Annotated in this window: 214 protein-coding genes, 7 tRNA genes and 2 pseudogenes (1 of these 223 only partly in view); 94 read left to right on the forward strand and 129 right to left on the reverse strand. The window is 62.2% G+C overall.

Annotated elements, in window-relative coordinates:
* Positions 1-4: 4 nt before the first annotated feature.
* The 5 genes from B9A31_RS11440 to alaS all read right to left on the reverse strand — a co-directional run bounded on the left by B9A31_RS11440 (position 5) and on the right by alaS (position 4,651).
* Positions 5-81 (reverse strand) — tRNA-Arg (locus B9A31_RS11440).
* Positions 82-187: 106 nt separating this feature from the next.
* Positions 188-278, reverse strand: a tRNA-Ser gene (locus B9A31_RS11445).
* 72 nt (positions 279-350) lie between these two features.
* Positions 351-539, reverse strand: coding sequence for a carbon storage regulator CsrA (gene csrA / locus B9A31_RS11450; RefSeq protein ID WP_003254503.1), 189 nt, complete (start codon positions 537-539; stop codon positions 351-353).
* Between the two features lie 167 nt (positions 540-706).
* A complete protein-coding gene (locus B9A31_RS11455) occupies positions 707-1,942 on the reverse strand; it encodes an aspartate kinase (RefSeq protein WP_019099135.1) in 1,236 nt (411 codons plus the stop codon).
* Positions 1,943-2,026: 84 nt separating this feature from the next.
* The gene (alaS, locus tag B9A31_RS11460; protein ID WP_025753867.1) at positions 2,027-4,651 is read right to left on the reverse strand and encodes an alanine--tRNA ligase; all 2,625 of its coding nucleotides are present in this window, start codon (positions 4,649-4,651) and stop codon (positions 2,027-2,029) included.
* Positions 4,652-4,933: 282 nt separating this feature from the next.
* Here alaS and B9A31_RS11465 point away from each other — a divergent pair, with 282 nt between their 5' ends.
* Entirely contained in the window at positions 4,934-5,716 is a 783-nt protein-coding gene (locus tag B9A31_RS11465; protein ID WP_027609415.1) for a hypothetical protein, read from the forward strand.
* Positions 5,717-5,722: 6 nt separating this feature from the next.
* Here the strand turns inward: B9A31_RS11465 and astE are convergent, their stop codons facing one another.
* From astE to acs, 13 genes are all read right to left on the reverse strand, one after another.
* Positions 5,723-6,730, reverse strand: coding sequence for a succinylglutamate desuccinylase (astE, locus tag B9A31_RS11470; protein ID WP_025753869.1), 1,008 nt, complete (start codon positions 6,728-6,730; stop codon positions 5,723-5,725).
* Positions 6,731-6,740: 10 nt separating this feature from the next.
* A complete protein-coding gene (locus tag B9A31_RS11475; protein ID WP_003256592.1) occupies positions 6,741-7,031 on the reverse strand; it encodes a topoisomerase II in 291 nt (96 codons plus the stop codon).
* Between the two features lie 14 nt (positions 7,032-7,045).
* Positions 7,046-8,395, reverse strand: coding sequence for an N-succinylarginine dihydrolase (gene astB / locus B9A31_RS11480; RefSeq protein WP_084296998.1), 1,350 nt, complete (start codon positions 8,393-8,395; stop codon positions 7,046-7,048).
* A 23-nt stretch (positions 8,396-8,418) separates the two neighbouring features.
* The gene (gene astD / locus B9A31_RS11485; RefSeq protein WP_019099131.1) at positions 8,419-9,882 is read right to left on the reverse strand and encodes a succinylglutamate-semialdehyde dehydrogenase; all 1,464 of its coding nucleotides are present in this window, start codon (positions 9,880-9,882) and stop codon (positions 8,419-8,421) included.
* Positions 9,883-10,911, reverse strand: coding sequence for an arginine N-succinyltransferase (gene astA / locus B9A31_RS11490; RefSeq protein ID WP_027615316.1), 1,029 nt, complete (start codon positions 10,909-10,911; stop codon positions 9,883-9,885).
* A gap of 78 nt (positions 10,912-10,989) precedes the next feature.
* The gene (aruF, locus tag B9A31_RS11495; RefSeq protein WP_019099129.1) at positions 10,990-12,009 is read right to left on the reverse strand and encodes an arginine/ornithine succinyltransferase subunit alpha; all 1,020 of its coding nucleotides are present in this window, start codon (positions 12,007-12,009) and stop codon (positions 10,990-10,992) included.
* Positions 12,010-12,144: 135 nt separating this feature from the next.
* Positions 12,145-13,365 carry an aspartate aminotransferase family protein gene (locus B9A31_RS11500; RefSeq protein WP_084296999.1) on the reverse strand — a complete coding sequence of 407 codons (1,221 nt, stop codon included), beginning with the start codon at positions 13,363-13,365 and terminating at the stop codon, positions 12,145-12,147.
* Between the two features lie 333 nt (positions 13,366-13,698).
* Positions 13,699-14,679, reverse strand: a complete 981-nt coding sequence (gene argR / locus B9A31_RS11505; RefSeq protein ID WP_019099127.1) for a transcriptional regulator ArgR — start codon at positions 14,677-14,679, stop codon at positions 13,699-13,701.
* 98 nt (positions 14,680-14,777) lie between these two features.
* A complete protein-coding gene (locus B9A31_RS11510; RefSeq protein WP_016711851.1) occupies positions 14,778-15,542 on the reverse strand; it encodes an ABC transporter ATP-binding protein in 765 nt (254 codons plus the stop codon).
* Between the two features lie 22 nt (positions 15,543-15,564).
* On the reverse strand, positions 15,565-16,263 hold the full coding sequence (locus B9A31_RS11515; RefSeq protein WP_019099126.1) for an ABC transporter permease: 699 nt from the start codon (positions 16,261-16,263) through the stop codon (positions 15,565-15,567).
* Positions 16,260-16,949 (reverse strand): ABC transporter permease, encoded by a 690-nt coding sequence (locus B9A31_RS11520; RefSeq protein ID WP_003254523.1) that lies wholly within the window; start codon positions 16,947-16,949, stop codon positions 16,260-16,262. Before B9A31_RS11520 ends, B9A31_RS11515 begins: the two co-directional genes overlap by 4 nt.
* A gap of 88 nt (positions 16,950-17,037) precedes the next feature.
* Complete coding sequence (locus B9A31_RS11525; protein ID WP_019099125.1) at positions 17,038-17,823, reverse strand: ABC transporter substrate-binding protein; 786 nt, start codon at positions 17,821-17,823, stop codon at positions 17,038-17,040.
* Between the two features lie 491 nt (positions 17,824-18,314).
* A complete protein-coding gene (gene acs, locus B9A31_RS11530; protein WP_084297000.1) occupies positions 18,315-20,276 on the reverse strand; it encodes an acetate--CoA ligase in 1,962 nt (653 codons plus the stop codon).
* A gap of 400 nt (positions 20,277-20,676) precedes the next feature.
* Here acs and B9A31_RS11535 point away from each other — a divergent pair, with 400 nt between their 5' ends.
* On the forward strand, positions 20,677-20,931 hold the full coding sequence (locus B9A31_RS11535) for a DUF2790 domain-containing protein (RefSeq protein WP_003260110.1): 255 nt from the start codon (positions 20,677-20,679) through the stop codon (positions 20,929-20,931).
* Positions 20,932-20,984: 53 nt separating this feature from the next.
* Here the strand turns inward: B9A31_RS11535 and B9A31_RS11540 are convergent, their stop codons facing one another.
* Entirely contained in the window at positions 20,985-22,544 is a 1,560-nt protein-coding gene (locus B9A31_RS11540) for a sigma-54-dependent transcriptional regulator (RefSeq protein WP_084297001.1), read from the reverse strand.
* A 255-nt stretch (positions 22,545-22,799) separates the two neighbouring features.
* Here B9A31_RS11540 and phhA point away from each other — a divergent pair, with 255 nt between their 5' ends.
* From phhA to B9A31_RS11560, 4 genes are all read left to right on the forward strand, one after another.
* Positions 22,800-23,588: a phenylalanine 4-monooxygenase gene (gene phhA / locus B9A31_RS11550; protein WP_084297002.1), complete on the forward strand. Its 789-nt coding sequence runs from the start codon at positions 22,800-22,802 to the stop codon at positions 23,586-23,588.
* Between the two features lie 38 nt (positions 23,589-23,626).
* Positions 23,627-23,983 carry a 4a-hydroxytetrahydrobiopterin dehydratase gene (locus B9A31_RS11555; RefSeq protein WP_003254532.1) on the forward strand — a complete coding sequence of 119 codons (357 nt, stop codon included), beginning with the start codon at positions 23,627-23,629 and terminating at the stop codon, positions 23,981-23,983.
* Positions 23,984-24,173: 190 nt separating this feature from the next.
* Positions 24,174-24,302, forward strand: a complete 129-nt coding sequence (locus B9A31_RS27480; RefSeq protein ID WP_016488505.1) for a hypothetical protein — start codon at positions 24,174-24,176, stop codon at positions 24,300-24,302.
* Between the two features lie 92 nt (positions 24,303-24,394).
* Positions 24,395-25,582 (forward strand): MFS transporter, encoded by a 1,188-nt coding sequence (locus B9A31_RS11560; protein ID WP_027615318.1) that lies wholly within the window; start codon positions 24,395-24,397, stop codon positions 25,580-25,582.
* Positions 25,583-25,621: 39 nt separating this feature from the next.
* Here the strand turns inward: B9A31_RS11560 and B9A31_RS11565 are convergent, their stop codons facing one another.
* Positions 25,622-28,642 (reverse strand): D-2-hydroxyglutarate dehydrogenase YdiJ, encoded by a 3,021-nt coding sequence (locus B9A31_RS11565; RefSeq protein WP_084297003.1) that lies wholly within the window; start codon positions 28,640-28,642, stop codon positions 25,622-25,624.
* Between the two features lie 152 nt (positions 28,643-28,794).
* Here B9A31_RS11565 and B9A31_RS11570 point away from each other — a divergent pair, with 152 nt between their 5' ends.
* Positions 28,795-29,679 (forward strand): LysR substrate-binding domain-containing protein, encoded by an 885-nt coding sequence (locus B9A31_RS11570; RefSeq protein WP_016711859.1) that lies wholly within the window; start codon positions 28,795-28,797, stop codon positions 29,677-29,679.
* A gap of 77 nt (positions 29,680-29,756) precedes the next feature.
* Here B9A31_RS11570 and B9A31_RS11575 read toward each other — a convergent pair whose 3' ends face one another.
* From B9A31_RS11575 to B9A31_RS11600, 6 genes are all read right to left on the reverse strand, one after another.
* Positions 29,757-31,175 (reverse strand): amino acid permease, encoded by a 1,419-nt coding sequence (locus B9A31_RS11575; RefSeq protein ID WP_161751068.1) that lies wholly within the window; start codon positions 31,173-31,175, stop codon positions 29,757-29,759.
* Between the two features lie 637 nt (positions 31,176-31,812).
* Positions 31,813-32,880 (reverse strand): 23S rRNA pseudouridine(2605) synthase RluB, encoded by a 1,068-nt coding sequence (rluB, locus tag B9A31_RS11580; RefSeq protein ID WP_012273579.1) that lies wholly within the window; start codon positions 32,878-32,880, stop codon positions 31,813-31,815.
* Between the two features lie 165 nt (positions 32,881-33,045).
* Positions 33,046-33,816, reverse strand: coding sequence for an SMC-Scp complex subunit ScpB (gene scpB, locus B9A31_RS11585; RefSeq protein WP_019099119.1), 771 nt, complete (start codon positions 33,814-33,816; stop codon positions 33,046-33,048).
* Complete coding sequence (locus B9A31_RS11590; protein WP_161751096.1) at positions 33,803-34,528, reverse strand: segregation and condensation protein A; 726 nt, start codon at positions 34,526-34,528, stop codon at positions 33,803-33,805. The genes scpB and B9A31_RS11590 overlap by 14 nt, the downstream gene beginning before the upstream one ends.
* 125 nt (positions 34,529-34,653) lie before the next feature.
* On the reverse strand, positions 34,654-35,283 hold the full coding sequence (locus B9A31_RS11595; RefSeq protein WP_033693405.1) for an L-threonylcarbamoyladenylate synthase: 630 nt from the start codon (positions 35,281-35,283) through the stop codon (positions 34,654-34,656).
* A 13-nt stretch (positions 35,284-35,296) separates the two neighbouring features.
* Positions 35,297-36,157, reverse strand: coding sequence for a PHP domain-containing protein (locus B9A31_RS11600; protein ID WP_019099116.1), 861 nt, complete (start codon positions 36,155-36,157; stop codon positions 35,297-35,299).
* A gap of 67 nt (positions 36,158-36,224) precedes the next feature.
* Here B9A31_RS11600 and B9A31_RS11605 point away from each other — a divergent pair, with 67 nt between their 5' ends.
* From B9A31_RS11605 to B9A31_RS11625, 5 genes are all read left to right on the forward strand, one after another.
* Positions 36,225-36,818, forward strand: a complete 594-nt coding sequence (locus B9A31_RS11605) for a septation protein A (RefSeq protein WP_019099115.1) — start codon at positions 36,225-36,227, stop codon at positions 36,816-36,818.
* Position 36,819: 1 nt separating this feature from the next.
* Positions 36,820-37,119: a YciI family protein gene (locus B9A31_RS11610; protein ID WP_012273585.1), complete on the forward strand. Its 300-nt coding sequence runs from the start codon at positions 36,820-36,822 to the stop codon at positions 37,117-37,119.
* Positions 37,120-37,262: 143 nt separating this feature from the next.
* Positions 37,263-37,940: a response regulator transcription factor gene (locus tag B9A31_RS11615; RefSeq protein ID WP_016711866.1), complete on the forward strand. Its 678-nt coding sequence runs from the start codon at positions 37,263-37,265 to the stop codon at positions 37,938-37,940.
* A 160-nt stretch (positions 37,941-38,100) separates the two neighbouring features.
* Positions 38,101-38,517, forward strand: coding sequence for a Spy/CpxP family protein refolding chaperone (locus B9A31_RS11620; protein WP_019099114.1), 417 nt, complete (start codon positions 38,101-38,103; stop codon positions 38,515-38,517).
* A 58-nt stretch (positions 38,518-38,575) separates the two neighbouring features.
* Entirely contained in the window at positions 38,576-39,916 is a 1,341-nt protein-coding gene (locus B9A31_RS11625; RefSeq protein WP_019099113.1) for a sensor histidine kinase, read from the forward strand.
* Between the two features lie 85 nt (positions 39,917-40,001).
* Here the strand turns inward: B9A31_RS11625 and B9A31_RS11630 are convergent, their stop codons facing one another.
* Complete coding sequence (locus B9A31_RS11630) at positions 40,002-40,559, reverse strand: NAD(P)H nitroreductase (protein WP_019099112.1); 558 nt, start codon at positions 40,557-40,559, stop codon at positions 40,002-40,004.
* 102 nt (positions 40,560-40,661) lie between these two features.
* Between B9A31_RS11630 and B9A31_RS11635 the strand changes: the two genes are divergently transcribed.
* Entirely contained in the window at positions 40,662-42,116 is a 1,455-nt protein-coding gene (locus B9A31_RS11635) for a TrkH family potassium uptake protein (protein ID WP_027609410.1), read from the forward strand.
* Here B9A31_RS11635 and B9A31_RS11640 read toward each other — a convergent pair.
* Entirely contained in the window at positions 42,073-43,134 is a 1,062-nt protein-coding gene (locus tag B9A31_RS11640; protein ID WP_016711871.1) for an AraC family transcriptional regulator, read from the reverse strand. The genes B9A31_RS11635 and B9A31_RS11640 overlap by 44 nt on opposite strands.
* Before the next feature lie 154 nt (positions 43,135-43,288).
* Here B9A31_RS11640 and B9A31_RS11645 point away from each other — a divergent pair, with 154 nt between their 5' ends.
* Positions 43,289-43,600, forward strand: coding sequence for an Mpo1-like protein (locus B9A31_RS11645; RefSeq protein ID WP_016711872.1), 312 nt, complete (start codon positions 43,289-43,291; stop codon positions 43,598-43,600).
* A gap of 24 nt (positions 43,601-43,624) precedes the next feature.
* Here the strand turns inward: B9A31_RS11645 and B9A31_RS11650 are convergent, their stop codons facing one another.
* Positions 43,625-44,437, reverse strand: a complete 813-nt coding sequence (locus B9A31_RS11650) for a UDP-2,3-diacylglucosamine diphosphatase (RefSeq protein WP_025753876.1) — start codon at positions 44,435-44,437, stop codon at positions 43,625-43,627.
* A 126-nt stretch (positions 44,438-44,563) separates the two neighbouring features.
* Here B9A31_RS11650 and B9A31_RS11655 point away from each other — a divergent pair, with 126 nt between their 5' ends.
* Both B9A31_RS11655 and B9A31_RS11660 read left to right on the forward strand, forming a co-directional pair.
* Positions 44,564-45,331, forward strand: a complete 768-nt coding sequence (locus B9A31_RS11655; RefSeq protein WP_084297004.1) for a helix-turn-helix domain-containing protein — start codon at positions 44,564-44,566, stop codon at positions 45,329-45,331.
* Positions 45,332-45,452: 121 nt separating this feature from the next.
* Positions 45,453-46,340: a DMT family transporter gene (locus B9A31_RS11660; RefSeq protein WP_016711874.1), complete on the forward strand. Its 888-nt coding sequence runs from the start codon at positions 45,453-45,455 to the stop codon at positions 46,338-46,340.
* Here the strand turns inward: B9A31_RS11660 and B9A31_RS11665 are convergent, their stop codons facing one another.
* On the reverse strand, positions 46,341-46,622 hold the full coding sequence (locus tag B9A31_RS11665) for an Rdx family protein (protein WP_003259082.1): 282 nt from the start codon (positions 46,620-46,622) through the stop codon (positions 46,341-46,343). It abuts the gene before it with no gap.
* A 67-nt stretch (positions 46,623-46,689) separates the two neighbouring features.
* Here B9A31_RS11665 and B9A31_RS11670 point away from each other — a divergent pair, with 67 nt between their 5' ends.
* Positions 46,690-48,873 carry a patatin-like phospholipase family protein gene (locus tag B9A31_RS11670; RefSeq protein ID WP_019099633.1) on the forward strand — a complete coding sequence of 728 codons (2,184 nt, stop codon included), beginning with the start codon at positions 46,690-46,692 and terminating at the stop codon, positions 48,871-48,873.
* 32 nt (positions 48,874-48,905) lie between these two features.
* Here B9A31_RS11670 and B9A31_RS11675 read toward each other — a convergent pair whose 3' ends face one another.
* Together B9A31_RS11675 and recQ are read right to left on the reverse strand one after the other, a co-directional pair.
* Complete coding sequence (locus tag B9A31_RS11675) at positions 48,906-49,343, reverse strand: MarR family transcriptional regulator (protein ID WP_016711876.1); 438 nt, start codon at positions 49,341-49,343, stop codon at positions 48,906-48,908.
* Positions 49,344-49,493: 150 nt separating this feature from the next.
* Positions 49,494-51,641 carry a DNA helicase RecQ gene (recQ, locus tag B9A31_RS11680; protein ID WP_019099634.1) on the reverse strand — a complete coding sequence of 716 codons (2,148 nt, stop codon included), beginning with the start codon at positions 51,639-51,641 and terminating at the stop codon, positions 49,494-49,496.
* A gap of 244 nt (positions 51,642-51,885) precedes the next feature.
* On the opposite strand from recQ, the gene B9A31_RS11690 reads away from it, so the two are divergent.
* From B9A31_RS11690 to B9A31_RS11700, 3 genes are all read left to right on the forward strand, one after another.
* Positions 51,886-52,473 (forward strand): YecA/YgfB family protein, encoded by a 588-nt coding sequence (locus tag B9A31_RS11690; RefSeq protein ID WP_019099635.1) that lies wholly within the window; start codon positions 51,886-51,888, stop codon positions 52,471-52,473.
* 7 nt (positions 52,474-52,480) lie between these two features.
* Positions 52,481-52,846, forward strand: a complete 366-nt coding sequence (locus B9A31_RS11695) for a YbaN family protein (protein WP_027609408.1) — start codon at positions 52,481-52,483, stop codon at positions 52,844-52,846.
* A gap of 311 nt (positions 52,847-53,157) precedes the next feature.
* Positions 53,158-54,516: a TolC family outer membrane protein gene (locus B9A31_RS11700; RefSeq protein ID WP_019099637.1), complete on the forward strand. Its 1,359-nt coding sequence runs from the start codon at positions 53,158-53,160 to the stop codon at positions 54,514-54,516.
* A 41-nt stretch (positions 54,517-54,557) separates the two neighbouring features.
* Here the strand turns inward: B9A31_RS11700 and B9A31_RS11705 are convergent, their stop codons facing one another.
* The 3 genes from B9A31_RS11705 to B9A31_RS11715 form a co-directional block, all read right to left on the reverse strand.
* Positions 54,558-55,157 carry a tRNA-uridine aminocarboxypropyltransferase gene (locus B9A31_RS11705; RefSeq protein WP_019099638.1) on the reverse strand — a complete coding sequence of 200 codons (600 nt, stop codon included), beginning with the start codon at positions 55,155-55,157 and terminating at the stop codon, positions 54,558-54,560.
* A 65-nt stretch (positions 55,158-55,222) separates the two neighbouring features.
* Positions 55,223-56,788: a methyl-accepting chemotaxis protein gene (locus B9A31_RS11710; protein WP_027615324.1), complete on the reverse strand. Its 1,566-nt coding sequence runs from the start codon at positions 56,786-56,788 to the stop codon at positions 55,223-55,225.
* 136 nt (positions 56,789-56,924) lie between these two features.
* Positions 56,925-57,818 (reverse strand): LysR family transcriptional regulator, encoded by an 894-nt coding sequence (locus B9A31_RS11715; RefSeq protein WP_016711883.1) that lies wholly within the window; start codon positions 57,816-57,818, stop codon positions 56,925-56,927.
* 226 nt (positions 57,819-58,044) lie between these two features.
* Here B9A31_RS11715 and speB point away from each other — a divergent pair, with 226 nt between their 5' ends.
* Positions 58,045-58,995: an agmatinase gene (gene speB / locus B9A31_RS11720; RefSeq protein WP_003254586.1), complete on the forward strand. Its 951-nt coding sequence runs from the start codon at positions 58,045-58,047 to the stop codon at positions 58,993-58,995.
* Positions 58,996-59,128: 133 nt separating this feature from the next.
* Positions 59,129-60,508 carry a sodium:solute symporter family protein gene (locus B9A31_RS11725; protein ID WP_016711884.1) on the forward strand — a complete coding sequence of 460 codons (1,380 nt, stop codon included), beginning with the start codon at positions 59,129-59,131 and terminating at the stop codon, positions 60,506-60,508.
* Positions 60,509-60,578: 70 nt separating this feature from the next.
* On the opposite strand, the gene B9A31_RS27485 is transcribed toward B9A31_RS11725, so the two are convergent.
* On the reverse strand, positions 60,579-60,707 hold the full coding sequence (locus tag B9A31_RS27485) for a PA1414 family protein (RefSeq protein WP_009683677.1): 129 nt from the start codon (positions 60,705-60,707) through the stop codon (positions 60,579-60,581).
* 124 nt (positions 60,708-60,831) lie between these two features.
* Positions 60,832-61,725, reverse strand: a complete 894-nt coding sequence (locus tag B9A31_RS11730) for a putrescine utilization regulator PtrR (protein WP_019099639.1) — start codon at positions 61,723-61,725, stop codon at positions 60,832-60,834.
* A 106-nt stretch (positions 61,726-61,831) separates the two neighbouring features.
* On the opposite strand from B9A31_RS11730, the gene B9A31_RS11735 reads away from it, so the two are divergent.
* The gene (locus B9A31_RS11735; protein WP_025753881.1) at positions 61,832-62,998 is read left to right on the forward strand and encodes an MFS transporter; all 1,167 of its coding nucleotides are present in this window, start codon (positions 61,832-61,834) and stop codon (positions 62,996-62,998) included.
* Here the strand turns inward: B9A31_RS11735 and B9A31_RS11740 are convergent.
* Entirely contained in the window at positions 62,995-63,921 is a 927-nt protein-coding gene (locus B9A31_RS11740) for a DMT family transporter (protein ID WP_025753882.1), read from the reverse strand. The genes B9A31_RS11735 and B9A31_RS11740 overlap by 4 nt on opposite strands.
* A 106-nt stretch (positions 63,922-64,027) precedes the next feature.
* Positions 64,028-64,423: a hypothetical protein gene (locus tag B9A31_RS11745; protein ID WP_019099142.1), complete on the reverse strand. Its 396-nt coding sequence runs from the start codon at positions 64,421-64,423 to the stop codon at positions 64,028-64,030.
* A gap of 207 nt (positions 64,424-64,630) precedes the next feature.
* Between B9A31_RS11745 and B9A31_RS11750 the strand changes: the two genes are divergently transcribed.
* Positions 64,631-64,903 carry a hypothetical protein gene (locus B9A31_RS11750; protein WP_019099143.1) on the forward strand — a complete coding sequence of 91 codons (273 nt, stop codon included), beginning with the start codon at positions 64,631-64,633 and terminating at the stop codon, positions 64,901-64,903.
* A gap of 63 nt (positions 64,904-64,966) precedes the next feature.
* Here B9A31_RS11750 and B9A31_RS11755 read toward each other — a convergent pair whose 3' ends face one another.
* Positions 64,967-66,328, reverse strand: coding sequence for a DEAD/DEAH box helicase (locus B9A31_RS11755; protein WP_016711890.1), 1,362 nt, complete (start codon positions 66,326-66,328; stop codon positions 64,967-64,969).
* Positions 66,329-66,431: 103 nt separating this feature from the next.
* On the opposite strand from B9A31_RS11755, the gene B9A31_RS11760 reads away from it, so the two are divergent.
* Positions 66,432-67,733, forward strand: coding sequence for a mechanosensitive ion channel family protein (locus B9A31_RS11760; RefSeq protein WP_016711891.1), 1,302 nt, complete (start codon positions 66,432-66,434; stop codon positions 67,731-67,733).
* 44 nt (positions 67,734-67,777) lie between these two features.
* Here B9A31_RS11760 and B9A31_RS11765 read toward each other — a convergent pair whose 3' ends face one another.
* The 5 genes from B9A31_RS11765 to B9A31_RS11785 form a co-directional block, all read right to left on the reverse strand.
* Complete coding sequence (locus tag B9A31_RS11765) at positions 67,778-69,154, reverse strand: purine-cytosine permease family protein (RefSeq protein ID WP_050547879.1); 1,377 nt, start codon at positions 69,152-69,154, stop codon at positions 67,778-67,780.
* A gap of 182 nt (positions 69,155-69,336) precedes the next feature.
* The gene (locus B9A31_RS11770; RefSeq protein ID WP_084297005.1) at positions 69,337-70,275 is read right to left on the reverse strand and encodes an AEC family transporter; all 939 of its coding nucleotides are present in this window, start codon (positions 70,273-70,275) and stop codon (positions 69,337-69,339) included.
* Position 70,276: 1 nt separating this feature from the next.
* On the reverse strand, positions 70,277-71,152 hold the full coding sequence (locus tag B9A31_RS11775; RefSeq protein WP_019099145.1) for a carboxylate/amino acid/amine transporter: 876 nt from the start codon (positions 71,150-71,152) through the stop codon (positions 70,277-70,279).
* Positions 71,153-71,336: 184 nt separating this feature from the next.
* Positions 71,337-71,936 (reverse strand): FMN-dependent NADH-azoreductase, encoded by a 600-nt coding sequence (locus tag B9A31_RS11780; RefSeq protein ID WP_019099146.1) that lies wholly within the window; start codon positions 71,934-71,936, stop codon positions 71,337-71,339.
* Between the two features lie 109 nt (positions 71,937-72,045).
* A complete protein-coding gene (locus tag B9A31_RS11785) occupies positions 72,046-72,360 on the reverse strand; it encodes a hypothetical protein (RefSeq protein WP_025753884.1) in 315 nt (104 codons plus the stop codon).
* Positions 72,361-72,408: 48 nt separating this feature from the next.
* On the opposite strand from B9A31_RS11785, the gene B9A31_RS11790 reads away from it, so the two are divergent.
* From B9A31_RS11790 to B9A31_RS11805, 4 genes are all read left to right on the forward strand, one after another.
* Positions 72,409-73,332: a LysR family transcriptional regulator gene (locus tag B9A31_RS11790; RefSeq protein ID WP_016711896.1), complete on the forward strand. Its 924-nt coding sequence runs from the start codon at positions 72,409-72,411 to the stop codon at positions 73,330-73,332.
* A 13-nt stretch (positions 73,333-73,345) separates the two neighbouring features.
* Entirely contained in the window at positions 73,346-74,158 is an 813-nt protein-coding gene (locus B9A31_RS11795) for an alpha/beta fold hydrolase (protein WP_016711897.1), read from the forward strand.
* Positions 74,152-74,709, forward strand: coding sequence for a peptidylprolyl isomerase A (locus B9A31_RS11800; RefSeq protein WP_019099147.1), 558 nt, complete (start codon positions 74,152-74,154; stop codon positions 74,707-74,709). Before B9A31_RS11795 ends, B9A31_RS11800 begins: the two co-directional genes overlap by 7 nt.
* Positions 74,710-74,772: 63 nt before the next feature.
* Positions 74,773-76,605 carry an ABC transporter ATP-binding protein gene (locus tag B9A31_RS11805; RefSeq protein ID WP_019099148.1) on the forward strand — a complete coding sequence of 611 codons (1,833 nt, stop codon included), beginning with the start codon at positions 74,773-74,775 and terminating at the stop codon, positions 76,603-76,605.
* A gap of 63 nt (positions 76,606-76,668) precedes the next feature.
* Here B9A31_RS11805 and B9A31_RS11810 read toward each other — a convergent pair whose 3' ends face one another.
* On the reverse strand, positions 76,669-77,796 hold the full coding sequence (locus B9A31_RS11810; RefSeq protein ID WP_026020483.1) for a GNAT family N-acetyltransferase: 1,128 nt from the start codon (positions 77,794-77,796) through the stop codon (positions 76,669-76,671).
* Positions 77,797-78,058: 262 nt separating this feature from the next.
* Here B9A31_RS11810 and B9A31_RS11815 point away from each other — a divergent pair, with 262 nt between their 5' ends.
* Positions 78,059-79,303, forward strand: coding sequence for a putative porin (locus B9A31_RS11815; RefSeq protein WP_016711900.1), 1,245 nt, complete (start codon positions 78,059-78,061; stop codon positions 79,301-79,303).
* 137 nt (positions 79,304-79,440) lie between these two features.
* Here B9A31_RS11815 and B9A31_RS11820 read toward each other — a convergent pair whose 3' ends face one another.
* Positions 79,441-80,562 (reverse strand): beta-ketoacyl-ACP synthase III, encoded by a 1,122-nt coding sequence (locus tag B9A31_RS11820; protein ID WP_019099150.1) that lies wholly within the window; start codon positions 80,560-80,562, stop codon positions 79,441-79,443.
* Positions 80,563-80,736: 174 nt separating this feature from the next.
* Entirely contained in the window at positions 80,737-84,642 is a 3,906-nt protein-coding gene (gene hrpA / locus B9A31_RS11825) for an ATP-dependent RNA helicase HrpA (RefSeq protein ID WP_084297006.1), read from the reverse strand.
* A gap of 495 nt (positions 84,643-85,137) precedes the next feature.
* On the opposite strand from hrpA, the gene B9A31_RS11830 reads away from it, so the two are divergent.
* A complete protein-coding gene (locus tag B9A31_RS11830) occupies positions 85,138-86,502 on the forward strand; it encodes a glutamine synthetase family protein (RefSeq protein ID WP_025753888.1) in 1,365 nt (454 codons plus the stop codon).
* Positions 86,503-86,526: 24 nt separating this feature from the next.
* On the forward strand, positions 86,527-87,834 hold the full coding sequence (locus B9A31_RS11835; protein ID WP_016711905.1) for an NAD(P)/FAD-dependent oxidoreductase: 1,308 nt from the start codon (positions 86,527-86,529) through the stop codon (positions 87,832-87,834).
* Between the two features lie 65 nt (positions 87,835-87,899).
* On the opposite strand, the gene fadD1 is transcribed toward B9A31_RS11835, so the two are convergent.
* Entirely contained in the window at positions 87,900-89,597 is a 1,698-nt protein-coding gene (gene fadD1 / locus B9A31_RS11840; protein WP_016711906.1) for a long-chain-fatty-acid--CoA ligase FadD1, read from the reverse strand.
* Between the two features lie 311 nt (positions 89,598-89,908).
* On the reverse strand, positions 89,909-91,597 hold the full coding sequence (fadD2, locus tag B9A31_RS11845) for a long-chain-fatty-acid--CoA ligase FadD2 (RefSeq protein ID WP_016711907.1): 1,689 nt from the start codon (positions 91,595-91,597) through the stop codon (positions 89,909-89,911).
* A gap of 218 nt (positions 91,598-91,815) precedes the next feature.
* Here fadD2 and B9A31_RS11850 point away from each other — a divergent pair, with 218 nt between their 5' ends.
* Positions 91,816-92,760 carry an alpha/beta hydrolase gene (locus tag B9A31_RS11850; protein WP_084297007.1) on the forward strand — a complete coding sequence of 315 codons (945 nt, stop codon included), beginning with the start codon at positions 91,816-91,818 and terminating at the stop codon, positions 92,758-92,760.
* Positions 92,761-92,794: 34 nt separating this feature from the next.
* On the forward strand, positions 92,795-93,265 hold the full coding sequence (locus tag B9A31_RS11855) for a MaoC family dehydratase (protein WP_016711909.1): 471 nt from the start codon (positions 92,795-92,797) through the stop codon (positions 93,263-93,265).
* Positions 93,266-93,330: 65 nt separating this feature from the next.
* Here B9A31_RS11855 and B9A31_RS11860 read toward each other — a convergent pair whose 3' ends face one another.
* The 5 genes from B9A31_RS11860 to B9A31_RS11880 all read right to left on the reverse strand — a co-directional run bounded on the left by B9A31_RS11860 (position 93,331) and on the right by B9A31_RS11880 (position 96,365).
* Positions 93,331-94,569, reverse strand: a complete 1,239-nt coding sequence (locus tag B9A31_RS11860) for an RNA polymerase sigma factor (protein WP_025753889.1) — start codon at positions 94,567-94,569, stop codon at positions 93,331-93,333.
* On the reverse strand, positions 94,569-95,054 hold the full coding sequence (locus tag B9A31_RS11865; protein WP_016711911.1) for an SRPBCC family protein: 486 nt from the start codon (positions 95,052-95,054) through the stop codon (positions 94,569-94,571). Before B9A31_RS11865 ends, B9A31_RS11860 begins: the two co-directional genes overlap by 1 nt.
* A 21-nt stretch (positions 95,055-95,075) precedes the next feature.
* Positions 95,076-95,420: a YciI family protein gene (locus B9A31_RS11870; protein WP_016711912.1), complete on the reverse strand. Its 345-nt coding sequence runs from the start codon at positions 95,418-95,420 to the stop codon at positions 95,076-95,078.
* 44 nt (positions 95,421-95,464) lie between these two features.
* The gene (locus B9A31_RS11875; protein ID WP_027615331.1) at positions 95,465-95,890 is read right to left on the reverse strand and encodes a YybH family protein; all 426 of its coding nucleotides are present in this window, start codon (positions 95,888-95,890) and stop codon (positions 95,465-95,467) included.
* Between the two features lie 217 nt (positions 95,891-96,107).
* Positions 96,108-96,365, reverse strand: a complete 258-nt coding sequence (locus B9A31_RS11880) for a DUF2790 domain-containing protein (RefSeq protein WP_016711914.1) — start codon at positions 96,363-96,365, stop codon at positions 96,108-96,110.
* A gap of 357 nt (positions 96,366-96,722) precedes the next feature.
* Here B9A31_RS11880 and B9A31_RS11885 point away from each other — a divergent pair, with 357 nt between their 5' ends.
* A complete protein-coding gene (locus B9A31_RS11885) occupies positions 96,723-97,049 on the forward strand; it encodes a GNAT family N-acetyltransferase (RefSeq protein ID WP_016711915.1) in 327 nt (108 codons plus the stop codon).
* Here B9A31_RS11885 and def read toward each other — a convergent pair.
* The 3 genes from def to B9A31_RS11900 all read right to left on the reverse strand — a co-directional run bounded on the left by def (position 97,046) and on the right by B9A31_RS11900 (position 98,877).
* Complete coding sequence (gene def, locus B9A31_RS11890) at positions 97,046-97,582, reverse strand: peptide deformylase (protein ID WP_016711916.1); 537 nt, start codon at positions 97,580-97,582, stop codon at positions 97,046-97,048. The two genes, B9A31_RS11885 and def, sit on opposite strands and share 4 nt — an antisense overlap.
* Positions 97,579-98,538 (reverse strand): YihY/virulence factor BrkB family protein, encoded by a 960-nt coding sequence (locus B9A31_RS11895; protein ID WP_019099156.1) that lies wholly within the window; start codon positions 98,536-98,538, stop codon positions 97,579-97,581. The genes def and B9A31_RS11895 overlap by 4 nt, the downstream gene beginning before the upstream one ends.
* A gap of 159 nt (positions 98,539-98,697) precedes the next feature.
* On the reverse strand, positions 98,698-98,877 hold the full coding sequence (locus tag B9A31_RS11900) for a CsbD family protein (RefSeq protein WP_019099157.1): 180 nt from the start codon (positions 98,875-98,877) through the stop codon (positions 98,698-98,700).
* Positions 98,878-99,121: 244 nt separating this feature from the next.
* Between B9A31_RS11900 and B9A31_RS11905 the strand changes: the two genes are divergently transcribed.
* Both B9A31_RS11905 and B9A31_RS11910 read left to right on the forward strand, forming a co-directional pair.
* Positions 99,122-100,594 (forward strand): right-handed parallel beta-helix repeat-containing protein, encoded by a 1,473-nt coding sequence (locus B9A31_RS11905; protein ID WP_028614331.1) that lies wholly within the window; start codon positions 99,122-99,124, stop codon positions 100,592-100,594.
* A 129-nt stretch (positions 100,595-100,723) separates the two neighbouring features.
* Positions 100,724-101,104 (forward strand): hypothetical protein, encoded by a 381-nt coding sequence (locus B9A31_RS11910; RefSeq protein ID WP_003254641.1) that lies wholly within the window; start codon positions 100,724-100,726, stop codon positions 101,102-101,104.
* Positions 101,105-101,110: 6 nt separating this feature from the next.
* Here the strand turns inward: B9A31_RS11910 and B9A31_RS11915 are convergent, their stop codons facing one another.
* Complete coding sequence (locus B9A31_RS11915; RefSeq protein ID WP_016711920.1) at positions 101,111-101,947, reverse strand: CvfB family protein; 837 nt, start codon at positions 101,945-101,947, stop codon at positions 101,111-101,113.
* A 130-nt stretch (positions 101,948-102,077) separates the two neighbouring features.
* On the opposite strand from B9A31_RS11915, the gene B9A31_RS11920 reads away from it, so the two are divergent.
* A complete protein-coding gene (locus B9A31_RS11920; protein WP_019098515.1) occupies positions 102,078-102,938 on the forward strand; it encodes a DUF6279 family lipoprotein in 861 nt (286 codons plus the stop codon).
* Between the two features lie 46 nt (positions 102,939-102,984).
* On the opposite strand, the gene aceK is transcribed toward B9A31_RS11920, so the two are convergent.
* Positions 102,985-104,694 (reverse strand): bifunctional isocitrate dehydrogenase kinase/phosphatase, encoded by a 1,710-nt coding sequence (gene aceK / locus B9A31_RS11925; protein WP_027609394.1) that lies wholly within the window; start codon positions 104,692-104,694, stop codon positions 102,985-102,987.
* Positions 104,695-104,820: 126 nt separating this feature from the next.
* On the opposite strand from aceK, the gene B9A31_RS11930 reads away from it, so the two are divergent.
* The gene (locus B9A31_RS11930; protein WP_019098513.1) at positions 104,821-105,696 is read left to right on the forward strand and encodes a DMT family transporter; all 876 of its coding nucleotides are present in this window, start codon (positions 104,821-104,823) and stop codon (positions 105,694-105,696) included.
* A gap of 13 nt (positions 105,697-105,709) precedes the next feature.
* On the forward strand, positions 105,710-106,168 hold the full coding sequence (locus B9A31_RS11935; protein WP_016711924.1) for a DUF4265 domain-containing protein: 459 nt from the start codon (positions 105,710-105,712) through the stop codon (positions 106,166-106,168).
* Positions 106,169-106,171: 3 nt separating this feature from the next.
* Here B9A31_RS11935 and B9A31_RS11940 read toward each other — a convergent pair whose 3' ends face one another.
* The 4 genes from B9A31_RS11940 to cysK all read right to left on the reverse strand — a co-directional run bounded on the left by B9A31_RS11940 (position 106,172) and on the right by cysK (position 109,528).
* A complete protein-coding gene (locus B9A31_RS11940; protein WP_084297008.1) occupies positions 106,172-107,053 on the reverse strand; it encodes a DMT family transporter in 882 nt (293 codons plus the stop codon).
* A gap of 114 nt (positions 107,054-107,167) precedes the next feature.
* Positions 107,168-107,329, reverse strand: coding sequence for a hypothetical protein (locus B9A31_RS27295; protein ID WP_174244679.1), 162 nt, complete (start codon positions 107,327-107,329; stop codon positions 107,168-107,170).
* Between the two features lie 115 nt (positions 107,330-107,444).
* Positions 107,445-108,380: an aspartyl/asparaginyl beta-hydroxylase domain-containing protein gene (locus B9A31_RS11945; protein ID WP_025753893.1), complete on the reverse strand. Its 936-nt coding sequence runs from the start codon at positions 108,378-108,380 to the stop codon at positions 107,445-107,447.
* 173 nt (positions 108,381-108,553) lie between these two features.
* Positions 108,554-109,528 carry a cysteine synthase A gene (cysK, locus tag B9A31_RS11950; protein ID WP_019098511.1) on the reverse strand — a complete coding sequence of 325 codons (975 nt, stop codon included), beginning with the start codon at positions 109,526-109,528 and terminating at the stop codon, positions 108,554-108,556.
* A 134-nt stretch (positions 109,529-109,662) separates the two neighbouring features.
* Between cysK and B9A31_RS11955 the strand changes: the two genes are divergently transcribed.
* From B9A31_RS11955 to B9A31_RS11965, 3 genes are all read left to right on the forward strand, one after another.
* Positions 109,663-110,736 (forward strand): DUF748 domain-containing protein, encoded by a 1,074-nt coding sequence (locus B9A31_RS11955; protein ID WP_019098510.1) that lies wholly within the window; start codon positions 109,663-109,665, stop codon positions 110,734-110,736.
* A 228-nt stretch (positions 110,737-110,964) separates the two neighbouring features.
* Positions 110,965-111,810 (forward strand): AAA family ATPase, encoded by an 846-nt coding sequence (locus B9A31_RS11960; RefSeq protein ID WP_012273667.1) that lies wholly within the window; start codon positions 110,965-110,967, stop codon positions 111,808-111,810.
* Positions 111,811-111,823: 13 nt separating this feature from the next.
* A complete protein-coding gene (locus B9A31_RS11965; protein WP_084297009.1) occupies positions 111,824-113,002 on the forward strand; it encodes a vWA domain-containing protein in 1,179 nt (392 codons plus the stop codon).
* Between the two features lie 30 nt (positions 113,003-113,032).
* Here the strand turns inward: B9A31_RS11965 and B9A31_RS11970 are convergent, their stop codons facing one another.
* The 4 genes from B9A31_RS11970 to B9A31_RS11985 are packed head-to-tail and all read right to left on the reverse strand — an operon-like array spanning position 113,033 to position 116,705.
* Complete coding sequence (locus B9A31_RS11970) at positions 113,033-113,950, reverse strand: 5-oxoprolinase subunit C family protein (protein ID WP_019098508.1); 918 nt, start codon at positions 113,948-113,950, stop codon at positions 113,033-113,035.
* Positions 113,947-114,633 (reverse strand): 5-oxoprolinase subunit PxpB, encoded by a 687-nt coding sequence (gene pxpB, locus B9A31_RS11975; protein WP_019098507.1) that lies wholly within the window; start codon positions 114,631-114,633, stop codon positions 113,947-113,949. Before pxpB ends, B9A31_RS11970 begins: the two co-directional genes overlap by 4 nt.
* Positions 114,630-115,409, reverse strand: a complete 780-nt coding sequence (locus tag B9A31_RS11980; RefSeq protein WP_084297010.1) for a 5-oxoprolinase subunit PxpA — start codon at positions 115,407-115,409, stop codon at positions 114,630-114,632. Before B9A31_RS11980 ends, pxpB begins: the two co-directional genes overlap by 4 nt.
* Before the next feature lie 9 nt (positions 115,410-115,418).
* Positions 115,419-116,705: an MFS transporter gene (locus B9A31_RS11985; RefSeq protein WP_019098505.1), complete on the reverse strand. Its 1,287-nt coding sequence runs from the start codon at positions 116,703-116,705 to the stop codon at positions 115,419-115,421.
* 130 nt (positions 116,706-116,835) lie between these two features.
* On the opposite strand from B9A31_RS11985, the gene B9A31_RS11990 reads away from it, so the two are divergent.
* Positions 116,836-117,750, forward strand: a complete 915-nt coding sequence (locus B9A31_RS11990) for a LysR family transcriptional regulator (RefSeq protein ID WP_016711934.1) — start codon at positions 116,836-116,838, stop codon at positions 117,748-117,750.
* Positions 117,751-117,795: 45 nt separating this feature from the next.
* Here the strand turns inward: B9A31_RS11990 and B9A31_RS11995 are convergent, their stop codons facing one another.
* Genes B9A31_RS11995 through B9A31_RS12005 form a run of 3 tightly spaced genes read right to left on the reverse strand, consistent with a single transcriptional unit; the run spans position 117,796 to position 119,615 of the window.
* A complete protein-coding gene (locus B9A31_RS11995) occupies positions 117,796-118,317 on the reverse strand; it encodes a DUF2937 family protein (RefSeq protein WP_025753894.1) in 522 nt (173 codons plus the stop codon).
* A gap of 9 nt (positions 118,318-118,326) precedes the next feature.
* Positions 118,327-119,100 (reverse strand): class II glutamine amidotransferase, encoded by a 774-nt coding sequence (locus tag B9A31_RS12000; protein WP_016711936.1) that lies wholly within the window; start codon positions 119,098-119,100, stop codon positions 118,327-118,329.
* Positions 119,101-119,117: 17 nt separating this feature from the next.
* Positions 119,118-119,615 (reverse strand): hypothetical protein, encoded by a 498-nt coding sequence (locus B9A31_RS12005; protein WP_025753895.1) that lies wholly within the window; start codon positions 119,613-119,615, stop codon positions 119,118-119,120.
* Between the two features lie 92 nt (positions 119,616-119,707).
* Here B9A31_RS12005 and B9A31_RS12010 point away from each other — a divergent pair, with 92 nt between their 5' ends.
* Positions 119,708-121,750, forward strand: coding sequence for a S9 family peptidase (locus tag B9A31_RS12010; protein WP_084297011.1), 2,043 nt, complete (start codon positions 119,708-119,710; stop codon positions 121,748-121,750).
* A 102-nt stretch (positions 121,751-121,852) separates the two neighbouring features.
* On the opposite strand, the gene B9A31_RS12015 is transcribed toward B9A31_RS12010, so the two are convergent.
* A complete protein-coding gene (locus B9A31_RS12015; RefSeq protein ID WP_019098502.1) occupies positions 121,853-122,131 on the reverse strand; it encodes a hypothetical protein in 279 nt (92 codons plus the stop codon).
* A gap of 132 nt (positions 122,132-122,263) precedes the next feature.
* Between B9A31_RS12015 and B9A31_RS12020 the strand changes: the two genes are divergently transcribed.
* The 3 genes from B9A31_RS12020 to B9A31_RS12030 all read left to right on the forward strand — a co-directional run bounded on the left by B9A31_RS12020 (position 122,264) and on the right by B9A31_RS12030 (position 123,711).
* On the forward strand, positions 122,264-122,635 hold the full coding sequence (locus B9A31_RS12020) for a YajD family HNH nuclease (RefSeq protein WP_016711940.1): 372 nt from the start codon (positions 122,264-122,266) through the stop codon (positions 122,633-122,635).
* A gap of 72 nt (positions 122,636-122,707) precedes the next feature.
* Complete coding sequence (locus tag B9A31_RS12025; RefSeq protein ID WP_016711941.1) at positions 122,708-123,178, forward strand: RNA methyltransferase; 471 nt, start codon at positions 122,708-122,710, stop codon at positions 123,176-123,178.
* A gap of 194 nt (positions 123,179-123,372) precedes the next feature.
* Complete coding sequence (locus B9A31_RS12030; protein WP_019098501.1) at positions 123,373-123,711, forward strand: YgaP-like transmembrane domain; 339 nt, start codon at positions 123,373-123,375, stop codon at positions 123,709-123,711.
* A gap of 45 nt (positions 123,712-123,756) precedes the next feature.
* Here the strand turns inward: B9A31_RS12030 and B9A31_RS12035 are convergent, their stop codons facing one another.
* Together B9A31_RS12035 and B9A31_RS12040 are read right to left on the reverse strand one after the other, a co-directional pair.
* Positions 123,757-124,965, reverse strand: a complete 1,209-nt coding sequence (locus B9A31_RS12035) for a hypothetical protein (RefSeq protein ID WP_084297012.1) — start codon at positions 124,963-124,965, stop codon at positions 123,757-123,759.
* 41 nt (positions 124,966-125,006) lie between these two features.
* On the reverse strand, positions 125,007-125,456 hold the full coding sequence (locus tag B9A31_RS12040) for a YcgN family cysteine cluster protein (RefSeq protein ID WP_025753897.1): 450 nt from the start codon (positions 125,454-125,456) through the stop codon (positions 125,007-125,009).
* Positions 125,457-125,599: 143 nt separating this feature from the next.
* Here B9A31_RS12040 and B9A31_RS12045 point away from each other — a divergent pair, with 143 nt between their 5' ends.
* Positions 125,600-126,193, forward strand: a complete 594-nt coding sequence (locus B9A31_RS12045; RefSeq protein WP_016711945.1) for a nitroreductase family protein — start codon at positions 125,600-125,602, stop codon at positions 126,191-126,193.
* Positions 126,194-126,261: 68 nt separating this feature from the next.
* Here the strand turns inward: B9A31_RS12045 and B9A31_RS12050 are convergent, their stop codons facing one another.
* The 4 genes from B9A31_RS12050 to B9A31_RS12065 form a co-directional block, all read right to left on the reverse strand.
* Entirely contained in the window at positions 126,262-127,194 is a 933-nt protein-coding gene (locus tag B9A31_RS12050; RefSeq protein WP_019098498.1) for a D-2-hydroxyacid dehydrogenase, read from the reverse strand.
* A 2-nt stretch (positions 127,195-127,196) separates the two neighbouring features.
* Positions 127,197-127,490: a YcgL domain-containing protein gene (locus B9A31_RS12055; RefSeq protein WP_016711947.1), complete on the reverse strand. Its 294-nt coding sequence runs from the start codon at positions 127,488-127,490 to the stop codon at positions 127,197-127,199.
* Positions 127,487-128,620, reverse strand: coding sequence for a ribonuclease D (gene rnd, locus B9A31_RS12060; RefSeq protein WP_019098497.1), 1,134 nt, complete (start codon positions 128,618-128,620; stop codon positions 127,487-127,489). Before rnd ends, B9A31_RS12055 begins: the two co-directional genes overlap by 4 nt.
* Before the next feature lie 101 nt (positions 128,621-128,721).
* Entirely contained in the window at positions 128,722-130,359 is a 1,638-nt protein-coding gene (locus tag B9A31_RS12065; protein ID WP_084297013.1) for a phosphoethanolamine transferase, read from the reverse strand.
* A gap of 252 nt (positions 130,360-130,611) precedes the next feature.
* Here B9A31_RS12065 and B9A31_RS12070 point away from each other — a divergent pair, with 252 nt between their 5' ends.
* On the forward strand, positions 130,612-130,848 hold the full coding sequence (locus tag B9A31_RS12070) for a YdcH family protein (RefSeq protein WP_019098495.1): 237 nt from the start codon (positions 130,612-130,614) through the stop codon (positions 130,846-130,848).
* 61 nt (positions 130,849-130,909) lie between these two features.
* Here B9A31_RS12070 and B9A31_RS12075 read toward each other — a convergent pair whose 3' ends face one another.
* Positions 130,910-132,091 carry a trans-sulfuration enzyme family protein gene (locus B9A31_RS12075; RefSeq protein WP_025753901.1) on the reverse strand — a complete coding sequence of 394 codons (1,182 nt, stop codon included), beginning with the start codon at positions 132,089-132,091 and terminating at the stop codon, positions 130,910-130,912.
* A 91-nt stretch (positions 132,092-132,182) separates the two neighbouring features.
* Here B9A31_RS12075 and B9A31_RS12080 point away from each other — a divergent pair, with 91 nt between their 5' ends.
* Positions 132,183-132,644 (forward strand): Lrp/AsnC family transcriptional regulator, encoded by a 462-nt coding sequence (locus B9A31_RS12080; protein WP_016498365.1) that lies wholly within the window; start codon positions 132,183-132,185, stop codon positions 132,642-132,644.
* Between the two features lie 56 nt (positions 132,645-132,700).
* Here B9A31_RS12080 and B9A31_RS12085 read toward each other — a convergent pair whose 3' ends face one another.
* On the reverse strand, positions 132,701-135,031 hold the full coding sequence (locus B9A31_RS12085) for an FdhF/YdeP family oxidoreductase (RefSeq protein ID WP_019098494.1): 2,331 nt from the start codon (positions 135,029-135,031) through the stop codon (positions 132,701-132,703).
* A 234-nt stretch (positions 135,032-135,265) separates the two neighbouring features.
* On the opposite strand from B9A31_RS12085, the gene moaA reads away from it, so the two are divergent.
* Together moaA and B9A31_RS12095 are read left to right on the forward strand one after the other, a co-directional pair.
* Positions 135,266-136,270 carry a GTP 3',8-cyclase MoaA gene (gene moaA / locus B9A31_RS12090; RefSeq protein ID WP_084297014.1) on the forward strand — a complete coding sequence of 335 codons (1,005 nt, stop codon included), beginning with the start codon at positions 135,266-135,268 and terminating at the stop codon, positions 136,268-136,270.
* A gap of 20 nt (positions 136,271-136,290) precedes the next feature.
* On the forward strand, positions 136,291-137,190 hold the full coding sequence (locus tag B9A31_RS12095) for a bestrophin family protein (RefSeq protein ID WP_019098492.1): 900 nt from the start codon (positions 136,291-136,293) through the stop codon (positions 137,188-137,190).
* A gap of 20 nt (positions 137,191-137,210) precedes the next feature.
* Here B9A31_RS12095 and moaB read toward each other — a convergent pair whose 3' ends face one another.
* Positions 137,211-137,750, reverse strand: a complete 540-nt coding sequence (gene moaB, locus B9A31_RS12100) for a molybdenum cofactor biosynthesis protein B (RefSeq protein WP_012273701.1) — start codon at positions 137,748-137,750, stop codon at positions 137,211-137,213.
* Positions 137,751-137,891: 141 nt separating this feature from the next.
* Here moaB and B9A31_RS12105 point away from each other — a divergent pair, with 141 nt between their 5' ends.
* Positions 137,892-138,779, forward strand: a complete 888-nt coding sequence (locus B9A31_RS12105; RefSeq protein WP_019098491.1) for a LysR family transcriptional regulator — start codon at positions 137,892-137,894, stop codon at positions 138,777-138,779.
* Here B9A31_RS12105 and B9A31_RS12110 read toward each other — a convergent pair.
* Complete coding sequence (locus B9A31_RS12110) at positions 138,767-139,549, reverse strand: AraC family transcriptional regulator (RefSeq protein WP_025753902.1); 783 nt, start codon at positions 139,547-139,549, stop codon at positions 138,767-138,769. The two genes, B9A31_RS12105 and B9A31_RS12110, sit on opposite strands and share 13 nt — an antisense overlap.
* 294 nt (positions 139,550-139,843) lie before the next feature.
* Here B9A31_RS12110 and B9A31_RS12115 point away from each other — a divergent pair, with 294 nt between their 5' ends.
* The 5 genes from B9A31_RS12115 to B9A31_RS12135 all read left to right on the forward strand — a co-directional run bounded on the left by B9A31_RS12115 (position 139,844) and on the right by B9A31_RS12135 (position 146,410).
* Positions 139,844-141,457: an APC family permease gene (locus tag B9A31_RS12115; RefSeq protein ID WP_027615338.1), complete on the forward strand. Its 1,614-nt coding sequence runs from the start codon at positions 139,844-139,846 to the stop codon at positions 141,455-141,457.
* 23 nt (positions 141,458-141,480) lie between these two features.
* Complete coding sequence (locus B9A31_RS12120) at positions 141,481-142,407, forward strand: 4-hydroxyproline epimerase (RefSeq protein ID WP_084297015.1); 927 nt, start codon at positions 141,481-141,483, stop codon at positions 142,405-142,407.
* Positions 142,408-142,448: 41 nt separating this feature from the next.
* Complete coding sequence (locus B9A31_RS12125; RefSeq protein WP_016711960.1) at positions 142,449-143,396, forward strand: dihydrodipicolinate synthase family protein; 948 nt, start codon at positions 142,449-142,451, stop codon at positions 143,394-143,396.
* 186 nt (positions 143,397-143,582) lie between these two features.
* Entirely contained in the window at positions 143,583-145,160 is a 1,578-nt protein-coding gene (locus B9A31_RS12130; RefSeq protein WP_084297016.1) for an aldehyde dehydrogenase (NADP(+)), read from the forward strand.
* Positions 145,161-145,162: 2 nt separating this feature from the next.
* Positions 145,163-146,410 carry an NAD(P)/FAD-dependent oxidoreductase gene (locus tag B9A31_RS12135; protein ID WP_084297017.1) on the forward strand — a complete coding sequence of 416 codons (1,248 nt, stop codon included), beginning with the start codon at positions 145,163-145,165 and terminating at the stop codon, positions 146,408-146,410.
* Between the two features lie 33 nt (positions 146,411-146,443).
* On the opposite strand, the gene xenA is transcribed toward B9A31_RS12135, so the two are convergent.
* A complete protein-coding gene (gene xenA, locus B9A31_RS12140; RefSeq protein WP_016711963.1) occupies positions 146,444-147,535 on the reverse strand; it encodes a xenobiotic reductase XenA in 1,092 nt (363 codons plus the stop codon).
* 85 nt (positions 147,536-147,620) lie between these two features.
* Between xenA and B9A31_RS12145 the strand changes: the two genes are divergently transcribed.
* On the forward strand, positions 147,621-147,920 hold the full coding sequence (locus B9A31_RS12145) for an ArsR/SmtB family transcription factor (protein WP_025753907.1): 300 nt from the start codon (positions 147,621-147,623) through the stop codon (positions 147,918-147,920).
* Between the two features lie 84 nt (positions 147,921-148,004).
* On the opposite strand, the gene mqo is transcribed toward B9A31_RS12145, so the two are convergent.
* Both mqo and B9A31_RS12155 read right to left on the reverse strand, forming a co-directional pair.
* Complete coding sequence (mqo, locus tag B9A31_RS12150; protein ID WP_019098485.1) at positions 148,005-149,642, reverse strand: malate dehydrogenase (quinone); 1,638 nt, start codon at positions 149,640-149,642, stop codon at positions 148,005-148,007.
* Positions 149,643-149,969: 327 nt separating this feature from the next.
* Positions 149,970-150,161, reverse strand: a complete 192-nt coding sequence (locus B9A31_RS12155) for a YhfL family protein (protein WP_003254720.1) — start codon at positions 150,159-150,161, stop codon at positions 149,970-149,972.
* A gap of 189 nt (positions 150,162-150,350) precedes the next feature.
* Here B9A31_RS12155 and B9A31_RS12160 point away from each other — a divergent pair, with 189 nt between their 5' ends.
* The gene (locus tag B9A31_RS12160; RefSeq protein ID WP_016711965.1) at positions 150,351-150,968 is read left to right on the forward strand and encodes a LysE family transporter; all 618 of its coding nucleotides are present in this window, start codon (positions 150,351-150,353) and stop codon (positions 150,966-150,968) included.
* Between the two features lie 78 nt (positions 150,969-151,046).
* On the opposite strand, the gene B9A31_RS12165 is transcribed toward B9A31_RS12160, so the two are convergent.
* From B9A31_RS12165 to B9A31_RS12175, 3 genes are read right to left on the reverse strand one after another with little or no spacing between them, the layout of a single operon-like run.
* A complete protein-coding gene (locus B9A31_RS12165; RefSeq protein WP_084297018.1) occupies positions 151,047-152,255 on the reverse strand; it encodes a hypothetical protein in 1,209 nt (402 codons plus the stop codon).
* 10 nt (positions 152,256-152,265) lie between these two features.
* Positions 152,266-154,143, reverse strand: coding sequence for a hypothetical protein (locus B9A31_RS12170; protein ID WP_084297019.1), 1,878 nt, complete (start codon positions 154,141-154,143; stop codon positions 152,266-152,268).
* Between the two features lie 8 nt (positions 154,144-154,151).
* Complete coding sequence (locus B9A31_RS12175) at positions 154,152-155,012, reverse strand: SH3 domain-containing protein (RefSeq protein WP_084297020.1); 861 nt, start codon at positions 155,010-155,012, stop codon at positions 154,152-154,154.
* A gap of 357 nt (positions 155,013-155,369) precedes the next feature.
* Between B9A31_RS12175 and B9A31_RS12185 the strand changes: the two are divergent.
* Positions 155,370-155,549: pseudogene (locus B9A31_RS12185) on the forward strand (DUF3077 domain-containing protein); the annotation flags it as partial.
* Between the two features lie 76 nt (positions 155,550-155,625).
* Here the strand turns inward: B9A31_RS12185 and B9A31_RS12190 are convergent.
* The 5 genes from B9A31_RS12190 to dapA all read right to left on the reverse strand — a co-directional run bounded on the left by B9A31_RS12190 (position 155,626) and on the right by dapA (position 159,331).
* Positions 155,626-155,715 (reverse strand) — tRNA-Ser (locus B9A31_RS12190).
* A 91-nt stretch (positions 155,716-155,806) separates the two neighbouring features.
* Positions 155,807-156,517, reverse strand: a complete 711-nt coding sequence (gene purC, locus B9A31_RS12195; RefSeq protein ID WP_011535129.1) for a phosphoribosylaminoimidazolesuccinocarboxamide synthase — start codon at positions 156,515-156,517, stop codon at positions 155,807-155,809.
* Positions 156,518-156,547: 30 nt separating this feature from the next.
* On the reverse strand, positions 156,548-157,306 hold the full coding sequence (locus B9A31_RS12200; RefSeq protein ID WP_019098480.1) for an MBL fold metallo-hydrolase: 759 nt from the start codon (positions 157,304-157,306) through the stop codon (positions 156,548-156,550).
* The gene (gene bamC / locus B9A31_RS12205; RefSeq protein WP_016711979.1) at positions 157,307-158,428 is read right to left on the reverse strand and encodes an outer membrane protein assembly factor BamC; all 1,122 of its coding nucleotides are present in this window, start codon (positions 158,426-158,428) and stop codon (positions 157,307-157,309) included. It abuts the gene before it with no gap.
* A 15-nt stretch (positions 158,429-158,443) separates the two neighbouring features.
* Positions 158,444-159,331 carry a 4-hydroxy-tetrahydrodipicolinate synthase gene (gene dapA / locus B9A31_RS12210; RefSeq protein ID WP_019098479.1) on the reverse strand — a complete coding sequence of 296 codons (888 nt, stop codon included), beginning with the start codon at positions 159,329-159,331 and terminating at the stop codon, positions 158,444-158,446.
* A 259-nt stretch (positions 159,332-159,590) separates the two neighbouring features.
* On the opposite strand from dapA, the gene B9A31_RS12215 reads away from it, so the two are divergent.
* Entirely contained in the window at positions 159,591-160,151 is a 561-nt protein-coding gene (locus B9A31_RS12215) for a glycine cleavage system transcriptional repressor (RefSeq protein ID WP_003254741.1), read from the forward strand.
* 10 nt (positions 160,152-160,161) lie between these two features.
* Positions 160,162-160,635 carry a peroxiredoxin gene (locus tag B9A31_RS12220; protein ID WP_016711981.1) on the forward strand — a complete coding sequence of 158 codons (474 nt, stop codon included), beginning with the start codon at positions 160,162-160,164 and terminating at the stop codon, positions 160,633-160,635.
* Between the two features lie 34 nt (positions 160,636-160,669).
* On the opposite strand, the gene B9A31_RS12225 is transcribed toward B9A31_RS12220, so the two are convergent.
* Together B9A31_RS12225 and B9A31_RS12230 are read right to left on the reverse strand one after the other, a co-directional pair.
* Positions 160,670-161,740 (reverse strand): AI-2E family transporter, encoded by a 1,071-nt coding sequence (locus B9A31_RS12225; protein WP_019098477.1) that lies wholly within the window; start codon positions 161,738-161,740, stop codon positions 160,670-160,672.
* A 20-nt stretch (positions 161,741-161,760) separates the two neighbouring features.
* Complete coding sequence (locus B9A31_RS12230; protein ID WP_008097503.1) at positions 161,761-162,000, reverse strand: sulfurtransferase TusA family protein; 240 nt, start codon at positions 161,998-162,000, stop codon at positions 161,761-161,763.
* A gap of 121 nt (positions 162,001-162,121) precedes the next feature.
* Between B9A31_RS12230 and B9A31_RS12235 the strand changes: the two genes are divergently transcribed.
* Positions 162,122-163,558 carry a M48 family metalloprotease gene (locus B9A31_RS12235; RefSeq protein ID WP_016711983.1) on the forward strand — a complete coding sequence of 479 codons (1,437 nt, stop codon included), beginning with the start codon at positions 162,122-162,124 and terminating at the stop codon, positions 163,556-163,558.
* Positions 163,559-163,666: 108 nt separating this feature from the next.
* On the opposite strand, the gene nadA is transcribed toward B9A31_RS12235, so the two are convergent.
* Complete coding sequence (nadA, locus tag B9A31_RS12240) at positions 163,667-164,725, reverse strand: quinolinate synthase NadA (protein WP_016711984.1); 1,059 nt, start codon at positions 164,723-164,725, stop codon at positions 163,667-163,669.
* Positions 164,726-164,940: 215 nt separating this feature from the next.
* Positions 164,941-166,449 carry a YdgA family protein gene (locus B9A31_RS12245; protein WP_084297021.1) on the reverse strand — a complete coding sequence of 503 codons (1,509 nt, stop codon included), beginning with the start codon at positions 166,447-166,449 and terminating at the stop codon, positions 164,941-164,943.
* Between the two features lie 440 nt (positions 166,450-166,889).
* On the opposite strand from B9A31_RS12245, the gene B9A31_RS12250 reads away from it, so the two are divergent.
* The 4 genes and pseudogenes from B9A31_RS12250 to B9A31_RS12260 all read left to right on the forward strand — a co-directional run bounded on the left by B9A31_RS12250 (position 166,890) and on the right by B9A31_RS12260 (position 171,426).
* Entirely contained in the window at positions 166,890-168,242 is a 1,353-nt protein-coding gene (locus tag B9A31_RS12250) for an APC family permease (RefSeq protein ID WP_025753911.1), read from the forward strand.
* 285 nt (positions 168,243-168,527) lie between these two features.
* A pseudogene (locus B9A31_RS27725) lies at positions 168,528-169,517 on the forward strand (HAMP domain-containing protein); the annotation flags it as partial.
* Between the two features lie 102 nt (positions 169,518-169,619).
* Positions 169,620-170,375 (forward strand): methyl-accepting chemotaxis protein, encoded by a 756-nt coding sequence (locus tag B9A31_RS27730; protein WP_371851089.1) that lies wholly within the window; start codon positions 169,620-169,622, stop codon positions 170,373-170,375.
* A gap of 91 nt (positions 170,376-170,466) precedes the next feature.
* The gene (locus B9A31_RS12260) at positions 170,467-171,426 is read left to right on the forward strand and encodes a cation diffusion facilitator family transporter (protein WP_019098473.1); all 960 of its coding nucleotides are present in this window, start codon (positions 170,467-170,469) and stop codon (positions 171,424-171,426) included.
* Between the two features lie 75 nt (positions 171,427-171,501).
* Here B9A31_RS12260 and B9A31_RS12265 read toward each other — a convergent pair.
* The 18 genes from B9A31_RS12265 to B9A31_RS12350 form a co-directional block, all read right to left on the reverse strand.
* Positions 171,502-171,577, reverse strand: a tRNA-Lys gene (locus tag B9A31_RS12265).
* A 63-nt stretch (positions 171,578-171,640) separates the two neighbouring features.
* A complete protein-coding gene (gene queC / locus B9A31_RS12270; RefSeq protein WP_256576197.1) occupies positions 171,641-172,315 on the reverse strand; it encodes a 7-cyano-7-deazaguanine synthase QueC in 675 nt (224 codons plus the stop codon).
* Between the two features lie 17 nt (positions 172,316-172,332).
* Positions 172,333-172,980 carry a 7-carboxy-7-deazaguanine synthase QueE gene (gene queE, locus B9A31_RS12275; protein ID WP_016711990.1) on the reverse strand — a complete coding sequence of 216 codons (648 nt, stop codon included), beginning with the start codon at positions 172,978-172,980 and terminating at the stop codon, positions 172,333-172,335.
* Between the two features lie 168 nt (positions 172,981-173,148).
* Positions 173,149-173,955 (reverse strand): tol-pal system protein YbgF, encoded by an 807-nt coding sequence (gene ybgF / locus B9A31_RS12280; protein WP_016711991.1) that lies wholly within the window; start codon positions 173,953-173,955, stop codon positions 173,149-173,151.
* 6 nt (positions 173,956-173,961) lie between these two features.
* A complete protein-coding gene (gene pal, locus B9A31_RS12285) occupies positions 173,962-174,462 on the reverse strand; it encodes a peptidoglycan-associated lipoprotein Pal (RefSeq protein WP_003254755.1) in 501 nt (166 codons plus the stop codon).
* A gap of 54 nt (positions 174,463-174,516) precedes the next feature.
* On the reverse strand, positions 174,517-175,788 hold the full coding sequence (gene tolB / locus B9A31_RS12290) for a Tol-Pal system beta propeller repeat protein TolB (protein WP_019098470.1): 1,272 nt from the start codon (positions 175,786-175,788) through the stop codon (positions 174,517-174,519).
* 26 nt (positions 175,789-175,814) lie between these two features.
* Entirely contained in the window at positions 175,815-176,933 is a 1,119-nt protein-coding gene (tolA, locus tag B9A31_RS12295; protein ID WP_084297024.1) for a cell envelope integrity protein TolA, read from the reverse strand.
* The gene (gene tolR / locus B9A31_RS12300) at positions 176,933-177,385 is read right to left on the reverse strand and encodes a protein TolR (RefSeq protein WP_003254760.1); all 453 of its coding nucleotides are present in this window, start codon (positions 177,383-177,385) and stop codon (positions 176,933-176,935) included. Before tolR ends, tolA begins: the two co-directional genes overlap by 1 nt.
* Positions 177,386-177,399: 14 nt before the next feature.
* Positions 177,400-178,095: a protein TolQ gene (gene tolQ, locus B9A31_RS12305; protein ID WP_010952367.1), complete on the reverse strand. Its 696-nt coding sequence runs from the start codon at positions 178,093-178,095 to the stop codon at positions 177,400-177,402.
* 2 nt (positions 178,096-178,097) lie between these two features.
* Positions 178,098-178,550, reverse strand: a complete 453-nt coding sequence (gene ybgC / locus B9A31_RS12310) for a tol-pal system-associated acyl-CoA thioesterase (protein ID WP_016711994.1) — start codon at positions 178,548-178,550, stop codon at positions 178,098-178,100.
* 125 nt (positions 178,551-178,675) lie between these two features.
* On the reverse strand, positions 178,676-179,722 hold the full coding sequence (ruvB, locus tag B9A31_RS12315) for a Holliday junction branch migration DNA helicase RuvB (RefSeq protein ID WP_019098466.1): 1,047 nt from the start codon (positions 179,720-179,722) through the stop codon (positions 178,676-178,678).
* Positions 179,719-180,336, reverse strand: a complete 618-nt coding sequence (ruvA, locus tag B9A31_RS12320; RefSeq protein WP_019098465.1) for a Holliday junction branch migration protein RuvA — start codon at positions 180,334-180,336, stop codon at positions 179,719-179,721. The genes ruvB and ruvA overlap by 4 nt, the downstream gene beginning before the upstream one ends.
* A 109-nt stretch (positions 180,337-180,445) precedes the next feature.
* On the reverse strand, positions 180,446-180,970 hold the full coding sequence (gene ruvC / locus B9A31_RS12325; RefSeq protein WP_003254769.1) for a crossover junction endodeoxyribonuclease RuvC: 525 nt from the start codon (positions 180,968-180,970) through the stop codon (positions 180,446-180,448).
* A 121-nt stretch (positions 180,971-181,091) separates the two neighbouring features.
* Positions 181,092-181,838: a YebC/PmpR family DNA-binding transcriptional regulator gene (locus B9A31_RS12330; protein WP_016711997.1), complete on the reverse strand. Its 747-nt coding sequence runs from the start codon at positions 181,836-181,838 to the stop codon at positions 181,092-181,094.
* Positions 181,839-181,951: 113 nt separating this feature from the next.
* Entirely contained in the window at positions 181,952-183,727 is a 1,776-nt protein-coding gene (aspS, locus tag B9A31_RS12335; protein WP_019098464.1) for an aspartate--tRNA ligase, read from the reverse strand.
* A gap of 93 nt (positions 183,728-183,820) precedes the next feature.
* On the reverse strand, positions 183,821-184,042 hold the full coding sequence (locus B9A31_RS12340; protein WP_003254776.1) for an FmdB family zinc ribbon protein: 222 nt from the start codon (positions 184,040-184,042) through the stop codon (positions 183,821-183,823).
* 92 nt (positions 184,043-184,134) lie between these two features.
* Complete coding sequence (locus B9A31_RS12345) at positions 184,135-184,464, reverse strand: ribbon-helix-helix domain-containing protein (protein WP_019098463.1); 330 nt, start codon at positions 184,462-184,464, stop codon at positions 184,135-184,137.
* 170 nt (positions 184,465-184,634) lie between these two features.
* Complete coding sequence (locus tag B9A31_RS12350; RefSeq protein WP_003254783.1) at positions 184,635-185,108, reverse strand: Dps family protein; 474 nt, start codon at positions 185,106-185,108, stop codon at positions 184,635-184,637.
* A 281-nt stretch (positions 185,109-185,389) separates the two neighbouring features.
* On the opposite strand from B9A31_RS12350, the gene B9A31_RS27630 reads away from it, so the two are divergent.
* Positions 185,390-185,983, forward strand: a complete 594-nt coding sequence (locus tag B9A31_RS27630) for a cold-shock protein (RefSeq protein WP_019098462.1) — start codon at positions 185,390-185,392, stop codon at positions 185,981-185,983.
* 60 nt (positions 185,984-186,043) lie between these two features.
* Here B9A31_RS27630 and B9A31_RS12360 read toward each other — a convergent pair whose 3' ends face one another.
* Together B9A31_RS12360 and B9A31_RS12365 are read right to left on the reverse strand one after the other, a co-directional pair.
* Positions 186,044-186,250 (reverse strand): SlyX family protein, encoded by a 207-nt coding sequence (locus B9A31_RS12360; protein WP_016712002.1) that lies wholly within the window; start codon positions 186,248-186,250, stop codon positions 186,044-186,046.
* 1 nt (position 186,251) lies between these two features.
* Positions 186,252-186,671 carry an HIT family protein gene (locus tag B9A31_RS12365; RefSeq protein WP_084297025.1) on the reverse strand — a complete coding sequence of 140 codons (420 nt, stop codon included), beginning with the start codon at positions 186,669-186,671 and terminating at the stop codon, positions 186,252-186,254.
* 690 nt (positions 186,672-187,361) lie between these two features.
* Between B9A31_RS12365 and B9A31_RS12370 the strand changes: the two genes are divergently transcribed.
* From B9A31_RS12370 to B9A31_RS12380, 3 genes are all read left to right on the forward strand, one after another.
* Complete coding sequence (locus B9A31_RS12370; protein ID WP_019098460.1) at positions 187,362-188,642, forward strand: OprD family porin; 1,281 nt, start codon at positions 187,362-187,364, stop codon at positions 188,640-188,642.
* Positions 188,643-188,802: 160 nt separating this feature from the next.
* Positions 188,803-190,518, forward strand: a complete 1,716-nt coding sequence (locus tag B9A31_RS12375; protein WP_016712005.1) for a proline--tRNA ligase — start codon at positions 188,803-188,805, stop codon at positions 190,516-190,518.
* A 20-nt stretch (positions 190,519-190,538) separates the two neighbouring features.
* Positions 190,539-191,489 (forward strand): hypothetical protein, encoded by a 951-nt coding sequence (locus tag B9A31_RS12380; protein ID WP_016712006.1) that lies wholly within the window; start codon positions 190,539-190,541, stop codon positions 191,487-191,489.
* A 40-nt stretch (positions 191,490-191,529) separates the two neighbouring features.
* Here the strand turns inward: B9A31_RS12380 and dinB are convergent, their stop codons facing one another.
* Positions 191,530-192,588, reverse strand: a complete 1,059-nt coding sequence (dinB, locus tag B9A31_RS12385; protein WP_161990213.1) for a DNA polymerase IV — start codon at positions 192,586-192,588, stop codon at positions 191,530-191,532.
* Positions 192,589-192,808: 220 nt separating this feature from the next.
* Here dinB and B9A31_RS12390 point away from each other — a divergent pair.
* From B9A31_RS12390 to B9A31_RS12410, 5 genes are all read left to right on the forward strand, one after another.
* Positions 192,809-192,885, forward strand: a tRNA-Met gene (locus B9A31_RS12390).
* A gap of 134 nt (positions 192,886-193,019) precedes the next feature.
* Positions 193,020-193,096 (forward strand) — tRNA-Met (locus B9A31_RS12395).
* Positions 193,097-193,229: 133 nt separating this feature from the next.
* Positions 193,230-193,306, forward strand: a tRNA-Met gene (locus B9A31_RS12400).
* A gap of 260 nt (positions 193,307-193,566) precedes the next feature.
* Positions 193,567-196,209 carry a bifunctional lysylphosphatidylglycerol flippase/synthetase MprF gene (gene mprF, locus B9A31_RS12405; RefSeq protein WP_027615345.1) on the forward strand — a complete coding sequence of 881 codons (2,643 nt, stop codon included), beginning with the start codon at positions 193,567-193,569 and terminating at the stop codon, positions 196,207-196,209.
* A complete protein-coding gene (locus tag B9A31_RS12410) occupies positions 196,209-197,501 on the forward strand; it encodes a virulence factor family protein (protein WP_019099843.1) in 1,293 nt (430 codons plus the stop codon). Before mprF ends, B9A31_RS12410 begins: the two co-directional genes overlap by 1 nt.
* Positions 197,502-197,535: 34 nt before the next feature.
* Here B9A31_RS12410 and B9A31_RS12415 read toward each other — a convergent pair whose 3' ends face one another.
* A complete protein-coding gene (locus tag B9A31_RS12415; protein ID WP_025755056.1) occupies positions 197,536-199,446 on the reverse strand; it encodes a potassium transporter Kup in 1,911 nt (636 codons plus the stop codon).
* Between the two features lie 234 nt (positions 199,447-199,680).
* On the opposite strand from B9A31_RS12415, the gene rimO reads away from it, so the two are divergent.
* Positions 199,681-201,012 (forward strand): 30S ribosomal protein S12 methylthiotransferase RimO, encoded by a 1,332-nt coding sequence (gene rimO, locus B9A31_RS12420; RefSeq protein WP_016712011.1) that lies wholly within the window; start codon positions 199,681-199,683, stop codon positions 201,010-201,012.
* Positions 201,013-201,069: 57 nt separating this feature from the next.
* Here rimO and B9A31_RS12425 read toward each other — a convergent pair whose 3' ends face one another.
* The 4 genes from B9A31_RS12425 to B9A31_RS27300 are packed head-to-tail and all read right to left on the reverse strand — an operon-like array spanning position 201,070 to position 204,991.
* Positions 201,070-201,819 (reverse strand): transporter family protein, encoded by a 750-nt coding sequence (locus tag B9A31_RS12425; protein WP_025755057.1) that lies wholly within the window; start codon positions 201,817-201,819, stop codon positions 201,070-201,072.
* A 54-nt stretch (positions 201,820-201,873) separates the two neighbouring features.
* Positions 201,874-203,541 carry a DUF5666 domain-containing protein gene (locus tag B9A31_RS12430; protein ID WP_084297026.1) on the reverse strand — a complete coding sequence of 556 codons (1,668 nt, stop codon included), beginning with the start codon at positions 203,539-203,541 and terminating at the stop codon, positions 201,874-201,876.
* Positions 203,538-204,332 (reverse strand): DUF6502 family protein, encoded by a 795-nt coding sequence (locus B9A31_RS12435; RefSeq protein ID WP_019097277.1) that lies wholly within the window; start codon positions 204,330-204,332, stop codon positions 203,538-203,540. The genes B9A31_RS12430 and B9A31_RS12435 overlap by 4 nt, the downstream gene beginning before the upstream one ends.
* 47 nt (positions 204,333-204,379) lie before the next feature.
* Entirely contained in the window at positions 204,380-204,991 is a 612-nt protein-coding gene (locus B9A31_RS27300; RefSeq protein ID WP_371851090.1) for a hypothetical protein, read from the reverse strand.
* A gap of 318 nt (positions 204,992-205,309) precedes the next feature.
* Here B9A31_RS27300 and B9A31_RS12455 point away from each other — a divergent pair, with 318 nt between their 5' ends.
* The 4 genes from B9A31_RS12455 to tsaA all read left to right on the forward strand — a co-directional run bounded on the left by B9A31_RS12455 (position 205,310) and on the right by tsaA (position 207,758).
* On the forward strand, positions 205,310-205,762 hold the full coding sequence (locus B9A31_RS12455) for a GNAT family N-acetyltransferase (protein ID WP_019098114.1): 453 nt from the start codon (positions 205,310-205,312) through the stop codon (positions 205,760-205,762).
* A 77-nt stretch (positions 205,763-205,839) separates the two neighbouring features.
* Complete coding sequence (locus tag B9A31_RS12460; RefSeq protein WP_019098115.1) at positions 205,840-206,550, forward strand: rRNA pseudouridine synthase; 711 nt, start codon at positions 205,840-205,842, stop codon at positions 206,548-206,550.
* Between the two features lie 47 nt (positions 206,551-206,597).
* A complete protein-coding gene (locus B9A31_RS12465) occupies positions 206,598-207,059 on the forward strand; it encodes a YehS family protein (protein WP_019098116.1) in 462 nt (153 codons plus the stop codon).
* Positions 207,060-207,065: 6 nt separating this feature from the next.
* The gene (tsaA, locus tag B9A31_RS12470; protein ID WP_019098117.1) at positions 207,066-207,758 is read left to right on the forward strand and encodes a tRNA (N6-threonylcarbamoyladenosine(37)-N6)-methyltransferase TrmO; all 693 of its coding nucleotides are present in this window, start codon (positions 207,066-207,068) and stop codon (positions 207,756-207,758) included.
* A gap of 63 nt (positions 207,759-207,821) precedes the next feature.
* Here the strand turns inward: tsaA and B9A31_RS12475 are convergent, their stop codons facing one another.
* The 4 genes from B9A31_RS12475 to B9A31_RS12490 form a co-directional block, all read right to left on the reverse strand.
* Positions 207,822-209,144 carry a dicarboxylate/amino acid:cation symporter gene (locus B9A31_RS12475; protein ID WP_019098118.1) on the reverse strand — a complete coding sequence of 441 codons (1,323 nt, stop codon included), beginning with the start codon at positions 209,142-209,144 and terminating at the stop codon, positions 207,822-207,824.
* A gap of 349 nt (positions 209,145-209,493) precedes the next feature.
* Positions 209,494-210,840 carry an ATP-binding protein gene (locus tag B9A31_RS12480; protein ID WP_084297028.1) on the reverse strand — a complete coding sequence of 449 codons (1,347 nt, stop codon included), beginning with the start codon at positions 210,838-210,840 and terminating at the stop codon, positions 209,494-209,496.
* A complete protein-coding gene (locus tag B9A31_RS12485) occupies positions 210,837-211,514 on the reverse strand; it encodes a response regulator (protein ID WP_016712023.1) in 678 nt (225 codons plus the stop codon). The genes B9A31_RS12480 and B9A31_RS12485 overlap by 4 nt, the downstream gene beginning before the upstream one ends.
* 88 nt (positions 211,515-211,602) lie before the next feature.
* Positions 211,603-212,208 (reverse strand): outer membrane beta-barrel protein, encoded by a 606-nt coding sequence (locus B9A31_RS12490; protein WP_084297029.1) that lies wholly within the window; start codon positions 212,206-212,208, stop codon positions 211,603-211,605.
* Positions 212,209-212,337: 129 nt separating this feature from the next.
* Between B9A31_RS12490 and B9A31_RS12495 the strand changes: the two genes are divergently transcribed.
* Both B9A31_RS12495 and B9A31_RS12500 read left to right on the forward strand, forming a co-directional pair.
* A complete protein-coding gene (locus tag B9A31_RS12495) occupies positions 212,338-213,129 on the forward strand; it encodes a dienelactone hydrolase family protein (RefSeq protein WP_016712025.1) in 792 nt (263 codons plus the stop codon).
* Positions 213,130-213,183: 54 nt separating this feature from the next.
* Positions 213,184-213,885 carry a 4'-phosphopantetheinyl transferase family protein gene (locus B9A31_RS12500; protein WP_019098120.1) on the forward strand — a complete coding sequence of 234 codons (702 nt, stop codon included), beginning with the start codon at positions 213,184-213,186 and terminating at the stop codon, positions 213,883-213,885.
* A 3-nt stretch (positions 213,886-213,888) separates the two neighbouring features.
* Here B9A31_RS12500 and B9A31_RS12505 read toward each other — a convergent pair whose 3' ends face one another.
* Complete coding sequence (locus B9A31_RS12505) at positions 213,889-215,496, reverse strand: ATP-binding protein (RefSeq protein ID WP_027615350.1); 1,608 nt, start codon at positions 215,494-215,496, stop codon at positions 213,889-213,891.
* Complete coding sequence (locus B9A31_RS12510) at positions 215,493-216,191, reverse strand: response regulator (RefSeq protein ID WP_019098121.1); 699 nt, start codon at positions 216,189-216,191, stop codon at positions 215,493-215,495. The genes B9A31_RS12505 and B9A31_RS12510 overlap by 4 nt, the downstream gene beginning before the upstream one ends.
* A gap of 747 nt (positions 216,192-216,938) precedes the next feature.
* Between B9A31_RS12510 and B9A31_RS12520 the strand changes: the two genes are divergently transcribed.
* The 9 genes from B9A31_RS12520 to B9A31_RS12555 form a co-directional block, all read left to right on the forward strand.
* Positions 216,939-219,818 (forward strand): ribonucleoside-diphosphate reductase subunit alpha, encoded by a 2,880-nt coding sequence (locus tag B9A31_RS12520; protein ID WP_016712029.1) that lies wholly within the window; start codon positions 216,939-216,941, stop codon positions 219,816-219,818.
* 139 nt (positions 219,819-219,957) lie between these two features.
* Positions 219,958-220,089, forward strand: coding sequence for a hypothetical protein (locus B9A31_RS27500; protein WP_016712030.1), 132 nt, complete (start codon positions 219,958-219,960; stop codon positions 220,087-220,089).
* A 446-nt stretch (positions 220,090-220,535) separates the two neighbouring features.
* Positions 220,536-221,786, forward strand: coding sequence for a ribonucleotide-diphosphate reductase subunit beta (locus tag B9A31_RS12525; RefSeq protein ID WP_019098122.1), 1,251 nt, complete (start codon positions 220,536-220,538; stop codon positions 221,784-221,786).
* Between the two features lie 111 nt (positions 221,787-221,897).
* Entirely contained in the window at positions 221,898-222,458 is a 561-nt protein-coding gene (locus B9A31_RS12530) for a Pycsar system effector family protein (protein WP_143512046.1), read from the forward strand.
* A gap of 6 nt (positions 222,459-222,464) precedes the next feature.
* Positions 222,465-223,853 (forward strand): nucleotide-binding domain-containing protein, encoded by a 1,389-nt coding sequence (locus B9A31_RS12535; RefSeq protein ID WP_143512048.1) that lies wholly within the window; start codon positions 222,465-222,467, stop codon positions 223,851-223,853.
* 361 nt (positions 223,854-224,214) lie between these two features.
* Positions 224,215-224,751 carry a BRO-N domain-containing protein gene (locus B9A31_RS12540; protein ID WP_084297032.1) on the forward strand — a complete coding sequence of 179 codons (537 nt, stop codon included), beginning with the start codon at positions 224,215-224,217 and terminating at the stop codon, positions 224,749-224,751.
* Positions 224,752-225,091: 340 nt separating this feature from the next.
* The gene (locus B9A31_RS12545) at positions 225,092-225,355 is read left to right on the forward strand and encodes a hypothetical protein (RefSeq protein ID WP_084297033.1); all 264 of its coding nucleotides are present in this window, start codon (positions 225,092-225,094) and stop codon (positions 225,353-225,355) included.
* Entirely contained in the window at positions 225,342-226,076 is a 735-nt protein-coding gene (locus tag B9A31_RS12550) for a zeta toxin family protein (protein ID WP_084297034.1), read from the forward strand. The genes B9A31_RS12545 and B9A31_RS12550 overlap by 14 nt, the downstream gene beginning before the upstream one ends.
* An 845-nt stretch (positions 226,077-226,921) precedes the next feature.
* Positions 226,922-226,996, forward strand: partial view of an OprD family porin gene (locus B9A31_RS12555; RefSeq protein ID WP_019098123.1) — the beginning only. Its footprint extends 1,164 nt past the window's final position; only the first 75 of its 1,239 coding nucleotides appear in the window; it begins with the start codon at positions 226,922-226,924; its stop codon lies off the right edge, out of view.

Below are 226,996 nucleotides of genomic sequence, written 5' to 3' on the forward strand. Positions count from 1 at the left end.
AAAGTGGCGGACTCAGCAGGATTCGAACCTGCGACCGCTCGGTTCGTAGCCGAGTACTCTATCCAGCTGAGCTATGAGTCCGTGTCTTGCCGCGCATTATAGGTCGCTGAAACATTTTTGCAAGAACGTTTTCGTTTAAAATCAACGACTTAGCGTTCTCACTGTTTACAGCGCCCTACGCAAATAATGGCGGTGAAGGGGGGATTCGAACCCCCGATACCCTTATGAGGTATACTCCCTTAGCAGGGGAGCGCCTTCGGCCACTCGGCCACCTCACCGCAACACGAGGCGAATATTAAAGAACCTCTTTCACCTTTGCAACCCTTTTTTTGAAAAAAACTTCAAAAAAATTAAAGGCTTGGCTCTTCATCCTTCTCCTTCTTGATCCGCAGGTAGATTTCCTCGCGGTGAACAGCCACTTCTTTCGGGGCGCTGACGCCAATACGCACCTGGTTGCCTTTGACGCCAAGCACCGTCACGGTGATCTCGCCGTCTCCAATGATCAGGCTCTCGGCGCACCGACGAGTCAGAATCAACATAGCTTTCTCCTTACGCAAAACATTCAGGGGTAACAGTCTTGGGTATCAGGGCCAGTCGTGGACGACGACGGGACCCCGGTTACGCGCCACACAGGGCAGGACAGGGCCTGCGTGGCGAGCAGAAACGCGAAGGGCGCGGCACCAGCCGCGCCCTTCCAGGCAGCGCCTTACTCGCCCTGTCGGGCAGGAGCGTCGAGCTCGAACGCGGTGTGCAGCGCGCGTACGGCCAGCTCCAGGTACTTCTCTTCGATCACTACCGAGACCTTGATCTCGGAGGTGGAGATCATCTGGATGTTGATGCTCTCCTTGGCCAGGGCTTCGAACATGCGGCTGGCCACACCGGCGTGCGAACGCATGCCGACCCCAACGATCGAGACCTTGGCGATCTTGGTGTCGCCGATCACTTCACGGGCACCGATTTCGCGAGCGGTGTTTTCCAGCACGCTTTGCGCCTTCTCGTACTCGTTGCGGTGTACGGTGAAGGTGAAGTCGGTGGTGTTATCGTGGGCAACGTTCTGCACGATCATGTCCACTTCGATGTTCGAAGCGCTGATCGGGCCGAGGATCTTGAAGGCCACGCCCGGGGTGTCCGGCACGCCGCGAATGGTCAGCTTGGCTTCATCACGGTTGAAGGCGATACCGGAAATGATCGGCTGTTCCATGGATTCCTCTTCATCAATGGTAATGAGGGTACCCGGACCCTCCTTGAAGCTGTGCAGCACGCGCAGCGGGACGTTGTACTTGCCGGCGAACTCCACCGAACGGATCTGCAGCACCTTGGAACCGAGGCTGGCCATTTCCAGCATCTCTTCGAAGGTGATCTTCTCCAGGCGCTGGGCCTGCGGCACGACGCGTGGGTCGGTGGTGTAGACGCCATCGACGTCGGTGTAGATCTGGCACTCGTCCGCCTTCAGCGCTGCCGCCAGGGCCACGCCGGTCGTATCGGAGCCGCCACGGCCCAGGGTGGTGATGCTGCCGTGCTCGTCCACACCCTGGAAGCCTGCCACCACGACCACGCGGCCTTCCTTGAGGTCGGCGCGAATCTTCTGGTCGTCGATCTGCAGGATGCGCGCCTTGTTGTGCGCGCTGTCGGTAAGGATGCGCACCTGGTTGCCGGTGTAGGACACCGCTGGCACACCACGCTTGATCAAGGCCATGGTCAGCAGGGCAATGGTGACCTGCTCACCGGTCGACACGATCACGTCCAGTTCACGCGGAACCGGCTGATCGGTGATCTGCTTGGCCAGGTCGATCAGGCGATTGGTTTCACCGCTCATGGCCGACAATACAACCACTAGGTCGTCGCCCGCTTCACGGTGTTTCTTGACCTTTTCGGCTACCTGCTCGATCCGCTCGATGGAACCGACAGAGGTGCCGCCAAATTTCTGTACGATCAACGCCATTTCAATGGTGCCTCAGCCCATACAGGGCCCCAAAAAACAATCCAACATGAAGAGGCCGGCGACTAGACCGCCGGCGCCTTCATCTCAAAGTCCCTGCTCTGCGAATGGCACGGCCAGCGCCAGGGCCTGGTCCAGTGCAGCGACATCGACGCCACCACCCTGGGCCATGTCCGGACGGCCACCGCCCTTGCCACCCACCGCCGCAGCGGCTTGCTTCATCAGATCGCCAGCCTTGAGTTGGCTGGAGAGGTCCTTGGTTACGCCGGCCACCAGCACAACCTTGCCCTCATGCTCGCTGCCCAGCAGGATCACTGCGTGGCCGAGCTTGTTCTTCAGCTGATCGACCAGGGCCAGCAGGGCCTTGCCGTCCTGCCCATCCAGGCGGGCAGCAAGCACCTTGGCGCCCTTGACCTCAACGGCCGCGTTGGAGAGATCGTCCCCGGCGGCGCTGGCGGCCTTGGCCTGCAGCTGTTCCAGCTGCTTCTCCAGCTGGCGGTTGCGCTCGAGCACAGCCGACAGCTTGTCGATCAGGTTGTCGCGGTTACCTTTCACCAGCTGCGCGGCTTCCTTGACCTGCTCTTCGGCAGCGTTCAGGTAGGCCAGCGCTGCTGCGCCGGTAACGGCTTCGATACGGCGTACGCCAGAGGCCACGCCGCCTTCGCTGATGATCTTGAACAGACTGATGTCACCGGTGCGCTTGGCGTGGATACCGCCGCACAGCTCCACCGAGAAATCACCGCCCATGCTCAGTACACGCACGGTGTCGCCGTACTTCTCGCCGAACAGCGCCATGGCGCCTTTGGCCTTGGCGGTTTCGATGTCGGTCAGCTCGGTTTCCACCGGGGTGTTCTTGCGCACTTCGCGGTTGACGATGTCTTCCAGTGCCTTGATCTGCTCCGGCTTTACCGCCTCGAAGTGGCTGAAGTCGAAACGCAGGCGCTGGCTGTCGACCAGCGAGCCCTTCTGCTGTACGTGCTCGCCCAGTACCTGGCGCAGCGCTTCGTGCAGCAGGTGGGTGGCGGAGTGGTTCAGCGAGGTGGCGTGCTGCACGTCGGCATCGACCTTGGCCTCCACCGGCGAGCCGATTACCAGCGCACCGCTGGCGACCACGCCGTGGTGCAGGAAGGCACCACCGGTCTTGGTGGTGTCGCGCACGTCGAAGCGCGCAGCGCCAGCCTGCAGGAAGCCGGTGTCACCCACCTGGCCACCGGATTCGGCGTAGAACGGCGTACGGTCGAGCACGACCACGCCCTGCTCGCCTTCACCCAATTGGTCGACGGACTGGCCGTCCTTGTACAAGGCGATGATCTTGCCCTGGCCTTCAGTGGCGTCGTAGCCGAGGAACTCGGTGGCGCTGTCGACCTTGACCAGGCTGTTGTAGTCCATGCCGAAGGCGCTGGCGGAACGGGCGCGCTCACGCTGTGCGTCCATTTCGCGCTCGAAGCCGGCTTCGTCGATGGTCAGCTCGCGCTCACGGGCGATGTCGGCGGTCAGGTCCATCGGGAAGCCGTAGGTGTCGTACAGCTTGAACACCACGTCACCCGGTACCACGTCGCCTTTGAGCTGGGCCAGGTCTTGCTCGAGAATGCGCAGGCCCTGCTCCAGGGTCTTGGCAAACTGCTCTTCCTCGGCCTTGAGCACACGCTCGATGTGCGCCTGCTGGCTTTTCAGCTCTGGGAAGGCCTCGCCCATTTCGGCGGCCAGTGCGGCGACGATCTGGTAGAAGAAGCTGCCCTTGGCGCCCAGCTTGTTGCCGTGGCGGCAGGCGCGGCGAATGATGCGGCGCAGCACATAGCCACGGCCTTCGTTGGACGGCAGCACGCCGTCAGCGATCAGGAAACCGCACGAACGGATATGGTCGGCCACCACTTTCAGCGAGGCCTGGCCGTCGTTGCTGCAACCGATGGCCTTGGCAGCCGCCGCCAGCAGGTTCTGGAACAGGTCGATCTCGTAGTTCGAGTGCACGTGCTGCAGCACGGCGCTGACACGCTCCAGGCCCATGCCGGTGTCTACCGACGGCGCTGGCAGCGGGTGCAGCACGCCGTCGGCGGTGCGGTTGAACTGCATGAAAACGTTGTTCCAGATCTCGATGTAACGGTCGCCGTCTTCTTCTGGCGAGCCGGGTGGGCCGCCCCAGATGTCTGCGCCGTGGTCGTAGAAGATCTCGGTGCACGGGCCGCACGGGCCGGTGTCACCCATGGTCCAGAAGTTGTCGGAGGCGTACGGGGCGCCTTTGTTGTCACCGATGCGCACCATGCGCTCTTCCGGCACGCCGACTTCCTTGGTCCAGATGTCGTAGGCTTCGTCGTCAGTGGCGTAAACGGTGACCCAGAGCTTTTCCTTGGGCAGGTTCAGCCATTTGTCCGAGGTCAGGAAGGTCCAGGCGAAGGTGATGGCATCGCGCTTGAAATAGTCACCGAAGCTGAAGTTGCCCAGCATTTCGAAGAAGGTATGGTGACGCGCGGTGTAACCGACGTTTTCCAGGTCGTTGTGCTTGCCACCGGCACGCACGCACTTCTGGCTGCTGACGGCACGGGTGTAAGCACGCTTCTCCGCGCCGAGGAAGCAGTCCTTGAACTGGTTCATGCCGGCATTGGTGAACAGCAGGGTCGGGTCGTTGTTCGGAATCAGCGAACTGGAGGCGACTCGGGTATGGCCCTGCTCTTCGAAGAAGCGAAGGAAGGCTTCACGGATTTCTGCGCTTTTCATAGGTTCTTCCACGGATACGGCGGCGTCGGGGTGACGAAACGACGGCAAAGGGCGCCATTATATCCAGCCTGATGCCTGGGTGTAGTGTGTTTATACGATATAAACCGTCAATCGGAGCATGAAATGCGCTTAATGTCGATGTCATTCGCCCGACGACAACGACCAGGCGCTGATCGGCAGGTATCAGGGCGCCAGGCGCAAGGGATGAACCGTGCGTCAATTATGTACCAACTGCCTCGCAGCGCTCTCGGCACACTGTTCTCCCACCTCAGGAGATACATCATGACCAACCCGACCCCAAGTGTGCTCCTCAATGGCCGTAGCACAGCGTGCAGCGGCCAATGCAATGTCGAGCTGAACGAAGGCACGACGGCCTATCGGCAGGATCAGGACATTTACCCGTTGCTTGAGACCGCAGAGGTAGAGATTCAACGGCGACTCACAGACGCGAAGAATGACTTCGAACCAGTGGCCAGCCGTGATGAGATCGTCATCTGGTCCAAAACCGACAACATCCGGGTGAGCGAAGTCCGCTGCATTCGCATCGAGATTGCCGGCCAACCCTACCTGATCGAGCCAAGCTCGGACCAGCAAGAACTGGTACTGCAGTTTGCAGGCAAGCAGCTGCCAACCGGTATTGACGCGCACTTTAGCGGCTCGCTACGCCTGGACACCGAAGCGACTCAGAACAAAACCCTGATCGACACACAAATACCCAACCTTTCGATCTACGGAACGCCACAGTTCCAGTTTCGCGTGCTCGCGCAACTTGCCCTGCTGGCTGGGCAGCCCGCGCTGAGAGAGCTACTGCAATCTGCTCGCAAAGGCGACCCACAAGGTGAGCGGTTGATCCTGATGCAGCTGTATGCCGGGAATAATGCTGTGCATGGCCAGGGCTGGGACCCCAGGACAGGTGTAGAGGGGGCTACAGCCATCACCACCATACTGTACGACCCCTATACCCATGGAGAGGACGCCGTCACTGCACTGTTCACGGTACTGTACAGTGCTCTTGTCGATCTCAGTGCCGGTGATCCGACCGGGGAAGTGGCATTTCCAGACTGAGCAGCGTCAGGACAGGCGCGCGCCAGAATCCGGTACGATGAGAATCCCGGCCCGAAGCCCATTCTTCACCTTCGGGTTCGGGAAGATGATACGCGCCCCCTCCTCCTCGACCACCCAGCGCGTCTCGGCCAGGTCTTCGGCCAGCAGGTAACCCTTGCTCAGCTCGGAGAAATTCTCGATGTCCGCGGGCAGGTGCAGGTGGAAGCTGTCGCTGTGCTTGATGATCTCGCGAGACACGCTAAACAGTTGCAGGCCATCCAGCGAACCCTCGCCCTCTGGCTCGGTCGCCTCGATGATGCGCACCAGCCGCTCTTCCAGCTTGTCGAGGTTGACTTGCTCGTTCTGGCCGAACGGGCGAGCCTTGCCGAGCTCCAGGGTAAAGGCTTCAGCATCAAGCTGTTCATAGGTGAACGCACTGAAGGTGATGGAGGATTTGCTCTGCAGCAGCACCGCCTCCATACCCGCTGCCGCCAGGCGCGCCAACTCACGACGGGAATGCTTGCGCCCCTCTTTATAAGGGTACAAGGCGAATTGCTCGATCTTCGAACCGCGAATGGCGGTATGCAGGTCGTAATGCAGGCGGCTGCGCCCCGGCTTGCTGAAGAACACCCGGGCGAACTGTTCCAGTTCGGCGGCACGCAATGCCTCGAAACCACTGGAAAGCTCATGGCGGCCGTTGAACAGCCGGTTGATGTCCTGCTCGATGAAGCGCTCGCCCTTGCGGATGGCCGCCGGGTTGCCGAACAGGAACAGTAACCGTGCCTTGGGCTTGATCTTGCCATTGGCCACGCCGTGCAGCAGCCGCTCGAGCAATTCGATCGGCGCCGTTTCGTTGCCATGGATGCCGGCGGACAACAGCAAGTCCAGCCCGCAGTCCTCGTTCTCGGCAGGGCGCACTTCCAGCGCGCCCTCCCCCAGCCAGCGCAAACGCGCGCCCTTGGGTGTCACTTGGGTCTTCTCGGCCGGTTCGTGATCGGTGAGGGTCAGCTCAAGCAATTTGCCAAGGGCGAGCATAGGGGCTTCCTTAGTGGTGGTGGCCGCAGTCGGGGCCATGGACGTGATCGTCGTCTTCGCCAACCTCGGCCGGCTCCATTTCCAGCTGCAGGCTGACCAGATTGGTGGCCATCGGGCGCAGCAGCAGGTTGGCATACTCGGTATCGTCTTCCTCGACATCCACACCGATCAGCAGCTGGCCACGGCCGTCCTGCTGAATCCACACTTCCTTGCCTTGCCAGACCACGGCAAAACGGGTGCAGGAGGTTTCCAGCTGGGTGCCGTCTTCATCTTCGAGGATCAGGCGCAGGGCGTCGGTCATTGCAAAGTCTCTCTTCAAGGTTGTCGTTGGAACGGGTACACCGAACCCAACTTCAGGATCTGGGTCAATTCGTCCAGTGCCGTACGGCATTCCACCAGGAGTTGCGGGTCAGCCAGGTCCGCGTCGCTCAAGCGATCGCGATAATGCTTGTCGACCCACCCCACCAAGGTGTCGTACAGCGGGGCGGTCATGATAACGCCTTGGTTGACCGCTGCCAGTTCCGATTCCTTCAACGCCACACGCAAACGCAGGCAAGCCGGGCCACCACCGTTCTGCATGCTCTGCTTGAGGTCGAACACCTTGACCTCCTTCACCGGGCCGCCCTGACTGGTCAGCTGGCCCAGGTAGGCCCAGACCCGCTCGTTGTTGCGGCACTCTTCCGGCACCACCAGCAGCATGGAGCCGTCGTCGCGGCTGAGCAGCTGGCTATTGAACAGGTAGGAACGCACCGCATCCTCAACCGTCACCGCCGCCCGTGGCACACAGATAGCCTGGAAGTTGCCACCCTTGCTGGCCAGTTTAGCTCGCAGCTGGCCAAGCACCGTGTCGGTCTCCAGGAAGGCGTCCTCGTGGTAAAACAGCACCTCGCCGTTGCCCACCGAAATCACATCGTTGTGGAACACGCCCTGGTCGATCACCGCAGGGTTCTGTTGAGCGTAGACCACACCATCATCACTCAGCCCATGCAGCCGGGCCACGGCCTGCGAGGCCTCCAGGGTTTGCCGGGCCGGGTACTTCTGCGGCGCCGGGTAGCGGCTGTCGAAGGCACTGCGGCCGTAAACGAAGAACTCCACGCCCGCCTCGCCATAGGCACGGCAGAAGCGCGTGTGGTTGGCCGCGCCCTCGTCACCGAACTGTGCCACGGCAGGCAATGCTGCGTGGTGGGCAAAGTGTTTCTCGTTGTTGAACATGGCGCGCAGCACGCGGCTGGTGGTCGGGTGCTCGATGCTGCGGTGGTACTTGCAGTTCAGGTTGGCAGCGGTGAAATGCACGCGGCCATCTGCGGTGTCGGCACTGGGGCTGACCGTGGCCGCGTTGGCCACCCACATGCTCGACGCCGAGCAACTGGCCACCAGCAGCGGCATCGCTTCGTTAGCCGCACGCTGGATCACTTCGGCATCGCTGCCGCTGAAGCCCAGGCGGCGCAGGGCAGCCACATCCGGGCGCTCCTGCGGCGCCAGCACGCCCTGCTTGAAGCCCAGGTCGGCCAGCGCCTTCATTTTCGCCAGGCCTTGGCGCGCGGCTTCACGCGGGTTGGAACCCTGCTGGCTGTTGCTTTGCGAAGCCACGTTGCCGTAGGACAGGCCGCCATAGTTGTGGGTAGGCCCCACCAGGCCATCAAAATTCACTTCATAGGATTTCATCGGCTAGGCTCCGTGACCTGTTGTTATAGGGTGACGCCCGGCGTCAACGTCGCCGGCAAGGCAAGGCTGGCGGTCTCCAGCGAAGCCACGGGGTAAGCGCAATAGTCAGCCGCGTAATAGGCACTGGCGCGGTGGTTGCCACTGGCCCCCACACCACCGAACGGCGCGCTGCTCGCGGCACCGGTCAGTTGCTTGTTCCAGTTGACGATGCCGGCACGGCTGCGCAGCCAGAAGTACTGGTAGCGGGCGCGGGAGTCGGACAACAACCCGGCGGCCAGGCCGTACTGGGTGTTGTTGGCTTCATCGATGGCCGCATCGAAGTCGGCATAACGGATGACTTGCAGCAGTGGGCCGAAGAATTCTTCGTCCGGTCGCCCGGCCACGCCAGTGACATCGACGATGCCCGGGGTCAGCAGCGCGGCATCGGCCTGCGGCTGGGTCATTTCCAGCAGCTTCACGCCACCTTTGGCAACCAGCTCGGCCTGGGCCACCATCAGCGCCTGCGCCGCTTGCAGCGAGATCACCGAGCCCATGAACGGCGCCGGTTGCTCATCGAACGCACCTACCGTAATGGTTTTGCATACCTCGACCAGGCGCGCGATCAGTGCATCACCCCAGGCACCTTGCGGCACCAGCAGGCGCCGGGCACAGGTGCAGCGCTGGCCGGCAGAAATAAACGCCGACTGGATAATGGTGTACACCGCCGCGTCGATGTCCTTGACCTCGTCCACCACCAGCGGGTTGTTGCCCCCCATTTCCAGGGCCAGGATCTTGTCCGGGCGGCCGGCGAACTGCTGGTGCAGCAGGTTCCCGGTGCGGCTGGAACCGGTGAAGAACAAACCATCTATACCCGGGTTCGCCGCCAGTGCCACACCGGTTTCGCGTGCGCCCTGCACCAGGTTCAGGACACCCGCCGGCAAGCCAGCGGCGATCCAGCAATTGACGGTCAGCTCGGCCACCTTGGGGGTCAGCTCACTGGGCTTGAACACCACGCAATTGCCTGCCAACAACGCCGGCACAATGTGGCCGTTAGGCAAGTGACCGGGAAAGTTGTAAGGGCCGAAGACTGCCACCACGCCGTGGGGCTTGTGCCGCAACACCGCCGTGGCATCGGCCAGCGGGCCACTCTTTTCGCCGGTGCGCTCGCGGTAGCTTTGTACCGAAATCGCCACCTTGTTGATCATGCTGGTGACTTCGGTTGCCGATTCCCACAGCGGCTTGCCGGTTTCCTCGCCGATGCAGTGAGCCATGGCTTCGGCGTGCGCTTTCAACTGCGCCGCGAACTTCTCCAGCACATCGATGCGCGCTTCCAGGCTCAATTGCGCCCAGGCCGGGAAAGCCTGGCGCGCGGCCTGCACGGCAGCGTCCACCTGGCTGGCATCGGCGCCCTGCCCTTGCCAGATCACGGCTTGGGTCACCGGATTCAACGACTGCAGGGCTTCACCCTGGCCGGCCTGCCAATTGCCTGCGATGAAATGCGTGGTCATTTACTGGGCCTCCCGGCTAGCCGACAGCGGCACCGCGCGCACATTGTCGCCGGCACCCATGCGCAGACGCTTGGCGGTCAACGGGTCGACCACCAGAGTACCGGCGGCCAGCCGCGCGGGTGCCGCGGTAATGCGGCAGTCGTCGCGCTTGCGGTTGTGGATGATGTAAGGGGTGGCGTCATCGCCCGGCGTACCGACCGCCAGCACCAGGTTCTGGCTCTCGCGCACGGCGCGGATCTTGGCGGTGTCGCATTCGATGGCCGGGCCAGCATCGAAGATGTCGACGTAGCCCTGGTAGTTGAAGCCTTCCTGCTTGAGCATGGCCAGCGCCGGCTCGGTGTCCTTGTGCACACGGCCGATCACATTGCGCGCCGCCTCGGACAGGAAGCAGGTGTACAGCGGGAACTTGGGCATCAGCTCGGCGATGAACGACTTGTTGCCCACGCCAGTGAGGTAGTCAGCCTGGCTGAACTCCATCCTGAAGAAGTGCCGGCCCAGGCTTTCCCAGAACGGCGAACGCCCCTGCTCGTCCGACATGCCGCGCATTTCGGCAATGATCTTCTTGCCGAACAGCTCGGGGAACTCGGCAATGAACAGCATGCGCGCGCGTGACAGCAGGCGGCCATTCAGCCCGGAGCGGTAGTCGCTGCGCAGGAACAGCGAGCACAGCTCGGAGTTGCCGGTCAGGTCGTTGGCCAGGAACAGGGTGGGGATTTCGCGGTAGATCTTCAGCTCCTGCGAGGCACTGACGGTCAGGCCGACCCGGTAGTTGTACCAGGGCTCGCGCAGGCCGACGGCACCGGCAATGGCACTGATGCCCACCACCAGGCCTTCGTCGTTTTCCAGCACGAACAGGTAGTCGGTGTCGCCACGCTCGGCCTCGCCACGGAAGCTTTTTTCCGCCCAGCCAACGCGATGCCCCAGGCGCTCTTCGTTGGCCGGCAGCGTGGTCAGCCCGGTGGTACCGGTGCTGCGTGCCAATTCGATCAACGCAGGCAAATCGCTGCTGCGTACAGGACGAACGATCATGCTATCTCCTTGTGCGACGGCATCGGCCGGCGCGAAACGCTGCTAACGCATCAATCCCGAAACGTCTGTCACCAGACCTCACACCGCCACCAGGCGCACGCTGGCGCCCTCGCCCACACCCAGTGCATCGGCTGCCGCCACGCTCAGGCTTACCGGTTTGCCGGGTACCCAGTCGAGGTCCAGCAGCACTGCGCGGTAGTCCTGGAGCTGGCCGTTGCAGACCAGGTACGGGCGCCCGCCCTTGGCTGGCGCTTCTTCGATTTTCACCGGCACGACCCGGCTCTGAGCGATCGAGCGAATGCCCGAGGTACGCGCATGCAGGGTCGGGCCGCCGTCGAAGATGTCGATGTAGTGCTCGGTCTCGAAGCCTTCGCGCATGAGGATGTCGAAGGTGATCTGCGCGCGCGGGTGCACCTGGCCCATGGCTTCCTGCGCTTCATCAGGCAGCAGCGGCACATAGATCGGGTAGTGCGGCATCAGTTCGGCGAGGAAGGTGCGGCTTTTAAGGCCACACAGGCGCTCGGCGTCGGCATAGTTGAGGTCAAAGAAATTGCGGCCGATGGCATCCCAGAAAGGCGATTCGCCCTGCTCGTCGCTGAAACCGACGATTTCGGTCACGACCGAGTCGGCGAAACGCTCCGGGTGCGCGGCCATGAACAGCAGGCGACCGCGAGAATTGAGCTCGGCCCAGCCACTGTTCACCAGCTCTGGCAATACATAGAAGCTGGTCAGCAGGCTGTTGCCGGTCAGGTCGTGACACAGCGACAGCACGTGAATCTTGTTGTGAATCTTCAGCTCGCGCGAGGCATGCACGAAGGTCTCGTTGCGAAAGCTGTAAAACGGCTCGGAGTAGCCCGCCGACGCCACAATGGCCGAGCAGCCGGCCAGCTTGCCGGTTTCGCTGTCTTCGAGCACGAAGAAGTAGCTTTCTTCACCGTTGAAGCTGACCTCGGCGGCGAAGGAAGTCTCGGAAGCGGCGATCTTGTCGCCCAGGCGAGCAGCGTCGTCCGGCAGCGAGGTGACACCAATGGGGCTGTCTGCAGCCATGCGCTGCACTTCGTTCAGATCAGCCATTTGCGCGGGGCGCATCACCAGCATGGTGTCACTCCTTTGGAATACGGGCCGCTTACGGCGGCACGGAAAAACGGCAGGTGCACAGGCACCTGCACTGGAATCGGGTATCGCCGGCCCGGCTCAGCCATGGCTGGGGCCGGCGAAGTGGCCGCAGGCGGATCAGCCTTTGGTCAGCGTGGCCACGGCGCGCTCGAAGCGGTCCAGGCCTTCATCGATGTCGGCGTCTTCAACCACCAGGCTTGGCGCAAAGCGAACCACGTCCGGGCCGGCCTGCAGCACCATCACGCCTTCTTTTTCGGCCGCGTTGAGTACGTCCTTGGCCTTGCCTTGCCAGGCTTCGGTCAGCACGCAGCCCAGCAGCAGGCCAACGCCACGTACCTGGCTGAACAGGTTGTACTTCTGGCCAATCTGCTCCAGACGGGTCTTGAAGCGCTCATGCTTGGCCTTGATGCCGGCCAGGGTTTCCGGGGTGTTGACCACATCCAGCACGGCACAGGCAACGGCGCAGCCCAGCGGGTTGCCGCCATAGGTGGTGCCGTGGGTGCCGACAGCCAGGTGTTTGGCCAGCTCGGTGGTGGTCAGCATGGCGCCGATCGGGAAGCCGCCGCCCAGGCTCTTGGCGCTGGTCAGGATGTCTGGCGTCACGCCGTAGTGCTGGTAGGCATACAGCGAACCGGTACGGCCCACGCCGGTTTGCACTTCGTCGAAGATCAGCAGGGCGTTGTGCTCGTCGCACAGCTTGCGCGCGCCTTCCAGGTAGGCCTTGTCGGCCGGCACCACGCCGCTCTCGCCCTGGATCGGCTCGATCACCACGGCGCAGGTCTTGTCGGAAATCTGTGCCTTCAGCGCGTCCAGGTCGTTGTAGGGCACGTGGCTGATGCCGGTGATCTTCGGGCCGAAGCCATCGGAGTACTTCGGCTGGCCACCGACGCTGACGGTAAACAAAGTGCGGCCGTGGAAGCTGTTCACGGTGGCGATGATTTCGTGTTTTTCCGGGCCGAAGCGGTCATGCGCAACACGACGGGCCAGCTTGAAAGCAGCCTCGTTGGATTCGGCGCCGGAGTTGCAGAAGAACGCCCGGTCGGCAAAGGTAGCATCCACCAGTTTGTGGGCCAGGCGCAGGGCCGGCTCGTTGGTGAACACGTTGGATACGTGCCAGAGGGTATTGGCCTGCTCGGTCAGGGCCTTGACCAGCGCCGGGTGGCAATGGCCCAGGGCGTTTACCGCGATGCCACCGGCAAAGTCGATCAGCTCGCGACCCGACTGGTCCCAGACGCGGGAACCCTCGCCTCGCACAGGAATGAAGGCCGCCGGAGAATAGTTGGGGACCATGACCTGGTCGAAATCGGCACGTTGCACCGGGGCTTGCTCAACGGACATCTGAGTCTCCTGAAGAGGAACGCTGGCCTGGAAGTGGCGAGCGATGGGGGGATTGTAAGGACTGATCCGCGCCTGTCCTTGCGGCCAAGCGACAACTTGTTACAGCGCAAAACCCAGTTTTGACAAGGTTTTCGGCAATGCGACAAACACTGTCGCAATCGCGCAGTGTACGGGAGAGAGGGGGCTGGGTGAACGGGTGTTCACAAGGGATTGAGTGGGTGTGGGTGTATGTCTATATTAGGGTAGTGCCTGGAAGATCGAGCGCCGCCCGCGCGGCGCTCGATTTCAGCACCATCATCAAACCCAAGGCATACACCCGAACCCACCCAAATATCAGCCCTTTTCGGCCGGCGCTGAGCTCAATTCGAACGGGCTGCTGCTACGCCGCTGGTTACGGTCTTCCCGTGGCGTCGCGCCAAAGAAGTTGCGGTAGGCGCTGGAAAAATGCGGCCCCGAGGAGAAACCACAGGACAGCCCGATCTGGATGATCGACTTGCTGGTCTGCATCAGCATCTGCCGCGCCTTGTTCAGCCGCAGCTCCAGATAATACTGGCTCGGCACGCGGTTCAGATACTGCTTGAAGATGCGCTCCAGCTGCCGGCGTGACACGCACACATGCTGGGCAATCTCATCGGTGGTCAGCGGCTCTTCGATGTTGGCCTCCATCAACAGCACCGCCTGGGTCAGCTTGGGGTGGCTGGAGCCCAGGCGATTCTGCAGCGGAATGCGCTGGCGCTCACCACCCTCGCGGATGCGCTCTACCACCAACTCTTCCGAAACAGCGCCCGCCAGCTCCGCCCCATGATCGCGGGCCAGCACGGCCAGTAGCAGGTCGGTTACAGCCATGCCGCCACAGGCCGTCAGGCGGTCGCGGTCCCAGTCGAACAGGTGACTGGTGGCAATGACCTTGGGGAAGCGCTCGGCAAAATCATCCTGCCAGCGCCAGTGCACGGCAGCACGATAACCGTCGAGCAAGCCCAGCATCGCCAGAGGATAAACACCGGCTGACAGGCCACCGACCATGCAGCCGCTGCGCGCCTGCTGCTTGAGAGCAGCCGACAAGGCTGCCCCTACTGCCGCAGGCGGCTCGTCAGCAACCAGAAACAGCTTGTGGCACCCCTCCAAGCGGCCAGTCCACGGTTCGCCCGGCAGGCGCCAGCCACCCTCTTGCGCCGGCTCCGCCTGCAGGAAGGCCATTTCGTAGACCACATCCGGGTGTACCCGCTGCGCCACCAGCAACACTTCCTCGGCCAGCGCCAGGGTCAAGGGCCTGGTGCTGGGCCAGATGAGAAAACCGATTCGCTGGGTGGTCATAGGGTACGGTCCGAAACCTGAGGTCGTTCGAGTCTGTGCGCCGGGTCAGGCTGCGCTCGCCGCGCAGCATGCCCTATTCTGGTGCAAAAATGCAGCTTTTACTTCAGGCTGCCGGAGAGGAACTGCTTCAGGCGCTCCGACTGCGGATTGGCCAGCACTTCACGCGGGCAGCCGGTTTCTTCCACCAGGCCTTTGTGCAGGAACACCAACTGGTTGGACACCTCACGGGCAAAGCCCATTTCGTGGGTCACCACCACCATGGTGCGGCCTTCCTGGGCCAGCGCCTGCATCACCTTGAGTACATCGCCCACCAGTTCAGGGTCCAGTGCCGAGGTCGGCTCGTCGAACAGCATAACCTCCGGCTCCATGGCCAGCGCGCGGGCAATTGCCACACGCTGTTGCTCGCCACCCGACATATGCCCGGGGAAGGCGTCCTTGCGGTGGGCAACACCGACCTTGGCCAGGTAATGCTCGGCCTTCTCCAGCGCCTCCTTCTTGTTCACACCCAACACATGCACCGGCGCTTCGATGATGTTTTCCAGTGCGGTCATGTGCGACCACAGGTTGAAGTGCTGGAACACCATCGACAGGCGCGAGCGCATGCGCTGCAACTGACGCGGGTCGGCAGCCTTCAGCGCGCCGTCCTTGCCGGCCACCAGCTTGAGCTCTTCGTTGTTGAGCAGGATCTTGCCCGCGTGCGGCTGCTCCAGCAGGTTGATGCAGCGCAGAAAGGTCGACTTGCCCGAACCACTGGAGCCGATGATGCTGATGACGTCGCCGGCCTTGGCCGCCAGCGACACGCCCTTGAGCACTTCGTGGCTGCCGTAGCGCTTGTGCAGGTCTTGGACTTCGAGTTTGTACATGCTGTCGATTCTCACAGAGCGGTCAGTGCTTGCGCGGCGCCAGGTAGCCGAGCCAGCGGCGTTCGGCCATCTTGAAAAGGCGCACCAGGATGAAGGTCAGGCACAGGTAGAACACGCCCGCCGTGATGTAGGCCTCGAAAGGCAGGTAATACTGGGCATTGACCGTGCGCGCGGCACCGGTGATGTCGATCAGGGTGACGATCGACGCCAGGCTGGTGGTTTGCAGCATCATGATCACTTCGTTGCTGTATTGCGGCAGCGCCCGGCGCAGGGCCGAGGGCAGCAGGATGCGCCGGTACATTTTCATGCGCGACATGCCCATGGCCTTGGCCGCCTCGATCTCGCCATGGGGCGTGGCCTTGAGGCTGCCGGCAATGATTTCGGCGGTGTAGGCGCTGGTGTTGATGCCGAACGCCAGACACGCGCAGAAGGTGGCGCTGGACAGCAGCGGCCAGAGGAAGCTCTCGCGCACCGCTTCGAACTGCGCCAGGCCGTAGTAGATCAGGAACAGCTGCACCAGCATGGGTGTGCCGCGGATCACGTAGGTGTACAGCCACGCAGCCAGGTTGATCGCCGGCTGTTTCGACACGCGCATCAGGCCCAGCGGGATGGCCGCCAGCAGCCCGAAGAACAGCGAAATCGCCAACAGCTTGAGGGTGGTCAGCAGGCCGCCGAAGTACATCGGCAATGCCTCCCAGACGACGTTGTAGTCGAAGATCATAGTTCAGCCACCTTGACGCCCACCGAGTAGCGGCGCTCCAGATACTTCAGGGCCAGCAGCGAGACGCTGGTCAGCACCAGGTACAGTGCCGCCACCGCCAGGAAGAAGGTGAAAGGCTCGCGGGTGGCATCGGCCGCCTGCTTGGCCTTGAACATCATGTCCTGCAGGCCGACGACCGAGATCAGTGCAGTGGCCTTGGTGAGTACCAGCCAGTTGTTGGTGAAGCCCGGGATCGCCAGGCGAATCATTTGCGGCACCTGGATGCGGAAGAACACCTGGCGCGGGCTCATGCCATACGCCACGCCCGCCTCGGCCTGGCCCTTGGGTATACCCAGGAAGGCACCGCGGAAGGTTTCCGACAGGTAGGCGCCAAAGATGAAGCCCAGGGTACCGATACCGGCAATCAACGGGTTCAGGTCAATGTAGTCTTCGTAGCCGAGCAGCGGTGCCACGCGGTTGATGATGTCTTGCCCGCCGTAGAAGATCAGCAGGATCAGGACCAGGTCCGGAATACCACGGATCACCGTGGAATACAGGTCGCCCAGCCAGGCCAGCCAGCGCACCGGCGACAAGCGCAGCGCCACACCGATCAGGCCGAGCACGATGGCCAGGGCCATCGACGACAGGGCGAGCTGAAGCGTCAGCCACGCCCCGTCGAGGATGACTGCCCCGTAGCCTTTCAACATGATGAGGTCCTCGACCTAAAGAATGAAAAATGGTGCAAACCTCAGAGCCTCTGCTGTTTGCACCATTGCAAAGGTGAAACCCGACGTCTTAGTTCGAGTCTGGACCGTAGATGTCGAAGTTGAAGTACTTCTTCTCGATTTCTTTGTACTTGCCGTTGGCACGGATGGCATCGATGGCCGCGTTGATGCGGTCGACGTTGGCCTTGTCACCTTTGCGCACAGCAATACCGATACCGTCACCGAAGTACTTGGCGTCGGTGAAGGACGGGCCTACGAAGGCGAAGCCTTTACCCGCGTCGGTCTTGAGGAAGCCGTCTTCCAGCAGGGTGGCGTCGGCCACGGTGCCGTCCAGGCGGCCGGCGGCCACATCCAGGTAGATTTCGTTCTGAGTGCCGTAAGGCACCACGGTGGCACCTTTGGCGCCCAGCACTTCCTTGGCGAAGCGGTCATGAATCGAGCCACGCTGCACGCCGATCTTCTTGCCTTTCAGCTCATCCAGGCTGTCGCTGACCGTGGTGCCTTCCTTCATCACCAGGCGCGCCGGCGTGAGGTAGTAACGCTTGGTGAAGTCGACCGACTTCTTGCGGTCCTCGGTGATCGACATGGACGACAGGATGGCGTCGATCTTGCGCACTTTCAGCGCCGGGATCAGGCCGTCGAACTCCTGCTCGACCCAGGTGCACTTGGCTTTCATCTCTTCGCACAGGGCGTTGCCGATGTCGTAGTCGAAACCGGCGATGCTGCCATCGGGCTGCTTGAAGGCGAAGGGTGGGTAGGCGGCTTCAATGCCGATTTTCAGCGGTTTTTCATCGGCCTGCGACACCAGGGAAAATACGGATAGCGCCAGGGCGCCAAGCAGTGCGAGCTTCTTCATCAGGTAACTCCATCGGTACGGGGCAATACAAGGCAGGTAACGGCTGCCCGATATGCGAATGGGTACAACGCGAGCCGCGCAGGGTTCGACCAAGGTCGCAGACCACGAGCGAGTGAGTGGCATTTTAGCGACAGCCCGGTAGTCGATATTTCTTCAAAGCGACAACTACTTACAGAAGCGCCTGAAACCGCTGCGGGCGATGTTGACGACCAGCGCAAAATATGCGAAGGCACAAGAAATAGAACCAATAGACCTAGCAATTCCTGGGCCTATTATTGGCAAAGCCTTGTACTACGGCAAGTGTAGCGTGCCGCGTTGTACAAAATGGCTGGAGAAGCGCACCGAAACAGGTCCGTGTTGTTTCCTCGCGCCCCGAACGTGTGCAAGGCGGGTGACAGAACAGTTACCGATGAATGTCGGGTAACAGTAAAGCAAAAACCCCGCCGGGTTGCCCGGGCGGGGTTTTCTGTTCACACGGCCCTGCTTCGCTATCAGGCCGAGGCCAGGTTCATGGCCTTGTGGGTATCGATCAGGTGTTGCACCACGCCCGGGTCGGCCAGGGTCGAGATATCGCCCAACGCATCGTACTCACCGGTGGCAATCTTGCGCAGGATACGGCGCATGATCTTGCCCGAACGCGTTTTCGGCAGCCCCGGTGCCCACTGGATCACATCCGGCGAGGCGATTGGGCCGATTTCCTTGCGCACCCAGTTCTTCAACTCCAGGCGCAGCTGCTCGCTGGCCTCGATACCGGCATTGAGGGTGACATACACATAGATGCCCTGCCCTTTGATGTCGTGCGGCACGCCAACCACTGCAGCCTCGGCCACCTTCGCGTGGGCCACCATGGCACTTTCGATCTCGGCGGTACCCATGCGGTGCCCGGATACGTTGAGCACGTCATCCACACGGCCCGTGATCCAGTAATAGCCATCCTCGTCACGGCGCGCACCGTCACCGGTGAAGTACATGCCACGGAAGGTCTTGAAGTAGGTGTCGACGAAACGATCGTGGTCGCCGAACAGCGAACGCGACTGGCCCGGCCAGGAGTCGAGGATCACCAGGTTGCCCTCGGCAGCACCGTCGATCAGGTTACCCAGGTTGTCCACCAGCGCTGGCACCACGCCGAAGAACGGACGGGTAGCCGACCCCGGTTTCAGGCCGGTAGCACCCGGCAGCGGGCTGATCAGAATGCCACCGGTCTCGGTCTGCCACCAGGTATCGACGATCGGGCAACGCTCCTTGCCCACGGTCTTGTAGTACCAGTTCCAGGCTTCGGGGTTGATCGGCTCGCCCACCGAGCCGAGCAGGCGCAGGCTGGAGCCGTCAGCACCTTCAACAGCTGCCTGCCCTTCGGCCATCATCGCGCGGATGGCAGTGGGCGCGGTGTAGAGGATGTTGACCTTGTGCTTGTCGACGATCTTCGACACGCGGGTGATGTCAGGGTAGTTCGGCACACCCTCGAACAGCAGGGTAGTGGCGCCATTGGCCAGCGGGCCGTACACGATGTAGCTGTGGCCGGTGACCCAGCCTACGTCGGCAGTGCACCAGTACACTTCACCCGGGCGGTAGTCGAATACCCGCTCATGGGTCAGGGCGGCATACACCAGGTAACCGCCGGTGGTGTGCAGCACACCTTTCGGCTTACCGGTAGAACCGGAGGTGTAGAGGATGAACAGCGCTTCCTCGGCCCCCATTTCTTTCGGCGCGCAGTGGCTGGAGGCCACTCTCATCAGGTCTTCGTACCAGATGTCGCGATGCTGGTGCCAGGCAATGTCGCCACCGGTGCGCTTGCACACGATGATCTTCTGCACGCTATTGGTTTCAGGGTTGGTCAGCGCCAGGTCGACGTTGGCCTTGAGTGGGGTGCGGCGGCCGCCACGCAGGCCCTCGTCGGCGGTGATCACCACCTTGGACTTGCAGTCGATGATACGGCCAGCCAGCGCCTCGGGCGAGAAACCACCGAACACCACCGAGTGGATTGCACCGATGCGGGCGCAGGCCAGCATGGCGACCACGGCTTCGGGGATCATCGGCATGTAGATGGTGACCACATCACCCCGGTGCACGTCCTGGCCACGCAGGGCGTTGGCGAACTTGCACACCTGCTCGTGCAGTTCGCGGTAGGTGATGTTGCGGTGTTCGGAAGGGTCGTCGCCTTCCCAGATGATGGCCAGCTGGTCGCCGCGCTCTTCAAGGTGGCGATCCAGGCAGTTCGAGGAAACGTTCAGAGTGCCGTCGGCGAACCATTTGATATCGACGTGATGGTCGTCGAAGGAGGTCTGCTTGACCTTGGTGAACGGCTTGATCCAGTCGATTCGCTGGGCCTGCTCGCGCCAGAAGCCGTCCGGATTGATCACCGATTGCTGGTACATGGCCTTGTAGGTGGCCTCGTCGGTCAGGGTAGTGGCCGCAACCTCGGGACGAACGGGATACAGTGGAGCCGCACTCATCTTTGTTACCTCGGTGTAATAGTTGTTTTTGTATGGAACCGTTTGTAACTGTACCAGAGCGACAAAAGCCATTCGACGTTGGTAGTAATTTGGTACGCCCGTTCCGCCAAAGTGCTCTGGCATGCGGATTACAGCCCTGACCACGAAAAAAAACGAGGGGCTTTACCAGAGGATTGTTACAGATTCTGTCAAAACACTTTATCAAAAGACCCACTGTTTCGGCCTTGGCCACAACCCTAAAATTCACCTCGCCAGCAACGGCAAGGCGATTAACAACTGGTAACAGCCCCCACGAAGGCAAACGTTAATCTCCCTCTAATCCCGATAGTTAAAACTAGCAGTACTCGCGGCGCCATAAGCGCCGCGTGCCCCCTCACGACCTTAGACAGGTAAATAGAAAATGAAAGCTTTACTGGTATTGGTACTTGGCAGTCTTTGCGGCGCGGCAATGGCCGGCGAAGCCAAAGATGCCGAGCAGATTCCGGTTGAACAGTACAGTTACTCGCAGCACCTGGACATTGCCCGCGTCATCTCCATGAGCGAAGTGCCCAATGTGTGCGAAGTCGTGCCAGCCCGCATGACCTACGAGGACTCCAAGGGCCAGAAGCACATTCTCGAATACCGCGTGATGGGGAACGGCTGCTCCAACGGCTGATACCTTCTGAATCAGGGGCCCTACGGGCCCCTTTCACCTTTTGCAAAGCCCAATTAATCGACAGACTTGCCAAGCGAATAATCCCTTAACTTGTTTGCGATGGTTGTATGCGAAACGCCCAGCCTTTTCCCTAAAGCCCGGCTACTCGGAAACTCCCCCATCAAACTTTCCAGCACCGCTTTTTCAAAGCGCCCGACAATCTGCGAAAGATCGCCCTCCAGCGAAAACTCACCCAACGGTTGCCGCGCGCCATAATCCGGCAAACGTATATGCTCGCTTTTAACCACGCCGCCTTCACATAAAGAAATCGCCTGGAACAATACGTTTTCCAACTGCCTTACATTGCCCGGCCAATGGTATTGCCCAAGTTTGTCCATCGCGGCCGGCGCCAGGCGCGGCATGGCACAGCCGATTTGTCGGCTGGCCTGGTCGAGAAAGTGCTGCACCAACCCTTCCAGGCCATCCATGCATTCGCGCAAAGGCGGAATGTGCAGCGACAACACGTTCAGGCGGTGATAAAGGTCCTGACGAAACTCGCCGCGCGCGCACAACTCGGACAAATCCACTTGGGTCGCGCAGATCACCCGCACATCCAGGTACACCTCTTCATCGCTGCCTACCCGGCGGAAACAGCCGTCCTGCAAAAAGCGCAGCAACTTCACCTGCAGGCGCGGGCTCATCTCCCCTACCCCGTCAAGGAACAGCGTGCCGCCTGCGGTCAGTTCCAGCAGCCCCAGCTTGCCCTCTGCCCGCGCACCTTCGAATGCCCCGGGGCCGTAACCGAACAGCTCGGTTTCGGCCATCGACTCGGGCAAGCCGGCGCAATTGAGCGCCATCAGCGGCGACTGCCCACGGGGGCTGGCCAGGTGGCAGGCGCGCGCCAGCAGCTCCTTGCCAGTGCCGGTCTCACCCTCGATCAGCAGCGGCGCATCCAGCGGCGCCATGCGGCGGGCCTCGCGCACCACGGCGGCCATCACTCGCGAGCTTTGGAAAATGCTGTCGAAGCCTCGCAGTTCCTGCTTGCGCACGTTGTAGATGCGTTCGCCAATGCGGTCGGCACGGTGCAGGGTGAGTACGGCGCCAGCCAACGCCTCGCTGTCGTCGTGCTCGGACTGCAGCGGTGCGATATCCGCCAGGAACACATCACCTTTGACCTTGATACGCAGGCCATTGATGCGCGATTTGTTCGCCCGCACCAACTCCGGCAGATCGAAGTCTTCCACATAGCGCGCCAGCGGCATGCCCGGCACCTCATCCACGCGCACCCCCAGCAACTGCGCTGCGGTGCGGTTGGCGGCGACGATGCTGCCGCCCATGTCGATCGACAGCACCGGGAAGTCCAGCGCCCCGAGCAAGGCATTCAGCTCCATGTGCCGGCGTTCGCTGGGCATCAGACCCACGCGCTTGACGCCAAATACCCCGGCAATCGCCTCGAACTTCGGTCGCAAGGCCTGGAACTGCAGGTTGATCAGGTTCGGGCAGTGCAGGTAGATGGCGTTGCCATGGTCACCGCCGACCTCGCCCCGCAGCACGTTGATGCCGTACTCCACCAGCAGGTTGAGGATGTCGCGCAGGATGCCAATGCGGTTCTGGCAATGCACTTTGATACGCATGAGGGCTCTCGAAGCGCCAATGTTTTTCAACATTGCGCGGAAAAGTCGTAAAGATAAGCTGACAAAAACAGCGTAACCATCAGCCGTACGCCCCGAATTTTCCGACACCCAGGCTCTTTTGTAAAATTATCGTTACGAAATCCGCTTCACCCGCTGGCGCGGCAGCCGCTTGCACCCGTGCAAAACGGCCAGTGAAGGGATATTCCTTAGGCATGTCCTGCACATAACAAGAAAAGCCCTCACCAGGAGAGCCTCATGAAACAGACGCACTACGTGGCACGTGAGCCCGATGCGCATGGTTTTATCGATTACCCGCAGCAAGAGCATGCGGTATGGAACACCCTGATCACCCGGCAGCTGAAAGTGATCGAAGGCCGCGCGTGCCAGGAATACCTGGACGGCATCGACCAGCTCAAGCTGCCCCATGACCGTATCCCGCAACTGGGCGAGATCAACAAGGTGCTGGGTGCCACCACCGGCTGGCAGGTTGCCCGGGTTCCGGCGCTGATTCCCTTCCAGACCTTCTTCGAATTGCTGGCCAGCAAACGCTTCCCGGTCGCCACGTTCATCCGCACCCCGGAAGAGCTGGACTACCTGCAAGAGCCCGATATCTTCCACGAGATTTTCGGCCACTGCCCGCTGCTGACCAACCCATGGTTCGCCGAGTTCACCCACACCTACGGCAAGCTCGGCCTGGCGGCAACCAAGGAACAACGCGTGTACCTGGCGCGCCTGTACTGGATGACCATCGAGTTTGGCCTGATGGAAACCGCCCAGGGCCGCAAGATCTATGGCGGCGGCATCCTCTCGTCACCGAAAGAGACCGTCTACAGTCTGTCTGGCGAGCCTGAACACCAGGCCTTCGACCCGATCGAAGCCATGCGTACCCCGTACCGTATCGACATCCTGCAGCCGCTGTATTTCGTGCTCCCCAACATGAAGTGCCTGTTCGACCTGGCCCACGAAGACATCATGAGCATGGTCCACAAGGCCATGCAGCTGGGCCTGCACGCACCGAAGTTTCCACCCAAGGTCGCTGCCTGAGCGACCCTGCCGATAACAACTCGAACCGGAAAACACCCATGAATGCCTTGAACCAAGCCCATTGCGAAGCCTGCCGCGCTGACGCTCCAAAAGTCACCGACGAAGAGCTGGCCGAGCTGATTCGCGAAATCCCGGACTGGAACATCGAAGTACGTGACGGCCACATGGAGCTGGAGCGCGTCTTCCTGTTCAAGAACTTCAAGCACGCCCTGGCGTTCACCAACGCCGTAGGCGAAATCGCCGAGGCCGAAGGCCACCACCCTGGGCTGCTGACCGAGTGGGGCAAAGTTACCGTGACCTGGTGGAGCCACTCGATCAAGGGCCTGCACCGCAACGACTTCATCATGTGCGCCCGCACCGACAAGGTGGCGGAAACGGCCGAAGGCCGGAAGTGATCGCTGAAAAAAGGGGCCGCAATCGGCCCCGTTTTTTTATGACTAATGTGCGCTGTTCGCCCGCAAAACCGACAAACGAGCGGTAAAAAAACCAAACTGTCATCCAGACTTGTGTATCCTGCCCCAGCTTTGCGAAGCTTCAACCGCGCCTGGCGCAGACTTTTCACTCACACTTGCGAGGAACGACGAGATGCACGAAATCCCGAATCTTCCCTTCCCAAGCCTGAACCCAGAAGAGCCATCCGTGACCGTTCACGCCGAACCGGCAGCTGCCGTCGAGCAGGATGGTGACGATCAATCCAGCGCTGACCAGGAATAAATCGCGCAACCTCCAACAGTGTGAAAACGGCTGACCTGCGGGCTACCCCCGTCATCACGTTTTCACACTGTCCAGAACCCTCGCAGGCCCCCATGCCCGAATCACCGCGCCCCCTTGCGGTCACACTGCAAGTCGTCTCCATCGTCCTTTTCACCTTCATTGGCTACCTCAACATCGGCATCCCGCTGGCCGTGTTGCCCGGCTATGTGCACAACGACCTGGGGTTCAGCGCCGTGGTCGCGGGCCTTGTGATCAGCGTGCAGTACCTCGCCACGCTGCTCAGCCGCCCCTCCGCCAGCCGCATCATCGACAACCACGGCAGCAAGAAGGCGGTCATGTACGGCCTTGTAGGCTGCGGGCTTAGCGGGGTGTTCATGCTGGCCTGCGCCTTCCTCACCCACCAGCCCTGGCTGAGCCTGGCCTGCCTGCTGGTCGGCCGGCTAGCACTGGGCAGCGCCGAAAGCCTGGTAGGTGCGGGCGCGATTGGCTGGGGCATCGGTCGGGTGGGCGCTGAAAACACCGCCAAGGTCATCTCCTGGAACGGCATCGCCAGCTATGGCGCACTGGCCGTCGGTGCACCGCTGGGCGTGCTGATGGTCAAGAGCCTGGGGCTGTGGAGCATGGGCGTCAGCATTATCCTGCTGTGCATCCTCGGCCTGCTGCTGGCCTGGCCGAAACAGGCCGCCCCTATCGTCAGTGGCGTACGCCTGCCGTTCCTGCGCGTGCTGGGCAAGGTGTTCCCGCACGGTTCGGGACTGGCCCTGGGCTCGATCGGCTTTGGCACCATCGCCACGTTCATCACCTTGTACTACGCCAGCCGCGGCTGGGCCAATGCCGCGCTGACCTTGAGCCTGTTCGGCGCCAGCTTCATCAGTGCGCGGCTGCTGTTTGGCAACCTGATCAACCGCATTGGCGGGTTCCGGGTGGCGATTGCCTGCCTGTCGGTGGAAACACTGGGGTTGGTGATGCTGTGGCTGGCGCCCAGCGCCGAGTTGGCCTTGGCAGGAGCAGCGCTTAGCGGGTTTGGCTTCTCGCTGGTGTTCCCGGCGCTGGGTGTGGAGGCGGTGAATCAGGTGTCGGCGGCCAACCGCGGGGCGGCTGTGGGGGCGTATTCGCTGTTCATTGACTTGTCGCTGGGGGTGACCGGGCCACTGGTGGGCGCGGTGGCGGCGGGGTTCGGGTTTGCTTCGATGTTTCTGTTTGCGGCGGGTGCGGCGGGTTGTGGGCTGGTGTTGAGCCTGTATCTGTACAGGCAGGTGCGGCGGCATCGAGATCATTGAAAGCTGGGGGCTGCCTGGCAGCCCCCGAAGCCCTGAACGTTAACGCTGGGCGTACTGCAACACCACTTCAAGCGGGTGGCGCATCTTGCGCTCGGTCATGCGCTTGACCTGGCTGCGGCACGAGTAACCGGTCGCCAGCGGCTCTCCTTCCTTGTCCAGCTTGGTTGCCCAGCTTTGCTCGAAGATGGTCCGCGAAGTCTCCTGGTTACGCGCCTCGTGGCCGTAGGTCCCCGACATACCGCAGCAACCCGTCGCCTCGGTCACCAGCTTCAGGCCCAGGCGGGCAAACACCTGCTCCCACTGTTTGGTACTGGCCGGCACGTTGGTCTTCTCGGTGCAGTGCGCCATCAGGCGGAAGTTGCCCGGTGCGGTCGGCGCCTGCTCGGGCAGCACGTCCATCAGCCATTCCTGCGGCAACAGCACCTTCGGGCAACCGTCCAGCCCCGGCACTTTCTGGTACTCCTGGCGGTACACCAGGGTCATCGCCGGGTCCAGCCCCACCAGAGGCACACCGCAGTCGGCCAGGGCCTTGAGCTGGGTAGCGTTACGGATCGCCGCCTTGGCGAACGCCCCCAGGAAGCCCTGTACATGCAAAGGCTTGCCGTTGGCACTGTAAGGCGCCAGGAATACCCGGTGGCCCAGGCGGTGGGCCAGGTCGATGAAGGCTGACAGCAGCGGGGTCTCGAAATAGCGGGTGAAGGCGTCCTGCACCAGCACGATGCTGCGCTCGCGCTGGGCCGGGGTCAGTTCACGCAGGGCCGGCACACTGGCCACGCCGACACGGCAACGGGTCAGCGTGGACTGGAAGTTGAAGCGGCTGATCAACGGGCTGTCGACCATGCCAATGCTGTCGGCCAGCAGCTTGCTGACCCACTTAGAGCCCATGACCGCGTTGTACAGGCCCGGTGCGTGGGCCAGGTACGGGATGGTGAATTCCAGCGAGCCGATCAGGTAGTCACGCAGCGGGCGCTGATAGCGGCCGTGGTACAGCTCGAGGAAGCGCGAACGGAAGTCCGGCACGTTGACTTTGATCGGGCACTGCCCGGCGCACGACTTGCACGCCAGGCAGCCGGCCATGGCGTCGTACACTTCGTGGGAGAAGTCTTCCTGCCCCTGGCTGCGCGCGCGGTTGTTGCGCAGGCGTGCCGGGAGGCCCTTGAGCCACGACACCTTGTTGCGGGCTGCGGCCAACACGTCGATGTTCGCTTCGCCTTGCAGGCGCAGCCACTCGCGCATCAGCGAGGCGCGGCCCTTGGGCGAATGCTGGCGCTCACGGGTGGCCTTCCACGACGGGCACATGGCGTCGTTGGGGTCGTAGTTGTAGCAGGCGCCGTTGCCGTTGCAGTGCACGGCACTGGGGAAGTCCTGCCACACGCGCTCGTCGATGGTGCGGTCGAGGTCGCCGCGCAGGGTTACGCCATCGACCGGGGTCAGGCCCTCGGCACTGCCCAGCGGTGTGCAGATCTTGCCGGGGTTGAGCTGGTTGTGCGGGTCGAAGGCGCCTTTCAGGCGCTGCAGCGCCGGATACAGCTCACCAAAGTACTCCGGCACGTATTCCGAACGCAGGCCTTTGCCGTGCTCGCCCCACAGCAGGCCGCCATAGCTTTTGGTCAGCGCGGCCACGGCGTCGGAAATCGGCTTCACCAGCGCGGCCTGGGCCGGGTCCTTCATGTCCAGCGCCGGGCGCACGTGCAGTACACCAGCATCGACGTGGCCGAACATGCCGTAGGCCAGGCCGTAACCGTCCAGCAGGGCGCGGAAGTCGGCGATGTAGTCGGCCAGTTGCTCTGGCGGTACCGCCGTGTCTTCCACGAACGGCTGCGGGCGCACCTCGCCCTCGACGTTACCCAGCAAGCCCACCGAACGCTTGCGCATCACGTAGACGCGGGTCACCGCCTCGGCGCCTTCAGCCAGCGTATGCCCCAGGCGCTCGACACTGGTATCCGCCTGCAAGTGCTCGACGAAGGCTTGCACCCGGGCGTTGACCTCTGCCGGCTCATCGCCGCAGAACTCCACCAGGTTGATACCCAGGGTCGGGCGGTCGGGGTCGGCCGGGAAGTACTCGGCAACGCTGTGCCAAACGATGTCCTTCATCGCCAGCATCAGCACCTTGGAGTCGACGGTCTCGATCGACAGCGGCTTGTGCGCCATCAGCGCATTGGCATCACGCAGGGCATCCATGAAGCTGGTGTAGCGCACGTTCACCAGTACCGCATATTTGGGGATCGGCAGCACGTTGAGCTTGGCTTCCACCACATAGCCCAGCGAGCCCTCGGCACCACACAGCACGCTGTTGAGGTTGAAGCGGCCCTGCTCATCGCGCAGGTGCGCCAGGTCATAACCGGTCAGGCAGCGGTTCAGCTTGGGAAAAGTGGTTTCGATCAGTTCAGCCTGGGTTTCCTGGATCTCCCGGGCCATGCGGTACACCTCGCCGACCCGGCCAGGTGCGGCACAGGCCTGTGCCAGCGCGGCATCGTCGATTGGCAGGCTGTGCAGGCGTTCGCCGCCGAGCAGCACGCTGTGCAGCTCCAGCACATGGTCGCGGGTTTTGCCGTAGGTGCAGCTGCCTTGGCCACTGGCGTCGGTGTTGATCATGCCGCCGACAGTGGCACGGTTGGAGGTGGACAGCTCAGGGGCGAAGAACAGCCCGTGCGGCTTGAGCGCGGCATTGAGCTGGTCCTTGACCGTACCGGCCTGCACCCGCACCCAACGTTCCTCGACGTTGATTTCGAGGATCTTGTTCATATGGCGCGACAGGTCGACGACGATGCCGTCGGTCAGCGACTGGCCATTGGTGCCGGTGCCACCGCCGCGCGGGGTCAGCTTGACGTTCTGGAAACGCGCCTCGCCCATCAGTGTGGCAACCCGCGCCACATCGTCGGCATCCAGCGGGAACACTGCGGCCTGGGGCAAGCGCTGGTAAATCGAGTTGTCGGTGGCCAACACCGTGCGGGTGCCGTAGTCGGCACTGATCTGGCCACGGAAGCCGCTGTTGCGCAGGGCTTCGAGGAATTCGGGGTAGTTGGCGCTCGGTGCAACGGTCGGCAGCTGGGCGATCATCGAAGGATGGCCTCTTGATATTGGCTAATTCACGGGACTCCTGTCGCTCCGGCATGGGTTGATGCATGCAGGGATGACGTATACGCCAATGTTCCTGTAGTTTCGCTTTAGGAGCAAACGGATAATCCTGCCGCTATCAATGACTTTTATGAATGAATTACCGCCACCTGACACCGTCCATGTCGCTGCTGTTGGCCTTCGAGGCCGCCGCCCGCCATGAAAGCTACACCCGCGCCGCCGCCGAACTGTCGCTGACGCAAAGCGCGGTCAGCCGCCAGGTGCAGGCGCTGGAACAGCAACTGGGCCTCACCTTGTTCCGCCGCGAAGGCCGCCAGGTACAGCTGACGGATGTGGGTCGCCTTTACCAACGCGAGCTCAGCGAGGCGCTGGGGCGCATCCGCAGTGCCACCTTGCAGGCGCTGGCGTACCAGTCGGGGGTCGGCACCTTGCGCCTGGCTACCCTGCCAACGTTCGGCTCGAAATGGCTGCTGCCACGGCTGCATGCGTTCTACAGCGCCCACCCGGGCATGCTGGTGCACATCCATTCACGTATCGAAGCCATCAACTTCGACACCAGCGAAATCGACGCCGCCATCGGTGTGGCCAGTCACGACCTGCCGGGGCTGATCTGCCATCGCCTGCATGCCGAGGAACTGGTGGTGATCCTGCCACCGGAGGCCGGGGCCGACAGCCAAGGCTGGAGCCCGGCACGGATCAGTGAAGAGGTGCTGTTGAATGTGGCCAACAACCCGCATGCCTGGGGCGAGTGGTTCTCGCACCATGGCCTGCCGCACCGGGCAATGCGCCTGGGGCCCAGCTTCGAGCTGACCTCGCACCTGATCCAGGCAGTGCGGGCCGGGATTGGTATCGGGCTGGTGCCGCGTATTCTGGTGGAAGAGGAGTTGGCCAAGGGTGAGCTGCACAGCCCGGGCGTGGCGTTTGCCAGCCAGCGTAGTTATTACCTGATCTACCCGCCCAGGAATGAGGCCTTGCCGTCGTTGCGGGCATTCAGGGGCTGGTTGCTGGAGCAGATCTGATGTGTTGCCTGCACAGGCAACAAAAAACCCGAAGCCAGTCACCTGACTTCGGGTTTTTGCATACGGCCTTGAGTTGCTTACTTGGCCACGTGACCCACAGCCCCACCGGCATTCATCCGGCGGCGCGGCTTGACCATGTAGACCACAAACATCCCGAACAACCAAACCGGCATGACATACACCGAAACCTGTATACCCGGAATCATCAGCATGATGCCGAGGATCAGCACCACGAAGGCCAGCACCACGTAGTTACCGTAGGGGTACCACAGCGCCTTGAACAGCGGCTTCTGGCCGGTACGGTCCAGGTGCTGGCGGAACTTCAGGTGCGAATAGCTGATCATCGCCCAGTTGATCACCAGGGTAGCCACCACCAGCGACATCAGCAGCTCCAGGGCATTCTGCGGCATCAGGTAGTTGAGCAGTACGGCCACGAAGGTAACGGCAGCCGACACCAGGATCGAACGCACGGGCACACCACGCTTGTCGACCTTGGCCAGCGACGCCGGGGCATCGCCCTGTTCGGCCATGCCCAGCAGCATGCGCGCGTTGCAGTAGGTGCCGCTGTTGTACACCGACAGTGCGGCTGTCAGGACCACGAAGTTCAGCAAGTGGGCAGCAACGTCACTGCCCAGCAGCGAGAACACTTGCACGAACGGGCTGCTGCCATAGCTGCCACCCGAGGCATCGATGCTGGCGACCAGGTTGTCCCATGGCGTCAACGACAGCAATACCACCAAGGCACCTACGTAGAAAATCAGGATACGCCAGATGACCTGGTTGATCGCCTTGGGGATCACGGTCTTCGGCTTGTCGGCTTCGGCAGCAGTGAAACCGAGCATTTCCAGGCCACCGAACGAGAACATGATGAACGCCAGGGCCATCACCAGCCCGCTGACACCGTTCGGGAAGAAGCCGCCGTGGGACCACAGGTTGGCGATGGTGGCATCCGGCCCGCCGCTGCCGCTGGTGAGCAGGTAGGCACCCAGGCCGATCATGCTGACGATGGCCACGACCTTGATGATGGCGAACCAGAATTCGGCTTCACCGAAGAACTTCACGTTCATCAGGTTGATGGCGTTGATCAGCACGAAGAACGCCGCCGCAGTGACCCAGGTCGGGATCTCCGGCCACCAGTAGTGGACATACTTGCCAACCGCCGAAAGCTCCGACATGCCCACCAGGATATACAGCACCCAGCAGTTCCAACCCGACAGGAAGCCGGCGAAGCCGCCCCAGTAGGTGTGTGCAAAGTGGCTGAACGAGCCGGCCACCGGCTCTTCGACAATCATCTCGCCAAGCTGGCGCATGATCATGAAGGCGATGAAGCCGCAGATGGCGTAGCCAAGGATCATCGACGGGCCGGCGGATTTCATCACGCCTGCCGAGCCGAGGAACAGGCCGGTACCAATTGCACCACCCAGGGCGATCAACTGGATATGGCGGTTCTTCAGGCCCCGCTTGAGCTCGCCTGAATGCATGTTTTGTCCACTCATGAACGAAGTCACCTGCATTGTTTTTATCTGTGACGGAATCGGACCCACCGCGCTCGTGGCGCAGCGGAATGGGCAAGGTGGTTACCTTGGGTTTCTTGACCTCAGGCGCCGCCGAAGCGGGTCAACCCGGCGTGATCAAGAGTGCGCGGTACGCAAAAGGGTCACAGGTAAAACGCGGCGCACTGTATACCCCTGCAAGCGCGCAGGCGTCAACGCGTTGCGCTCTTCCATCCGGAAAAAACGCAGCGATCCTGTGGTATGGGCCTTCAAAGGCAGAGTGATCGGCGTACATGGCGCCTCCATTTGTTGTTTTGTCAGCCAGGCTCTGTGGACGGGCTCTTGCACACGGCAATGGCGGCTATAACACCGTGGGGACGGGGGTTCGGGCAAGGGAGGGCAAGGTGGAGTTGGCGGGTTTGGCACATCGGTGACGGCAAGGTTTGTTTACACGATTGGGTTAAATCTGGAATCAGGGCTGAAACCGGCCATATTCGTATAAATTTCTTTACAAGCCGGTTCAAGAACTTGCCAGTCGTCAGAAAAATTCTTTTTGTTCAATATCTTGCCGTGCCCGCAATACATCGCAGGCATAAAAAAACCAGCCCGAAGGCTGGTTTCTCATCACCACGCAGGCCGATCAGCCACGCGGTTTACCGCGACCACGGCCTGCCGGCTTGTCACCTTCAGGCTTGGCCGGACGCTTGCGCATTTCGCTCGGGCGCTCGGCCACCGTGCTGCCGCGGGTGTTTTTACGCGGAGCCTCTTCACGCGGCTGACGCGCCGGGCGTTCACCGGTAGCGGCACCTTCGTGGGCCGGGCGCAGGTTGCGCACGCGCTCGCCACGGCCCAGCGGGCGGGTCGACTTGCGCTGCAGGCGCTCCATCTTGTCCTTGGCCTTGAGCTTCATGGCGGGCAGCGCAACCGGCTGCAGGCCCACTTCGGCGGCCAGGATGTCGATTTCGCCCTGGGTCATTTCACGCCAGCGGCCCATCGGCAGGTCGGAGTTGAGGAACACCGGGCCAAAACGCACGCGCTTCAGGCGGCTGACCACCATGCCCTGGGATTCCCACAGGCGACGCACCTCACGGTTACGGCCTTCCATCACCACACAGTGGTACCAGTGGTTGAAGCCTTCACCACCCGGTGCCTTCTGGATGTCGGTGAACTTGGCCGGGCCGTCTTCCAGCATCACACCGGCTTTCAGGCGCTCGATCATCTCGTCATCGACTTCACCGCGCACACGCACCGCATACTCACGGTCCATCTCGTAGGACGGGTGCATCAGGCGGTTGGCCAGTTCACCGTCGGTGGTGAACAGCAGCAGGCCAGTGGTGTTGATGTCGAGGCGGCCGATGTTGATCCAGCGGCCTTCTTTTGGCCGTGGCAGGCGGTCGAACACGGTCGGGCGGCCTTCCGGGTCGTCACGGGTGCAGATTTCGCCATCGGGCTTGTTGTACATGATCACCCGGCGAGTGGCCTCGGCGGCCTCCTCACGCTTGATCAGCTTGCCGTCTACGGCAATGGCGTCGTGCAGGTCGACGCGCTGGCCAAGGGTGGCCTCGACGCCGTTCACCTTGATGCGGCCCTGGCTGATCCAGGCTTCGACGTCACGGCGAGAACCCACGCCAATGCGTGCCAGCACTTTTTGCAGCTTTTCGCCGGATGGCGGGGTGATTTCGGTATCTTGCAGGTCTTGCTCACTCATCTGGGCACCTCCCGGTGTAGGAATGAAAACAGGTTTTTTGGCGACGAGCGCGCCAAAAGGCCGCGCATCATACGCGGTTCAGGGGAAGAACGCACTGGAGGGTAGAGGGTTTTGTGGGCTTTGGCTGGGGTTTCTGCCTAATGGTGGTGTATGGGCAACAGCAGATCAGGGCTGTAACTTGCCCTCTTCTTCCACCGAAGCCCCTGGTTCTTCCTCGCGCAAGTCATCAAAGTCGGTCTTCAACCCATCTTCCATGGCATCCAGCTCCACCAGCAAGCTACGGAAGCTGGTTTCCTCCTTCGGCTCAACACCCTCTTCTTCCTCCCCAAGGCTGGCATCTGCCAACGCCTGCAGGTGCGCCGGCACTGGCGCATCGTCCGGGTCGAGCACCGGCTCCGGCTCCATCTCGCGCAGCTCGGCCAAGGCCGGCAGCTCATCCAGGCTCTTGAGGTTGAAGTGGTCAAGAAACGCCTTGGTGGTGGCAAACATCGCCGGCCGCCCCGGCACTTCGCGGTAGCCGACCACGCGAATCCACTCGCGCTCCATCATGGTCTTGATGATGTTGCTGTTCACCGCCACGCCCCGCACGTCCTCGATCTCGCCACGGGTGATGGGCTGGCGGTAGGCAATCAGCGCCAGGGTTTCGAGCAGCGCACGTGAATAGCGTTGCGGGCGCTCTTCCCACAGGCGCCCGACCCAGGGCGCATAGTCCTCGCGGATTTGCAGGCGGTAGCCGCTGGCCACTTCCTTGAGCTCGAACGCTCGGCCATTGCACGACTTGCCCAGCACGTCCAGGGCCTGCTTGAACACCTTGGGCTCTGGGCGCTCGGCCTCTTCGAACAGCTCGTACAGGCGTTCCAGGGACTGCGGTTTGCCCGACGCCAGCAAGAAAGCTTCGATCAGCGACGCCAGGTCGCGGGGGTCATTCAGGTTCATCAGGTTCTTCAACAAGCGCCGGGCGGAGCCGCACGTGAATGGCGGCGAAAGGTTCATTCTGCACCAGTTCGATCAGCGATTCCTTCACCAGCTCGAGAATCGCCATGAAGGTGACCACCACGCCCAGCTTGCCCTCTTCGGCGGCAAACAACTCGACGAACGGCACGAAAGCACCGCCCTTTAGGCGCTCCAGCACCTGGCTCATGCGCTCGCGGGTAGACAGCGTTTCACGGGTGATCTGGTGGCTTTCGAACAGGTCGTTGCGGCGCATCACCTCGGCCATGGACACCAGCAACTCTTCCAGGCTCACTTGCGGCAACAGCTTGCGCACCTTGGCCTGCGGCGCCTCCAGGCGTGGCACCACCACATCGCGGCCTACCCGTGGCAATTCATCAATGCCTTCGGCGGCGGCTTTGAAACGCTCGTACTCCTGCAGGCGGCGGATCAGTTCGGCGCGTGGGTCGCCCTCCTCTTCCTCGACATCAGCCGAACGCGGCAGCAGCATGCGCGACTTGATCTCGGCGAGCATGGCGGCCATCACCAGGTACTCGGCGGCCAGTTCAAGGCGCACGCTTTTCATCAGCTCCACGTAGCCCATGTACTGGCGGGTGATTTCCGCCACCGGGATGTCGAGAATGTCGATGTTCTGCTTGCGGATCAGGTACAGCAGCAGGTCCAACGGGCCTTCAAAGGCCTCGAGGATGACTTCCAGCGCGTCCGGCGGGATGTACAGGTCCAGCGGCAGCTCGGTCAGGGCTTCGCCGTAGACCAGGGCCAACTGCAACTGCCGAGGCGCTTCGGCCTGTTCGGCCGGTGCCTCGGGCGTTTCCACCTGGCTCACGCGTTGACCAGGAACGGCGTGGGGTCGCCGCAGCCTTCGCGGATCAGCTCGGGCTCATCGCCGGAGAGGTCGATGATGGTAGAGGCCTTGAGGTCGCCGAAGCCGCCATCGATCACCAGGTCGACGTGATGCTCCAGGCGCTCACGGATTTCGTAAGGGTCGGTCATCGGCTCGGTGTCGCCCGGGAGGATCAGGCTCACGCTCATCAACGGCTCGCCCAGTTCGGCCAGCAGGGCCAGGGTGATGGCATGGGCCGGCACCCGCAGGCCGATAGTGCGGCGTTTATCGTGCAACAGCAGGCGCGGCACTTCACGCGTACCGTTGAGGATGAACGTGTAAGGCCCCGGCACATGCGCCTTGAGCAGGCGGAAGGTGCCGGTGTCGACCTTGGCGTACAACCCCAGCTGCGACATGTCGCAGCACATGAGGGTGAAGTTGTGCGTCTTGTCCAGCCCGCGCAGGCGCCGTACCCGTTCGATGGCCGCCTTGTCACCCATCTGGCAACCCAGTGCGTAGGCCGAATCCGTCGGGTACACCACCACACCGCCCTTGCGGATAATCTCGACAGCCTGCTTGATCAGGCGCTGCTGCGGGTTCTCCGGATGAATCTGGAAAAATTGGCTCACGTAGTCGTCCTGTTCATAGCGCCAAAGGCTGTTCATGGCTGAATCGACGCCACAGAGGTGGCAAGTCCTCGGGCAAAGGCCGATAGGCACCGATCTCGCCCCAGGTGCCGGGGCCGTGGAAGTCACTGCCAGCGCTTGCCAGCAGGCCGAACTCACGGGTGAGGATGGACAGGGTGCCCACCTGCTCGGCCGGCATCATCCCGTTGACCACCTCAAGTGCCTGCCCGCCTGCCTGAATATAGTCGGCAATCAACCGTCTGCGCTTGCTGCGGGTCAGATCGTAATGCATGGGGTGCGCCAGGCTCACCCACGCTTTGGACTGGCGCAGGGTGGCGACAGTTTCGTCGAGGGTCGGCCAGTGCTGCTTGACGTCGCCCAGCTTGCCGGCGCCCAGCCACTTGCGAAACGCTTCGCCACGGTCCTTGACGTGCCCGGCGCGCACCAGGTACTCGGCAAAATGCGGGCGCGCCGGGGCGTTGCCGCTGTCGCCCAGCTCGTGCTGCACGGCACGGGCGCCTTCGAGGGTGCCAGGCATGCCCTTGGCGGCCAGCCGTTTGTCGATTTCTTCGGCGCGCAGCCAGCGGCCACGGTGCAACGCTTCGATTGCCGCCAGCAAAGGCGGCGCGTCGAGCGGGAAGTCATAGCCCAGCACATGGATGGTCGCACCACCCCAGGTGCACGACAGCTCGACGCCGCTCACCCAGCGCATGCCCCGCTCGATGCAGGCCTGGCGTGCTTCGGGCAGGCCTTCGATGGTGTCATGGTCGGTCAGTGCCAGCGTTTGCACCCCGTGCTCATGGGCCCGGGCAACCAGTACCGAGGGCGACAGGGCGCCGTCGGAGGCCGTGCTGTGACAGTGCAGATCAACATTCATGGAGGAGCGCTTTCGCTGGAATCGATGTTTGTTATTATGCCGTCACATCCCGATTCTGGCTGCCATTGTGAAACAATTCATCGATTTCATCCCGCTGCTGCTGTTCTTCATCGTCTACAAGCTGGACCCGCGCCCCCTGGAAGTCGCCGGCCACAGCTTCGAATTCGGCGGCATCTACAGCGCCACGGCCATGCTGATCATCAGCTCGCTGGTGGTGTACGGCGCGCTGTTCCTGCGCCAGCGCAAGCTTGAAAAGGGCCAGTGGCTGACCCTGGTGGCCTGCCTGGTGTTCGGCGGCCTGACCCTGACGTTCCACAGCGAAACCTTCCTGAAGTGGAAGGCGCCGGTGGTGAACTGGCTGTTCGCCCTGGGCTTTGCCGGCAGCCACTTCATCGGTGACCGGGTGCTGATCAAGCGCATCATGGGCCACGCGCTGACCTTGCCCGATGTCATCTGGGCGCGCCTGAACGTGGCCTGGATTGCCTTCTTCCTGTTCTGCGGCGCGGCCAACCTGTTCGTCGCCTTCACCTTCCAGGACTTCTGGGTGGACTTCAAGGTGTTCGGCAGCCTGGGCATGACCGTGATCTTCCTGGTGGCGCAAGGCGTGTACCTGTCGCGCCACCTGCACGACGACCCTTCTACCTCCAAACCCAAGGATTGACATGCTCTACGCCATCATCGCCAGCGACGTCGCAAACTCCCTGGAAAAACGCCTGGCTGCCCGCCCGGCGCATATCGAACGCCTGCAGCAGCTCAAAGCCGAAGGCCGCGTGGTGCTGGCCGGCCCGCACCCGGCCATCGACAGCAACGACCCGGGCGAAGCGGGTTTCAGCGGTAGCCTGATCGTTGCCGAGTTCGAGTCCCTGGCTGCGGCGCAGGCTTGGGCAGATGCCGATCCGTACATTGCTGCGGGCGTTTACGACAAAGTCGTGGTCAAGCCATTCAAGCAAGTACTGCCGTGATCCAAGACCGTGTCGCCTGCTTCGCGGTCTCGCCCGCGAAGCAGGCGACACGGTAGAGGCAGTTACACAGTTGCCATCAGTCTGCGGTATCTTTGCCACTGGCGGGCCGAATAGCCGCCGTCAATGGTTGAAATGAGTGAGTCATGAGCGAGCTGTTACTGATTGATGATGACCAGGAGCTGTGCGAGCTGCTCAGCAGCTGGCTGACCCAGGAAGGGTTCACCGTACGTGCCTGCCACGATGGCCAGAGCGCACGCCAGGCCCTGGCCGAACACGCCCCGGCGGCCGTGGTGCTGGATGTCATGCTGCCCGACGGCAGCGGCCTGGAACTGCTCAAGCAGTTGCGCAGCGAACATACCGAACTGCCGGTATTGATGCTCTCCGCCCGTGGCGAGCCGCTGGACCGCATCCTTGGCCTCGAACTGGGTGCCGACGACTACCTGGCCAAACCCTGCGACCCACGTGAACTCACCGCCCGCCTGCGCGCCGTACTGCGCCGCAGCCACCCCACCGCCACCACCAGCCAGGTGGAGCTGGGCGACCTGGTGTACAGCCCTGCCCGTGGCGTGGCCAGTATCGATGGCCGCGAAATGACCCTGACCCTGTCCGAAAGCCGCATTCTCGAAGCGCTGCTGCGCCAGCCCGGCGAGCCGCTGGACAAACAAGAACTGGCGCAGATCGGCCTGGGCCGCAAGCTGACCCTGTACGACCGCAGCCTGGACATGCACGTCAGCAACCTGCGCAAGAAGATTGGCCCCCACGCCGATGGCCGGCCACGCATCGTGGCGTTGCGCAGCCGTGGCTATTACTACTGCCTGTGACATCGCCGGGGCCGCTGCGCGCCCCTATCGCGGCACAAGGCCGCTCCTACACAGGCTAATCATCTTTACCTTGCCTTTACCCTCTGCTGACTGCGCTTGACGGTGATCTCCCTAGACTGTGCTCATCCGGTAACCACCGGCCTATGAAAGGAGAGACACCATGCGCAAGACCCTTATCGCCCTGATGTTCGCCGCCGCCCTGCCGACCGTGGCCATGGCCATGCCTGACGGCGGCCCGCGTCACGACGGCCCGCATCATCGCGGTGATGCGCCTTTCCACCAGCTGGACCTGAGCCGCGACCAGCGTCAGCAGATCGGCAAGCTGATGGGCGAGCAGATGCAACAGCGCCGCGACATCACCGAGCGCTACCTGTCCAAGCTGCCGGCCGCCGACCAGAAAGCCATGAAGGACGAGCTGAAAGCCAGCCGCGACAAGACCGACAGCGCCGTGCGCAATTTGCTCAAGCCTGAGCAGCAGAAGAAGTTCGACGAACTGCAAAAGGAACGCGCCGCCAAGAAAGCCGAGTGGCAGGAGTTCCAGGCCTGGAAAGCTGAAAAAGGCACCAAGGCTCAGTAAGCTGTCTGCCCAATGCCCGGCCCGCATCACTGCGGGCCGGGCTTTTCCCGTTTAGGAGGTGCACTTGCGTTCATTGTTCTGGCGCATCCTGGCCAGTTTCTGGCTGGCCATTACCCTGGTCGCAGGCCTGTCGATCCTGTTGGGCCACATGCTCAACCAGGACGCCTGGATCCTCAGCCGTCACCCGGGCCTGAATACCTTGGCCAGCAAGTGGGCCAGGCATTACGAGCAGGAAGGCCTGGATTCGGCACAGCACTTCCTGGAACGGCGTAAAGACCGCTACAAGATCGACGTGCAAGTGCTCGACGACAGTGGCGAAGCCGTGGTGCCCGGTACCTTCCCGCGCCGTGCAGCGGCCTTCGAAGCGCGCCAGCACAATGACCAGCGGCGCCTGCCGTGGCGCAGGCTGACCGAGGAATACACCAGCCCCGACACCGGCGAAACCTACCTGCTGATCTACCGCATTCCCCACCCGGCACTGGATGCCTGGCACCGCGAAAGCCTGATGTGGCCGCTCAGTGCACTGGGCATCGCCCTGGTTGTGCTGACGTTGTTCAGCCTGCTGGTGACCCTGTCCATTACCCGCCCGCTCAGCCGCCTGCGCAGCGCGGTGCATGACCTGGGGCAGACCACCTACCAGCAGAACAGCCTGGCGCGGCTGGCAGCGCGGCGCGACGAGTTCGGTGTGCTGGCCAAGGACTTCAACAAGATGGGCGCGCGCCTGCAAAGCACCATCGGCAGCCAGCGCCAGTTGCTGCGCGATGTGTCGCACGAGTTGCGTTCCCCATTGGCCCGACTGCGTATTGCCCTGGCGCTGGCCGAGCGCGCCGAGCCCGAGCAGCGGGAAACCCTGTGGCCACGCCTGACCCGCGAGTGCGACCGCCTGGAAGACCTGATCAGCGAAATTCTGGCCCTGGCCCGGGTGGATGCCGAGCAGGCCCATGCCGAACCGGTCGACCTCAACGCCCTGCTGGGCAGCGTGCGCAAGGATGCCCTGCTCAGCGCGCCCGACCAGGATGTGCGCCTCGAGGCGCAGCCTGGGTTGACCTTGCAAGGTTGGCCGACGCTGATCGAGCGGGCCGTGGACAACCTGCTGCGCAATGCCTTGCGCTTCAATCCGGTCGGGCAGCCGGTAGAAGTGAGTGCAGTGCGTGAGCAGGACCGCATAGTGATAAGCGTGCGTGACCATGGACCGGGGGCTGCAGCGGAACACCTGGCGCAGCTGGGCGAACCCTTCTTCCGCGCGCCGGGGCAGGAAGCGCCGGGGCATGGGCTGGGGCTGGCGATTGCGCGCAAGGCGGCGGAGCGCCATGGCGGCAGCCTGATTTTTGACAATCATCCACAGGGTGGATTTGTGGCCAGGCTGGAGTTGCCTGTCGCTGAGGCTGCTGGCAGTTGAGGTGATGTAAAGGCCACCGGCCTCTTCGCGGGCACGCCCGCGAAGAGGCCGGTGGCCCTGATACGACAATCAGCCCAAAACGGCGTTACTCGCCCCAGACGCTGACGAAATCAGCCGTTTCCAGAATCGGCGCCGTACGCGGCTCGGTCAGCGGCGTGCCGACATACAGGTACCCGATCAACTCCTCGTTCTCGGCCAACCCCAACCCCTTGTGCACATGGGCATCGAACGCCATGTCCCCGGTTCGCCACACCGCGCCGATACCCTGCGCATGTGCGGCAATCAGAATGCCATGCGCCGCACAGCCCGCCGCCAGGCGCTGTTCGGACTTCGGCACCTTGAAGTGCTCCTGCAGCTTGGCCACCACCACAATCAGCAGCGGCGCCCGCAACGGCATGGCGCGGGCCTTGTCCAGCGCGGCCTGGCTGGCGTCGCCCCTGCTCTGCACGGCTTCGGCAAACAGCTCGCCCAGCTTCTCACGGCCCTGGCCTTCGATGGTCAGAAAGCGCCAGGGGCGCAGCTGGCCGTGGTCCGGGGCGCGCAAGGCGGCCTGGAACAGCGCCTCGCGCTGGGCAGCGTTCGGCGCCGGGTCGGTCAGGCGTGGCACGGAAACACGGTTGAGCAATGCGTCGAGAGCCTCCATCGGCTACCCTCCTGGCAGTTGAATGTGCGGCCATTCTAGCGTTTACATCACCAGACCCATAGGTAGAATGGCGCCCTTCCGAATCGAGTCAGAGCAGATCACATGGCGTTGCCGACCTTAAGGATCATTGGTTTCATCATCGGCATCTTCCTGATTACCCTCGCCGTCAGCATGGCCGTGCCCATGGCGACCCTGGTAATTTTCGAACGCACCGGTGACATGCCGTCGTTCCTCTGGTCGAGCCTGATCACCTTCATCGCCGGGCTGGCCCTGGTGATGCAGGGGCGCCCCGAACATGTGCACCTGCGCCCACGCGACATGTACCTGCTGACGGTCAGCAGCTGGTTGGTGGTGTGCGTGTTCGCCGCCCTGCCGTTCCTGCTGACCCAGCACATCAGCTACACCGACGCCTTCTTCGAAAGCATGTCGGGCATCACCGCCACCGGCGCCACCGTGCTCAGCGGGCTCGACACCATGTCACCCGGCATTCTCATGTGGCGCTCGATGCTGCACTGGCTTGGCGGTATCGGTTTCATCGCCATGGCGGTGGCGATCCTGCCGCTGCTGCGCATCGGTGGCATGCGCCTGTTCCAGACCGAGTCGTCCGACCGTTCGGAAAAGGTCATGCCGCGTTCGCACATGGTCGCCAAGTCGATCGTGGGGGTGTACGTCGGCTTCTCGATCCTTGGCTCGCTGGCCTTCTGGTGGGCAGGCATGAGCCCGTTCGATGCGATCAACCACGCCATGTCGGCGATCTCTACCGGCGGTTTCTCCACCTCTGACCAGTCGCTGGCGAAATGGGACATCCCGGCCGTGCATTGGGTGGCGGTTGTGGTGATGATCATGGGCAGCTTGCCGTTCACCCTGTATGTGGCCACCCTGCGCGGCAACCGCAAGGCGCTGATCCGCGACCAGCAGGTGCAGGGCTTGCTGGGCATGCTGGTGGTTACCTGGATAGTGCTGGGCACCTGGTACTGGTACAGCACCAACCTGCACTGGCTCGACGCCTTGCGCCATGTGGCGCTGAACGTGACCTCGGTGGTCACCACCACCGGCTTCGCCCTGGGCGACTACAGCCTGTGGGGCAACTTCTCGCTGATGCTGTTCTTTTACCTGGGTTTCGTGGGCGGCTGCTCCGGCTCGACGGCGGGCGGTATCAAGATTTTCCGCTTCCAGGTGGCCTACATCCTGCTCAAGGCCAGCCTTAACCAACTGATCCACCCGCGCGCGGTGATCAAGCAGAAATACAACGGCCACCGCCTAGATGAAGACATCGTGCGTTCGATCCTGACGTTTTCGTTCTTCTTCGCCATCACCATCTGCGTCATGGCCCTGCTGCTGTCGTTGCTGGGCGTGGACTGGATGACCGCGTTGACCGGTGCCGCCGGTACGGTTTCAGGTGTGGGCCCCGGGCTGGGCGAAGTGATCGGCCCGTCGGGCAACTACGCCACGCTGCCGGACGCAGCCAAGTGGATTCTGGCGGCCGGCATGCTGCTCGGCCGACTCGAAATCATTACGGTGCTGGTGCTGTGTATGCCGGCGTTCTGGCGTCACTGACCGCTTCGGCCTCCGCGCCCATACGGGCACGGTACTCACTCGGCGTGGCATCGAACCAGCGGCGGAATGCCCGGTAGAAGTTGCTGGGGTCGGCAAAGCCCAGCAGGTACGCGACCTCCAGCAGGGTCATGCCCGGCTGGGCCAGGTACTGCTCGGCCAGTTCGCGGCGGGTGTCGTCAAGCAAGGCCTGGAAGCTGGTGCCCTCCTCCTGCAGCCGCCGCTGCAAGGTACGTTGCGACAGGTGCAGGGCCTGCGCCAGGGTCTCGCGCTTGGGCTCGCCCTGCGGCAGGATGCGGCACAGCACCTGGCGCACGCGGTGGGTAACCCTGCTTTCGGAAAAACGGGCCAGATACTCCCCGGCAAAACGGTCATGCAACACGGCCATGGCCTCATTGGCAGTGGGCAGCGGCGCCTCCATGTCGGCCCGTTCGAACACCAGCGCATCGTGCGGCGCACCGAACACCAGCGGCGAATGAAACGCCACCTTGTACGGTTCGATATTCTTCGGCTGAGGCCCCTGCACCAGCACCCGCCTCGGCTGTACCGGGCGGCCGCTGAGCCATTTGCACAGTGCCAACGCGCAAGCCAGCGAGGCCTCGGCGCTGTGCCGCGTGGGCGGCAGGTGGTCGCCATGTACGGTCAGGATCAGGGAATAACCTTCAGGGCCAAGCACGAAGCTCAGGTCCGAGCTTTCGGCGATGATGCGCTGGTAACGCACCAGGCGCTCGAAGCCTTCGGCCAGCGTGCGGCTGGACATCAACGCATAGCCCACCACATGGAACGACGCCGGGCGTACCACGCGCGCCATGTTCAAGCCGATGGCCTCATTACCCGACAGCTCCACCGCCAGCTGCCAGAGCCGGGTCATGGAGTCCTGCGGGAAGCGGGCGTCAGGGTCGTCGAGGGCCGCGAAGTCCAGCCCCAGCTGCTTGAACATGGCCTGGCAGTCCAGCCCTTCCAGTTCGAGTGCCTTCACAATCCCTGATGCCCAGCTGGCTGACGTGGTTCTTTCGCTCATGACAGGCTTCTTTCTACCGACCGCTCCTGCGGTGAACCCCAAGGATATTCAATTGGCGCCTATTGTCACTGGTAGGCCCCGCCAATCACTCTAGACTCGAATCAGGCTCCACGCCGTGCATCTTGTCCAGAAGTATTAATCCCGGAGCACTGCCATGAACCGCACAGCGCAGTTTCGCAGTTTTGCCGAGTTCTATCCGTACTACCTGGGGGAACACAGCAACCCCACCTGCCGCCGCCTGCACTTTGTCGGCACCAGCCTGGTGATTGCCTTGCTGGCCTATACCATTGGCAGTGGCAAGTGGTTGCTGTTGCTGGCCGTGCCACTGTTCGGCTACGGCTTTGCCTGGGTCGGGCATTTCTTTTTCGAGAAGAACCGGCCGGCAACCTTTACCTATCCGCTTTACAGCCTGATAGGGGATTTCGTGATGTTCAGGGATATCCTGCTGGGCAAGATCAGCCTGTAGGCAACTGGGCTGCACAGCAGCCCTCTATGCCGGTTCTCGCATCGCCGCGGCTACCTGCGCTTCCCGTGCCTGGGCATCCGCCAGGCGGTACAGCTCGATGCTGCCATCCCAATGCTCGATCAGCGCCGTGCATGACTCCACCCAATCGCCGCAATTGAGGTACTCCACCTCTCCTACCTTGCGGATTTCAGCGTGATGAATATGCCCACACACCACACCGTGAAAACCACGTCGGGTGCACTCGTGGGCAATGGCATCCTCGAAATCGCTGATGAAGTTCACCGCGCCTTTTACCTTGTGCTTGAGGTACGCCGACAGCGACCAGTAGCCATAGCCGTACCGCGCACGCCAGTGATTGAGCCAGCGGTTAAGCACCAAGGTGAACTCGTAGGCGCGATCACCGAGGAACGCCAGCCAGCGGTGGTAACGGGTAATCACGTCGAACTGGTCGCCATGAATCACCAGCAGCCGACGACCATCAGCGGTCAGGTGCTCGGCCTCGTCCACCAGCTGGATATTGCCCAGTATCAGCCTGGAGTAACGGCGCAGGAATTCATCATGATTGCCGGTGACATAGATCACCTCGGTGCCGCGCTTGCTCATGGTCAGCAGCCGGCGGATCACGTTGGTGTGGGCTTGTGGCCAGTAGATGCCGCCGCGCAGCTTCCAGCCATCGATGATATCGCCGACCAGGTACACCCGGTCGGCCTGGTAGCCCTTGAGGAACTGCGACAGGTGTTCGGCCTGGCAGTCACGAGTGCCCAAGTGCACGTCGGAGATCCACAGGGTGCGCACACGTTGCTTGCGCGAGGGGCGGGACAGTTCGGCATGGGTCATGGGCAGGCTCCGGCGCAGTTTGCTGGAGACTGGCAGGCGCGCGTGACAGCGCCGTGGCAAAACGGTGACGAGTGATGGTGTGCAGCGAATGAGGCACAATGGGCTTCTGCCCTGCGAGGACCTCCCATGACCGCCGGCCCGATCCTCTCGCTGCGCCATTACCGCCACAGCCTGATCGCCCACAGCCACGAACACCCGCAACTGGTGTTCGGCCTGCGCGGCCGCCTGGAGTTCGAGGTGCAAGGGCAAGGCGCCGGCATCGATCGGCAGGGACTGGTCGTGGTACCGGCCGGCGCGCACCACACCTGTGCCAGCGACGGCGGCAGCCACTGCCTGGTGCTCGATGTGCCTGGCGAGCAGTGGTTGCACGAGCAGTTGGGCGAGCATGCCGATGCCAGCCGCCGGCTGCTCGACTGCCCTGCCGCGCTGGGCCTGGACGACCGCCAGCAGCAGTTGGTGGACTGGTTGGCGGCCAGCCCCATGGACGACCCGCTGATTGCCCGGCAAGGCGCGGCGCTGCTGCTGGCCAGCCTCAACTCCAACGCAGCAGCCAGCGTTACCGCCAGCCGGCGCCTGCCCTATGCGGCCTTCGATGCGCATATCGAGCAGCATGCCGCCTACCCGCTGCAGGTGGCCGACCTGGCGCGGCTGGCCGGGCTTTCCAGTGCCCGGCTGCATGCGCGATTCATGGTGGAATGTGGCATGACGCCGATGGACTACATTCGCCAGCGACGTTTGCTCAAGGCGCGGCGGCTGGTGACACAAACCTTGTTGCCGATGGGGGAGATTGCTGCGCAGGTGGGGTATAGCTCGCAGAGTGCGTTCTCGGCGGCGATGTTGCGGGCGTTCGGGTGTACGCCTTTGGCGTTGCGGCGCGAGCCTGGCGATAACTGACAGCAGTCTTGCGACAGAACGGGTTTGCCTGAACCTTTACACTTTGGCTGTACCGGCCCTTTCGCGGGCAAGCCCGCGAAGAGGCCGGCACAGCCATTAGAGATCTTGAGCAAGGACCACCATGAACCACCGCACCGCCCTCGGCGCCCTGCACATTGGCGCGCTGTTCTTCGGCCTGACCGGCGTCTTCGGCAAACTGGCCGCCAGCGCCAGCCCGGCAATCATCGTGTTCGGCCGCGCCGCCTTCGCCGTGCTTGCCCTGGCCCTGTTCGCCAGCCTCGCCGGCCCGGGCTGGCAACGCCTGAGCAGTCAGGACATCCGCCGCCTGCTGCTCGGTGGTGTGCTGCTGGCCGGCCATTGGGTCAGCTTCTTCATCGCCGTCAAAGTCGGCGGCGTGGCCATCGCCACCCTCGGCTTCGCCAGTTTCCCGGCCTTTACCGTCATCCTCGAAGGCCTGCTGTTCCGCGAACGCATCCGCCGCAACGAGGCCGTGCTGGTACTGCTGGTCAGCATAGGCCTGGTCCTGGTCACGCCGGCCTTCGATCTGGCCAGCGAAGCCACGGGCGGCCTGCTCTGGGCACTGCTTTCCGGGTTGCTTTTCTCGCTGCTGTCACTCACCAACCGCGCCGGTTCCGGGCGCTTGCCTGCGGTTCAGGCTGCGCTGTGGCAAAACCTGGTGGTGGGCCTGTGCCTGCTGCCCTTCGCAGCACCGGGCCTGGCAGACGTGGCAGCCATGGACTGGCTGTGGATCGCCCTGCTCGGCATCTTCTGCACCGGCGTGGCGCACAGCCTGTTCGTGGCCAGCCTGGCGGTAATCAAGGCGCGTACCGCCGCCGTGGTGTTCGGCATGGAACCGGTCTACGGCATTGCCGTGGCCTGGGTCGTGTTCGCCGAAACCCCGACGCTGCGCATGCTACTGGGCGGCGCGCTGATCATCTTCGCCATCGTGCTGTCCAGCCGCCTGGCCGCCGAGCAGCCGCCCAAGCAGCCACTGCCCGAAGGTGCGTGATCAGCGGTCGTTATGGCCAAGGTCACGCTGAGGGTCGATCTGGTCACGTACCCGCTGCTTCAGCACCTTGGCCTCGGGGAAGCCGCCGTCGGCCTTGCGCTCCCAGATCTGCACACCATTGCAGGTGATGCGGAAGATACCGCCAGTGCCCGGCTCCAGCGCCACCCGGCCAAGGTCGTCGGCGAAGGTGCTGAGCAGTTCCTGGGCCAGCCAGGCAGCACGCAGCAGCCATTGGCACTGGGTGCAATAAGTGATGACGATTTCCGGCTTGCTGTCGGCCATGGTGGCGCATCTCCAGGTAAGGGGCCGCTTATACTAGCGGTCTTTAGCCCACGGTTTGAGACTCACGATGCGCCGTTTGCTGTTCTGCTTTCTGCTCACCCTCACCAGCCTCACGGCAATTGCCGCCGAACCGGCCAGGCCCAAGGTCGGGCTGGTGTTGTCTGGTGGTGCGGCCCGTGGCCTGGCCCATATCGGCGTGCTCAAGGCCCTGGAAGAACAAGGCGTGCGCATTGACGCCATCGCCGGCACCAGCATGGGGGCTGTGGTCGGCGGGTTGTACGCCTCGGGGTACAGCGTCGAAGAGCTGGAAAAGCTCGCCACCACACTGGACTGGCAACAGGCCCTGTCCGATGCCCCACCGCGCAAGGACGTGCCGTTCCGACGCAAGCAGGATGACCGCGATTTCCTCGTCAAACAGAAGCTCAGCTTTCGCGACGACGGCAGCCTGGGCCTGCCGCTGGGGGTCATTCAGGGCCAGAACCTCGCGCTGCTGCTGGAGAGCAAGCTGGCGCATACCGCCGACACACGCGACTTCGACAAGCTGCCCATCCCCTTCCGCGCCGTGGCCACCGACATTGCCAGTGGTGAAAAAGTGGTGTTCCGTCGCGGCCACCTGCCCCAGGTAATCCGTGCCAGCATGTCGATCCCCGCCGTGTTCGCCCCGGTCGAACTGGAGGGTCGTCTGCTGGTGGACGGCGGCATGGTCGACAACATCCCGCTGGACGTGGCCCGGGAAATGGGCGTGGACCTGGCCATCGTGGTCGACATCGGCACCCCGCTGCGCGACCGCAAGCAACTGGCCACGGTGGTCGACGTGCTCAACCAGTCGATCACCCTGATGACCCGGCGCAACTCGGAAGAGCAACTGGCCAGCCTGCACCGCGACGATATCCTCATCCAGCCTTCGCTGACCGCGTTTGGTGTAACCGACTTCGGCCGCGCCCGGGACATGATCGACGCTGGCTATCGCGCCACCCGCCTGCTCGACCCGCGCCTTGCCAGCCTGCGCCAGCCCGAAGACAGCAGCCTGGCCGTGGCCCGCTCGCCGCGTCAGCGCACACCGGTGATTACCGCGATCCGGATCGAGAACGACTCCAAGGTCAGCGACGATGTGATCCGCTCGTACATTCGCCAGCCGATCGATGCCCCGCTGGAACTGGACCGCCTGCAGACCGACATGGGCACGCTGTACGGCCTGGACTACTTCGATCGGGTGCAGTACCGCGTGGTGCACAAGGGCGACGACAACACGCTGGTGATCAATGCCCGCGGCCGACGCGGCGGTACCGACTACTTGCGCCTGGGCCTGAACCTGTCGGACGACCTGCGTGGCGACAGTGCCTTCAACCTGGGTGCCAGCTACCGGGTCAACGGCATCAACAGCCTGGGTGCCGAATGGCTGACCCGTGGCCAGATCGGAGACCAGCAAGAGCTGTACAGTGAGTTCTACCAGCCGCTGGACGTGGGCTCACGCTACTTCATCGCGCCGTACCTGGACTTCGGCTCGCAGAACATCGAAGCCACTCTGGACAACGACCCCATCGCCGAGTACCGCCTGGAGCGCTACGGCTTTGGCCTGAATGTTGGCCGGCAGATCGGCACCAACGGCGAAGTGCGCCTGGGTGTGGGCAAGGCGTGGGGCGAGGCCGAGGTGCGCATCGGCGACCAGGACCTGCCCAAAGTCAGCTTCAACGAAGGCTTCTACGAGCTGAAGTACTCGTTCGACACCCTCGACAACGTGTACTTCCCCCACAGCGGCGAGGACATAGGCCTGACCCTGCGCAAGTACGACAAGTCGCTGGACTCGGACCAGGATTATCGGCAGTGGTTGTTCAACCTGGACAAGGCCATCAGCAGCGGGCCGAACACCTTCGTGCTGGGCGGGCGCTACGGGCGCACGCTGGATGACGCCGAAGTGGTGACGTCAAGCTTCGTGATCGGTGGCGCGCGGCAGCTGTCAGGGTTCCGCCAGGACTCGGTGTCGGGGCAGAACGTGAGCCTGATGCGCATGGTCTACTACCGCCGGCTGACGCCACGGGCCTACGTGCCGCTGGACTTCCCGCTGTACATTGGCGGGTCGCTGGAACGTGGGCGGGCGTGGAACAACGACAATGAGTTCGACAGCGGGTACATCAATGCGGCGAGCATCTTCCTGGGGCTGGAGACGCCGCTGGGGCCGCTGAACTTCAGCTATGGCACCAACAGTGCGCATGAACAGGCGGTTTACCTGAACCTTGGGCATACCTTCTGAACAATGGAGCCGCTTTGCGGCCCCAAGGGCCCTCAGGATTTCTCGAGGTTGGCCAGAATCTTCGCATGCACCCGCATGCACACCTGCAAGTCCGCCTCGTCCACCCCGGTAAACAGCTCCACCCGCAGTTGGTTGGCAATGGTCTCGATCTGGTCGATCAGTGGCTTGGCTGGCGGGCACAGTACAATCTTCTTCGCCCGACGGTCCTCCAGCACCGCCTGCCGACGTACCAGCCCTTGCGCCTCAAGGCTGTCGAGCAGGCGCGCCAGGGTCGGGCCTTCAACGCCCACGCTCTGGGCCAGCTCACGCTGGGTCGGGGCTTCTTCGAAACGGGCCAGGTGCAGCAACACCAGCCAGCGCGCCTGGGACAGGTTGAGCCCAGCCAGGCGGCGATCCAGTTCGGCACGCCAACCCCGGGACATCTGGGCCAGCTGCATGCCAAAGCGGTGTTGGTTGTCGGTAAGGGGCATAAGCAACTCATTGAATGGATCTAATTATTAGGCAGCTAACCATGGCCGGCGCCACGAGGCAAGGCTCGGGCGCGCGGGCGTGTACGATAATCGTCAAAAAGCATGACAAAGGTCAGCGGATGGCGCTTCTGCCTTCGATCCTGCCGCCGTTTACAGCTCGAACTCCGCCGCCAACGCTGCACGCACGCAATACAGCACGCCCTCCGGCACCCGAGCGCCGAACAACGGCGCAATGGCCGACACCGCTGGCAGCTCGCCTTCGCCATCCAGGAAGGCGTCCTGCACTTCCATCAGCAGGTCTTCCGGCAGGTCGAGGGCCTGGTCCAGGCTCAGTTCCTGGCGGCCCAGTGCCTCGGCCAGCAGGCTATACACGTTCTTCTCGCTGCAGTTGAGCTGCCCGGCGATCTGCGCCGGCGTCATGCCGGCGCGCGCCAGGCTGACCAACTCGTGGCGCAGGTCGAGCACCACTTTCGGCGCCTCGTCGGTGCCGCCACTGTTGTTCAGCACTTCGAGGAATGCCTGGCCATAGCGCTCCAGCTTGCGCGCACCCACGCCGCTGACCTGGGCCATGTCGCTGAGGCTGACGGGCTGGCTGCGCAGCATTTCCAGCAACGTCGAGTCGGGGAAGATGACGTAGGGTGGCACGCTGTGCTCCTCCGCCAGCTTGCGCCGCAAGGTACGCAGCGCTTCCCACAGCTCGCGCTCTTCGGCACGCACCAGCTGGCTGGCCGGGCTGCCGCCGCTGGAGGACGAAGCCTTGGCCGTGGTCTGCGGCTTGAGGTCGCGGCGCAATTGCAGGGTGACCTCGCCACGCAGCAGCGGCCGGCAGCTGTCGGACAAGCGCAGGCCACCATAGCCCTCCAGGTCGATATCGACCAGGCCGCGTGCCACCAGCTGGCGGAACAGCGAACGCCACTCGACCTCGGCCAGGCCCTTGCCAACGCCGAAAACCGATAGCTTCTCGTGGCCGAAATTGCGTACCTTCTCGGTGTCCTTGCCCAGCAACACATCGACCAGGTGGCCGACGCCATAGCGCTGACCCGTGCGGAACACCGCCGACAGGGCCTGGCGGGCCGGCTCTGTGGCGTCCCAGGTCTGGATTTTGTCGACACAGTTGTCGCAATGCCCGCAGGGCTGTTCGAGGGTTTCGTCGAAATAGGCCAACAGAGACTGGCGGCGGCAGCGGGTTTCCTCGCACAGCGCCAGCATGGCATCGAGCTTGTGCTGCTCAATGCGTTTGTGGCGCTCGTCACCTTCGGAGTTCTGCAGCATCTGCTTGAGCATCACCATGTCCTGCAGGCCGTAGGCCATCCAGGCATCGGAGGGCAGCCCGTCACGGCCGGCACGACCGGTTTCCTGGTAATAGGCCTCAAGCGACTTGGGCAGGTCGAGATGGGCAACGAAGCGCACGTTGGGCTTGTCGATGCCCATGCCAAACGCAATGGTGGCGACCATGATCAGCCCTTCCTCGTTGAGGAAGCGGTGCTGGTTGGCCGCGCGCGTCTCGGCCGCCAGGCCAGCGTGGTACGGCAATGCCGGGAAGCCTTGGTCACAGAGGAAGGCGGCGGTTTCGTCGACCTTCTTGCGCGACAGGCAGTAGACGATGCCTGCGTTGCCGCGGCGCTCGCCCAGGAAGGCCATCAACTGCTTGCGCGGCGCTTCCTTGGGCACGATGCGGTAGAAAATGTTGGGCCGGTCGAAGCTCGACAGGAAGCGTTCGGCGCCTTGCAGGTGCAGGCGCTGGACGATTTCCTCGCGGGTTCGCATGTCGGCGGTGGCGGTGAGCGCAATACGCGGCACATGCGGGAACAGCTCGGCCAACTGGCCCAGTTGCAGGTATTCGGGGCGGAAGTCGTGGCCCCATTGCGAGACGCAGTGGGCTTCGTCAATGGCAAACAGCGAAATGTCCAGGTCGCGCAGGAAGTCGAGCATGCGCGGCTGCACCAGGCGCTCCGGCGCCAGGTACAGCATCTTCACTTCGCCACGGCGCAGGCGCCCGGCCAGGTCACGCTGCTGCTCAGGTGTCAGCGTGGAGTTCAACGCAGCCGCCGGCACGCCCAGCTCGTCAAGGGTGGCAACCTGGTCATCCATCAAGGCGATCAGTGGCGAAACCACCACCGTCAGGCCGGGGCGCAGCAGCCCCGGTACCTGGAAGCACAACGACTTGCCGCCGCCGGTGGGCATCAGCACCAAGGCATCGCCGCCGTTGGCCACGCATTCGATGATTGCTGCCTGGCGCCCTCGGAAACTGTCGTAGCCGAAGATGTCCTTGAGAACGCGCTGAGCCTGTTCGAGCATGTGCAACTCCAAATCGCCGTACCATCCTGGAAACAGGCTGGACGAAAAACCCGCCCCGCATACGCCAAAAGCGTAAGCGGTTTTTGCCAGGCGACCGGTAAACCCTGCCCCTGGATGAAAAACCGCGGAGTATACCGCAGCACCGCACCGCGCAGGGCACCACGGCGATAGACGTTCCCTTTGCCCCGCTGCCGCTGCAAGGTGCTAGAATTCGTTATCGTTTATTCCCCAAGGTAGCCCTGTAATGTCCTTCGCCGAGCAACTGACCCGCCTGCAAGCCTTCCTCGACGCCGACGAGCTGCACGAAGAAGCGCTGGACTATGTCGCCGCACACGGCTACCTCACCGCCCTGTCGATCAATGCCGAGGATGTACCGGAGCGCGAGTGGATCGACGCCCTGTTCGCCGAAGAGCCGCACTACAGCAGCGATGCCCAGCGCACCGAAATCGAGGCGACGCTGGTTGCCCTCAAGGCGCACATCGCCCGCCAGCTGGCCAGCGACGACGAATTCGAACTGCCCTGCGACCTGGACCTGACCGACGAGCCGGACGATTCCGATCTGCGGGGCTGGTGCATCGGCTTCATGGAAGGCGTGTTCCTGCGTGAAGAAGCCTGGTTCGAGAACGCCGAAGAAGAAGTGAGCGAGATGCTGCTGCCGATCATGGTCGGCTCGGGCCTGTTCGACGAACAGCCAGAGTTCGCCGATATCGCCAGCAACGCCCACCTGCAGGACGACATGATCGTACAGATCCCCGAAGCGCTGACCGCGCTGTTCCTGCTGCTGCACGCCCCTGACGAAAAACCGGCGCTGCTCAAACCACGCCACCACTAATCTGCCTGTGCGCTACCTGCTGCTGGCCATCGGCTGGCTCAGCGTTGCGCTGGGGGTGTTGGGGATTTTCCTGCCGGTATTGCCCACCACCCCCTTCCTGCTATTGGCGGCAGCCTGCTTTGCCCGCAGCTCGCCGCGCTTTCACCATTGGCTGGTCAACCACCCCAAGCTCGGGCCGTGGATTCGCGACTACCTCAGTGGAGAAGGCATTCCCCTCAAGGGCAAGGTCTACGCCATCGGCCTGATGTGGGCCAGCATTGGTCTGTCGTGCTATCTGGTTCCCCTCTTCTGGGCGCGCGCATTCATGCTGACCAGCGCCGTGCTGGTCAGCCTGTACATCCTCAGACAGAAAACCCTTCACAAGCCAAAGTGACATTTTTTTGTCGCCAAATATCACTTTCGCCTAACGGATACTTCCTTTATCCAGAATAATTCTGGAACCTCGCGAAAGCCTTGCAGACACTGGCTTTGTAAGCCTTACGCGCATTCGCCATCAGCACTTATTGGTGTCTTTTTTAGACAATAAAGATCTTATATTGCAGTTTGATATGAATAAATCTTCTTACATATTGCGTTGAATGTACTTAGCTGTGTTGTTAAAAACCTGCAACACTATACGCGATAACATTATCGTCATTTTTTTGGCGAGCAGCAGGATCAATTCCAGGATCAGGGAGATGTACCATGCGCGTTTTGAACCCCATCACCAGTGCATTACTGTTGGCCCTGGCGAGTGCCAACGTACAGGCGATGTCGATCACCGAGGCCGTCCAGAGCGCCGTGGACTACCACCCACAAGTCAGCTCCAACCGCAACAGCAAGCTGTCGGCCGATGAGGACGTGAAATTTGCGCGTGGTGGCTACTACCCTTCCGTGGATTTGGTCGCTGGCTATGGCCGCCAGCGTTCGGACAACGCCACTACCCGTGCCGAGGGTAACCACAACAAGGAAACCCTCAACTACACCCAGTCTGAGCTGCGCCTGCGGCAGATGATCTTCGACGGCTTCAACACCTCGAATGAAGTGGGCCGTACCGAGGCAGTCTCCACCTCCCGTGCCTACTACACCCAGGCCGTTGCCCAGGATGTCGCCTTGCGTGCCGTGGAGGTGTACCTGGAAGTGCTCAAGCGCCGCGAGCTGGTAACCCTGGCCAAGAACAACCTGCAAGCTCACCTGCGCGTCAACGACCAGATCGGCCTGCGTAACGAGCGCGGCGTTGGCAGCACCGCCGACCTCGACCAGTCCCGCGCACGTCGCGCCCTGGCAGAAAACAACCTGGACACCGCCGAAGTCGACCTGGCCGATGCCGAGGCCAACTTCTTCAGCGTGATCGGCCGCATGCCGGACGAACTGGAAAGCCCGCAGACCATCAAGGCCGAGGTGCCTGACACCCTCGACGGCGCGCGCGACAGCATGCGTCAGAACAACCCCTACATCAAATCTGCCCAGGCTGACGTCAACGCGGCCGAGCAGCAGTACGAAGTGGGCAAGTCGACTTTCTACCCGCGCTTTGACGCCATTCTGGCAACCGGTGCCAACAACAACACCGGCGGCGAGAAAGGCCACAACAACAACGACTGGCAGGCCGGTGTAGAGATGAACTACAACCTGTTCCGCGGTGGCAGTGACAAGGCCCGCCTGCAGTCTGACGCGCACAAGATCAACCAGGCCCTGGACATCCGCAACAACGCCCTGCGTGAGCTGACCGAAAACCTGAGCCTGGCATGGAACGCCATGAACAACGCCAGCAAGCAGCTGCCGACCGCGCGTGAATATGCCGAGACCACCAAGCGCGTGCGTGCTGCCTACCAGGACCAGTTCGGCCTGGGCCAGCGTACCCTGCTGGACGTGCTGGACAGTGAAAACGAACTGTACAACGCCGACCGCCGCTACACCGAAGTGCGTTATACCGAGGAGTTCTCGCGCTACCGCGTGCTGGCGACCATGGGTGAGTTGCTGAGCAAGCAACACATCTCGCTGCCGCCAGAGGCCCTGGCTACCACTGAAGTACGCACCGAGGCGCGCCTGCCCGAGATGCGTTGATCGGGTTTGAGATTCGGGGGCCGCTTTGCGGCCCCCAGCCCTCACTCGGTGCCATGGTTACGCTCAAACGTCTCCATCCCCATCGCCTTGATCTGCCCCTCGATCAACGCCTCGAACGGCGCCAGCAGTGCATCGAAGCAGGCCGGCTGCTCCAGCGTATTCAATGCCCCCACCACCGCCTCGATAGTCGACAATGCCCCCGCTTCCGGCGCTTTGCGCAGCCGGTAACGTGAAGGCGTGACGGCCCCCAGGGTGACTCTCGGCAACCCCTGCAGCAACGGATTCATGTACAAAAGCTTGCGCGCCTTGCGCCAGGTGCCGTCGGGCACGATCAGCAGCAAGGGTTTGTCTTCGGCTTCGCTATACGCCGCGAGCACCTGGGCGTCGTCACCCGGGAATAGCAGAGCCGGCCGGTAACCGGGGGTCGCCAACAGTTCACTCAAGTCATCGAACACCTCTCCAATCCGCAACTCGGCATTGTTCAAGCCAAGGGCCGCGAGGCGCGCGGTGTTCAGGGCATGGGCCGTTTCACTGGGGTGCTGCAGCAGGATGACGCGGGTGCGGCTGTCGAGCGCGGGGATCAGTGGGCAGAGGCAATGGTCGAGCGGGCGCTGGCAGCGCTCGCAGCGGGGTCTGGGCATGGGGTTCTCCTTGGCGGAGACAGTTTGCCACAGAACCGGGGCCCGCTTGGCGGCCCCCACTTCGCTTAACGATTGAACCGCTCCGCCAGGCTATGCAGGTACTCCGCCATGCGCTCCAGATCCTGGCTGATTTCAGCCCCCTGCCGTGCCTGCCCGGCACTCTGGTCGCACAGCTGGGCAATCCTCACGATCTGCTGGTTGATATCTTCGGCCACATGGCTCTGCTGCTCCGACGCCGTCGCCATCTGCTGGCTCATGCCGGTGATACGGCTGACCGCCTGGGCTATCCCGCTCAACGCAGCCTGCACGGCCTCGACACTGTGCACGCTGTCTCTCGAGATCTGCTCGCCCCGGCTGGCGGTGCTCACGGCCCGCTCTGCCCCTGCGCGCAGCGAGGCGATGATGTGGTGGATCTCATCGGTGGAAGCACGGGTGCGCTGGGCCAGCGAACGCACCTCATCGGCGACCACGGCAAACCCACGCCCTTGCTCGCCGGCGCGCGCCGCCTCGATGGCCGCATTGAGCGCCAGCAGGTTGGTCTGTTCGGCAATCGAGGTAATGACATCGACCACACTGCCGATCGACTGGGTCTGCTCGGCCAAGGCATTGACTGCCAGGCCGATGTCATTGACCGCATCGCTCATGCTGCCCATGGCCTTGAGGCTCTGCAGCGCCAGTTCGCTACCCTGCTGCGCCAACTGGTCGGCATCACCCGCCGCATGAGCCGTACTTTGCACGTTGTGGGTGACTTGCTGGATGGTCGCTGCCATCTGCGCGATGGCCGTGGCCGATTGGTCGGTTTCACTGCGCTGGCGGTCGAGCATCTGCGCCTGGGCGTCAGACAAATCGGACGACTGCGCCGCCCTCGACTTCACCCCTACCCCGGCATCCACCAGCCGAGTCAGGGCCGTTTGCAAGCGTGCTTCCTCGCTGATGATGGCGAGGTCAAGCTGGCCTTGCAGGCCCGGGTTGTCGCTGTAGGTCAGTGCCACCAGCGGGCTGGTGAAGGCCTTGGGGTGCTCGGCCAGCGTGCGGCGGATGGCTTGGTTCTGCCGGTGCTCGACCAGGTACCAGGCCAGCAGGAGGCTGGCCATCAGCACCCCGAGCGCGGCATAGGGCGGCAACCACAGGTAACCGGCTGCCGACAACAGGCCTGCGCCAATCAGCGGCCAGCCATGGCCCAGCCCATGCCCCAGCCGCGCCGCCCATGGCACGGCAGCCCTGCCGCCCCGCAGGCGGGCATACAGCGCCTCGGCACGGCGGATCTGCTCGCGCGTGGGTACCGAGCGCACCGACTCGTAGCCACTGATGCGGCCCTGCTCGTAGATCGCCGTGACATAGGCGCTGACCCAGTAATAGTCCCCGTTCTTGGCCCGGTTCTTGACCACGCCCATCCACGGTTTGCCTTGCTTGATGGTCTCCCACATATGCCCGAATACCGCCGGCGGCATATCCGGGTGGCGCACCAGGTTGTGGGGTTGGCCGACCAGTTCGTCGTACGTGAAACCGCTGATCGCCACGAAGGCGTCGTTGCAGTAGGTGATGCGGCTGTTCAGGTCCGTGGTGGAAATCAGGCGTTGATCGCTGGAAAAGGTTCTTTCGTGCTCAGTGACGGGCAAATTCATGCGCATCTTGGGCGATCCTTGCAGGATGAAATGAGGGAAAATCATCAGCGCAAGTTGATATGTAGCAGAGCGCTATCAGGTTAGCGGTCTGCTTTTGCCGGAATTTAGCGCCTCCCGACGGAATGCATGAACACCTTGCTTCTCAGCCCACGTTGAGCTGGCTTTTCAGCAGGTCGCGGAAGGTCTGGATCAAGGGTTCACGGCTACGCCCGCGACGGATGATCAGCGAAAACGGGGCCTGGTAACCAAACGTCGACGGCGACAGCACACGCAAGTCGCCCTTGTCGACCCAGGCCTGGGCGTAATGTTCGGGCAAATAGCCGATATAGGCCCCGGACAGAATCAGGATCAGTTGCGCCTCCATACTCTCCACCGTCGCCGCGCTGTGCTTGAAACCATGCCGGGCCAACTCGGCCTGGCTCCAGTAGCCACGCCCGACCATGCGTTGCTGCGTCACCACCGGCTCAGGGATACGCCGCTCGGTATACAGCGGGTGACGGCTGCTGCAGTACAACCAGTGCTGCTCACGGTACAACGGCTGGTACAGCAGGCCGCTCATGCGCGAGGAGAATGCGCCAATGGCCAGGTCCAGGCGGTTGTCCTGCACACCCAGTTGCAGCTCGTAGGGGCTGGACACCGACAGGTGCAGGTGCACTGCCGGGTGCTCCTGGCTATAGGCGCCAATGGCTTCGGCCAGCGGCAAGGCCCGGTCACCGACCGTGGAGTCGATCACCCCAAGGTTGAGGGTGCCGCGCAGTTCACCCTTGAGGGCAGCGGCATACTGCTCGAAGCCGTCCAGCTCGGCCAACAGGCGCAGGGTTTCCTGGTGGAACAGTTCGCCTTTGCTGGTGAGGCTGAAGCCGCCCCGGCCACGGTGACACAACACGATACCCAAGGCCCCCTCCAACTGGCTCATGTAAGTACTGATGGCCGAGGTTGAAAGGTTCAGCTCGCGCTGGGCGTTGGCAAAGCCCTGGTGGCGCACCACGCTGATAAAGATGCGCAGCAGTTTCAGGTCGGGCAAGGTCGAGGCCATGGTGCAACGGTTCCGCAGGGGTATTTGCGCGCAGTCTAACCGCTCTGCCCTCCTTTAGTTCAGAAATTCCTGAACTAAGTTTTTGTCGGTAGCGATTCTTCCCCGCCACTACCTTCAGCAGACTTGGCCGAAATGTCCCTGCCCGCCGGCAAAACCACACTTGAAATGGCGCGCGGCGGCACAGGTTCGAACAAACAGAACAATCGACCGACTGATGAGGCCCACCGTGGACAAGACTCTCCACCAACCACTGGGCGGCAACGAAATGCCGCGTTTCGGCGGCATCGCCACCATGCTCCGTCTTCCCCACCTGCAGAGCGCCGAAGGCCTGGATGCCGCCTTCATTGGCGTGCCGCTGGACATCGGCACCTCGCTGCGCTCCGGCACCCGCTTCGGCCCACGGCAGATTCGCGCCGAGTCGGTGATGATCCGCCCGTACAACATGGCCACCGGTGCTGCACCGTTCGACTCGCTGTCGGTGGCCGACATCGGCGACGTAGCGATCAACACCTTCAACCTGCTGGACGCCGTGCGCATCATCGAAGAAGCGTATGACGAGATCGTCGAGCACAATGTCATCCCGATGACCCTGGGTGGCGACCACACCATCACCCTGCCGATCCTGCGCGCACTGCACAAGAAGCACGGCAAGATCGGCCTGGTGCACATCGATGCCCACGCCGACGTCAACGACCACATGTTCGGCGAGAAGATCGCCCACGGCACCACCTTCCGCCGCGCTGTGGAAGAAGGCCTGCTCGATTGCGACCGCGTGGTGCAGATAGGCCTGCGCGCCCAGGGCTATACCGCTGACGACTTCAACTGGAGCCGCCGCCAGGGTTTCCGTGTGGTGCAGGCCGAAGAGTGCTGGCACAAGTCGCTGGAGCCACTGATGGCCGAAGTGCGGGAAAAAGTCGGCGGCGGCCCGGTTTACCTGTCGTTCGACATCGACGGCATCGACCCGGCCTGGGCACCTGGCACCGGCACCCCGGAAATCGGCGGCTTGACCACCATCCAGGCGATGGAGATCATTCGCGGCTGCCACGGCCTGGACCTGATCGGCTGTGACCTTGTCGAAGTCTCCCCGCCTTACGACACCACCGGCAACACCTCGCTGCTCGGTGCCAACCTGCTGTTCGAAATGCTCTGCGTGCTACCGGGCGTAGTGCGTCGCTAATACCGCTACACCCCGGCAGGAGCCATGAGGGAGGGCCACTGAGGCCCGCCAACAACACGACAAGACCGCCGGGCGCCGTGCAACCGCCCGCGTGGTCGATCTCGCCATAATAAAGATAATCGGGAGACCCCCAATGGCCTTGGACATCATTGTTGTAATGATTTATACCGCCGGCATGCTCGGGCTTGGCTGGTATGGCATGCGGCGCGCGAAAACCCACGAAGACTACCTGGTAGCCGGGCGCAACCTCGGCCCTGTCTTGTACATGGGCACCATGGCCACGACCGTGCTGGGTGGTGCTTCTACCGTTGGCACCGTACGCCTGGGCTACGTCCACGGCATTTCCGGTTTCTGGCTATGTGCAGCCTTGGGCCTGGGCATCATCGCCATCAACCTGTTCCTCGCCAAACCGTTGCTGCGCCTGCGCATCTTCACCGTGACTCAGGTGCTGGAGCAGCGCTACAACCCGACCGCTCGCCAGGCCAGCGCCGTGATCATGCTGGCTTACGCGCTGATGATCGGCGTGACCTCTACCCTGGCCATGGCCACCGTACTGCAAGTGCTGCTGGACCTGCCATTCTGGGCCTCGCTGATGCTCGGCGGCGGTGTAGTGGTGCTGTACTCCACCATTGGCGGCATGTGGTCGCTGACCCTGACCGACATCGTGCAGTTCGTGATCAAAACCGTCGGCCTGATGTTCATCCTGCTGCCAGTGTGCCTGTACAAGGCCGGTGGCTGGGACACCCTGGTGGCCAAGCTGCCGGCGGCCAGCTTCCAGCTGACCACCATTGGCTGGGACACCATCATCACCTACTTCCTGATCTACTTCTTCGGCATCCTCATCGGCCAGGACATCTGGCAGCGGGTGTTCACCGCCCGTGACGAGAAAGTCTGCCAGCGTGCCGGTACCACCGCTGGTGTGTACTGCGTGCTGTACGGCCTGGCCTGCGCCGCGATCGGCATGGCTGCACATGTGCTGATGCCCGACCTGGCCAACCCGAACAATGCGTTCGCCGAAATGATCAAGACCACCCTGCCCGATGGCATCCGTGGCCTGCTGATGGCGGCAGCGCTGGCAGCCATGATGTCCACCGCCAGTGCCGGCCTGCTGGCGGCCTCGACTACCGTGACCGAAGACCTGCTGCCCAAACTGCGTGGCGGCAAGCAGTCGAGCCTTGGCGTCAGCCGCCTGTTCACCCTGCTCACCGGCCTGGTGGTACTGGGTATCGCGCTGATGGTGAACGACGTGATCAACGCACTGACCCTGGCCTACAACCTGCTGGTCGGCGGCATGCTGATCCCACTGATCGGGGCGATCTTCTGGAAGCGTGCGACCACCGCCGGCGCCATTGCCAGCATGTCGCTGGGCTTTGCCACCGCGCTGCTGTTCATGTTCAAGGACGGGCTGGAGGCCAATACGCCGATCTACTACAGCCTGGCTGTTGGCTTGGTGAGCTTTGTGGTGGTTAGCCTGATGTCCCGTAAACCCGTCGGTGCAGTGAATCTGGCCTGACAGGCAATAAACAATCAGCAGACACAAAAAGGCCGCTGCACCTACTCAGGTGCAGCGGCCTTTGTTTTTGTCAGCGACGACGCGGCTGGCGCTTGCGCTGCTCTTCATCAGTCGGGATCGGCACCGGCTGCAAGGGTGGTGGAATCAGCCCCAAGGCAACCGCCAGGTCGTGGAGCCAGTTGGACAGTGGTTTATTCATAATGCCCCCTTGACGGGTCAGCCTCACGGCAAATCAATCCTGCGATGTTTCATACAGATCATAGCCCGATGTCCTGTATTACGCATGCTTCTGATCTTACAGATAAGGGCCATTTTGACGCGGATCAAGCCGTAACGGCGCATTCCGACGACTGGTTAATCGTTTCGCTTTGTTGCAGGTCGATCCATGCCTGCAAATTGGCACCGCGCATACCCTGACGCCACATCAGCCAGGTGACCGCCTGATCGAACGGTGCTTGCAGACGGTGCACCCTTACCCGGTCGCGCCCTGGCAAGCTGTCGAGCATCGACTGGGCCATCATCGCCACGCCTGCGCCGGCAATCACGCAGGCCAGCATGCTCTGGTAAGACTCGATCTCCATGACCCGGCCCATAGGGGTATGCGCATGGGCATACCAGGCCTCCAGGCGCATGCGGTACGAGCAGCCCTGGCGGAACGTGAACACGGCCTTCCCTGCCACATCCTGGGCGGTATGCACTGCCGGGTGCTCCGGGCTGGTGATCAGCACCAGATGCTCGTCACACAACGGCACACCATCCAGCCCGGCCAGGTTCAGCGGCCCATCCACCAGGGCAGCATCCAGGCGGTGGCTTAGCAAGCCTTCCAGCAGCTCGCCGCTAGGGGCAGCGCGCACCTGCAGGTTCACCGCCGGGTAGGCCTGGTGGTAGCGCGCCAGCAACGCCGGCAAATGGGTTGCCGCCGTGCTGTACATGGTCCCCAGCACAAAATCCCCGGCCGGCTGGCCGCCCCGTACGGCAGCCAGCGCCTCGTCGCGCAAGGCCGACATGCGGTGTGCGTAGTCCAGCAGCACCTTGCCCGCTGGCGATAGCTGCAGGCGCTGGCGTTCACGCAGGAACAGCTCGACGCCCAGTTGCTCTTCCAGTTGGCGCAGGCGCGTCGACAAGTTTGACGGCACCCGATGCAGACGCTCTGCGGCACGGGTGACCGAGCCTTCCTCGGCAACGGCCTGGAAGATACGGAGCTGGCTGAATTCCACGGCATTCTCCAAAACAGAACAACTTGATCATCATTATTCAATTTTATTGAAAAAGAAACCGCCCTAACCTGCCGGCTATCGCTTACATCCGTGCAGGAGACTTGTCATGTCGCCACTTATCCAACTGCTGGCCAGCGCCGTGGCGCTGATGATGGCCATGGGCATCGGCCGTTTCGCCCTCACGCCACAATTGCCGCAACTGATCGCCGAAGGCCAGTTCGACCTGGCGGTTGCCGGGCTGGTCGCGGCAGCCAACTACCTGGGCTATTTCATTGGCGCGGTAGATGCCATGTTCGCCCGCTCACCCGGCCAGGTGCGACTGCGCCTGCAGGGTGGGCTGTGGTTGTGCGTGCTGCTGACCCTGGCCTCGTGGGCCGCTGAGGGGTTGTGGAGCCACCTGCTGCTGCGCTTTGGTACCGGCGTGGCCAGTGCGTGGGTGCTGGTGATGATCACCAGCCTCAGCCAGCAAGTGGCCAATGCACACAACCGCCAGCGCCAAGGCGCCCTGGTGTTCGCCGGGCCAGGCCTGGGCATTGCCATGACCGGGCTGCTGGCCTTGGTGTCGCATGTGCTGGGGCTGGGCTCGGCAGCCCTGTGGCTGATCTATGCCGTGGCGGCGCTGATGATGTTGCTGGCCGTGCGGCCATGGCTGCCACGCGCCCTGCAAGCGGCGCCAGCCCCGTCGCCAGTGCGCCAATGCCCGACCCGCAGCGTGGGCATTGGCCGCCTGGGGCTGGTGTATGCGCTCTACGGCGTCGGTTACATCCTGCCGGCCACCTTCCTGTCGCAAATGGCCAGCCAACAGTTCCAGGGGCAGTGGCAGGCCGACCTGTTCTGGCCGGCGTTTGGCCTGGCGGCGGCCTTGGGCGTGCTGCTGGTAAGCCTGCGCCGTGGCGGCCGCACCTCAACCTGGCTGACCGCCACGCTGTGGCTGCAAGGGGTCGGCGTGCTGGCCTGCCTGTTGGGCGGGGGCATCGGGCTGGCGCTGGGCGTGGTGCTGTGTGGCGGGCCGTTCCTGGCCTGCATGCAACTGGTAATGCAACGCTCGCGAGAGCTGGCACCCCATGCCACGCAACGCAATGCCGGGCTATTGACCGCATGCTTTGCCCTGGGGCAGCTGAGTGGCCCGCTGCTGGCAGCACTCAGCATCCAAAACAGCGGCGGGCTGCAGCCGGCGCTGATGGCGGCGGCAGGCGGGTTGGTGGTGGCCGGGGGGCTGGTGAGGTTGGCACGCAGCGAGCGGGCCGGCGGCGCCTGCCCTGCAAACCTTTAACCTACATACCGCCGTAACTGCTTCTTCACCCAAGGCTCGGCACTTACCAGAATGACCCCCAGCAGCACCATCAACGCGCCAATCACAAAGTTGACGCTCAGCGGCTCATCCAGCAGCAGTACACCAAAGGTCACCCCGAACAGCGGGGTGATGAACGAAAACACAGCGAGGTTTGATGCCAGGTACTTGCGCAGCAACCAGAACCAGGTCAGGTAGCTGACGAACGACACCACAATCCCCTGGAACAGCACACTGCCCATGGCCAATGGCGTCAGCGACACGGCCCCGATCTGCCCACTGAGCAAGGCAATCAGCAACAGCCCGGCAAAACCCACCGCCAGCTGATAGAACAGGGTCAAGGTCGCCGGCGCCTCCGACAGCCGTGAGCAACGCACCACCACCGTGGTCGCGCCCCAGGCCAGGCCGGCGATTACACCGAAGGCATCACCCAGCAGCATGCGGCCATCCATCTCCTCGAACGACATGCCACCGGCAAACGCCATGGCAATGCCACCAAATGCCAGCAAAATCCCCAGCCACTGCAACAGCCTCAGGCGCTCGCTGGGTAACCGGAAATGCAAGCCCAACGCGGTAAACACCGGTGCGGTATAGAGGAACACCGACATGTGCGCGGCCGACGTCAGCTTCAGCCCCTCGGCAATGAACAGGAATTCAAGGCCGAACAACCCACCCGCCACCACCCCGGCGCGCCATGTACTGCCGACCTGTTCCCAGCCACCGCGCCAGCACAACATCAGGCCTACCAGAACGGCGGCGATACCATTGCGCAGGGCCGCTTGCATCACCGGGGCGATATCCACGGCGGCGGTTTTGATCAGCACCTGCTGGCAACCCCAGATCAGGCACAGCCCCAGCATCACCTGGAAAGCGAAGGCATCAGGGTTCTTGCGGACCGCGCTCATGGGCGGGCCTCTGGTGTGATCGTCGGCATGGGCAAGGGCTCGGCAATATTCAGAAGTTACCGATTATCGGGTTTCCGTGCCCACCCTTGCCAGCCTCAAAACGACCTCAAGCAATCTGCGCCTTCGCTGACACCTGTTCGAAGGTGGCTTCATCCAGCGCATCCGCCTGCTCGTCCAGCACCTGACGCGGGTGCTCGAAGCCGGGGATGCTGCTATCGATCAGGCTCATCAGGCGCAAACCGCGCTCGGTCAACACAAAGTTTTCGCCATTGCCGCCCTCTTCTTCAGGCCGGCTTGCGATGAAGCCACGCTTGAACAGCAGCTTCTCGTACTCACAGGCCAGGGTTTTAAGCAGGTCCAGGTCTCCCACCGGCTCACCTTTGGCAGCCAGCGATGCTGCGTGCTGCTCGGCATAGGGGCGTGGGGTAAAGCTGTGACCAGCGCCGTTCTGCACCTCGTGCAACAAGCGCTCGATCAGGTCCCAGTCGTAGGGGATGCTCATGGTGATGGGCTCCAGCTGTGGACGGAAGGGGTACACAGGTTGGGACCGGAGAGTGAGTGGTGACGTTCCGGAAAGTTGAATGAGAGCCACGATATGAGTGCCCCACCTCGCTGGATGACTAACCGTTATCGCCATCGGTCGCAATCGCTGAACTTGCCCGCGCCTTTTGCCCTCCACCGCGCATAACCACCGCTGGAGGTAAAAAGGATGAAACCGCTGCTGCCCCTTACTTGCGCCATCGCCCTGTCCTGCGCCCTGCCCGCCTGGGCCTGCACACCGGAAGAAGCAACGCAGAAACGTGAAGAGCTGGCCGGGCTGGTTACCCAATTGACCGAGCAGAACCCGCAGAAGGCCAAGGAGATCAATGACGAGCTTCAGGGGATGGACCTGGAGACGGCGAGCAAGGACTTGCCCGACAAGTGTCAGCTGATTGACCAGCGGATCAAGGAGTTGAAAACGGCGGAGAAGAAGGCTGAGTAGTTGGCGCCTGTGCTGGCTTCTTCGCGGGCAAGCCCGCGAAGAAGCCAACACCGCTACTGAATGTTACTCAGTAGCCGGCTTGCGCTTTTTCAGTGGCGCCAGGCCATCAGCGCTGGCCAGCGGTGCATTTGGCCTCGGTTTGGCGGTCGGCTTGCGCTTGGCGGCAGCTTTCTTATCGCCGCCCTTCTTGTCTACCTTCTTCTTCTTGGCCCCAACAGCCTTGCCCGACGCCTTGACCTTCTTCGGCCCGCTGTAAGTACCCTTCACTTCCTTGATCACCCGGCGCTCGAACTGCTGCTTGAGGTAGCGCTCGATGCTCGACATCAGGTTCCAGTCATTGTGGGTGATCAGCGAGATTGCCAGGCCTTCGCCACCGGCGCGGCCGGTACGGCCCACACGGTGCACGTACTCGTCACCGCTGCGTGGCATGTCGAAGTTGATCACCAGGTCCAGGCCGTCGATGTCCAGGCCGCGGGCTGCGACGTCGGTGGCCACGAGCACCTTGGAGCTGCCTTGCTTGAAGCGCTCGATGGCCAGCTTGCGGTCCTTCTGGTCCTTTTCGCCGTGCAGCACGAATGCCTTCACGTCCTTGGCCACCAGGTGGCCGTAGATACGGTCGGCCAGGGCGCGGGTGTTGGTGAAGATGATCGCCTTGTCGAAGGTTTCGTTGGCCAGCAGCCACTGCACGATGGCTTCTTTGTGCTGGTCGTGGTCGGCGGTGATGATTTGCTGGCGGGTGCCTTCGGCCAGCTGCGACACGCTGTTGAGCATCAGGTGCTCAGGGTCTTTCAGCACCTTGCCGATGATGTCGCGCAGGGCAGCGCCACCGGTGGTGGCCGAGAACAGCAGGGTTTGCTCGCGGTTCTCGCACTCCTTGCACAGGCGCTCCATGTCTTCGGCGAAGCCCATGTCGAGCATGCGGTCGGCCTCGTCGAGGATCAGTACCTGCACGTGGGACAGGTCCAGGTTACCGGCATTGAGCTGCTCCAGCAGGCGGCCCGGGGTGCCGATCAGCACGTCCGGCACCTTGCGCAGCATGGCGGCCTGTTCCTTGAAGTCTTCACCGCCGGTGACCAGGCCCGCCTTGATGTAGGTGAACTGCGAGAACAGCTGCACTTGCTTGAGGGTCTGCTGGGCCAGCTCGCGGGTCGGCAGCAGGATCAGCGAGCGGATCTCTACCCGTCCACCTTTCAGGTCGACCAGGCGGTTCAGCAGCGGCAGCACGAAGGCTGCCGTTTTACCGCTGCCGGTCTGCGCGGTCACACGCAGGTCACGCCCTTGCAGGGCCAAGGGAATGGCCGCGGCCTGCACCGGGGTTGGCTCGACAAATTTAAGCTCGGCCACGGCTTTAAGCAGGCGTTCATGCAGGGCGAATTGGGAGAACACGGAGGTAACCTCGGGCAAGTGCGGGAAATTCAGTTGCATAGGGTAACGTTTTCTGCCGGCTTAGCCGAATTTCTTTTGGCAACTTTGCCGCCATCCGCGCTCTAATGGCACTTCGTTTCGCAACAAGACTGTACGCAAGCCCATGGATATCCAACGAATCTGGCGTGACTCCCTCGACCTGTGGGGCACCCTCGACCAACACCCCATGCTGCACGCGGCCATTGGCCTGGCGGTGCTGCTGCTGATTTCCCTGGTCATCGGCCGGCTGGCACGCTTCCTGGTACTGCACAGCGCCCGCCTGCTGGCACGCCAACCGGCGCTGAAGTGGCTGGACGACCTGCGCCACAACAAGGTGTTCCATCGCCTGGCACAAACCACACCGTCGCTGGTGCTGCAGTTTGGCCTGAAGCTGGTGCCAGAGCTGTCCGACACCGCCCAGCACTTCCTCGGCAATGTCGCCCTGGCCTTCACGCTGCTGTTCATGACCCTGGCGCTGTCGTGCCTGCTGGATGCCCTGCTCGACATCTACGCCCGCACCGAACACGCCCGCACCCGCTCGATCAAGGGCTACGTGCAGCTGGCCAAGATGATGCTGTGGATTTTCGCCGCCATCGTCATCATCGCCACCCTGATCGACCGCTCGCCGCTGTTGCTGCTGTCTGGCCTGGGTGCCATGTCGGCGGTGCTGCTGTTGGTGTACAAGGACACCCTGCTGTCGTTCGTCGCCAGCGTGCAGCTGACCAGCAACGACATGCTGCATGTGGGCGACTGGATCGAAATGCCGCAGGTGGGTGCCGATGGCGATGTGGTGGACATCACCCTTCACACCGTCAAGGTACAGAACTTCGACAAGACCATCGTCTCCATCCCCACCTGGCGCCTGATGAGCGAGTCGTTCCGCAACTACCGCGGCATGCAGCAGTCCGGTGGCCGGCGGATCAAGCGCAGCTTGTTCATTGATGCCGCTGGGGTACGCTTCCTCACCCGCGAAGAGGAACAGCGCCTGAGCCAGGTGCAGCTGCTGGGCGACTACCTGGCCGGCAAGCGCCAGGAGCTGCAAAACTGGAACGAGGCCCTGGGGCCGGTGGCGGAGCTGGCGGCCAACCGCCGCAAACTGACCAACATCGGCACCTTCCGCGCCTTTGCCCTGGCCTACCTTAAGAACCACCCCAACGTGCACCCGAACATGACCTGCATGGTGCGACAGATGCAGACCACCGCCGAGGGTGTGCCGCTGGAGATCTACTGCTTCACCACCACCACGGTATGGGCAGACTACGAACGCATCCAGGGGGATATTTTCGACTATCTGCTGGCCGTGTTGCCGGAGTTCGGCTTGGGCCTTTATCAGCAGCCAAGTGGCAATGACATGCGGGCCGGGTTGGCGGGGCGCACAACGCCGGAATCGGCGCCGCGCCGCCTGGAAGCGATGAGCGAGGCTTGAATCACAGGGGCTGCATTGCAGCCCTTTCGCTTTTCAAGGCAGCCCTAGGGCGCACATTCCAGGGTTGTCGAAAGCGGCTTGCTTTCGCGCCCGTGGACCATGCAGTACAGCGCGCCGGCCAGGATCAAGCCCATGGCCCAACTGATGTCCACACCCAGCCATTCGGCCACGAAACCCGTGTAGAACGACAGTTTCATGAACGGGATGGTGCCGATGATCGACACGGCGTACACCGCCAGGCTTCGACGATTGAAACGTCCGTAGCGCCCCTTGGCGTCATACAGCGCTCCCACATCATAGTGACCCCGGCACACCCAGTAGTAGTCCACCAGGTTGATCGCGCTCCAAGGGATAAGCAGGTACAACTGGCCGATCAGGATGTCGGCAAAGAATGTGTCGAAGTTGTACTGGGTGGCGATGGCGATCACCGTTGCCGCTGCGGTCAGGCAGGCCATTACCATGGCTTTGGCAGTTGAGGTCACGTGAGCGATCGTCTTGAACGCACCAAAGATCGTGACTGACGACATGTACGCGCTGTACAGGCACAGGACGTTGTACTGGATCACCCCCAGTGCGATCACTGCCAGCGCCAACGGCGCCAACGGGCCAAACAACGCGGCAATGGCCGTTGCAGGGTCATGCCCCAGTGCGGCGGGTAGTTCCACGGCCACCAGCGCACCCAATGCCATCATGGCGAAGGAGCCCAGCGCACAACCGCAATAGGTAGCCCAGAACGTGGCGCGAGGGTTGACGTTGGCCGGGAGGTACCGCGAGTAGTCGGCCACATAGGGGCCATAGCCCAGCGTCCAGGAGGCAGACTGGGCAACGATCAGGTTGAAGGCGGCGAACGAAAAGCCTGTGCTCACCGCCGTTGTGCTTTCGAGGCCGCCAGGGTGCAGCAGGATCAGCATCAGGGCGCCAGCAAAAACCAGGGTGGACAGCAGGCTCATCCAAGCCCCCAGGCGGTGGATGAGTTCGTAGCCGATAAAGCCAATGATAAAGGTCAGTACGCCCACCACCACAATGGCTTGGCCATCGCTCATGGGCATCAGCGCCTGCAGCGCTTCACGCATCAGCACGCCGCTTGCGGCGAGGAACAAGACGGCAGCCGTGACCATCACCAGCAACGGGATCGCCGCGCCGTGAACACCGAATTGGGCCCGGCTCTGGATCATCTGTGGCACGCCAAGGTGAGGGCCCTGGGCAGAGTGCGCCGCCATGAACACGGTGCCGATCAGGTTGCCGACCAGCAGGCCCAACAATGTCCAGCCAAAACTTAGCCCCGACGCGGCTCCCAGGGTGCCGACCATCAGTGCGGTTATCTGGAAGTTGGAGCTGAACCAGATGGTGAACAGTCGTTTAGGCGTGCCATAACGCTCAGCGTGTGGGACAAATTCGATACTTCGCGTTTCTAGCTTCACGCCGGTCTCCCGATTCATTTTCATGATTATCGGGTAGGCACCGGCGTGATTTGGGCTCAGTAACGAACGCGTCATAGCTGGTTGCGCCATGGCATGCTCGATAACGTCAGGGCCGATGAGCGGCCCCGTACCGACAGGAAAACGCATTGTTTGTAGGCGCGAGTTTATACGCAAAGAGGCCTTCAGCTACCCGCATACCCCAGCAGATACAACAGCCCGGTCAAGGTCACCAGCGAAGCCACGGTCGATAACAGGATCGTCCGCGATATCAGCCCCGCCTCGCGGTTGTAATACTCCGCCAGCATGAACGGCCCGGTCCCTGTCGGCAGTGCCGCCAACAGCACCGCCGAAGCCGCCCACATGCTCGGCAGGCTGAACACCTTGTACGCCAGCACCCAGGTCAGCGCCGGCTGCCCTACCAGCTTCAACCCCACCAACGGCCACGGACTGGCCTGTGCGCCGGTACGCTTTTCCGCCAGGAACGCGCCCAGCGATATCAAGGCGCACGGCGTGGTAGCCAACGCCAGCATGTCGAGAAAGTGCATCACCGGCTCGGCCAGCCCCAACCCGGTCATGGCCCAGCCAGCACCCGCCAGCGGCGAAATCACCAGCGGGTTCTTCGCCAGCGCCTTGCCCACCACCACGATGGCGCGGCCAATATGCCGCTCTTCCTGCAAACCGATCTCGATCAGTGTCAGCGAAATGGCGAACACCAGGCACACGACGATCAACGACGAGATCAGGGCCGGCTGCAAGCCTGCCTGACCGAACAGCAACAGACACAAGGGGATGCCGATATAGCCGGTATTGGCATAGCCCGCACTGAGCCCGTCGATGCTCGATGCCACCAGGCCATGGCCGCTGTACAGCCGCCACGCCAGCGTGAACACGAACATGGCCAAGGCACCCGCACCAAAGGCCACGATGAACCCAGGATGCCAGATCTCACTCCAGGTGGCGGTGGCGGTGACCTTGAACAGCAACGCCGGCAGGCACAGCCAGACCACCATCTTGTTGATTTCGGCGGCGGCCTTGTCGCCGAGTTTGTTGGTCTTGCGGCACAAGTAGCCAACCAGGATCAAAGCGAAGATCGGCGCAACAATGACGAAAATGGTGTGCATGTCAGGCTTTGCCGACCAGCGGAGACTGCGCGCGCCCCCCCAGACGGCTCAACCACACCGACGCCAGGATGATTCCGCCGCCGATGAACAGCCGCCCCAGCGGCTCGTGCTGGTTCCAGATCAACAGGTTCAGCAGCAGCCCTACCGGTACATGCAGGTTGTTCATCACCGCCAACGTACCGCCAGACACCAGGCACGCGCCCTTGTTCCACCAGTACAGGCCCAGCGCCGTCGGGCACAGGCCCAGGAACAGGAGCACCAGCCATTGCACATCGGTGCTCGGCAGGTGCTGGGCGTTGCCGAACAGCAGGAAGGCCGGCAACACCACCAGCAAGGCGCCCAGGTAGAAGTAGCCGAAGCGCGCGTAATGTGGCAGGTCGCTGGGGTGGCGCGCGACCAGGTGGCGGTACAGCACCTGGCCAGCGGCATAGGTGAAGTTGGCCAGTTGCAGCAGCAGGAAGCCGATGAAGAACTCGCCGCTGATGCTGTCGAAGCGGATCACCGCCGCACCGCCCACGGCAACCAGCGCGGCCAGCAGCGCCCACGGGTTGAAACGCCGGTTCATGGCGTCTTCGATCAGCGTCACATGCAGTGGCGTGAGGATGGTGAACAGCAGCACTTCCGGCACGGTCAGCACGCGGAAGCTTAGGTACAGGCAGACGTAGGTGATGCCGTACTGCAGCGCGCCGATCAACAGCATCGAGCGCATGAAACGCGGCTCGACCTGGCGCCAGCGGGTCAATGGCAGGAACACCAGGCCTGCCAGCACCACCCGTGCGAGCACAGCAAAATAGCTGTCGACGTGCCCGGCCAGGTACTCGCCGATCAGGCTGAAGGAAAACGCCTGGATCAGCGCGACGATTATCAGGTAGCCCATGGTTGTCTCTCGTGAATCAAGGCCGCGACCTTAGCGGGTTGCGGCAAATGAGTTCAACCATGAGGAATGTAAGGGCTGAACCGGCCCCCACGGAAGCCCAGGCATAAAAAAGCCCGGCCATTGGCCGGGCAGGTACACCCAAAGGAGCAACAAACAGGTGTCAGGGTTGGGAATTCGTTGAACCTCAGGCCACGGCCGCCAGTTTGGCCTTGGCCTGGTTGACGCCCTTCTCATGGAACTCGCCGCTCATGTTCAGGCCTTCGGCATGGATGAAATCGACATCGTGAATACCGATGAAGGCCATCACCTGACGCAGGTACGGTTCCTGGTGGTCGCTGCTGGCACCGGCGTGAATGCCGCCACGGGCAGTCAGTACGATGGCGCGCTTGCCGGTCAGCAGGCCCTGCGGGCCGGTCGGGGTGTACTTGAAGGTGATGCCGGCGCGCAGTACGTGATCCAGCCAGGCCTTGAGGGTGCTGGGGATGGTGAAGTTGTACATCGGCGCGGCCATTACCAGCACATCAGCCGCCAGCACTTCATCGGTCAATTCGTTGGAACGGGCCAGGGCCTCCAGTTCGGCGGCACTGCGCTGCTCTTCGGGCTTCATCCAGCCACCCAGCAGATTGGCATCCAGGTGCGGCACCGGGTTCACCGCCAGGTCGCGCACCGTGATCTGATCGGCCGGGTGAGCGGCCTGCCATTGCTGGATGAAATCACGGGTCAGCTGACGGGAAACGGAATCCTGCTGGCGGGCGCTGCTTTCGATGATCAGTACGCGGGACATGGGGTGCCTCCATCGGCAAAAAGGGTTGCGATTCGATGGAGGTGAGATTAAGGCTTGACCTATCGATAAAAAAGCGTAAAAAGTGGGTTCAATCAATCGATTAATCAGTTTATTCCGCGCTACAGCTCAAGGCGATACGCAGTTTGATGATCTGCCGGTTGAACTTGGCGGTGACATCGACGCTTTTACCGGCCGGTACATTCACCCGGCGAACCCGGGGTGCTTCAGGGCCATTGCGGAAGGTCACCTTGCAGGCCGCCGGTACCTGCCCATAGTTGTTGAGGGTAATGGCGCCAATGTCGTAGGCCGTGTCATAGGCGGTGTAGTCAAGCTTTACCCCGGTCAGTTCCTTCTCCACATCGATGGGATAGGCCATGGCCCCGAGGGGCAGGCACATCAGTATTGCCGCACAACATTTCTTCATGGGCCGCTCTCCTTGAAAGAGGGCAGCTTAGGACAACAGGAGCGAAAGATGAAAGCGCCGCGCGTAACCCTTGACCAGTGGCGAACCCTGCAAGCAGTGGTCGATCACGGCGGGTTTGCCCAGGCCGCCGAGGCACTGCATCGCTCACAGTCCTCGGTCAGCTACACCGTGGCCCGCATGCAAGAGCAACTGGGCGTGCCACTGCTGCGTATCGACGGCCGCAAGGCGGTGCTTACCGACGCTGGCAACGTGCTACTACGCCGCTCGCGCCACCTGGTGAAGCAGGCCAGCCAGCTCGAGGACCTCGCCCACCACATGGAACAAGGCTGGGAAGCCGAAGTACGCCTGGTGGTCGATGCCGCCTACCCCAGCGCCCGCCTGGTACGTGCCCTGGCCGCGTTCATGCCGCAAAGCCGTGGCTGCCGGGTGCGCCTGCGTGAAGAAGTGCTGTCTGGCGTGGAAGAAGTCATGCATGAAGGCATCGCCGACCTGGCCATCAGCAGCTACAGCATCGGTGGCTACCTGGGCGCCGAACTGAGTGCGGTGGAGTTCGTCGCCGTCGCCCACCCTGAGCACAGCCTGCACCGCCTGGGCCGCGAGCTGACCTTCCAGGACCTGGAAAGCCAGTTGCAGGTGGTAATCCGCGACTCCGGCCGCGCTCAGCCGCGCGATGTCGGCTGGCTGGGTGCCGAGCAGCGCTGGACCGTCGGCAGCCTGGGCACCGCCGCTACCTTCGTCAGCAGCGGCCTGGGCTTTGCCTGGCTGCCCCGGCACATGATCGAGCGTGAGCTGCGCGAAGGCGTGCTCAAGCCGTTGCCGCTGGATCAGGGTGGCAGCCGCCATCCACTGTTCTACCTTTATTCGAGCAAAGAGAAGACCCTGGGCCCGGCCACGCAGATTCTCATCGACCTGCTGCGCAACTTCGACACCGCGCCACTGGACGTGCCCTTCGCAGCCCCCCCACAAGCTTGAGAGGACCGCGCCCATGGCCTATTTCGAACACGAAGGATGCACACTGCATTACGAGGAATATGGCCAGGGCGAACCACTGGTACTGCTGCACGGTCTGGGCTCCAGTTGCCAGGACTGGGAGCTGCAGGTGCCGGCGCTCAGCCGCCACTACCGGGTGATCCTCATGGACATTCGCGGCCACGGCCGTTCCGACAAACCCCGCGACGGCTACCAGATCGCGACCTTCAGTGCCGACCTGCTCGCCCTGCTCGAACACCTGCACACCGGCCCGGTGCACTTCGTCGGCCTGTCCATGGGCGGCATGGTCGGCTTCCAGTTTGCCGTCGACCACCCGCAATGGCTGCGCAGCCTGTGCATTGTCAACAGCGCCCCCGAGGTCAAGCGCCGCACCCGCAGTGACTGGATATGGTGGCTAAAGCGCTGGGGCCTGGCGCGGCTGCTCAGTGTCGAAACCGTCGGCAAGGGCCTGGCTGAACGCCTGTTCCCCAAACCTCATCAAGCCGAACTGCGACAGAAGATGGCCCAACGCTGGGCGCGTAACGACAAGCGCGCCTACCTCAAGAGCTTCGACGCCATCGTCGACTGGGGCGTGCAGGAACGCATCGGGCAGGTCCACTGTCCTACCCTGATCATTGCCGCCGACCACGATTACACCCCGATACAACTGAAAGAGCGCTATGTCGCGCTGATGCCCAACGCCAGGCTGGTCGTCGTCGACGATTCCCGGCACGCTACGCCCCTCGATCAACCCGAGGTCTTCAACCAGACCCTGCTGCAGTTCCTCGCAGCCGCTTCCACCTCTCAAGGATCTTTGAGCCCATGCTGAAAAAACTCCTGCTCACCGCCTGCTCGGTCGCCTTCGCCACCAGCGTCATGGCCTCTGACAAGACCCCGCACGTTCTGCTGGACACCAGCTTCGGCCAGGTCGAAATCGAGCTGAACGCCGAGAAGGCGCCGGTCAGTACCAAGAATTTCCTGCAGTACGTTGACAGCGGCTTCTACAACAACACCATTTTCCACCGTGTAATCCCGGGTTTCATGGTCCAGGGCGGTGGTTTCACTGACCAGATGGTGCAAAAAAACACCAACGCCCCAATCAAGAACGAAGCCAGCAACGGCCTGCTGAACACCCGCGGCACCCTGTCGATGGCGCGCACCTCGGACCCGAACTCGGCCACCAGCCAGTTCTTCATCAACGTGGCCGACAACGACTTCCTCAACCCCGGGCGTGACCGTGGCTATGCCGTGTTCGGCAAGGTGACCAAGGGCATGGAAGTGGTCGACCAGATCGTCAACTCACCGACCACCATCAAGAAAGGCATGCGTGATGTGCCGGCCGACCCGGTCTACATCAAGTCGGCCAAACGCATCGACTGACCGCAGGCTTCACAGGGACGTGAAACCGCCTGAGGGCAGGATGGAACAGGAGTGTCGTTACCCATGCTGTACCGCCGTTTCGAACAACTGATCGATATTTTCCGCGAAGCACCCAGTGAATCGCCGCCGACCACCGTGTGGCCGTTCTACCTGTATTACCTGCGCCAGGTATGGCCCAGTTTTCTTGCCCTGCTGGTGGTCGGCCTGTTCGCCTCGCTGATCGAGGTGGCCATGTTTAGCTACCTCAGCCGCATCATCGACCTGGCCCAGGGCACGCCCAATGCCAACTTCTTCAGTGAGCACAGTGGCGAGCTGATCTGGATGCTGGTGGTGATCCTGGTGCTGCGGCCGGTGTTCTTCGGCCTGCACGACCTGCTGGTGCACCAGACCATCAACCCCGGTATGACCAGCCTGATCCGCTGGCAAAACCACACCTACGTGCTCAAGCAGAGCCTGAACTTCTTCCAGAGCGACTTTGCCGGGCGCATCGCCCAACGCATCATGCAGACCGGCAACTCGCTGCGCGACTCCGCCGTGCAGGCGGTGGACGCGCTATGGCATGTACTGATCTACGCCATTACCTCGCTGGTGCTGTTCGCCGAGGCCGACTGGCGCCTGATGCTGCCGCTGCTGCTGTGGATCGTCGGCTACATCGCCGCGCTCTTCTACTTCGTGCCAAGGGTGAAGGAGCGTTCGGTGATCTCCTCCGACGCCCGTTCCAAGCTGATGGGGCGGATCGTCGATGGCTACACCAACATCGCCACCCTGAAGCTGTTCGCCCACACCGACTACGAGCAGCAATACGCGCGCGAAGCGATCAGCGAACAGACCGAAAAAACCCAACTGGCGGCACGCGTGGTCACCAGCATGGACGTCGTCATCACCAGCCTCAACGGCCTGCTGGTGGTCACCACCACGGGCCTTGCGCTGTGGCTGTGGAGCCAGTCGCTGATTACCGTCGGCGCCATTGCCTTGGCCACCGGCCTGGTGATCCGCATCGTCAACATGTCGGGCTGGATCATGTGGGTGGTCAACGGCATCTTCGAGAACATCGGCATGGTCCAGGACGGCCTGCAGACCATTGCCCAGCCGGTCACCGTCACTGACCAGCCCAATGCGCCGGCGCTGAAGGTGAGCCGTGGCGCGGTGCGGTTCGATGACGTGGATTTCCACTACGGCAAGGCTGCCAACGTGATCGAAGGGCTCGACCTGAACATTCGCCCAGGCGAAAAAATCGGTTTGATCGGCCCGTCCGGCGCGGGCAAGTCGACCCTGGTCAACCTGCTGCTGCGGCTGTACGACGTGCAGGGCGGGCGTATCCTTATCGATGGCCAGGACATTGCCGAGGTGAGCCAGGCCAGCCTGCGCGCACAAATCGGCATGATCACCCAGGACACTTCGCTGCTGCACCGCTCGATCCGCGACAACCTGCTGTATGGCCGCCCCGGCGCCAGTGAGGCGGAGTTGCTCGACGCCGTGCGCCGCGCCCGCGCCGACGAGTTTATCCCGCAGCTATCCGACGCCCAGGGGCGCACCGGCTTCGATGCCCATGTGGGTGAGCGCGGGGTGAAGCTGTCGGGCGGCCAGCGCCAGCGCATCGCCATTGCCCGGGTACTGCTGAAGAATGCGCCGATCCTGATCATGGACGAAGCCACTTCGGCGCTGGACTCGGAGGTGGAAGCAGCCATTCAGGAAAGCCTGGAAACGCTGATGCAGGGCAAGACGGTGATCGCGATCGCCCACCGGTTGTCCACCATCGCGCGGATGGACCGGCTGGTGGTGCTGGACAAGGGGCGGATTGTCGAGAGTGGCAGCCACAGCGAGCTGCTGGAACAGCAGGGGTTGTATGCCCGGTTGTGGCATCACCAGACCGGGGGGTTTGTCGGGGTGGACTGAAACCTGTGCTGGTCTCTTCGCGGGTGAACCCGCGAAGAGACCAGCACAGGCAATACAAATGGATCAGTCCCGACGATAAGGCAACATCCCCCTCGCCTCCTCGGCATACCCCCTCACCCCTTCCCGCTCCTGCACCAGAAAATCCTCCACCGCCCGCCGCAACCCGGGGTGCAGCAGGTAATGCCACGACCGCGTCAACACCGGCTCGAACCCGCGTATCAGCTTGTGCTCCCCCTGCGCCCCGGCATCGAAACGCTGGTAGCCCTCGGCAATGGCAAAGTCCATCCCCTGATAGAAACACGTTTCGAAATGCAGCCGGTCGAATTCATCCAGGCAGCCCCAGTAACGGCCAAACAGGCTGTCGCCCCCCACCAGGCTCAGCGCCATCGCCACATCGCGCCCCCCCTGACGCGCCATTACCACCCGCACAGCCTCGGGCATGCGTTCGGCCAGCAGGCTGAAAAACGCGCGAGTCAGATAAGGCGCCCGGCGGCGTACGGCATAGGTGTTGGCGTAACAGAGGAAGACGAAATCCCACTGGGCTTCATCCAGTTCATCGCCTCGGTACCAGCGAAAATCAATACCCTGCCCCGCCACCTGCTCACGCTCCTTGCGCATCTGCTTGCGCTTGCGCGAACTCAGGCTGTCGAGAAAGTCCTGGAAATCTCGATACCCCCGATTTTGCCAATGGAACTGGCAACCCAAGCGCTCCATCCAGCCCGGCTGGGCTGCCAGTTGTTCGTCCAGCGCCGAGTCGGTGAAATTGATGTGCGCTCCGGATAGCCCACCCTTGGCCAAATACTCAGGCAGGGCCTGCAACATCATCAAACCGTCAGCCGGATCGGCCGCAAAAAGGCGTGGGCCGCTCACAGGGCTGAACGGCACGGCCCCCAACAGCTTGGGATAGTAGGCAATGCCGGCCCGCTCACAGGCATCGGCCCAGCCATGGTCGAACACATACTCGCCATAGGAGTGCCACTTGCGGTACGCCGGCATCAGCGCCCGCACCTGCCCCTCACGCTCCAGGACCAAGTGCTCGGCAGCCCAGCCAGTGTTTCGCTGGACGCTGCCACTGTCTTCCATTGCACTGAGAAAGGCATGGCGCAGGAACGGCTGACCCGCTGGCACCAGGGCATCCCAGGTGGCCGCCGGAAGATCATGCAAGTTGGCAAGGCTGTACAGGCTGGTCACGGTTTCGGCTCGCTGTGAGAAGGCCTTCAGTATCCCCAAGTAAGGCCCGGCACTCAAATGACGAACGCCGGGCTGATCCTTTTATTCTCAATTACTTAACCGCAGTGCCACTAATCAGACATTAATCTGTCATTGGCCCCCGCAATACTTGCGCCTGTTTTCCGGAACCTCAGAACCTGTCTAGTCAGGCCCTTTCCGAAGACATGCCAACGCAGGGGCAGGCGCTTGAGCCTCCCCCATTTTTTTCAGTAGGGAGAACCTTATGCGTCTTGTTTCTACACTTACCGGAGTGAGCCTCACCGGCATGATGCTGGCTCTGAGCGCCCCGGCCAGTGCTGCTGTCGACGCCAAGCTGCTCGAAATGCTCCGCGCCAACGGCTCGATCAATCAGGCGCAGTACAACGAACTGCAGGGCGACCTGGCAAAAGAAACCAAGGAAAGGGCCGACCAGAAAGCTCAGTCTGAACGGATGAGCAACTTCGAACAGAAAGTGGCATGGGCCGCCAAGACCCAGATCAAGGGTGATGTGCGCCTGCGTTACGAAGACGTCAACGTCGACAACCCGATCTCCCGCAGCGGCAACCAGGACCGTGAGCGTGTACGTGCCCGTGTCGGCTTCTACAGCGAGATCAACCCGCAGGTTGACGCTGGCGTGCGTGTGGCCACCGGCAGCAGCGCCGATGCCCGTTCGACCAACCAGAGCCTGGACAACTACTTCGAGAAGAAATCGCTGTGGGTCGACCTGGCCTACCTCGACTGGCACCCGACTGCCGTGCCCAACCTGCACCTGATTGGCGGCAAGATGATGCAGCCATGGGTGAGCATGGGCGACATCATCTGGGACAGCGACATCAACCCGGAAGGCGTGGCAGCTACCTACAAGACCAACCTCGGCCCGGCCGAAGTGTTCGGCAGCATCGGCCACTACAACCTGAAGGACAACGTCGACGGCGACGGCGTGCAGTTCAAGCACGACGCGCAGCTGTACGCGGCCCAGCTGGGTACCAAGTTCAACGCGGCTGACACCGTCAAGGTTACCGTTGGCGGCAGCGTATACGGCTACGACAACGACAAGGCCTCGGCTGCTCTGCGCTCGCTGGGCAACACCACCGACGAGTTCAACCTGGTTGAAGGCTTCGGTCAGGTCGATTTCACCGGTTTCGCCATTCCACTGTCGGCTTACGGCCAGTTCGTCAAGAACACCGAAAGCACCGATGGCAAGGACAAGGCCTGGCTGGCTGGTTTGAAGAGCAAGATCGGTGCCTGGAGCCTGGACTACAACTACCGCGACGTGCAGCGTAACGGTGTAGTGAGCCTGTTCACCGACTCCGACTTCGGTAACGGCTTTACCGGTTCCCGTGGCCACAAGTTCAAAGTGGGCTACGAAATCGACAAGAACTTCGCCCTGGGCGCGGCCTACATGATGGCCAAGACCGACTACTCCAACCTGCCGAACAGCGATGCGGATGTAGACACCCTGCAGGTGGACCTGGAAGCCAAGTTCTAAGCGACACCCTCTTCTGCTTCACCTGAAGCGGGAAATGCCGACCCCATCCGGCGTTTCCCGCTTTTTTTTGCCTGGAAAAATGCACCGGCCTCTTCGCGGGCGAGCCCGCGAAGAGGCCGGTACAGGCTGACTAAGGATCAGCGCTTGCGCAGAATCACGCTACCAATCGAATACCCCGCACCAAACGAGCTCAATACGCCCAACGAACCCTTGGCCAGGTCATCCTGATAGAGGTGGAAGGCAATCACCGACCCCGCCGAACTGGTATTGGCATAGCGGTCCAGAATCACCGGTGCATCTTCCTCGGCCACCTCACGCCCCAGCAACTTCTTGACGATCAGGTGGTTCATGCTGAGGTTGGCCTGGTGCAGCCAGAAACGCTTCACATCGCTCGGTTGCAGGCCATTTTCCTGCAGGTGCTCACCGATCAGCTCGGCCACCTTCGGGCACACCTCACGGAACACCTTGCGGCCTTCCTGGATGAACAGCTTGTCTGCGGCGCCTTCGCCCTCTTCCGCTGCCCGGTTGAGGAAGCCGAAGTTGTTGCGGATGTTGTTGGAGAACTCGGTCCACAGCTTGGTGCTGACGATGTCGAACTGGTGCGCCGAGGTGGCCTTGTCGGCACGCTCGAGCAACACCGCAGTGGCGGCATCACCGAAAATGAAATGGCTGTCGCGGTCACGGAAGTTCAGGTGCCCGGTGCACACCTCGGGGTTGACCATCAGCACCGCGCGCGCCTGGCCCAGGGCCACGCTGTTGGCAGCGGTCTGGATGCCGAAGGTGGCCGACGAGCAGGCCACGTTCATGTCGAAGGCAAAGCCCTGGATGCCCAGCGCCTGTTGCACTTCGATGGCGATGGCCGGGTACGGGCGCTGCAGGTTGGAGCAGGCGACGATCACGCCATCGACATCGGCAGCCGTGCGGCCGGCACGCTCCAGGGCCTGGCGGGCAGCGGCCACGGCCATTTCGCAGAGCACCGAGGGCTCGTCATTGGAACGCTCGGGCAGGCGTGGTTTCATGCGCTGCGGGTCGAGGATGCCGGCCTTGTCCATCACGAAGCGGCTCTTGATGCCCGAGGCCTTTTCGATAAAGGCCGCATCGGACAGCGGCGCTGCTTCAACTTCGCCGCGCTCGATGGCAGCGGCGTTGTCCTGGTTGAACTGCTGCGACCAGGCGTTGAAGGAAGCCACCAGTTCTTCGTTGGAAATGCTCTGGGCCGGGGTGTACAGGCCGGTGCCGCTGATCACGACGTTATGCACGGTCGTTCCTCTGGTCAAAGGCCATCGCCACGGGGCGCTGGCTGGGAATATGACAATTTAGTGGCACTTTAGTACCAAATCAGGAGCGTACGTTACCCCTGTGGGAGCGGGCTCACCCGCGAAGGGCCGCAACGCGGCCCCAAACTCCCTGAAGTTTGCCACAAATTGGGCAGGTTAGCCTTCCACCTGGCTCCACTGTTTGCTCAATCTTTTGTCGGAAATCGGCACCTTGGTGCCCAACTGCTGGGCAAACAGCGACACCCGGTATTCCTCCAGCCACCAGCGGTACAACGTCAGTTGCTCATCGCGCTTGCCTTCCTGGGCATGCTTGTCGGCACGCGCCTTGTACTGTGCCCACAAGTTGGCCAGCTCACCGCTCCATACCCGGTCCTTCTGCACCTGCGAACCCAGCTTCTCCAGGCGCAATTCCACCGCCTTGAGGTAACGCGGCAGCTCCTTGAACCAAACCCCGGGCGTTTCACGCACAAAGCCCGGGTACACAAGGTTGCCCAGCTGTTGCTTGATGTCGTTCAGCGCCACCGCCTGGCTCAGGTCGATCTTGCCCTTGAAGCGCTTCTGCAGCCCATGCCACAGTTTCAGCACCTCCAGCGTCTGGCGCGCCAACCGCTCGGCATGCTCGGCCCAGCTGCCGCGCTTGCGCTCAGCCAGCCCGGCCAAGGCCGCACCATCACGCGGCAACGGCTGTTCACCTTCAAGGATACAGCTGTCCAGGCTGGCCAGCAGGATGTCCTCGACCAGTGCCTCGACCCTGCCCATTTCACGGTACAGCAGGCCAAGCTCGGTCAGGCCCGGCAGCTTGCCGCGCAGGTACTTGGCCGGCTCGGCCAATTGCTGCAACAACAGGCGCTGCAGGGCACGGCGGTGCTGGAACTCGGCTTCGGCCTGGGTCGAGAAGCGCCCTTCGCGCACGCTACCGCCCTCTTCCACCAACGCCGGGTACACGGTCATCGACAGGCCGGCAATCTTCTGTTGGGCGGTCTGCTTCACTTCGCTGAAAGCCTTCGCCTGCACCGGCTGCTCGCTCTTTTCGGTGCGCGGCACCGCCAAGGCAGCCTGGCTGGCGGCAGCAAAGCGCGCGGTCAGCTCGGCCAGGTCGCGGCCTTCGCCAAGGAACTTGCCCTGGCCGTCGACCACTTCGATGTTCATGCGCAGGTGGCCTTCGACCAGCTGGACCGACTCGTCCCAGGCCTCGTCGGACACCCGCGCACCGGTCATGCGCAGCAGCTCCTGGCCCAGGGCCTGCGGCAGTGCGCCCTGACCGAAGGTCATACGCGCCAGCGAAGCCTTGACGAAGTCCGGCACCGGCACGAAGTTCTTGCGCAAGGCCTTGGGCAGGTTGCGTATCAGCGCCACGCACTTGGCCTCCAGCAAGCCTGGCACCAGCCATTCCAGGCGCTCGCCGGGCAGGCTTGGCAGCAACGGTGCCGGCACCCGCACGGTCACGCCGTCACGCGGGTGGCCGGGTTCGAAGTGATAGCTCAGCGGCAGGCGCAGCTCGCCGACCTGCATGCTGTCGGGGTACTGCGCGGCAGTGACTTCGCTAGCCTCACGGGCCAGCACGTCTTCCTCACGCATGATCAGGAGGTTGGCATCCTTCTGGCTGCCCATGCGGTACCAGCTGTCAAAGGTCGCGGTCTGGTGGATTTCCGCCGGCAGGCGCGCTTCGTAGAAGGCGTACAGCGTTTCTTCGTCAGCCAGAATGTCGCGCCGGCGGGCCTTGGCCTCCAGCTCGTCGAGTTCTTCGAGCAGGCGTTTGTTGGCCGCCAGGCACTTGGCCCGCGACTGTATTTCGCCACCCACCAGGCCCTCGCGGATGAACAGCTCACGCGAAATGACCGGGTCGATCGGGCCAAAGTGCACCGGGCGGCGGCCGACCAGAATCAGGCCGTACAGGGTGATCTGCTCATAGGCCACCACCTGACCGCGCTTCTTCTCCCAGTGCGGTTCGAAGTGGTTTTTCTTGACCAGGTGGCCAGCCAGCGGCTCGATCCAGTCAGGCTCGATCTTGGCGACCATGCGCGCATACAGCTTGGTGGTCTCGACCAGTTCGGCGGCCATGACCCACTGCGGTCGCTTGCGCCCCAGGCCCGAGGACGGGTGCACCCAGAAGCGCCGTTGACGCGCCCCCTGGTAGTCGCCCTCTTCGGTCTTCTGGCCGATCTGGCTGAGCAGGCCGCTGAGGATGGCCTTGTGCATCTTCTGGTAGTCGGACGGTTCCTTGTTCACCGTCAACTGCAGGTCACGGCAGATCAGCGCCAGCTGGCGGTGGGCATCGCGCCACTCACGCAGGCGCAAGTAGTTCAGGAAATGCTTGCGGCACCAGTTGCGCAGCGGGTTGGCCGTCAGCGCCTGGCGCTGCTCTTCAAAACCGCGCCACAGGTTGACCAGCGCGGCGAAGTCGGAGTCCACGTCCTTCCATTGCGCATGGGCCTGATCAGCCGCCTGCTGACGCTCTGGCGGGCGCTCGCGTGGGTCCTGCACCGACAGTGCGCTGGTAACGATCAGCACTTCCTGCAGGCTGCCCAGTCGGGCGCCTTCGAGTAGCATGCGGCCCAGTCGTGGGTCGATGGGCAGGCGGGCCAGTTGGCGGCCAATCGGCGTCAACTGGTTTTCGCGGTTGACCGCTGACAGTTCCTGCAGCAGGTTGAAACCATCGCTGATGGCCTTGCCATCCGGCGGCTCGATGAACGGGAACGCATCGATCGCGCCCAGGCGCAGGTGCAACATCTGCAGGATCACCGCCGCCAAGTTGGTGCGCAGAATCTCCGGGTCGGTAAACGCCGGCCGGCTGTTGAAGTCCTCTTCGCTGTACAGACGTACGCAAATGCCCGGCTCGACCCGGCCGCAACGGCCTTTACGCTGGTTGGCGCTGGCTTGGGACACCGCTTCGATGGGCAGGCGCTGCACTTTGGCGCGGTAGCTGTAGCGGCTGATGCGTGCGGTGCCGGTGTCGATCACGTAGCGGATGCCCGGCACGGTCAGCGAGGTTTCGGCCACGTTGGTGGCCAGCACCACGCGGCGCCCGGTGTGCGGCTGGAAGATGCGCTGTTGCTCGGCCGGCGACAGGCGTGCATACAGCGGCAGGATCTCGGTGTGGCGCAACTGCGCCTTGCGCAGGATTTCAGCGGCATCGCGGATTTCCCGCTCGCCGGGCAGGAAGATCAGCACATCGCCCGGGCCTTTGCCTTCGCTGCGTTCGTGGTGCGCCAGCTCATCCAGAGTGGCGAGGATGGCTTGGTCGACGGTGAGGTCGTCCTCGATCTGGTTGCCTTCTTCATCCTGCTCGCTGGTGAGCGGGCGGTACCAGGTTTCCACCGGGAATGTGCGCCCGGACACCTCGATGATCGGCGCGCCATCGAAGTGTTTGGAAAAGCGTTCCAGGTCGATGGTGGCCGACGTGATGATCAGTTTCAGGTCTGGCCGGCGATGCAGCAGTGTCTTCAGGTAGCCAAGCAGGAAGTCGATGTTCAGGCTGCGTTCGTGGGCTTCGTCGACGATGATCGTGTCGTAGCGCTCAAGAAAGCGGTCGTGCTGGGTTTCGGCCAGCAGGATGCCATCGGTCATCAGTTTGACCAGGGTATTGGCATCGCTCTGGTCTTCGAAACGTACCTGGTAACCGACCAGCCCGCCCAGCGGGGTGCCCAGCTCTTCGGCAACCCGTGCTGCCACGCTGCGCGCGGCGATCCGGCGTGGCTGGGTGTGGGCGATCAGGCCGTGGCTGCCACGCCCCAGTTCCAGGCAAATCTTTGGCAGCTGGGTGGTCTTGCCCGAACCGGTTTCGCCGGCGATCACCAGCACCTGGTTTTCGGCCAGGGCCTTCTTGATTTCGTCACGCTTGGCGGCGATCGGCAGGTTGTCGTCGTAGCGCACGGTCGGCACGCTTTGCTGACGTGCAGTGACCTGGGCGCAGGAGGCCTGGACCTTTTCCACCCACTGCGAAAGCTTCGCCTCGTCGGGGCGCTTGCGCAGTTCGTGCAGTTGCCGGCGCAGACGATGGCGGTCGGCAATCATGGCGTGGTCGAGGTTTTGCAGCAGTTTGTCGATGGCGTGGTCAGTCATGGGGCTTTTTAGTGATGCAGGTGGCCCTGCTTTTTCATGATCGGCATTCGAAGGATGCGCGATTGTCGCAGATTTGGGCCTACTTTGCTGTCATGGTAGGAGAGCGGCCTTGTGCCGCAGCCCTTCGCGGCACAAGGCCGCTCCTACAGGGATCGTATAGCGGCTGAAAGTTTAGCAAGGGTATACGTAAAGGTTGCCATTCACTGCTTTAATCAACCTTACGCCGCATGTGAGTATCAAAAGCATGACTCCCGTCCAGCACATCGCCCCACCGTCGTCCCGCCCTTCGTTACCGAAGGCCCGGAGCCGTGCCGGGGAAAATCCGCTGGTGCACATCATCCTCGCCTTCTGGGCCTTGTGGCACTGCCGTCACGCACGCCCACCGGACTGCCCGCTCACGCCTTTGTGACCAAACCCGGCCATTGTCTGGCCGTTTGACTCAACTGGACCGCGCGTTCTGCGCGAACGTCCTGTGCGCCCGTGAGCGAATACATCATGCACTTTGCACCTGTAGAGCAGGCTTCCCGTTTCCTGGCTGAAAACCCCGATATCGAGCTGTTCGAACTGTTCATCCTCGACGCCAACGGCGTACCACGCGGCAAGCTGCTGCACCGTGATGAATTGCTGGCCGTGTACCAGACCGGCCGGCCGCTGCCCAGCACCATCCTTGGCCTGACCCTGAACGGTGACGACGTGGAAAATTCGGGCCTGGTGTGGGACGTGGGCGACATCGACTGCCGCGCCTACCCACTCGAAGGCAGCCTGGTGCGCCTGCCCTGGCGCCGGGTGCCGACCGCGGCCGTACAAGTCAGCATGCACCCTACCGAGGGCCTGCCAGCCAGCATCGCCGACCCGCGCCATGTGCTGCTGCGCACCATCGACGCCCTGAAAGCCGACGGCTACCACCCCGTAATGGCCTGCGAGCTGGAGTTCTACCTGCTCGACCAGCAACGCGATGCCCAGGGCCGCCCGCAACCGGCGCTGGACAATGACGGTGGCCGCCCACGCACCACCCAGGTCTATGGCCTGCGCGAGCTGGAACAGATCGAACCCTTCCTCGCCGACCTGTACGCCGCCTGCAAGGCGCAGGGCATTCCGGCGCGCACTGCGATTTCCGAGTACGCCCCCGGCCAGGTGGAAATCACTCTTGAGCACGGCGACGCCCTAAAAGCGATGGACCAGGCCGTGCGCTACAAGCGCCTGGTTAAAGGCGTGGCCCATGCCCACGGCATGCAGGCCTGCTTCATGGCCAAGCCGTTTGCCAACCTGGCCGGCACCGGCATGCACATGCACCTGAGCCTGGCCGACAGCGCGGGCAACAACCTGTTCGCCAGCGAAGACAAGGCCGGCACCCCGCTGCTGCGCCAGGCCGTGGCGGGCATGCTGCGCCACCTGCGCGACTCGCTGCTGCTGTTTTGCCCCAATGCCAACTCGTTCCGTCGCTTCCAGGCCAACAGCTATGCGCCGCTGGCCCCGACCTGGGGCGTGGACAACCGCACCGTGAGCCTGCGCGTGCCCGGCGGCCCGGCCAACAGCCGGCATGTAGAGCATCGCATTTGCGGCGCCGACGCCAACCCTTACCTGGCTGCCGCAGCGATCCTCGCCGCCAGCCATCGCGGCATCCGCGAACAGCTGGACCCAGGCGCACCGGTGGAAGGCAACGGCTATGCCCAGGCCACCGAGCACTTGCCCACCGACTGGCTGACCGCCCTCGATGCCCTGCAGCATTCCCATTGGGCTCGCGAAGCCTTGGGCGACGACTTCCTTGGCGTGTACCTGAAGGTAAAGCGTGCCGAGTACCGCCAGTTCATGGCCGAAGTCAGCGAGCAGGACTGGCGTTGGTACCTGCACCAGGCCTGAGCCCCTATCTAACAAGGAACACCCATGAACGCAGCATTGAACAAAGGCCCGGCGCAGCGTGCGCCGTCCTATTACACCGCCTCCCTCAACGACCACACCGAGTACCCGCAACTCAAGGGCACGGTGCAGGTGGATGTGGCCATCATCGGCGGCGGCTTTACCGGCGTGGCCACGGCGGTGGAGCTGGCCGAGCGTGGCCTGAAAGTGGCCATCGTCGAAACCAACCGCATCGGCTGGGGCGCCAGCGGGCGCAATGGCGGCCAGGTCACCGGCAGCCTGTCGGGTGATGAGGCCATGCGCTCGCAGATGCGCAACCACCTGGGTGCCGAAGTCGACGACTTCATCTGGCACTTGCGCTGGCGCGGTCACCAGGTGATCGAGCAGCGCGTGGCGCGCTATGGCATCGACTGCGACCTCAAGCGCGGCCACCTGCATGCGGCAATGAAACCTTCGCACATGGACGAACTGCGTGCCTTCGAGGCCGAGGCCCACCGCCGTGGCATGGGCGAGCAGGTGCAATTGCTGGACCGTGCGGCAGTGGCCGAGCACCTGCAAAGCCCGCTGTACCTGGGCGCACTGAAAAACCTGCGCAACCTGCACCTGCACCCGCTCAACCTGTGCCTGGGTGAAGCCCGTGCGGCCCACAGCCTGGGTGCACTGATCTTCGAGAACTCCGAGGTGCTGGACATCGTTCACGGCCCGCGCCCGGCAGTGGTCACTGCCCATGGCCGGGTCGAAGCGCGCCAGGTAATGCTGGCCGGCGATGTGTATCACAAGCTGGAAAAGCGCCAGCTCAAGGGCAAGATCTTCCCGGCCATGGGCGGCATCGTCACCACCGCGCCGCTGGGTGAGCTGGCCGAGCAGATCAATCCGCAGGACCTGGCGGTATACGACTGCCGCTTCGTGCTCGACTACTACCGTCTGACCGCCGACAAACGCCTGCTGTTTGGTGGCGGCGCCAATTACTCGGGCAAGGACTCACGCGACATCGAAGGCGAGCTGCGCCCGTGTATCGAACGCACCTTCCCGGCGCTCAAGGGCGTGCCGATCGAGTTCCAGTGGAGCTGTGCCATGGGCATCGTGGTCAACCGCATTCCGCAGTTGGGCAAGCTGTCGGACAACGTATGGTATTGCCAGGGTTACTCGGGGCATGGCATTGCTACCAGCCACATCATGGGCGAGATCATGGCCGAGGCATTGACCGGGACGCTGGAGAAGTTCGACACCTTCGCGCAATGCAAGCATGTGCGCGTGCCGATGGGGGACTTGCTGGGGAACCCGCTGCTGGCGGCGGGGATGTGGTACTACCAGATGCTTGAAAAGCTGCGCTGATTTCACTGGCCTCTTCGCGGGTAAACCCGCGAAGAGGCCAGTAAGGCCAGCATAGATTCAGAAGGTCAGGCGATCTTCTTCAGGCCCTGCTTCTTCAGCTCTTCATCACGCAACTCGCGACGCAGGATCTTGCCCACGTTGGTAGTTGGCAACGAATCACGGAATTCGATCATGCGCGGCACCTTGTAGCCGGTAACGTTGGCACGCATGTGCTCCATCACCTGCTCCTTGGTCAGGGTCATGCCCGGCTTGACCACGATGAACACCTTGATCACCTCACCCGACTTCTCGTCCGGCACACCAATGGCCGCGCACTGCAACACACCCGGCAAGGCCGCCAGCACATCTTCCAGTTCGTTGGGGTACACGTTGAAGCCCGAGACCAGGATCATGTCCTTCTTGCGGTCGACGATGCGCATGTAGCCGTCCGCCTGGATCAGGGCGATGTCACCGGTCTTCAGCCAGCCTTCGCTGTCCAGAATTTCGGCGGTGGCGTCTTCGCGCTGCCAGTAGCCCTTCATCACCTGCGGGCCCTTGACGCACAGCTCGCCCACTTCGCCCAACGGCAGCTCGTTGCCGGCGTCGTCGATGATCTTGCACAGGGTCGAAGGCACCGGAATCCCGATGGTACCCACCTGGTTGGCCTCTGCCGGGTTCACTGCCGCCACCGGGCTGGTTTCGGTCATGCCGTAACCTTCGCAGATGGCGCAGCCGGTAACGGCCTTCCAGCGTTCGGCCACGCTCAGTTGCAAAGCCATGCCGCCAGACAGGGTGATTTTCAGCGCCGAAAAGTCCAGGGCGCGGAACGCCTCGTTGTTGCACAGGGCAACGAACAAGGTGTTGAGGCCGACAAAGCCGCTGAACTTCCACTTGCCCAGTTCCTTGACCATGGCCGGCAGGTCACGCGGGTTGCTGATCAGCACGTTGTGGTTGCCGATCAGCATCATCGCCATGCAATGGAAGGTAAAGGCATAGATGTGGTACAGCGGCAGCGGCGTGATAAGGATTTCGCAGCCTTCGTGCAGGTTGGAGCCCATCAGCGCCCGACACTGCAGCATGTTGGCCACCAGGTTGCGGTGGGTGAGCATTGCCCCCTTCGCCACGCCCGTGGTGCCGCCGGTGTACTGCAGCACCGCCACGTCGTTGGCCTGCGGGTTGGCCTCGGTTACCGGCTGGCCCTTGCCCAATGCCAACGCATCGTTGAAGCGTATGGCACGCGGCAGGTTGTAGGCCGGTACCATTTTCTTCACGTACTTGATCACGCTGTTGATCAGCAAGCGCTTGAGCGGCGGCAGCAGGTCGGCCACTTCGGTGACGATAACGTGCTTGACCTGGGTCTTGGGCACCACCTTTTCAGCCAGGTGGGCCATGTTGGCCAGACACACCAGGGCCTTGGCGCCGGAGTCGTTGAACTGGTGTTCCATCTCCCGCACGGTGTACAGCGGGTTGGTATTGACCACGATCAGCCCGGCACGCATGGCACCGAATACTGCGACCGGGTATTGCAGGACATTGGGCAGTTGCACGGCAATGCGGTCACCCGGCTTGAGGTCGGTATGCTGCTGCAGCCAGGCCGCAAACGCCCCCGACAGCGCATACAACTCGCCATAAGTGATAGTCTTGCCCAGGTTGCTAAAGGCCGGTTTGTCGGCAAAGCGTTGGCAGGATTGCTTGAGTACTGCCTGGATATTGGGGAATTCGTCAGGATTGATTTCCGCCGTAATCCCGGCTGGGTACTTATCCTTCCAAAAATGTTCGATCATGGAAGCCCACTCCTTCAGCAACAGCGAAGTTCGATTGGCGCGTCGATGCGCTTATTATTGATATGAGACGGCGGTTCGTTGCAAACCGGATCGTCTGAAAGCGGGCCGAGAGTAACAGCTTTGCCTAGGGTCGCCTAGAGGCCAAAACAGGCCTTGCAGTCACAAAAATGACTCAATGAACAATACAAGTCATTTTTAGAGTTTTTAACCAAAATGTCGCGGATGGCTTGAGTTTTGTAAGGTTTCGCAGATCGAACGCCGCCCGCGCGGCGCTCGATCTCAACAACACCACTAAGTCAAAGCCATACCCATCAAGCGATATCCCGCAGTTCCCGCCGCAAGATCTTGCCCACAGGCGTCATCGGCAACGACTCGCGCAGCACAATGTGCTTGGGCACCTTATAGCCGGTAAAGTTGGCCTTGCAGTAGGCCTTGAGCTCATCCACGCTCAGCCCCCCCTCACGCGGCACCACGAACAGCTTCACCGCCTCGCCGGAACGCTCGTCCGGCACACCGATGGCTGCACAGTTGGCGACCTTGGGGTGGCCCATCACCACATCCTCGATCTCGTTGGGGTAAACATTGAAGCCCGAGACGATGATCATGTCTTTCTTGCGGTCGACGATGCGAGTGAAACCGTCCGGGTCGATCACCGCAATATCGCCGGTCTTGAACCAGCCGTCCGCATCCAGGGCCTGGGCCGTGGCCTCGGGCTGCTGCCAGTAGCCCTTCATCACCTGCGGGCCCTTGATGCACAACTCGCCCCGCTCGCCCAGCGGCATCTCGTTGCCGTCATCGTCGATCACCTTGAACGCGGTACCCGCCACCGGGATGCCCACCGTACCCAGTCGGGCAAGCTTGCCATAGGGGTTGGTGCTGGCCACCGGCGAGGTTTCGGTCAGGCCGTAGCCCTCGACGATGCGACACCCCGTAAGCGCTTCCCAGCGCTCGGCAGTGGCCTTGACCAGCGCCGTGCCGCCGGAGTTGGTGACCTTCAGCGCCGAGAAGTCCAGCTGACGGAAGCCCGGGTGATCCATCAGCGCAACAAACAGGGTATTCAGCCCCAGCAGCGCGGAGAAACGCCACTTGCCCAGCTCCTTGATGAAGCCCGGGATGTCCCGTGGGTTGGTGATCAGCACGTTGTGGTTACCGGTGACCATCATGCACATGCAGTTCGCGGTAAAGGCATAGATGTGGTAGAGCGGCAGCGGCGCGATCATCACCTCCTGCCCGTCCTTGAGCAGCTTCTGCCCGTCGGGGCCATGCTGCGAGAAGCAGGCCAGCACCTGCAGCATGTTGGCCACCAGGTTGCCGTGGGTGAGCATCGCGCCTTTGGCAAGGCCCGTGGTACCGCCGGTGTATTGCAGCACGGCGATGTCGTCCAGGCTCAGCGGCACCGGTTTGTGCGACAGCTCGCGCCCTTGGCGCAGCGCCTGTTTGAACGATACCGCCTGGGGCAAGTGATAGGCCGGCACCATCTTCTTCACTTTGTCGACCACCGTGTTGATCAGCCAGCCTTTGGCGGTGGGCAGCAGGTCGCCCATCTTCGCCTCGATCAGGTATTCGATGCCGGTATCGGGCAACACCTCCTGCACACGCTTGCCGAACATGTTCAGGTACACCAGTGCGCGCGCGCCGCTGTCCTTGAACTGGTGGCGCATTTCGCGCTCGGTGTACAGCGGGTTGGTGTTGACCACGATCAGGCCGGCGCGCATGGCGCCGAAGACGGCGATGGGGTATTGCAGCACGTTGGGCATCTGCACCGCGATGCGGTCGCCCGGTTTGAGGTCGGTGTGCTGCTGCAACCAGCCGGCGAAGGCGGCTGAATGGCGCTCCAGCTCGGCGTAGGTCAGGGTCACGCCCAGGTTGCTGAACGCCGGGCGGTCGGCAAAGCGCTTGCAGGAGCGCTCGAACACCTCGACGACCGAGGCGTAGGCATTGATGTCGATGGTGGAAGGCACGCCCGCCGGGCGCTTGTCATTCCAGAAGTCGGCTTGCATTTATTATTGTTCCTCTGCCTGGACCTGCACTGCGTCCTTTAGTCCCTTACCTGATCGCCAGCCGGCGAAAAGGCGTTGATCCGACGTTAACAGGTAAGTCCAAGGTGGCATATACGCCAAGTGCCGCCATTAACATTGTGAATCTTATTTGTGCCCTTCCTGCAATCCGGCCGGTTGTGCATACACTGTTCGGGTACCCGTGCGCACAAGGACCCGCCATGCCTCACGACGCCTTCTGGCTACCCGCCAGCGAGCACTGCAGCCTGTACGTGCACCAATGGCTGCCGGCCAAACCGGTGAAAGCCGTGGTGCTGCTGGCCCATGGCATGGCCGAGCATGCCGGGCGCTACCAACGCCTTGGGCAGGCCCTGAGCGAGGCGGGCTTTGCCCTGTTCGCGGCCGACCAGCGCGGTCACGGGCGCACTGCCGAACAGGGCAGCCTCGGCCTGTTCGCCCGCCATCATGGCTGGAATGCCGTGGTCAACGACCTCGGCCGGATGGCCCAGCACATCGGTCAGCAATACCCGTGCACGCCGCTGTTCCTGTTCGGCCACAGCATGGGCAGCTACATCGCCCAGGCCTACCTGCTGCACCACAGTGCCAGCCTGCACGGGGCCATCCTGAGTGGCTCCAACTACCAGCCGGCAACGCTTTACCGAGTGGCCCGGCAGATTGCCCGGCTGGAAGCCTGGCGTCAGGGGCCGTTGGGCAAAAGTGCATTGATCGAGTGGTTGTCGTTCGGCTCGTTCAACAAGGCGTTCAAGCCCAACCGCACCGCATTCGACTGGCTCAGCCGCGACCCGGCCGAAGTCGACCTGTACGTCAACGACCCGTTGTGCGGCTTTCGTTGCAGCAACCAGCTGTGGCTCGACCTGTTACAAGGCTTGGCGCAGATCAGCCAGCCGAGTAACCTCGCGCAGATCGATCCGAACCTGCCGATGCTGGTGATCGGTGGTGAATGTGATCCGGTCAGTGCCGGCAAGCGTCTCACCCATCTGGCCGACGCCCTGCGCGCGACCGGCAATCGAAATGTACAGCTGCGCGTCTATCCTCAAGCGCGGCATGAAGTACTCAACGAAACCAACCGTGACGAGGTCACCGCCGATATCCTCGGCTGGCTTGAACAGGCGCTGGCCCTTGGCCGCCCCGTGCGCAGTGAATGATAGCCACCCTCGCCTAACGCTTAAGGAAGCACCGATGTCCCAGGTCACCAACACGCCTTACGAAGCCCTCGAAGTCGGCCAGAAGGCCGAGTACAAGAAGTCCGTTGAAGAACGCGACATCCAGCTGTTCGCCGCGATGTCCGGTGACCACAACCCGGTTCACCTGGATGCCGAGTTCGCCGCCAAGAGCATGTTCCGCGAACGTATTGCACACGGCATGTTCAGCGGCGCGCTGATCAGTGCAGCAGTGGCCTGCACCCTGCCAGGCCCTGGCACCATCTACCTGGGCCAGCAAATGAGCTTCCAGAAGCCGGTGAAAATTGGCGATACCCTGACCGTGCGCCTGGAAATCCTCGAGAAACTGCCGAAGTTCAAGGTGCGTATCGCCACCAATGTGTACAACCAGAACGATGAGCTGGTGGTCGAGGGTGAGGCCGAGATCCTGGCACCGCGCAAGCAGCAGACCGTCGAGCTGGTGTCGCCGCCGAATTTTGTGGCTAGCTGAAGATCGATATAGCCAGTACCGGCCTCTTCGCGGGCGTGCCCGCGAAGAGGCCGGCACAGCAAACATCATTCAATGGCCTGAAGCCGCCGCTCAATGTGCCTGCGCTCCGGCTCCTGCCGGGTCAGCGCCAGCGCCTGCCGCCAAGCCGCACGGGCCTCCTCGACCTGCCCCAGTTGATAGTGCAACTCCGCCCGGGCCACATGCGCCAGGTGATAGTCCAGCAGCTCCCCTCGCGCCATAATCCCCTCGACCACCTGCAAGCCAACCTCCGGTCCATCCCTCTTGGCCACTGCCACCGCCCGGTTCAGCTCCACCACGGCTGAAGGCCAATGCCGCTGCAACACGTCATAAAGCCCGACAATCTCCGCCCAGTCCGTCTCCGCTGCCGTCGATGCTTCGGCATGCACCGCGGCAATCGCGGCCTGCACCGTATAGGCGCCGAACGCCCGGCTTTGCAGCGCCTGGCGCACCAGCTCGCAGCCTTCCTCAATGCGTTGCCGGTCCCACAGGCTGCGGTCTTGCTGCTCCAACACCACCAGGTTGCCCTGGGCATCGGTTCGCGCCTGCTGCCGGGACGCCTGCAGCAGCATCAAGGCCAGCAGGCCAACCGCCTCCGGGTCGGGCAGTAACTGCACCAGCAACCGCGCCAGGCGGATCGCTTCATCGCTTAGGTCCTGCTGCAGCAGCGCCTCGCCCGATGACGCCGAATAGCCTTCGTTGAACACCAGGTAGATCACCCGCAAAACGCTCTCCAGCCGTTCGGGCAGTTCGTTCAATTCCGGTACCTGGTACGGGATGGCTGCATCGCGAATCTTGGCCTTGGCGCGGACAATGCGCTGGGCGATGGTGGCCGGGCTTTGCAGGAAGGCGCGGGCAATCTGTTCAGTGGTCAGGTCGCAGACTTCGCGCAGGGTCAGCGGTACCTGGGCATCGGCGGACAGTGCCGGGTGGCAGCAGGTGAAGATCAGCCGCAGGCGGTCATCGGCCAGCAACTCTTCTTCGCTGGGATCCTGTGCCTGGCCGTCGAGCAGCATGCTCAGGTCGGCCTGGGAGCGGTCGAAACGGGCGCGCCTGCGCAGCGCATCGATGGCCTTGAAGCGCCCGGTGGAAACCAGCCACGCCCTTGGGTTTTCGGGGATGCCGTCGCGCTGCCAACGCTCGACGGCGATGAAGAAGGCATCATGCATGGCCTCCTCGGCCAGGTCGAAATCACCCAGCAAGCGGATCAACGTTGCCAAAATGCGTCGCGACTCCCGCCGGTACACCGCCTCGACTTCGGTGCGCACTTGCGCCAGTGCCGCCATCAGTCGGGCATCCGCTGGGTCACCACCTCCACCAGGCGGTCCAGGCTTTCTCCCCAGCCCTGGTGAAAGCCCATTTCCTCATGGGCCCGGCAGTCGGCGGCATTCCAGTGCCAGGCGCGGGCGGTGTAGCGGGTTTTGCCTTGCTCCTCGTCAAAGCTGATCACGGCGGTCATGAAGGCCTTGTTCGAGGGCACCCAGCCGGGGCCGAAGGCATCGGTGAACACCAGCCGCCGTGGTGCGGCAATCTCCAGAAACACACCCTGGTTCGGGTACTCGCTGCCATCCGGCGCGCGCATCAGGGTGCGGAACAGGCCGCCGGCCCACAACTGCATCTCGCACTCCGGTGTGGTCATGCCGTGCGGCCCCCACCACTGCATCAGCCACTGGGGTTCGGTCCAGGCGCGGAACACCTTGGCCGGGGGGGCGTCGATCAAGCGGCTGATGGACAACTCGTGTTGGGCAGGTGCAGGTTGGGCAAGGCTCATTGTTGTTGTGCTCCTTGGCTGTCAGGGTTGCAGTTGGCGCACGGGCCTTACCTCGACGCTACCGACCCGTGCGGCAGGAATACCCTTGGCGATGTTCAGCGCCTCGTTCAAGTCGCGGGCCTCCACCAGGTAAAAACCCGCCAGTTGCTCTTTGGTTTCGGCGAACGGGCCGTCGGTCAGGCTCATGTGCCCGTTGCGCACCCGTACCGTGGTGGCGGTCTGCACAGGCTTCAGCGCCTCGGCCGCCAGCATTCGCCCGGAGCCCTGGATGGCTTCGGCATACGCCATGCATTCGGCGTCTTCCGGGCTGTCGGGCAGGCTGTGCAGCAGCCCCTCGTCACAATAGACCAGGCACAGGTATTTCATGGTCGCCTCCAGGGCTTTGGCAAAGTGCGTTTGGCGATAACGGCTCAGGGCTTGAGATCGAACAGGGCTTTCTGGGTTTCCATGTCGAACGGCGCCGACCAGTGCTCATGGATCACCTGCCACTGGCCATTCTGACGACGATAGCCCACGGTGGCACGCATAAAGCCGCACTGGCTTTCGTCATCGCCCGGGCCGCAGCGGTTCAGCCAGTGGGCCAGGGCCAGGTCGCCAGCGGCGTGTACGGTGAGTTCGGCCAGTTCGAAGACCATGGGGCCGGTGCACATGCCCATGCACATTTCCCAGTGCGCGGTGTAGGTAGCCTTGCCCTTGAATTGCAGCGCCTGGATGGCATCGAAGGCGACGATGTCATCGGCATAGGGGGCGGTGATGTTGGGGATGTCGCGATCGCGCACGGCCTGCATCCAGCGCTCGATCAGTTGGCGGATCTCGGTTTCGGCTGCGGTGCTCATCGGGGGTTCCTCCGACAGGTCATGGGGGCACGGTGGTGCCTTCACCTATGGTCGAATGGAGAACGGAGGAATCGACAGGCCTTGGAAATTATTCTCTCGAGCAGTGGCTTTATAGCCTGTAGGAGCGGGCTTCCCCGCGATCCATCTACCGATGGTGGATGGCACCGGCTGCGCCGGTGTTCGCGGCTAAAGCCGCTCCTAAAGGATCGCTTCAGCTTCAACCTTGCTGACAACCCTCACCCATGGCCCGGTACTGAATGGTATGCACCTGGCCTTGGTGGTCTTCATAGGTCATGGTGGCAGGTACCACTTCGCAGACATTGGGGATGGTCGACAAGTTGATCACCCGTTTGATGTCCAGGTTCATGGAATAGTCATACTGCTGGGCCACAGGCTGGCTGGAGACGGGGGTGGCCTCATCGGCGAGGGCGAACGAGGACATACCGACCAATGCAAGAATCAGTAATGGTTTCATGTGGGTTTGCCTTTTAAGCATTCAAGCTGATCGATTGACTTCTATTGCCGTGAACGGCACGGAGAAGTTGCCATCTACGGTGAAGATGGCACGAAGTACCGATCCCGCTTCGTACTGCCAGGGGGGATGTGTAAAAGTCTACTCCCGCATGGCAATAGTTGAACCCCGTAGTCGGATATTCACCCTTGCCGGATTTGCAACAATCTGCGTCAAATTAGCCGCAAAACATCCAGCCAGAGCCTCTGGCCAGCTTTCAGGGCAGGACTCGCCATTTCATTAACATATCTTCACTGCTCGACGCTTTCGGACACTAATCGCCGGCTACTGGACCATTTTTACCGTCAGCACGGCTCGCGCATGCGTGCTGCAAGCGATGCGCAACTGTGGGTGGCGAGGGCGCCGGGCATCATTGCAGGCTTGAGCCTGAGCCCCGTAGGCGATGGTTATTGGCTGACCGGGTTGTTCGTCGACCCGCAACAGCGCAACAAGGGGGTGGCCGGACGCTTGATCGATGCGGCGCTGGAGCAGGCCAATGGCCCAACCTGGCTGTTCTGCCACCCGGACCTGGCGCCCTTCTATCAGCGCCTGGGTTTCCACATGGCCGGGCAACTGCCCGAAAGCCTGGCAAGCCGCCTGCTGCGCTACCAGCGCAGCAAACGCCTGGTAGCGCTGGAGCGGGCTTAGTCGTCGCTGACGTCGAGCCCCGGGAACAGCACCTCGGTGTAACCGAACTTGGCGAAGTCCTGAATGCGCGATGGGTACAAACGGCCGATCAGGTGATCGCACTCGTGCTGCACCACCCGTGCATGGAAGCCGTCGGCAAAGCGGTTGATCGGGTTGCCCTGGGGGTCGACCCCTTCGTAGCAGATGTGCTTGAAGCGCGGCACCACGCCACGCAGGCCAGGCACCGACAGGCAGCCTTCCCAGCCGTCCTCGACCTCGGTGGAGGTCGGTGTGATGACCGGGTTGAGCAAAATGGTCTGCGGCACCGCTTCGGCATCGGGGTAACGTTCGCTGCGCTCGAAGCCGAAGATCACCAACTGCAGGTCGACGCCAATCTGCGGCGCGGCCAGGCCGACCCCGCCCACATGGCGCATGGTTTCGAACATGTCGTCGATCAGTTGCTGCAGTTCGGCCGTGCCGAACAGGTGCTCGGGCACAGGCGGGGCGATGCGTAGCAGGCGTTCATCACCCATTTTAAGAATGTCGCGGATCATCTGGTGTTCGGCTCGACAGTATTGGACGCGTTCGGGTTGGGGTGCTCGTGGCCCAGCACCGTCAAGGTTTCCTTGGGCTTTTCGCCGTTGAAATCTTTTTCGCCCGGGTTCTTGCCTTCGGCTGACATGTGCTCGATCACCGCATTCATTTCGGCGCCCAGCAGCAATACGGCAGCCGAGATATAGAAATACAGCAACAGCACGATGATTGCACCAATGCTGCCGTACATGGCGTTGTAGTCGGCAAAGGTTTTCACGTAGTAGGCGAAGCCCAGCGAGGCCACGATCCACACCACCACCGCCAGCACCGAGCCGGGTGTGATGAAGCGAAACTTCTGCTTCACGTCGGGCATCACGTAGTAGATCACCGCCACGGCCACCATCAGCAGGATAATGATCGCCGGCCAGCGCAGGATGGTCCACAGCGTTACGATGAACTCCTGCATGCCTATCTGTGAGGCAATCCATTCCATCACCTGCGGCCCCAGCACCATCAGCGCCGCCGCCACCAATAGCATGCCGGCCAAGCCTACGGTGTAGATGATGGAAAGGGGTATGCGCTTCCATACCGGTCGCCCTTCGGGCACGTCGTAGGCGGCGTTCATGGCGCTCATCATCAGTCGCACGCCCGCCGACGCGGTCCACAGGGCAATCACGATACCCACCGACAGCAGCCCGCCCTTGGACTGCTGGAGTTGGTCGATTACCGGGTTTACCTGCTCCAGTGCCTGGGGCGGCAGCACCAGCTCGGTTTGCAGGCGCAGCCAGGAGAAGAAGTCTGGCAGGTGCAGGAAACCAATCAGGGCAATCAGGAACAGCAAGAAGGGGAACAGCGAAAACAGCGCTTGATAAGCCAGCGCGGAGGCATAGGTGGACATCTCGTCGTCAAGGAATTCCTTGACGGTGCGTACCAGCACGCGGTGCAGGGGCAGACCGCGCAGGTCGGGGAAAATCATAGCGTCTCCTTTCGCCGCTTGATTCATCAATACAACGGGTAAGTCTAATAGACCCTGCGGTTGCTGTGCTGCTCCCCGCCATGCTTGAAGAATTTGCTTACACAGGTCCGGCCTCTTCGGGGGCTTGCCCGCGAAGAGGCCGGGTCAGACTGCCTCGAATCAAGGCTTCTTCACCGCATCCTTCACATTGCCCTTGACCTGCTGCGCCTCGCCCTTCAGTTCCTGCGCCTTGCCCTCGGCCCGCAGCTTGTCGTTGTCGGTCACCTTGCCGACGCCCTGTTTGATGTTGCCAACCGCTTCGTTGGCCAGGCCTTTCGCTTTGTCTTTAGTACCGCTCATGGCAAAACTCCTGCAATGGGAGACACGTAAACCGTGCCGACAGTTGGTGGACCCAGCGCCCTCGCCAGGAGTTTCAACGGATTTGTAACCCTTGGGCCGAGCGGTAAAACTGCGGGCGAATACCGCACCGAATCGCCCCTGCGCCCGCGCGATGCCATCAGCCCTGCCCTAAAATCCCCCGCAAACGTCCGCCCAAAGCAGGCTGGCACTTCATAAAAACAATGTTTTCCGGATACCCGCACCCATGCGTCTGATGCCTGCGCTGGTGGCCTTGCTGCCACTGCTCCCCTTGCCCGCCCTGGCCGCCGCACCGGCCCACCCTGAAACCCTGCGTGTCGAGCATTACGCCGACGATGGCCAACCCGGCTCGCTGCGCTGGGCCATCGAAACCAGCAACCAGAACCCTGGCCATTACCGCATCGACATTGCGGCAGTGGGCAAGCCGCCCTACGTCATCCGCCCCAATAGCCCACTGCCAGAAATCAAAGGCCCGGTGCGCATCACTGGCCTGCCCTGGGCACGCGATGGCCAATACATCGCCATCGACGGTTCGGCTTACATCAAGGACCAAGGCGTGCGCACCTGCCCCGGCGCCCTGCCCGGCCAGTTTGGCACCAACGTGCGCACCACCACCCACCCCGGGCTGGTGCTGCGCGATACCCAAGGCGTGCATTTGAGCGGCCTGGAAGTGCGCAACTTCTGCATCGGCATCCTGGTCAACCGCGCCAGCGGCAACGTGATCGAAGACAACCGCATCGTCGCCAACAAGGGCGGCGCGGGCATCATGCTGACCGGTGATGACGGTGCCGGTAACCCCACCGCCACCACCACGAACAACAACAAGGTGCTGCGCAACCAGCTGATCGACAATGGCGACGGCCTGGAGCTGACCCGTGGCGCGGCGTTCAACCTGGTGGCCGACAACCTGTTCCGCTCCACCGCTGCCAACCCGGAGCCCTCGCAAGGCATCGAGATTCTGCTGGGCAACGACAACAGCGTGGTGCGCAACCGCTTCGAGAACTACTCCGACGGCCTGCAGATCAACTGGGGCAAGCGCAATTACCTGGCAGCCAATACCTTCAGCGGCAACTCGATCGGGGTCAGCGTGACCGGCGAGGGCAACGTCCTCGACGGCAACCTGATCCACGGTAACCGCATCGGCGTGGCCCTGCGCCCGGAGCCGGACACGACCGCCACGCGCCTGAGCGCCAACCGCATCTGGGGTAACACCCAGGATATCCGCCGCTGCGAGGCGGGCGGCTCCTGCGTGCCTGACCAACGCACGGGCGCCATCGTGTTTGGCGTCCCGGCGCAGGCGCATGCGCTGTATGTAGGTTCGCGCGGGGTGGGGGCCGATTTGCCCAAGCAGGACCAGGCGATCATCTGTGATGCCAAGGGCGAGCCCAAGCCTTGCCAGCCGCTGCCTAACCACAACCAACAGGCGCCACGGCTGATGGCGCTGGAAGGCAATGTATTGCGCGGCGAGGTGCAGGGACCGGTGTCGAGCCTGTTGCGCGTAGAGTTCTTTGGTAATGCCCAAGCCGATGGCACCGAGGCGGAGCAGTACCTTGGGGACGTGCTGGTGAACAGTGACGAGCAGGGGCAGGCGCGGTTTGCCCAGGTGCTGGAGAACATCGGCGGGTTGCGCAGCTTTACTGCAACCGTGACCACTGCCGATGGGGCAACCTCCGAGTTGAGCCTGCCGGTTCGGCGGTAAGGCTACTGGCCTCTTCGCGGGTAAACCCGCGAAGAGGCCGGCACAGGCACCGCAAATCACAAACCTTGCCCCGCCCCGTGCCACCCCTCACAATGCAGGCCTTCATAGCGTCAACCCGCAGGAACCTGCATGAAACTCGACAAACCCGCCGCCATCGCCCGGCGCAACGAAGCATTGGCCCGGCCGGTGCTGACCAGCAGCAACACCCTGTTCGCCATCCTGGACAACAAACGCAACCTGTGGTGGTTCGAAGTGCCCGTGGCGCTGTTGGGCAAGGGCCAGGCCGACTGGGTCAACCTGCTGTTGCACACGCCAGAAAGCGATGAGCTGCAGCACCTGAAGGTGCCCACCAACTTCCTCAAGGCTCACCTGGAGCAGATGGAAGTGCGCAAGCCCGGCAAGCGCCGCTCGACCATCAGCCTGGCCCTCAGCGCTGACCGCGACTCGCTGCTGCGCGACACCCGTCCGGGTGGCGAGCAACTGGACTTCCGCAACTTCGTACAGGCGTAAGGGCAATCAGACCTTTTCGATACGGTCGTCATGGATGACGATCAGGCCCTGCTTGAACAACCCGCCAATGGCCTTCTTGAAGTTGCCTTTGCTGACGTTGAACAGCTTGCTGATCAGCGCCGGGTCGCTCTTGTCGCACACGCCCAATACCCCACCTTCAGCCTCCAGGCGTGCCATGATCTGTTCTTGCAGGCTGTCGGACAGGGCCGCGCCCACTGGCTGCAGGCTGAGGGCGATCTTGCCGTCGTGGCGCACTTCCTTGATGAAGCCCTTCTCGTGCATGCCCGAACGCAGGAACTTGAACACCTCGTTCTTGTGAATCAGGCCCCAGTGACGGTTGTTGATGATGGCCTTGAAGCCCATCGGCGTTTCACCGGCGACCAGCAGCTCGACCGGTTGCCCGACCTTGTAGTCAGCCGGGGTGACGTCGAGGTAGCGGTCCAGGCGTGAAGTAGCGGTGATGCGGCGGGTGCGCTTATCGAGGTAGACGTGCACCACGCAGTAGTCGCCGATCTTCAGCGGCCGTGCCTCTTCCGAGTACGGCATCAGCAGGTCCTTGGACAGACCCCAATCCAGGAAGATGCCGGCACCGTTGATATCCTTGACCTTGAGGCTGGCGAATTCGCCGACCTGCACCTTGGGCTTTTCGGTGGTGGCGATCAGCTGGTCTTCGCTGTCCAGGTAGATGAACACGTTCAGCCAGTCATCCACCTCGGTTTCGGCGTTTTTCGGGATGTAGCGCCCGGGCAGCAGGATCTCGCCGTCGGCACCGCCGTCCAGGTACAGGCCGAAGTCCACGTGCTTCACGATTTGCAAACTGTTGTAACGCCCAAGCAGAGCCATTTCTGATGATCCTCAAGACAAGGGGGCTATTCTACACCTGAAGCCATCACACCGTCCGACCGCTGATGCAGTGGAACCGTCCGTGCTCCTTGGCGTCTACGGTCTGGCCCGATTCGGGAAGGAACAGTACATGCCTGCACGCCTGTCCAAAGCCCTGCTTGTCGCTATCGGCTTCGCCCTGGCCTTGGCCGCCTGCAGCCGTATCGACCTGGCTTACCGCAACCTTGATCGCCTGGTGCCGTGGTCGCTGGGCGATTACCTGGACATGAACCGCGAGCAGAAGGCCATGCTCGACGACCGCTTGCGCGAGCACCTGGCCTGGCATTGCAAGACCCAACTGCCCGGTTACCTCGACTGGCTGGACCGGGTACGCGGCATGGTCGCTGACGACCAGGTGACCGACCAGGCCCTGCAGCAACGTACCCATGAGGCCCGCGAGGCGATTGGCCGGGTGGCAGAGGAAATCACCCCGTCGGCCACTGAACTGTTGCGTGGCATGAGCGACACCCAAGTGGCGGAAATGCGTGATGCCTTTCGCGACGACATCAGCGAACGGCAGAAGCAGTATGTGGATACACCGCTGGCCAAACAGATCGCCCGCCGTACCGAGCGCATGGAAAAACGCCTGACGCCATGGCTGGGGGAACTGACACCAGTGCAGAAACAGCGGGTGCAAGCCTGGTCGCAGGCGCTGGGTGACCAGAACCGCGAATGGATCGCCAACCGCGCCCACTGGCAGCAGCAATTGCTGCTGGCGATGAACCAGCGCAATGACGCGAGTTTCGAGCCGCGGCTGGCGACGTTGCTGCAGCGCAAGGAGAGTTTGTGGACGCCGGCGTATCGTGCGGCGTTTCAGAATACCGAACGACAGGCCCGGAGTTTACTGGTGGACCTGGTGCAGCAAAGCACGCCGCAACAGCGGCGGTTTTTGCAGGATAGGTTGGCCAAGGTGCGAACGGATTTCAGTGAGTTGAAGTGTTTGAGGGGATAATTGTGCTCAACAGGCCTGGCCTCTTCGCGGGCCTGCAAAAACAGGTTTACCGAGCCTTGCGCCGATAAGGAAACACATCAATCACCTTCCCTTCCCTGATCGCCGCCTGCAACCCCTTCCAGTAATCCGCGTCATACAACTCCCCATGCAACCGGCTGAACAACCGCCGCTGGCCGATATCGGCAAACAGAAACGGCGGAAACTCTTCGGGAAACACATCATGCGGGCCGATCGAGTACCACGGTTCGCCCGACATTTCGTCTTCCGGGTAACGCGGCGGCGGGATATGGCGGAAATTCACTTCGGTCAAAAAGCTGATTTCGTCATAGTCGTAGAACACCACCCGGCCATGACGCGTCACCCCAAAGTTCTTCAGCAACATGTCACCCGGGAAGATGTTCGCCGCCGCCAACTGCTTGATGGCCAAACCATAGTCTTCCAGCGCCTCATGCACCTGGCCTTCGCTGGCATGCTCCAGGTACAGGTTCAGCGGCGTCATGCGCCGCTCGGTCCAGCAGTGGCGGATCAGCACCGTGTCACCCTCCAGCGCCACGGTCGATGGCGCCACCTCCAGCAGCTCGGCCAGGCACTCTGGCTCGAACTTGTCACGCGGGAAGCGAAAGTCTGCAAATTCCTGGGTATCGGCCAAACGCCCGACACGGTCGACACTTTTCACCAGCCGGTACTTGTCGATCACCGTGGCGCGGTCAACGGTTTTCGAGGGCGAAAAACGGTCCTTGATGATCTTGAACACCGTATTGAAGCCCGGCAGGGTAAACACGCTCATGACCATGCCACGCACACCGGGTGCCATGACGAAGCGGTCGTCGCTGCTGGCCAGGTGGTTGATCAGCGCCCGGTAGAACTCCGACTTGCCGTGTTTGTAGAAACCGATTGAAGTGTACAGCTCGGCAATGTGCTTGCCGGGCAAGATGCGCTTGAGGAAGTTGACGAACTCGGCCGGCACCGGCACATCGACCATGAAGTACGAGCGGGTGAAGGAAAAGATGATCGACACCTCGGCCTCGTCGGTAATCAGCGCATCGGCCTCTACACCATGCCCTTCGCGGTGCAACAGCGGGATCACCAGTGGCCACTGCTCGTCGCTGTTGTAAAGCCGACCGACCAGGTAGGCCCCCTTGTTGCGGTACAACACCGGTGAAAACAGCTCCACCGCGAGCGTCGGGTCCTTGCAGACCCAGTCCGGCAGGCATTCGCGCAGTTGCTCCTCAAGGCGTGACAGGTCGCTTTCAAGGTCGCCATAGACGAATGCGTAGTCGGCGAAGATCGCGCGCAACAGGCCCTTGAGGCTGCCATCGGGGCAATAGGTACGGGTTTGCGCAGCGCGCTGATGGCTGCGGATCGACGGCCGGGTGGTGTGGATGAACATGCAGCCGTCGCTGATCTGGTCATGGCTGAACAGGCTGCAGAACAGCGAGTTGTACCAGGTCTCCGACAGTTCATCGTCCAGGCGCGGGTCGATCAGGCCTATGTAGGCACTTTTCACCAAGGGCCACTGGCCGACCTCCAGCAGCACCTCGTCATCGAACGCATCCCGCAACCAGCCGTTGACCTCGCCGACCTTCTGCTCATACAGGTTGATCCGTGCGGCAGCGGCGCGCTGGCACGCTTGCCAGCGCGCCTGTTCGAAACGCTCACGGGCACCGAGGGTGATGCGGCGAAAATGCTCGCGATAGTCGTCAAAGCCATCGAGGATCATCCGGGCGATCTCGCCGGCAGGCCAGTGCTGGGTCATGCGGGACACCTCGGTGCGGGGTGAGATAGACAGCTTAGCCGCACAGGATTACACCGCAAGAAAGCACAAGAATCTCCCCGCCCCCTCGCGTAAACTCGCGCCCCTGCCCTGCCTCCGGAGACCGTTGTGAGCCCCATCGCCCTAGCCCGCCTGCTAACTCTTGCCGCCGTCTGGGGAGCGAGTTTCCTGTTCATGCGCATCATCGCCCCCGAGTTGGGCACGGTGCCGACCGCGTTCTTCCGTGTGTCCATCGCTTGCCTGGGCCTGGTCGCCATCGTCGCCGCCGCCCGCGTACGCTGGGATTTCCAGGGCAAGCTCGGCGCCTGCCTGGTGCTGGGCATGATCAACTCCGGCATCCCCGCCACCTTCTATTCCGTAGCGGCCCAGGTATTGCCGGCTGGCTATTCGGCCATTTTCAACGCTACCACGCCGCTGATGGGCGTACTGATCGGCGTGCTGTTCTTCCGCGAACCCATGACCCTGCCCAAGCTCTGCGGCATTTTCCTGGGCCTGTTCGGGGTCGGCATCCTCAGCGGCGCTGGCCCGGTGGCACTGGACATGGCCTTGGTGCAAGGCGCCCTCGCCTGCCTGGCGGCCACCACCTGCTACGGCTTTGCCGGGTTCCTCGCCCGCCGCTGGGTCAGTGGTCTGGACAGCCGCCTGTCAGCACTGGGCAGCATGCTCGGTGCCACCCTCATGTTGAGCCCGCTGTTCGGCTGGAGCGCACTCACCCAACCGCCCGCCAGCTGGGGGGGCTGGCAGGTATGGCTGTCGCTGCTGGGCCTGGGCCTGCTGTGCACTGCATTCGCCTACATCCTGTACTTCCGCCTGCTGGAAGAAATCGGCCCGGTAAAAGCCAGCACCGTAACCTTCCTGATCCCGGCATTCGGCGTATTGTGGGGGGCGTGGTTGCTGGACGAGCCGCTGTCGATGGCACACCTGTACGGCGGCTTGCTGATTGGCGTGGCACTGTGGCTGGTGCTGCGCCCGGCGCGCAGTTGAAGCGGGGTACACGATGAACAGCGCGTACAAGAAAGTCCTGTTCCGCCTGGAACAGGACGAGACCGGCTACCCACCGGCCTCGGTCGAGGGCCTGTGGGCAAAAGCCGTGGAAGGTGGCTATGCCGTCGACAATATTCCCTTCCACGTTTACGGCATCGCCCCGGGCGACGTGATCGGCACCCGTGAAGACGCCGGCGAGACCTGGTTCGCCGAACTGCGCCAGCGCAGCGGCAGCTCGGTGTTTCGGGTGGTGGTCAAACCGCCGGAAACCCTGGACCAGGTACGCGCAGCCTTGCAGGACTTCGGCTGCAACTGCGAAACCGAGCAGGCCGTGAAGATGCTGGCTGTCGAGGTGCCATCGCAGCGGTCGCTCGATACCCTGCTCTACTACCTGCTCACCCAGCGCGAAGCCGGCCTGCTGGACTTCGAGGAAGGCGTGCTGCGCCACACCATCCCCGAAGAGTTCCGCTAAGGCTTACGCCTCGGCCAACCGGGCAGCGGGTTTGCGAAACACGAACAGCAGGCCCACCACGATCAGCCCCATGCCCAGCAGGCTGAGCGGTGCCAGGCGGTTACCGAAGATCAGGAAGTCCATCACTGCGGTCACTGCCGGCACCAGGTAGAACAGGCTGGTGACATTGACCAGGTTACCCTTGGCGATCAGCCGGTACAGCAGCAGGGTCGCCAGCAACGAGACCACCAGGCCCATCCACAGCAGCGCGCCGATGAAGCCGCCGGTCCACTCGACCTGCAGCGGTTGCAAAGGCGCGAACAGCGCACACATGGCAAAACCGGCCAGGTACTGCAGCGGCAGCGTGCCCATGGGGTTGTCGGTGATGCGCTTCTGCAGGATCGAACCCAAGGTCATGCTGGTCAGCGCCAGCAGGGCGAACAGCATCCCCGCCAGCGACACGCCGCCCAGGTTGATGCCCTGGTAGACCACCATGATCAAGCCAGCCAGGCCCAGCCCCAGTCCGAACAGACGGCTCCAGGAACGTTGCCGCTCCATCAGCACCACGGTAAGGATGGGTTGAACCCCCATCACCGTGGCCATGACGCCCGGGGTGACATGGGTATTGAGCGCCAGCAAATAGAAGATCTGGTAGGCGCCGAGCAGCACACACCCGGTGCCCAGGGCACGCAGAATGGCCCCACGGCTACGCGGCCAGCGCAGCCCCAGCAACGGGCCGATCAACAGCAGGCCCGTCAGCGCCAGCGCCGAGCGCAACAGCAGGAAGGCAAACGGGCTGGCATGCGCCAGGCCCAGCTTGGAGACGATCGCCCCGCTGCTCCACAGCAGGACGAACAGGCTGGTAGTGGCCGCCGAGGCCACGGATGTTTTGGAAAAGACAGACATGTATGCACCTGTATTCGGGCAAATAAGCCGAACGGTGGGCGTAGACTTCAGCAGGGGAAGTAGCCGACCGTGTTCAGTAGGTTGCGTGTGCGAAAGGGTTCGGCCAGAAGCCGATCAGCCCAGCACGACCACGCAAGGAGGCGGTGCTACGCCGCCTACAACGCCACTGACAGGTGGTGGGTAGTGACTGATCATGGCCGGCTGCTGGCTGCCACGCACGACCATGCCCGCGACTGGCGCGATGGCAAAGTTTGCGGTGGAAGGGGTGGCTGGCATGTTCAGGTCTTCAGGGAAGATATGTGTTTCGGAATATAACGGTGAATGCTGGATTGGGCAACAACCTGAGCCGGCCAGTTCGCGGCTAAACCCGCAAAGAGGCCGGCCCTGCCGGTCAGAACAACCAACGATAAAGCAAATAGGCCACCAACACCGCCAGCACCGGCCGCAGCACGCGGTAGGCCTTGGGGTTGGCGCGCTTGAACTGCTTCACATGGCCGCTGATCCTGTTGCTGAAGCGCTTGCTCCAGGCATACGCCTGGTTGATCCCGCCCACGCGCTCGTCATCGGTATTCTGCGGCGCGGTGGCGCGACCGAGGAAGGCACTGACCTGGCGGTTGATGCGGGTCATCAGCGGGCTGCTCAGCGGGCGTTCGATGTCGCAGAACAGAATGACGCGGGTAACGTCGGTCTCGTTCTTGACCCAGTGCACATAGGTTTCGTCGAACATCACGTCTTCGCCATCACGCCAGGCATATTCCTCGCCATCGACGTAGATGCGGCAAGCATCGGAGTTGGGGGTGGACAGGCCCAGGTGGTAGCGCAGGGACCCTGCGAACGGGTCACGGTGCGGGTTCAGGTGGCTGCCGCCAGGCAGCAGGGCAAACATCGCACCCTTGACGTTGGGGATACTGCTGACCAGCTCGACGGTGCGTGGGCACAGCGTTTCGGCCGAAGGCAGAGGTTTGTCGTACCACTTCAGGTAAAAACGCTTCCAGCCTTTCTTGAAGAACGAGCCGAAACCGGCGTCATTGTCCTTCTCGGCGGCGCGGATGTAGCCCTCGTCGAACAGGCGCATGGCCTCTTCGCGGATTTCCTGCCAGTTGTCTTTCAACACGTCCAGTTCAGGGAAGCGCTGACGGTCCAGGTAGGGCTTGGACGGCACGCCGGAGAACAGGTACATCAAAGCGTTGTACGGGGCGAACAGCGCCGAATGGTTGACGAACTGGCGCAACACCGGCAGGCGGGCCTTGCCGCGCAAGTGCACGAACAGCACGCTGCCGAAAAACACCAGCAAGACACCCGCCTTGGCTGCAAAGGAAAAGGTCATGCTTTCACTCCTTGGGGAAGAGCCAGGGCTGCGCGTCCTGCTCTCCTGAAAATCATCCTGCCATCATAAACCGATCCCGCCGAGGTAAAAACAACCCGGGCGGGATCGCATTCATGAAGATTTTGCAATAAACCAGGCCGCCGATTGTTGCGCCGGGTCAGCGGCGAGGCCGATTACTGCTGGTTTTCCTGCTCGCTGAACATGTCGCTGAACAACATGCTCGACAGGTAACGCTCGCCCGAATCCGGCAGTATTACGACGATGGTCTTACCTTGCATTTCCGGCTTTTCGGCCAGGCGCACGGCGGCAGCCATGGCTGCGCCACAGGAAATACCGCAGAGGATGCCCTCTTCCTGCATCAGGCGGATGGCCATGGCCTTGGACTCTTCATCGGTTACCGTTTCCACCTGGTCGACGATGGACAGGTCGAGGTTTTTTGGCACGAAACCGGCGCCGATGCCCTGGATCTTGTGCGGGCTGGGCTTGAGTTCTTCGCCGGCCAGGGTCTGGGTAATCAGCGGCGACGACGCCGGCTCAACGGCCACCGACAGAATGGCTTTGCCCTGAGTGTGCTTGATGTAGCGCGATACACCGGTGATGGTGCCGCCGGTGCCCACACCCGCCACCAGCACGTCGACTGCGCCGTCGGTGTCGTTCCAGATTTCCGGACCGGTGGTTTTTTCATGGATGGCCGGGTTGGCCGGGTTTTCGAACTGGCCCGGCAGGAAGTACTGGGCCGGGTCGGACGCGACGATTTCGTTGGCCTTCTCGATGGCGCCTTTCATGCCCTTGGCCGGGTCGGTCAGTACCAGTTCGGCGCCCAGTGCCTTCAGTACCTTGCGACGCTCCAGGCTCATGGAAGCGGGCATGGTCAGCATCAGTTTGTAACCACGGGCAGCGGCGACGAAGGCCAGGCCGATACCGGTGTTGCCCGAGGTGGGTTCGACGATGGTCATGCCCGGTTTGAGCTTGCCGCTGCTCTCGGCGTCCCAGACCATGTTCGCACCGATGCGGCACTTGACCGAGTAGCCTGGGTTGCGCCCTTCGATCTTGGCCAGGATGGTCACGCCACGTGGGGCGATGCGGTTGATCTGCACCAGCGGCGTGTTACCGATGGAGTGGGCGTTGTCTGCAAAGATACGGCTCATGGCAGGGGTCCTTGGCATGAAAAAGAGCAGGGAAAGACCTCAAGGGTAAGCCCCGGCCAGTGGCCCGTAAAGCCTGTTCGAACTCAACCGGGGGCATTGCGGTCAACCGCACATCCCGCCTTGGAGACGCCCCGATGAGAGCCCGTTATCGCTGGCCGCTGATCGGCATATGCAGCCTGGTCGTGCTGTTGGTAACGCTGCACCTGGCCCTGCCCTACCTGGTGCGCGACTACCTGAACGACAAACTGGCCAACATGGGCGACTATCGGGGCCAGGTGGCCGACGTGGACCTGGCCTGGTGGCGCGGCGCTTACCAGATCAACGGGCTGAAAATCGTCAAGACGAGCGGCAGGGTTCCGGTGCCCTTCCTTGACGCACCGCTGATCGACCTGTCGGTGAGTTGGGCCTCGCTCTGGTACGACAAGGCCGTGGTGGCCACAGTGACCTTCGCCCGTCCTGTGCTGAATTTCGTCGACGGCGGCAGCAAACAGGCATCGCAGACCGGCCGGGGAACCGACTGGCGGCAACAACTGGAAAAACTGCTGCCCATTACGCTCAACGAGGTGCGTATCGACAACGGCGTGCTGACCTTCCGCAACTTCAACTCCAAACCACCGGTCGACCTCAAGGCCACCCAGCTCAATGCCAACATTCGCAACCTGACCAACGTGCGCAACAAGCAGGGCCGGCGCGACGCCAGTCTGGAGGCCAGTGCCCTGCTGCTGGGCGATGCCAGGGTCGAAAGCCGTGCCACATTCGACCCGTTCAGCGATTTCGACGACTTCCAGTTCCGCTTGCGCGCCACGGGCATTGAGCTGCGCAGGCTCAATGACTTTTCCAGCGCCTACGGTAAGTTCGATTTCAATGCAGGCCATGGTGACCTGGTGATCGAGGCGCAGGCCGAGAATGGCCGGCTTACGGGGTATATCAAACCGTTATTGCGTGATGTGGACGTGTTCAACTGGCAACAGGACGTGCAGGAAAAGGACAAAGGCTTTTTCCGCTCGGTGTGGGAGGCGCTGATTGGGGCGACCGAAACTGTACTGAAGAACCAGCGCAAGAACCAGTTCGCCACCCGTGTGGAGCTCAGTGGCAGTGTGCGTAAACAGGATGTCAGCGCATTCGAGGCGTTCTTGCAGATACTGCGTAATGGCTTCATCCAGGCGTTCAATGCGCGGTATGAGCAGCCCAGGCCGGATTCCGACTGAGTGAGCGTGACGGGGCATTCAGGGACTGAATACCCGGTCTGCGTTTTCAGCCAGCCAACCCCGCGTTATAGTCGGTAACACATCAAAAACTGGTGTGTGTGTACTGGCCCTATCGTCGACAAGCCAGCTCCCACAGGGACCCCACGGTTTTCAAGACTTGTGCAGTACCTGTGGGAGCTGGCTTGCCGACGACAGGGCCAGAACAGCACACCCGCAGAGGACACACCCATGAAGTTCGAAGGCACCCGCGACTACGTCGCCACAGACGACCTGAAACTGGCGGTAAACGCGGCCATCACCCTCGAACGCCCGCTGCTGGTCAAGGGCGAGCCCGGCACCGGCAAGACCATGCTTGCCGAGCAACTGGCTGCCTCGTTCGGCGCGCGCCTGATCACCTGGCACATCAAGTCCACCACCAAGGCCCACCAGGGGTTGTACGAGTACGACGCAGTGAGCCGCCTGCGTGACTCGCAACTGGGCGTGGACAAGGTGCACGATGTGCGCAACTACCTGAAAAAGGGCAAGCTGTGGGAGGCCTTCGAGGCCGAAGAACGGGTCATCCTGCTGATCGACGAAATCGACAAGGCCGACATCGAGTTCCCCAACGACCTGCTGCAAGAGCTGGACAAGATGGAGTTCTACGTCTACGAAATCGACGAGACCATCAAGGCCAAGCAGCGCCCGATCATCATCATCACCTCCAACAACGAAAAGGAGCTGCCGGACGCCTTCCTGCGCCGCTGCTTCTTCCACTACATCGCCTTCCCTGACCGCACTACCCTGCAGCAGATCGTCGACGTGCACTATCCGAACATCAGCCAGTCGCTGGTCAGCGAGGCGCTGGATGTGTTCTTCGATGTGCGCAAGGTACCTGGCCTGAAGAAAAAGCCGTCCACCTCCGAGCTGGTCGACTGGCTGAAGCTGCTGATGGCCGACAACATCGGTGAAGCGGTGCTGCGCGAGCGCGACCCGACCAAGGCCATCCCACCCTTGGCCGGTGCGCTGGTAAAGAACGAGCAGGACGTGCAACTGCTGGAGCGCCTGGCCTTCATGAGCCGGCGCGGCAACCGCTGACAGGAGCCGGGCCATGCTGCTCAACCTGTTCAATGAAATGCGCGCGGCCAAGGTGCCGGTGTCGGTACGCGAGTTGCTGGACCTGCACCAGGCCCTGCAAAAGCGCGTGGTGTTCGCCGACATGGACGAATTCTACTACCTCGCCCGCGCCATTCTGGTGAAAGACGAACGCCATTTCGACAAGTTCGACCGGGCGTTTGCCGCCTATTTCAAGGGCCTTGAAAACCTCGACCGGCACATCGAGGCACTGATCCCCGAAGACTGGCTGCGCAAGGAATTCGAGCGCTCGCTCACTGACGAAGAGCGTGCACAGATCCATTCCCTTGGCGGCCTGGACAAGCTGATCGAAGAATTCAAGAAGCGCCTTGAGGAGCAGAAGGAGCGCCACGCCGGTGGCAACAAGTGGATCGGCACTGGCGGTACCAGCCCGTTCGGCTCAGGCGGCTTCAACCCCGAGGGTATCCGCGTGGGCGAAGCCGGCAAGCGCCAGGGCAAGGCAGTGAAAGTGTGGGACCAGCGCGAGTACAAGAACCTGGACGACCAGGTGGAACTGGGCACGCGCAACATCAAGCTGGCCCTGCGCCGGCTGCGCAAGTTCGCCCGTGAGGGGGCTGCCGAAGAGCTGGACATCAACGGCACCATCGACCACACCGCGCGTGATGCCGGGTTGCTGAACATCCAGATGCGCCCTGAGCGGCGCAACACGGTGAAGCTGCTGTTGCTGTTCGACATCGGCGGCTCGATGGACGCGCACATCAAGGTGTGCGAAGAGCTGTTTTCGGCGTGCAAGACCGAGTTCAAGCACCTGGAGTACTACTACTTCCACAATTTCGTGTACGAGTCGGTATGGAAGAACAACCTGCGCCGCACCTCGGAGCGGTATTCCACCTTCGACCTGTTGCACAAGTATGGCGACGACTACAAGGTGGTGTTCGTGGGTGACGCGGCCATGGCGCCCTACGAAATCACCCAGCCGGGGGGTAGCGTGGAGCACTGGAACGAAGAGGCCGGGTATGTGTGGATGCTGCGCTTCATGGAGAAGTTCAGGAAGATCATCTGGATCAACCCGTATCCGAAGCAGGCCTGGGACTACACCGCTTCGACCCATCTGGTGCGGGATTTGATCGAAGACAAGATGTATCCGCTGACCTTGCAGGGGTTGGAGGAAGGGATGCGGTACCTGTCCAAGTGAGTATGGGGCCGCTTTGCGGCCCCATAGATCTCAAAGCCAACGCACTCCAAAAGCCTGCTGCTCTCGCCACGCCTCATCCTGCACCACCGCCCTGAACCGCACCACTGCCCCCGGCATGCACTGCGCCAGTTGCGCCAACGCCAGCGGCGTCAACGCCCCCAGCCTCGGATAACCACCAATGGTCTGCCGGTCATTGAGCAGCACGATCGGCTGCCCATCTGGCGGCACCTGCACGGCCCCCAGCGGTATGCCTTCGGAAATCATCGGCGCGCCCTGATAGACCAGCTGCGGCCCCAGCAGGCGGATGCCCATGCGGTCGGCCCGGCTGTCCAGCGCCCAGTCACTGTTGAACGCCTCGAACAGGCTGATACCACTGAAGTCGCCGATCTGCGCGCCCATGACCAAATCGAGCACAGGCTTTTGTGCGTACTGCGGCCGCAACGCATGCGGCACCTCGCGCAGGGTTGCATCGCTACCGGTGAACGCTAATGCCTGGCCTTTAACCAGCGCAGCCCCTTGGCCATCAATGCCACCCAGTTCTTCACGTACCACCGTGGCACAACTGCCCAGCACATCTTCGCCCAGGAACCCGCCCGGTGCCGCCAGATAAGCCCGAACGCCCTGCTTAGGCTGCTTCAGGGTCAAGCGCTGCCCCTTGGCCAGGGCAAAGCTGCGCCAGGGGGCCAAAGGCTGATCATCAACCCGCGCATCCAGATCGGCACCGGCCAAGGCCAGCACACACGCCTGTTCGGCCACCACGCAGAACCCACCCAGCGCCACCTCGACCACCGGCGCCCCCAACGGGTTGCCGAGCAGCCAGTTGGCCCAGTGCATCGCCACCCAGTCCAGCGCACCGCCCTGGGTTACGCCCAAGTGGCGCACGCCAAAGCGCCCGGCGTCCTGCAACTGGCACAACGGCGTACTGGCCTCGATCTTCAACTGCTTCATCCCTGCGCCTCCACATCACCACCCAAGGCCAGGAATTCGCTGCGCGAAACCGGCACGAAGCGCACCCGGTCACCGGGTTGCAACAGGCTGTAGCCCTCGCGATCCCGGTCGAACAGGCGCACCGGGGTACGGCCAATCAGGTTCCAGCCGCCCGGCGATACCGCCGGATACGCTGCCGTCTGCCGCTCGGCAATGCCCACGCTACCCGCCGCCACGCGCTTGCGCGGGGTGCTCAGGCGCGGGCTGGCCAGGCGCTCGTCCACCAGGCCCATAAAGCCAAAACCTGGGGCGAAGCCCAAAGCGAATACCGGATAGTCGCGCTCGCTGTGCAAGCGGATGACATCGGCTTCATTCAAGCCGCTGCGGGCCGCCAGAACGGGCAGCTCCGGGCCGACGCTGGCGTCATACCAGACTGGAATCTCATGACGCCGACCGCCGCTGCCGGTGTCTGGCTGCAAACCGTCCAGGGCCTGGAAGATCAGCGCCCTCGCCTCACCCGGCGGCAAGTCGAACTGCACCATCAGGGTTGTATAGGACGGCACCAGGTCCAGCAAGTGCTTACCGAACGCGGCGCTCAGGCGCTGACTGGCGGCGAGCATCCAGGGCATGTTCGCCTCGTCGATACGATCGAACAGGCGCACCATCAGGCTGTCGATGGCCACCGTTTCGATGCGCGGCTTCATCGTGCCTCCATGGCATCAAGGGCCTGGCGTATCTGCCGCACCGCTGCCACCGAACTGTCGTTGTCGCCATGCACGCAGAGGGTGCTGGCGTGCAGGCGCAGGGCACTGCCATCGTCCGCCACCAGAGTGTCGCCCCGAGCCAGACGCACGGCCTGCTCAACGACCCGTGCCGGGTCGTGATGCACCGCCCCAGGCAGGCGTCGCGACACCAGGTGGCCGCTGGCGGTGTAGGCGCGGTCGGCGAACGCTTCGAACCACAGCGGCACGCCGACTTCATCGCCCAGAGCCTGGGCAGCACGGTTGTCGGCAGTGGCCATGAGCATCAGCGGCAGGTTGCTGTCGTAGGCTGCCACGGCCTCCAGCACGGTGCGCAGCTTGAGCGGGTCGGCCATCATGTCGTTGTACAGCGCGCCATGAGGTTTCACATAGGCCACGCGGCCCCCCAGCACTTTGCAGATACCCGCCAACGCACCGATCTGGTAGTGCAGCAGGTCGCGGATTTCTTCCGGGCTGCAAGCCATGGAGCGGCGGCCAAAGCCGACCAGGTCCGGGTAAGCGGGGTGCGCGCCGATGGTCACCCCATGCTCCAGCGCCAGGGCCACGGTTCGGCGCATGATGCCGGGGTCACCTGCGTGGTAGCCACAGGCGATGTTGGCGCAATCGATGTAGGGCATCACCTCGGCGTCCAGGCCCATGCGCCAGCTGCCGAAGCTCTCGCCCATGTCGCAATTGAGTAGCAGGCGTTCCACCACGCGGTCTCCCTTGTTGTTGTCCATAGCCCTACCTTACCGCGCCTTGAGCTGTTTGCCGCAGGTTTCCGGCAGGCTCAAGGCGGCCACGATGACAATCCCGTAGGACACAGCAGAGAACACACCGATACCCAAGCCCAGCGGCACATTTTGGCCAAGCATGCCGATCAGCAACGGGAACAGTGCCGCAACGACCTTGCCGATGTTGTAGCAAAAGCCCTGCCCCGAACCGCGAATGCGCGTAGGGAACAGTTCGGTGAGGAACGCCCCCATGCCGCTGAAGATGCCCGAAGCGAAGAAGCCCAGCGGGAAGCCCAGCCACAGCATCACGCCATCGCTGACCGGCATTTGCGTGTACAGCAGCACGATGACGAACGAGCCCACGGCGAACAGGATGAAGTTCTTCTTGCGCCCCAGCAGGTCGGACAGGTAAGCGCTGACCACATAGCCCACGTAGGAGCCGACGATCACCATGGCCAGGTAGCCACCTGTGCCCAGCACGCTCAGGCCGCGCTCGTTCTTGAGGAAGGTCGGCAGCCACGAAGTGATGGCGTAGTAGCCGCCCAGTGCGCCGGTGGTCAGCAAGGACGCACGTACAGTGGTCCAGAGCATGCCCGGGGCGAAGATTTCGTAGAAATGCGAAGGTGCCTCGGCGTTTTCCACCGCCTTGGCCTCGCGGTACACCTCAGGGTCCTTGACCAGGCGACGGACGAAGATCACGAAGACAGCGGGTACCAGCCCCAGCAGGAACAGCGCACGCCAGGCCTGCTCTGGCGGCAGCCAGGAGAACAGCAGCGCGTAGAGAATCGCCGTAAGGCCCCAACCGATGGCCCAGCCGGATTGCACCATGCCCACCGCCTTGCCACGGTCCTGGGCGCGGATGACCTCGCCGATCAATACCGCGCCAGCAGTCCATTCACCGCCGAAGCCAAAGCCCATCAGCGTCCGGGCGATCAGCAACTGTTCGTAGTTCTGGGCAAAACCGCACAGGAAGGTGAAAAAGGCGAACCACAGCACCGTCAGTTGCAGGGTACGCACCCGGCCGATGCGGTCGGAGAGGATGCCGGCGACCCAGCCGCCTACGGCCGAGGCGATCAACGTGCTGGTGTGGATCAACCCGGCTTCGGTGGTGGTGATGCCCCACAGCATGATCAGCGTAGGGATGACGAAGCTGAGCATCTGCGTGTCCATGCCGTCCAGGCCGTAGCCGATCTTGCAGCTCCAGAACGTGCGCCGTTGCTGTTTGTCGATATCGCGGTACCAGGCGAAAGGCCCGGACGAAGGTGGGGAACTGACCTGCTGCTGCACGCCGGTGGGGTTCATGGATGCCTCGGCTTGTTGGTATTGTTTTATGGGCGACATAAAGCGTCGCGGCCTGGGCACCATTGTTCAGAGGCCACGCCGCCTGCGTCCAACGAGAAAAACCGCCGGTCTGGAACAAGAAAAACTGATCATGAACCTTCGCTTCCTCGAAACCTTCGTCTGGGTCGCCCGGCTCAAAAGCTTCCGCCTGACCGCAGAAAAGCTGTTCACCACTCAAGCCTCGGTGTCCAGCCGCATTGCCGCGCTGGAGGCAGACCTTGGCGTGAAGCTGTTGCTGCGCGACTCACGCGGGGTCAGCCTGACGCCGGAAGGCGGCAAGGTGCTGGAATATGCCGAACGCATGCTGGAAACCGCCAAGGCCATGAAACAGTCGCTGGACAGCGACCGGGCCAAGGTTGGGCGCATTCGTATCGGGGTGATGGACACCGTGATCCACACCTGGATGAGCGCACTGGTGGCGGAGCTGACCGAGCGCTACCCACAGGTGGAAATCGAACTGGTGGCCGACACTGCGCTAAACCTGCGCGAGCAGCTGCAGAAGGGTTTTCTGGACGTGATCCTGCAGACCGACCTCCTGCGCGAGCAGTCGATCCGCAGCCTGGACCTGGCGCGTTACCCGATGGGCTGGGTAGTGGCCGCAGGCTCGCACCAGCACCGGGACTATGCGTCGCTGGCCGAGCTTGGGCGCGAGCGCATCATCACCTTTTCGAAAAATTCGCGGCCACACCAGGAGGTGCTGAGCTTGCTGCAAGCTGCGGGGGCTGAGGCACCGCGGCTGAACTGCGTGAACTCGGTGGCGGCGATTACCCGGCTGTTACGCGATGGGTTTGGTATTGGCGCGTTGCCGCCAGCGTTGGTGGATGCCGAGTTGGGCCGGGGTGAGTTGGTGTTGCTGGAAGGGCTACAACCCCCGCCCAGCCTGGAGCTGGTGGTGGCCTGGCAGACCGGGGTGGCGCTGGTGGATGAAGTGGTCGGGGTTTGCCGGCAGGTACTGGAGCTGTATGCCCGAGATGTGGGTGGGCAGCGGATTGTGCTAGCTTCGTAGCTGTTCGCCGTTAGGTTTTCCGAGCCTGTGAGATCGAGGCGAACGTCAGCGCCAGCTCTCTTTCACCGCGCCACGCCGCCCGCCCAGGATCACCCAGCCAATCCCCAGCAACAGGCTCTCAACCACAAAGGCCAGCACAAACCCGGCCCCTACCCCCCAGCCGACCGCCTCGGGGACCAACAGAATCTGGTAGCTGTAGCCATTCAGCGTTTCTTCCCGCAACTGCGGATCAGCCTGCACCAGCACATGCCAGGTACGCTGCGCCCACGGCCCTTGCAACGCTTGCCATTCGTTTTCCAGCAGTTCGTTGCGGATCATCAGGCTTTCGATGCTGTTGGCATCACTGTTGAACACCGGGTCGTCACTGCTGCGGTAATGCTGCAGCAGCGCCTGCAAGTCGCCCTTGAAAAAACGCTCGGCCGTTTGCCGGAAGCCATCCAGCGCCTCGCGCGATTCGAACAGGTGCGCCTCGACCCGCTGGCTGTAGTCCTTGACCAGCCCCGGGACCTGAATACCGGCCAGCAGGCCGAAGGTGAACAGCAGCAACCGCAGGTAACTTCTGAACATGCAGCGTCCTTAGCTCTGGCCGTGCGCCACGCACTCGCCGTGCCGCCACAGGGCCCACTGACCCGGCTCGTAGCGCTGCCAGGTCTCATTTTCGGTCAGGGCCTCGGTGGCGATCACCGTGACCACGTCGTTGGGGGTGGTTTCGGTATGGAAATCGACGATCAGGTCGACATCCTTCAACCGCGCGGCACCAAAAGGCGCACGTCGGGTAATGTGTACCAGCTTGGTCGAGCAGAAGCAGAACAGCCAGTCGCCGTCACTGAGCATGCAGTTGAACACGCCCTGGCCACGGTAGCCGGCACAGGCTTCGACCAGCACCGGCAGCAGCTGTTCCACCGGCACCGGCTCGGGGAACGCACTGCGGATGCGGTTGAGCAGGTCGCAGAAGGCCGCTTCGCTGTCGGTGTCGCCGACCGGCCGGTAGAAACTGGCCAGGCCTTTGAAGTCGCCCAGCTGGCCGTTGTGCGCGAAGCACCAGTTGCGGCCCCACATTTCCCGCACGAACGGGTGGGTGTTGGACAAGCACACCCGGCCGACGTTGGCCTGGCGGATGTGGCCGATCACCACCTCGCTCTTGATCGGATAGCGCTGCACCAGGTTGGCCACCTCCGATTCGCTGCTAGCTGCCGGGTCCTGGAACAGGCGCAGACCACGGCCTTCGTAAAAGCCGATGCCCCAGCCGTCACGGTGCGGGCCAGTACGCCCGCCGCGCTGCATCAGACCGGTGAAGCTGAAAACGATATCGGTGGGGACGTTGGCACTCATGCCCAGCAGTTCGCACATAGGCGTGTCTCCTGCGCTTACAGACGGGGCTCGACCCGGCCATTGCCGCGCGGTGCGGCAGGGCGTGGGTCGTCGCGGTAACGGTCACCGCGATCGGCAGCCAAGGGCGCCTGGGCGGAGAGCTGGTCATCTTCGGTCGCCTGGCGATGGGCAGCAGCCTCGGCTTGCGCACGGCGCTCGCGGGCGCGCTTTTCCAGTGGCCAGCGCAGCAACACGAAGAGGAAATACAGGCCGAAGGCGATCATGCCGTACATGGCGAAGTCGGACACCGCACGCCAGGCGTTGTTGCCGACCTTGAACGCGACATCCAGGGCCGTGATGGCGATGGCCGGGGCGAAGCTGTCCTTTACCGGGTCGACCACGGTCGGGGTCAGCAACAGCACCGCCAGCACCACCCGCAGCGGTTCGCGCAGCCAGCGCCACATCCAGCCGGTGAGCTTGAAGCCCACCAGCAGGCAGCCCAAAGCGGCCACAGCGTACAGGCCCCAGGCGAAGGTGTAGTCGTTCTCGGTCATGGTGTTCGTGCAAGCCAGGCAAAGAGACGCCTATGATAAACACTTTTCCGGGCGCAGACAGTGTTTGCCTGTCCCTAGCCAAGAGATCACCAATGCCCAACAAGCCCCAGCCGCCCATCGCCCACGCCGACAACACCACCGACCCGTACGCCTGGCTGCAACAGCGCGACACGCCCGAGGTGCTCGCCTACCTGCAAGCCGAAAACGCCTACCAGGAAGCCTGCCTGGCTGACCAGGCCCCCTTGCGCGAGCAACTGTTCGAAGAAATCAAGGGCCGCATCCAGGAAACCGACCTGTCGCTGCCGTCTCCCTGGGGCCCTTACCTCTATTACACCCGCACCACCGCTGGCGACGAATACCCACGCCATTACCGCTGCCCTCGTCCGGCCGACGACGCCAATACGGTCGATGAAAGCCAGGAGCAACTGCTGCTCGACCCCAACGCCCTGGCCAAGGGTGGTTTCCTGTCGCTGGGCGCCTTCAACGTCAGCCCCGACCACCGCCTGCTGGCCTACAGCCTCGACACCAGCGGCGACGAAATCTACACCCTGTACGTCAAAGACCTGGCCAACGGCAACGTCACTGCCCTGCCCTTCGACGACTGCGACGGCAGCCTGACCTGGGCCAACGACAGCCAGACGCTGTTCTTCGCCGAACTGGATGACACCCACCGGCCATGGCGCCTGCGCCGCCACACCCTGGGCAACGACGGTGCCCAGACCGTGTTCGAAGAGCCCGACGGGCGCTTTTTCCTGCACTGCTACCGCACCAGCTCCGAGCGCCAGCTGGTGCTGCTGCTGAACAGCAAAACCACCAGCGAAGCCTGGGTACTGGACGCCGAAACTCCACAGGCGCCGTTTACCTGCCTGGCCCCGCGTGTCGAAGGCCACGAGTACTTCCCCGACCACGGTCAGCTCGATGGCGAATGGCGCTGGTTTATCCGCACCAACCAGGACGGCATCAACTTTGCCCTGTACCACGCACCGGCCACGCCCGTACCAAGCCGTGAGCAATGGCAGGTGCTGGTGGCACACCGCGACACGATCATGCTCGAAGGCCTCAGCCTGAACGCCAGCGCCCTGACCCTGAGCCTGCGCGAAGGCGGCCTGCCGATCATCGAAGTACGCCCGCAGGCTCTGCCGGCCTATCGCGTCGAACTCCCAGACGCGGCCTACAGCCTGTACGTGCAGGACAGCCTGGAGTTCGCCAGCACCCGCATACGCCTGCGCTACGAGGCACTCAACCGCCCAGCCCAGGTGCGCCAGCTGGAGCTGGCCACAGGCGCCCAGGCCGTGCTCAAGCAAACCCCTGTACTGGGTGCGTTCAATGCCGATGACTATGTGAGTGAGCGCCTGTGGGCAAGCGCAGCAGACGGCACCCGGGTGCCGATCAGCCTGGTGCGTCGCCGCCAGGACCTGGGCAAGACCGTGCCGCTCTACCTGTACGGTTATGGTGCCTACGGCGAAAGCCTCGACCCGTGGTTCTCCCATGCACGTCTGAGCCTGCTGGAGCGCGGCGTGGCCTTTGCCATCGCCCATGTGCGTGGCGGCGGTGAACTGGGTGAGGCCTGGTACCGCGCCGGCAAGCAGGAGCACAAACACAACACCTTCAGCGACTTCATCGCCTGTGCGCAGCACCTGATTGCCGAAGGCGTCACCTCATCTGACCGCCTGGCCATCAGTGGCGGCAGCGCCGGTGGCCTGCTGATGGGCGCGGTGCTCAACCTGCGCCCCGAGCTGTTCCGCTGTGCAATTGCCGAAGTGCCGTTCGTCGACGTGCTCAACACCATGCTCGACCCCGAGCTGCCGCTGACCGTGACCGAGTACGACGAATGGGGCAACCCTGAAGAGCCCGAGGTGTATGAGCGGATCAAGGCGTATGCGCCGTATGAGAACGTGAAAGCCCAGGCCTACCCGGCGATGCTGGTGGTGGCGGGTTACAACGACAGCCGCGTGCAGTACTGGGAAGCGGCCAAATGGGTGGCGCGGTTGCGTACCCGCAAGACCGACAGCAACCTGCTGCTGCTCAAGACCGAGATGGGTGCTGGCCATGGGGGCATGAGCGGCCGGTACCAGGGGCTCAAGGATGTGGCGCTGGAATATGCGTTCGTGTTTGGCGAGCTGGGTATGATGTGAGGTTTGGAGGGTTCGCCGACAGGTTTTCTGCGCCTGTGAAACCGAGCGCCGCCGGCGCGGCGCTCGATCTCACAGGCGCCAAAAAACTAAAGCCGTATAGCCCTAATCATCCTGCACCGCCGGCTTCGGCGGCTCCGGCCGCAACCCCGGCAACGGCTGATCCTTCGGTGGCCCCGGCACCGGCATGGGCGGCAACAGCGGCGCCCCCGGCTGGCTGTCATAAGCCTTGGGCGGCGTACTCGGGGTAACCTGCGGGTATGGCGTGGGCGTCGGCGTACCCGGTGCACCAGGCACAGGCGTCGTCAACCGGGGTGGCGTGCTTGCCGCTTCGGCCAGCGGCAAGCCAACCAACAACAGCACGGTGAGGATCGCGTGAACCATCAGCAACCTCCTGTCGGGAACCTTCCTACAGGCTACGCCTAAATCAAAGCTTTCGCCTGTCCGCCCGCCCTGCTAGCGCGCTAGACTCAATGACATAACCGTCATTTGCCTGATCAGAACAAAGGAAACACCATGAGCTCCACCTCTTCCGCCGCCGCCACCGCGCGCCTCGACCGCATCCTGGCCGATGCCAAGCGTGACAAGGAAATGGGCTACCGCGACAAGGCCCTGAGAATGTACCCGCACGTGTGCGGCCGCTGCGCCCGCGAGTTCTCAGGCAAGCGCCTGAGCGAGCTGACCGTACACCACCGCGACCACAACCACGACAACAACCCGCAGGACGGCTCCAACTGGGAACTGCTGTGCCTGTACTGCCACGACAACGAGCACTCGCGCTACACCGACCAGCAGTACTTCAGCGAAGGCTCCACCAGCACCCCGAGCATCGCCAAGGCCACCCACAACCCGTTCGCCGGGCTGGCGGGCATGTTGAAGAAAGACTGACCATCGATTCGCCCCCCCGCTGCTACCGGGCAGCCCGTATAATCGCGCTTTTTTCGCGAAGGGCCCCGGTACGTGGCAAACAAACGATACAGCTGCATCGGCCTGTTCAACCCCAAGTCGCCAGAAAACGTCGGCTCGGTGATGCGCGCGGCGGGCTGCTACGGCGTCAATTCGGTGTTCTACACCGGCAAACGCTACGAACGCGCGCGTGACTTCGTCACCGACACCAAGCGCGTGCATTACGACATTCCGCTGATCGGCATCGACGACCTGCAACGCATCATCCCGCTAGGCTGCACGCCGGTGGCGGTGGAGCTGGTGGAAGGTGCGCGGCCATTGCCGGAATACACCCACCCGGACCGTGCCATCTACATCTTCGGGCCAGAGGACGGCTCGTTGAGCGAGGATGTGCGGGGCTGGTGTGAAGAGACCATCTACATACCGACCGAAGGTTGCATGAACCTGGCGGCGACGGTGAATGTGGTGTTGTACGACCGCATGGCCAAGGGGCTGAATACCCGCTCGGGGCCGAAGTTCAAGTAATAAAAAGGCCGCCACTGCAATAGCAGGGCGGCCAGGTGCCGAACTCCGTCAGAACAGCACCGGTCTTGCTCTTCTGGATCGAAACCCAGCGTGGATGAGCCTTCTGCACGACACGGGATGTCGCCGGGCGCACCGACTGAACCCTGGCGAGGGTGAAAGGGTCAGCTGCTTACACTTCACAAGGAGGCCTTGCCATGCTTGATATCCATAACGCGACGTCGTCGCAGCACAATGTCCATGGCCTGGAACGGGTCGGCTCGCTGGCCGGTGGCGCGTTGATGTTCAGCAAGGGGCTGCGCCATGGCGGCCTGATTGGTTTGCTGCAAATGGTGGTGGGAGGCGTTGCGGTGGCACGCGGGGTCAGCGGGCATTGCTCGACCAAGGCGTGGTGGCAGCGGCATCGGCAGGAATATCACCGGTTGCGTTCGGACATAGAACGCAGCGCGGCGGAGCTGGAGGCGTTGAAGGCCAGTGCCAAGGCCGCGACCAGAGGGGTGTCGGTGACTGGGCAGGATCCGTTGGCTGGACGTTGATTTCTGCACTGCCCGCGCAGAGGCCGGTACAGGCGATGCAGATATCTAGCGCAACGCCTTGCTCTGCAACACCTCTGACTTGCGACCCAGCACGTTCTCGCTGATTTGCACGAAGTCTTCGGTGCTCACGCCGGGCAGACGCATCAACCCGCGTACCACATCGTCCAGCGAACGCTTGGCCTGGGTATGGATACGGATTTCCTTGTCCAGTGCCTGCAACAGCATCACCCCGCGCGCCACCTGAGCCGGGCTTGCGCGCACGCCCTTGAGCCGGGTGACCTTGGCGCCCTGCTTGCTCAGGCGTGCCTGCCAGGCCTGGTAACGGTCATCGCTCACCCCGCCCGAGCGGCGCAGCAACTCGCTGGCGTAGTAGTCGGTCAGGCTTTCCACCAGCCAGTCACTGCCGTCACGCCCATGGATCTGCGCAAACAACTGAACCACTTCGCGCAGCAACGGGCTGCTGCCGTTCTCGCTTACCATCGGCCGGGCGCTGTGCAGGTACAGCGAACCCTGTGCCGCCATTGCACCACGCCACATGCCGTCACGGGCACCAACCAGCAGCAGCTTCGGCGGATTGCGCGGGAACACCGCCTGCAACTGCGGCCATATGAACGTCAGCAGGGTCAGGCTGTCCATACGCCGCATACCCTGCCCCACCGGTGCGGCCACGGTGACCTCGGTATCGCCAAGGCGAGCACGGCGGCTGCCAAGATCGCCAGCCAGCATCCAGCCAGTGGGGCGGTCGAACAGGCGCGAAACGTTGTCGATGCGGAACTTGTCCTTGCCGATGCGCGGCCAGGAGGTCTCGATACTCTTCCAGCCCTCGGGCAGGTCGAACGCCAGGCGTGCCACCAGCTCGGTGCCATCCTGCTGATCAAGGCGCGCGGGCGGCACCAGCTGGTCACCGAGGAACAACGCCCAGTGCGGGGTAACACGCGAAGAATAGGCACCGCTGGCGAGCTTCTGGTCCAACTGCACGCGGTAGGTGAGACTGGTCTTGCCGGCCGCCGGCTGCCACACACCGCGCTGCCCCTGCAGTTGCCATTGGCCATCAGCCTGGAAGCCGCTGTAGGCCCCGGCCTTGCCCAGGTCGAAGTCCAGGCTGCGCACGGCGCTGCCTTCGGCCAATGTGAGGCGGACTTCAGCCTGGCCACTGGCCGGCAACAAACGCACCTGGTAGTCGAGGTCGACCTTTTTCGCCCAGGCCGGCGAACTGGCCATCAGGCCCAACAACAGCAACAGCTGGCAACGCATACAGAAACTCCTTGTTTCCCCGTGGCAGCGGGCCGCGCCGGTCAGCTGGCGCGGAAGATCAGGTGGTCTTCCCAGTCGTCTTCGTGCACATCGTGTTCACTGAGCATACGCCCCGACTGGGAAATGCGCTGTTCATGGACTTGCTGGCGGTCGCCGCAGACCAGGTGGTGCCAGGCTGGCAAGTCCTTGCCCTCGCTGACAAGGCGGTAACCGCAGGTACTCGGCAGCCACTTGAACTGGTCGGCCTTGCCCGGAGTGAGCTGGATGCAGTCCGGCACGTGGGCAAAGCGGTTGGGGTAGTCGCTGCACTGGCAGGTGTGCAAGTCCAGCAGCTTGCAGGCGATGCGCGTGTAATAGACGCTGTTGTCGTCCTCGTCCTCAAGCTTTTGCAGGCAGCACAGGCCGCAGCCGTCGCACAGCGACTCCCACTCTTGTGGGCTGAGTTGTTCGAGGGTCTTGCGCCGCCAGAACGGCGCGTTTTCAGCGATCATCACACGGTTTCCTGCATTCATCGATAGGCCACGGCGCGCGGCGGCGCCAGTCTAGAGCCTGACCTTGCGCAAAGCCAGACCGCTTGTCAGTCGCGACGGGACGCAGTAGCGTGCGGGTTTCCCGTCCTTTTGCAGGAGCTGTCATGAGTGCCAACCCTCGCATTGCCGATTACGCCATCAACGAGCAGTTCATCAACCGCTGGTCGCCGCGTGCTTTCACCGCCGAGCCGATCAGCGAAGAGACCCTGCTGAGCTTCCTGGAAGCCGCCCGTTGGGCTCCGTCGGCGTACAACTCGCAGCCTTGGCGCTTCCTGTATGCCCGCCGCGACACGCCAAACTGGGAGCGTTACCTGAACCTGTTGGTGCCGTTCAACCGCAGCTGGGCACAACAGGCCTCGGCGCTGGTGCTGATCATTTCCAAGACCACCTTCGCCGCCCCGGGCGCCACGGAGGAAAAGCCGGCGCTGTGGCATACCTTCGACACCGGTTCCGCCTGGGGGCACCTGGCCCTGCAGGCCAGCATCAGCGGCTGGCACACCCATGGCATGGCCGGCTTCGACCAGGACCTGGCGCGTCAGGAGCTGAAGGTTCCTGAAGGTTATGTGCTGCATGCCATGGTGGCGATCGGCAAACTGGGTGACAAGGCCAGCCTGGATGAGGCGTTGCAGGCACGTGAAGTGCCGAGCCCGCGCAAACCATTGAGCGAGCTGGCTGCCGAGGGTGATTTCAGCCTGTAAGCCCTGTGATGGCCTTACTGGCCTTTTCGCGAGCATGCCCGCGAAAAGGCCAGTACAGGCACTACAAATCAATAGCCCCGGGCAAAATCCACTTCACCCCGCAACCCCTGCCCCGCTTCATACGCCTGCATATTCTCGACAAACAGCCGCACCATCGCCGCCGGCGAGGTAGGTGCCGAGCTGTGTCCGGTCAGCAGCAAGCCCCAGGCGGTCCAGAACGGGTGCTGTTTAGGCAGTGGTTCCTGGCGGCACACATCGATCACTGCACCGGCCAGATGCCCTTCCTTCAGCGCCTCGACCAGGTCCGCATCCACCACCGCCGCGCCTCGCCCGGCATTGATGAACAGCGTGCTCGGCTGGAAGCACTTGAACAGCGCCGCGTCATACAGGTCATGGGTCGCCGGGGTATCCGGCAACAGGTTGAGCACGTAGTCGACCTGGCCAACAATGCGCGGCAAGTCGGCCAGTGCCGCCACCTCGACGAACGGTGCCTGCTCCCGGGCACTGCTGGCAACCCCATACAACACCACACCAAACGGCTGCAGGAACTCGGCCACGCGCTGGCCAATATCGCCGGTGCCCACGATCAGCACCTTGCGCCCTTCCAGCGTACGTCCTGGGCGAGCGTCCCAGCGCCGCTCCACCTGGCTGACCAGGCGCGACAGCACCTCGCGTTCGTGGCCGAGCATGTAGGTAAGCATGTACTCGGCCATCACCTGGCCAAAGATGCCTACTGCGCGGGTCAGGCGATAGTCACGCGGCAAGCCATCGGCCAGCAACGGCGTGATACCCGCCCAGGTCGACTGCACCCAGTCCGGCTTGTGGCCTTGGCGCAGCAAGCTCGCCAGCAGGTCCGGCTGGCCCAGCCACACCTTGCACTGTGGTGCCAGGCGGGCCAGTTCGGCGGAATCACCGCTGGTCAGTACTTCCAGATCAGGCGCGGCTTCACGCAAAAGCGCGGCGTAACGAGCATGATCATGCTCAGCAATCAGTACGCGCATGGTCAGACCGGGTCGTTTCGGCGCAGCAGCTCTTCAGGCAGGTGCTCGATGTACTCGTCTTCCGCCGGCGGCATCTGCAGGTGGTAGCCTTGGTTGTCGAGGTTCTCCAGCACCTTGGCGATGTCCTCGCGGGCCAGCTTGCGCTCCGGGGTGAGCACCAGGTCGAAGGCATGCACAGGGGTGCCGAAGAATGGCAGCAGACCTTCCGGCACGCGCTCCAGGCCCTCGGCCTTGAGCACATACAGGTACATTTCGTTCTTGCGGGGGCTCTTGTAGATCGAGCAAATGCGTTTCATCGGGTCTCTCCGGCACCTGCAAGGCTGTCCAGCAGGGCCTGGCCCATACGCTCACGGCGCCAGCCGCGCAGCGAATCGGGCAGTTGATAAGGGCCATTGGGGTAGCCGCTCTTGAGCAGCGCTTCCAGGGCTTTCTTGCGCAGCATCAGCTCGGGGGCGATCCCCAGGCGCTCGCCTTCGGCCTGGCCGATGGCACGCAGCTGCTTGAGGATGCCGGCGGCCTCGATCGGCAGCGGCTCGGGCAAAGGCGCGGGCCACTGCTCGGCAGGCAGGCTGGCGGCGCGCTGGATCAGCTTGATCAGGCACTCACCGTCCTGACGAATGGTGCGCGGGTGCATCTCGTCGATCCTGGCCAGCGCCGACAGGTTGTTCGGCTGGCTCTTGGCCATGGGCCACAGCGAGTGCTCCTTGAGGATGCGGTTGCGCGGTACATCGCGGCTACGGGCTTCACGCTCGCGCCAGGCGCACAGCTCTCGCAACACCGCCAGTTGCTGAGGGGCCAGCTTCCAGGCCAGCTTGACGTCGCGGTACAGGGTCTCGGGCTCGACCTCACGGCGCAACGCAGCCACCAGCTCGGCGCCGTCTTCCAGCACCCAGGCGTACTTGTCGTCGCTCAGGCGCGGGCGCAAGGCGGTGAACAGCTCGGCCAGGTGCACGGCATCTTCGGCGGCATAGCTGACCTGCGTGTCGGAGAGCGGGCGCTGCAGCCAGTCGGAGCGGGTTTCGCCCTTGGGCAGCTCGATACCCAGCACCTCCTGCACCAGGCGCGAATAGCCCATGGAGAAGCCCAGGTTCAGGTAGCCGGCTGCCAGCTGAGTGTCGAACAGCGGCTGCGGCAGCTTGCCGGTCAGGCGCAACAGCACTTCGAGGTCTTCGCTGCAGGCGTGCAGCACCTTGACCACACCGCTGTCTTCGAGCAAGTCGGCCAAGGGTTGCCAGTTACCGATCAGCAACGGGTCGATCAGATAGGCACGCTGGCCGTCGCCGATCTGGATCAGCCCGGCTTTCGGGTAGAAGGTGTCAACCCGCATGAACTCGGTGTCGACAGCGACAAAAGGCAGTTGGTGCCAGTCGCGGCAGTGTTCGGCCAGGCTCTGGTCGTCACGGATCCAGTGAATTTCGATGGCCACAAGGCTCTCCCACTAACATTGGCGCGCAGTATATACGGCGCGGGCACTGCTGGTGAAACCCGGGCCATCCTTGATATCGATAAGTGGTGGTGTTGTGTGGGTCAGCGTTTGGCCGCCAACCACGGACGGCAGCTGGCAAACATGTCCAGCGACTGCTGATACACCTCGGTACGCACCTGCAACAGGCCGAGCATGGAGTGGAACAGGTTGTCCTGCGACAGCGGCGCATCGCTGAGCTTGGCCAGGCAGTCGGTGTCGATACCGAAATCCTCTTTGTAGCTGTCGGAGAACCAGGTCAGCAATGGCACGTGCTTCTGCTGTTCCGGGGCGATGGCGTAAGGCGTGCCGTGCAGGAACAGGTTGTACTCACCCAGCGACTCGCCATGGTCGGACAGGTAAATCATCGCGGTGTCGACCTTGTCCTGTTTGCTGCGCAGGGTGTCGATCAGCGACGCCAGCACTTTGTCGGTGTAAGCCAGGGTGTTGTCGTAACCGTTGATGATGTCTTGCTCGCTGCACTGGTTCAGCGCGTTGCTCTGGCACACCGGCGTGAAGCGCTCACTGTCACTTGGGTAGCGCTTGAAATATTCCGGGCCGTGGCTGCCCATCTGGTGCAGCACCAGCACGGTGTCCTTGTCGAGGTTGTCGATCAGCGCGTCCAGCCCTTGCAGCAGGATCTGGTCATGGCATTCGCCATTGGCGCACAGCTGCGGGTCGTTGAGGTTGCTGACATCGATGAACTGCACACGGTCGCAGGTACCTTTGCAGCCCGACTGGTTGTCGCGCCACTGCACGGCCAGGCCGGCCCGCTGGAGGATATCCAGCAGCCCTTCGCGGTTCTTGGCCACGCGGGCATCGTATTCCTTGCGGGCCATACCCGAGAACATGCACGGCACCGAGACAGCCGTTTCCGTACCGCACGAATGCACATCGGAAAACGCCACCAGGCCCTGCTCCTTGGCCAGGTTCGGGGTGGTATCGCGGTCATAGCCCAACACGCCAAAGTGGTCGGCCCGCGCACTTTCACCCACCACCAGCACGGTCAACGACTTGCGCTCATGCTTCTGCCAGGCGACATCACGCTTGGCATCTTCGCCATAGTGCTGGAAAGGACGCGATGCCGTACCGACGCGTTCGCTGACATAGCCAATGGAAGCACCGACGATATTGCTGGGGGTCAGCATCAGGCGCAATTCGTGGTGGTTGCGAAACAGCGAGGACAACCCTTGATAGTTGACCAGCGCCACCGAGCCCAGGGCTACCACGCAGGCGCCACTGACTACCAGCTTGCCCAGCAGCTCGCGGTGCCAGGGACGGTAGGCAATGGGCGCCTTCCACAACAGCACCGAAGGCGCCACGCCCAAGCCCAGAATATACAAGCCAAACTTCAGCGAAAGCAGGTCGCGTACTTCGGTTACGTTGGTTTCTGCAATGTTGCGGAACATACCCGCATCTATAAGTACGCCGTATTGATTCATGAAGTAAGCCACACCCGCGCCACTCATGAACAACAGGATAAGTATCGGCTTCAATACATATCGGAAGGCAAACAACGTGAGGATGAGATTGAAAGCGAACAACATCAGCACGGCAAACGCCAGGCTCAGCCACAGCCCGGACAGGCCGGTAGGCACCACCTCTTGCAGGTGCTCCCAGAGGAACATGTTCAAGCCAATCAGCAGGTAAAGGCTAGCCAGCAGCGTGACCCATTCAGTCCGCAGGGATTTGAAGTTGAGCATTAGCGTTCGCAATCAAGAGTGATTATCAACCCCCAGGCCGGCTGGCACCGTGGGAAAGTTGGGCGAACTCTAGAAAGCGCGTCATCAATTTTTTGTGAAAAAGTTGGTAACAATTTCGTGAGGACGCGTCTTTCGGTGATTTACGGCGCTTCATTCAGCTGCCATTCAGGCTGGCCGACATCACCGGCCTGCGCAAAGGCGGCTATCCTCAGAGGTCAGGACCTTACCGACAACCCTGACAGAGGTGAAGAAATGCCAGTTCCGCATGATCTGCTCGCTGACCTGCACGTTACCGCCGATGCATTCCAGGCGCTCATTGACAAGGACCAGACGCTGCACTCACTGCACAAGGAATACAACGCCAAGGACAAGGAGGTGGTCGCCGCCGAAGTCAACGGCACCAACGACGACGCCGTCAACCGCCTGCGCAAGGAACGGTTGCTGATCAAGGACAAGATCGAACGGATCATTCATCCGCCGAAATCCTGATGGAAATGTATTGAATTCACTGGCCCCTTCGCGAGTTCACCCGCGAAGGGGCCAGCAACCCTTACACAGCTGCCGAAGCTTTCAAGGCGCCATCCAGATCCTCGATCAGATCACGGTAATCCTCGATCCCCATCGAAAGCCGCAGCAGGTTCTCGCTGATCCCCATCACCCCTTTCTGCTCCGGGCTCAGCGAGCAGTGCGACATGGTCCACGAGTGGTTGATCATGCTCTCCACCCCACCCAGCGAGTCGGCCAGCACAAAGATCTGCAACGCTTCCACCAAGCGGTTGAGCGCGGCGCGGTCGCCCTTGACCTTCATGGCCACCACCGCCCCGCCACTGCGCATCTGGCGTTTGCACAATTCGTGTTGCGGGTGGCTTTCCAGCCCCGGGTAATACACCTGCTCGATCTGCGGATGGTTTTCGAGGAAGCGCGCCACCTGCAGGGCATTGCCACACTGGCGCTCCATGCGCACATCCAGAGTTTTCAGGCCACGCAGGGCCAGGTAGCAGTCGAACGGCCCCTGCACCGCGCCAATTGCCATGCTGATGCGGCGAAGGCGCGCCAGCAGTGCATCGTTGGCCGCCACCACCACACCACCGGTGAGGTCGGAGTGGCCACCGATGTACTTGCTGGCCGAGTGCATCACCAGGTCCACGCCCAAGGTGATCGGGCGTTGGTTCCACGGCGAGCAGAAGGTATTGTCGATGCAGGTGAGGATGCCCCGGGCCTTGGCCAGGTCGCACACGGCCTTGATGTCGACCAGGTGCAGCAGCGGGTTGGTCGGCGATTCGATCCAGATCAGCTGGGTTTCCGGCTTGATGGCGGCAGCCACGGCCTCCAGGTCGTTGAGGTCGACATAGGTGGTAGTCAGGCCCGAGGTGCGGCTGCGGTAGTCTTCCAGAATACGGAAAGTGCCGCCGTACACGCCGTTCATCACCACGACATGGGCATCCTTGGGCAGCAGCTCCAGCACCGTCGCGGTAGCGTTCACGCCCGAGGCACAGGCAACCGCGCCCACGCCCTCTTCCAGCGCGGCGACACAGGTTTCGTAGGCATGCCGGGTGGGGTTGCCAACGCGGCTGTAGGAGTATTCCGGTTTGTCATCCAGGCTGCGTTTGGTGAACGAGCTGGCGGTGACGATGGCTGGAAAAATGGCGTTTTCAGCGACGCTGAACTGCTCGCCGGCGTGAATGGTACGGGTGGCGAAATTGCGCGGCTTGTCGGACATGGTCAGGCCCATTGGCAGAGTTAAGGCTGCAACTATCGCACAACCCAAATGTTCTGGCCTTGGGGTAATCTGTGAAAAATTTTCTTCACGGCCCGCGCGCGATATGGACAGTTTCGACCAGCACATTCTTACCCTGCTTCAGCGCGATGCCTCGATATCGCTCAAGGACCTGGCCGAGGCCGTCAACCTGTCCACCACGCCCTGCTGGAAGCGGGTCAAGCGCCTGGAAGAAGAAGGCTACATTCTTGGCCGCGTCGCCCTGCTCGACCCCGAACGGCTTGGCCTGGGGCTGACGGTGTTCGTCCAGCTCAAGACCCAGCGCCACGACAGCGCCTGGCTTGAGCAGTTTGCCGCGACCGTGACCGGGTTCGAGGAAGTGATGGAGTTCTACCGCATGTCCGGCGACTGGGATTACATGCTGCGGGTGGTGGTGGGGGATATTGCGGCGTATGACCGGTTCTACAAAAAGCTGATTACCCGTACCGATGGGCTGTCGAACATTACGTCCAGTTTTGCCATGGAGCAGATGAAGTACACCACAGCGTACCCGGTGCATCGATCCTGAATCGGTGATGGATTCTTCGCGGGCAAGCCCGCGAAGAGGCCGGTACAGGCAACCAATCAGTTAGCCGCCAGCACCGCCGCAATCCGGTTCCCCGCCTTGGCTTTCTCAACCTTGATCGCCACAAACTTCGACGTCGGTGTATAGGTCCCCTCGCCATAACTCTCCAGCGGCACCAGCGGATTGGTCTCCGGGTAATACGCCGCCGCCTGCCCTTCAGGCACGTCATACGCCACCAGGCGGAACCCCGACACCCGCCGCTCGACGCCATCCTCCCACAGCGACACCAGGTCCACATGCTCACCCGGCTCGAAGCCCAGGCGACGAATATCGGCCTCGTTCACGAACACCACTTCACGCAGGCCGAACACGCCACGGTAGCGGTCGTCCAGGCCATACAGCGTGGTGTTGTACTGGTCGTGCGAGCGCAGGGTCTGCAGGATCAGGTCGGGCTTGTCACCCCGCGCCAGCACCTTGGCGTTGATCAACTCCTCTGGCAGCGCGTGGGGCATGAACCGTGCCTTGCCCGTGGCCGTGCGGAAGTTGCGATCGGCGGCATTGTTGCCCAGGTGGAAACCGCCCGGGCTATGCAGGCGTTCGTTGAAGCCGGTGAAACCAGGGATCACGTCGGCAATCATGTCACGAATGCGGTTGTAGTCAGCCACCGCATACTCCCAGTCGATTGGCTGATTGCCCAGCGTGGCCTTGGCCATACCGGCGATGATCCAAGGCTCCGAGCGCATGTGCGGTGAACGCGGGCGCAACTGGCCGTTAGAGATGTGCACCATGCTGAAGGTGTCTTCCACGGTCACGCCTTGAGGCCCTTCGGCCTGCAGGTCGATTTCGGTCCGGCCCAGGCAGGGCAGGATCAACGCATCGCGGCCAGTGACCAGGTGCGAGCGGTTGAGCTTGGTGGAAATCTGCACGGTCAACGCGCAGTTCTGAAGCGCCGCGTGGGTGCGCGGGGTGTCCGGGGTGGCTTGGGCAAAGTTGCCGCCCAGGGCGACGAACACCTTGGCCCGCCCCTCTTCCATGGCCTTGATCGCCAGCACCGCGTTGTGCCCATGGGCACGCGGCACACGGAACCGGAAGCGTTTTTCGAGGGCATCGAGCAGCGCCGGTTTGGGCTTTTCGTCGATGCCCATGGTGCGGTCGCCCTGCACGTTGCTGTGGCCACGTACCGGCGACAGGCCAGCGCCGGGTTTGCCGACGTTGCCGCGCAGCAACTGCAGGTTGACGATTTCCTGCACGGTAGGCACCGAATGGCGGTGCTGGGTGACGCCCATGGCCCAGCACATGATCACCCGCTCTGCCTTGCGGTACATGCGGGCCGCCAGCTCGATCTCGGCCAGGGTCAAGCCCGACTGCTTGACGATGTGCGCCCAGGAGGTGGCGTCCACTGCCGCCAGGTAGTCATCGACGCCACTGGTGTGCTCGGCGATGAAGGCATGGTCGAACACCGCCGGCTCACCGTTGGCCTGGGCTTCGCGCTCCCACTGCAACAGGAATTTGGCAATGCCACGCATGGCCGCCATGTCACCGCCCAAGGCCGGGCGGAAGTAGGCGCTGGAAGTCGGCTCGGAGCCGTTGCTGAGCATTTCGAACGGGTGCTGCGGGTGCTGGAAGCGCTCCAGGCCACGCTCTTTCAGCGGGTTGAAGCACACCACCTGAGCCCCGCGCTTGACCGCCTCACGCAGCGGTTCGAGCATGCGCGGGTGGTTGGTGCCTGGGTTCTGACCGATGACAAAGATCGCATCGGCCAGCTCCAGGTCGTGAAACACGACAGTGCCTTTGCCCACCCCGAGGGTTTCCGACATGCCTGCACCACTGGCTTCGTGGCACATGTTCGAGCAATCGGGGAAGTTGTTGGTGCCGTAAGCGCGCACGAACAACTGGTAGAGGAACGCCGCCTCGTTGCTGGCCCGGCCCGACGTGTAGAACTCGGCCTCGTCTGGCGACTGCAGCGCACGCAGGTGTCTGGCGACCAGCTCGAAGGCCTCCTGCCAAGTAGTTTCGACATAGTGGTCGGTGGCAGCGTCGTAGCGCATCGGGTGCGTGAGGCGGCCCTGGTATTCGAGCCAATAGTCAGTCTGGTCCTTCAGCGCGCTGACGCTGTATTTGGCGAAGAAAGCCGGGTCAACCGAGCGGCCGGTGGCTTCCCAGTTGACCGCCTTGGCGCCGTTTTCGCAGAACTTGACCATGTCGCTTTCCGGCGACTCCCCCCAGGCACAGCCGGGGCAGTCGAAGCCGCCGTTCTGGTTGGTCTTGAGCATGGCCCGCAGGTTCTTGAAGGCATTTTCGCTGCCCAGCCAGCTTTTGGTCACGCTCTTGAGCGCTCCCCAGCCGGCGGCTGCGCCTTTGTAGTCCCTGATGTGTTCGTCCTGGCTCATGCGATGAATCCTCACGCTTCGATGCTTTTATTCAGCCTATTGAGCGTGGGGGTGGGGCGTCCAATCGAAAGATCTTACGGCGTGATAAGCGGTTTCGATCATGGGGTGGAAGCTTTGAGGCATCGGGCCTGCAGCCGTGATAGAAACCATCGATCAACCAGTCGGGCAAAGCAATTTGACGGCCCTGCGGCCAGGCTATAGCTTGGAGTGAACCCACCCCATTCGAGCGCGAACGTGGAACAGAACAGCCGGGCCCTGATCGACGGCTTCAACCGGAAAATCGACTACCTGCGGATGTCGGTCACCGACCGCTGTGACTTCCGTTGCGTGTACTGCATGGCCGAAGACATGCAGTTTTTGCCGCGCCAGCAGATCCTCAGCCTCGAAGAACTGTTCCAGGTGGCCGAGCGCTTCGTCGCCCTGGGCACCCGCAAAATCCGCTTGACCGGCGGCGAGCCGCTGGTACGCCAGGGCATCGTCGAGCTGTGCGGGCGGATTGCCGCCCTGCCCGGCTTGCGCGAACTGTGCATGACCAGCAACGGCTCGCAACTCGGGCGCCTGGCACAGCCACTGTTCGACGCCGGGCTGTCGCGCTTGAACATCAGCCTCGACAGCCTGGATACCGAACGCTTCAAGCAGCTGACCCGTACCGGCGACCTGCACCAGGTCATCGCTGGTATCGACGCCGCACGCCAGGCCGGCTTCAAACGCATCAAGCTCAACTGTGTAGTACTCAAAGGCCGCAACGACCACGAACTGGTCGACCTGGTACGCTTTGTCATCGATCGCGAGCTGGACATCACCTTCATCGAAGAAATGCCGCTGGGGGTAATCAGCGAACACGAGCGCGGCGAGTCGTTCTGCTCCAGCGACGAAGTACGCGAGCGCCTGGCAGAACAGTTCACCTTGGTGGAGTCCACCGAATCATCACAGGGCCCTGCCCGCTACTGGCGCCTGGCCGAAGCCGCCAACACCCGGGTCGGTTTCATCTCGCCGCACAGCCACAACTTTTGCGCCACCTGCAACCGCGTGCGCCTGACGGTCGAAGGCCGCCTGTTGCTGTGCCTGGGCAACGAACACTCGGTAGACCTGAAGCACGTGCTGCGTGCTCACCCAGGCAACCGCGAGCGCCTGGAAAAGGCCATCCGCGACTCCCTGCACCTCAAGCCCTACCGCCACCACTTCGAAGTGGGTGGCGATGTGCAGATCCTGCGCTTCATGAACATGACCGGCGGCTGAATGGCCGTCTCTGGATTTCCATGATTGTTCACCCAACCCCCGATGTACTGCGTGTGCTGTTCACCCTCAAGGGGTCGATCGTCAAGCGCATCGCCCTGCGCTGCCTGATGGTGACCCTGCTGGCCGCGCTGATAGTTCTGGTCGAGCGCCATTTCCCCGCGTTTTTCTACCCGGTCAGTGCCACGCCGTTTACGTTGCTGGGCCTGTCGCTGTCGATCTTCATGAGCTTTCGCAACAACGCCTGCTACGACCGCTGGTGGGAGGGCCGTAAGGCCTGGGGCAAGCTGATTATCGAAACCCGCTCGTTCGTGCGCGAAAGCGTGGTGATTGCTGACGAAGCGCTGCGCGCAGAGCTGCTGCGCAGCCTGTGTGGCTATGCCCATGCGCTGAATGCCCGCCTGCGTAACGAGGACGACCTGGCAGCCGCCCGGCCCTGGCTGGCCCGGCCAGAGACGATCAGCCCGCACAACGTGTGCGACGGCATCCTGCGCGACATCGGCCAGCATTGCTCGCGGCTGGCGGAACAACAGCACATCAGCGATTGGCGCTACAGCCTGCTGGAACAGCGGCTGGTAGGCCTGACCGAGGTGCAGGCCACCTGTGAGCGGATCAAGTTCACACCGTTGCCGTTCCCCTACACGCTGTTGCTGCACCGCACCATCTACATCTTCTGCCTGCTGCTGCCGTTTGCCCTGGCCGAGCCGCTGGGCTGGCTGGCACCGCTGTTCACCACCATCGTGGGCTACACGTTCTTCGGGCTGGATGCGATTGGCAACGAACTGGAGGACCCGTTCGGGCGGGATGAGAACGACCTGCCAACCGATGCCATGGTGCGGACGGTGGAGCGGGATGTGTTGGCGGGGTTGGGCGAGACACAGTTGCCACCGGCGTTGTTGCCGGTGGAGCATGTGTTGAGCTGATAGCCGTCACAGGAGAAAACTCACCCCCGGCTGGCACAGGCCTCGATCGGCAGCAGGTGTTTGACGAAATTGCACGGCCGGTGCCGGGCATCCAGCTGCTCCGCCAGTATTCCTTCCCACGCCGTACGGCAGGCGCCGGTGGAACCCGGCAAGCAGCACACCAACGTGCGGTTGGACAACCCGGCCAGCGCTCGGCTCTGCACGGTAGAACTGCCGATATCCAGAATCGACAGCGCCCGGAACAGCTCGCCAAAGCCATCGATGCGCTTGTCCAGCAGGCACTCGACCGCCTCCGGTGTGCTGTCACGCCCGGTAAAGCCGGTACCGCCGGTAATCAGCACCACCTGCACCTGCTCGTCGGCAATCCAGGTGGCGACCTGGGCGCGGATCTTGTACAGGTCGTCCTTGAGCAACGCCCGCGCCACCAGCCGGTGGCCGATCTCGACCGACCGGCTGGCCAGCAGCTCGCCGGAGGTATCGTTGTCGTAGGTACGGGTGTCGCTGACGGTCAGCACGGCAATGTTGAGCGGTACGAAGACCGCATCGGGTTGGACGCGCACAGTAAAAGCTCCTTGAATGGCATTGTCACCACGCTAGAGGCGTGGCGCGGGGGCGTCCAATCGTTATGGCTTACCGGCCGATCAATGACATCTATCGCAGACGTGGGTTATGGTCTGCACAACCATACGCCAGGCACTTTCATGGACATCAAGCAGCTCAAGTTCCTCATCGCCCTCGACCAGACCCGCCACTTCGGCCAGGCGGCGGCGCTGTGCCATATCACTCAGCCGACGCTGTCCATGCGCCTGCGCAACCTGGAGGACGAGCTGGACCTGGTGCTGGTCAAACGCGGCCAGCGCTTCGAAGGCTTCACCGAGGCCGGCGAGCGTATTCTGGCCTGGGCCCGCACCCTGCTCGCCGCCCACGACGGCCTGCAGGCCGAGGCCGCCAGTTGCCGGGGCCAGGTGGTCGGCAGCCTGCGACTGGGCACAGTGCCGCTGGCCAGCTTCAACCCCATGCACCTGCTGCTGCCGCTGCGCGAAAAATACCCCGAACTGCACTTCCAGCTCAGTTCGCTGAGCTCGGAGCAAGTCATCGACGGACTGAGCCGCAACCAGCTCGACCTGGGTATCTGCTACCTGGACCAGGTCAACACCAGCTTCTTCGAAGTACTGGAACTGGGCACCACCACCATGGGCCTGCTGCACGACACCCGGCACTTCCAGTTTGACAGCGACACCCTGCGCTGGGACGCGCTCAGCGACATACCGCTGGGCCTGTTGAGCAAGGGTATGCACTACCGACAGTCGCTGGACCTGAGCTTGCGCAGCCGTGGCCTGGAACCGCATGCGGTACTGGAAAGCGACTCGACTTTCCAGCTGATACAGGCCATCAACACCGGCATGTGCTGCGCGATCATGCCGTTGGACTGCGGCCTCGAAGACCTCAGCGAGCACCTGCGCATTCTGCCGGTGGCCGACGCTGCCATCCACAGCCCGGTCGGCCTGTTGCTGCGCCGTAGCGAGCCGCGCTCGGCGATTGCCGAGCAGTGTTTTGCCGAGGCACGGGCGCTGTTTCAAGCCACCTGATCGCTGGTTGCCTGGCGGTACTGGCGCGGGGTGAAACCAGTCAGTTGCTTGAACTGGCGGCTGAAGGCGCTGTGGTCGGTGTAGCCACAGCGCATCGCCACGTCAGTGATCGGCAGGTCCGAATGCAGCAGGCGGTGGGCGTGCTCCAGGCGCGCCTTGTGGATCATCTGTCGGGGCGTGAGGTGAAATACCCGCTTGCAGTAGCGCTCCAGCTGAGCCACGGAAATGCCAGCGATGCGGGTCAGCTCGCCCATGCTGATCGGCTGGTGAAAGTGCTGGCGGATATGCTCGTCCACCGCGGCCAGGCGCTGGTAGGCAGGGTGAGTGTCGGCGGCTGATTGCAGGTCGACCGAAATGCCTACCAAGCCGATGATCTCGCCCGCCTGGTTGTACAGCGGGCGCTTGTGGGTCAGGCACCAGCCGGGCTCGCGGCTGCCGTACAGGTGCAGCTCCAGCTGGTCGTCCAGCACCAGCCCTTCCTTGAGTACGCGGCGGTCCTGCTCGGTGTAGCCGGGGCCAAGCTGTGCCGGGAAGACTTCAGCGCTGGTCTTGCCGAGCAACGGCTGCAAGCGCTTGAGGCCGCAACGCTGGACCAGGGTGTTGTTGGCCAGCACGTAGCGGGCGGCCGGGTCTTTGATGAAGATGGCGGCGTTGGGGATGACGTCGAGGATCGGCAATAGCAGGGAAACGCTGGCCAGCAGGGCCTCAAGGCTCGCGGGGCGGTGAAGGTCGAGAGACTGGTACAGGGTTGCCAAGGGATTGTCGGTCATCTTCGGTTCTCTGCTGGCTGTGCCCGCGAAGAGGCCAGTACTACCAACACATCTCTACAGCCCTTATTCGCTAAGGCCTACAGCCTATCCAGCACCCCACCCTCGCCGCCAGCATTTTTTGCAACTGTGCCGATTTCGTCATCCCCCTTGCAGAAAACCATCAAGAACCGCCGCCCCGACCGGTTCACTCTATGCCCCACGCAAGCCGCCCAAGTCCTACAAGAGCGCGGCCCAAAAAGCCGCATCTCGTGACATCAGACCTGCCTATCCAATAACCAACAAAAAGGCGAACCCATGTCAGGCAAATTCAAGAAACAGTTATCACTGCTGGACCTCACCTTCATCGGCCTGGGGGCCATTTTCGGCTCTGGCTGGCTGTTCGCCGCCAGCCACGTCTCGGCCATCGCCGGCCCGGCGGGCATCCTGTCCTGGTTCCTCGGCGGTTTCGCCGTACTGCTGCTGGGCATCGTCTACTGCGAACTGGGCGCCGCCCTGCCCCGCGCCGGTGGCGTGGTGCGCTACCCGGTTTACTCGCACGGCCCGCTGCTGGGCTACCTGATGGGTTTCATCACCCTGATCGCCTTTTCCAGCCTGATCGCCATCGAAGTGGTCGCCTCGCGCCAGTACGCCGCCGCCTGGTTTCCCGGGCTGACCAAAACCGGTTCAAGCGACCCGACCGTGCTTGGCTGGCTCGTGCAGTTCGCGCTGTTGGGGCTGTTCTTCTTCCTCAATTACCGCAGCGTGAAAACCTTCGCCAAGGCCAACAACCTGGTCAGCGTATTCAAGTTCATCGTGCCGCTGCTGGTGATTGGCGTGCTGTTCACCTTCTTCAAACCGGAAAACTTCGAAGTCCACGGTTTTGCTCCGTTCGGCCTGTCCGGCGTAGAAATGGCCGTGTCGGCCGGTGGCATCATCTTCGCCTACCTGGGCCTGACGCCGATCATTTCGGTGGCCAGCGAAGTGAAGAACCCGCAGCGCACCATCCCGATTGCGCTGATGCTTTCGGTGCTGCTGTCCACCGCCATCTACGCCCTGCTGCAACTGGCCTTCCTCGGCAGCGTACCGACCGAAATGCTCACCAACGGCTGGGCTGCGGTCACCAAGGAACTGGCCCTGCCCTACCGTGACATCGCCCTTGCCCTGGGTGTGGGCTGGCTGGCCTACCTGGTGGTGGCCGACGCGGTGATCTCGCCCAGCGGCTGCGGCAACATCTACATGAACGCCACCCCGCGCGTGATCTATGGCTGGGCGCAGACCGGCACCTTCTTCAAGTACTTCACCCGCATCGATGCAGAGTCCGGCATCCCGCGCCCAGCGCTGTGGCTGACGTTTGGCCTGTCGGTGTTCTGGACCCTGCCATTCCCATCGTGGGAAGCACTGATCAACGTGGTATCCGCCGCCCTGGTACTGAGCTACGCCGTGGCCCCGGTCACCGTCGCCGCCCTGCGCCGCAATGCGCCAGACATGCCGCGCCCGTTCCGGGTCAAGGGCATGGGCGTGCTCGGCCCGCTGTCGTTCATCATCGCCGCGCTGATCGTGTACTGGTCCGGCTGGAATACCGTGTCGTGGCTACTGGCCCTGCAAATCGTGATGTTCGTGCTGTACCTGCTGTGCGGTCGCTTCGTGCCCACCCAGCACCTGTCGCTGGCCCAGCAAGTGCGCTCGTCGGCATGGCTGATCGGCTTCTACGCAGTAACCATCCTGCTGTCGTGGCTGGGCAGCTTCGGCGGCCTGGGGGTCATTGGCCACCCGCTCGACACCGTAGCCGTGGCGGCTTGTGCTCTGGGCATCTACTACTGGGGAGCGGCCACTGGCGTGCCTGCACACCTGGTACGCCTGGAAGGCGAGGACGAAAGCGAAACCACCGCTGACACCTATGCCGGCCGCCCTGCCGCCGTCGCCTCCTGATCTTTTACGCAAGGGACAAGCCCATGAAACAGATTCACGTCATCGACTCCCACACTGGCGGCGAACCGACCCGCCTGGTGATGAAGGGCTTCCCGCAACTGCATGGCCGCAGCATGGCCGAACAGCGCGACGAACTGCGCGAGCTGCACGACCACTGGCGCCGTGCCTGCCTGCTGGAGCCTCGCGGCAACGATGTGCTGGTGGGCGCGCTGTACTGCCCACCGGTGTCGGCCGACGCCACCTGCGGGGTGATTTTCTTCAACAACGCCGGCTACCTGAACATGTGCGGCCACGGCACCATCGGCCTGGTCGCCTCGTTGCAGCACCTGGGCCTGATCACGCCCGGCGTGCACAAGATAGACACCCCGGTCGGCCAAGTCAGCGCCACCCTGCATGAAGATGGCGCCGTCACCGTCGCCAATGTGCCCTCTTACCGCTATCGCCAGCAGGTGGCGGTGGATGTGCCCGGGCACGGCGTGGTGCACGGCGACATTGCCTGGGGCGGCAACTGGTTCTTCCTGGTTTCCGAACACGGCCAGCGCATAGAGCTGGGCAACCGCGAAGCGCTCACCGAGTACACCTGGGCCATGCTCAAGGCCCTCGAAGCCCAGGGCATCACGGGTGAAAACGGCGCCCCCATCGACCACGTCGAGTTGTTCGCCAACGACGCCAACGCCGACAGCCGCAACTTCGTGATGTGCCCCGGCAAGGCCTACGACCGCTCGCCCTGCGGCACCGGCACCAGCGCCAAGCTGGCCTGCCTGGCCGCCGACGGCAAGCTTGCCGAAGGCCAGACCTGGGTGCAGGCCAGCATCACCGGCAGCCAGTTCCACGGCCGCTACGAGCGCGACGGCGAACACATTCGCCCGTTCATCACCGGCCGCGCCTACATGACCGCCGACAGCACCCTGCTGATCGACGAACAAGACCCGTTCGCCTGGGGTATCTGACCCCGGCTTTTTCCGACTGAACATTGCGAGGAGTGACAACAATGACTGACAACATCTTCACCGGCACCATGCCCGCCTTGATGACCCCATGCACCGCCGACCGCAAGCCGGACTTCGACGCCCTGGTACGCAAGGGCCGCGAACTGATCGAGGCCGGCATGAGCGCCGTGGTGTACTGCGGCTCGATGGGTGACTGGCCACTGCTGACCGAAGCCGAGCGCCAGGAAGGCGTCGCGCGCCTGGTGGCCGCCGGCATTCCGACCATCGTCGGCACGGGTGCGGTGAACACCCGCGAAGCGGTTTCCCACGCGGCCCATGCCGCCAAGGTCGGTGCCGCCGGCCTTATGGTCATCCCCCGCGTGCTTAGCCGTGGTGCTTCGTTGATCGCCCAGAAGCACCACTTCTCGGCCATCCTCGCCGCCGCGCCCAAGCTGCCAGCAGTGATCTACAACAGCCCCTACTACGGCTTCGCCACCCGCGCCGACCTGTTCTTCGAACTGCGCCGCGAATTCTCCAACCTGATCGGCTTCAAGGAGTTCGGCGGTGGCGCCGACCTGCGCTACGCCGCCGAGCACATCACCTCCAAGGATGACGATGTGACCCTGATGGTCGGCGTGGATACCCAGGTGGTGCATGGTTTCGTCAACTGCAACGCCACCGGTGCCATCACCGGCATCGGCAACGCCCTGCCGCGTGAAGTGCTGCACTTGGTGAGCCTGAGCAAGCAGGCGGCCAAGGGCGATGCGAAGGCCCGTCGCCTGGCGCGTGAGCTGGAAGCGGCACTGGCGGTGCTGTCGTCGTTCGATGAGGGTTGCGACCTGGTGCTGTACTACAAGCACCTGATGGTGCTGAACGGTGACCGCGAGTACAGCCTGCACTTCAACGAGACCGACGTGCTGACCGATGCCCAGCGCAACTATGCCGAGCAGCAGTACGCGCTGTTCCGCAGCTGGTATGCCAGCTGGTCGGCTGAGCAAAACGTCGCCTGACTTTGGACCTGCGCGGACTCTTGTAAGAGCGGCCTTGTGTCGCGAACGGGCTACCAAGCGGCCCCGGGATTTTCGCGCAGAGGCACAAATTGCTGGGGCTGCTTCGCAGCCCTTTCGCGACACAAGGCCGCTCCTACAGGGGCTGCGGTTTCCCTTGATACCCGTATTTGATTCCAAGGAGGCTACATGCCCCTCACAGGCAACCTGCTGATCGGCCAGACGCCGGTAACTGGCAGCCGCGAAGCCATCCACGCCATCAACCCGGCTACCGGCCAAACGCTGGAACCGGCCTACCTCGGCGGCACCGGCGAACACGTCGCCCAGGCCTGCGCCCTGGCCTGGGCGGCGTTCGATGCCTACCGCGAAACCTCGCTCGAACAACGGGCACAATTTCTCGAAACCATCGCCGCGCAGATCGAAGCCCTCGGCGATGCCCTGATCGACCGCGCCGTGGCCGAAACCGGCCTGCCCAAAGCGCGCATCCAGGGTGAACGGGGCCGCACCTGCACCCAGTTGCGCACTTTTGCCCGGGTGGTGCGGGCTGGTGAATGGCTGGATGTACGGGTCGACAATGCCCAGCCCGAACGCCAGCCCCTGCCCCGCGCCGACCTGCGTCAGCGCCAGGTCGCCCTGGGGCCGGTGGCCGTGTTCGGCGCCAGCAATTTTCCGCTGGCATTTTCGGTAGCCGGTGGCGACACCGCGTCGGCATTGGCCGCTGGCTGCCCGGTGGTGGTCAAGGCCCACAGCGCCCACCCTGGCACCAGCGAACTGGTCGGCCAGGCCGTGACGCAAGCGGTGAAGCTGTGCGGTTTGCCGGCCGGCGTGTTCTCGCTGTTGTACGGCTCTGGCCGAGAAGTGGGCATCGCCCTGGTCAGCGACCCGCGTATCAAGGCAGTAGGTTTTACCGGCTCGCGCAGCGGTGGTGTCGCACTGTGCCAAGCCGCTCAGGCACGCCTGGAGCCGATCCCGGTGTACGCCGAAATGAGCTCAATCAACCCGGTATTCCTCTTCGAGGCCGCTTTGCAGGCCCGCGCCGAAGCGCTGGCGCAAGGCTTCGTCGCCTCGTTGACCCAAGGTGCTGGCCAGTTCTGCACCAACCCCGGCCTGGTGATCGCCCGGCAAGGGCCCGCGTTGCAGCGCTTCATCGCTGCCGCCAGCGAACACGTACAACAGGCCGCCGCGCAGACCATGCTCACCCCGGGCATCTTCAGTGCTTACCAGGCCGGTGTCGGTGCCCTGGCGGAAAACGCCAATGCCAAAACGGCAGCCAGTGGTCAGGCCGGGCAAGGCCCCAACCAATGCCAGGCACAGTTGTTCGTGACCCAGGCCGAAGCCTTCCTGGCAGACCCGGCGTTGCAGGCCGAAGTGTTCGGTGCTGCGTCGTTGGTCGTGGCCTGCGCGAGCGATGAACAGGTCCGCCAGGTGGCCGAGCATCTGGAGGGCCAACTGACCGCTACGTTGCAGCTGGACGATGCCGACATCACCAGCGCCCGCGCCCTGCTGCCGACCCTTGAACGCAAGGCCGGGCGCATTCTGGTCAATGGCTGGCCGACCGGCGTTGAGGTGTGCGATGCGATGGTCCACGGCGGACCGTTCCCGGCCACCTCCGATGCCCGCACCACCTCGGTGGGCACGGCGGCGATCCTGCGCTTCCTGCGTCCGGTGTGCTACCAGGACTTCCCCGATGCCTTGCTGCCGTCGGCGTTGCAGCACGGCAACCCGCTGCAGCTGCGGCGCCTGCTTGACGGTAAACGGGAAGGCTGAGCATGCTCGAAACCGCTGAAACCGATATCGCGGTGGTTGGCGCCGGCATTGTCGGCGTCGCTTGCGCACTGCAACTGGCCCGTCAGGGCCGCCGAGTGCTGCTGGTCGACCGTCAGGCGCCCGGCCAGGGCGCGTCCTATGGCAATGCCGGGCACCTGGCGACCGAGCAGGTGTTCCCGATCGCCGACCTGTCGATCCTCAAGCGCTTGCCGCGCATGCTGCTGGACCCGATGGGCCCGTTGCGCCTGGACTGGAAGTACCTGCCCAAGGCCATGCCGTGGTTCTCTCGCTTGCTGCTCAACCTGCGCCCGGCGCCGTTCCAGCGCAGCGTGGCCGGCATCCGCACACTGAACGAAGGCAGCCTGGGTGCCTGGCAGCGATTATTGGGCTCGATCGGGCGCAGCGAGCTGTTCCAGGAAGATGGCTCACTGCTGGTGTTCGAGAAGCCTGAATCACGCCAGGCGCTGGAGGCCTTGCGCGCACGCATGCAACAGCAGGCGGTGCCGGTGGACTTCTGGTCGGCCGAAGCCATACGCGAAGCGGCACCGCAGTTGAACCCATCATTGCTGGGCGGGCTGTTCTTTCCCAAGACCGGTCATTTCATCGATCCGTACAGGGTGGTGTGCGAGCTGTTCGACGCGGCCAAAGCCAGTGGCGTACGGTTTGCCCGGGCGCAGGTCGAGGGTGGCCGGTTGCACAGCGGCGGGGTCACCCTGGTCAGCGACCATGGCACGTTCAATACCCGTCAGGTGCTGATCAGCTGTGGTGCGCACTCTGCGAAACTGACCGCCGTACTGACGGGCAAGCGGGTGCCGCTGGACACGGAGCGCGGTTACCACCTGATGCTGCCGGGCGAGCGTCAGCGCCTGCCGTTTGCGGTCACGTCGCTGGAACGCAAGTTCATCATGACGCCCATGGCCGACGGCTTGCGCCTGGCCGGCACGGTGGAGTTCGCCGGGCTGGAGGCACCGCCGAGCATGCAGCGCGCCTGGCAGTTGCACCATTTGAGCAAGGGGCTGTTTCGGCAAGACTTGAGTGCCGAAGGGGCTACGCCGTGGATGGGCTTCAGGCCTTCGTTGCCAGACTCGTTGCCGGTGATCGACAGGGTGTGTGATGGGCGGGTGCTGCTGGCGTTTGGGCATCAGCATTTGGGGCTGACCCAGGCAGCGGTGACGGCGGAGTGGGTGGGGCGGTTGGCTGAGCAGGCCAGTGGGCCTGAGATGGGGGCCTACCGGTTGGATCGGTTTTAGATTCGGGGGCTGCTGCGCAGCCCCCGGCATCACTCAGCGATAGCGCTCAAGCCAGTGCGCATACGGCGCCGGCAAGGTCCAGGAGGCTTTTTCCACGCCCAGCTCCTTGGCCGCAAAGTACGCCCAGTGCGGATCAGCCAAATGCGCGCGCCCTACCGACACCAGGTCCAACTGGTTGGCCTGCAACGCGGCTTCAGCCAGTTGCGGCGTACCAAAGCCCCACGCCGAGGTCACCGGCAGCTTCGCCTCACGGCGCACGCGTTCGGCGATCGGCCCCATGAACGCCGGGCCCCACGGGATGTTGGTCTCGGGAATGGTGAAACCGACACTCACGCTCAGCAGGTCCAGGCCACCCGCCTTGAAGCGGCGCGCCAGCTCGATCGACTCTTCCAGGGTCTGCTCGTCGCGGCCGTCGTATTCCAGCACACCAAAGCGTGCGGTCAGCGGCAGGTTTTCTGGCCACACCTCACGTACCGCTGCCAGGGTTTCCAGCAGGAAACGACTGCGATTGTCGAAGCTGCCACCGTAGGCGTCGGTACGCTTGTTGGAGTGCTCGGAGAAAAAGCTCTGGCCCAGATAGCCATGGGCGAAGTGCAGTTCGATCCACTCGAAGCCGGCATCACGCGCACGGCGGGCGGCATCGACGAAGTCCTGCTTGACCCGGGCGATGTCGTCCAGGGTCATTGCGCGCGGCACGTTTGGCAGGTGCGCGCCAAAGGCAATGGCGGACGGGGCGATGGTCTCCCAGCCACGCGCGTCATCAGCACCAATGTGGTCGTCACCCTCCCACGGGCGGTTGGCGCTGGCCTTGCGGCCGGCGTGCGCAATCTGGATGCCCGGCACCGAACCGGCCGCCTTGATGGCCTGCACCACCGGCACGAAAGCCTGGGCGTGGGCATCGCTCCAGATTCCGGCGCAACCAGGGGTGATGCGCCCTTCCGGTGCCACCGCCGTGGCTTCGACCACCAGCAGGCCGGCACCGCCACGGGCCATGCTGGCGTAATGCACCTGGTGCCAGTCGTTGATCAGGCCATCCTCGGCCATGTACTGGCACATGGGCGGAATGGCGATGCGGTTGCGCAGGGTGACGTCTTTGAGGGTGTAGGGTTCGAACAGTGCGGACATGGGAAACTCCGGGCTCATCTGAATACTGTTGTTCGATCATAATCGAACTATGGCAATTAATGAAACCCCCGTTATCATGTGAGCCATGCGAGCCTACAAACACCCCACCGCTGAAGACCTGATCCTCGAACGCCTGCTCTATGCGCTGAGCGACCCCGTGCGCCTGGAAATCGTCCGACACCTGGCCGGTGTCACCGAAGCCAGCTGCGGCGAGCTGGATGGCGGCCGGCCGAAGTCGAGCATGTCCCATCACTTCCGCGTCCTGCGTGATGCGGGGCTGGTGCATACCCGCAATGTGGGGACGACCCACATGAACTCGCTGCGCAGCGAAATGCTGGGTGAGCGGTTTCCCGGGTTGCTGGAGTGCATTCTTCGGCAGAGCTGATTTTCCTGTACCCGCGAAAGGGCCCGAACAGGCAAAAAAAAGCCACGAGGTTTCCCCCGTGGCTTCTTTCACAACAATGGCCGATTACAGCGCCATGTCGTTCGCAGGCTTGCTCTCAACCGGCTCGCTCGGCGCGCCGTTGAAGTCAACGCTGGCATCGATCACCGGCGGTTTCTCCAGCTGCAGCACTTCAGCGGTGTAGTTCCACTCTTTCTGGGTGGCCGCTGCCGAATCGTTCAGCTTGGTGCCGTAGCTTGGCACGATTTCCTTGATCTTGGCCTGCCACTCAGGAGTAGCGACCTTCTCCTTGAACACGGTTTCCAGCACGTTCAGCATGATCGGCGCAGCCGTCGAGGCGCCTGGCGATGCACCCAGCAGGCCAGCAATGGTGCGGTCTTGCGACGCCACCACTTCAGTGCCCAGCTTCAGCACGCCGCCTTTCTCGGCATCACGCTTGATGATTTGCACACGCTGGCCGGCCTGCCACAGGCGCCAGTCTTCCTTCTTGGCGTTCGGGAAGTAGGTGCGCAGGGCTTCGAAGCGGTCATCATCCGACAGCATCAGCTGACCAGCGAGGTACTCGACCAGCGGGTACTGCTCGATACCCACCTTGGTCATTGGCCACACGTTGTGGGTGGTGGTGCTGCTCAGCAGGTCCAGGTACGAGCCGTTCTTCAGGAACTTGGTCGAGAAGGTGGCGAACGGGCCAAACAGGATCACGCGCTTGCCGTCCAGCACGCGGGTGTCCAGGTGCGGTACCGACATGGGTGGTGCGCCAGTCGAGGCGATGCCGTAGGCCTTGGCCATGTGCTGCATGGCAACGGTCGGGTTCTCGGTCACCAGGAACGAGCCGCCCACCGGGAAGCCTGCGTATTCCTTGGCTTCAGGAATGCCCGACTTCTGCAGCAGCTTCAGTGCGCCGCCACCAGCACCGATGAACAGGAACTTGGCGTCGGTGGCCGATTCGGTACCGTCCTTCAAGTTCTTGTACTCGACGTGCCAGGAGCCGTCCTTGTTGCGGGTGATGTCCTGCACTTCGGTGGACAGCTTCAGGTCGAAGCCTTTCTGGGTTTGCAGGTGGCCAACGAACTGGCGGGTGATCTCGCCGAAGTTCACGTCGGTGCCGATCGGCGTCCAGGTCACGGCCAGCTTCTGGTTCGGGTCGCGGCCTTCCATCATCAGCGGGACCCACTTGGCGATCTGCGCGTGGTCCTCGGAGTACTGCATCGGGCGGAACAGCGGGCTGGCCTGCAGCGCGTCGTAGCGCTTCTTCAGGAACTTGATGTTGTCATCGCCCCACACGAAGCTCATGTGCGGGGTGGTGTTGATGAACGAGTGCGGATTCTTCAACACGCCCTGGCGTACCTGCCACGACCAGAACTGACGGGAAATCTGGAAGGCTTCGTTGATTTCGATGGCCTTGGCGATGTTGACGTTGCCGTCTTTGTCTTCCGGGGTGTAGTTCAGCTCGGCCAGCGCGGAATGGCCGGTACCGGCGTTGTTCCAGCCGTTGGAGCTTTCTTCGGCCACGCCGTCCAGGCGCTCGACCATTTCCATCGACCAGCTTGGCTCCAGCTCATGCAGCCACACGGCCAGGGTGGAGCTCATGATGCCGCCGCCGACCAGCAGCACGTCTACTTTCTTGGTTTCTGCGGCGTGCGCTTGCATGAAGCTTGCAGCGACAGCCAGACCCAGCAAGGTCTTGCCAGCTTTCTTGAACATTGATCAATTCCAGTCAGGAGAACAGAGGGCGGGCCTGTGGCTGGCCCAGGTAAAGCGTGTTCTTCAGCGCAGGCTTGTTGTTGATCATTGTTCAGCAGCCAGAGAACCAGAAAACGACTCGGCCTTTTGTCGAATTGACCGACAACGCTGAATCGTTTTTCTGATTGTATATGAAATGCCAGCACAAACAAATTGCCCGCCCCGGCGTCAAGACGACGGGTTGCCCCAGTGGCAGATTGTCACGCCAAAAACAAAAACCCCCGGCCATCTACATGACCGGGGGCCTTGGATCACGCCGCAAGCGTCGCGATCAGGGTACCGCCAAGATTACTGCTGCTGAGGCAGTTTATCGATCGGGCCGCAGCCACCGATGATCTTGGAGATGGAAACCGAAGGGTGGAACAGGTAGTCGTAGGTGCAGTTTTTCGGCTGGTTGTAAACCTGGCCAGTGCAACCCGACAGCAGGGCAACACCCGAAACTACAGCAACGGCTACGGTGGCCTTGAACAGCTTTTTCATTACAAAGTCCTTTAAATGAATCATCTTCGACCATCGTCTGATGGCGGCGGGATGATACAGAAAACAGGCATTGGATCCAAGTCGTGCTTGGCAATGATGGATTGCGAATGTGCAACAACAGGTTGTAAAGCACGCTGTTGGCGACGATAGTCATGACTCTGCCTTTGCATTGCTCTACAGGAGTTCACCATGCTCGGCGTCACCGACTACGGCGCATTCGTCATCGCCTTCATCATTCTTCTGGCCATCCCGGGCCCGGGCAATTTTGCCCTGATCACTGCCACCGGCAAGGGCGGCATCAAGGCAGGCCTGGCCGCGACCTGTGGGGTGATCGTCGGTGACCAAGTCCTGTTGTGGCTAGCGGTAGCTGGCGTCGCCACCTTGCTGGCCACCTACCCTGCGGCCTTCCACATCGTGCAATGGGCCGGCGCCGCGTACCTCGCCTACCTGGGCCTGCGCATGCTGTTGAGCAAACCGGGTGACGCGCCGCGCACCAGCCGCATGGACAACGGCCAATACCTGCGCCAGACCATGCTGATCACCCTGCTCAACCCCAAGGCGATCATGTTCTACATGGCGTTCTTCCCATTATTCATCGACCCGGTGAAGCATCAGGGGTTGGTGACGTTCGGCTTCATGGCGGCAACGGTGGCGGTGATCACGTTCCTGTACGGGTTGATCGCCGTGGTGCTGACCCACCGGCTGGCCGAACGCATGCGCGCCAACCCGCGCATTACCAATATGTTCGAGCGGCTGGCCGGGGCTTGCCTGGTAGGGTTCGGCATCAAGCTGGCGGCGATGCGCTGAAACCTCTGATTCGCAGAATTGAAAAAGCCCCCGGCAACTCATCGTTGCCGGGGGCTTTGTTTATCAGCGATCAACCGGTCAATTGGTTTCCAGCTCATACGCCTTGCTCACGAACAACGCCGCAAACAGGCTCTTGCCTTCCTTGAAGGTGTAGTGCTCTTCAAACTTGCCATCCTCGACCAGCTTCTGCCCGATGGCACATTCCGAGTCGCTGTGGTTCTTGCCCTTGGCACCGAAATCACTGCTCCACATCGACAACCCGACCTGTTCACAGAAGGCGGCAAACTTCGCCTTCGGAACATTCTGCTGGTAGTCGCTGTAAGCCTCTTTCAGCGGTTTGAAGCCGCTGTAGCTCACGCTGTAGTTCTCCACCTTGGCCTTGCGTGCAAAACCACTCACCGCCTCGGCCAGTACAGCCTGACCGGTGTACGTGCTGTAGGCCCCGATCAGCATGGCGCTCAACGCACTCTTGAGTTGGGTTTCGACATCGTCGAGCTCCGGCAGCGACTGGAACTCGGCCTTGCGCACGATCTCACCCACCTTGGAGCCATCGTTACGGTGGGTCACGACGAACGCCATCGAGCCCTCGCCGTCACTGGAGCGCTTGAGGGTGAAGTCCACGTCTACCGTGGTGCCGAATTCCCCCGTGCTACTGACCAAAAACGCGCCGGTCATTGGCTGACGCACAACCATGTTACTACCCCAGTCGAAGTTCGACTGGGTGGCCCGGCCATTGGCGGCCAGTTCGGCACGCGGCTGGATCTCGTCGCTGACATCAGACACCAGCACCACTTCAGCGCCCTTGCTGGCAACGAAAGGGTTGCCCATCTGCATCCCAAGCAGCTGGATGTGGATCGTGCCGTCCTTGCTGTCACCATCGTGCGCCAGCTTCAGCGCATCGGCCTTCAGGTAGACGCCTGCAACATTGCCGCTGGCGTTGAGTTGGTACTTGGCCCAACCGGCCAGGCCTTCCTCCGCCGAGCTACCGCGAACCGACTCCATCAGGCCCGACAGGCCACGCATGAATTGCTGGGCACCGTTGGTCTGCGCGGCCGCCACGCGGATCTCGGGGTCGGCGACAGTCAGGTTGCCAGAGAACGCCGAGTAGGAAATATCACCTTCAGACAGCACGTCCTCAAGGAAGTAGCGCTCCTTGAAGTCGTCGTAGTAGGCCATCGCAGCCTTCTTGCCCGAGCTGGACAGCATCGCGTAACCACCGCCGAGCACCAGCACCGCTGCGGCCACACCGCCAATCAGCAGCTGCTTCTTGTTCATCTGTTTGATCATGGTGTTTGCCTCACTGGACCATGGCGGAAGCGTTGTTCCAGTCGTTCACGTACTTTTGGGAGACCTCGGGGGTCCAACTGAAATCGATACCGGCGTTAGGGAATTCCTTGGCCAGCACGGCGCCGAACGACACGAGGTCCGCACACTTGTCCTGTTTGCATGCCTGGGGCTCGCCCGCGTTATAGGCACGGTATGTGGGCACCGCGCGGCCATCGTCCAGCGGGTAGTACGGCGTGGCGTTGGCCACTTGCGCCACGTACCAGCCTTCGCTGTACTCCTCGTCCGCCACCAGGCGGCCCTTGCTCGGGAAGTCGATGGCGTAGAAGTCGCCCTGCTTGCCGGTGACGTGGACCATCATCGGCGCCACGCGGGCCGAGGTTGCCGGGTTTTGCTGTTCCAGCGGCGAAGCGAAGCGCACCTTGATGCCGGCCATTTGTGCCAGGGCTTCGGTTTCGCGCCCTTTGAACTCGCTCATGCCGTCTTGCAACTGCTGGTAACGCTCCAGTACGCGGGTGTGGACGCTGGCCAGTTCCTGTTGACGCAGGCGCGCCTCACGCACGCGCTGCTCCTCACGCTGAACCGCCCAGTTCGCGCCATCGCGCACATCGAAGAACAGGCCTTGGCGATTGATGCCGATGCGGTTGCGGGTGATCTTCTGCGCGTCGTTGCCCCACATGTTGTTCGTGATCGCCGAAATGTCTTTGACGATGAGCAGGTCGGCCACGTCGGTGGTGGTCGGCGAGGTGGTCTTGATCAGGTCAAAGATTTCCAGCGCAGCTTCCTTGTACTTGGCTGCGTCCAGAGCGAACGACTCGTCCGGGGTTACTGCCACGTAGTAAGGGTCGCTGCCGAACGGACGGAGCACGCCGTAGCTGCCACGGGTGAAGGCCAGGTACACCTTCATCTGCCGGCTGGGGATCTCGCCCACCAGGAATGCGGCCTGGCCAGCGTCTGCCGTGAGGTAGGAAACGGCCTTGTCCTTGACCGCAGGCTCGTAGACCTTGTTGAAAATCAGGCCGCTCGGGTGCACGTATACGCGGCTCCAGTTATCCCCACGGTAGGTGCCCACGGCCTTCCAGCTGATTTTTTCGAAGTTGCCTTCGCCAAAACCGGACGCCGGGCACGGCATGGCCGGGGTGGTGCCGAACGACAGGGTGTCACCGTTGCTGATGATCTCGCGGCTGAGTACCCATTTGCAGCCAGAACCGTCCGTTACCTGCATCAGGTTGCGGTTTTCCAGGACCACGGCGCGACCGAAATCCGAGGTGGGGGCTGCGGCTACTGCGGCGGCAGGGGCTGCGACGGGCGGAGCGGCAGGCGCTGCGGCGGGGGTTTCGGCTGCTGGTGCTGGTGCGGGCTCTGCGGCAACGGCTGGAGCTGGCACTGCAGCAGGGGCTGCTTCTACTTTCGCAGGTGTCGGTTCGACTACCGCAGGAGCTGGCTCAGGCGCTGGGGCTGGAGCAACAGCCGCCGGGGCTTCTGCCGGTGCAGGTGCCGGGGCTGGCGCAGACGGAGCGGGTGCCGGAACAGCAGCGACAGCGGCAGGCGCGGCGGCCAGGGTCACCAGGCCCAGGTTGCTGGCATTGCCCGAACCGCTGGCGTAGAGGTTGCCTTTGGCGTCCACGGCTTTCCAGCTCACCTTGGCGGTCGAGCAGTCCTTGGCGAACACGAACGGCAGCTTGGTCAGCAAGCCCGATAGCAGCTCCTGGTTGTCCCAGGCCGGACGGGTGATGGTCAGCTCGACCTCGGGTTTGCACCAGGTGGTGGCGTCCCCAGGTACTTCGACCTTGATGTTTTCTTTCTTCGAGAAGGCCAGCTCATGGGCGAACGCCTGCGGTACCAGACCACAAGCGCCGATCACAGCCAGCGCGAGCGCGTGCTTTTTCATGGAGTTCCTCAGATCAGTTCCCAGGTGCCGTTGGCTTGTTTGCAGAAGGTGTTCTGCTCTTGCTCGGTCTTGCCGCTTTGCGACTTCAGGTTGACCGTGACCGGGCGGCAGGCCGCTTCGGCAGCGACGGTTTCGGTCGGCAGCGACTGCACCGAGTCCAGGTCGAAGCCTTGGGTTTCCTTGCTGGCGGCTACGTCCAGTTCGTCCAGGTTCACTGCCGGCGTTACGCGCTTGGCAACTGCCTGCGCCTTCGGTTCGACGTAGTTCTTGTGCACATAGCCAACAGTCACGCCCTTGCGGCCGACCAGGATCCAGTCACCCGTGGAGCCGACGGCGGTGAACTCGGTGTGGTTCTTCAGGCTGCCGACTTTTTCACCGTTCTGGTTAGCCGCGGCACGCACGTTCAGGTTGTCGCTGATGGTCACGTAGGGTTCGTTGATCAGCTTCATCGACGGCACCGCCTGAATCTTCGGCGCGCGCTTGACCTCGACCTTCTTGGTCTGGGTGTATTCCTTGCCCGGCACGATCTGCGCGGTGGCGCCCGAGTGGTCGGATGTCCAGGTCACCGGCTGGGCGCTGGCGGTAGTCTGCTGTTGGCTCAACACTTCCTGGGTGCGCAGCGCCAGGGCCTGCTGGTCCTTCTCATCCAGCATGTGGCCAATGCGGTTGCCCACGTAGGCACCGATGCCACCTGCAATCAGGGCCGCGGCTATCTTGCCGTTGCCGCTGCCCATGGTCGAGCCGATGGCCACACCGGCCAGGCCACCGATCACGGTGCCCGCTTGCTCTTTGCTGATCCCGAGCTGTGCACAGGCCGTGGTAGAGGCGATGGCAACCGCCAAGAGGGACGCGACGAATTTCTTACGCAAGTGGAGCACTCCATTTTCGGTGGGGCGCACAGCCGCGTACCGCAGCCAGGGTCTGGCGGCAGCATTCGACGTTGTGCGGGGATTTCAGAGAGGGTGCAGCACTGGCTGCAGACGACAATTCAGCCGTCCAGCGAAGGGCATAGAGGGAGACCAGTACGGCGCGAAGCATCCAACGAATCCATGTCAGAAAAAGGTCATCGCCCAGCGCGTAATCATTACGGCGTTTGGTCTGGGCGTGAAAGGCGTATTAGAGGAGCGCATTGTAGCGCAAGGTGACATTGGCAGTTCAAGACAAAATGTTGCGAAAAACGGCTCTACAACAGGCCTGCTTCGCAGACCATCGCCAGCAAGCCAGCGCCCGACATCCCCTGCCAGGACGCTCGTAAACAGGCATCCGAACCGATGGGCTACGTCCGCGACCTGATCATCACCGGCTTGATGGACGACGACCGGAAACTGATCTGGGCTTCGCATTACCTCAGCGCGATGGCCAAGGCGCTGCTGGATGATGCTGAATTGGGGATGATGAAAAAATGAGCGGCGATATGCCGATTCTCGATGGTCCAGAACGAAAAAGCCCCGCAGATCTAAATCTGCGGGGCTTCTCGATGTATGGCGGAGAGATAGGGATTTGAACCCTAGGTACTGTTGCCAGTACAACGGATTTCGAATCCGTCCCGTTCGACCACTCCGGCATCTCTCCAATGCCGCGCATCTTACCAGCGTTTTTTAAAAACGCAAACCTTTTTTTCAAAAAAATCGCGTGGTATCAGGCGCTTGCGTGAACGCGCCGCTTACAGCGGCACGCCCAGGCGCTTGGCAACTTCTTCGTAGGCTTCGATCACGTCGCCCAGGCCCTGGCGGAAGCGGTCCTTGTCCATCTTCTTGCGGGTTTCTTTGTCCCACAGGCGGCAACCGTCCGGGCTGAACTCGTCGCCCAGCACGATCTGGCCGTGGAATACGCCGAACTCCAGCTTGAAGTCGACCAGCAGGAGGCCGGCGTCATCGAACAGCTTGCTCAGCACTTCGTTGACTTTCAGCGACAGCTTTTTCATTTCCACCAGCTGCTCGGCGGTGCCCCAGCCGAACGCGACAACGTGGGATTCGTTGATGAAGGGGTCGCCCTTCTCATCGTTCTTCAGGAACAGCTCGAAGGTGGACGGCTCCAGCTTGATGCCCTCCTCCACGCCCAGGCGCTTGACCAGGCTGCCGGCGGCGTAGTTACGCACTACGCATTCGACCGGGATCATGTCCAGCTTCTTCACCAGGCACTCGTTGTCGCCCAGCAGCTTGTCGAACTGGGTCGGCACGCCGGCTTCTTCCAGCTTCTGCATGATGAAGGCGTTGAACTTGTTGTTCACCATGCCTTTGCGGTCGAGTTGTTCGATGCGCTTGCCGTCGAACGCCGAGGTGTCGTTACGGAACAGCAGGATCAAGCGGTCGGCGTCGTCGGTCTTGTAAACCGATTTGGCCTTGCCGCGGTAGAGTTCGTCGCGTTTTTCCATGATTGGGCTCCGCTTGCTTGAGGTGTTGGGCTAGGCGATTTCGCGCCAGTCGAGCCCGTGTTCCTGATTCGCCACCTGGAGCCAGTCCGGGTCGCACCCAAGGGTGTCGACGAAGCACTGGCGAGCCAAGTGTGGCAGGTTGTTCTTGCTGCTGAGGTGGGCCAGCACCAGGTGTTGCAGGTTGTTCCAGCCCAACTCGTGCACCAGGCGCGCGGCCTGGTGATTGTTCAAATGCCCTTGCATGCCCCCTACCCGCTGCTTCAAGAAGGCCGGGTAGTGACCGCGTGCCAGCAGGTCGCGGCAGTGGTTGGCCTCGATCAACAATGCATCCAGGCCCTGGTAACGCTCCAGCAACAGCGCGTCATAAGAGCCCAGGTCGGTCAGCATACCGAAGCGCCGCTGGCCATCGCTGATCACGTATTGCAACGGCTCGTAGGCATCGTGCTCGACCCGCGCGGCGGTCACTTCCAGGCTGCCGATACGCAGGCTTTGGCCACAAGCGAGAAAACCGGCCACCTCCACCGGCTTGCGCATGCCGCGCAACGTGCCTTGGCTGAGGTAGACCGGTACATTGTAGCGCCGCGACAGCAAGCCCACCCCATGCACGTGGTCGGCATGTTCGTGGGTCACCAGCACCGCACTGAGCTGAGCCGCCGATACACCGAGCAGCGCCAGGCGCCGCTCGGTTTCGCGCAGGGAAAAGCCGCAATCGACCAGGATGAACGTGTCACCACTGGCGATCAGCGTGCCGTTCCCTTGGCTGCCGCTTCCGAGTACCGCGAAGCGCACTTAGCCCAGGTGGTCCTGAATGGCGCTCAGCACGCGGCGGGCGACATCGGCCGGGGCAACGGTGTTGATGTTTTTCTCGACCGTGACCTGCACGCTATCACCCACCTTGCTCAGGCGAACCTGGTAGCGCTCGGCACGGGCTTCACGCTCTTCCTTGGTCGGCTCGCTGCCGAACATCCGGCCGAAGAAGCCAGGCTGGTTCTGCTTGTCGTCCGGTTTTTCCGACAGGTTGATGTAGTACAGGCCCAGGCTGCGGTTGATGTCTTCAACACGCCACTCGCCACCCTGCTCCAGGGCACGGCCTACGCCAGACCAGGCACGGTCCAGGTCGGAACCCAGGTACAGCACCGGGTTGCCGCTGCCGTCTTCGCTCAGGCTGACACGGCTTGGCGCGTCGAAATCGCGCGCGGCCAACAGCGATACCGAACCGCCTTTCTCGGCGCTGCGGTTCATGCTGGCGAGCATTTCGTCGACCAGCAGGGCATCGGCACCCGTGTTGCTGGAGGTGGACGGGAAGTCAGGCTCGGCGGTGCTGCCGGCCGGGCGCTCGACGCTGACCACATACACCTCGGAGGTGTTGCGCTGCACGCCCGGCTCCATGCGGACACGCACGCGCACTTCGCTGTCACCGCTGCTGGCGGTGCTCGCCAGGCGCTGGCCAAGCGATGCCGACAGCTCGTCGAAACGCTGCCAGGTGGTGTTGAACTCACCGGTCTGCGGGCGCTCCTCAGCGATGCGGAAGCCATTGTCCTCGAAGAACTGGCGAGCCACCGGCCACACTTCGGCTGGCGAGTGCTGGGCCAGCACCCAACGGCTGCTGCCGCTGCGTTGCAGGCTGTAGTCGGTGACCTGGGCGGCACCGCCGGTCAGGGGTTGCGGGCGCGGCACTTCGAACTCGCCCGTGACGTGATCGTCGGCGACGTTACGCGGAATGGGCAGCAGCGGGTCAAGGCGTTTGACGTTGCTGGCGTCCGGCGGCAGCTGCATCGGCGCAGTCGGGTGCGCCTGCAGGTAGTCGCTGCCGCGGTCGCGGAAATAGCCATCCTCGCCCCACAGCCAGCCACACCCACTGGTGCTGGAGATAATCAGGGCAAGGGCGGAAAGACCAGCCAGTCGCTTCATGCGGTGTACTTCCTCTTAAACCAGTACGCCGGACTGGCGCAAGGCAGTACGGACTTTTTCGTGGCAGCCTTCGCTTAGCCAGGTCAGTGGCAGGCGAATGCCCTTTTGCATCAGGCCCATTTCGACGAGCGCCCACTTCACCGGGATCGGGTTGGCTTCGCAGAACAGGTCTTTGTGCAGCGGCATGAGTTTTTCGTTGATCGCGCGGGCCTTCTCGGCATTGCCCTCAAGGGCGGCCTCGCACAGATCGGCCATTTCACGCGGGGCGACGTTGGCGGTAACAGAAATGTTGCCCTTGCCGCCCATCAGGATCAGCTCGACGGCAGTCGGGTCATCGCCGGACAGGACGATGAAGTCCTTGCTGACGCCATCGAGGATGGCCTTGGCGCGGACCAGGTCGCCGGTGGCTTCCTTGATGCCGATGATGTTCGGCACGGTCGACAGGCGGATCACGGTCTCGGCCTGCATGTCGCAGGAGGTGCGGCCGGGTACGTTGTAGAGGATCTGCGGAATGTCGACGGCTTCGGCAATGTGCTTGAAGTGCTGGTACAGGCCTTCTTGCGTCGGCTTGTTGTAGTACGGCACTACCAGCAGGCAGGCATCGGCACCGGCGCTCTTGGCGTTCTGGGTCAGGTGCACGGCTTCGGCAGTGGCGTTGGCACCGGTACCGGCAATGACCGGAACGCGGCGGCTGCTGCGTTTGACGCGCTCGACCACGTGCTTGATGACCAGGATGTGTTCTTCGACATCCAGCGTGGCGGACTCACCCGTGGTGCCTACAGCGACGATCGCATGGGTGCCGTTTTCCAGGTGGAAGTCTACAAGTTTGTCGAGGCTGCCCCAGTCCACACGCCCTTGTGCATCCATGGGTGTGACCAATGCCACCATACTGCCCGCAATCATGTAACTGCTCCTGCCGGAAAAAGAGAGCCGTAATGGTACTGGGGGCATCGGCCTTGCACAAGCGAAGCAGGCAGGCGGAGCATTCCCCTCGGCGCCTTATTTCGCTACCCTTGATCCTTTGATCGGTGCAGCGCGGCCCGCCGGGCCGTCGACCTTGCTCCCCGCCAGCGTCCACGACCTCGCATGCGAGCCCCGGGCCCTGCCGACAGGAGGCTTTCGCCCGTCCTGTACCGACCGCTCATCGCTTTAGGAATGCTGCATGTCCACCCCCACCGTCCGCGAACAATTCCTTGTCATCAGTGCCTTGGGCCCGAACCCCATGGAACTGGCCAACGTCCTCAGCCGCGCCGCTTTCGAAAACCGCTGCGCGGTGGTCACCTCGCGCCTGAGTCGCCACGGCGAGACCAGCGCCCTGGTGCTGCAAGTGGGCGGCAGCTGGGACGCCCTGGCGCGCCTGGAGTCCACCCTGCCGGGCCTGGGCAAAAAACATGGCCTGACCCTGGACGTGGTGCGCAGCGCCGACCAGGAAGTGCGCCCGCAGGCCCTGCCGTACGTGGCCTACGTCAGCGCCGCCTACCGCCCGGACATCATCAACGAGCTGTGCCAGTTCTTCCTCGACCACCGCGTCGAGCTGGAAGCCATGACCTGCGACACCTACCTGGCTCCGCAAACCGGCAGCAGCATGCTCAACGCCCAGTTCACCGTGATTCTGCCGGCCGGTACGCAAATCAGCTGGTTGCGTGACCAGTTCCTGGACTTTGCCGATGCCCTGAACCTGGATGCGCTGATCGAACCTTGGCGCCCACAGAACCCCATGTAAGGAAACCACCATGGCTGTAGCACTCGACCAACCTGTTGCGGACTTTCAGGCCCAGGCCACCAGCGGGCAAACCGTCAGCCTGGCCGAACTCAAGGGCCAGCAAGTGGTGGTGTACTTCTACCCGAAGGACAGCACGCCGGGCTGCACCACCGAAGGCCAGGGGTTCCGCGACCAGCATGACGCCTTTGCCGCCGCCAACACCGTGGTGTTCGGCGTGTCGCGCGATGGCATCAAGTCGCACGAGAACTTCAAGGCCAAGCAAGGCTTCCCGTTCGAGCTGATCAGCGACAAGGACGAAGCCCTGTGCCAGCTGTTCGACGTGATCAAGCTGAAGAAGCTGTACGGCAAGGAATACATGGGCGTTGACCGCAGCACCTTCCTGATCGACAAGAAGGGTGTACTGCGCCAGGAATGGCGTGGGGTGAAGGTGCCAGGGCACGTGGATGCCGTATTGGCAGCAGCCCAAGCGCTGAACAAGGCTTGAGATCGTTTGGGGCCGCAAAGCGGCCCCAATCAGATCAAAGCATCGGTGAAACGCTAGGCTCCTGCCGCGGCCAGGCATCCAGCACGGCCTTGATCAGGGTCGCCAGCGGGATGGCGAAGAAAATCCCCCAGAACCCCCACAACCCGCCAAACAGCAGTACCGCGCAAATGATCGCCACCGGGTGCAGGCTCACCGCCTCGGAGAACAGCAACGGTACCAGCACGTTGCCATCCAGCGCCTGGATGATCGCGTACACCGTCATCAGGTAGATGAACTGGTCGCCCCAGCCCCACTGGAACAGCGCAATCAGCGTCACCGGCACCGTCACCACCACCGCCCCCACGTAGGGCACTACCACTGACAGCCCCACCAGCAGCGCCAGCAGTGCAGCGTAGTTGAGCCCCAGGCTGATGAAGGCGATGTAGGTGGCAATGCCACAAATCAGAATTTCGATGCCCTTGCCACGGATGTAGTTGGCGATCTGCCGGTTCATCTCGCTGCCCACGCGGTTCAGCAGGGTGCGCTGGCGCGGCAGATAGCCACTCACCCAGCGCCCGATCAGTTCGCGGTCCTTGAGGAAGAAGAACACCAGGATCGGCACCAGCACCAGGTAGATCATGGCATTGACCAGCAACGGCAGGCTCGACAGCGAGAAGGTCAGCGCCCACTGGCCAAACTTGCCGATTTCGCCACGTACCGACTCGATGGCATGCAGCACCTGCTCGTCCGACACCAGGTGCGGGTAGCGCTCGGGCAGCAGCAAAAGCAGCGACTGCCACTTACCGAGCATGCCCGGCAGCTCGTTGAACAGGGTAATAAGCTGGTGCCACAGCAGCGGCACCAGCACCAGCATGAACAGCGCCAGCGCACCCATGAACAGGGCGAACACCAACATTACCGCCAGCCGCGTCGGTACCCGCACACGCTCCAGGGCGTTGACCAGGCCCTGCATCAAGAACGCCAGCACCATACCCGCCAGCACGGGCGCGAGCATGCCGCCCAAGGTAAGAACAGCCGTGAAAGCCAGAAACAGAAGGACCGCCAGCACCACTGCTTCTTCATCGGAGAAGTAGCGCTGCATCCAGTCGCGAAGCACTTTGAACATTGACGATCCTTGGTAAAGACTCAGGCCTTGCGCAGCCAGTAAGTGTAGGTGCCGGCCTCGGCCGTTTCACGCAGCAGGGTATGACCGGCCAACTGGGCGAAAGTGCGGAAGTCACGCTGCGACCCGGCATCCGTGGCGATCACCTTGAGTACCGCGCCACTGGCAAGGCGATTGAGCTCCATCTTGGCTTTGAGCAGCGGCAAAGGGCAATTCAGCCCGCTGGCGTCCAGTTCGGCATCGCAGGTCAGGGTGTCACTCATCGCAGGGTCTCCAAAGGCGTTGCCAGACTGCTTGCTGACAGGGTCGGCTAGGATAGCGCCACTGGTCGCCAACGTGTGAGCCCGCTACAGTAGGTATCTTTGACCGACGCGAGCTTCATGCATGAATCTACTGCGCCCTACCCTGCTGACGCTGGCCTGCCTGATGGCCCTTCCCGGCCATGCTGACGACCTGCCATCACTGGGTGACGCCAGTTCCGCGATCGTTTCGCCGCAACAGGAGCACCAGCTGGGCCGCGCCTGGCTAAGCCTGCTGCGTGGCCAGGTCAACCAGCTGAACGACCCACAGCTCAAGGACTATGTCGAAACCAGCGTCTACAAACTGGCCGAAACCAGCCAGCTGCAGGACCGGCGCCTGGAATTCATCCTGATCGACAGCCGCGAGCTGAACGCCTTTGCCGCCCCGGGTGGCATTGTCGGGGTCAACGGCGGGCTGTTCCTCAACGCCCAGACCGAAGGCGAGTACGCCTCGGTACTGGCGCACGAACTGGCGCACTTGTCGCAGCGCCACTTCGCCCGAGGCGTCGAGGCGCAGCAGCGCATGCAGCTGCCGATGATGGCGGCGTTGCTGGCCGGTATCGTGCTGGCCGCCGGTGGCGCCGGCGATGCGGGCATCGGCATGATTGCCGGTACCCAGGCGGCGGCGATCCAGGAACAGCGCCGGTTCTCACGCCAGAACGAACAGGAAGCCGACCGTATCGGTATCCAGAACCTGGAAAAGGCTGGCTACGACCCGCGCAACATGCCGACCATGTTCGAGCGCCTGGCACGCCAGTATCGCTATGACGCCAAGCCGCCTGAATTCCTGCTGACCCACCCTGTGACCGAATCCCGTATCGCCGATACCCGCAACCGGGCCGACCAGGCGCCCAAGGGCGGCATTGAAGACAGCATGCGCTACCAGCTGATTCGCGCCCGGGTGGCGCTGACCTACGAAGGCACACCAGGGCTTGCCGCCAAGCGCTTCCGTGCCCAGCTGGACGAAGACCCGAAACTGGACGCCGCGCGTTACGGCCTGGCCTTGGCTCAGATCAAAGGCGGGCAGCTGAACGAAGCGCGTGAAATGCTCAAGCCGCTACTGGCCAAGGCACCCAACGACATCACCTACAACCTGGCGCAGATCGACCTGGACATCACCAACAACCGCCTGGCCGACGCCCAGCAGCGGGCCGAACGGATGCAGGGGCTGTATCCGGGCAACTACCCGCTGAAACAGGTCCGCGCCGATTTGCTGGTGAAGCAGAACAAGCCTGCCGAAGCGGAGAAGGTGCTCAACGAACTGGTCAAGAGCCGGCCGGATGACCCGGACGTGTGGTATGACATGGCTGAAGTGCGGGGCTTGTCGGGCAATACCATTGGCCTGCACCGCGCACGGGCCGAGTATTTCACCCTGGTGGGGGACTTTGACCAAGCGATCCAGCAATTGGATTACGCCAAGCGCCGGTCGGGCAGCAACTTCCCGCTGGCCTCGCAGATTGACCAGCGCCAGCGCGAGATCATGGAGCAGCAGCGCATGGTGCGGGAAATGATGGGGCGCTGAAGGCCATTCGCGAGCACGCCCGCGCCCACAGGGATCGCACCGCCTGCGAGCGCTGCGCTGTATCTGTGGGAGCGGGCGAGCCCGCGAAGAAGACGACGCGGTCTGTCGTCAGGCGTTACCGGACAGTTTCAGCCTTGCAGCCTGGGTAAAGTCCAGCATCCGGTTCAGCGGCTTGATCGCCTTGGGCACCAGCGCCGGGTCGACGAAAATCTCATCACCGCCATTACGCAAGCAGTGCAGCACGCGCTCCAGGGTATTCATCGCCATCCACGGGCAGTGCGCGCAGCTGCGGCAGGCCGCGCCATTGCCGGCAGTAGGCGCTTCGACGAATTCCTTGTCCGGGCACAGCTGCTGCATCTTGTAGAAGATGCCGCGATCGGTGGCGACGATGAAGGTCTTGTTCGGCAGGGTCTGCGCTGCCTTGATCAGCTGGCTGGTAGAACCCACCGCGTCGGCCAGTTCGATGACCGCTTCCGGCGACTCAGGGTGCACCAGGATCGCTGCGTCCGGGTACAGTGCCTTCATGTCGGCCAGCTGGCGCGATTTGAATTCTTCGTGAACGATGCAGGCACCGTCCCACAGCAGCATGTCGGCACCGGTCTGCTTCTGAATGTAACGGCCCAGGTGCTGGTCCGGCCCCCAGATGATGGTCTCGCCGTTATCCATCAGGCTTTCGACGATTTCCAGCGCGCAGCTTGAGGTCACTACCCAATCGGCACGGGCCTTTACGGCAGCGGACGTGTTGGCGTAAACCACCACGGTGCGTTCAGGGTGCTGGTCGCAGAACGCAGAAAACTCTTCGACCGGGCAACCCAGGTCGAGCGAGCAGGTCGCCTCCAGGGTCGGCATCAGCACGCGCTTTTCCGGGGTGAGGATTTTTGCCGTTTCGCCCATGAAACGCACGCCAGCCACGATCACGGTCTCGGCCGGATGGTTCTTGCCGAAGCGGGCCATTTCCAGCGAGTCGGACACGCAGCCGCCGGTTTCTTCAGCCAGCGCCTGGATGACCGGGTCGCAGTAATAGTGGGCAACCAGCACTGCGTTCTGGGCCTTGAGCTCGGCAGCGATGGCCGCACGGTATTCGGCCTCCTGCTCGGCTGTCAGCGGGTTGGGCTGCTTGGCGTCGAGGTGGGCCTGAACCAACAGGCGTTCGGAAATCTGGGTCATGATCGCTGGACCTGCAGGCGCGCGTGCGCGTCAAATCGAGTGTATCACCCGGCCCTGACAGATCGGCTAAGGGCGCCGGACGGCATACTGCCCGCCACGGCCCTCTGCGGGCACGGATTATTATCGGAGGCCGAAGGCTACAGACAATCCAGCGATTACTAAAGTGGTTTTTGTGTTGCCTGTGCCGGCGACAGGGCCAGCACAGGCAGAACCAATCAACCCTGCGGCGACAACGCGGCCAGGTGCGCCGCCATCAGCATGGCGAACTCTTCCACGGTCATTTTCCTGCCGTTGAAGTCAACCATGCCATCGGCATAGTGCAGGCTGCTCACCACATCATTACCTTCGACAGTCGCCATGCCACTCTGCAGCGCCATCATGCCAACCATCTCCCCAGCCTGGCTGGACTGCATGGCAATCGCCTGAGCGTCAGTCTGACCATCCAGCAGCGCCTGCAAGGTCGCCAGGTCACCCATCATCGACTTGGACAACGACAGCTTGCTCTTCACCTCGGTGATCATCTGCTTGCTCAACTGGTCCGGCGGCAGGTCGAAGCTGGACGGGGCGGCAAAGTCCATCGACAGGTTGAAGCGGCTCTCGCCATTGGCGGTCTTGAACGACAGATTTTCAATCGCCACCTTGGGCCTGGCGGCGAGCAGCTTCTGCAGATCACCCTGGAAACGGGCCTTCTCGGCGTCGTCCATCTGGATTTGCGGCACCGGCTGGCCGGCGTCGGCGGCGGCCTCGAACTCCGCCAGATGCGCCTGGTACCACTTCGACAATGCCTGCAGCGCCGGTGCATTGACCGAAGTAATGCTCACCGCCATCTGTGCCTTACCCACTGCACGGCCATCCCAGGTGATGTCGCCAACCTTGTACTCCACGCGACCGCCCACGGTATCCGGACCATCAAGGGTTTGCAGGGCATTTTGCTCGAAGCCCTTGATCAGCATTACCTGCTGTTTGGGCCCCAGGGTGACCTTGGTTTCAGCCAGCGCCAGGTCGGCATTACCGACATAGATGGCGTCGTGCGCGGTGGCTGCCAGGTTACCGCCAATCTTCAGGCCTTTGAGCTCGAACGTGGCAGGCGGCTGGTCGTCATGCACCAGTTTCATCACGAAGCGGTCGGCCTGGCCTTGGAATTTGGATGCCTTGCCTTCCTTGTCGCCACTGACCTCCAGCTGCATGCCCGAGAAGTCGAGGCTGTTGCCATCCGCTTCGTCGAACTTGACCGGCGCCAGCCGAACCTGGCTGACCACATTACCGCCGTAGCCCAAGCTGGTTTGGGCGCTGACCGGCGCCTGCTCACCCGCTGCGGCAAACCACGGTGCGGTGGCTTCGTCCTTTTGCAAACTACTGTTGCTGACCGCCAGCACCGGCATCAGCTTGAACGCCTTGACCCGTGACCAGGGGAACGGGCCGTGCTCGATCTGGTCGGTCACGCCCACGTCGAAACTCAACACCTCGCCGTCACCCACGTTGATGTCGCGTGCTTTCAGGCGGTACTGGGCGGTACTGCTGAAGAAATGCTGCTCCAGCGACACCCGCTCGATGCTCATGCTGCCACCGGTGGTCACCAGGGCTTTCTTCAGCTCGGCGTTGCTGCGGGCAAGGGCATTGTCCAGCTCGGCCGGCAGCTGCTTGCCGGTGTACCAGGCGCCAGCGGTGGTTGCGACGGCAATGGCGATAGCCAGGCCGGAAAGGATGCCAACTGATTTCTTCATGAATAGAACCGAATGCTGTCCGTAAGGGCTTGTTGGGCGATCAACGCCCACGCTGCGAAGATTACCACTGCAATAGGTACACAGGCGGGTGCGGATCGAGAAATGGCATTTTTGGGAAGCGTCTGACACCCAGCCCATGGACGATGCCCAATCGTTAATTTTTACGAACATTCAAATTGATCATAACCGCAAAAAACCGCGCAAAAACCGAACAAAACAGCCTTTAAATCGATAAATGTTTCAATTCAGTAACATCTTGTCATGTTTAACTTGACACCCACCTACCCATCGTTTTTTATTTTCACCACTTTGCGCGCCCCCCGCGCCTTCCGCCGCTCCAACATAAAAGGTGAACAACATGGAGCCCACCCGCTCGCCCTTGCCGCATGCGCAATACACCGTGCCCGCCGTTTACGCCCAGCAGCAGGAGCCATGCCAGCATGCAGCATGACCACAGCGCTACCGGCAACGGCCAACTTCGCAAAACCCTGCGTCTCTGGCATGTGATCATCATCGGCCTGGCCTACCTGACACCGATGACCGTGTTCGACACCTTCGGCATCGTCAGCGGGATTACCGCCGGCCACGTACCCAGCGCCTACATCCTGGCGCTGGCCGGCATCCTGTTCACCGCCGTGAGCTATGGCACCCTGGTAAAGCGCTTCCCGCAGTCAGGCTCGGCCTACACCTACACCCAACGCGCCATCAACCCGCATGTAGGCTTTCTGGTCGGCTGGTCGTCGCTGCTGGATTACCTGCTGCTGCCGATGGTCAACGCGTTGCTGGCCAAGCTTTACCTCTCGGCCATGTTCCCGGAAGTACCAGAGTGGATGTGGGTGGCCGGCTTCGTCACCCTGATCAGCCTGATCAACATGCGCAGCGTGAACCTGGTGGCGCACTTCAACCTGTTGTTCGTGGGCGTGCAGGTAGCGATCATCGCGGTGTTCATCTACCTGTGCGTGCGCGGCCTGGACCACGGTGAAGGGCTGGGTACCGCCTGGAGCCTGGTCCCCTTCGGCGACAGCCAGACCCAGTTCAGCGCCCTGGCCGCTGGCGCGACCATCCTGTGCTTCTCGTTCCTGGGCTTTGACGCGGTTACCTGCCTGTCCGAGGAAACCCGCGATCCGAGCAAGACCATCCCACGTGCCATTTTCCTCACTGCGCTGATCGGCGGCGTGGTGTTCATCACCGTGTCGTACTTCATCCAGGCTTATTTCCCGACCATGGCGCGCTTCCACGACCATGAAGCGGCCCTGCCGGAAATCGCCCTGTACGTGGGTGGCAAACTGTTCCAGTCGATTTTCATCGCCTGTACCGTGATCAACACCATCGCCTCTGGCCTGGCCTCGCAAACCAGCGTGTCGCGCCTGCTGTACGTGATGGGCCGCGACAACGTGATCCCGGCCAGCGTCTTCGCCCGCCTGCATTCACGCTACAAGACGCCCGTGCTGAACATTGCGGTAGTGGGGCTGATTTCGCTGTCGGCAATCTTCTTCGACCTGGTGACCGCCACCTCGATCATCAACTTCGGCGCCCTGGTCGCGTTCAGCTTCGTCAACCTGTCGGTGATCAACCACTGCTACCTGCGCGAAGGCAACCGCAAAGGCCTGGCCAACCAGCTGAAATACCTGGTACTGCCGACCGTCGGCTTCTGCATCATCGTCTCGCTGTGGCTGGACCTGAATGCGCATTCGCTGATGTTTGGCGGCATCTGGGCTGCGCTCGGGCTGTTCTACCTGGGCTGGCTGACCAAAGCCTTCCGGTCGGCACCGCCCAACTACGTCGCCGAATGACCCACGCTGCCAACAACGCCCGCGCCTGACCGCGGGCGTTGTACTTGCTCGAAAAGGAAAGCCCTCATGCCGCTGCGTCGCCTCTCCATCCAATGGAAGATCACCCTGCTCGCCGGCTTGTGCCTGCTGGCCATCGTCGCCTTGCTGGTGGCCACATCGCTGACCCAGGCACAACGCAGTGCCGCGCTGGTCAACCAGGCCAACACCGCCATGCTCGACAGCAGCGCCCGCCAGCGCCTGCAGGCCCATGCCGAAACCCAGGCCCTGCGTATCCAGCGCTACTTCATGGACGCTTACCAGTACGGCAATGGCTTTGCCCGCCTGGTACAAGTTCTGAAAGCCCGTGGCGGCAGTGACCTGCGCGCCGAGCTGACCCGCCAGGCGCGTGCCAGCCTGGCCGGCAACCCGGACGTGATCGGCCTGTACCTCGTGTTCCGGCCCAACGCGCTGGATCAGCAGGACAGCCAGTTCGTCGGCCAGGATGCCGCAGGCAGCAACGACAGCGGGCGCTTCTCGCTGTACTGGTCGCAGCCCAGCCCCGGCGCACTGGAACGTGAGGCCATGCCGGAATCGATGCTCGGCGACGCCAGCATCGGCAGCAACGGCGCGGCGAAGAACCGCTGGCTGACCTGCCCGCAGGACACTGCCAAAACGTGCATGCTCGAGCCGTATCTGGACGACGTCAACGGCCGCCAGGTGCTGATGACCAGCATCGCCCTGCCGCTGCTGGAGCACGGCAAGGTAATCGGCGTGGTGGGCCTGGACATTGGCCTTGCCAACCTCCAGCAACTGAGCGTGGAGGGCCGCCGCGAACTGTTCGATGGCCAGGGCCAGGTGAGTATCGCCAGCGCTGCCGGCCTGCTGGCAGGCAACAGCCGCGACGACAGCGCGCTCGGCCAGCCCATGGACAAGGCGGTAGCCGACGGCCTGCTGCGCGTGGCCCACCCCTTCACGCCTATCCCTGACGCAGCCCCGTGGCAGGTTTTGCTGGAGCTGCCGGAAAGCGTGCTGCAGGCACCCGCCGTGGCCCTCAATCAACGCCTGGACGCACACAACCAAAGCGCCAACCTCACCAGCCTGCTGATCGGCCTTGGCGCGGCGGTGGTGGGTTTGCTGCTGGTATGGCTGACCGCACGCGGCGTTACCCGGCCCATCCTGGCCGTGGCTGCGCGCCTGAAAGACATCGCCAGCGGCGAAGGCGACCTGACCCGCCGCCTGGAATACGCCCGCGACGACGAACTGGGCCAGCTCACGGGGTGGTTCAACCGCTTCCTCGACAAGCTGCAGCCGATCATCGCCCAGGTCAAAGGCTCGTTGCTGGAGGCCCGCAGCACCGCCGACCAGTCAGCCGCCATTGCCAGCCAGACCAGCAACGGCATGCAACAGCAGCACCGCGAAATCGAGCAGGTGGCCACGGCTGCCAACGAGATGAGCGCCACCGCCCTGGATGTCGCCCACAACGCCTCGCAGGCGGCTCAGGCCGCGCGCGCCGCCGACCAGGCCAGCCGCGAAGGCCTGCAGCTGATCGACAGCACCCGCCAGGGCATCGACCGCCTGGCTGCCGGCATGGACATCGCCATGGACGAGGCACGTGCCCTGCAAGACCGCAGCGGGCAGATCGGTACGGTGCTGGAAGTGATCCGCACCATCGCCGAGCAGACCAACCTGCTGGCGCTGAATGCCGCCATCGAAGCGGCCCGTGCTGGCGAGGCCGGGCGCGGTTTTGCCGTGGTCGCCGATGAAGTACGCGGGCTGGCCCAGCGCACGCAGGTGTCGGTGGAGGAGATTCGCCAGGTCATCGAAGGCTTGCAGCAAGGCACCCAGGATGTCGTGGGCGCCATGCACGAGGGCCAGCGCCAGGCACAGGACAGCGCAACGCGCATGGAACAGGCGCTACCGGCACTGCAGCGCATTGGCGAAGCGGTGACCGTGATCAGCGACATGAACCTGCAGATTGCCTCGGCCGCGGAAGAACAGAGCGCGGTGGCTGAGGAAGTGAACCGCAACGTAGCCGGCATTCGGGATGTGACCGAGTCGCTGGCGGGCCAGGCCGACGAATCGGCCCGCATCAGCCAGGCACTGAACCGGCTGGCCAATCAACAACAGGCGCTGATGGAGCAATTCCGCGTCTAGCCTATAAGGGCCAATGCGCCTTCTTCGCGGGCTTGCCCGCGAAGAGGCCCCTGCAGACACCACAGCATTATCGTTTTCCAGAGCACAATTCATGCAAACCGCAACCCGATCCACCTTTTTCGACATCACCAGCGAACAGGGCCTGTTACGCACCTCGATTGCCGTCACCCTGTTCATCGCCAGCATCGGTATCGCCTTCGGCGTGGCCTCTGGCTCCTACTCCATCGTCTTCGACGGCGTCTATTCGCTGGTCGATGCCAGCATGAGTGGCCTGTCGCTCGTTGTGGTCAAACTGATCACCTCGCACACCACCAGCGTGCAGATGTCACGCAAGCTGCGCGAGCGCTTCACCATGGGTTTCTGGCACCTGGAACCCATGGTGCTGGCACTGAACGGCATTCTGCTGAGCGGCGTGGCCATCTACGCACTGATCAACGCCGTCAGCAGCCTGCTGCAAGGCGGCCGTCACCTCGAATTCGGCATTGCCATGATCTATGCGGTGCTGACCGTGATCACCTGCGTGACCATCGCCGTGATCGAAGCCCGCGCCAACCGCAAGCTGAAATCAGACTTCGTGCGCATGGACGTCAAGGGCTGGGTGATGTCGGCCAGCATCACCGCCGCGCTGCTGATTGCGTTCTGCTTTGGTTACGCGGTGCAGGGCACGTCGCTGGAGTGGGTATCACCGTACATCGACCCGGCCGTGCTGGCGCTGGTGTGCCTGGTAATCGTGCCGTTGCCGATGTCGGTGGTGCGTCAGGCGCTGTCAGAAATATTTCTGGTCACCCCTGGCGACCTCAAGCTGCACGTGGATGAAGTGGCCAAGGCTTTCGTTGCCCGCCACGGGCTGCAGTCATACCGCGCCTATGTGGCCAAGGTCGGGCGCTCGCGGGAGATCGAGCTGTACTTCATCGTGCCAAAGGCCATGGCGGCGAAGACCATCGATGAATGGGACGCATGGCGCAACGAGATTGGTGATGCCGTCGGTGGCGAAGGGCCGGACCGCTGGCTGACGGTGGTGTTCACCGGGGATCCGGAGTGGGCTGAGTAAGCTGGGAGCGCATGACGCGCTGAGGACGAAAAAGCCCGCGACCGTTGCCGGTAGCGGGCTTTGACGTATTGAGTATGGTGGGTCGTGTAGGATTCGAACCTACGACCAATTGGTTAAAAGCCAACTGCTCTACCAACTGAGCTAACGACCCGTTGGATGGCGCGTATAATACTGATTTCTAACGGGAAATCAACACTTCATCAAAGGTTTTTTGTCAAACATACCGTGTCGGGTCTTCGACACCGGCTGCCTTGAAGCCATCTGCACGCAGGCGGCAGCTGTCACATTTGCCACAGGCACGGCCTTCATCGTCGGCCTGATAGCAGGAAACAGTCAAACTGTAGTCCACACCGCGGGCGATACCAGCCTGCACGATCTGCGCCTTGCTCATGTTCTGCAGCGGCGCCTGAATGCGGAAGCCCTGCCCCTCTACGCCCGCCTTGGTCGCCAGGTTGGCCATACGCTCGAAGGCCTCGACGAACTCGGGGCGGCAATCCGGGTAGCCGGAGTAATCCACGGCATTGACGCCGATAAAGATATCCCGCGCCTCCAGCACTTCCGCCCAACCCAACGCCAGTGACAGAAACACGGTGTTGCGGGCCGGCACGTAGGTGACCGGGATACCTTCACTGGGGGCTTCCGGCACGTCAATGCTGCTGTCGGTCAACGCCGAACCACCAATACCGTCGAGGTTAAGGCCAATCACCTTGTGCTCGACCGCACCCAGGTCGCGAGCCGCGCGTGCGGCTGCGTTCAGCTCGGCACGGTGGCGCTGGCCGTAGTCGAAGCTCATGGTGTAGCAGCTATAGCCTTCTGCTTTGGCCATGGCGACCACGGTGGCGGAGTCCAGGCCGCCGGACAACAGGATTACTGCGCGCTTTTCTGTCATGTGTACTTGCTCCTCAATCAACGTCCGGGTTCGTCGTTCCACAGCAGCTTGTGCAACTGCAACTGGAAGCGTACAGGCAGGTTGTCCGCGACGATCCAGTCTGCCAGGTCGCTGGCATTCACCTGATGGTGGCTCGGCGAGAACAACACCTCGCCGGCACGCTCGGCCAGGTTGTACTGGATCAGCTTGGACACCGCCCAGTCGTAGTCCTCTCGGGAACAGATAACGAACTTGACCTGATCATTGCGGGTCAGCAGCTCGATGTTCTCGTAGCGGTTACGGTGCGACTCCTCAGAGCCCGGGGTCTTCAGGTCGACTACGCGGCTAACGCGCGTGTCGGTGCCAGCGATATCCAGCGCGCCGCTGGTTTCCAGCGACACCTCGTAACCGGCGTCACACAGGCGCTGCAGCAACGGCAAGGCATTCGGCTGGGCCAATGGCTCGCCGCCGGTGACACAGACATAACGGGGCTTGAAGCTGGCAACCTGCTCAAGGATAGAATCGAGGGTGCGAATGGTGCCGCCGGTGAAGGCATAGGCACTGTCGCAGTACTGGCAGCGCAGGGGGCAACCGGTGAGGCGCACGAAAACCGTGGGCAGCCCAGCCGTTCGCGTTTCACCCTGCAAAGAGTAAAAGACTTCGGTGATGCGTAGTGTGTCTTGCATGCTCGCCACGGGCGTGACAGCTAAACAGGCTGTCCGCCTCCGTCAGGCACTGTCGCGGACTCGACATAGCGTTATCCGCAGCAGCGTGTTTACGAAAAAAGGGCATTGATTCTAACGAAAAAACCCGCGACTGGCGCGGGTTTCTTTCGAAAGGTACAGCTACAGCGCTTAGAGCTTCTGCAGGTCACGCTGAGCCAGTTGCGCGGCGGAGGTGCCGGGGTACTGGGTGATGACCTGTTGCAGGATGCCCTTGACCTTGTCGGTGTGCCCCATGCGACGCTCGACATCGGCCAGCTTATAGAGCGAATCCGGCACTTTGCTGTGTTTCGGGTACTTCTGGCTGACCTGGGCAAAGGCCTGGCTGGCACCTTGCAGGTCGCCCTTGGCCAGGTTCACTTCACCCAACCAGTACTGGGCATTGCCGGCGTACTGGCTGTTGGGGTATTTGCGCAGGAAGGCATTGAACGCCTGGCTGGCCTTGTCGAAGTCTTTCTGCTTGATCAGGTCGAAAGCGGCATCGTAGTAGAGCTTTTCTTTCGCCGGATCACCGGGCTCGCTACTGGCGGCCGGTTGTTGCGCAGCAGCACCTGCTGCTGCATCGGGGGCGGCATTGGAAGCACCACCACCGGAGGAATTGTCAGGGGTTGCGGCAGGCGCAGCGCCACTGTTGATGCGACGGTCCAGGTCCTGGTATCGCTCCAGGTTTTCCTGCTTCATGCGCGACACATCGTTTTGCAGCTCTTCGATGATGCCTTGCTGGCGGGAAAGCTGATCCTGCATCTGTTGCAGCTGCATGAACAGCTGGCCCTGTGCAGAGGCAGGGGCCGAAGCCCCCGACCCGGCATAGGCGCCGCTCGTGCCATAACCCGCAGGCGGATAAGCGCCTGCGTTGTCATCTACTACAGGGACCTCAGCCCAGGCCGCGAGCGGCAGGCTGAGTGCGAGGACGGTTACTACACGGCGGCACATACGCATAAGAACTTACTTACGCAGTTCTACGCGACGGTTCTGAGCCCAGGACTGCTCGTCGTTGCCGGTGGCAACTGGACGCTCTTCGCCGTAGGAAACCAGTTCCAGCTGAGCAGGGGAAACGCCCTGCAGAACCAGGTAGCGCTGAACGGCTTTCGCACGACGCTCACCCAGAGCCATGTTGTACTCGCGGGTGCCGCGCTCGTCGGTGTTGCCTTCCAGAACAACGCGGTTGCCGTTGGCTTTCAGGTCCTTGGCGTGAACGTCCAGAGCGCGCATGGCTTCTGGCTTCAGGTCCGAGCTGTCGTATTCGAAGTAGAAGGTGGTGATTGCGCGCAGGGCAGCTTCTTCGCTCAGGGAGCCGTCAACTGCGCCAGTGTTGGCACCGTAGCCAGCGTTCGGGTCTACAGCAGCGCCTTCGCCTGCATTGTCACCGCCCTTCGAGGAGCAACCTACAGCTACGGCCATGGCCAGAGCCAGCGCAGCAAATTTACCAAACTTCAGCATTTCCATCGTGAAACTCCTAATGAAACCCCAGTGTGTTAAGCAAAACGTATTACGCCGCAATCAGTTCAGGTAAGGGGACCAGGACGGTTCTCTGACTTCGCCTTGAGCGGTAGGAAGTGGGAGCCTCACGCGGCCATTAAGCGACACGAGCATCAAGACTCCCCGGCCCTGCTGGCGGGTGGCGTAGATTAGCATGGTGCCGTTGGGCGCAACAGTGGGAGACTCATCAAGACTTGTTTCAGACAGAATCTTTACACTTCCGCGCTGCAAGTCCTGTGCCGCCACTTTAAAGTTGGTAAAGCCCTGTTGGCGATGGATCATCACCAAGGTTTTTTCGTCCGCCGAAAGTTTCGGGTTGGCGTTGTAGTTACCCACGAAGGTTACACGCTCGGCACCACCACCACCGACCGACTGTTTGTAGATCTGCGGTTTGCCGCCACGGTCGGAAGTGAAGTAAAGCGTGTTGCCATCTTTACCCCAGAATGGTTCGGTATTGATACCCGGGCCGGCGGTAACACGGCTGATCTGGCGCGATGCCACGTTCATAACGTAGATGTCCGGGTTGCCGTCTTTCGACAATACGAACGCCAGGCGCGAACCGTCCGGCGACCAGGCTGGCGCACCGTTCAGGCCTTCGAAGTTGGTCACCTGCTCGCGGCGGCCGGTATCGATGTTCTGGATGAAGATGCGCGGGCGCTTCTGCTCGAACGACACATAGGCGATACGCTTGCCATCCGGCGCAAAGCGCGGCGACAGGATCGGCTCACGCGATTGCAGCAGGGTAACTGCACGCGCACCGTCGTAGTCCGAACGCTGCAGGGTGTAGCGGGTGTTGTTGGTGGAGAAACGCTCGGCCGTCACGTACAGCATGCGGGTGGAGAACGCACCCTTGATGCCGGTGAGCTTCTCGAACGACTGGTCGGCAATGTAGTGCGCCATGTCGCGCAACTGGTCGGTGCTACCCGCGACGCTGCCGGTCAGCACTTGCTGCTCGGTAGCGACGTTGAACAGCGCGTACTGCACCTGCAGACGACCGCCTGCCGGCACGATGCTGCCCACCATCACGTACTGTGCACCCAGCGCTTTCCAGTCGCGGAAGATCACTTCGCTGGCCTGCGACGGCTGGCTGATCATGTTCTGCCGCGGAATTGGCGAGTAGTAGCCAGAGTTGCGCAGGTCGTTGCCGATGATATCGGCAATGTCTTCTGGCAACACGCTGCCGCCCTGCAGACCGAACGGCACTACCGCGATCGGGGTTGCCCGGTCGCTGCCGCTGGTGACCAGGATGTTCTTTTCCTCTGCCACAGCCATGCCTGCCACGCAGCACAGCATGACCAGCAGTCCTCTAAGACGTTTAATCACAACGCTAGATCCTCAGGTGTAAATGTCATCTTGAACGAACGATATTGGTTGAAATCGCTCGGCTTCATACCCTGCATCTCGGTCAAACGACCAATGTTCTTCACCGCAGCCACCGCCGAACTGTCGTACGGGCCGTCACCACTGGAACGGGCCACGCTGACACTGGTGATGGTACCGTCCGGCAACATGTTGATCTGCAGGACCACCGTCATGCCCTTGCGCGCGGAAGGCGGACGCGCCCAGCCTTCGGCCGCTCGCATGCGGATCAGGTCGTCGAAGTCGCCGGCCACCTGGTCACCCTGCTCGTCGGCCAGCGCTTGCTGCCGCTCGGTGGTGTCGGACAACAGCTCGGCCAGGGCCTGCGCTTTTTTGTCTTCTGCCGCCTTGCGGGCCGCTTCCTGTGCCTTTTTCTTCTGGGCGTCTGCAGCGGCCTTTTTCTTGGCCTCTTCAGCTGCCTTCTTCTTCGCGTCCTCGGCCGCCGCTTTCTTCTTGGCGTCCTCGGCTGCTTTCTTCTTGGCCTCTTCGGCTGCCTTTTTCTTGGCGTCCTCGGCGGTTTGTTTCTTCGCCTCTTCAGCGGCCTCTTTCTTGGCCTCTTCTTCGGCTTTTTTCTTGGCTTCTTCCTCGGCCTTCTTCTTGGCGATGTCGGCCTGCTGCTTCTCGGCGGCCTTCTTCGCCTCGTCGGCCTTCTTGGCTTCGGCGGCTTTCTTGGCCTCGGCAGCCTTGGCGGCTTCAGCGGCCTTGGCAGCGTCCTCGGCTTTTTTCGCCTCGGCGGCTTCGCGGGCCTCTTCGGCCTTTTGAGCAGCGTCGGCTTTCTTTTGTTCCGCGGCCTTCACGGCCTCCTGCTCGACCTTCTTCTGCTCCAGCTGCTCGACCTCGGTCTGGCGCGAAGCCGTTTTCTTCGCTTCCCCGGCAATCTTCTGATTGGTCTGGGTAGTCGCCTGGCTCTTGGACTTGAGCTGGTACAGGGTAGCCTGAACAATCGGCTTGGATGGCGGCAGCTCAGGCGTCATGGCAAAACTGACGAACAGCAGGGCGAACACCAACACATGCAGGCCGATGGCCCAGACACTGGGCCAGAAGTAGCTTTCCGAGGCGGATGGCTCTCGCTGTTGCATCAGGGCGCCTCGGTAATCAGGCCAACGTTACCGACACCGGCCTTCTGCAACCCGCCCATGGCACCCATGACCGCGCCATAGTCGACAGCCTTGTCGCCACGAATGAACACCTGGGTCTGCTTGCCCTGGTCACGACCGGCAGCAATGATCTTGGTCACGGCGTCGGTCATGGCGGGCAAGGTCATGGCCTTGTCCATCTGCTTGTCGGTATCGACTTCGCTGCCGAGGTTCCAGTAATAGGTTTTATCGGCCTTGATGGAGATGGTGAGGATCTGGACGTTGTTGTCCTGCGGCAAGGCTTCGCTGGAAACCTTGGGCAAGTCGACCTTCACGCCCTGGTTGAGCATGGGCGCCGTCACCATGAAGATGACCAGCAGCACCAGCATCACGTCGATGTAGGGCACCACGTTCATCTCGGCGACGGGCTTGCGTTTGTGGCGAACTCGGGCCATGGGCTTCTACCTGATTACTCTTCGCTGGTGTGCACTTTGCGGTGCAGGATCGCCTGGAACTCGTCGGCGAAGGTGTAGTAACGACCGATCAGCACTTCACTGCGCGCGGCGAAACGGTTGTAGGCGATGACCGCCGGGATTGCCGCGAACAGGCCGATGGCAGTGGCGATCAGCGCTTCGGCGATACCCGGGGCCACGGTGGCCAGGGTGGCCTGCTGGGCGCTGGCCAGGCCACGGAAGGAGTTCATGATGCCCCATACGGTACCGAACAGGCCGATGTACGGGCTGGTCGAACCGACGGTGGCCAGGAATGGCAGGCTCTGCTCGAGTTTTTCTTCCTCGCGCGAAATGGCCACGCGCATGGCACGGCCAACGCCTTCCATGACCGCATCCGGGTCAACACCCGGCTGCTGGCGCAGGCGCGAGAACTCCTTGAAGCCGGCACGGAAAACCTGCTCTACACCGGAGTCCGGGTCTGGGTTGCTGCCTGCCTGGCGGTACAGCTTGGACAGGTCGATGCCCGACCAGAAGCGCTCCTCGAAGGCATCCAGCGCACGACGACCGGCGCGCAGCATGGTGCTGCGCTGGAAGATCATGATCCATGAAGTGACCGAGGCGGCCACCAGGGTCAGCATTACCAGCTGTACCACCACGCTGGCATTGCTGACCAGACTCCACATGGAGGTATGGTCGACGACGTTAGCTTCCACGCTTATTCTCCTGCATTCGATTGATTACCCGAGCCGTCCGCCGCAAAGGCGTCGCGCAGCTGGGGGGGTATGGCTCGGGGTTTGAAAGTGTCGGCGCGCACGGCGGCCACCAGGAACTGCCCTTCGCAAAGCAGCGTTTCATCCTTTTCCCGCCAGACCTGCTGCACGAAACGCAGGCTGGCGCGATTGAGTTCAAGTACTTGCGCGGTTACCCGCAATTCGTCATCCAGCCGCGCCGGCGCGTGATAGCGCGCTTCGCTGGAATGGACCACGAACAGCAGGTTGTCTTCGGCCAGTTGCGACTGGGAAAAGCCCAGGTGCCGCAGGCGTTCGGTGCGCGCGCGCTCCATGAATTTCAGGTAGTTGACGTAATACACCACGCCGCCCGCATCGGTATCTTCGTAATAGACGCGACAACGGTGTGCGAACGGTTCGAGCTGATTTTGCGCGCGCATACTCTAGTGCTTACTCCTCAGCTTGCCAATCCGCTGTGGCAACTGTTTTTTCTTCATTAATGTCTGATTGCCAGCACACCCTGGGCATGCCAGCGGTAGGACCACGAAAAGTCGCATTCGATCTGTCATTCATCACCTGGTTCTGAAAAATCACCGCCCTCCCCCAAGCGCCCGGGAATATTCAGGCCAAAGTGCAGATAGGCATGCCGGGTAACAACGCGGCCGCGCGGCGTGCGCATGATATAGCCCTGCTGGATCAGGTACGGTTCGAGCACATCCTCGATGGTGTGGCGCTCTTCGCTGATCGCCGCCGCCAGGTTGTCCACGCCTACCGGGCCACCATCGAACTTCTCGATCATGGTCAACAGCAGGCGGCGGTCGGAATGGTCGAAACCGCGCTCGTCGACGTCCAGCAGGTTCAGCGCCATGTCGGCCACGGCCTTGGTGATCTGGCCCTTGCCGCGAACCTCGGCGTAGTCGCGCACGCGGCGCAACAGGCGGTTGGCGATACGTGGCGTGCCACGGGCACGACGGGCAATTTCGTAGGCGCCCTGATCTTCGATGACCAGGCCAAGGATGTTCGCCGAACGGCTAACGATGGTGGCCAGGTCTTTGTCGCTGTAGAACTCCAGACGCTGCACGATACCGAAGCGGTCACGCAGCGGGTTGGTGAGCATGCCGGCACGGGTAGTCGCGCCGACCAAGGTAAACGGCGGCAGGTCGAGCTTGATCGAACGGGCGGCCGGGCCTTCGCCGATCATGATGTCGAGCTGGAAGTCCTCCATGGCCGGGTACAGCACCTCTTCGACGACCGGTGACAGCCGGTGGATCTCGTCGATGAACAGGACGTCGTGCGGTTCGAGGTTGGTCAGCATGGCCGCCAGGTCACCTGGACGCTCAAGGATCGGGCCCGAGGTGCTTTTGACCGAAACGCCCATTTCCTGGGCGATGATGTTGGCCAACGTGGTCTTGCCCAACCCGGGCGGTCCAAAGATCAGCGTGTGGTCGAGCGACTCGTTGCGCCCACGAGCGGCCTGGATGAACAGGGCCATCTGCTCGCGCACGACCGGCTGGCCGATGTACTCGTCCAGGCGCAGCGGGCGAATCGCCCGGTCCTGGACTTCTTCACGGTCGCGGCCACTGGCGGCGATCAGGCGGTCGGCTTCGATCACTTGGTAATCATCCCTTTCAGGCTGCGGCGGATCAGTTCTTCACTGCTCAGACCGGCCTTGTCCTTGATCGCGGCGATTGCCTTGCTGGCTTCCTGCGGCTTGTAGCCCAGCGAGACCAGCGCGCTGACCGCATCGGCCTCGGCAGTGGACTCGCTGGCGAGCGGCAATGGCCCATCGGACACCAGGGTGAACATGGCTGGCGAAGTTTCCCAGGCCTTGAAGCGGTCTTTGAGCTCGACCAGCAAGCGTTCGGCGGTTTTTTTGCCGACACCGGGCACGCGCACCAAGGCCGAAGTATCCTGGGCTTGCACGCAACGCACCAGTTCGTCGACTTCGAGGCCGGACATCAGCGCCAACGCCAGCTTCGGGCCCACGCCGTTGAGGCGGATGAGCTCCCGGAACAGCTCGCGCTCGCGCTTTTCGGCAAAGCCATATAGCAGGTGAGCATCTTCGCGCACCACCAGATGAGTGTGCACGGTGACGCTTTCGCCCACCTTGGGCAGACGGTACAGCGTGGTCATGGGAACTTCCAGTTCGTACCCAACGCCGTTGACGTCGATAATCAGGTGCGGCGGCTGTTTTTCCGCCAAGGTGCCGCGCAAACGTCCAATCACGTTCCGATCCTTCCTCTCGGGGAGCCGGTCAAAGACCGCTCAACCCTATCAGCAAATGCAGCGGGTGAACGCATCACCCGAACAAAATGTGTATCAGCGCATGAAGCGCCTACAGACGCAAGCGCCCGCCACGTCGCCGTGCCGTGCTCAGGCCATGCGGTACCAGGCTTGAACGGGTATGCGCATGGCACAAGGCGATGGCCAGCGCATCGGAGGCGTCAATCTGCGGCTTTTGCGTCAATTTCAACAGGTGCATGACCATCATCATCACCTGCTCCTTGTTAGCCCCACCGGTACCGGCTACCGCCTGCTTGACCTGGGTGGCGCTGTATTCGGCGATTTCCAGGCCGGCTTCGGCGGCCGCGACGATGGCCGCACCGCGGGCCTGGCCGAGCTTTAGCGCCGAGTCGGCGTTACGGGCCATGAACACCCGCTCGATGCCCATGGTGACCGGGCCGTGCTGGGCAATGATTTCACTGACACCACGAAAAACGATCTGCAGCCGCTCGTGCAACTCGCCGCTGCCGGTGCGGATACAGCCCGACGCCACGTACTCGCAACCACGGGCGGTTTGGCGTACCACGCCATAGCCGGTGATGCGTGAGCCGGGGTCGATACCAAGAATCAGAGTCATAGTGCCTGTTTGTTCAAAATGTACGGCCCTTTCGCGGGCAAGCCCGCTCCCACAAAGACCGCACGGCCCCTGTGGGAGCGGGCTTGCCCGCGAATAGGCCATCAAGGCCAACGAAAGAACCTTAGCCGAGGTTTTCCATGATCTCATCGGAAATCTGGGCATTGGAGTAGACGTTCTGCACGTCATCCAGGTCTTCGAGCATGTCAATCAGCTTGAGCACCTTTTCGGCACCCTCCTGGTCGAGCTCGGCGCTGGTGGTCGGCTGCATGACGATTTCTGCGTCAGCGGCCTTGAAACCCGCCTCTTCCAGGGCGTTGCGCACGGCATAGAAGCTGTTGAACGAGGTGAACACGTCGAACGAGCCGTCGTCGTTGGCCACAACGTCGTCGGCATCAGCCTCCATCGCTGCTTCCATCAACGCGTCTTCGTCCACGCCCGGCGCAAAGCTGATCTGGCCTTTGCGCTCGAACAGGTAGGCCACCGAACCGTCGGTACCCAGGTTGCCACCACACTTGGTGAAGGCATGACGCACGGCGGCGGCAGTACGGTTGCGGTTGTCGGTCATGGCTTCGACCATGATCGCCACGCCGCCCGGACCGTAACCTTCATAGCTGAGCTCTTCGACGTTATCGCTTTCGTTGGTGCCGGCACCCCGAGCCACGGCGCGATCGATGATGTCGCGGCTCATGTTGGCGCCCAGCGCCTTGTCCAGCGCCAGACGCAGGCGCGGGTTCGATGCCGGGTCAGCACCGCCTTGCTTGGCCGCAACGGTCAGTTCGCGGATCCACTTGGTGAAGATCTTGCCTCTCTTGGCATCCTGGCGCTCTTTGCGGTGCTTGATGTTCGCCCACTTGGAATGACCAGCCATAACGACTCCGAATCCTTTGTTTCACAAACAGCCCCGCCCCTGTACGGGGCGGGACGGAAAAATACCTGCGCCGAAACGCAAAGGCGCATCCATATGGATGCGCCCGGGACTGCTTACTCGACCTTGGTCTGCTCGCGCAGTCGAATGTGCAGCTCGCGCAGGGCCTTGGCGTCGACCATGCCAGGGGCCTGGGTCATGACGCATGCAGCGCTCTGGGTTTTCGGGAAGGCGATCACTTCACGGATCGACTGGGCGCCGGTCATCAGCATGACCAAACGGTCCAGGCCGAAGGCCAGGCCACCGTGAGGCGGAGCGCCGAACTTCAGGGCGTCGAGCAGGAAGCCGAACTTCTCTTCCTGTTCTTCTGCCTCGATACCCAGCAGACGGAATACCGCCTGTTGCATCTCTTTGCGGTGAATACGGATCGAACCGCCACCCAGTTCGGTACCGTTCAGAACCATATCGTAGGCACGCGACAGGGCTGTAGCCGGGTTGGCCTCGAGCTCTTCCGGGGTGCACTTCGGCGCGGTGAACGGGTGGTGCAGCGCGGTGAAGCTGCCGTCTTCGTTTTCTTCGAACATCGGGAAGTCGACGACCCACATCGGCGCCCACTCGCAGGTCAGCAGCTCGAAGTCGTGACCCAAGCGGATACGCAGCGCGCCCAGGGCTTCGCTGACCACCTTGAACTTGTCTGCACCGAAGAACACGATGTCGCCGTCTACGGCACCGACGCGGTCGAGGATGGTGTTGAGGTTGGCCTCAGGGATGTTCTTGACGATCGGCGACTGCAGGCCCTCGACGCCCTTGGCGCGCTCGTTGACCTTGATGTAGGCCAGGCCCTTGGCACCGTAGATGCCGACGAACTTGGTGTACTCGTCGATCTTGCTGCGCGGCATGCTGGCACCGCCAGGCAGGCGCAGGGCGGTCACACGGCACTTAGGATCGTTGGCCGGGCCGGCGAACACTTTGAAGTCGACGTCTTTCAGCTGGTCGGCAACGTCGACCAGTTCCAGCGGGTTACGCAGGTCTGGCTTGTCGGAGCCGTAGCGGCGCATGGCTTCTTCGAAGGTCATGTGCGGGAATTCGCCGAACTCCAGGTCCAGCACTTCCTTGAACAGCTTGCGGATCATGCTTTCGGTCAGGCCCATGATCTCGCTTTCATCGAGGAAGCTGGTCTCGATGTCGATCTGGGTGAATTCCGGCTGACGGTCGGCACGCAGGTCTTCGTCACGGAAGCACTTGGCGATCTGGTAGTAGCGGTCGAAGCCGGCCACCATCAGCAGCTGCTTGAACAGCTGGGGCGACTGCGGCAGGGCGAAGAAGCTACCGGCGTGGGTACGGCTTGGCACCAGGTAGTCACGCGCACCTTCGGGCGTGGCACGGGTGAGGATCGGGGTTTCGACGTCGAGGAAGCCGTTTTCGTCGAGGAAGCGGCGGATGCTGCTGGTGATGCGCGAACGCAGGCGCAGCTTGTCGGCCATTTCCGGGCGACGCAGGTCGATGAAACGGTAGCGCAGGCGGGTTTCTTCGCCAACGTCGGAGTACTCGTTCAGCGGGAACGGCGGGGTTTCCGCTTCGTTGAGCACGTTCAGCTGGTAGCCGAGGATCTCGATGGCGCCGGAGGCCATGTTGGCATTCACCGCACCGTCTGGGCGCTTGCGCACCTTGCCGGTGATCTGCACGACGTATTCGCTGCGCACGCGGTCGGCGGCGGCGAAGGTTTCGGCGCGATCCGGGTCGAACACGACCTGGGCCATGCCTTCGCGGTCACGGATGTCGAGGAAGATCACCCCGCCGTGGTCGCGGCGACGATGGACCCAGCCGCAAAGGGTGACTTCCTGGCCGTCCAGGCTCTCGTTCAGTTGGCCGCAATAATGGCTGCGCATCATGATGGTGGTTTCGCTTCTCGTGATTCGTGTATTCGGTGGAGGCCTTGGCCGCCCGGAGGGCTAATACTGCAAGACCCGGTCACAGCATTCAACTCAGTCGGCCTTGTCGCCGCCTGCCAGATTCTTTTTTGCCCCGGTCTTGAAGTCGGTTTCGTACCAACCATTACCGCTCAGGCGGAAGCCTGGCACCGACAGCAGCTTTTTCAGCGCCGGGGCCTGACAGGCCGGGCAATCGGTCAGCGGCGCGGCGCTGATCTTCTGCAGCACTTCCATGCGGTGCTCGCAGGATGCACATTGATAGTCATAAAGGGGCATGGGTGTCTCTCGTCAACCACAACGCTGGCTGCCGGGGCAGCAAAAAGCGGGATTATATATGGTTAACAGGCACTGCGCAGCCCGCCCGGCGATCAGCGCACACTTGGCGGGTTTTGCAGCCAGGCGACGCAGATGACCCGGATCAGCCCACTGAAGTTACGCACCCCACCCTGGCGCAAGTGCACTTCGCGGTCCACGTAGGACAACACCGCACTGACCGAACAGCGGTTAGCAGCGGCGATACGCTCCAGGATGCCCCAGTAGATGGCCTCCAGACGCAAGCAGGTGGAAAACCCGTTCAACCGCACCGAACGCGACACCGGCTGGATCTGCAACATGTCGAAATCCGCCTTGAACGGATCCATGCACTGCTTTGCCGGCCAGCTCCCCTGCCCAGCCATACGCTTGCTCGCTTGCATCATGCGCCCTACTTCCTCATCACAGGTAACAGGTGACGTATGAAGCGCTGATAGCCGGGCTTGGAGCAGCGGCAAAATCTTCCTGCACAAATACTTAATTTCTTAAACGTGAAGCAGAAACTGCGGGAGCGGGCACGCCCGCTCCCACAGTGTCAGGTGACAGCTTTGGATAACTATTTGCCGTCGAGCAGCACCCGCAGCATCCACGCGGTTTTTTCGTGCACCTGCATGCGCTGGGTCAGCAAGTCGGCAGTAGGTTCGTCACTGACCTTATCCACCACCGGGAAAATGCTGCGCGCCGTGCGCACCACGGCCTCCTGCCCCTGTACCAGCTGGCGGATCATCTCGTCCGCCGGGGGTACACCTTCCTCCTCCTTGATAGACGAGTGCCGCGCATAGAATGCATACGAGCCCGGCGCCGGGAAGCCCAAGGCCCGGATACGCTCGGCGATGGAGTCGACCGCCAGCGCCAGTTCGTTGTACTGCTCTTCGAACATCAGGTGCAGGGTACGGAACGACGGGCCGGTGACGTTCCAGTGAAAGTTATGGGTTTTCAGATACAGCACGTAAGTATCCGACAACAGGCGGGATAGCCCATCGACGATGGACTTGCGATCTTCTTCGCTGATACCGATATCGATTGCCATGAAGCTCCCCTTTCCATAAGGCTTGAGACTCAAGCGGACGGGGACCACTGTAGCAACACTTCGCCCCTGCCGCATGTGACATGGCGCAACACATTGCCCGCCGGGCGGCCTGCGGTTTGAGTAGCCTGCGGCTTTACTGTTAAATAGGCACCGTGCCACCCGTGCGGACTGTCATTGCCGGGTGCATAGGCTGGCCTGCCACGTGTTCGCGCTCTACACCTCATGCGCACCGTGCTGCCCGCTCTTCCTGTGATCGGCCTTATCAACTGTGAGCCAACCCCATGTTCAAGATCGTCCATCTGGTGACGGGCGTGGCAGCCTTGCTGCTATCGCTCATACCCAGCCTGAAAACCGACGCGACACCCTTCCTGCAACAACCTGACGCGGTCTACCTGACACTCCTCGGCCTGCTCAACCTGGTTCTGGCCCCGGTCGTGCCCCTGTACTACCGCGGCGCGCGGCAGCAGTTGCAGCACCTTGCCTGCGCCCTGCTGGTGGTGGCGGTGGTACTGCAAACCCTGACATTGCTGGCCCGCCCGGAAATGGGCAACCTCGCCGCACTGGTCTGCGCGGCACTGGCAGTGGCCCTGCACCTGGCCGTGGGTTTTGCCCGCAGCCCGCGCAGGGCACGCAACAGCCAGCATGCCGCTCAGGATGCCGGCAATCGGGATACCGGCACCGTCAAGTGGTTCAACACGTCGAAAGGCTTTGGCTTCATTTCCCGCGATTCGGGTGATGACATCTTCGTGCACTTTCGCGCCATTCGCGGCGAAGGCCATCGCATTCTGGTCGAAGGCCAGCGCGTTGAGTTCTCGGTGATGCACCGCGACAAGGGCCTGCAGGCCGAAGATGTGGTTGCGGTCACCCGCCGCTGATTGCCACTTCATCCAGAGGCATATTTACCGGCATGCCGGCGAATATGCCTCTGCGATGCATCAATAATGAGGCGGTGGCGCCTCCTCCCCTTCGCTGCCGTACTGGCCGACCATCTCTTCATAACGCTTGATCAGCTCGGCCATCTGCGATTGCAGCCGCTCGATCACCCGCGCCTGCTCGACCACCACGTCATTCAACGCCTGGATAGTGTCATCCTGGAACGCCTGGCGGGTTTCCAGTTCGACAATACGTAACTCCAGCGACATCTCAGGCCTCCTGATAACCAGCAAGTTGCAGCCCACGCAGGCGCTGGCGAATGGCATTCAACTGATCGTCGCTGTAGGCCACCGCCGGGCACTTGCCCCACACCGGTGCCGGCCAGGCAGCATCGTCACGCTGGCGCACAATAACGTGCATATGCAGCTGGCTGACCACGTTGCCCAGGGTGGCCACGTTCATCTTGTCGGCGCCGTAGCTGGCTTTCAGCGCCTCAGCCAACAGGGTTGTTTCCTGCCACAACTGCTGCTGCTCCGCCACTTCAAGCTCGAACATTTCGCTGATGCCGGCGCGCTTGGGCACCAGGATGAACCATGGGTAGTTGGCATCCTTGCTCAGCAGCAACTGGCACAGTGCAAACTCCCCCAGCACCAGGGAATCCTGCTGCAAACGCGAATCGAGGACGAACACGGCATATCTCCTTCAGGCAAAACCAACCCGCTTCAAGCGGAAATCAGGCCTGCAAGGATACCTTGCACACTCCCGGTAACACAGCGCTACTTTTCGCACCAAAATGAGGCCTTCTGTCCACACTCTCCACACCTGTCACCCCACAAACGACTCTGGATGAACAAGTTGCGGTAACACATTGACTTTAATGGCAGCTTTTTAAATTTTAATGATTCTCGACTCCAACACGGGCGCGAGCCGGCTTCACCCCGTGTTTACGGGACTTTCTGACCCTCGGTAGCAGGTTTTGTGAAAATTTCATGAAGTGTTGCGAATTTTGAGCACGCTTGTTGCATTCCCTTCACGCCAAGTCGGCACGACATCTGCAATGGCAGGTGAACGCGACAAATAACAACAGCGGCATTGGTTACCAGGGAGTTCCCCTAACCGAAACCGGTAATTACAGGTTTGTTACGGTGACAGGAACAGCGCTGGCGTTGTACGGCCCTAAACCGGGGCGTGATTTGCGACATGGAAATACCTAAAAGCGACAGGGTGAAAAAGTTCCGAAAAGAGTGCTTATAGCCATATCGCCAACAACAGTCAGCGTGCTATACATTTTCGCCGACATAACAAGAAAGAGCTGCTCCATATAACTAAAACACATGGATGCAGCGGTACTCTTCCTAAAAACCAAAGGAGCAAATCACGATGCGCGTGATGAAGTGGAGCATGATCGCCCTGGCCGTTGCGGCAGGGACCTCGCAGTTGGCAATGGCCTCGGCACAAGACGAGTCCAAAGGTTTCCTCGAAGACAGCAAGCTGAACGTAAAAACCCGCATGCTGTACTTCAGCCGTGACTTCCGTAACAACGACAGCGGCAAGAGCCGCGTCGAAGAAACCGGCCTGGGCTTCCTGGGTACCTTCGAGTCGGGCTTCACCCAAGGCACCGTGGGCTTCGGCGTTGACGCCATCGGCATGCTGGGCCTGAAACTGGACAGCGGCAAAGGCCGCGCCGGCACCGGCCTGTTCCCGACCGGTTCCGACGGCCGTTCGCAAGATGATTACTCCGAAGGCGGCGGTGCAGTTAAACTGCGCGTCTCCAATACCGTGCTGAAGTTCGGCGACCAGTTCACCGCCCTGCCGGTATTAGCCACCGACGACAGCCGACTGCTGCCAGAAGTTGCTGAAGGCGGCCTGATCACCAGCAACGAAATCGATGGCCTGACCCTGCACGCCGGTCACTTCACTGCCCTGAACGCGCAGGCCCAGACTTACCACGACAGCCTGCGCCTGACCGAGGCCAACGTCTTCGGTGGCACCTATGCCATCAACGAAAACCTCAGCACCAGCGTCTACTACTCGCGCATCGAAGATCACTTCCGCAAGTGGTACGGCAACATCAACTGGGCGCTGCCGATCAGCGACAAACAAGGCCTGGTGTTCGACTTCAACATCTATGACACCAAGTCCATCGGCGACAACCTGACCGGCGCCTTCGTCAGCAAGGCTGACGGCAGCAACGAACTGGACAACATCGCAGCCAGCCTCTCGGCCGCCTACAACATTGGCGCCCACACCTTCACCCTGGCTTACCAGAAAGTCAGCGGCGACGGCGACTACGCCTACGGCGTCGACGGTGGCGGCACCATCTTCCTGGCCAACTCCGTTGCCCGCTCCGACTTCAACGCCGAAGACGAGAAGTCCTGGCAGGCTCGCTACGACCTGAACTTCGCCGAATACGGCGTACCTGGCCTGACCTTCATGACCCGCTATGTGCGCGGTTCCGGTGCCACGACCGAAAGCACCAACAACGGTAAGGAATGGGAACGCGACGTAGACGTCAAGTACGTGCTGCAAAGCGGCCCGGCCAAAGACCTGAGCTTGCGCGTACGTCAGGCCACCTACCGTTCCGCCGACGGCGTTTACTACGGTTCGAGCTCGATCGACGAGCTGCGCCTGATCGTGGAGTACCCGCTGAGCATCCTGTAAGCCTGGCTTGCAGTGCCCCGCACCTGAAAAAGCCCGGCGATCACGCCGGGCTTTTTCTTGGCTGACAAGCGTCACGCCCTGGGGCATCCTGTACGCCTTCGTTTCCCACCCGTACAATGCGGGGCTATTTCAACGTCTTAGGCAATCGACACGGCTAACCATGCGCACCAGTCAATATTTGCTCGCCACCCAGAAAGAAACCCCTGCCGACGCAGTGGTCATCAGCCATCAGCTCATGCTGCGTGCCGGCATGATCCGCAAACTGGCCTCCGGCCTGTACACCTGGCTGCCGATGGGCCTGCGGGTAATGCGCAAGGTCGAAGCCGTGGTACGCGAGGAAATGAACGCCGCCGGCGCCCTGGAAGTGCTGATGCCAAGCATTCAGCCCGCCGAGCTGTGGCAGGAGTCCGGCCGTTGGGAACAGTACGGCCCAGAGCTGCTGCGCCTGAAGGATCGCCACCAGCGTGATTTCTGCGTTGGCCCGACCCACGAAGAAGTCATCACCGACCTGGCCCGTAACGAGCTGTCCAGCTATAAACAGCTGCCGCTCAACCTGTACCAGATCCAGACCAAATTCCGTGACGAGATCCGCCCGCGCTTCGGCCTGATGCGTGGCCGCGAGTTCATCATGAAGGACGCCTACTCGTTCCATGCCGACCAGGCTTCCCTGCAGGAAACCTACGACCGCATGCACCAGGCGTACAGCAACGTGTTCACCCGCCTGGGCCTGGACTTCCGCCCAGTGCAGGCCGACACCGGCTCGATCGGTGGCAGCTATTCGCACGAATTCCACGTACTGGCCGAGTCCGGCGAAGACGACGTGATCTTCAGCGACAGCTCCGACTACGCCGCCAACATCGAGAAGGCCGAGGCCATTCCGCGTGAAACCGTGCGCCCTGCCCCTACCGAGGAGCTGCGCCTGGTCGACACGCCAAACGCCAAAACCATCGCCCAGCTGGTGGAAAACTACGGCCTGGCCATCGAGAAAACCGTCAAGACCCTGATCGTGCGCGGCGCCGAAGAAGGCAAGCTGATTGCCCTGGTCGTTCGTGGCGACCACGAGCTGAACGAAATCAAGGCCACCAAGCTGGAACAGGTTGCCGACCCACTGGTCATGGCCACCGAAGCCGAACTGCGCGACGCCATCGGCGCCGGTGCCGGCTCGCTCGGCCCGCTGAACCTGCCACTGGAGTGCATCATCGACCGTTCGGTTGCCCTGATGAGCGACTTCGGCATCGGCGCCAACATCGACGACAAGCATTACTTCGGCGTGAACTGGGAGCGTGACCTGCCAGTCCCTCAGGTGGCCGACCTGCGCAATGTGGTCGAAGGCGACCCAAGCCCGGACGGCCAGGGTACCCTGGTGATCAAGCGCGGCATCGAAGTGGGCCACATCTTCCAGCTGGGCACCAAGTACAGCGAAGCGCTGAAGTGCCAGGTACTGGGCGAGAACGGCAAGCCGGTAACCCTGTCCATGGGCTGCTACGGCATCGGCGTGTCCCGCGTGGTCGCCGCTGCCATCGAGCAGAGCTATGACGACAAAGGCATCATCTGGAACGACGCCCTGGCCCCGTTCCAGATCGCTCTGGTACCGCTGCGCTACGAAACCGACGTGGTCCGCGAGGCAACCGACAAGCTGTATGCCGAACTGACCGCCGCCGGCTTTGAAGTGCTGCTGGACGACCGCGACAAGAAAACCAGCCCAGGCATCAAGTTTGCCGACATGGAGCTGATCGGTATCCCGCACCGCATCGTCGTCAGCGATCGCGGCCTGGCCGAAGGCAACCTTGAGTACAAGCACCGCACCGAGCAAGACGCCCAGGCGTTGCCGCTCAATGAAGTGCTGAGCTTCCTGCAGGCCCGCGTTCGCCGCTGATAACCAATGCACGAGTGATCATGTTCAAGCGAAGTACCTTTACCCTGGGGGGCGCCGCACTGTGCGGCGCCCTGCTCGTCAGCGGCTGCGCCAACCAGATGTCCCAGCGCAGCGACCATGAGGAGCGCGTCGAGCGCAAATTGCTCGAGCACACCCTGCAGATCGATGTCGGCGAGCCGAAGGTGATGGAGCTTCCGCAACGACGTGTGCGTGTGCATGAACAGAAGCGCTTCGAAGTCACCGAGTTCGAAGTTACCCGTCGTTACGACCGCTACACGCCGTACCAGCCCTGGCGCGAGATCTACGAGATCCCGCTGGGTGCCGTGGCCGTGGTGGCGGGCGTCGGGGCCAACGTGGTCAACGTCTTCGCCTTGGGCAACCTGCCGGAAAGCATCACTCATGACTGGCTCAGCTACGGCGTGGACGGGCTCAACCCGTTCATGAACGTGCCGTCCAACGGCCGCGCCCAGCAGAACCTGGCCGGGATCAGCGAGGTGCAGAAAGGCAAGCGCGAGGAATCGACCAGCGTGCCCTGGAGCGAACGCCTGGTCGAGGTCAAGGCTGGCAAGATGACCCACGAACTGACTACCGACAGGAACGGCGTGCTACGCCTGAACCTGCTCGACAGCCCGTTCTCGGAGCAGAACCTCAACCACATCGGCACCCTGCACCTGCAGGTACTCGACGAGGACAACGCGGTGCGTGGCGATGCCAGCCTGCTGGTCAGCGCCACCCTGCGCAACAAGCTGCTCGAAGCCCATGAGCTGATCTTCGACGACCTCGAAGATGACGATGTCGGCCAATGGGTCCACCGGGTCAAGCGCCTGTCCGAGCTGGGCCTTGAAGAAGAAGCCAGTGAAATGGAACAAAGCCTGATCGAGCTGACCCGCAACGATCCGGAGCTGCAGCAGGAGTTTCTACAGTCGCTGACCAAGGCCACTGGCCGGTTGGTGGCTGACCCTGGACTGTAGGAGCGAGCTTGCTCGCGATGGGCCGCATATGCGGCCCTTTTTATTCAGGTACAAACAATTCCAACTGCTCATGCGCCCCGCGCAAATCGCGCAACCTCACCCCCACCCCCAGCAAGCGTACCGGTTTGCCTCCACGGGCGAACGCCTGCCCCAGCAACTGTCGATAGCTTTCCAGGTCCCTGCCCGCGCCGGCCTGCTCCAGGGTTGTCTGGCTGAAGTCATGGAACTTGACCTTGACGAAGGGTTTGTCCGGCCGGTAACTGCTGTCCATGCGGGCGATGCGTTCATTCAGGCTTTCCAGCAGCTCAGGCAGCCGAGCCAGGCAGCTGGCCAGGTCTGGAAGGTCGGTGTCGTAGGTGTTTTCCACACTCACCGACTGTCGACGGCTGTCGTTGTGCACCGCACGTTCGTCGATCCCCCGCGCAAGCCCCCACAAGCGCTCGCCAAAACTGCCAAACTCGCGCACCAGCGCCAGGCGCGACCATTCGCGCAGTTCCAGACAGGTTTCAATACCCAGCCGTGCCAGTTTGTCTGCCGTCACCTTGCCCACCCCGTGCAACCTGGCCACCGGCAAGGCAGCCACGAACGCCTCCACTTCACCTGGGGTAATCACGAACAGGCCATTGGGCTTGCGCCAGTCGCTGGCAATCTTGGCCAGGAACTTGTTCGGCGCCACCCCCGCCGATACGGTGATATGCAAGGTACGGGCGACCCGCCGGCGAATATCCTCGGCAATACGCGTGGCGCTGCCCGAGTACCAATGGCTATCGCTCACGTCCAGATAGGCTTCGTCCAGCGACAACGGCTCGATCAACTCAGTGTAGTCGCGGAAAATGCCATGGATTTCGCGCGAGGCCTCTCGGTAAGCCTCGAAGCGCGGCTTGACGATCTGCAAGTCGGGACACAGTTTAAGTGCATGGCGCGACGACATGGCCGAGCGCACACCATAGGCACGCGCCTCATAGTTACAGGTGGCGATCACCCCACGGTGGTCGGGTGAACCTCCGACCGCCATGGGGCGCCCCGCCAGACGCGGGTCGTCACGCATCTCGATTGCAGCGTAGAAGCAATCGCAGTCGACGTGGATGATCTTGCGCAAGGACATGGATGGCCGTCAGCACTGTAAATTCATACAGATAGTATCGCATGCACCCTGCCCTGAAACAGCTACCCGCGCCAGCATTCGACAATTGGCCTGAAAGCCGCGCCGCGCCTGAGCTGCATCTTGCCGACGAGTGCTAAGGGTTTGAACAAAAAAGGTTTTTCCTGAATATTTGCTTGACAGCAGGAAGTAAATCCGTAGAATTCGATCTCACAGGCGCGGGATGGAGCAGCCTGGTAGCTCGTCGGGCTCATAACCCGAAGGTCGTCGGTTCAAATCCGGCTCCCGCAACCAGATTCGAGAAAAGGCCACTGTTAACGCAGTGGCCTTTTTCTTTGCCTACTGAAAGGCAATTTCAAAAAAATCTCGAAAAATCAAAGCGTAGCGCTTGACATACACATTACAAACTGTAGAATTCGCCCCACTGACGCGGGATGGAGCAGCCTGGTAGCTCGTCGGGCTCATAACCCGAAGGTCGTCGGTTCAAATCCGGCTCCCGCAACCAGATTCAAGAAAAGGCCACTGCTAACACAGTGGCCTTTTTCTTTGCCCACTGAAAAGTACGGCGAATAAAACACGTCAAATCGAAGCCAAATGCTTGACATACGATTGGCAGACTGTAGAATGCGCACCTCTGACGCGGGATGGAGCAGCCTGGTAGCTCGTCGGGCTCATAACCCGAAGGTCGTCGGTTCAAATCCGGCTCCCGCAACCATATTCGTCAGAACAAACCCCGCCTGTTTAACAGCAGCGCGGGGTTTGTTGTTTCTACGCCCCTGCATTTCATCGCTTCCTTTTCCCCGCCCCTCCAGCCATCCCGCAGGCTTGAGGCATCGTACCCCGGATGAACTATCTTTAACCCTGCCAGGCCGCTGAAAGCGCCTGAGGCCGGAGTAATATTGGATACGTTTTCCTAAGGGACTCTCACTTGGCCGCACCTTCTCTCCACCTCGCGCAGCATGCCCGGGGCAACTCATGACTTCCCATAACCCCGAACCTCCGGTGCCACTCGCCTCGGCACTGCCCGGTGCCGTGCAACGCCTGCCCTTGCTCGAACGCCTGAGCCGCTACCGCCAGCCCATCGGCCTGGCAGTGACCTTGGTGCTGTTCACCATGGCTTTGATTGCCTGCCGCCACCTGCTGAGCGAGCTGGATATCTATGCCTTGCACGACGCCATGCTCAGTGTGCCGACCCAGTCGTTGCTGGGCGCCTTTGTGGCGACGGTGGCGGGCTTCGTGATCCTGCTGGGTTACGAGTGGTCGGCCAGCCGCTATGCCGGGGTGAAGTTGCCAGTGCACAGCCTGGTGCTGGGCGGCTTCAGCGCCTTTGCCATCGGCAATGCCATCGGGCTGTCGATGCTGTCAGGCGGATCGGTGCGCTACCGGCTCTATGCACGCCAAGGGCTGGGGGCTGGCGAAGTCGCTCGCATGACGGTGTTTGCCAGCTTGTCGCTGGGCTGTGCGTTGCCTCCCCTGGCAGCCTTGGCGACCTTGAGCGACCTGCCGGCAGCCTCGGCTGCACTGGGGTTGCCGCCGGGCCTGCTGGCAGGCATCGCCATTGCCGTGCTGGTGGCATCCGCCCTGCTGGTGTTCGGCTTGTACCGCCGGCGCCTGGCCGAGCAACCGCTGGCGAACAACCTGCTGGTACAGGTGGGCCGCCGCACGCTACGCCTGCCGGGTGCACGGCTGGCGGCCCTGCAACTGCTGATCACCGCGCTGGATGTGGCAGCCGCCGCCACTGTCCTGTATCTGCTGCTGCCCGCAGCACCACCTTTCGGGGCATTCGTGCTGGTGTACCTGCTGGCGTTGGCCGCTGGCGTACTCAGCCATGTGCCGGGCGGCGTCGGGGTGTTCGAAGCGATTCTGCTGGCAGCCTTTGCCGACCAGCTCGGTGCTGCACCGCTGGCGGCCGCCCTGCTGCTGTACCGGCTGATCTATGTGGTACTGCCATTGCTGCTGGCCTGTGTACTGTTGCTGGCTAACGAAGCCCGGCGCCTGCTGTTCGCACAGCAGGCCATCAAGGTAGCTTCCGGGCTGGCCGCACCGATTTTGTCGATTCTGGTATTCCTGTCCGGCGTGGTGCTGCTGTTCTCGGGCGCCACACCCGAAATCGACACGCGCCTGGAACACATGGGCTTCTTGGTGCCGCACCGGCTTATCGATGCCTCGCACTTCGGCGCCAGCCTGATCGGCGTGCTGTGCCTGCTGCTGGCCCAGGGCCTGCGCCGGCGCCTGTCCGCCGCCTGGTTGCTGACTACCGTGCTGTTATTGGTGGGCGCCCTGCTGTCGCTGCTCAAGGGGTTTGACTGGGAAGAAGCGTGCCTGCTGACCTTCACCGCGACCCTGCTTGCCCTGTTCCGTCGCTCGTTCTACCGCCCCAGCCGCCTGCTGGAGTTGCCCTTCTCGCCGGTGTTCCTGGTGGCCAGTGCCTGCGCAGTCGGCGCTTCGGTCTGGCTGCTGCTGTTCGCCTACCAGGATGTGCCCTACAGCCATCAGCTGTGGTGGCAGTTCACACTCGATGCCGATGCCCCACGCGGCCTGCGTGCCACCATGGGCAGCGCCTTGCTGCTGGCTGCCGTGGCGCTGACCTGGCTGCTGCGCACCGCCCCTCCTGTGATCCACCTGCCCGATGAAGAGGAACTGCAGCGCGCCAACCGTATTTTGCTGGCTTCCGACCAACCCGACGGCGGCCTGGCCCTGACGGGCGACAAAGCGTTGCTGTTCCACCCGCGTGACAATGCCTTCCTCATGTACGCACGGCGTGGCCGCAGCCTGGTGGCCCTGTACGACCCCATCGGCCCGGCCCAGGAGCGTGCCGAGATGATCTGGCAGTTCCGTGACCTGTGCGACCTGCACCACGCTCGCCCGGTGTTCTACCAGGTACGTGCCGAGAACCTGCCGTTCTACATGGATATAGGCCTGACAGCACTGAAGCTGGGTGAAGAAGCCCGTGTCGACCTGCGCCGCTTCGATCTGGAAGCCAAGGGCAAGGAGATGAAAGACCTGCGCTACACCTGGAATCGCGGTGGTCGCGACGGCCTGAGCCTGGAAATCCATGAACCCGGCCACGCCCCGCTGGCAGAGCTGAAGGAAATTTCCGATGCCTGGCTCGGCGGCAAGAACGTGCGTGAGAAAGGCTTTTCGTTGGGGCGCTTCAGCCCGGACTACCTGCAACACTTCCGCATCGCGCTGATTCGCTTCCAGGGCCGCCCGGTAGCCTTCGCCAACCTGCTGGAAACCCATGGCAACGAGCTGGCAAGCCTCGACCTGATGCGTGCGCACCCCGAAGCCCCCAAGCTGACCATGGAGTTCATGATGATCGGCTTGATCCTGCACTACAAAAGCCATGACTACGCCCGCTTCAGCCTTGGCATGGTGCCGCTTTCCGGCCTGCAACCGCGGCGAGGTGCGCCCTTGACCCAGCGCCTGGGTTCGATGGTGTTCCGCCGGGGCGAGCAGTTGTACAACTTCCAGGGGCTTCGCCGCTTCAAGGACAAATTCCAACCGGACTGGGAACCCCGCTACATGGCCGTGCCGGCCGGGCTCGACCCGCTGGTAGCACTGGCCGACACCGCCGCCCTGATTGCAGGCGGCCTGACTGGATTGGTGAAACGTTGATGACCCGACGCTATTGGCTGTACCTGCTGGTCCCCCTGCTGCTGGCCGCCCTGGGTGGCGCGCTGGCGTTCTGGCTGTGGACGCGCCCGGCCCCCGAGGCGCGCCTGGAGCAATTGAGCATCAATGACACCCACATCACCCGGGTGACCCCTGGCGTACACCCGAAGGCCCGGGTAGCCATTGGTGTGCCACAGGACCAAGCATTGACCGACAAGCAACTGCTGGACCTGAGCCAGGCCGGCGAAGCCCAGCTGGTGCAGGTGGTGCTGCCGCCGAACGACTGTAGCAAACAGCAACAGGCCATGGACCAAGCCCTGACCGAATTGTCGGCAAAGCCGACGCTGGTCGCCGGTATAGGCCCTGGTGCCGCCCAGGCCTGGCGTTGGCTGGCCAGCCAGAGCGATGACAAGGCGCGGGCCATTTCAGTGGACTTCAGCCTGGAGCAACCCGGCTGTCAGGCCCCGCTGCCCAAGGCGGCACCTCATGGCCACTGGAACGTCGCCTGGAACGACAACCCGGATGACGCCAGCGCCGCTTTCGTACGTGACCAGGCGAACGCCGAAACCAGCATCAGCGACTACGACATCCACCTGCCACAAGTGCTTAAGGCCCAGCTGACCCAGGCTCTGGTTGGCCGTGACGGCAACGCCTTGGCTATTCCGGTGGTCGAGGTCCCGGCCGGGCAGACCACCGACACGGTGACCCTGTTCCTCTCCGGTGATGGTGGCTGGCGCGACCTGGACCGTGATGTGGCCGGGGAAATGGCCAAGCTGGGCTACCCGGTGGTAGGCATCGACACGCTGCGCTACTACTGGCAGCACAAGACCCCGGAGCAAAGCGCCGCCGACCTGTCCGAGCTGATGCAACATTACAGGCAGAAGTGGGGCACCAAGCGCTTCGTGCTGACCGGTTATTCATTCGGTGCCGATGTGCTGCCGGCGATCTACAACCGCCTGCCTGCCGAAGACCAGCAGCGCATCGATGCTGTGATGCTGCTGGCGTTTGCCCGCAGTGGCAGTTTCGAGATCGAAGTCGAGGGCTGGCTGGGCAAGGAAGGCCAGGAAGCACCTACCGGGCCGGAAATGGCCAGGCTGCCAGCGTCCAAGGTGGTGTGCGTGTATGGCGTGGAAGAGACCGATGAGAGCGGTTGCACCGAAAAGACTGCGGTGGGTGAACGCCTGAAGTTGCCTGGGGGGCACCACTTCGACGAGAACTACCCGGCGCTGGCCAAGCGTTTGATTGGTGAGATCGAGACGCGCCAAGGCAAATCGAGCGTCGCCGAACAGAACTGACAATGACTGGGGCCGCTTTGCGGCCCCTTGGCAATCAGATCTCGACCTGGGTCCCCAGCTCGATCACCCGGTTCAGCGGCAGGTTGAAGAAGCGCAAGTTGCCGTTGGCATTCTTCAGCAGGAAGGCGAACAGGTTACCCCGCCAGCGCGACATCCCCTCCAGCCGTGAAGCGATCACCGTCTCGCGGCTGAGGAAGTAAGTGGTGCGCATCGGGGTGAAGTCCAGATCGTCCAGGTGGCACAGTTTCAATGCCGCCGGCACGTCCGGTTCGTCCATGAAGCCAAAGTGCAGCAGCACACGGAAGAACCCGTCACCGTATGCCTCCACCTCGAAGCGCTCGTGCTCCGGCACGCGCGGGCGGTCTTCACTGACGACCGTCAGCAGTACCACCTGGCTGTGCAGCACCTGGTTGTGCAGCATGTTGTGCAACAGCGCATGGGGCACTGCGTCGGCCCGTGCGGTGAGGAACACCGCCGTGCCTTCGACGCGATGGGGCGGCTGAATACGGATACTGCTGATGAACAGCTGCAGCGGCAGTGCGCCTTCGTCGATGCGTTCGACCAGAATCTGCTTGCCGCGCTTCCAGGTGCTCATCAGCAAGTACAGCACACCACCCGCCAACACCGGGAAGGCACCGCCCTGAACAATTTTCGGCACGTTGGCGGCGAAGAACAGCCCGTCGACCAACAGGAAACCCACCAGAATCGGCACCGCCAGCACAGGGGGCCATTTCCACAGCAGCAACATGACGGCCGACACCAGAATAGTGGTCATCAGCATGGTGCCGGTCACCGCCACACCGTAGGCCGCCGCCAGAGCGCCGGACGACTCGAAACCGATCACCAGCAGCACCACACCGACCATCAGCGTCCAGTTCACCGCGCCAATGTAGATCTGCCCCTGCTCGTCGCTGGAGGTGTGCTGGATCTGCATACGTGGAATGTAGCCCAGCTGGATGGCCTGGCGGGTCAGAGAGAACGCCCCCGAGATTACCGCTTGCGAGGCGATCACCGTGGCCATGGTCGCCAACCCGACCAACGGCAGCAACGCCCAGCCAGGTGCCAGCAGGTAGAACGGGTTACGGGCTGCGTCCGGGTTTTGCAGCAGCAGTGCACCCTGGCCGAAATAGTTCAGCACCAGCGCGGGCAGCACCAGGATGAACCAGGCCCTGGCGATCGGCTTGCGGCCAAAGTGGCCCATGTCAGCGTACAGCGCCTCGGCGCCGGTCAACGCCAGCACCACTGCGCCGAGAATGGCCACGCCCATGCCGGGGTGCACCACGAAGAAATTGATCGCCCAACCCGGGTTGAAGGCCTTCAGCACTTCCGGGCTCTGCGAGATGCCATGCACGCCCAGTGCGCCCAGCGCCACGAACCAGGTGACCATGATCGGGCCGAACAGCTTGCCGATCTTCTCGGTGCCGTGCTTCTGCACCAGGAACAATGCCACCAGCACCACCAGCGAAATCGGCACCACCCAATGGTCGATACCGTCAAACGCCAGGCCCATGCCCTCCACCGCCGACAGCACCGACACCGCCGGGGTGATCATGCTGTCGCCATAGAACAGCGAAGCGCCGATCAGGCCGCAGATCACCATCAGTGTGCGCAACCGCGGGTAGGCCGCCGTGGCACGCCGCGCCAGCGCGGTCAGCGCCATGGTGCCGCCCTCCCCCTGGTTGTCGGCACGCAGGATGAACATCACGTACTTGAACGACACCACCCACAACAGCGACCACAGGATCAATGACAGGATCCCCAGCACGCCATCATGGTTGACCGGCACCCCGTAACCGCCGGTGAAGACTTCCTTCAGGGTGTACAACGGGCTGGTGCCGATATCGCCATAAACCACCCCGACCGCCGCCACGAGCAGGCCCAGCGACCGCGCCGCGCCCTGCTTCCCCTCGTGCCCGCCCTCGGCGTGACTGCTTGCCTGAACCATCGACCACTCCCGCAGACGGCCATCACGGCCTTTAATATTCACTCTAGCGCCGGCCCCTGAAGGCACCTTCGCTCAACGGCGCGAAGCATAGCGCAGCGTTCGTCGTATTTCTGCTGGTCAAGCGACGTTACGCTCGCTAGAATTGCGCACTTTTTGATCAGAGGCGCCCAAAGCGCCCGTCAAGATCGCCCCCGATTCCGGCCGGGCGACCTGCATTCAATACCGAGGTTAGTCATGTCCACCACGCCCGCCACCCCCAAGGTAGGTTTCGTAAGCCTGGGTTGCCCTAAAGCCCTGGTCGATTCCGAGCGCATCCTGACCCAGCTGCGCATGGAAGGCTATGAAGTCGTGCCCACCTACGAGGACGCCGACGTGGTGGTGGTCAACACCTGCGGCTTCATCGACAGCGCCAAGGCAGAATCGCTGGAAGTGATCGGCGAAGCGATCAAGGAAAACGGCAAGGTCATCGTCACCGGCTGCATGGGTGTCGAAGAAGGCAGCATCCGTGATGTGCACCCGAGCGTGCTGTCGGTCACCGGCCCGCAGCAGTACGAGCAGGTGGTCAACGCCGTTCACGAAGTGGTACCGCCACGCCAGGACCACAACCCGCTGATCGACCTGGTGCCGCCTCAGGGCGTCAAGCTGACCCCGCGCCACTACGCGTACCTGAAAATTTCCGAAGGCTGTAACCACAGCTGCAGCTTCTGCATCATCCCGTCGATGCGCGGCAAGCTGGTCAGCCGCCCGGTGGGTGAAGTGCTGAGCGAGGCCGAGCGCCTGGTCAAGGCCGGGGTGAAGGAGATCCTGGTGATTTCCCAGGACACCAGCGCCTATGGCGTCGACGTCAAGTACAAGACCGACTTCTGGAACGGCCGCCCGGTCAAGACCCGCATGCTCGAATTGTGCGAAGCACTGAGCAGCCTGGGCGCCTGGGTACGCCTGCACTACGTGTACCCGTACCCGAACGTCGACGACGTGATCCCACTGATGGCCGCCGGCAAGATCCTGCCGTACCTGGACATCCCGTTCCAGCACGCCAGCCCGAAAGTGCTCAAGTCGATGAAGCGCCCGGCCTTCGAAGACCGCACCCTGGCGCGCATCAAGAACTGGCGCGAACAGTGCCCCGAGCTGGTGATCCGCTCCACCTTCATCGTCGGCTTCCCGGGCGAAACCGAGGAAGACTTCCAGTACCTGCTGGACTGGCTGACCGAAGCCCAGCTGGACCGCGTGGGCTGCTTCCAGTACTCGCCGGTAGAAGGCGCACCGGCCAACGACCTGGGCCTGGAAGAAGTGCCGGACGACGTCAAGCAGGACCGCTGGGACCGCTTCATGGCCCACCAGCAGGCCATCAGCGCCGCCCGACTGCAACTGCGCATCGGCAAGGAAATCGACGTGCTGATCGACGAAGTCGAGGAGCAAGGTTCGGTTGGCCGCAGCTTCTTCGATGCCCCGGAAATCGACGGCAGCGTGTTCATCGACGGCGATCATGGCTTCAAGCCAGGCGACAAAGTGCGCTGCCGTGTGGTGGATGCCGACGAATACGACATGTGGGCCGAGCCTATTTAAAGCGGCTGAAACACTGAAAAGCCCCTGCCCCGGTAGCCCGGCGCAGGGGCTTTTTTGTCAAAACGTGTGAAACAGCATCAGCCCCCCCTCTGCATCCGGGCTGGCATCCGAAAAGCCTTTGACCGCATACAGTTGCACTTTCCATTGCGGGTTGAGCTTGTGGGTCAGGAACAAGGTCAGTTCCTTGATCTGCGACCCTGTCGAGAGCACTTTCTGCCGCCAATCGTACGAAGCGCCCGCTGACGTGCCAGTAGCCACAGGTATGGCGAAGCCGAGGCTGACAAATACCGGGTCGTCGAAATCGCTGTCGGGCGGGTCGCCGAACTTCTTCCAGCCCAATGTCGCGAAGCCGGTGACCGGGCCAAAGCCCTTGGTGATGTCGACCTGGGTGGTGTAGTCGTATTCGCCGGTACCCAGGCACTGGTCTTCATCGGCGGTGGGGAATTTGACCTTGCCGATCAGGTCCAGCATCAGGCCGCCGTCGCTGCCATCGAGCAGGGCGTACCCGGCGCTGGCAACCGTGTCGCCCAGCCCGCTCTCCACATCCCGGCAACCGCCGGGCAAGGGGTCACCATTCGGGCCGACTTCCGGGTTGGTGATGCGTAGCCAAGGCACGGTGACCTTGTAGGTCATGGGGCCGGTTTCATACTTGCCGACCACGGGCACGTACCAGATTTCCGACGTGGTGCCCGTGCCATAGTCGCCGCTTGAATAGTCCATGCCGATGGCCGCACTGAAGGTTTCAGCCAAGGTTGACGCGCTGGTGCATGACAGCAGGCAGGCGAGAAGCGGGAGGGTCGGTCTCATCAGCACCTCGGAATCCCGTCGGGAAGTGTGAGCGGACATACCCAGCCTAGTTGCCTAACGCCCGGAACGCTCCGGATGCTCGACTTTTTCGGCGGTCTCTATCTTCTCCGGCTTTTCCACTTTCTCGACTTTTTCAACCTTCTCGACCTTTTCAGGCTTTTCGACTTTCTCTACTTTTTCGACCTTCTCTACCTTCTCGACTTTTTCAACCTTCTCCACCTTTTCAGGCTTCTCGACTTTCTCCACCTTTTCGACTTTCTCTACTTTTTCGACCTTCTCTACTTTTTCGACCTTCTCAACCTTATCGGCCTTTTCTACCTTTTCGACGTCGACCCGCTCTACCCGGTCAGAACGGCCGCTGTTGCTGCTTTCAGGCTGCTCCACCGTTTCGACATGTTCTGTCTTGCCAGACTTGTCCACGCTGTCTGACTTGCCATGCCCGCTGGCGTCCTCAATGCCGCTGCCACCGCTGCGATCCTCACGGCCTTCGTTGCCAACAGCGGTCGCTTCGCGTGTGCCATGACCACTGTTGCCGGAACTGCCGGAATCACTGCTGCCGTGCTCGCTGCCATGCCCCGAATGGCCTCTGTCCGGGTTGTCGACGCGGTCATCCTGGACCTCCACACGCGTTGCCCGCAGTTCGTGAGCGCCATTGAGTACGCCACTCACCCGCACACGCTGATCGAGCGCCAACGCCGCCGACGGCTTGCCAACGATCACGGTGCCCTGCCCCAGCGTCACATTGATGCCTGCGACCACCAGTTGCCGAGCCTGCGCGCGCTGCACCAGCCCTTCGACCACCGCCTGCTGCACACGGCCAGCAAACGGCAGGCTCGGGTCACGGCGGGTTTGCGCCACTTCCAGCTGACGCCCGGTCCACTGGCCGCGCACCAGCACTTCCCGTGCCGGGGCTACGCGGGTACCCAGTTGCAGCCCTTGAAGGCTACCAGGGCGATCAATCGCCCCAATGGCACTGGCCTCTCGCAGCCCCGGCGCCCGTTCGATACGGGTCGCCACCACTTCGCCCCTGGCATCGCGCAAGCCGCTGACCCGGACCGACTCGCCCAGGTGCAGCCCTTGCGCCACCCGCGCGCCTGCGGCAAGGCGCACCGGTTGCCCCATCACCCGCAGCGGGGCCGAAGCGCTGGGGAGCGCCGTCAGCGGCCCTTCGTAGGCGTTGAGGATCGAGATACGCCCAGCCTGCAGGCCGCGCTGGGTGGCAACGGCCTCCACCGCCACAACCTGCCCGATGGCCAGGTGAGCACTGCTGGCCGGTGCACCGTTCTGACTCACCGGTACGTCCTTGCCATAATGGACTTCCATACCATTGACGCAGATCGAGGCAAACCCGGTGATGGTGCCGACAATGCCGGTACCACCGGTACCGCCCGGGCGCAGGATTGGCGCACCGGTACCGCCAACACCACCACTGCTGTGATCGAAGTAGGTGCCATCCACACCCTCGGCCACTGCACCCGTACCGCCTGTGCCACCGGGGCGCTGCGGATGCGGTGCGCCAGTGCCGCCAACACCGCCGTTTTCACTGCGCACACCGGTGCCGCCCGTTCCCCCCGGAAACTGCATGCCTGCGGCACCGGCCATACCCACTTCATCACGGCTGACACACACCGGCGCTGCGGCCACCTCGGCAGGCGCCATCAGGTTCAACCCGAAAACCAGGGCGAGCGTGATGGCACTGAGGCAGCGCACAAGAGCAGTCATGGGCCGGGTGTCTTCGACAAATCGGGTTGGGTAGCTTCAGTGTAGAAATAAAGCCCTACGGTGATGCGCTGACGTTGCTCGACAGTGGGCTCATCAGCACCCTCCAGCTCTGCTGCAAGCTGGCTGAAAGCAAGCAGTGTCTGCATGCCATCCCTGGAGACCGCTTCACGCAAGTGTTCGACGCTGGCCAGGCTCAAGGCATCGTAGTGAACACTGCGCTCAAAGAACGGCTGGCCTTCGCCACTGAGGTTATGCACCGCTGCACAGGCATGGTCATGCAGGTTGTGGCCAAAGTAGGCGGCTTTTTCATCGAAACCCGTCTGCGGCACGAATGCCTGGGCCTCCAGGTGCACACAATCCTGCTCATCGAGCCGGACGATACCAAGGCGCAACCACTCATCCAGCACAACCCGGCCACGGATATCGGTGCTGACCTTGGCCACCAGGGCATCGAATGAACAGTCGCCGCCGACACTGGCCAAACGCGGCAGCGCCAGCGCCTGGCCAGGTGCCGAGCAGAACGGCGGGCTGGTGGTCCATACATTGACCAGCTGAGCACCCAGGGTGATGTTTGCCGGCAAGGCTGCGAGCACCGTGCCGGCTTCACTACGAATCCGCCGGACATCCTTGCGGTGCACGCCTGTGAGCAGGCTGATACGGCTGTCGGTGGGCGGGGTGCCGTCCAGGCGAAACTCGCGGTGGGCTACGTCGACGAACACGTCCTTGAGCAGGTCGGCGAACATCGTATAAGTCACCCCCTTGCGCAACATCAAGCGCACCAGCGGACGCATGACACGCCGCAGTGCGCTTAACATCGAAGGGGGAGAAGTTGGGCTGATCAACGCCTGTCAGCTCCTGCTATTGTCATCACCCGGTTCGCCACCCACATGGTTGCCGCGATCGTCACCAGGTTCACCACCCACGTGATTGCCGTGATCATCGCCAGGCTCGCCGCCGACATGATTACCATGATCATCCCCGGGCTCACCGCCAACATGGTTGCCATGATCGTCACCGGGCTCACCGCCAACGTGATTGCCGTGATCGTCACCGGGCTCACCACCCACGTGATTGCCATGATCGTCACCCGCTTCAGCATGGTTGCTGCTGCGACCAGCGTTTGAATTACCGTCGTGGCCGCTGCCACTGTTGCCGGCATGGCCGCCACCGTCTCCGCCACTGCCATGGCCACCACCGCCACTTCCGCTGCCACCACCGTGGCCGCCACCACCACTTCCACCGCCGTGGCCTCCACCTCCGCCACCACTCCCGCCGCCGCCGTGGCCTCCACCTCCGCCACCACTCCCGCCGCCGCCGTGGCCTCCGCCGCCACCGCCACCGCCGTGGCCGCCGCCGTGGCCGCCGCCTCCACCGCCACCGTGACCGCCACCGCCACCATGACCACCACCACCACCACCACCACCACCACCACCACCACCACCACCACCATCTTTGGCATAGGCGCTGGAGCCGTGAGAAATCGTGTCAGGGATCAAAACAATGGACGTCGAAAGCACGCCAGCTACGGCAACCGCCAGTAAGGCCTTCTTGAACAGCAGGTGGATTTGCATAGTCCGTCTCCAGGTCGTCGCCACGAGAACGCCAAATCAGTAAAAGTCTTGTTGTCAGTTTTAGCTCTTCTTTGCGTGGGATTTTTTCCCACGCTTAATTAATAGACCGCTACCCTCCGCCGTTCAAGCGCTACACAGACAAGCCGACCGGTGGTTGGGCTGCTATGTTTTCCCTATCGCCATGGAGGACCACCGGCATGCATGCGCCACTGACGTTGCAAACGCCGCGCTTGAGCGACTACAGCGAGCTGGTACAGGTGTGGGAGGACTCGGTGCGCGCCACCCATCACTTCCTGCCAGAGGGCTACATCCTGCTGCTGCGCGACCACGTGTTGCGCCGCTACCTGGATGCGGTGATGCTGGTCTGCTGCAAGGACCGGCAACGTATCTGCGGCTTCGCCGGGGTCGCCAATGGGCGCGTGGACATGCTCTTCGTCGCACCAGACTACCGTGGCCAAGGGGTTGGCAAGCGCCTGCTGCACTATGCGATCGACGAACTGAACGCCGAACGCCTGGACGTCAACGAGCAGAACCCGCAAGCCTTGGGCTTTTACCTGCATGAAGGCTTCGAAGTGTTCGGCCGTTCGGAAACCGACGGCCTGGACCAGCCCTACCCGCTGCTGCACATGCGCCTGCGCAAAACGGCGTAAATGACACAGATTCCCAGCCCCTCTGTCGCGCAGGCAGGTACAATGCGCGTCTTTCCCTGCCTTTGCGAATTACCGTCATGTCTGAACCCGTCCGCCTGTCCAAACGCCTTATCGAGCAGCTGGGTTGCTCCCGTCGCGAGGCCGAGTTGTATATCGAAGGCGGCTGGGTGACGGTCGATGGCGTGGTCGTCGAGCAGCCGCAGTTCAAGGTTGAGCAACAGCGCGTCGAGCTGTTGCCGGGTGCCCGCGCCGAAACGCTGGAGCCGGTGACCCTGCTGATGAACCAACCCGCCGGTATCGACAGTGAAACTGCCCGCGCCAGCATGAACAGGGGCAACCTCAGCGAGGCTCACCGCGAAGGCGTGCGCGCCCTGCACGGGCATTTTGCCCGGCAGGAGTGCGTGGCGCCGCTGGAGCGCGGCGCCACCGGCCTGCAGGTATTCACCCAGGACTGGCGGGTGACGCGCAAGATCAACGCCGACCTGCGCCGCCTGGAGCAGGAGTTCATCGTCGAAGTGCGCGGCGAAACCACGCCCCAGGCGCTGGAACGCCTGGCGCGCGGGGCCACGCGCAATGATCGCGAACTGCCTAAGACCAAAGCCAGCTGGCAAAACGAGACCCACCTGCGCATGGTGCTGAAAAACCCGCAGCCCGGGCAAATCGCCGAGCTGTGCGCCTACCTGCGCCTGGAGCTGTTAAGCATGCGCCGTATTCGCCTGGGTGGCGTATCGATGGGCAAACTGCCGCTAGGCCAATGGCGCTACCTGGCCACTACCGAACGTTTCTAAGCAATACGCCACGCACTCGCGTGGCACCTGAACAGGATTCTGCAGCAATGAACCACAACGATGTCCTGCGCAGTCTGCGCTACATGCTCAAGGTGAACGACGCCAAGATGGCCGAAATCATTGGGCTTTCCGGCCTCGAAGTGCATCCTCTGGTGCTGGCCACCTACCTGAAGAAAGAAGAAGAGGAAGGTTTCGTACGTTGCCCTGAACGGGTGATGGCGCACTTCCTCGATGGCCTGGTGATTCACCGCCGCGGCAAGGATGACAGCCGCCCACCGCAGCCGGTCGAGCTGCCGGTAACCAACAACCTCATCCTCAAGAAGCTGCGGGTGGCCTTCGAGCTCAAGGAAGACGACCTGCACGCGATCCTCAAGTCGGTCAACTTCCCGGTCAGCAAGCCGGAGCTCAGCGCGCTGTTCCGCAAGGCCGGCCACGACAACTACCGTCCGTGCGGTGACCAGTTGCTGCGCAACTTCCTCAAGGGCCTGACCCTGCGCGTGCGCGGCTGAGTGGCCATGCAGCACACGGTTGCCCCGGTCGGCATAGTGCGCTCCTGCTTCAAGGAGAAATTCGCCATTCCACGCCAGCCGCAGCTGGCGCCTGCGGCGCGCGGCGTGGTCGAACTGCTGCCGCCGTTCGACCAGGGTGATGCGGTCGAAGGGCTGGAGCAGGTCAGCCATGTCTGGCTGCTGTTCCTGTTCCACCAGGCCCTGGAAGACAAACCCCGCCTGAAAGTGCGGCCACCGCGCCTGGGCGGCAACAAGAGCATGGGCGTGTTCGCCACCCGCGCCACCCACAGGCCCAACGGCATCGGCCAGTCAGTGGTGCGTCTGGAGGGGGTAGAGCCTGGCCGCCTGTTGCTGTCCGGGATCGACCTGCTCGATGGCACGCCGGTACTGGACATCAAGCCCTATGTGCCCTACGCCGACAGCATCGCGGGCGCCAGCAACCAGATGGCCAGTGAAGCACCTGCTGCGATTGCCGTGCAGTGGGGTGAAAACGCCCTGCCCCAGGCTCGTGAGCATGCATTACGCCTGGCTGAGCCACTGGTAGAGCTGATCGAGCAATGCCTGGCCCAGGACCCGCGACCGGCCTATCAGATACCACCGGCCGAGCGGGTGTATGGGGTGAAATTCTGGGATGTGCAAGTGAGGTGGCATTACCCGCAGCCGGAGGTGATCCGGGTGCTGGAAGTGGTGCTTGCCTGAACGCGGCACGAACATGAAAAAGGCGACCTCAAGGGTCGCCTTTTTCATTTAGCCATCCCGCTATTAGCGAGCCGGGCCTTCGGCCACGCCAAGGTCATCGGTAGGACGGGTATCAACCAGCGGAGCACCACCGGAAGCCAGCTCCGAAGCGAGCTTGTCGTTGTCCATTTCCTTGACCCACTTGGCAACCACCACGGTAGCGACGGCGTTACCTACCAGGTTGGTCAGGGCGCGGGCTTCAGACATGAAGCGGTCGATGCCGAGGATCAGCGCCAGACCGGCAACTGGCAAGTGGCCAACAGCCGACAGGGTGGCGGCCAGCACGATGAAGCCCGAACCGGTAACGCCGGCAGCACCTTTGGAGGCCACCAGCAGCACCAGCAGCAGTGTGATCTGGTGAGTGATGTCCATGGTGGTGTCGGTGGCCTGGGCGATGAACACCGCGGCCATGGTCAGGTAGATCGAGGTGCCATCCAGGTTGAACGAGTAACCGGTCGGGATCACCAGGCCGACAACCGACTTCTTGGCACCCAAGCGCTCCATCTTGGCCAGCATGCGCGGCAGTGCCGATTCCGACGAGGAAGTACCCAGCACGATCAGCAGCTCTTCACGGATGTAGCGGATCAGCTTGAGCACGCTGAAGCCGTGGGCGCGGCAGATACCGCCCAGCACCACCAGCACGAACAGCAGGCAGGTGATGTAGAAGCAGGCCATCAGGTAGCCCAGTTGCACCAGCGAGCCAACGCCGTACTGGCCAATGGTGAAGGCCATGGCGCCGAAGGCACCGATCGGGGCCAGCTTCATGATCATGTTGATGATGTTGAACATGACATGGGCAAAGCGGTCGATCATGTCCAGCACCGGCTTGCCATAGCTGCCCAGGCGGTGCAAGGCGAAGCCGAACAGCACCGAGAACATCAGCACTTGCAGGATGTCGCCGTTGGCGAAGGCGCCGACCACGGTGTTGGGGATGACGTTGAGCAGGAAGCCGACGGTGGTCTGCTGCGCGCCGGCGGCGGCGTAGGCAGCCACGCTGCTGGCGTTCAGGGTACTGACGTCGATGTGCATGCCAGCGCCTGGCTTGACCACGTTGACGACGACGAGGCCGATGATCAGGGCGATGGTGGAGACGATTTCAAAGTACAGCAGCGCGTAGCCGCCGGTCTTGCCGACCGACTTCATGCTCTGCATGCCGGCGATGCCGCTGACCACGGTGCAGAAGATGATCGGGGCGATGACCATCTTGATCAGTTTGACGAAGCCGTCACCCAAAGGTTTGAGGGCGACGCCCGTTTCCGGGTAGTAGTGGCCGAGCAGAATGCCGATGGTGATGGCGACCAACACCTGGACATACAGGGATTTGTACAGCGGCTGACGTGTCGTCATGGCTCATTTTCCTCAAGTGTGCCGGCCCACCCTTCCCAGGGTGATGGGGCACCTGAATCGCTAACCCTCCTGCACCCGGAGGGATTTGTCGTTGTGTTCGAGCTGCCTGGGCAGGCCTCTGAAGGGATCAATAGCAAGGGTGGTGCCAAAATGCCCATGAAGGGTGCAAAGGCCGTATTAGCTAGGGATAAATGCCCAACGACGGGGCGATTTGCCTGAAGAAGGCTGGCGGATTTCCGCCCAGTGGCGGGATTTGTACAGGGGGCATGGCGGGAATCCGCCCGATGCGGTTTGCCTGTGCCGGCCTCTTCGCGGGTTTACCCGCGAAAGGGCCGGCAAAGCAAGCGAATCAATCGAGGTTGAAGGTGATCCTGAACGCCGCCCCGCCCAAGGGCGAATCCCCAAGGCTCAGCTCGGCGTCATAGCTGTCGACAATGTCCTTGACCACCGCCAGCCCGATACCCTGCCCCGGGTGCTGGCTGTCCAGCCGCTCCCCCCGCTCCAGGATGCGCTCACGCTGGTCGGCCGGCACCCCCGGCCCATCGTCCTCGATACACAAGGTCAACTGCCCGGGCGCCTGCTCCAGGCTTACCCGCACCTGGCCCAGGCTCAGCCGGTAGGCGTTTTCCAGCAGGTTGCCGAGCATCTCCAGCAAGGCGCCCTGCTCCATCGGCACCTGCGCCGCATCAGGCACCTCCAGGGCCACGTTCACCTGTTTGTCCCGGTAAACCTTGGCCAGCGTGCAGGACAAACTGTCGAGCAACGGCAGCAGCCTCACGCTGTGGCGCACCAGGCCGCTCTTGCGCAGGCTGGCGCGTTGCAGCTGGTAGTCGATCTGCTGGCTCATACGCTCGATCTGGCTTTGCAGCACCCGCGCCTGCTCACGCTCGCCGCTGCGCTGCTGCAGGCTCTCGCCCACACCTTGCAACACCGCCAGCGGCGTCTTCAGGCTGTGGGCCAGGTCATCCAGCGAATCGCGATAGCGTGTGCGTTGCTCGCGCTCACTGCGTAGCAGGCGGTTGAGCGAACGGGTCAAGCGCAGCAACTCGCGAGGGTGCTCGCCGCTCAGGCCGTCGCGTGCGCCCGATTCCACCTCATCCAGCTCGTGGCTGAGCCGCCGCAACGAGCGCAGCCCCCAGGTCAAGCCCGCCCATAACAGCACCATCAATGCCAGCAAGGCAGCACCAAAACCTAGGTAGAGCTTTTCTCGCAGGCCATTGAGGGTGGCCTTGTATTCGCTCACCGGCTGCAGGGCGACAATGCTGTAAGCGGCGCTTTGGCCGCCCAGCAGCTTGATCTCGACGTCATAAACGAAGAATTCTTCGCCATCGGACTGGTGAATGCGGGCAAACTCGTTACCCCGCCCGTCGTAGCGCGGGCTGTAATTGATGTGCCGGTCAGCAGTGGCCCGCGACTGCCAGACCAGGTTGCCGTCGCGGTCGAAGATGTAGCCCAGCAGGCCGGTATACGGCAGGTTGTAACGCTCGTCCGGCAGCAGCGTCGGCATCTGCAGTTGGCCATGCTCGATGCGCGCGGCGGAAATCAGAGTGGTCACATCCGAGGCCAACCGCTGCTCGATCGATTCCTGCAGGGCCAGGCTGAAGGCTTTCTGCAAGGCCGGCAATAGCGCCAGCATGAACAGCAGCGCCAGCACGGCGGCGGCCAACATCAGGCGTACCCGCAGGGAGCGGATCATCGGCAGCGCTCGGTGAACAGATAGCCCAGGCCGCGCACGGTGTCGATGGGTTTGAAGCCGTGCTCACCCTCAAGCTTGCGGCGCAGGCGGCCGACCAGCACCTCGATGACATTGGGGTCGCGTTCCTCGTCCCCCGGGTACAGCTGCTCCATCAGGCGCTCCTTGGCCACTACCTGCTGATGATGGCGCATGAGGTATTCGAGAATACGGTATTCGTAGGCCGTCAGCGCCAGTGGGTGTTCGTCGAGGGTGGCCTGTTTGCGGTTGAGGTCGAGCACCAGGGGGCCGGCGGCGATGGTCGACTGAGTGAAACCGCTGGAGCGGCGCAGCAGGGCATTCAGGCGAGCCTCCAGCTCTTCGAACTGGAACGGCTTGACCAGGTAGTCGTCTGCACCGGCCGCCAGGCCCTCGACCTTGTCCTGCCAGTTGCCACGGGCGGTGAGGATGAGGATGGGGAAGGTCTTGTCCTGGCTGCGCAGGCGCGTGATCAGCTCCAGGCCACTGATGCCGGGCAGGCCCAGGTCGATGATGGCCAGGTCAAAGTGGTATTGCCCGGCCTGGTACAGGGCCTCTTCGGCGTCGGCGACGGCCTCGACCACATGGCCGCTTTCGCCCAGTCGGGTGTAGAGGTGATGGCGAAGCAGGGCTTCGTCCTCGACCACCAGCAGTTTCATGTGCAGCTCCTTGATTTGTATTGCCTGTGCCGGCCTCTTCGCGGCTAAGGCCGCGAAGAGGCCGGCACAGGATAACCCGGCTCGCCCGTCAGAACTTGTAGCTAGCAGCCAGGTAGGTCTGCGCACTGCTGGTCAGGCGCAGGGTGCCGTCCTTCGGCCCGCCACGCTCGCCCACTTCGGTGGCGGCATTGGTGCGCAGGTAACGGTAGCCCAGTTCGACCGAGGCTTTGTCGGTGATGTCCTGGATCACACCCGCCTGCAGGCCATAGGCATAACCGTAGTCGGTATCGCGGCTGGCACCTGGCGAGTCCTGGGTCAGCTTGGTCACGCCCAGGCTGCCACCGCCAAACAGCTTGGTGGTATCGCTCACGGGCAGGAACAGGTCATAGCTGCCCAGCAGGTTTTCCTGGCGCAGCTTGAGGCCGCTGTGGTCGCCCGAGACATTGTCGTAGGTCATGTAGTAGCGGCCTTGGTCATTGATCTTGCCCAGACGCACGCCCCAGGTGTCGTCTTTGCCGATGATGCCATCGGCGTTGAGGTGATCGGTGTTGCGCTGCAGCAGGCCGGACTTGCGAACCTTGTCGCTGGTCTGGCCGTAGGTCAGGCTGGCGAAGTTGTCGTCGGCGGCCTGGGCGGTGGTGATGCCAGCGGCGCAGACGGCCATGGCGGCAAGCAGGGTGTTGAAGGTTTTCATGGCTGGATACTCCAGTTGGGTGCGCTGTTTCGGTCTGGAAGCTAGAGTAAGCAGGGCACCCTGAACCGCGACTGAACCCTGGCTGAACACCGGCTGAACGAACTGTCTGCAAGACAAGGAGTAGTAACCATGCGTGCCCTGCTGGCCCTGACCCTGATGTGCAGCGCCGCCTTAGCCCAAGCGGCGGTACAAACCCGTGAAATCCCTTACCAGGACGCCGATGGCAACCGCCTGGTCGGCTATTACGCCTACGACGACGCCATCGAGGGCAAGCGCCCCGGCATTGTCGTGGTGCATGAATGGTGGGGGCTGAACGATTACGCCAAGCGCCGCGCCCGCGACCTGGCCGCATTGGGCTACAACGCGCTGGCCATCGACATGTATGGCGACGGTAAGCACACCGAACACCCGCAGGACGCCCAGGCGTTCATGGCTGCCGCCATGAAGGACCCGGCAGCGGCGGCAGCACGCTTCGACGCCGGCCTTGAACTGTTGAAGCTGCAACCGAATACCAACAAGCATCAACTGGGCGCTGTCGGTTACTGCTTCGGCGGCAAGGTGGTGCTCGATGCCGCGCGCCGGGGCGAGAAGCTGGACGGCGTGGTGAGCTTCCATGGCGCACTGGCCACCCAGACACCGGCAAAACCGGGCGTGGTGCGGGCCGATATCCTGGTCGAGCACGGGGCGGCAGACAGCATGGTCACCCAGCAGCAGGTGGATGCGTTCAAGGCAGAAATGGAGGCGGCCAAGGTCAACTATGAATTCGTCAGTATTGAAGGCGCCAAGCACGGGTTTACCAACCCGGATGCCGACCGGTTGAGCCATGGCGAGCATGGCGGGCCGGACATTGGCTATAACAAGGCGGCGGATGAAAGCTCTTGGGCGGATATGCAGGCGTTTTTCAAGAAAGTGTTCAAGTAAAGATTGCCGGGGGCCGCTTTGCGGCCCATTGCCGGGGCAGGCACAATATGCCCCATGAACACACTCCCCGCCTGTTGCGCCCCGCTCCAGCACCACTGGCCCTTGCCCCGCCCACTACCCGGCGCATTGCTGGTCAGTTGCGCCTTTGACCCCGCCCTCCTGGCCGCCGATGACTTCCAGCGTGCCGGCATCGTGCCCAGTGCCAGCCTGCAACGCTCGGTGGCCAAGCGCCAGGCCGAGTACCTTGCCGGCCGCGTATGCGCCCGTGCTGCACTGCAACGCCTGGATGGCCGCAATTACGTGCCTGGCACCCACGAGGACCGCTCACCGATCTGGCCGGCAGGTATCCTCGGTTCGATCACCCATGGCAAAGGCTGGGCCGCCGCCGTGGTCGCGGCCCAGGGCAGTTGCCAAGGCCTGGGGCTGGATCAGGAATCCCTGCTGGATGACGAGCGCGCCGAACGGCTGATGGGCGAAATCCTTACCCCGTCCGAACTCGAACGCCTGGACCGTCGCCAGCTCGGCCTGACGGTCACCCTGACCTTCTCGCTGAAAGAAAGCCTGTTCAAGACCCTCTACCCGCTCACTCGCCAGCGCTTCTATTTCGAGCACGCCGAAGTGCTGGAATGGTCCGCCGATGGCCTGGCGCGCCTGCGCCTGCTCACCGACCTGTCGCCACAATGGCAGCACGGCGCAGAGCTGCAGGGCCAGTTCAGCCTGCAGGACGGCCACCTGCTCAGCCTGGTCAGCGCCTGACCTTTACAGAGGAGCCTGCTGGCGCGGCCAGTTCAGGCTGAAGCAGGCGCCGCCCAGCGCCTCGCTGCGCCCCACCGTGGCCCGGCCTGCGTGCCAGTAGATGATCCGCCGCACGATCGACAGGCCCAGGCCATGACCACCCGAGGCCCGTGTACGGCTGTCGTCGAGGCGGGTGAACGGGGTGAAAATACGGTCCCAGAAGCCCTCTGGGATACCTGGGCCGTCATCTTCCACATCAATCCGGCAGCGTTGCTGCCCCAGCTGGTAGCTCAGGCGCACTTCGCGCTCGGCATGGCGCATGGCATTGCCGACCAGGTTCTGCAAAGCCCGGTGCAGGTAACGCGGCTCGGCCTCGACCCAGGCACCGTCGGCATCCGCGCCCTGGCAGTCGCCACGCACCACCCGCACCTCGGCACGCAGTGGTGCCAGCTCTTCGATCACGCGGTCGAGCAAGGCGTCCAGGTCTACCCGCTGGAACTTCAAGGCCGGCGCGCCCTGCTCCAGGCGGGCATAGGTCAGCATCTCGTCAACCAGCTTGTCGAGGTCCTGGATATCCCCGTCCATGCCCGCCAGGTGCTTGGCCCGCGCCTGTTCGGTGGTGGCGCTTTCAATCATCTCCAGGCCAAAACGCAGGCGCGCAACCGGCGTGCGCAGCTCGTGGGACACCGCCCGCACCAGCTCACGCTGCATGGTCAGCGAGCGCTGCAAGTGCTCGGCCATGCCGTTGAAGGCAGCGGCCAGGCGCCCGACCGAGTCGGCGTCACCGGCGGGAACGCGGGTGTCCAGGCTGCCTTGGGCAATGCGTGTGGCGGCAACCTCCAGGCCCGACACACGGCGCTCCAGCTGGCGCACCAGCAGGTAGACCACCAGGCCGATCAGACATAGGCCAAGGAAGGCGATCAATATCAGCAACTGCGGCGGATACGGGTTGAGCTGGTACAACGGGCCGATCTCCAGTACCCAGGGCGAGCCTGATAGCCCCGCAAATACCCGGATAGAGTCCCCATCCCTGCCCAGCGCCATCACGGTGTCGCCCTCCTCGACCCGGCGCCGCTGGTCATCGTCCAGGCTTACCCGCTCGATGCGCTGCAGGGCGACACCAAAGCCGAAGCCTTTTTCCTGCTTGATCTGAGCCAGCCGCTGCTGCTGTTCGGTGATCGGGTAACGCACCAGCTCATCGGCCAGCAGGTACAGGGTGGCCCGCGCCAGCTGTTCGCTGATCTGTTTGATCTGCGCGACCAGCATCAGGTCCTCTTGGCCGACCTTGCGTAGCACTTGTGCCGCATGCGGGCCAGTCTTTTCTACCACCACCAGGCCACGGTACAGCCGCGCCCGCTGGCCACCGTCGAGGGTGCGCGCAGTCATGGGCTGCAACGCCAGCGGCACGCCCAGCAGGCGCTCCCAGATCAGCAGGGAGCGTTTGCGTTCGGTGTCATTCTGCTGTGCGAGGTTGTCGGCCATCAGGCTGAATGTGCCCTGGGCCAGGCCTTCGCGGTGCTGGGCGGCGCGCACTTCGTTGACCAGGTGCAGGCTGAGTATGCCAAGCAGGGCCACCAGCACCAGCACAGCCAGCATGCCGCCGTAGATTCGCAGGAAGATCGAGTTGTTCATGGCGCCTCGCCGACAAACAGGTAACCCTTGCTGCGCAGGGTTTTGATCAAGCGAGGCTGGAGTGGATCATCGCCGATCTTGGGGCGAATTTTTGAAATGCGGATGTCGATGGAACGGTCCTGGCCATCGTAGCCTACGCCGCGCAGCGCGGTGAAGATCTGCTCACGGGTCAGCACCCGGCCGGCGTTGCTGGCCAGCAGCCAGAGCAAATCGAACTCGGCGCCGGTCAGGTCGACCAGCTGTTCACCCAGGCGCGCCTCGCGCAGGCGGTTGTCGATACGCAGCGCGCCGAAGGCCAGCGCCTGGCGCTTGTTGTCCACGGTTTCGCTGCGACGCAGCAGGGCCTGGATTCGCGCCAGCAGCAGGCGTGGGCGCACCGGTTTGCAGACGTAGTCGTCGGCCCCCAGGTCGAGGCCCTGGACCTGGTCGAGTTCGTCGCTGCGGGCAGTGAGCATCAGGATCGGGCCCGGGTACTGGCTGCGTACACGGCGGCAGATGCTCAGGCCGTCCTCGCCGGGCAGCATCAGGTCGAGGATGACCAGGTCGGGCTGGCCGTCGACGATGCGCCGTGCTGCCCGGGCGCCATCGCCCTCGACGCTGACCTCGAAGCCGTTGGCCTGCAAGTACTCGGCGGTGAGCTCGGCCAGGCGTTGGTCGTCTTCGACAATGAGGATGCGGGGGGTGGGATGGTCCATGGCTTAGGCCTTCGCTTGTTGTTTTTCTTCTGCCTGTGCCCGCGAAGAGCCCGGCACAGGCAACATACCCCTTTAACCAAAAGGCAACATCTGCCTCGGATACTACGTCCCGCCCCCGGCACTGCCAAGCCACTCACAGCCCCCTCGACTGAACCGTTTTTTGTGATACGGTTCGCGCCCGAAAAAAACTGCCCCGGGGCAGCAAGGCGCAGAAAAATACTGCAAACCACTTGGCACAAGGCCTACAGCGAATACCCACCATTCACACACAAAGTACGCACAAGTTATCCACAGGCGCTCGCCTTGCAAAGGCCCCAATACCGCATTATCTTGTATCCCGATCGCAGCGAACCACTAGATGTTGGGGTTCGTGCAAAATCACACACAAAAGTCAACCCGCAAAATCGAGCGATTTCAGGGCTGAACTTCAAGTGATTCCAGCAGCCAAACCGCTCCTGCGGAGGCGACCGAGGCAAGCCCTTACAGGGCCTTGTTCGGGTATGGGTGTTGCAGGCCAGGCCTGACACCCATCAGCAACAGATTTTGGGCTCAGGCCCAGAACCTTTGACTTCGGCCAGGGAGCGGCGAGCTATTGCCCTTATTCCTGAGTCTGTCCCGAAGTCGGTACGCCCGCGCGGGCGGATGCGCATGCATTGCGCATCCCCGCCGGGGCATCGAGCAAGTGGACGGAACGGTGGGCGCCCAAAAGGCGCCTGAACACTATAGAAACTGTGGAGACACCCACCCATGCAAACCGACACAACTCGCGAGAACCCGCAAGCCAAGGTGCCGCAAGCTGCCGATTCCAACCAGGATCTGGCCGCCACCGCCCCTGGCCAACTGCGCGTGATCAAGCGCAACGGCACTGTCGTCCCTTACACCGACGACAAGATCACCGTGGCCATCACCAAGGCGTTCCTCGCAGTTGAAGGCGGCACCGCTGCCGCTTCGTCGCGCATCCACGACACCGTCGCGCGCCTGACCGAGCAGGTTACCGCCACGTTCAAACGTCGCATGCCATCGGGTGGCACCATCCACATCGAAGAAATCCAGGACCAGGTCGAACTGGCCCTGATGCGCGCCGGCGAGCAGAAAGTCGCCCGTGACTACGTGATCTACCGCGACCAGCGTGCCAAAGAGCGTGCCACCCGCGCCAACACCGATGCCGTGGTCGAGCCGCACCCGTCCATCCGCATCACCCTGGCCGACGGCAGCCTGGCGCCGCTCGACATGGCCCGCCTGAACACCATCATCAGCGAAGCCTGCGAAGGCCTGGCCGAAGTCGATGGCGACCTGATCCAGCGCGAAACCCTGAAGAACCTGTACGACGGCGTGGCCATCAAGGACGTCAACACCGCCCTGGTGATGACCGCCCGTACCCTGGTTGAGCGCGAGCCGAACTACTCGTTCGTCACCGCCCGCCTGCTGATGGACACCCTGCGCGCCGAAGGCCTGGGCTTCCTGAATGTAGCCGACAGCGCCACCCACCACGAAATGGCCGACCTGTACGCCAAGGCTCTGCCGGCCTATGTCGCCAAAGGTATCGAGTTCGAGCTGCTGAACCCTGCCCTGGCTGACTTCGACCTGGAAAAACTGGGCAAGGCGATCAACCACGAGCGCGACCAGCAGTTCACCTACCTGGGCCTGCAGACCCTGTACGACCGCTACTTCATCCACAAGGATGGCGTACGCTTCGAGCTGCCGCAGGTGTTCTTCATGCGTGTGGCCATGGGCCTGGCGCTGGAAGAGAAAGACAAGGAAGCCCGCGCGATCGAGTTCTACAACCTGTTGTCGTCCTTCGACTACATGGCCTCGACCCCGACCCTGTTCAACGCCGGCACCCTGCGCCCGCAGCTGTCCAGCTGCTACCTGACCACCGTGCCGGACGACCTGTCGGGCATCTACCACGCGATCCACGACAACGCCATGCTGTCGAAATTCGCCGGTGGCCTGGGCAACGACTGGACCCCTGTTCGCGCACTGGGCTCCTACATCAAGGGCACCAACGGCAAGTCCCAGGGCGTTGTACCGTTCCTGAAAGTGGTCAACGACACCGCCGTTGCCGTGAACCAGGGTGGCAAGCGCAAGGGCGCCGTATGTGCCTACCTGGAAACCTGGCACCTGGACATCGAAGAATTCATCGAGCTGCGTAAAAACACCGGTGATGACCGCCGTCGTACCCACGACATGAACACCGCCAACTGGATCCCGGACCTGTTCATGAAGCGCGTCTTCGATGACGGCAAGTGGACCCTGTTCTCGCCTTCGGAAGTGCCAGACCTGCACGACCTGACCGGCAAGGCCTTCGAAGAGCGCTACGAGTACTACGAGGCCCTGACCGAGTACAACAAGATCAAGGTGTTCAAGACCATCCAGGCCAAAGACCTGTGGCGCAAGATGCTGTCGATGCTGTTCGAGACCGGCCACCCGTGGCTGACCTTCAAGGACCCGTGCAACTTGCGTTCGCCGCAGCAGCACGTGGGCGTGGTCCACAGCTCGAACCTGTGCACCGAGATCACCCTGAACACCAACAAGGACGAGATCGCAGTCTGCAACCTGGGCTCGATCAACCTGCCGAACCACATCGTCGACGGCAAGCTGGACACCGCCAAGCTGCAACGCACCGTTAACACCGCCGTGCGCATGCTCGACAACGTGATCGACATCAACTACTACTCGGTGCCGCAAGCGCGTAACTCGAACCTCAAGCACCGCCCTGTCGGCCTGGGCATCATGGGCTTCCAGGACGCTCTGTACCTGCAGCACATCGCCTACGGTTCCGATGCTGCGGTCGAGTTCGCCGACAAGTCGATGGAAGCGGTCAGCTACTTCGCCATCCAGGCTTCTTGCGACCTGGCCGATGAGCGCGGTGCGTACGAGACGTTCCAGGGCTCGCTGTGGTCCAAGGGCATCCTGCCGCTGGATTCGCAACAGATCCTGATCGAGGCCCGTGGCCAGAAGTACATCGACGTCGACCTGAACGAGACCCTGGACTGGGCTCCGGTACGTGCCCGCGTACAAAAAGGTATTCGTAACTCGAACATCATGGCCATCGCGCCAACCGCGACCATCGCCAACATCACTGGCGTTTCGCAGTCGATCGAGCCGACCTACCAGAACCTGTACGTGAAATCGAACCTGTCGGGCGAGTTCACCGTGATCAACCCGTACCTGGTCCGCGACCTGAAAGCCCGTGGCCTGTGGGACTCGGTCATGATCAACGACCTGAAGTACTACGACGGTTCGGTGCAACAGATCGAGCGTATTCCGCAAGAGCTGAAAGACCTCTACGCCACTGCGTTCGAAGTGGAAACCAAGTGGATTGTCGATGCTGCCTCGCGTCGCCAGAAGTGGATCGACCAGGCTCAGTCGCTGAACCTGTACATCGCTGGCGCTTCGGGCAAGAAGCTGGACGTGACCTACCGCATGGCCTGGTACCGTGGCCTGAAAACCACCTACTACCTCCGTGCCCTGGCCGCGACCAGCACCGAGAAGTCGACCATCAACACCGGCAAGCTCAACGCCGTTTCCAGCGGTGGCGACAGCGCCCCGGTCCAGGCAGCCGGCCCTGCGCCAGTGCCGAAGGCCTGCGCGATCGACGAGCCTGACTGCGAAGCCTGCCAGTAAGGCCTGGATGCCGCGCGGGGTGCCCAAGGGTGCCCCGCGCGGCATTTTTGTATCTGCGTCACTGAGAAGCCCTGCCCTTTTCCCGCTGCGTATACGGTTCGGTAAAAGGACTGGACCTCTCTAAAAAGGACGCAAGCCCATGGCGCGGAAAAAAGTGGTAACTCGCAAGATTGGCCGTAACGCAGAAACCGGCCGCTTCACTTCGGTCGAAGCAGCACGCAAGCAGCCCAAGACGCACATTGTCGAAACGCTGCATACCCACCGCAGCTAATGTTGCCGGGCCTCATCGCCGGCAAGCCCGCGCTGAGGCCCGTTCGGCTAACACATCCTTTGACAAAAACACCATATGATGTGCCTACAAATTTAAACTGGCACAACATATAGGTTGGCGCTACACTCTCCCCCCGTAGACGAACACAGCCATTTCGTGAACGGACGCACGCAAAACCGGTCGAAAAAGTTACCCTCGCCGGCAACACACGCGCCCCGATCGAAGGTGAATTCCGGTATACTTTGCGCCCTCTGAAAAGAGCACCATTCAATTGTCCTGGCCCCTCCCCGAGGCCTGGCCAGGTACAAGCCAGAACACATTTAGATGTTAACGAGAGTCAGCCTCTCCAAGCTGTCCATTCGCCGCTACCGGCCGTGCGTCAGGCATCACATTCTTAAAATCCAACCGGTTGCCCCAGGGCGACCCTCAAGCAGGAGCCAATCACCATGCTGAGCTGGGACGAATTCGACAAGGAAGACGGCGAAGTAGCCGCCAAAGGCAACACCCCTGCGCAGGCCACTGCCGCTGCCACCCTCGACAAGCTCGACAGCGCCGGTGGTGCCGCCGCCCTGGAAGCCCGTGCAGCCACCGCGTCTGACTCCGAAGCGGTCAAACGTGCCAAGGCCGCCCTCGACGCCCTCGACATTGCCGAAGGCCTGGCTGAGTTGGAAGGTTCCTCTGCCCGCGTTGCGGTAGACGAAAAGCGCATGATCAACTGCCGCGCCGACCTGAACCAGCTGGTACCGTTCAAGTACGACTGGGCCTGGCAGAAGTACCTGGACGGCTGCGCCAACCACTGGATGCCGCAGGAGGTCAACATGACCGCCGACATCGCCCTGTGGAAGAGCCAGGACGGCCTGACCGAAGACGAGCGCCGCATCGTCATGCGCAACCTGGGCTTCTTCTCCACCGCCGACTCGCTGGTTGCCAACAACCTGGCCCTGGCCGTGTACCGCCTGATCACCAACCCGGAGTGCCGCCAGTACATCCTGCGCCAGGCCTTCGAAGAGGCGATCCACACCCACGCCTACCAGTACTGCATCGAGTCGCTGGGCATGGATGAAGGCGAGATCTTCAACATGTACCACGAGATCCCGTCGGTCGCGAAAAAAGCCGCCTGGGGCCTGAAGTACACACGCGCCATCTCCGACCCGGAATTCAACACCGGCACCGTCGAAACCGACAAAGAACTGCTGCGCAACCTGATCGCCTACTACTGCGTACTGGAAGGCATCTTCTTCTACTGCGGCTTCACCCAGATCCTGTCCATGGGCCGCCGCAACAAGATGACCGGCGTGGCCGAGCAGTTCCAGTACATCCTGCGTGACGAGTCGATGCACCTGAACTTCGGTATCGACGTGATCAACCAGATCAAGATCGAAAACCCGCACCTGTGGGACGCGGCGATGAAGGAAGAAGCGACCCAGATGATCCTGCAAGGGACCCAGCTGGAGATCGAATACGCCCGTGACACCATGCCTCGCGGCGTACTGGGCATGAACGCGGCGATGATGGAGGATTACCTCAAGTTCATCGCCAACCGTCGCCTGACCCAGATTGGTTTGAAAGAAGAGTATCCGGGGACTACCAACCCGTTCCCATGGATGAGCGAGATCATGGACTTGAAGAAGGAGAAGAACTTCTTTGAGACGCGGGTGATTGAGTATCAGACCGGTGGGGCGTTGAGCTGGGACTAATTTAATTTTCCCACAATTTAGTGTAGCTGCATCAATTGCAGCTACACATCGACCGCAATACAAAGAACATTAATAAGAACCAACCCCACATCAAGCAAACATGGTTTCATTATGCAACCTGAATTTGTACATGATGCAAAATCTATTGAACTAAAATTAAAAAATCAATTTGAAGTACTAAAACGCATAGACACCTATATTGGCTCCACCAACACCAAGTGCACCATTGTAATGTCCTACTGCGCAGCAGCAATCGCGCTTATCTTCACCTTACTGGGCAAAATCAGTTTTGCCACCTCACAGATGCCATTTGTTGTCTCAATAGCGCTAGCATCTGGCATCAGCCTGATACTCGCCGGGATCTGCATGGTTTTGGCATGCACTGTTATTTTCCCCGTAACTTATAGTAGAAAGAGTGCCTTCCATGGCAATTCTCTGATTTTCTTCGGAGATATTGCTAACCATCACAAGAAAGAAGACAGCTTTGAGAGAAGCTTCCTAGAAATCTCCGACATAGATTACCTCAAAGATCTGACCACACAGGTCCACACACTTGCAACAATAGCCTCCAAAAAATTTCAAAAAATACAAGTCATAACATCGATCCTTATCATCCATTTTTTAGCAATTTTCATTTTTTTATCGCTATGCTTCTTTGGCTCATTCGGGTAAAAAACCATGAAAAAAAGTATCTCTCGCGACACATTTTCTCGAATGCTAAACAGCGAGCGAAAGAAAACCATAGCAAAATCCATATATGCAGCCGAGAGTTTCTCTGGTCGAGCATTCGATAGCGGCATTGCCACTGCCACAAATTCTTCATCTCCCGCCGAACTTAACCACCAAAATATCCAAACTGATATCCGCCTAGCATTTGGCAAACCTGGAACCAATAACGGAACCATTGGTACGCACCCAGACTTTGCCGAGCTTGCCGACACGGAAAATCAAGAAAACCACTTTATATGCTCGCTTTTCTTGGACATAAAAAACTCAACACGCCTTACTTTCATTTATGAGCTTCATGAAGTTGTCGCCATCAAAAACACCATTTTGAAAGCCGCAGCTGATACTGTCCGAGCCATGGATGGGCACGTTCACAGGTTTATGGGGGACGCAATGCTTGCGTTCTTTGGTGGTAAAAAACAGTCCATAGAAGATAGCATTGTTAATGCTATAAACTGCACCTCAGTTCTTGAGGCGCTAATGACGGGCACAATAATCCCGGTGCTCGAGCAAACATACTATCAAGATCCGAAAGCAGATTATTTGGGTTTCCGCATTGGCTTAGACTTCGGTTCAACTGAAAAGGTCCTATGGTCATCATACGGACTGCGCGGCGTATCCGAGGTAACGCCAACTTCATTTTACGTGGATGTAGCCTCAAAACTGCAAAGCATTGCAGGAAAGAACAAAGCAATGTTGGGCGATAGCATTTTGAGCGAAATTGATTTCCCTGCTGACTACAGGAAAGTTAGATCTCGCACGCAGACAAACGCCAAAGGTGAACGCGAGATTATTGACACCCCAACCCTCCCTCGAACCTACACCGACAGAGAGGGCAAGCAGCATACATATAAAGTTTGGGAACTATCCCACGAAAAGTATAGAGACATCCTGCCTTTCGACCCAGAGCTTAAGGAGTCCTTCACAAGCTCCAATTGTTTAAGCTGTAACGGCATAACCTACAAGTGCTATAGATCTATAGGTGAGCACTTAATTGAATACCCATCGGTATCATCAACACTTGAAAAGAAAGAGAGCCTGAGGTTCAAGATAACACTGGGCCGGGATGTATATCAAACGCAAAAATTCCCACTTGAGCTTCAACTCATTAAGACCAACCATGGGAAAGAAGCTCAGCTCTTTAAAAGCATGGGAAGATACCTCTATCCAAAGAAGACGATTTTTCGAGATACAAATTCACAGTCGCCCTTCTTCACTGGTGACAGCCATGTACACCATGACTCAACTGCTTACAGAGGGTTACACACAATGGAAGCAGTCATAAAAGATGCTGATGGGGAAATCATATTCAGAGATTACATCGGCGTCTATATAAAATAGATTTTCAGACAACTCCTACAAATATTAATCTTGACCATCCTTCCACCAAAGCTTAGATTTGTGATGGCGCCTAAGAAACGCCTCACGTAGCGGTCAATCCGCCCCGACAGATGCGGCATTTTTTTGCCTGTGGTTTAATCCTGCGCGCAGAAAACGTGTTATGTCGGGAGCGGACTAATACAAGACCCGAAAGGGGAATACGTCCGGTCCGCTACGTGGGATTTCTTAGCTCCCGACACCCAGCCCTAAGAAAGCTGAAATCACGTAGAGGTAACGGAAATGCCTACCAAATCAAACAATCCTAGGCGCTTCGCACATGCGTCTCGCCTGCTCAGTTCTCAGAGGATTAAGGAGGCCAGCCATGACTGACCTTCAAACACCCACCCTCTTCACCCGCCACAACCGCCCTCTCCACACCCTCTGGCTCGAATCCCAAGCCTGGTTCTGCGCCCACGAACTCGGCCGGCTGAGCGGTCACTTCTTCGACGAACACTGCATGCGCAAGCTCGACCCGGACCAGTACCGCACTGTGCGGCTGGTGCGCTATGGCAAGTACCAAGAGACCACCATGGTCAGTGAGTCCGGGGCGTATACCTTGTTGGCGCATCACCATGTGCCGGAGAACCGCCATTTGCGCTGGTGGCTGACGCATGAGGTGGTGGCGGTGCTGCGTGATGCTCAGGCTGATGGCGTGGACGATGCGCCGCGGCTGGGGCAGATGTGCTGGCCTGGTGGGCGAAGCGTGACGCTGTTGTATTGGCAGAGCGAGCCTTGGATGAGGATGCGGGATATGCCGGTGGTGCTGGCCGGGGAAGTTGAGCTGCCGGGGCCGGTGGAGAAGCGCAAATTGAGTTGGCGGGAGTGCGCGCAGCGGGCGCTGCGGATGCATGGGGTTTAGCGTGCGATTTTTGCCTGTTCTGGCCCTTTCGCGGGTGAACCCGCTCCCACACCGAACTCGGATGCCTGGACTGATTCCGTTAGCCTAAACAGCGTTTGCGTGCTCTGCTAATACGCGGTTCCGGCTATTGCAGAACCAGTGGAAGCGGGATCAGTCTACTGCCGGTCAGTGGGCCAATTGGGGCCGTTTTGCGGCCCTTCTTGGGCAAGTCGTGCTGCTTTTGTAGGATTTTGATTCAACACTGCCCGCAAAAACCACACTCGCGGCCTTCTGGTTACCTGCCAAGGCTATTACACTGATGAGCAATCAATCTACGCGTGTGATCAAACCAGGAAAAGCTATGGCAACCTTGCGCGAAAACCAGCTTAGCGACAAGGCTATCGAGAATCTGGAGAACCAGATCCCAGAGATGGCTGCAGCTGCTACACGCCTTGCGTATTTCCGGGCTGTTGCAGCGGGGCATACGGTTGTCACCGTCGATAACAACCACATCATCGCAACCCACGCTGACGGGCATGTTGAAGTGCTTGCAGAAACCAAGCCGGGGCTGAAGGTGAAAACCGGACAGCGCTTCACCGTGCGCAAGCTCAGTGGGCGCGCCTAAGCTTCGCGTTTTTGCCGGCCCTAATGGGTCTGGCAAAAGCACCATCAAGGACCAGATTCCGGCTCGGCTGGTCAACCTTTACGTCAATGCTGATGAACTGGAAAAGTCTGCCAAAACGACAGGGTTTATCGACCTGAGTGATTATGGCCTTGAGCTCACCGAGCAGGCATTACGGATGTATCTCACACAGCATCCATTGATCATAAGGGCAGGCCTGCAGGAGAGCACAGGCCAGCTAACACTCTCAGGCCAAAAAATCGACCTCCGAGGCGTGGATATAAATTCCTACCACGCTGCAGTCATTGCAGACCTCATCCGTCATCAATTGCTCGAACGCGGAATCAGCTTCACGTTCGAGACAGTAATGTCTTCTTCGGAGAAGGTTCGATTCATGGAAATGGCCCAGCAGATGGGCTACCGAACCTACCTGTATTTCGTTGCCACCGACTCACCGCAGATCAATATTCTTCGGGTAGCAAACCGGGTCGATGATGGCGGGCATGACGTCCCGATAGACAAAATTATCCAGCGCTATGCTCGTACACTCTCATTACTTCCCGAGGCCATTTCCGCAGCAAATCGGGCTTATATTTTCGATAACTCCGGAGATGAGTCTGTATTTCTTGCAGAGATTACTGATGGCACCACGCTGGAGTTTCATCAGGACGACATGCCAGATTGGTTCATCAACGCCTACCTGAGCCGGGTTTGGGAATCTTGATGAACTGGCTGAAGGAAAGAGGCGCGCTACGGCGCAGGTCCTGCGTTCTTGCATGAACTGCGAGGGCCAGGGAGCGCTCGAACTTATCCAGCAGTCGCTGCGCAAATGAGGAGGCCCCGCCCACGCCGACAAGGGGGTACGGCACAACGAGGTGCCGGGACTGGACATGCCAGTCTACGTGGTCGAGGGCGAGGCCAGATCTGAAGATAGCGCAGGGTCGTGGCAGGGTCCATGGGCAATTGGTTTGGAGTTGTAAACCATGTCTCCGGTTTGCGTTGTAAACGATGTGTTCGGTTTTCAGGTGCATACCTGTGGGAGCTGACTACGCGGTGGATGGCACCGGCTTTGCCGGTGTTCGCGGGACAAGCCCGCTCCCACAGAGATCGCGCCAGCCTTCACGTTTTGTATAAGACATTGTCACCACAGGAGATCGCCCCCGCTGCTGGAGCGGTGTAAGGGGCTACCTCAGTCGTAATATGTCTATAGAGCGCTCACGGTAGCGCTTCCGCAGCCATTTTTGTGCTGTATCTGCCCATGATTGCTCAGCCATTATGCATTGACAGCCCATCTCCCCCTTGCTAATAATCGCCCACAGTTGTACGACAACACATAACAAAAACAACAATCAGTGGACGAACTCATGTCGACACCCGATCCGCTACACCCACGTCTGTTGCACCCCCCTATTCCCCAGACCTGCCTGCGTACAACCGCCAGTACGTAGCACCCGGTTACCGCGCATTCACCCCCGGCCCTGACCGGCCCGTTAACGACCCGCCCCTGCCGCAGGCCGCTTGTGCGTGCCCGGTGGATGGGCTGCCACACCCTTCGGGAGCACAACAATAATGAAAATCTGCCAAACCCTGCCCTTCGCCCTACTTGGCGCCGGGGTCATCGCCGGCCTGCCGGGCACCAGCCTG

The organism is Pseudomonas sp. URIL14HWK12:I5 (genome assembly GCF_900176445.1).
Lineage (GTDB): Bacteria > Pseudomonadota > Gammaproteobacteria > Pseudomonadales > Pseudomonadaceae > Aquipseudomonas > Aquipseudomonas monteilii.

Bases quoted from the DNA above. Each gene is read 5' to 3' on its own strand.
- B9A31_RS12035 (WP_084297012.1), bottom strand. From the start codon at position 124,965: ATGCGTTGCCAGCTGTTGCTGTTGTTGGGCCTGATGGCCAGTTCGCCG.
- B9A31_RS11640 (WP_016711871.1), bottom strand. From the start codon at position 43,134: ATGAGCGAAAGAACCACGTCAGCCAGCTGGGCATCAGGGATTGTGAAG.
- purC (WP_011535129.1), bottom strand. From the start codon at position 156,517: ATGGAAAAACGCGACGAACTCTACCGCGGCAAGGCCAAATCGGTTTAC.
- B9A31_RS11770 (WP_084297005.1), bottom strand. From the start codon at position 70,275: ATGCACACCATTTTCGTCATTGTTGCGCCGATCTTCGCTTTGATCCTG.
- aruF (WP_019099129.1), bottom strand. From the start codon at position 12,009: ATGCTGGTGATGCGCCCCGCGCAAATGGCTGATCTGAACGAAGTGCAG.
- B9A31_RS11540 (WP_084297001.1), bottom strand. From the start codon at position 22,544: ATGCGTATCAAAGTGCATTGCCAGAACCGCATTGGCATCCTGCGCGAC.
- B9A31_RS12370 (WP_019098460.1), top strand. From the start codon at position 187,362: ATGCGCGTGATGAAGTGGAGCATGATCGCCCTGGCCGTTGCGGCAGGG.
- B9A31_RS12045 (WP_016711945.1), top strand. From the start codon at position 125,600: ATGAGTGCCAACCCTCGCATTGCCGATTACGCCATCAACGAGCAGTTC.
- B9A31_RS11775 (WP_019099145.1), bottom strand. From the start codon at position 71,152: ATGGGCTACCTGATAATCGTCGCGCTGATCCAGGCGTTTTCCTTCAGC.
- B9A31_RS12080 (WP_016498365.1), top strand. From the start codon at position 132,183: ATGGACAGTTTCGACCAGCACATTCTTACCCTGCTTCAGCGCGATGCC.
- B9A31_RS11635 (WP_027609410.1), top strand. From the start codon at position 40,662: ATGGCGTTGCCGACCTTAAGGATCATTGGTTTCATCATCGGCATCTTC.
- B9A31_RS12005 (WP_025753895.1), bottom strand. From the start codon at position 119,615: ATGACCGAGAACGACTACACCTTCGCCTGGGGCCTGTACGCTGTGGCC.
- B9A31_RS12070 (WP_019098495.1), top strand. From the start codon at position 130,612: ATGCCAGTTCCGCATGATCTGCTCGCTGACCTGCACGTTACCGCCGAT.
- B9A31_RS12425 (WP_025755057.1), bottom strand. From the start codon at position 201,819: ATGAGACCGACCCTCCCGCTTCTCGCCTGCCTGCTGTCATGCACCAGC.
- B9A31_RS12375 (WP_016712005.1), top strand. From the start codon at position 188,803: ATGCGCACCAGTCAATATTTGCTCGCCACCCAGAAAGAAACCCCTGCC.
- B9A31_RS12160 (WP_016711965.1), top strand. From the start codon at position 150,351: ATGCTCGGCGTCACCGACTACGGCGCATTCGTCATCGCCTTCATCATT.
- B9A31_RS11955 (WP_019098510.1), top strand. From the start codon at position 109,663: ATGAGAGCCCGTTATCGCTGGCCGCTGATCGGCATATGCAGCCTGGTC.
- csrA (WP_003254503.1), bottom strand. From the start codon at position 539: ATGTTGATTCTGACTCGTCGGTGCGCCGAGAGCCTGATCATTGGAGAC.
- B9A31_RS11535 (WP_003260110.1), top strand. From the start codon at position 20,677: ATGAAAGCTTTACTGGTATTGGTACTTGGCAGTCTTTGCGGCGCGGCA.
- B9A31_RS12500 (WP_019098120.1), top strand. From the start codon at position 213,184: ATGAACACACTCCCCGCCTGTTGCGCCCCGCTCCAGCACCACTGGCCC.
- ybgC (WP_016711994.1), bottom strand. From the start codon at position 178,550: ATGCGCGCGCAAAATCAGCTCGAACCGTTCGCACACCGTTGTCGCGTC.
- B9A31_RS27480 (WP_016488505.1), top strand. From the start codon at position 24,174: ATGCACGAAATCCCGAATCTTCCCTTCCCAAGCCTGAACCCAGAAGAG.
- aspS (WP_019098464.1), bottom strand. From the start codon at position 183,727: ATGATGCGCAGCCATTATTGCGGCCAACTGAACGAGAGCCTGGACGGC.
- B9A31_RS11510 (WP_016711851.1), bottom strand. From the start codon at position 15,542: ATGTACAAACTCGAAGTCCAAGACCTGCACAAGCGCTACGGCAGCCAC.
- B9A31_RS11555 (WP_003254532.1), top strand. From the start codon at position 23,627: ATGAATGCCTTGAACCAAGCCCATTGCGAAGCCTGCCGCGCTGACGCT.
- tolR (WP_003254760.1), bottom strand. From the start codon at position 177,385: ATGGCCCGAGTTCGCCACAAACGCAAGCCCGTCGCCGAGATGAACGTG.
- B9A31_RS11790 (WP_016711896.1), top strand. From the start codon at position 72,409: ATGAAAGCGCCGCGCGTAACCCTTGACCAGTGGCGAACCCTGCAAGCA.
- B9A31_RS11515 (WP_019099126.1), bottom strand. From the start codon at position 16,263: ATGATCTTCGACTACAACGTCGTCTGGGAGGCATTGCCGATGTACTTC.
- B9A31_RS11935 (WP_016711924.1), top strand. From the start codon at position 105,710: ATGAACAGCGCGTACAAGAAAGTCCTGTTCCGCCTGGAACAGGACGAG.
- B9A31_RS11970 (WP_019098508.1), bottom strand. From the start codon at position 113,950: ATGAAGCAGTTGAAGATCGAGGCCAGTACGCCGTTGTGCCAGTTGCAG.
- tolB (WP_019098470.1), bottom strand. From the start codon at position 175,788: ATGCTGTGCTGCGTGGCAGGCATGGCTGTGGCAGAGGAAAAGAACATC.
- B9A31_RS12040 (WP_025753897.1), bottom strand. From the start codon at position 125,456: ATGATCGCTGAAAACGCGCCGTTCTGGCGGCGCAAGACCCTCGAACAA.
- B9A31_RS12485 (WP_016712023.1), bottom strand. From the start codon at position 211,514: ATGAAACTGCTGGTGGTCGAGGACGAAGCCCTGCTTCGCCATCACCTC.
- B9A31_RS12115 (WP_027615338.1), top strand. From the start codon at position 139,844: ATGTCAGGCAAATTCAAGAAACAGTTATCACTGCTGGACCTCACCTTC.
- B9A31_RS11645 (WP_016711872.1), top strand. From the start codon at position 43,289: ATGAACCGCACAGCGCAGTTTCGCAGTTTTGCCGAGTTCTATCCGTAC.
- tolA (WP_084297024.1), bottom strand. From the start codon at position 176,933: ATGCAACAGCGAGAGCCATCCGCCTCGGAAAGCTACTTCTGGCCCAGT.
- B9A31_RS11800 (WP_019099147.1), top strand. From the start codon at position 74,152: ATGCTGAAAAAACTCCTGCTCACCGCCTGCTCGGTCGCCTTCGCCACC.
- B9A31_RS12465 (WP_019098116.1), top strand. From the start codon at position 206,598: ATGAACCACAACGATGTCCTGCGCAGTCTGCGCTACATGCTCAAGGTG.
- B9A31_RS27730 (WP_371851089.1), top strand. From the start codon at position 169,620: ATGCAACAGCAGCACCGCGAAATCGAGCAGGTGGCCACGGCTGCCAAC.
- B9A31_RS11475 (WP_003256592.1), bottom strand. From the start codon at position 7,031: ATGACCGACGCCCTGCGCCTGATCCTCGAAGATGAAGACGGCACCCAG.
- B9A31_RS12520 (WP_016712029.1), top strand. From the start codon at position 216,939: ATGCAAACCGACACAACTCGCGAGAACCCGCAAGCCAAGGTGCCGCAA.
- B9A31_RS12165 (WP_084297018.1), bottom strand. From the start codon at position 152,255: ATGATCAAACAGATGAACAAGAAGCAGCTGCTGATTGGCGGTGTGGCC.
- B9A31_RS11745 (WP_019099142.1), bottom strand. From the start codon at position 64,423: ATGAGCATCCCCTACGACTGGGACCTGATCGAGCGCTTGTTGCACGAG.
- B9A31_RS11465 (WP_027609415.1), top strand. From the start codon at position 4,934: ATGACCAACCCGACCCCAAGTGTGCTCCTCAATGGCCGTAGCACAGCG.
- astB (WP_084296998.1), bottom strand. From the start codon at position 8,395: ATGAAATCCTATGAAGTGAATTTTGATGGCCTGGTGGGGCCTACCCAC.
- B9A31_RS12360 (WP_016712002.1), bottom strand. From the start codon at position 186,250: ATGTCGCTGGAGTTACGTATTGTCGAACTGGAAACCCGCCAGGCGTTC.
- B9A31_RS27500 (WP_016712030.1), top strand. From the start codon at position 219,958: ATGGCGCGGAAAAAAGTGGTAACTCGCAAGATTGGCCGTAACGCAGAA.
- B9A31_RS12535 (WP_143512048.1), top strand. From the start codon at position 222,465: ATGAAAAAAAGTATCTCTCGCGACACATTTTCTCGAATGCTAAACAGC.
- B9A31_RS12235 (WP_016711983.1), top strand. From the start codon at position 162,122: ATGAATCTACTGCGCCCTACCCTGCTGACGCTGGCCTGCCTGATGGCC.
- B9A31_RS11945 (WP_025753893.1), bottom strand. From the start codon at position 108,380: ATGACCTTTTCCTTTGCAGCCAAGGCGGGTGTCTTGCTGGTGTTTTTC.
- B9A31_RS11915 (WP_016711920.1), bottom strand. From the start codon at position 101,947: ATGGCTCTGCTTGGGCGTTACAACAGTTTGCAAATCGTGAAGCACGTG.
- B9A31_RS11965 (WP_084297009.1), top strand. From the start codon at position 111,824: ATGCTGCTCAACCTGTTCAATGAAATGCGCGCGGCCAAGGTGCCGGTG.
- B9A31_RS11755 (WP_016711890.1), bottom strand. From the start codon at position 66,328: ATGCAACTGAATTTCCCGCACTTGCCCGAGGTTACCTCCGTGTTCTCC.
- astD (WP_019099131.1), bottom strand. From the start codon at position 9,882: ATGACCACGCATTTCATCGCAGGCAATTGGCAGGCCGGCCAGGGTGAA.
- B9A31_RS11650 (WP_025753876.1), bottom strand. From the start codon at position 44,437: ATGACCCATGCCGAACTGTCCCGCCCCTCGCGCAAGCAACGTGTGCGC.
- B9A31_RS11710 (WP_027615324.1), bottom strand. From the start codon at position 56,788: ATGCGCATGAATTTGCCCGTCACTGAGCACGAAAGAACCTTTTCCAGC.
- B9A31_RS12540 (WP_084297032.1), top strand. From the start codon at position 224,215: ATGACTGACCTTCAAACACCCACCCTCTTCACCCGCCACAACCGCCCT.
- B9A31_RS11525 (WP_019099125.1), bottom strand. From the start codon at position 17,823: ATGAAGAAGCTCGCACTGCTTGGCGCCCTGGCGCTATCCGTATTTTCC.
- B9A31_RS12475 (WP_019098118.1), bottom strand. From the start codon at position 209,144: ATGACGACACGTCAGCCGCTGTACAAATCCCTGTATGTCCAGGTGTTG.
- B9A31_RS11565 (WP_084297003.1), bottom strand. From the start codon at position 28,642: ATGATCGCCCAGCTGCCGACCGTTGCACCGAGCGCCAACTACCCCGAA.
- B9A31_RS12530 (WP_143512046.1), top strand. From the start codon at position 221,898: ATGCAACCTGAATTTGTACATGATGCAAAATCTATTGAACTAAAATTA.
- B9A31_RS11835 (WP_016711905.1), top strand. From the start codon at position 86,527: ATGAACGCAGCATTGAACAAAGGCCCGGCGCAGCGTGCGCCGTCCTAT.
- B9A31_RS11940 (WP_084297008.1), bottom strand. From the start codon at position 107,053: ATGTCTGTCTTTTCCAAAACATCCGTGGCCTCGGCGGCCACTACCAGC.
- tsaA (WP_019098117.1), top strand. From the start codon at position 207,066: ATGCAGCACACGGTTGCCCCGGTCGGCATAGTGCGCTCCTGCTTCAAG.
- B9A31_RS12155 (WP_003254720.1), bottom strand. From the start codon at position 150,161: ATGAAAAAGCTGTTCAAGGCCACCGTAGCCGTTGCTGTAGTTTCGGGT.
- hrpA (WP_084297006.1), bottom strand. From the start codon at position 84,642: ATGACTGACCACGCCATCGACAAACTGCTGCAAAACCTCGACCACGCC.
- B9A31_RS12350 (WP_003254783.1), bottom strand. From the start codon at position 185,108: ATGGCAATCGATATCGGTATCAGCGAAGAAGATCGCAAGTCCATCGTC.
- B9A31_RS11670 (WP_019099633.1), top strand. From the start codon at position 46,690: ATGCGCCGTTTGCTGTTCTGCTTTCTGCTCACCCTCACCAGCCTCACG.
- bamC (WP_016711979.1), bottom strand. From the start codon at position 158,428: ATGAAGCGACTGGCTGGTCTTTCCGCCCTTGCCCTGATTATCTCCAGC.
- B9A31_RS12525 (WP_019098122.1), top strand. From the start codon at position 220,536: ATGCTGAGCTGGGACGAATTCGACAAGGAAGACGGCGAAGTAGCCGCC.
- B9A31_RS12030 (WP_019098501.1), top strand. From the start codon at position 123,373: ATGCTTGATATCCATAACGCGACGTCGTCGCAGCACAATGTCCATGGC.
- B9A31_RS11760 (WP_016711891.1), top strand. From the start codon at position 66,432: ATGGATATCCAACGAATCTGGCGTGACTCCCTCGACCTGTGGGGCACC.
- B9A31_RS11895 (WP_019099156.1), bottom strand. From the start codon at position 98,538: ATGATTTTCCCCGACCTGCGCGGTCTGCCCCTGCACCGCGTGCTGGTA.
- B9A31_RS11815 (WP_016711900.1), top strand. From the start codon at position 78,059: ATGCGTCTTGTTTCTACACTTACCGGAGTGAGCCTCACCGGCATGATG.
- B9A31_RS12215 (WP_003254741.1), top strand. From the start codon at position 159,591: ATGTCCACCCCCACCGTCCGCGAACAATTCCTTGTCATCAGTGCCTTG.
- B9A31_RS12505 (WP_027615350.1), bottom strand. From the start codon at position 215,496: ATGAACAACTCGATCTTCCTGCGAATCTACGGCGGCATGCTGGCTGTG.
- B9A31_RS12015 (WP_019098502.1), bottom strand. From the start codon at position 122,131: ATGGTTCACGCGATCCTCACCGTGCTGTTGTTGGTTGGCTTGCCGCTG.
- B9A31_RS11990 (WP_016711934.1), top strand. From the start codon at position 116,836: ATGAACCTTCGCTTCCTCGAAACCTTCGTCTGGGTCGCCCGGCTCAAA.
- B9A31_RS12050 (WP_019098498.1), bottom strand. From the start codon at position 127,194: ATGCGCGTACTGATTGCTGAGCATGATCATGCTCGTTACGCCGCGCTT.
- B9A31_RS11785 (WP_025753884.1), bottom strand. From the start codon at position 72,360: ATGAAGAAATGTTGTGCGGCAATACTGATGTGCCTGCCCCTCGGGGCC.
- B9A31_RS11705 (WP_019099638.1), bottom strand. From the start codon at position 55,157: ATGCCCAGACCCCGCTGCGAGCGCTGCCAGCGCCCGCTCGACCATTGC.
- ybgF (WP_016711991.1), bottom strand. From the start codon at position 173,955: ATGCGTATGTGCCGCCGTGTAGTAACCGTCCTCGCACTCAGCCTGCCG.
- B9A31_RS11875 (WP_027615331.1), bottom strand. From the start codon at position 95,890: ATGAGCACCGCAGCCGAAACCGAGATCCGCCAACTGATCGAGCGCTGG.
- B9A31_RS11855 (WP_016711909.1), top strand. From the start codon at position 92,795: ATGTCCCAGGTCACCAACACGCCTTACGAAGCCCTCGAAGTCGGCCAG.
- B9A31_RS12545 (WP_084297033.1), top strand. From the start codon at position 225,092: ATGGCAACCTTGCGCGAAAACCAGCTTAGCGACAAGGCTATCGAGAAT.
- B9A31_RS11980 (WP_084297010.1), bottom strand. From the start codon at position 115,409: ATGGACAACAACAAGGGAGACCGCGTGGTGGAACGCCTGCTACTCAAT.
- B9A31_RS12495 (WP_016712025.1), top strand. From the start codon at position 212,338: ATGCGTGCCCTGCTGGCCCTGACCCTGATGTGCAGCGCCGCCTTAGCC.
- B9A31_RS12085 (WP_019098494.1), bottom strand. From the start codon at position 135,031: ATGAGCCAGGACGAACACATCAGGGACTACAAAGGCGCAGCCGCCGGC.
- phhA (WP_084297002.1), top strand. From the start codon at position 22,800: ATGAAACAGACGCACTACGTGGCACGTGAGCCCGATGCGCATGGTTTT.
- B9A31_RS11715 (WP_016711883.1), bottom strand. From the start codon at position 57,818: ATGGCCTCGACCTTGCCCGACCTGAAACTGCTGCGCATCTTTATCAGC.
- pxpB (WP_019098507.1), bottom strand. From the start codon at position 114,633: ATGAAGCCGCGCATCGAAACGGTGGCCATCGACAGCCTGATGGTGCGC.
- B9A31_RS12130 (WP_084297016.1), top strand. From the start codon at position 143,583: ATGCCCCTCACAGGCAACCTGCTGATCGGCCAGACGCCGGTAACTGGC.
- B9A31_RS11665 (WP_003259082.1), bottom strand. From the start codon at position 46,622: ATGGCCGACAGCAAGCCGGAAATCGTCATCACTTATTGCACCCAGTGC.
- B9A31_RS12105 (WP_019098491.1), top strand. From the start codon at position 137,892: ATGGACATCAAGCAGCTCAAGTTCCTCATCGCCCTCGACCAGACCCGC.
- B9A31_RS11865 (WP_016711911.1), bottom strand. From the start codon at position 95,054: ATGAGCCTTGCCCAACCTGCACCTGCCCAACACGAGTTGTCCATCAGC.
- B9A31_RS11630 (WP_019099112.1), bottom strand. From the start codon at position 40,559: ATGGAGGCTCTCGACGCATTGCTCAACCGTGTTTCCGTGCCACGCCTG.
- B9A31_RS11870 (WP_016711912.1), bottom strand. From the start codon at position 95,420: ATGAAATACCTGTGCCTGGTCTATTGTGACGAGGGGCTGCTGCACAGC.
- B9A31_RS12145 (WP_025753907.1), top strand. From the start codon at position 147,621: ATGCGAGCCTACAAACACCCCACCGCTGAAGACCTGATCCTCGAACGC.
- B9A31_RS12110 (WP_025753902.1), bottom strand. From the start codon at position 139,549: ATGACCGACAATCCCTTGGCAACCCTGTACCAGTCTCTCGACCTTCAC.
- B9A31_RS11960 (WP_012273667.1), top strand. From the start codon at position 110,965: ATGAAGTTCGAAGGCACCCGCGACTACGTCGCCACAGACGACCTGAAA.
- B9A31_RS12170 (WP_084297019.1), bottom strand. From the start codon at position 154,143: ATGAAAAAGCACGCGCTCGCGCTGGCTGTGATCGGCGCTTGTGGTCTG.
- B9A31_RS27295 (WP_174244679.1), bottom strand. From the start codon at position 107,329: ATGCCAGCCACCCCTTCCACCGCAAACTTTGCCATCGCGCCAGTCGCG.
- B9A31_RS12220 (WP_016711981.1), top strand. From the start codon at position 160,162: ATGGCTGTAGCACTCGACCAACCTGTTGCGGACTTTCAGGCCCAGGCC.
- B9A31_RS12490 (WP_084297029.1), bottom strand. From the start codon at position 212,208: ATGAAAACCTTCAACACCCTGCTTGCCGCCATGGCCGTCTGCGCCGCT.
- queC (WP_256576197.1), bottom strand. From the start codon at position 172,315: ATGACAGAAAAGCGCGCAGTAATCCTGTTGTCCGGCGGCCTGGACTCC.
- astA (WP_027615316.1), bottom strand. From the start codon at position 10,911: ATGATCGTTCGTCCTGTACGCAGCAGCGATTTGCCTGCGTTGATCGAA.
- rimO (WP_016712011.1), top strand. From the start codon at position 199,681: ATGTCCACCACGCCCGCCACCCCCAAGGTAGGTTTCGTAAGCCTGGGT.
- B9A31_RS11610 (WP_012273585.1), top strand. From the start codon at position 36,820: ATGCTCTACGCCATCATCGCCAGCGACGTCGCAAACTCCCTGGAAAAA.
- ruvC (WP_003254769.1), bottom strand. From the start codon at position 180,970: ATGACTCTGATTCTTGGTATCGACCCCGGCTCACGCATCACCGGCTAT.
- B9A31_RS11985 (WP_019098505.1), bottom strand. From the start codon at position 116,705: ATGAACCCCACCGGCGTGCAGCAGCAGGTCAGTTCCCCACCTTCGTCC.
- B9A31_RS27630 (WP_019098462.1), top strand. From the start codon at position 185,390: ATGTTCAAGATCGTCCATCTGGTGACGGGCGTGGCAGCCTTGCTGCTA.
- B9A31_RS11900 (WP_019099157.1), bottom strand. From the start codon at position 98,877: ATGAGCGGTACTAAAGACAAAGCGAAAGGCCTGGCCAACGAAGCGGTT.
- B9A31_RS12000 (WP_016711936.1), bottom strand. From the start codon at position 119,100: ATGTGCGAACTGCTGGGCATGAGTGCCAACGTCCCCACCGATATCGTT.
- B9A31_RS11860 (WP_025753889.1), bottom strand. From the start codon at position 94,569: ATGGCGGCACTGGCGCAAGTGCGCACCGAAGTCGAGGCGGTGTACCGG.
- B9A31_RS11750 (WP_019099143.1), top strand. From the start codon at position 64,631: ATGAAACCGCTGCTGCCCCTTACTTGCGCCATCGCCCTGTCCTGCGCC.
- B9A31_RS11600 (WP_019099116.1), bottom strand. From the start codon at position 36,157: ATGAATGTTGATCTGCACTGTCACAGCACGGCCTCCGACGGCGCCCTG.
- B9A31_RS11850 (WP_084297007.1), top strand. From the start codon at position 91,816: ATGCCTCACGACGCCTTCTGGCTACCCGCCAGCGAGCACTGCAGCCTG.
- B9A31_RS11740 (WP_025753882.1), bottom strand. From the start codon at position 63,921: ATGAGCGCGGTCCGCAAGAACCCTGATGCCTTCGCTTTCCAGGTGATG.
- rluB (WP_012273579.1), bottom strand. From the start codon at position 32,880: ATGAGTGAGCAAGACCTGCAAGATACCGAAATCACCCCGCCATCCGGC.
- B9A31_RS12065 (WP_084297013.1), bottom strand. From the start codon at position 130,359: ATGCTCAACTTCAAATCCCTGCGGACTGAATGGGTCACGCTGCTGGCT.
- fadD1 (WP_016711906.1), bottom strand. From the start codon at position 89,597: ATGATCGAACATTTTTGGAAGGATAAGTACCCAGCCGGGATTACGGCG.
- scpB (WP_019099119.1), bottom strand. From the start codon at position 33,816: ATGAACCTGAATGACCCCCGCGACCTGGCGTCGCTGATCGAAGCTTTC.
- B9A31_RS12245 (WP_084297021.1), bottom strand. From the start codon at position 166,449: ATGAAGAAATCAGTTGGCATCCTTTCCGGCCTGGCTATCGCCATTGCC.
- B9A31_RS27300 (WP_371851090.1), bottom strand. From the start codon at position 204,991: ATGGTGGTGGTGGTGGTGGTGGTGGTGGTGGTGGTGGTGGTGGTGGTG.
- B9A31_RS12250 (WP_025753911.1), top strand. From the start codon at position 166,890: ATGCAGCATGACCACAGCGCTACCGGCAACGGCCAACTTCGCAAAACC.
- B9A31_RS12120 (WP_084297015.1), top strand. From the start codon at position 141,481: ATGAAACAGATTCACGTCATCGACTCCCACACTGGCGGCGAACCGACC.
- B9A31_RS12075 (WP_025753901.1), bottom strand. From the start codon at position 132,091: ATGGGCCTGACCATGTCCGACAAGCCGCGCAATTTCGCCACCCGTACC.
- B9A31_RS12415 (WP_025755056.1), bottom strand. From the start codon at position 199,446: ATGGTTCAGGCAAGCAGTCACGCCGAGGGCGGGCACGAGGGGAAGCAG.
- B9A31_RS11690 (WP_019099635.1), top strand. From the start codon at position 51,886: ATGTCCTTCGCCGAGCAACTGACCCGCCTGCAAGCCTTCCTCGACGCC.
- alaS (WP_025753867.1), bottom strand. From the start codon at position 4,651: ATGAAAAGCGCAGAAATCCGTGAAGCCTTCCTTCGCTTCTTCGAAGAG.
- B9A31_RS11905 (WP_028614331.1), top strand. From the start codon at position 99,122: ATGCGTCTGATGCCTGCGCTGGTGGCCTTGCTGCCACTGCTCCCCTTG.
- B9A31_RS11700 (WP_019099637.1), top strand. From the start codon at position 53,158: ATGCGCGTTTTGAACCCCATCACCAGTGCATTACTGTTGGCCCTGGCG.
- B9A31_RS11620 (WP_019099114.1), top strand. From the start codon at position 38,101: ATGCGCAAGACCCTTATCGCCCTGATGTTCGCCGCCGCCCTGCCGACC.
- B9A31_RS12430 (WP_084297026.1), bottom strand. From the start codon at position 203,541: ATGACTGCTCTTGTGCGCTGCCTCAGTGCCATCACGCTCGCCCTGGTT.
- B9A31_RS12435 (WP_019097277.1), bottom strand. From the start codon at position 204,332: ATGCGTCCGCTGGTGCGCTTGATGTTGCGCAAGGGGGTGACTTATACG.
- B9A31_RS11675 (WP_016711876.1), bottom strand. From the start codon at position 49,343: ATGCCCCTTACCGACAACCAACACCGCTTTGGCATGCAGCTGGCCCAG.
- B9A31_RS12125 (WP_016711960.1), top strand. From the start codon at position 142,449: ATGACTGACAACATCTTCACCGGCACCATGCCCGCCTTGATGACCCCA.
- B9A31_RS12510 (WP_019098121.1), bottom strand. From the start codon at position 216,191: ATGGACCATCCCACCCCCCGCATCCTCATTGTCGAAGACGACCAACGC.
- B9A31_RS12330 (WP_016711997.1), bottom strand. From the start codon at position 181,838: ATGGCTGGTCATTCCAAGTGGGCGAACATCAAGCACCGCAAAGAGCGC.
- B9A31_RS12340 (WP_003254776.1), bottom strand. From the start codon at position 184,042: ATGCCCCTTTATGACTATCAATGTGCATCCTGCGAGCACCGCATGGAA.
- xenA (WP_016711963.1), bottom strand. From the start codon at position 147,535: ATGTCCGCACTGTTCGAACCCTACACCCTCAAAGACGTCACCCTGCGC.
- argR (WP_019099127.1), bottom strand. From the start codon at position 14,679: ATGACCACCCAGCGAATCGGTTTTCTCATCTGGCCCAGCACCAGGCCC.
- B9A31_RS11655 (WP_084297004.1), top strand. From the start codon at position 44,564: ATGACCGCCGGCCCGATCCTCTCGCTGCGCCATTACCGCCACAGCCTG.
- B9A31_RS11780 (WP_019099146.1), bottom strand. From the start codon at position 71,936: ATGTCCCGCGTACTGATCATCGAAAGCAGCGCCCGCCAGCAGGATTCC.
- B9A31_RS11795 (WP_016711897.1), top strand. From the start codon at position 73,346: ATGGCCTATTTCGAACACGAAGGATGCACACTGCATTACGAGGAATAT.
- B9A31_RS12010 (WP_084297011.1), top strand. From the start codon at position 119,708: ATGCCCAACAAGCCCCAGCCGCCCATCGCCCACGCCGACAACACCACC.
- B9A31_RS11995 (WP_025753894.1), bottom strand. From the start codon at position 118,317: ATGTTCAGAAGTTACCTGCGGTTGCTGCTGTTCACCTTCGGCCTGCTG.
- nadA (WP_016711984.1), bottom strand. From the start codon at position 164,725: ATGACCCAGATTTCCGAACGCCTGTTGGTTCAGGCCCACCTCGACGCC.
- dapA (WP_019098479.1), bottom strand. From the start codon at position 159,331: ATGATTGCGGGCAGTATGGTGGCATTGGTCACACCCATGGATGCACAA.
- mprF (WP_027615345.1), top strand. From the start codon at position 193,567: ATGACTTCCCATAACCCCGAACCTCCGGTGCCACTCGCCTCGGCACTG.
- mqo (WP_019098485.1), bottom strand. From the start codon at position 149,642: ATGTTCAAGAAAGCTGGCAAGACCTTGCTGGGTCTGGCTGTCGCTGCA.
- B9A31_RS11725 (WP_016711884.1), top strand. From the start codon at position 59,129: ATGGCCTTGGACATCATTGTTGTAATGATTTATACCGCCGGCATGCTC.
- fadD2 (WP_016711907.1), bottom strand. From the start codon at position 91,597: ATGCAAGCCGACTTCTGGAATGACAAGCGCCCGGCGGGCGTGCCTTCC.
- B9A31_RS11910 (WP_003254641.1), top strand. From the start codon at position 100,724: ATGAAACTCGACAAACCCGCCGCCATCGCCCGGCGCAACGAAGCATTG.
- B9A31_RS12135 (WP_084297017.1), top strand. From the start codon at position 145,163: ATGCTCGAAACCGCTGAAACCGATATCGCGGTGGTTGGCGCCGGCATT.
- B9A31_RS11575 (WP_161751068.1), bottom strand. From the start codon at position 31,175: ATGAGTGGACAAAACATGCATTCAGGCGAGCTCAAGCGGGGCCTGAAG.
- B9A31_RS11805 (WP_019099148.1), top strand. From the start codon at position 74,773: ATGCTGTACCGCCGTTTCGAACAACTGATCGATATTTTCCGCGAAGCA.
- B9A31_RS11615 (WP_016711866.1), top strand. From the start codon at position 37,263: ATGAGCGAGCTGTTACTGATTGATGATGACCAGGAGCTGTGCGAGCTG.
- B9A31_RS11660 (WP_016711874.1), top strand. From the start codon at position 45,453: ATGAACCACCGCACCGCCCTCGGCGCCCTGCACATTGGCGCGCTGTTC.
- cysK (WP_019098511.1), bottom strand. From the start codon at position 109,528: ATGAGCCGTATCTTTGCAGACAACGCCCACTCCATCGGTAACACGCCG.
- B9A31_RS11880 (WP_016711914.1), bottom strand. From the start codon at position 96,365: ATGAAACCATTACTGATTCTTGCATTGGTCGGTATGTCCTCGTTCGCC.
- B9A31_RS11455 (WP_019099135.1), bottom strand. From the start codon at position 1,942: ATGGCGTTGATCGTACAGAAATTTGGCGGCACCTCTGTCGGTTCCATC.
- B9A31_RS12055 (WP_016711947.1), bottom strand. From the start codon at position 127,490: ATGAAACGCATTTGCTCGATCTACAAGAGCCCCCGCAAGAACGAAATG.
- B9A31_RS12460 (WP_019098115.1), top strand. From the start codon at position 205,840: ATGTCTGAACCCGTCCGCCTGTCCAAACGCCTTATCGAGCAGCTGGGT.
- B9A31_RS12020 (WP_016711940.1), top strand. From the start codon at position 122,264: ATGAGCTCCACCTCTTCCGCCGCCGCCACCGCGCGCCTCGACCGCATC.
- B9A31_RS12260 (WP_019098473.1), top strand. From the start codon at position 170,467: ATGCAAACCGCAACCCGATCCACCTTTTTCGACATCACCAGCGAACAG.
- B9A31_RS11520 (WP_003254523.1), bottom strand. From the start codon at position 16,949: ATGTTGAAAGGCTACGGGGCAGTCATCCTCGACGGGGCGTGGCTGACG.
- B9A31_RS11735 (WP_025753881.1), top strand. From the start codon at position 61,832: ATGTCGCCACTTATCCAACTGCTGGCCAGCGCCGTGGCGCTGATGATG.
- B9A31_RS11570 (WP_016711859.1), top strand. From the start codon at position 28,795: ATGAATTACCGCCACCTGACACCGTCCATGTCGCTGCTGTTGGCCTTC.
- aceK (WP_027609394.1), bottom strand. From the start codon at position 104,694: ATGACCCAGCACTGGCCTGCCGGCGAGATCGCCCGGATGATCCTCGAT.
- B9A31_RS12410 (WP_019099843.1), top strand. From the start codon at position 196,209: ATGACCCGACGCTATTGGCTGTACCTGCTGGTCCCCCTGCTGCTGGCC.
- B9A31_RS11830 (WP_025753888.1), top strand. From the start codon at position 85,138: ATGCACTTTGCACCTGTAGAGCAGGCTTCCCGTTTCCTGGCTGAAAAC.
- B9A31_RS12095 (WP_019098492.1), top strand. From the start codon at position 136,291: ATGATTGTTCACCCAACCCCCGATGTACTGCGTGTGCTGTTCACCCTC.
- B9A31_RS12345 (WP_019098463.1), bottom strand. From the start codon at position 184,464: ATGATGCAAGCGAGCAAGCGTATGGCTGGGCAGGGGAGCTGGCCGGCA.
- B9A31_RS12225 (WP_019098477.1), bottom strand. From the start codon at position 161,740: ATGTTCAAAGTGCTTCGCGACTGGATGCAGCGCTACTTCTCCGATGAA.
- B9A31_RS27485 (WP_009683677.1), bottom strand. From the start codon at position 60,707: ATGAATAAACCACTGTCCAACTGGCTCCACGACCTGGCGGTTGCCTTG.
- B9A31_RS11920 (WP_019098515.1), top strand. From the start codon at position 102,078: ATGCCTGCACGCCTGTCCAAAGCCCTGCTTGTCGCTATCGGCTTCGCC.
- def (WP_016711916.1), bottom strand. From the start codon at position 97,582: ATGATCCGCGACATTCTTAAAATGGGTGATGAACGCCTGCTACGCATC.
- recQ (WP_019099634.1), bottom strand. From the start codon at position 51,641: ATGCTCGAACAGGCTCAGCGCGTTCTCAAGGACATCTTCGGCTACGAC.
- B9A31_RS12230 (WP_008097503.1), bottom strand. From the start codon at position 162,000: ATGAGTGACACCCTGACCTGCGATGCCGAACTGGACGCCAGCGGGCTG.
- B9A31_RS11560 (WP_027615318.1), top strand. From the start codon at position 24,395: ATGCCCGAATCACCGCGCCCCCTTGCGGTCACACTGCAAGTCGTCTCC.
- B9A31_RS12480 (WP_084297028.1), bottom strand. From the start codon at position 210,840: ATGATCCGCTCCCTGCGGGTACGCCTGATGTTGGCCGCCGCCGTGCTG.
- acs (WP_084297000.1), bottom strand. From the start codon at position 20,276: ATGAGTGCGGCTCCACTGTATCCCGTTCGTCCCGAGGTTGCGGCCACT.
- B9A31_RS11500 (WP_084296999.1), bottom strand. From the start codon at position 13,365: ATGTCCGTTGAGCAAGCCCCGGTGCAACGTGCCGATTTCGACCAGGTC.
- pal (WP_003254755.1), bottom strand. From the start codon at position 174,462: ATGGAAATGCTGAAGTTTGGTAAATTTGCTGCGCTGGCTCTGGCCATG.
- B9A31_RS12455 (WP_019098114.1), top strand. From the start codon at position 205,310: ATGCATGCGCCACTGACGTTGCAAACGCCGCGCTTGAGCGACTACAGC.
- B9A31_RS12380 (WP_016712006.1), top strand. From the start codon at position 190,539: ATGTTCAAGCGAAGTACCTTTACCCTGGGGGGCGCCGCACTGTGCGGC.
- B9A31_RS11885 (WP_016711915.1), top strand. From the start codon at position 96,723: ATGCGTGCTGCAAGCGATGCGCAACTGTGGGTGGCGAGGGCGCCGGGC.
- astE (WP_025753869.1), bottom strand. From the start codon at position 6,730: ATGCTCGCCCTTGGCAAATTGCTTGAGCTGACCCTCACCGATCACGAA.
- queE (WP_016711990.1), bottom strand. From the start codon at position 172,980: ATGCAAGACACACTACGCATCACCGAAGTCTTTTACTCTTTGCAGGGT.